Source organism: Aeromonas sp. 604282, assembly GCF_049170575.1.
GTDB lineage: Bacteria > Pseudomonadota > Gammaproteobacteria > Enterobacterales > Aeromonadaceae > Aeromonas > Aeromonas veronii_A.
On record NZ_JAAKMV010000001.1, the window covers coordinates 346029 to 576714 of the forward strand.

A 230686-nucleotide genomic window follows, 5' to 3' on the forward strand; every position below is an offset into this window, starting at 1 on the left:
CGAGACCCACTGGCAGGCCAATCAGGCCACTATCACGTTGGCACAGGTGGAGGGGTTTATTCGCCAGATCCTCGGCTGGCGCGAGTTTGTCCGCGCCCTCTATTGGGAGAAGATGCCTGACTACAAACAGACCAATTTTCTCGGGGCCGACCGGCCGCTGCCCGGCTTTTTCTGGAATGGAGAAACCAAGATGGCCTGCGTGCGCCACGCCATTGGCCAGTCCCTCGAGCACGGTTACGCCCACCATATCCAGCGGCTGATGGTGACCGGCAACTTTGCCCTGCTGGCGGGGCTCGATCCTGACGAGCTGGATCAGTGGTATCTCGGCATCTATGTGGATGCCATCGAGTGGGTCGAGCTGCCCAACACCCGCGGCATGAGCCAGTTTGCCGATGGCGGCCTGATGGGCAGCAAGCCCTACGCCAGCAGCGGCGCCTATCTCGAGCGGATGGGCCACTACTGCAAGGGGTGCCACTATCAGGTCAAAGCCCGTCACGGCGATGGGAGCTGCCCCTTCAACAGCCTCTACTGGCACTTTCTCTGGCGCAATCGGGACAAACTGGACGGCAATCCCCGCCTCGCCCTCCCCTATGCCAACTGGGATGGCCAAGCCGCAGCGCAGCAGCAGGCCATTCTGGCAACGGCGGAGCAGTACCTGATCAAGCTGGAGCAGTTGTAAGCGGACCGTGTTCCTTGACACATACCCTGACAAGAGCGCAGCGATTTACGCTGGCAATCAGGCTCACCATCGCACCAAACACCAGCCTGTGACCGGCAAGCAGACGGAGATCCCAATCCTGCGCAGAGCGGTTGAATATCCTGTGGCGGCTGATTATGGTGGTGGCCACATCAGGAGATCAGTCAAGGAAAGACGATATGGAGATAGTGGTTCTCGGTGGCGGCGTAATTGGGGTAACCAGCGCCTGGTATCTGGCCAAAGCGGGTCACAAGGTGACCCTGCTGGAGCGACAAGGGGGCGTCGCCCTTGAAACCAGCCATGCCAACGCCGGGCAGATATCCCCGGGTTATGCAGCCCCCTGGGCGGCCCCCGGCATTCCCCTCAAGGCCGCCAAGTGGATGCTGCAAAAGCATGCCCCCTTCACCGTGCGCCCCACTGCCGACCCCTTCCAGCTGCGCTGGATGCTCAGAATGCTCGCCAACTGCACCCCGACCGCCTATGCCACCAACAAGGGGCGCATGGTGCGTCTGGCCGAATACAGCCGCGACTGTATGAAGGCACTGCGTGACGAGCTCAACATCGATTACGAAGGGCGCCAGCTCGGCACCCTGCAGCTGTTTAGAAGCCAGTCCCAGCTCGATGCCAGTCAGCGCGATATCGAGGTGCTGGAGGAGTACGGCGTCCCCTACCAGTCGCTGGATGCCAGCGGCTGCGAAGCGGCAGAGCCTGCGCTGGCGCGGGTACGTGGCAAAATCGTCGGCGGCCTGCGCCTGCCCGGCGACGAGACCGGCGACTGCTTCCGCTTCACCAAGGCCCTTGCCCTTGAAGCCGAGAAGATCGGGGTCAGGTTCGTCTTCAACTGCGATATCGACGAGATTGAGCAAGCCCGCGGCCGCGCCGTGGCGGTGCGGGCGGGCGAGCAGCGCTATCGCGCCGATGCCATCGTCTGTGCGCTCGGCAGCTATGCCACCGGCTTTTTGCGGCCGTTGCTGCGCCCGCTCGGGCTGGAGCTGCCGGTCTATCCGGTCAAGGGCTACTCCCTCACCCTGCCGATGATCAACGCCGAGGCCGCCCCGCGCAGCACCGTGCTCGACGAGACCTACAAGGTGGCCATCACCCGTTTTGACGAGCGGATCCGGGTCGGCGGCATGGCGGAGCTGTCGGGCTACAATCTTGCCTTGAATCCGAGACGCCACGACACTCTGGCGATGGTGGTCGGCGATCTCTTCCCCGAGGGGGGTGATATCAGCCAAGCCGAGTTCTGGACCGGTCTGCGCCCCATGACGCCGGATGGCACCCCGCTGGTGGGGCCGAGCCCCATTCCCGGTCTCTGGCTCAATACCGGCCACGGCACCCTGGGCTGGACCATGGCGGCCGGTTCGGGTCAGCTTCTGTGCGATCTGATCAGCGGCAGCGAGCCCGCCATCAGCGATGAGGGGCTCACTCTGGCTCGTTACGGCTAAGCGCCTACGCTGTCGGGCTGTTTCACTCGCCAACTACGCCCAGCAGAGGACGTTCTCAACCGCTTTATTGACAGGCCACCGCCATAAACGGTGGCCTTTTCGTCTGATGTTGACCTTCTCCCTCCCCGTCTACCTGAGCGGTGCTCTGGCTGCCGGTTAATGCAGCAAACGGCACAGAATATTGCGCAATTCGACTTGCGCAAGCCGTCACAATCCGTAATGTGGATAGACGCATTTTTCGCAGCGCATATTTTTTAAATGGCCTGTAAACCGCTTGTAAACAGGCGTCGCCAGACAAGGGGTTACGGGTGTCACCACGAGTTTCTTTAGCAGCAATCCAGGGTAGGACAATATGAAAAAAGTAGGTTTGGTCGGTTGGCGTGGCATGGTGGGATCGGTTCTGATGAGCCGGATGCAGGAAGAGCAGGATTTCGCCCATATTCAACCCACATTCTTCACCACCTCCCAGGCCGGTGAGGCCGCACCCAACTTCGGCGTCGATGCCGGTACTCTGCAGGACGCCTTCGATATCGAGGCGCTGGCCAAGCAGGATATCATCATCACCGCGCAAGGCGGCGACTACACCAAGGATGTCTATCCGCGCCTGAAAGCCGCTGGCTGGCAGGGTTACTGGATTGACGCCGCCTCCTCCCTGCGGATGGAGAAAGATGCCGTCATCATTCTGGATCCGGTCAACGGCGACGTCATCGAGCAGGCCCTGAACAACGGCATCAAGACCTTCGTTGGCGGCAACTGCACCGTCAGCCTGATGCTGCTGGCCCTCGGTGGCCTGTTCAAGGCCAATCTGGTGGAGTGGGTGAGCGTGGCGACCTATCAGGCGGCCTCCGGTGGCGGTGCCCGCCATATGCGCGAGCTGGTTACCCAGATGGGGATGCTGCGTGACGAAGTGGCGGTCGAGCTGGCGGATCCCGCCTCCGCCATCCTCGACATCGAGCGCAAGATCACCGAGAAGACCCGCTCCGGCACCCTGCCGGTAGACAACTTCGGCGTACCGCTGGCCGGTGGCCTTATCCCCTGGATCGACACCAAGCTCGACAACGGCCAGAGCCGTGAAGAGTGGAAGGGTCAGGCCGAAACCAACAAGATTTTGGGTATCGAAAACGCCGTCATTCCGGTGGATGGTCTCTGCGTGCGGATCGGCGCCCTGCGCTGCCACAGCCAGGCGTTCACCATCAAGCTGAAAAAGGATGTGCCGCTGGCGGAGATCGAAGCCCTGCTGGCAGCCCACAACGACTGGGTGAAAGTGATCCCCAACGATCGCGACATCACCGCCCGCGAGCTGACTCCGGCGGCCGTCACCGGCACCCTCAGCATTCCGGTTGGCCGTCTGCGCAAGCTCAATATGGGCCCTGAGTATCTGGCCGCCTTTACCGTGGGTGACCAGCTGCTGTGGGGCGCCGCCGAGCCGCTGCGCCGCATGCTGCGTATCCTGCTGGCGCGCTAATCCGCCACAGCAGCAGATACAACAAGGGCGGGGAGTCACACTCCCCGCCCTTTTTTATTGCCAGTTTTTATAAGCCCTTTAGCAGGCTCTCACTCTTGCAGTCACTTAAAGCAGAATGCGCTGACAGCCGCTGTAGATCTCGGCCCGCCCGGGGCGGCAAAAACCCACCAGGGTGAGCCCGGTCTGCTCGGCCCGCTCGACCGCCAGTTCGGTGGCAGCGGAGATGGCGAGCAATATTTCCACTCCGGCGCTGGCGCACTTTTGCACCATCTCGAAGCTGGCGCGGCTGGTCACCAGAATGGCGCCGTCACGGCGACCCGTGCGGCACAGATGGCCCACCAGCTTGTCCAGCGCAATATGGCGTCCCACATCCTCGCGGATGGCGAGAATGTTGCCCTCACCATCCAGATGCACCGCCGCATGGGTGGCGCCGGTGCGCTGACCCAGCAACTGGAGCGGGCGCAGCGCGCTCAGCACCTTGTCGATATGCCCTACCGCCAGACGCTGACTATCGGGCAAGCTTGGCTGGGTGCGGATCACCTGATCCAGACTCTCGCTGCCACAGATGCCGCAACCGGTGCGCCCCGCCAGGGTGCGCCGCTTCTCTTTGAGGCGATGGACGCAGCGGTTGGCCAACGTGATATGCAGCTCAATCCCCTGACAGCCGTCAATCTGCTCAATGTCGTGGATATCGAGCAGGCTGTCGATGATCCCCTCGGATAGCGAGAAGCCGATGGCAAAATCCTCCAGATCGGAGGCCGAACACATCATCACGCTGTGGGCGATACCGTTGTAGACCAGCGCCACCGGCGTCTCGGAGGGGAGCGCCATCTCGCTGTCGCAGGTCAAGGTATCGGCGCGGTAGTGCACCACCTCGCGGTGGATGGCGCAGCGGGCCAGTTCGTTCTGTTCGCTCTGCTCGCTAAGCTCGCCCCGCGTCTCAAGCTCAAGTAGCTCTCTCATGGTGCGACCCCGTCAATGATCTCGGGATCTCTGGCCGAAATGCCGAGCCGCTTCATTTTCGAAAGCAAGGTGGTGCGCTTCATGCCGAGGCGGTTGGCTGCCCCCCGTTCGCCAGCGACTATGCCGTTGCAGTCGCGCAGGGCGGCGATGATCGCCTCGCGCTCATCAATCGGCCCCTCCTCGGCAAAGAGCGGCGTGGCGGGCTCGTCATAGACCAGGGTCTCAATCTTGTGGTAACCCTTGAGCGGCATCAGCTCATCGGGCGAGAGGTTGAGCACATGGCCGCGGGTCATCACCACGGCGCGCTCGATGACGTTCTCCAGCTCGCGAATATTGCCGTACCAGGGCAGCGACACCAGCATCTTCATGGCATCGGCGGGGATCGAGGTGATGGTGCGGCGCATCCGCTTGGCAATCTTCTTGATAAAGAAATTGACCAAGAGCGGAATGTCCTCGCGGCGCTCCCGCAGGGGGGGCAGCTCGATGGGAAAGACGTTGAGGCGGTAGTAGAGATCGCTTCTGAAACGCTTGTTCTTGACCATGGAGAGCAGATCGCAGTTGGTGGCGGCCACCAGCCGTACATCCACCGCGATGGGGTTGCTGTTACCCACCCGCTCCAGCTCGTGCTCCTGCAATACCCGCAAGAGTTTGGGCTGCAAGTCCAGCGGCATATCCCCCACTTCATCGAGGAACAGGGTCCCCTTGTGGGCGCGCTCGAAGCGGCCGATGCGCTGGGTCAGAGCGCCGGTAAAGGCCCCCTTCTCGTGGCCAAAGAGATCGCTCTCGATAAGGCCGGTGGGAATGGCGGCGCAGTTCACCTTCACCATCTCGTGATCGTGGCGGGCACTCAGGGCGTGAATGGCCTGGGCGATCAGCTCCTTGCCGGTGCCGGTCTCGCCAAGGATCAGCACGGTACTGTCGCTCTCGGCCACCAGCCGCACCTTCTCCAGCACGTTCGCCATCACCGCGCTCTGGTAGATGATGTGGGGGAACGCCCCCTGCATCTGCGGCTCGTTGATGCGAATGGTCTTCTCTTTGGCGCCGTTGGTGTTGGAGATCTCTTGCTGCGCCTGCACGTTGTTCATGGCAATGGCCGTGCGCGCCGCCACCTGCTCCAGCAAGGAGATATCGATATCGGCAAAAAAGTCGGCGTTGGGGTGCGAGAGGATCAACACCCCCAGCAGGTTGCCCCGATAGCGCAGCGGCAAAATGCAGGAGCTGTCGGCCTCGGGCGGCAGGATCTGGGAGGTAAAACGGCAGCGATTGCTGCAACCGTGACCGTGTTCGCGATAGACAAAAAACGGCTCGCTGTGGCCAAGGGCCCCCTGCAGGCACTTCTTTTCAAAACAGGAGTGATCGATGATGCCCGGCTGATCGCTCTGGTGCTGATTGACCAGATAGCTCTTGAAGCTGTCGGAGGTGGCGTTGTATTCGGCCAGACACAAGCTGCTGATGCCGAAGTGGTGGTGCAGGATGGCAAACAGGCTCTTGGGCAGTTCGGCGATGCGCACCAGTTTGATCACCGCGTTGGTCACATCCACCAGAATTTTGCAGCTGTCGCGCTCAAGGCGCAGGGAGTTGGCCTGCTCCAGAGTGCGCTCCTTGTCGAGCACGTTCTCCAGCGCAATGGCGATAATGGCCGCCAGCTGGGTCAGCTTGGCGAGGGTCTCCATGGTGAAGCTGTCGAGCTGGGTGTTGATAAACTCGACCCCGCCAAGGTGGCTGCGGGCGGTGGTGATGGGGAGCTGGCAGTAGGAGCGCAGCCCCCCGTAGACCCCTTCGCGATCCAGCGCCGGGCAGCGATTCTCAAAGCGGGCGGCAGCGAGAATGATGGCCTGTTCCGGGGTCTCTTTGGTAGGACGGGGGGAGAGGTGCAGCTCTGCCTTGGGGCAGACCAGATGCTTTGGGCCGGAATGTCCCATGAAGTAGAAGATGGCCTCCTCGTCTGCACCCATGTTGAGGATCAGATTGACCCGGGTCACGCCGCCGAAGCTGGCATCTATCTTGTTGAGTTTGTGGATAAAATCATCGAGCGTCACGGCCGACAGGAGGGATTTGGAGAGCAGGAGGAAACCGTCGTCCCAGATGGGAGAGATCTCGTCCAGGGGGATGGCACTCACATTTAGCATTGCGGCCTCACGTTATATCGATTTAGTCACCAGTCAGGCTGTCCATGCCATCGCATCACGACAAGCACCCGTCACCAAAATAAATAGCCGCAGCCCGTAAAAGCGGCTGCCAATAAGAAAAGCGGTGACGAAAATTGTCGCATGTTGCAATTCCAGAGTTGTTATTAACGAACGACAACAAAAAGTAACATCGTTATCGGGGGATATATTGGAATGGCGACTCATCATAGATGAGCTCAAATTTCATTACAATCCGATTTAATATATCTGATGGCCATATTTAACCGGTTATTTCATCAGTTCTTGATCTCAATTAAAGCGCCCGAAAAGTGGGCCGCCGTCAACTGTCAGATCTGCCTCTCCTCTTCGCTGGCTGCTTTACTGGCTGCGGGTTTCGAGATGGCGTTTGCAACCCATCCATCGGCAATTTATGAGGTGATGATCCGGCTGTGGCAGCACTTCAGGCCACCGAAGATAAAGAGGGCCGACAGGCTCTGGAAGGCCATCAGCAGCCAGCTGGCGTTGTCGGCAAGCTCGGCGGCGACGCTCTGGTGCGTGAGGTAGATCAGCAGGGTGATCACCCCCAGCAGCAGGCCGTTGATCAAGGTGGTGGAGATAAACCCGATCAGCCAGGCACTGGAAATACTCAAGGCGGAAAATACGCTGCTCATGGCAAGCCGTGCTGCCATAAAACAGCCGAAAAAACCGAAGCCCAGCAGAAATATCATCTCGTCGCGCCAAATATAGCAACCAATTCCCAGCAATATCGCCGCCAGATAGGTGCCAATATAGAAAAGTCCGAATAAGCGACCAATTTCATGTTGCATCATTTACTCCCCTTTCTTTGGGTAATAAAAGGGTGCCCGACTCGATAAATCCGAGTCGGGTTCCCTTATTTGTGCAGAACCTCTTTTTTAGGGCGATCAGCCCTTGGCTGCGCTGCGCAATTTCGCCTTGAGCGCGCTGTATTCAGTCTGGACGTACACTTCCGCCTCAGGCTGATTGTCGATGCGCTCGATCTTCACCGCGCAGTACTTGTACTCAGGCGTGTGGGAGACGGGATCGACGTGCTCGATGGTGAGCTCGTTGCAGGCCCCGATCCACCACTGGTAGGTCATGTAGACCACCCCGGCGTTAACCCGGTCGTTGTAGTTGGCCCGGGTGATCACCTTGCCACGGCGCGACGAGATCCAGACCAGCGCCTGATCCTTCACCCCAAGCTTTTTGGCATCGCTCGGGTGGATCTGCACATAGCCAGGCTCATCGGCCAGGGTCTGCAGCGCCGAGCAGTTGCCGGTCATGGAGCGGCAGGAGTAGTGTCCTACCTCGCGCACGGTGGAGAGCACCAGCGGGTACTCGGCACAGGGCTGCTCCAGCGGCGGCCGCCACTCGGAGGCAATCAGCTGACCCTTGCCGCTCGGGGTAGTGAACACGTTCCCCTCGAACAGAGTGCTGGTGCCCGGATGATCCTCGGTCGGACAGGGCCACTGCACGCTCTTGAGATCGGCCATCTTGTCGTAGCTGACCCCGGCGTAGAGCGGGCAGAGCGCACGCATCTCGTCCCAGATCTCTTCGGTGTTGTGGTACTCCATGGGATAACCCATGGCGGTCGCCATCAAGGAGAAGATGGCCCAGTCCGGCTTCACGTTCTCAGGAGGCGTCACCGCCTTGTAGAAGCGCTGGAAGCCGCGATCCGCCGAGCTGTAGACCCCTTCATGCTCGCCCCAGCTGGTGGCGGGCAGAATGACGTCGGCCATCTCGGCGGTCTGGGTCATGAAGATATCCTGCACGATCACCAGCTCCATCCCCGCCAGAGTGCGGCGGAACTGACCCAAATCAGCCTCGGTCTGGGCAGGATCTTCACCGAAGATGTAGAAGGCCTTGCACTTGCCCTCCTCCACCTTGTGGCCAAGCTCCGTCAGGCGATAGCCGGGTTTCTGGGAGAGTGACTCCACGCCCCACGCCTTGGCAAACTTGGCGCTGATCTCGGGATCGGCCACCGACTGATAGCCCGGGAACTGGTGCGGCAGCATCCCCATGTCACAGGTGCCCTGCACGTTGTTCTGACCGCGCACCGGCCCGCAACCGGTGCCGCGACGACCGAAATTGCCGGTCAGCAGCGCCAGACCCGCCAGCCCCTTGACCACGTCCACCGCCTGACCGTACTGGGTCACCCCCATGCCCCACAGGATCATGGACGCAGGCGACTCGGCATAGGTGCGAATGGCGGCGCGGATATCGGCAGCTTTCAGGCCGGTGATCCCCTCGACATATTCCGGGGTGTACTTGGCCACCGTCGCCTTGAAGGTCTCGAACCCTTCGGTGTAGTTGGCGACAAACGCCTTGTTGTAGAGCCCTTCATTAATCAACACGTTGGCGAAGGCGTTAACCAGCGCCATGTTGGAACCGTTTTTGAGCGGCAGCCACTGATCGGCGATGCGGGCGGTCTCCACCATACGGGGATCACACACAATCACCTTGGCCCCGTTTGCCTTCGCCTTGAGGATATGGCGAGCGACGATGGGGTGAGAGTCAGCAGCGTTGTAACCAAATACCAGCAGGCACTTGGTCTCTTGAATTTCGGGAATGGCGTTGCTCATGGCGCCGTTGCCTACAGTTGTCTCCAGACCGGAGACTGAGGGTGCGTGTCACACCCTCGCGCAGTGGTCGACGTTGTTCGTCCCAATCACCGCACGGGCAAATTTCTGCATCACATAGTTGGCTTCATTGCCGGGGCCACGGGCAGAGCCGGTGGTCATGATGGCGTCCGGGCCATATTTCGCCTTGATGGCAGAGAGACGGCTGCTGGCGAACTCGATCGCTTCATCCCAGGAGACTGCCTCGAACTTGCCACCGCGCTCGCGGCGGATCATCGGGCTCTTGAGACGGGGGGTCAGCAGGTTGGTGTCGTTCAGGAAATCCCAACCGTAATAGCCCTTGAGGCAGAGCTGCCCCTCGTTGGTCCGGCCGTTGGCGCCTTCGGCCCCCACCACCTTGTCGTTTTCAACCAGCAGGTTGATTTTGCAACCGGTGCCGCAATAGGGGCACACGGTAATGACTTTTTTCATGACTCACACTCTTGTTTGTTAACGAAAAACGGCTCGGCAAGCCCGCTCACACCCGCGCCGGCATCGCCAGCAGTGCCTCGGCACTGGCCAGCTGCTTCTGCCGGTTCAGGTTTTCAAGATGCTCCGGCGTGACCAGCCGCAGCGCCTGGGTCGGACACACCTCGACACAGGCCGGGCCCGCCTCACGGTGACGGCAGAGATCGCACTTGAGCGCCTGCGCCTTGGTCTGCGGACGCTTGAAGAGCGAATCGGCAGTCGGGGGCACCTCTTTGAGCACCACTGCCATGGCGCCGTAAGGACAGGCCACCACGCAGGACTTGCAGCCGATGCAGCGCTCCTGCAACACCTTGACGCAACCATCCTCGCTGACGATGGCATTGTTCGGGCAGGCCATGGCGCACGGCTTGTCTTCACACTGGCGGCAGAGCACCGGCGTGGTCACCTTGCTGCCCACGATCACCTTCAGGCGCGGCTGAAAGTAGCTGTCCTTGGAGACCAGATGTCCATCCTCGATGGCAAGATGCAGGCCGCCCTCCCGCTCAAGGGTCCCGCTGCAAGACCCTGACTGGTGTGAAACGGCGCAGGCCACCTCACAGGTACGACACCCAATACAGAGACTGGGATCTGCAATCACGAAGCTGTTCATAGAGAGGGATCCTAAATGGTTCGTTACACCGGGCCGCCCGCCGACAGGCAAAGAGGCGGCCAGCCCCCCACAAAGCATTTATCAGACCAAAACGGGCCAAAGGTGCGATAAAAATTCACAACAACCTGAAAATAAAGGAATAATCAGAAATAGGTGCGTGCTGGATGCCGCCTCTGACGAGGGTGACGACGGGCTGGGAAGTGTGATCGACACGACAAAAGTGACGAGCTCGACACCGGCTGACAAAGGCGTATCGCCCTGGCCTTTCAGCTCAATTGCTCAAGCAGCAACCAATCAATGACTAATTTATTGAACTCGGACAGATTATGCGCCGATTGCCCTTTTTACCCCCTACCCGATTGGATAGCATGCTTCAGTTGGCAACCAGCTCAATTGGGCACCTCATATGAGGGATTTTCATAGGAGAATTTAGTGAATGTAGATAAATCAATTGTTCCTATATATATAAGAACAGAAATACCTAAGCGTATAGTTCAAATTGGTACAGCTGTATTTATTGATTTTCAAAACATGCCTTTTCTTTTTACTGCGGCGCATGTTACTGATGATATGGAGAATGGAGCATTATTAGTACCTACTTCTGAAGGCCTCCTCGAAATAGATGGATATACAGCATTTATCGATCTTCCTCCAGAAATATCTAGAGCCGATGACACTGTAGATATGGCATACATCCGCTTATCATCTGAATTTGCATGTAAACTCTGCTATCATTTTTTCCCTTTGCCGCAAGAAATGTCACAAATACTGGCTTCATCTGAAGAGTTAAGTATTGTTTCTGTTGTAGGTTATCCAGCAAGCAAGTCCAAAAAGAAAGCAGATGGTTACAAATCTGAATTATATTGCTTTAGAGGTGTGGCTGCTCGCAAAGATATTTATGATTCACTAGACCTATGCCCAACTACAAGCACTGTCATTCATTTTAGCAGCAAAAGAACTGTTAATCCCAACACCACAGATCGTGTAACCCCTCCAAGTCCTAATGGTATGAGTGGTGGAGCAATCTTTGCGTGGCCAGCAGGCTATGAACTGTCAGATGATTGGACAAAGCCCAAGCTAGTCGGTATTTTTCACACCTACAAAAAAAATGATGGATTAATGATTGGAAGTAATCTCATTAACTTTGTCGGGGCCACAATATTAGGAAAAATGAAAAATTTTGACGGGGTTGTTTAAAAGACTTATTAAGCACAGCATTATATTTAAAAGAATAATTTACAGTTTTGGTTAACAGCCAAATTAATCATGTGTGAGGATATATGTGGAAAGATAGATTTGAAGCTGCAACAGCAAGTGGATTTAACCGCGATGAATTCAGTCGTGATCGTGCACGAATTATCCATTCTGCTTTTTTCAGGCGGCTACAAGGAAAAACTCAAGTTCTAGGATTGGGAGAAAGCGACTTTTATAGAACGAGATTGACTCACTCCTTTGAGGTTGCACAAATTGGTGGTGGTATTGCCGAATTTCTCAAAGGGAAATATTCTGATAATGAAGAAATACTAGGCCTGCTACCTGAACAGAATCTCATTGAGTCAATTGGTTTGGCTCATGATATTGGCCATCCACCTTTTGGTCATGGCGGGGAAGTAGCACTTAATTACTCGATGAGAAGTCATAATGGGTTTGAAGGTAATGCTCAAACATTGAGAATTTGTACAAAACTTGGTGAGTACTCAGATTGTGGTGGGTTAAATCTAACTAGAAGGACTCTTCTTGGTCTGATTAAATATCCTGCATACCATAGCTCCGTAGTTAACAATGGAAAATATAACAATGAAGATGGTATCAACTTAGATTCATACCATCCCCCAAAATGTATTTTTGATTGTGATAAAAGTCATGTTGATTGGATTTTACAACCATTCAATGCTGATCAAGATAAATTTCAGTCCTATAAGGTGGTATCTGGGGATCATAGCAAACCACTATATAAATCTTTAGATACCAGTATTATGGAAATGGCTGACGACATTGCCTACGGCGTTCATGACCTTGAAGACTCTATTGCTCTAAGACTGGTCAGTGAGCGAAGCTGGAAGAATGAGGTTGTTGACATCATAAAGGATCCATTAAGGATGCTCCCTTTATCTGGTCAAATTGACATTCTAACACAGCAACTTTTTGCAGGAGAAAATAAGACAAGGAAAAGAGCTATCAGCTATCTGGTTAATTATTTTATAATTAATTCAGAAATGATAAAGCAGAGTGTTTTCTCACACAATTTGCTTGACTACCAAGCAAAATTAAAAACATTGCCACATGAAGAACTTAAAATATTTAAAAAATTTGTGGTTAAAAATGTAATCAAAACACCAGAAGTACAAACTCTAGAGTACAAAGGGCAACAAATGATTGTAAAATTATTTGATGTCATTGCTAACAATCCTTCAAGGCTGCTCCCAACAAAATATTATGAAAGATATACAAATGAAGGTCAAAACATGAGAGTTATTTGTGATTATTTAGCAGGAACAACTGATGATTATGCAACTCGTCTATATCATAAGATATTCACTCCCTCATCTGGTTCAATATTTGACAGGTTATAATTTTTAGTACATAGATTATTTATGGCAAGGTGCAATAAGCGCAGCGCATTGCACCTCTTGCCTATTTTAATACTTGGTGCAATTCACTTCGTTCATTGCACCCTACATTTCCCCTCCCAAATAAAGACTCCATTGCTACCCAGCCCCCTCCCCTTTGCCATCCTGCCCGCAATAAATTAGTCACTATTTTATCGTCTGTTTTTCACTCACCTCGGTAAAAAATAGTGGCCAAAGCGCTTCCCCAGATAAAACAAACGGTTGCCCGCAGAGCGGGTGAATATTTCAATCAACGGCCAATTAATAACCTTACTCAAAAGGGCGTTTTGATTATTTATACCTGAGCATGAACCCGCAGAGTGTGTGTCATTATAAGCTTAACGACAGATGAACAGACTGTGTCCCATGAAACGCATCTTTATATCCGATTAGCTCCCTTCCCATCGCAATCCTTTGATTTCCCCCCGATGTTGTATCCACACATACCTGATGTGTTCGGGGCGATCTGCTGTGGCAAACGTGTAAACATCAAACTGACAAGATGAACTCATGAACTGTGATAAACAACAAGCCATGTCCGGCGTCATGCTGGCAGCGATTGGCGTAGTCTATGGCGATATCGGCACCAGCCCGCTCTATACCTTGCGCGAGTGCCTGTCAGGTCAATTCGGGTTCGGCGTCGAGCCGGCCTCCATTCTCGGCTTTCTCTCGCTGATCTTCTGGCTGCTGATCCTGGTGGTGTCGGTCAAGTACCTCTCCTTTGTGATGCGGGCCGATAACGCCGGCGAGGGTGGCATTCTCACCCTGATGTCACTGGCGACCCGCAACGCCTCCACCCGCTGGACGCCGCTGCTGATCATCCTCGGCCTGATTGGCGGCAGCTTCTTCTATGGCGAGGTGGTGATCACCCCGGCGATGTCGGTGATGTCGGCCATCGAGGGTCTGAGCATTCTCACCCCCGCCCTCGATCCCTATATCGTCACCCTCTCGGTGCTGGTGCTGACCCTGCTGTTTGCCATCCAGAAACATGGCACCGCCATGGTGGGCAAGCTGTTTGCCCCCATCATGCTGATCTGGTTTATGACGCTGGCGGTGCTGGGGCTGCGCGGCATCATCCACAACCCCGAGGTGCTGGGTGCGCTCAACCCCATCTGGGCGGTGCGCTTCTTTGTCCAGTACCAGACCACCTCCTTCTTTGCCCTCGGCGCCGTGGTGCTGGCCATCACCGGGGTGGAGGCGCTCTACGCGGATATGGGCCACTTTGGCAAGAATCCCATTCGCCTCGCCTGGTTTATCGTGGTGCTGCCTTCTCTGGTGCTCAACTACTTCGGTCAGGGTGCGCTGCTGCTGAGTAACCCCGCCGCCATTGCCAACCCCTTCTTCCTGCTCGCGCCGAAATGGGCGCTGGTGCCGCTGCTGCTGCTGGCAACCATGGCGACGGTGATCGCCTCCCAGGCGGTGATCTCCGGGGTCTTTTCGCTGACCCGGCAGGCGGTACGGCTCGGTTATCTCTCCCCCATTCGCATCGTTCACACCTCCGAGCAGGAGTCCGGCCAGATCTATATTCCGGTCATCAACTGGATGCTCTATATCTCGGTGGTGATCGTCATCATGAGCTTCGAGCACTCCAGCAATCTGGCGGCGGCCTACGGCATCGCGGTGACCGGCACCATGGTACTCACCTCCATCCTCTCCTGCTCGGTGGCCAAGAACAGCTGGCACTGGAACAAGTATCTGGTGGCCATCCTGTTTGCCGCGCTGCTCTGTATCGACGTGCCGCTGTTTGCCGCCAACCTCGCCAAGATCTTCTCCGGCGGCTGGCTGCCGCTCACTCTGGGCGCGGTGATGTTCACCGTGATGACCAGCTGGAAGAGCGAGCGTTTCCAGCTTATTCGCCGCCTGAACGAGCACGGCAACTCCCTTGAGCCGATGATCGCCTCGCTGGAAAAGTCCCCGCCGACCCGGGTGGCCGGCACTGCCGTCTATATGTCGCGGGTGGTCAATGTGATCCCCCATGCGCTGCTGCACAACCTCAAGCACAACAAGGTGCTGCACGAGCGGATCATCCTGCTCACCCTGCGGGTGGAGGATGTGCCCTACGTCCACAATGTGCGCCGGGTCTGCATCGAGCAGCTCTCCCCCACCTTCTGGCGGGTAGTAGCAAGCTACGGCTGGCGCGAGACTCCGAACGTGGAGGAGATCTTCCACCGCTGCAACGCCGAGGGGCTGAGCTGCCGGATGATGGAGACCTCGTTCTTTATGGCCCACGAGTCACTCATCATGAAAGACCGCCCCTGGTATCTCTATCTGCGCGGCAAACTCTTTATGCTGCTGCAGCGCAACGCCCTGCGCGCCCCGGATCAGTTCGAGATCCCGCCCAACCGGGTCATCGAACTTGGATCCCAGGTGGATATCTGATTGCGGGTTGATGGCCTCTTCATGGCATAGAAAAAATCAGCAAATAGAGAGGGAGGCATTGGCCTCCCTCTTCTTTTCCGTTAACCCCGATTACCGCCCCCTCATCCCCAGCCCTTCTCCCGCAAGGGGAGAAGGGAGCAAACCACGGCGCCCATATGCTGCAAACGGTGCAATTCACTTCGTTCTTTGCACCCTACTCATACTGCATTTTCCAAGGTGACGAACCCTCTTGGCTGCTTCGTCACAAGTGACGAACGTCACAGTTCGACAGCCACACTCGTCCTTTCACCCAACCACACCAATATTTTTATTCATTTAAAAACAGCCACTTAAAACCAATTCATCTGCAAAAACCAATCTGGCCCGTATCTTGCCAACCTGCCCCTACTTTCTCCGTTCGCGACACGACAAGGTAGGCTATGAACCGCTTCGTTATCGCTGACCCCAAGCTTTGTATCGGCTGTGGCACCTGTATGGCGGCCTGCAGCGAGGTACACAAGGCGCAAGGTTTGCAGCAAGCCCCCCGTTTAACTGTTATGCGACACGAGCAGGCGACCATGCCGGTTCAGTGCCGTCACTGTGACGATGCCCCCTGCATCAAGGTGTGCCCGGTCGAGGCAATTCGCCAGACCGGCGATTGCGTGCAACTCAACGAGTCGCTCTGCATTGGCTGCAATCTCTGCGCCGTTGCATGCCCCTTTGGCGCCATCCAGAGCGGCGGCAGCCGTCCGGTAGCCGTGGCCAACAGCTACGACACCTATATCCCCTGCTCCATCCGCTCCAGCAACCCCTCAACTTCCGCAGGCCTGCGCTGCTTTGGCGAGGATCTGCTGAGCTGGGAGCCGGGAGTGCGCAGCATCGCCGTCAAGTGCGACCTGTGCGAGTTTCACGCCGACGGCCCCGCCTGTGTCGGAGCCTGCCCCTCCCAGGCACTGAAGCTGGTCAATGACGGCGACACCGAACGCGCCGCCCGTATCCGTCGCCAGCAAGCGGCCGACACCAACCCGCAAGGGGCCTCTGCCTTCTCGGCGCCTGCCACGGCGCTCCCTGTATCCGATTTATCCACCACAGAGGGAGTTCGCTGATGTTGTCCCCCCTTGTTATGGCCACGCTCCTGCTCTTTTTGCTGGGCGCTGCCGCCGGTTTGCTGCTGCAAAAGCTGCCTGCACTGGCCAACCGCCTCAATAGCGGCCTTGCCCTGCTGGGCTCGCTCGCGGGTCTGGTTGCCGCCATCCAGATCTTTGCCCAAGGCACCCCCGTCGACGGCCAGCTCTGGCTGCTGGGCTCGGTTCACCTCGATATGCTGGCCGCGCTGATGCTGCTGGTGATTAGCACCGTCGGCGTTGCCGTCGCCCTCTACTCCTTTGCCTATATCCGCGAATATCAGGGCAAGGGGGATGTGGCCATCGGCGCACTGATGAACCTCTTCCTCTTTGCCATGGTGGGCATGGTGCTGGCCGACAACGCGCTCGGTTTCTTGCTCTGCTACGAGCTGGTGACCCTCACCACCTACTGGCTGGTCAAGACCAACCCGGATGCGGCCAAACAGAGCCGGCTTTACTTGGTGATGAACCATATCGGCATGGCACTGGTGCTGGTCGCCTTCTGGCTGCTCTGCCGCGAAAGCGGCTCGCTGGAGTTCGCTGCGCTGCGCGAGCACCATCTGGCGGGCGCATTGGCCTCCCTGGTGTTCCTGCTCAGCTTCTGCGGATTTGGTCTGCGCGCCGGTTTCGTGCCGCTGCACGGCTGGCTGCCGGTGGCCGAGCCCGTTGCGCCGTCCCATATCTCGGCGCTGATGTCCGGCGTCATGGTGAAGCTGGGTCTCTTTGGCATTTTGCGGGTCAGCATCGATTTTCTTGGCGCCAGCCAGCTCTGGTGGGGCTATGTGGTGCTGATCTTCGGTGCCTGCTCGGCAGTGCTCGGGGTGCTGTTTGCGCTGGCCGAGCATGACCTCAAGCGGCTGCTCGCCTACCACACGGTGGAGAACATCGGCATCATCCTGATGGGGATGGGCATCGGCATGATCGGCATCGCCAACCAGCAACCGGCACTGGTGGTGCTGGGGCTGCTCGGCGCGCTTTATCACCTGCTCAACCACGCCATCTTCAAGAGCCTGCTCTTTATGGGTACCGGCTCTGTGATGTTCCGCCTGCACACCCGTGATATGGACAAGATGGGGGGGCTGGCCAAGCTGATGCCCTGGACTGCGCTGGCGTTCCTCATCGGTGCCATGGCCATCTCGGCGCTGCCGCCGCTCAACGGCTTTGTCAGCGAGTGGTTTATCTACCAATCCCTGCTCTCCATGGCCAAACTCGGCACCTCCGTCGTCGCGCCGCTCGCGGTAGTGATGCTGGCGGTAACCGGCGCCATGGCGGTGATGTGTTTCGTCAAGGTGTATGGCATCTGCTTCTGCGGCGCCCCGCGCAGCGAACACGCGAGTCACGCCCGCGAAGTGCCGGGCGCCATGGTGGCAGGCACCCTGCTGCTTGCCGCGGTCTGTCTGGTGCTGGGTCTGGGTGCCCCCTGGATTGCCCCCCATATCGCCAGCTATGGCCAAGCCTTGGTAAGCGGCCAAATGAACGTGGCCACCGGCGCCACCCTGCTGCCACTCGACAGCTCACAAGCGATCCTCTCCCCGCCCGTTATCGCCATCACCCTGCTGGGTCTGTTCCTCATTCCGCTGCTGGTACTGGCCATCTTCAAGGGGCCCAAGCTGGGTCGTCGTCACGCCGGCACCCCGTGGGCTTGTGGTTACGCCTACGAGGAGCTCATGAGCCTCACCTCTGGCGGTGTCACCCACACCTTGCGCCAACTCTGCGCGCCACTCTATCGCAAGCAGCCGCAGCTGGATCTGGCCAGCGCCCTGCACGGGGTGAGCGATACCAGCGGAATGACCTGCTGGTTGCTGCATGGCGTTGTGCTGGCGCTCTTTATCCTGATGGCTGTAGGAGTCTGATATGCCTGTTCTTGAAATGCCGAGCTGGGGCATGGTTGCCCTCGCCCTGACCCAGGCCATCGCCATGCTGGCGCTGGCGCCGCTCGCCACCGGTTTCAACCGGGTGCTGCGGGCCAAGATGCACTCCCGTCAGGGGCCGGGCCTGCTGCAGGATTACCGGGATATCGCCAAGCTCCTGCGCCGTCAGGAGGTAACTCCCGAGCCTGCCGGCATCATCTTCAACCTGATGCCTGCGCTGCTGATCGCGGCCCTGTTGCTGGTCGCGATGGCGCTGCCGACCCTGACTCATGAGTCCCCCTTCCCCATCGCCGGGGATCTCATCACCGATATCTATCTGTTCGCCATCTTCCGCTTCTTCTTCTCCCTCTCCGGGCTCGACAGCGGCAGCATGTTTGCAGGGATCGGTGCCCGCCGCGAACTGACCCTCGGCATTCTGGTGGAGCCCATTCTGGTGCTCGCCTGCTTCATCATGGCGATGATGGTGGGCAGCTCGGATCTGGGCAATATCAGCAGCTATATGGCGACCCAGCCGCTGGCCGCGCCGGTTGCCACCCTCTTGGCTGGCGCCGCCTGCGCCTTCGCGGTGTTTGTCGAGATGGGCAAGCTGCCTTTTGACTGCGCCGAAGCCGAGCAGGAGCTGCAAGAGGGGCCGCTCACCGAGTATTCCGGTGCGGGCCTGGCCCTGCTCAAGCTCTCCATCGGCCTCAAGCAACTGGTGGTGGTGCAGCTCTTTCTGGTCATTTTCCTGCCCTTCGGCAAGGCGGCCAACTGGAGTCTGCCTGCGCTCATCGGCGCGGCGCTGATCCTCGCCTGCAAGCTGCTGGTGGCCTTTTTGCTGGCCGGCATCATCGAAAACGCCATGGCCCGCACCCAGTTCGTACGCACCCACAAGCTCACCCGCTACGGGTTGGGGCTGGCCCTGCTGGCGCTGCTCGCCTATCTGGTCGGGATCTGAATCATGCCCGCCAGCACAGCGACTTTTTCCGATTTCATCATTTGTGAATGCTCATTCCCGAACATTAAAGTGAGAACTGCATGACCATCGCCATTTCGGATCGCATCGGCTGCGACTACATCCAGCAGGTGCGAGCCCAACTGCCCCACGCCATCGTCGACGAGGAGTGGCAAACCGCCGATCAGGCCACCATTACCGTCAAGCCTACCAGGCTGGTCGAAACCGCCAGCCTGATCTTCCACCAGCTGGGGGGCTGGCTTCCTCTCTCCTTTGCCAATGACGAGCGCAGCCTCAACGGCCACTTCGCCGTCTACCACGTCTTCTCCATGGAGGGCGACACCAAGTGCTGGATCACCGTCAAGGTGCTGGTGGATGCCGATACCCAGGAGTACCCCTCCATCACCCCGACCATTCCGGCGGCGGTGTGGGGCGAGCGGGAGATCCGCGACATGTACGGCCTGCGCGCCATCGGCCTGCCGGATGAACGCCGTCTGGTGCTGCCGGACGACTGGCCGGAGGATATCCACCCGCTACGCAAGGACGCCATGGATTACCGCCAGCGCCCGATGCCCACCACCGACACCGAGACCTACCCCTTCGTCAACGAGCTCGGCAGTGATGCCAACCGCATCGTGCCGGTCGGCCCGCTGCACATCACCTCGGACGAACCAGGACACTTCCGTCTGTTCGTCGATGGGGAAGACATCATCGATGCCGACTACCGCCTCTTCTATGTCCATCGTGGCATGGAGAAGCTGGCGGAAACCCGCATGGGCTACAACGAAGTGGCGTTTCTGACCGACCGGGTCTGCGGCATCTGCGGCTTTACCCACAGCGTCGCCTATACCACCTCGGTGGAGAACGCCATGGGCATTCCGGTGCCGGAGCGGGCCAAGATGATCCGCGCCGTGCTACTGGAGGTGGAGCGCCTGCACAGCCATATCCTCAACATCGGTCTGTCGAGCCACTTCACCGGTTTCGACACCGGCTTCATGCAGTTCTTCCGGGTGCGGGAAAAATCCATGACCTTGGCCGAGCTGCTGACCGGCGCCCGCAAGACCTATGGCCTCAACCTGATTGGCGGGGTGCGCCGCGACATCTTCAAGGAAGATCGCATCAAGGGTGCCCAGCTGGTGCGCGAGCTCCGTGATGAGCTCAAACCCCTGGTCGCCATGCTGCTGGATACCGCCAACATCTCCTCCCGCCTTATCGGTATCGGCAAGCTCGAGCCGCAAATTGCCCGCGATTTCAGCTGCGTCGGCCCCATGGTGCGGGCGAGCGGCTTCAAGCGCGACGTGCGTCGGGTTCACGACTTTGCCGGCTACCGCGAGCTGCCGATGGAGATCCAGACCAAGGCGGGTTGCGATGTGCAATCCCGGGTGCTGGTGCGCATCCACGAGCTCTACGACTCCCTCGACATGATTGAGTTTGGTCTTGAGCACCTGCCGGAGGGGCCACTGCTCACCGAAGGCTTCACCTACCAGCCGGGCAAGTTTGCGCTGGGCTTTACCGAAGCGCCCCGCGGCGAAAACGTCCACTGGAGCATGACGGGAGATAACCAGAAGCTGTTCCGCTGGCGCTGCCGCGCCGCCACCTACGCCAACTGGCCTGCTCTGCGCTACATGCTGCGCGGCAATACCGTGGCGGATGCACCGCTGATTATCGGCAGTCTGGATCCCTGCTACTCCTGTACCGACCGGGTCACCCTGGTCGACCCCAAGAAGGGCAAATCCACCGTGGTCTCCTACAAGGAGATCGAGCGCTACGGCATCGATCGCAAAAACTCTCCGCTGAAATAAGGGGTCATCATGATCAAGCTGTTCAAGACCATCCTCAAGGCTGGCACCCCGACCGCCAAGTACCCCTTCGCCCCTATTGATGTGAACCGGGATTTTCGCGGCAAACCCAAATATCAGGCGGATCAGTGCATCGCCTGCGCCGCCTGCACCAAGGCCTGCCCGGCCAACGCGCTGGTGATGGAAGTGGACATGGAGACCGGCGAACGGCGCTGGGAGATCTCCATGGCGCGCTGCATCTTCTGCGGCCGCTGCGAGGAGGTCTGCCCGACCCGCGCCATCGCCCTCTCCCCCGAGTTCGAGCTGGCGGTGACCAACAAGGCGGATCTCTATGAGGAGGCGCGCTTCGCACTGGCCCCCTGCACCCTTTGCGGCACCTACTTTGCCCCGAGCAAGCTGGTGGCGCTGGTGGAGGACACCCTCAAGCAGGCGGGCACGCCGCTGGCTCGCGATGCCAAGCCGCTGGCGCCGCCAGAGCGACTGCACCACTGCCCCGACTGCAAACGAAAACAGAGCATGCTGAGCCAGCCTGACTCGGCCCTGATCACACCGATAGCCACACCGATGGCCGCACAAAAGGAGTGGATGTGATGAGCAAGATCAAAGGCATAGAACCGGTTGTCGGCCATGCCCATACCCGCGCCGTGCCGCTGGCACAGGATCCCGAGATCACCAAACTCAAGAAGACCCTGCTCAAGGACATTCGCCGCTCGGCCTATGTCTACCGGGTCGATTGCGGCGGCTGCAACGCCTGCGAGATCGAGATCTTCGCCACCATCACCCCGCTGTTCGATGCCGAGCGTTTCGGCATCAAGGTGGTCGCCTCCCCCCGCCACGCCGACATCCTGCTCTTTACCGGCGCGGTGACCCGGGCGATGCGGGTACCGGCACTGCGCGCCTACGAGGCGGCGCCCGATCCCAAGATCTGCATCGCCTACGGCGCCTGCGGCTGTGACGGCGGCATCTTCCACGACCTCTACTGCGTCTGGGGCGGCACCGACAAGATCGTACCGGTGGATGTCTATATCCCGGGCTGCCCCCCCACACCGGCGGCTACCATCTACGGCTTTGCGGTGGCGCTCGGTCTGCTTGAGCAGAAACTCAAAGCCACCAGCCACGAGGTACAACCAGGTGAGCGGGTCGAGCTGCGCCACACCGGCATCCCCAATGAAATCCGGGTGATGATCGAACGCGAGGCGCGCCGCATGGCCGGTTATCGGCAGGGGCGGATCATCGCCGACGAGTTTATGGCCCTGCTTGAAGGGGCGACCCAGCAGGATGTGGATCTGCGCATCCAGAGCTACCTCGATCAGCACGACGATCCGCGCCTCTCGGAGATCGTCAACAACCTCGCAAACGCCTGCCTCAACCGGGCGGCCGGCAAGGGAGAGGCGGTGCATGGCTGACGAGGTTTTTTTCTACCGCCTCTCGCGCAAGTTCGTCGACGAGCAGTTCGACGTGCCGGAAGAGGCCAAAGAGGTGATGTACTACAGCCTCGCCATCGGCCACCACCTTGGCATTGTCGATTGCCTGCGAGCAGACCTGGTCTGCTCGCTGACCGGTTATCGCGACTGGGTGGCCAAGCTGCCACAGGGGAGCGAAGCGCGCCGCAAGATGGAGGGGTTTCTCACCTTTGGCGAGATCACCATCTATCGCGAGCACTGCCATATGCTGGCCTGCGCCTTCGACCGGCTGCGCAAAGCCGACAATCTGCTGGATGAGCAGGAGCTGGGCTGGACCAATACCTTTATGGATCAGCTCACCGCCCTCTTTAACGACCCCCATATGTACCTGATGGTAAGGAGCCGCTGATGGGCTGCAATCTCGTGTTGACCGTGGGCAATGCCATGATGGGGGACGACGGTGCCGGCCCCTATCTCGCCGACAAACTGCAGGCCGCCCCCCTGCCCGGCTGGATCCATATCGACGGCGGCATCGCGCCGGAAAATGTGGTCTACAAGGTGCGGGAGCTGCAACCTGAGCGGGTGGTGCTGGTGGATGCCGCCGAGATCGGCGAGAAGGCGGGTACCCTGCAGGTGATCCCCCCCGAGACCATCGCCGAGATGTTTATCTTCTCGACCCACAATATGCCGCTCAATTTCCTGATCGACGAGCTCAAGACCTTTGTCCCCGAGGTGATCTTTGTCGGGGTACAACCGGCCATCGTGGCGTTCTCCTTCCCGATGACCGAGATGGTGAGCGAGGCGATGGATTATCTTTATCAGCATCTTGATGCCGCCAGGGATACCAGTCTGTTAATAGATAAACTGGATCAGTGGAATATTGCCAACGCCAGCCAGTGATTATTTATCGAGTTGTTAACGACTGTTATTGACCGACGGTTACGGCAATGTGATCGAGGCCCGATGTTAAATTAAAAACATCGGGCTAATTGTGCTGAACTTGATATAAAACAAGGTTCTTTGATTTTTTCAAAAAATCGCTAACTCTCGATTTTTTATGACAAAAAAAGCGTTGCCAGTCACAGAAATTTGCCACAAAATGGCGACCGTTACGGAAGTTGATGGGGTCTGGTGGCCTCCTCGGTCTTCAAAACCGATGTGAGCCGAGAAGGCTTTGGCAGGTTCGATTCCTGCCTCTTCCGCCAAATTCATCTATTGAACAAATACTCTCTCGCTGAATTCTTCGGCCTGGATGTTATTTCCATTGTTTGTTCAATATGTTTGAAGTAATACCTTAAAAAAGGTGCTTGCCGCTTGCCAATATAATCCGAACTCAGGTTATCTCGCTGGCCAAAAATTAATTTATCAGCATCGATGCAGCATTAATTTATACCCGCTCATTGATGCACCCAGTTTGCAGTCATCCGCAAATCGCCAGCAGTGCCATAACCCGTCAGCTCGGCCTCTCTATCGGCAAACCGGTGCGCCTCCCGAACCCACGCACTGCACTGGTAATCCCATGCCGAACTCGTCTCACGCGTCAGCCATCCCCCACCGCCAGCCCACATCAGGTACGGCTGCCGACGATTCACTGCCAGATTCTCAGCAACAGCCCAGCCAGCAACAAACGCGCCGTTTGCCGCAAGTGGAGCAGCTGCTGCAGCAACCCTTTCTCGCCGGTTTTATCGAAGCGCTGAGCCGCCCGCTGGTGACTCAGGCGGTGCGCGATACCCTGAGCGAGCTGCGCCAGAGCGATGATTTTCGCCAGCATGGCGTTGCCCCCGAGCAGATCGAGGCGCTGATTGCCAAGCGCTGCCGACAGCAGTTGCGCCAGCGTCAAACCCGGGTGATCAACGCCACCGGCACCCTGGTGCATACCAATCTGGGGCGCTCGCCATTAAGTCACGAGCTGTGGGACGAGGTGCGTGACCTCAACACCGGGTACAACAATCTGGAGCTGGATCTCGCCACCGGCAAGCGCGGCGGGCGCAAGGGGCTGATCGCCCCCCTGCTCCGTTGCCTCACCCAGGCCGAGGATTCGCTGGTGGTCAACAACAACGCCGCCTCGCTCTTTTTGCTGCTGCAGGAGGTGGCCAAGGGGCGCGAGGTGATCGTCTCGCGCGGCGAGCAGATCCAGATTGGCGGCGGCTTTCGCATTCCCGATATTCTGGCGCTCTCCGGGGCCAAACTGGTGGAGGTGGGCACCACCAATATCACTACCGCCAAAGATTACCTCGATGCCATCACCGATCAGACCGCGCTGGTGCTGATGGTGCACAGATCCAATTTCGCCATTCGCGGCTTTACCGAATCCCCCGATATCGGCGAGGTGGCCCGCGCCCTGCCCGAACATGTAGTGCTGGCGGTGGATCAGGGCTCCGGCTTGACCAGCGAAGAGTTTGCGCCGGATGAAACCTCGGTACGGCAGTACATCAAGGCGGGGGCGGATCTGGTCTGCTATTCCGGCGACAAGCTCTTGGGGGGCCCGCAATCGGGCATCATCAGCGGCCGCAGCGACCTTATCAAGCGGCTGGAAAAACACCCCATGATGCGCACCTTCCGCCCGAGCCGCATCGTCTACTCCCTGCTCGAACGCCTGCTCATCCACAAGCTCAACAAGTCCCCCGTCGGTGAGGGTATCGCCCAACGGACTTTGAGCAACCCTGCCGCCATGCAGACGAGAGCCTCCCAGCTGATGGCCGCCCTGCCCGGCTGCTTTGTGCCGGTCCCCGCCCAGCTGGTGGTGGGCGGTGGTACCCTGCCGGACGAGTTCTACCCGGCGCCAGCGCTGGAGTGCACCGACCCGCGCCCGGCCCAGCAGCTGCTCGATGCCCTGCGCGAACTGCCCGTCCCGGTCATCGCCACCGTGCGCCAGCAGAAGGTGCTGCTCAATATGGCCACCCTGCTGCCGACCGAGATGGAACTGCTGATCGCCCAACTCAGGGAGTTGCTGCTGCCCACCCCGTTCAATGCAACAAATGCGACCGAGGAGCCCTGATCCCATGACCCCCTATCGCGCCGTTATCGGTCTTGCCGGCCACGTGGATCACGGCAAGACCCTGCTGATCAAGGCCCTCACCGGCATCACCACCGCCCGCGCCCATGAGCAGGCCATCGGCATGACCCAGGATCTCGGCTTTGCCCACTTCGACGACGGTCAGGGCAACACCATAGGTGTCATCGATGTACCCGGTCACGAGCGCTATATCCGCAATATGGTGGCGGGGCTCTGGAGTCTGGATCTGGTGCTGCTGGTCATCGCCGCCGAGGAGGGGTGGATGCCGATGACCGGCGATCACCTGCGCCTGCTCAAGGCGATGGGGGTGCCGCGCCTCTTGGTCTGCATCAACAAGTGCGATCTGGTCTCCCCCGACGAGCTTTTGCTGTTGGAAGAGAGCCTGCTGGAGCGGGTGATGGACGAGAGCGGCATGGTGCCCGACATCGTCAGCGTCAGCGCCAAAACCGGCGCCAATATGGCCGCCCTGCACACCGCCATCGTGCGCCAGCTTGCCGAACTGCCAGCCTCACACGCTGCCCGCGAGCAGAGCGCCCCGCGACTGTATGTAGACAGAGTCTTTACCGCCAATGGTACCGGCACTGTGCTTACCGGCACCTTGCAACAGGGCAGCCTCAAGGTGGGGGACAAGCTGCGCCTCTACCCCGCCGATCGGGAGGTGCAGGTGCGCTCCCTGCAGGCCTATCACCAGAGCGTCGACGAGATTGGCGCCGTCTGCCGGGTAGCTGTGGGCCTGAAAAAAGTGCCCCACAAGGAGGTGGCCCGCGGTCACTGCCTTACCAGCGCAACGGGCCAGTGTGAGGCGGCGACTCATCTGATCGTGCGGCTAAATGAGGTTGGCGGCAGCATCCGGGAGCAGCGCAACCGCGAAGTAGAGGTGGCCCTTGGCAGCTGGCATGGCCGAGCCCGTTTCGTGCCCATCAAGGATACCCGGCTGGCGCGACTGATCTTTACCAGCCCCATCCCCTGCTTCTTTGGCCAGCCGCTCGCCATCATTCGCCACGGCAGCAGCGAACTGCTGCACGGCGCCCGCATCGTCTGGTGCGGCGACATCCATCCCGCCAGACGCAAGGCGCTGCACACCCTGCTGGGCGAGCTGCCTGATGACTTGGAGCACTACAACCCAGCCACCCTGCAACTGGGGCTCAATGGCTATGTGCTGGCCAGCCGCTTTGACCAGCAGCCAGAGCAGGTCACCCCCCTCGGTGAGTGGCTGCTGGACAACCACTGGCTGGCCCAAAGCCGCGACCAGCTGCTCGCTACCCTGGCCAGCGAACCGCTTAGCGCCGCCGAGCTGGCAACCCGCTTTGGCATCGCCCTGCCGGTCATTCAGGCCCTGCTCCAGCAGCTCAAAAGCGAGCAGCTTGTTCGCCTGCACCATGACAAGTGGCAGCAGGGCAGCGGCGAGTCGGAAGATGATTTGGGGGAAGAGGCGCAGCTGGTGCTCAAGGTGGTGCGAGATCAAGGCAAGGAGGGTTACGAGCCCGGTAAACTGGGCCCCGGCGGCGTGGAGCTGGATCCCTTTATCACCCGCAAGCTACCCGCGGCCCTGCAGCAGGGCTTGCTACAAAAAGGCGCGTTGCAAAAGCAGTTGCGCAATCTGGCGCGACTCAAGTATCTGGTGCAGCTCGATGGCCCCATCTACTACGACGCCGAGCTTTACAACCAGATGGTCGCCGCCGTGCTGGCGGGCCAGCAGGTGGGAGATCTGATTGACATGGCATCCCTCAAGGAGATCACCGGTTTGTCGCGCAAATACGCGATTCCGTTCTGCCTGCGCATGGAGATGGATGGCTGGGTGCGGCGCGAGGAGAACGAGCGCCGGGTGCTGCGTCTGCCAGCCACTCAAGATGAGATGGAGCCAGCATGAGCGCCACCATTGCCCCCTCTATCTCTCCGAGTCATGCGGCCAACCGGCTACGCCGCGAGTTTCATATCGACGGTATAGTGCAGGGGGTCGGCTTTCGCCCCTTCGTCTATGGACTGGCGCTGCGCCACAGCCTTGCCGGTTATGTCTTGAACGATGCCAACGGAGTCACCATAGGCGCTGAAGGATCGCCTGAGCAGCTGGCCGCTTTTACCCGCGAACTGCGGGAACTGGCGCCGCCGCTTAGCCGCATCGATCACTTCAGCGAGCGAGAACTGCCCCTCGCTCATGATCCCGACTTCGATGGCCAATTTCATAGCCAGTTTCGAATTAAAGCGAGCCAGCAGCAGAGCGCGGCCACGGTCGCCATCTCGCCGGATCAGGGGATGTGCGAGGCATGCGCCAACGATGTGGCCAATCCCAACGATCGCCACCACCACTACCCCTTTACCAACTGCACCCACTGCGGCCCGCGCTACACCATCATCCACCGCCTCCCCTACGACCGCCCCCACACCGCCATGGCAGGCTTTGCCATGTGCCGGCGCTGTGCGGCGGCCTATGAAAACCCGCTGGATAGACGCTACCACGCCCAGCCGGTGAGCTGCCCCGAGTGTGGGCCCCACCTCAGTTGGCGAAATGGCCGTGGCGATGCCTTGGCCGAGCGCGAGGATGCCCTGCAGGCCGCGGCAAGAGCCCTGCAAGCGGGGGCGCTGATTGCGGTCAAGGGGATGGGGGGTTATCACCTGATATGCGATGCCCACAATGAACAGAGTGTGGCTAGATTGCGAACACTAAAGCGGCGCGCGCGCAAGCCGCTGGCGGTGATGATGGGCTCCCTTGCCGAGGCCAAATTGCATGTCACCGGCTGCGAGGCAGAGTGGACGCTGCTCGCCTCTCAGGCCAGACCCATCACCTTGCTGCGCAAGCGAAAAAACGATGATCGACCGTCAGAATCCCAACTGACAATCGCGCCGCTGGCCGAGGGGATTGCCCCCGGCATCCCCTACCTTGGCGTCATGCTCCCCTATACCCCGCTCCATCAGCTGCTGTTGGATGCCTGCGCCATGCCGCTGGTGGCCACCAGTGCCAATGGTCGCGGCAGCCCAATCCTTATCGAGTGCGAGGCGGTGGTCAGGGAACTCGGCAGCGAGATTGACGGCATCCTGGATCACAACCGCCCAATCCTGCACCCCTGCGACGACAGTCTGGTGCAGTGGGCGGGTGGGCGACGCCAGACGTTGCGCCTCGCCCGAGGCTATGCCCCCTGCACCCCCAGCCTGAAAGAGGCGGTCAGGGTGCCGCTCTTGGCGGTCGGGGCGCAGCAGAAGAACCAGCTGGCGCTCGCTTTCGGCCGCCAGCGCATCTACAGCCCCTATATCGGCGATCTGCACAGCCTGCCGATGCAGGAGCACTTCGAGCAGACCCTGGCCACCTTTCGCGAACTCTACGACCTCAAGCCAGAACTGCTGGTCTCGGATCGCCACCCCGGCTACCTCAGCCATCAGTGGGCCAAGGGCTATTGCCAGGATCAGGGTGCCACCCACCTCGAGGTGCAGCACCATCACGCCCACCTGCTGGGGGTGATGGCCGAGCACGACATCACGGACCCAGTGCTGGGTGTTGCCTTCGATGGCACCGGCCTTGGCGATGACGGCACCCTCTGGGGCGGCGAGCTGCTGATCGCAGACGTTCAGGGCTTCGATCGTGTTGCCCACCTCGCGCCTTTCAAGCTGATCGGCGGCGAGGCGGCCATTCGCGAGCCGGTGCGTCAGCTGCTGGGGCTGCTGTTTGAATCGCACAGCCCTGAGGAGATCAGTGCCCTCGATATTCCGTTGATCAAGCAACTGCCCCTTAAGCGGATCAGCAACCTGCACCAGCTCTGGCATCTCGGTCGCAACGCCCCCTACACCAGTTCCATCGGTCGACTGTTCGATGCGGTGGCAGCGATCTTGGGAGTGATCGACACCCCCGATTACGAGGGCGAAGCGGGGCTATTGCTGGAGGCAGCCGCCTTGCAGCTGGCCCCTGATGAACAGCCCTTACCCCTTGCCTTTGATCTCAGCCAATCAGCGGAAGGGCCGCTGCAGATCGAGTGGGCCGAGCTCATCCATACCCTTGTCAGCGAGCGGCGCCAAGGCACCTCCACCGCCAGCCTGGCCGCCGGTTTTATCCGCGCCATCAGCAATCTGGTCATCGCCCTTGCCGAACGCTTCCCAGGCTATCCGGTGGCGCTGGGGGGCGGCGTCTTTCAAAACCGGGTGCTGATGGATCAGCTGGTTCCCGCGCTCGAAGCGGCCGGTCGGCAGGTATTGACCAGCGAAACCCTGCCGCTCAATGACGGTGGCATCGCCGCCGGTCAGCTCTGGTTTGCCATCCACTATCTTGCCACGCATCAGCCTGTCACAACCGGTTGTGCCACCTTGTCGGAGTCCTGAAATTCATGTGTCTATCCATCCCCTCTCAGGTGGTGCAACTGCACCCCGAAGATAACTGCGTCACCGTCGACACCCTGGGGGTGCAGCGGCGCGTCAGCTGCATGCTGCTCGAAGAGCCTCTCAACATTGGCGACTATGTGCTGCTCCATATCGGCTTTGTGATGAGCAAGATTGACGAAGAGGAGGCGCAGGCCAGCCTCGAGAGCTTCCGCCAGATGGTGGCCCTGATGCCAGAGCAGGATATTTTGCCATGCTGACCCTCAATGATCTCTTTCAGGGCTTTCGCCAGCCCGAGGTGATCCGCGCCCTCGCCGCCCAAATTACCGAGCTTGCCAAAGATCTGCCCGAGCCGCTGCGGGTGATGGAGGTGTGCGGCGGCCATACCCACACCATCATGAAGTACGGCCTGCACCAGCTGCTGCCGGCCAGCATCGAGTTCGTCCACGGCCCCGGCTGCCCGGTCTGCATCATGCCCAAAGAGCGCATCGATCAGGCCATCGAGCTGGCTTGCCAACCGAACGTCATTCTGGTCACCCTTGGGGACATGATCCGGGTGCCGGGCTCCAAAGGCACATTGGCCCAACAGCGGGCCAAGGGGAGCGATATCCGCCCGGTCTATGACCCCCTCGATGCCCTGCATATCGCCCGTGAGAACCCGGACAAAACCGTGGTCTTCTTCGCCATCGGTTTCGAGACCTCTACCCCCATGACCGCCGCCTTGCTGGCTGCGGCTGAAGCTGAGGGGATTGAGAACCTGCTGTTTCATATCAACCATGTGTTGGTGCCCCCCGCCATTCATGCGGTGATGGCCGACGGGGTTGCCAAGGTGAACGCCTTTATCGGCCCCTCCCACGTCAGCGTCATCACCGGCGCCGATATCTACCTGCCTATCGTCGATCGCTATCAGGTGCCGGTGGTGGTGAGTGGCTTCGAACCAGTGGATGTGATGGAGGCGCTCTTGATGATGGTGCGCCAGAAGGTGGAGGGTCGCTACGCGCTGGAGGTGCAATACAGCCGCGCCGTCACCGCCAGTGGCAATAAAGCCGCCCAGCGGCTGGTCGAGCGCTTTTTCGAGACCCGCGAGCACTTTCGCTGGCGAGGTCTGGGGGATATCAACGCCTCCGCCCTGCGCCTGCGCGATGCCTTTGCCAAGCGCGATGCGGAGCGTCACTTTGCGCTCAGTCAGACTCCCATCGATGACCACAAGGCGTGCCAGTGCGCCGATATCTTGCGCGGCCTGGCCAAGCCAAACCAGTGCAAAGTCTTTGGCCGGGGCTGCACCCCGACCCAGCCCATGGGCAGCTGCATGGTCAGCTCCGAAGGGGCCTGCAATGCCTACTACCGATATATGGGGATCCAATGAGAGAAATTCAGTTAAGCCACGGCGGCGGCGGTGTGGAGATGAACCAGCTGCTCAATCAGCTCTTCTTTCGCCACTTTGGCAACGAGATCCTGCTGCGCGGTGAAGATGCCGCCCTGCTGCCGGTAAACGGCCCCGTTGCCTTCACCACCGACAGCTTTACCGTCTCGCCACTGTTCTTCGAGGGGGGCGATATCGGCAAGCTGGCCATCGCTGGTACGGTCAACGATCTCGCCATGATGGGGGCCAAGCCCGAGTATCTGAGCTGCAGCTTTATCATCGAGGAGGGTTTCCCCTACGCCGATCTCGCCCGTATCGTCGAGTCTATGGCGGCTGAACTTGCCAAGAGCGGTGCCCGTATCGTCTGCGGCGACACCAAGGTGGTGCCCAAGGGGGCGGCCGACAAGATCTTTATCAACACCAGCGGGGTCGGCACCTTCCCGCTGCCCGAACAAAGCAGGGGCATCTCGGTACGCAACCTCAAGGCCGGTGACGCCATTCTGGTGTCGCGGGATATCGGCAGCCACGGCGCCTGCATTCTGATGGCCCGCGACGCCCTGCAACTGGGCTCTGATCTGAAAAGCGACTGCACCACCCTCTGGCCGCAGGTCGAAGCGCTGCTAAAAGCGGGGATTACCCCTCACGCCCTGCGCGACGCCACCCGCGGCGGCCTTGCCGCCGTGCTCAACGAGTGGAGCAGCGCCTCCCAAGTGGCCATCGAGCTGGAGGAGTCCGCCATTCCGGTCTGCGATCCGGTGCGTGGCCTGTGCGAGCTCTACGGCTTCGAGCCCCATGATCTCGCCAACGAGGGGACCATGGTGCTGGCCCTGCCAGCCGAACAGGCGCAGGACGCGCTGGGCATCTTGCGGCAATTCAACCCCGCAGCCAGTCAGATCGGCGTGGTGCAGGCAAGCGATCGCCACAAGGTGATCCTCAATAACCCCTGGGGCAGTCGCCGTTATCTGGAGCTGCCGCAAGGGGAGCTGCTGCCGCGGATCTGTTGATCGGCCATGCCGTTCCGTCAATTACAGGGAGGAGTCACTGCTCCTCCCCATATGGGTTAAGGAGCCACCATGCACGAAATGTCTCTGGCCATGGCCGCCATCGATCTGGCGGCCGAACAGGCCACCCAGCGGGGCTTTAACAAGGTGACCGCCCTCTGGCTCGAGGTCGGCAGCTTCTCCTGCGTCGACCCGGACACCATTGCCTTCTGTTTCGAGGCCGCCGCCAAGGGCACCGCTGTCGAAGGGGCCCAACTGCACTTTCAGCATCAGGCGGCAGAGGCCTGGTGTTACGACTGCAACCAGACGGTCACCCTCACCGAGCGCGGGCAGGCCTGCCCCGGGTGTGGCGGATACAAATTACGAGTCGCGCAGGGTGATAGCCTGCGCATCACCGACATCGAGGTAAGTTGATATGTGTAGCGTATGCGGATGCGGCCAGGCGCGGATCGCCGGCCATGAGCACGATCATAAGCATCATCACGAACATGAACATCACTATGAACATGGTCATGAGCACGACCACCATCATAGTCATGACGCCCACCACCATCATGACCACGAGCAGGGTGCGCCGCGCACCCTGATCATTCACCACCACTATCACCATCAGGGAGATGTCCATCACCACTACCACGGGGTGCGAGCTCCCGTGGGCCATGATGGGCATGATCACCCCCATGAGCACCACCATGATTACCCCCACGACCATCATCATGATCATGCCCACTCTCATGAGCACGGTCATTCCCACGCACATCCCCATGATCACAGCCATGACCGCGACCATGACCATGACCATGACCATGACCATGACCATGACCATGACCATGACCATGACCACCAGCAGGGTGATCTGCACTATGGCAAAGGGGAAGCGGGATTGTCGGTTCCGGGCATGGGGCAGCGTCAGCTGATCGCCATCGAGATGGATGTGCTGGCCAAGAACAATGCGCTAGCGGCCCACAACCGCGAACACTTCACTGCCGCAGACCAGCTGGTGCTCAATCTGGTCTCTAGCCCGGGTTCAGGCAAAACCACTTTGCTGTGCGAAACCCTGCGCCAGCTGGCCGAAAAACGCCCCTGCGCCGTGATCGAAGGGGATCAGCAGACCAGCGCCGATGCGGATCGCATCCGTGCCACCGGCGTCCCTGCTGTGCAGATCAACACCGGCAAGGGCTGCCATCTGGACGCCAAAATGGTCCACGACGCCTGCCACCAGCTGCCCGCCAATGAAGGGGGCATCCTCTTTATCGAGAACGTCGGCAATCTGGTCTGCCCCGCCAGCTTCGATCTCGGCGAGAAGTACAAGGTGGCGATCCTCTCCGTCACCGAGGGGGAAGAGAAGCCGCTGAAATACCCGGACATGTTCGCCGCCGCACAGCTGATGGTGATCAACAAGATCGATCTGCTGCCCTACGTCAGCTTTGACGTGGCCCGCTGCATCGAGAACGCCAAACGGGTCAACCCCTATATTCAGGTGATCCAGGTCAGCGCCACCACAGGCGAAGGGATGGATGCCTGGCTCAACTGGCTGGCCGCGGCCTGAACCAGAACCGGTTAAATGCCGTTACCAGTGGCGGATAACAAGAGAGGGAGGCTAATGCCTCCCTCTCTTTTACCTGCGCACTTTGCCAACGATTCTCTCTGTACAGAATGGTCAGCGTTTCATACTCGCGCGCCCTCACCCTGGCCCTCTCCCCAGGGAGAGGGAACCGGTTTGTGGATGCTGGCAATAAGTTCGAAGTACGCGCACTGCGAGCATAACAACCAGCTTGTGTCCCCAAGCTTGGGGAGAGTCACCGTCTGCTCCCTTCTCCCCTTGCGGGAGAAGGGCTGGGGATGAGGGGGAACCAACTCTCAAGCTGCGCTTTCGGTCAGCTCCCCAGATTCGGGCTGCACCTCACCAAAGCGCAGCACCCGATGGCAGATCTGGCGCAGCAGTGCCTGCTGGTGGCTGAATATAACCATGCCAAGCCCGCGCTGCTCGCACTCAACCATCAACTCCCGCCAGAGTTGGCGCTGGATTTGCGGATCCAGCTGGGCGGTCACCTCATCGGCAATCAGCAACCGGGTGCGGGGATCGAGGGCGCGCAGCAACGCGATGCGGGCCAGCTCACCGCCGGAGAGCTGGCCGGGTTTACGACTGAGCCATTCAGGCTTGACCATAAAGCGGGCAAGCATGGCGTCATCGGGGCGCCATACATCCCAGAGCGCCTGCCCGGTGGTGCGATAGGGATTGAAGGTGAGCTCCGGGTGCTGGGGCACCAGCTGGATGGGGTTATAGCCTTTTACCTGTTCAGGCACCGGCTGCCCATCCAGCAGGATCTGCCCGCCTGCCCGAACAGGCTGCCAACTCGCCAATACCCGCCCCAGCGTGGTCTTGCCATAACCGCTCGGGGCGGAGATGCCGAGCCGTTCGCCCGCTTTCACCGTCAGCGATAACCCCTGCCAGAGGGGTCGCTCCCCCTGGGCGATAGTGAGATTTCGTACTTCAAACATCAGGAAACCTCCGGCACAGAGAAGAGCGCATTGAACTCGGGCAGCGCCTGCCAGTGGGCGCGGAGCATCTCGCTCCCCTGCCCCTGGCGCAGATGATGGCAACTCAAGGTATCGCTCACCTGCCCCTGATGCAGCGCCACGATGCGATCGGCAAAGCGGGCCGCCAGCGCCAGATCGTGGGTCACCCAGAGGATACCGCTGCCCTGATTGGCCAATTCACGCAACTGGCCGAGCAGCAGACAGGCCAGCCCCTCGTCGAGCCAGGCGGAGATCTCGTCTGCCAGAATGTAGCGGGCGCCGCCGAGCGCCGCAGTGCATGCCAGAATGCGCTTGGCCATGCCACCGGAGAGCTGGCGCGGGAATCTGTCCAGGGTGGTCGCGGGCAGCTGGTAGCGCAGCAGTTGCTCGCCGAGCCGCTCGCGAGAACAGCTCTGGCCGCAGAGGCGTGCCGCACGCCCCAGCTGACGCTCCACCGTCAGCAGCGGATTGAGGGCGCTCACCCCCTGCGGCACATAGCAGAGGGTGTGGCCGCGCAAACGGGCCCGGCTGGCATCACACAGGGGCACGCCATCGAGGGAGATGCTGCCGCGCATCCGCAGATTGTCCGGCAGCAATGTCAGAGCGCTTTGCAACAGTAGGCTCTTGCCCTCGCCGCTCCCCCCCACCAGCGCCACTATCTCCCCCGGCGCCAGTTGCAGGCTGATATCGGTCAGCAATGGCTGCCAGCTGCGCCGCCCCAGCCAGGAGTAGTGGGCTGCCTCTATGGTCACCTGGTCAAAACTCAGCATGGTTCACTCCTGTGCCACAGCAACTGTTGCAAGGCGCGGGTAGCCTGATCAAACAGCAGAACCAGCAGCAGCAACATCAGCCCCGGGAAGAGGGCCAGCCACCAGCCGCCACCGGCAAGATAACGCAACGCATCGGCCAGCAGCAGACCAAGCGAGGCCTCGTGGGCCGCCAGTCCAAAACCGAGAAAGCTCAAGGCGGCGCTGTGCAACACCGCATGGGGAAACATCAGCAGGGTGCCGATAAACCACTGGGGCAGCAGCCCCGGCAGCAAGTGGGTGCGCCAGCGACGCAGCGCCCCCATCCCCTGACAGCGGGCCAGCACCACATAGTCGCTGCAAGCGATCCGCCGCGCCTCGGCGCAGAGAATGAGCGCCAGCTTGGGCCAGTGGGTGAGCGCCACCGCCAGGATCACCCCGCGCATGCCGCCACCCACGGTAAAGCAGATCAAAATCAGCAGCAGCATATGGGGCAGCGCCAGCATGGCGTCGATCACCATTCGCACCGCCGCATCACATCTGGGATGAACGAGCGACACGCTTGCCGCCACCATGGCCAGCAGGCCACTGCAGAGCGCCGTGCTGATGCCAAGCTCCAGACTGGTGAGGGTGCCCTGAAAGGCCCGCAACCAGAGATCCCGCCCCATCTGATCGGTGCCGAACCAGTGGGTCAGCGAGGGGGCTTGCTGGCGCGCCAGCAGATCCATCGGCACATCCTGATGAGAGAGGCTCCAGCCGTAAGTGGCCAGCAGCGCCAATCCGATCAGGGCAAAACCCAGCCGCAGTATCGAGGGAAACGGATTAAACAGCATGCTCGCCCTCCCAACCCCGATTGATGCGCGCCAGCAGCAAACTGGCCACCGTGTTGCCAATAAAGACCAGCAGGGTGCAAAAGAGCACGATTCCCATCAGCAGGGGAATATCGCCCCTGAGCCCCGCATCCACGGTGGCCTGGCCGAGCCCCGGGTAGGAGAAGACCTTCTCGGCCAAGAGCGATCCGCCAATCAGTTCGCCAAGGGAGGCAAACTGCAGGCAGAGCGCTGGGGTCAGGGCATGGCGCAGCACATGAAAACGCAGCATGGGCCAGCCGCCATCCCCCTGAGCGCGGGCGTAGCGGATAAAGTCGCTATCCAGCACCTCGGCCACCCGCGCCCGGGTATGCAGGGCAATGTTGCCCACCCCGAGCAGCGCCAGGGTCGTCACCGGCAGCAACAGATGGCGCGCTCGCATAGCCCAATCTGCCTCATCGGCGGAGAGACCCGGCGTCCAGGCGCAGCAGACCGGCAGTAGTGGCCAATGCACCGCAAACAGGGCGAGCAGCAACAGGCCGACCCAGAAGGTGGGCAGGGAGGCGAGCAGGTAGGCAAAACGGCAAATCAGTCGATCGGGCCAGCGATTGAGATAGCGACCGGCGCAGAGGCCCAGCACAATGCCGAAAAAACCGGAGAGCAGCCAGGCGCCCGCCAGCAGTAGGAAGGAGGCAGCAAAGCGCTGGCCAATGACCTCACCCACCGGTGCGTTGTAGAGCATGGAGTAGCCGAGATCCCCCCGCAGCACCTGGTTGAACCAGTGCCAGTAGCGCAGCCAGAGCGGCTGATCCAGCCCCCAACGGGCGGCGATGCGGGCGTACTGCTCCGGCGGCACATGGAGCAGGTCGTTGCCGATATAGGCCTTGATGGGGTCGATGGGGGAGTAACTCAGCAGCACAAAGGTGGCGACCGAGACCAGACATAACAGCCCTGCCAGACGCAGCAGGGCTTTTAGCAACAGATAACCTGAATGACTCAAGGGCGAACTTACCGGCACGTCCACCGCCAATCCTGCAGGTTGTTGAGGAGTGACCAGCTACCGTGGATTTCCGGCGCCCCCTTGCCAAGGTCGATGCAACGGTTGGCGAGATAGGTGTGCTGCACGTTGAGCAGCCAAGCCCAGGCAGCATCTCCCTGCACTCCGGCGCCCGTTTTGCCATCCCACTCCACCTGCTGCCAGAACGGCACGGCCGCCTGCCAGTTCGGGGCATCCAGCGCCTGCTTGAGGTGGCCATCCACCACAGGGTTGCTGTAGTAGCCCGGATTGTAGAACTCCACGCCACCGGAGCCGCTCTGGTAGTGGTGATAGAGCTCCATGGGATCCAGACTCCCCCACCCCATCAGCACCGGATTGGCGTGCATCTCCCGCTCCACCTGCTCCCAGCTGCCGGACTTGAGGCTCACCTCAAGGCCAATGGGTTTGAGCATGGCGCGCACCGCTTCCGCCAAATCCCGGCGGGTGCTGTCGCCACTGGTGTACCAGAGGGTAAAGGCGGCGCGCAGGTCGCCCTTGTGGCGAACGCCGTCACTGCCCATTTTCCAGCCCGCCTCGTCGAGCAGGGCGTTGGCGTGAGCCGCATCCCCATCCTTGAAGGCGGTGGCTTTGTTTAGCCAGGGCAGGCCTTCTACCGCGCTGTAGGCGGGGATGGCGTGCCCCTCCAGCAGCTGGTCGGCCAGCAACTTGCGGTCGATGGCGTAGTTGATGGCACGGCGCACCGCCACGTCCGAGGTCACGTCGTTGCCGATGGGATAACCCTTGGCATCTTTTTTACCAGCAGCAGGAATGGGGAAGACGATACCGCGGTTCTCCACGCTCGGCCGCACCCACAGCTTGAGGGTGTCGGGTACGGTGGGCGCCAGCGACGGGGCGATACGCACCACATCGAGCTGGCTGCTCTGGGCAGCGGCATAGGCGCTCTCTTCATCGATAAAGACAAACACCAGCCGTTTGAAGTCATTGTTGCCGCCGGCGTAATAGGGGTTCGCCTCCACCACCAGTTGCTGGCCGGGCAGGAAGCTTACCAGCCGGTAGGGGCCGGCGCCGACCGGCTTTTGGGCATATGCTTTTGCGTCGTAATCCTGCTTCGACACTATCCCCAAAGATCCCAGCACGTTGACAAAGGTGCTCTGGGGGGCACTCAGGGTGATGGCAACCTCGGTGGGTGAGAGCACCTTGGCCGAGACAAAGTTGCCCATGTCGATCTTGCCGCCGCCCTTGGCTGCGCTGTTGTAGGTAAAGGCCACATCTTCGGCGGTGAGCGGCGCACCGTTGGAGAATTTCAGGTCAGGCTTGAGGGTAATGAGCCACCCCTTGCCATCCTTGCTCGGGGTCACCGCTTGGGTGAGCACATTCTGCCAACTGAGATCTGCGTTCTGCTTGAGCAGCGGACTGTGCAGCAGCAGGTAGCTGCCGTGGCTCCAGCCGAGCAGAGGGTCAAACCCTTCGGTGGGTTCAGCTCCGATGGCGAGCTTGAGCTCGGCAGGCACAGGTTGGGCAGCGGCCAGCGCCGCGTGAGAGGCGGTGCCCAGCAGCAGAGTCAACAGGGCGGCAGCACTGGTGCCACAGTAATAGCGAAGAGAATTGCGTGGAACAGTCATGGGGATCCTTCTTGTTTTGTACCACTCACGGATCATCACTCAAAAAAGAGGTGGAATGCGTGTCTGAACATGGGAGTGAGGGGCCAAAATGGCCCCCTATTCTAAACTTGATTTCGCGTGAAACCTAGCGACTATGCCGGTTAACCGCGCCGGGCACCGAATAGCCGCCTGCGACCCAGATCCACGCCGCCAGCCCCTTGCTGCACCGGCAAGGAGAGCAGCATCTTGAGGGTGCTGCCCACCAGTGCTCGCCCCTCCCCGGCACCGAGATGGGGATCGAGCGGCGACATCAGGGAGCAGGACAGCAGCTGACCACTTTCGGGCAATTCACCCACCATAAAGGTCATGTTGCCGCAGGGGAGCTGCAGGGCGAGCCGATCGCTGTTGCTGCGTACCGGCCAGAGTTGATCCGGCCCCGGCAGCACCACCACGCTCAACATCCAGGGGGTGAGCACGCAGCCAAGCCACTGACCTTCAAACAGCACGCACTCCGCCACTATGGGCATGCTGGCGTGATAGAAGGGCAGCGCCTGCATCTCTTCGCGAGCGATCCGCTCGTACTGGGCTACCAGCAGAGGCGCGGGATTGCTGGCAAAACCGGCAAACTCCTGCACTGTCTCCGGTACTATCTCCAGCACTCTCTCAGCCTCGCTTAAATGGGACTGCGCCATAAACCCTCCCGCGCTTGTTCAGCTTTCTCCTGCTCAGAGAGTGCAATGGCGGGCGCGCCAACGGCGGCCAGCAGGGTCAAAATCCGATCCGTCGCCTCCCCCATGGCAGCCGCCACCACAGGGGTGAGGCCGATGCGGGGCTCGAGGGATTCGGGCTCGACCCCGATCAGGGTGAGCCGCTTGGGCGACTCCCCCGTCATGTGCAGCGCCGAGAGCACGTCCGCCAGCCCCAGTTGGTGCGGGGAGATCTTGCGGCCAAACAGGGTCGGGATCTCCTCATCCTTCAGAGTCACCACTGTGCCCGGCGGATTACCGCTGCGCACCGCATCAACCAGAATGATGTGATCGCGACTGGCCATCGCTTCGAGCAACTCCATGCCGGCGGTACCGCCGTCGAGCAGCTCGATGCCCGGGGCGAAACGGTATTCGCGCCCCAGCCCCTCAACGATGCGCACGCCGACGGCCTCGTCACTCAAGAGCAGGTTGCCCACGCCCAGGATCAGGGTGTTCATCACAACACCTTCACCTGAGTCGTTTCGCCATTTTGGGTATCCACCACATGCACCGCACAGGACATGCAGGGGTCGAACGAATGGACGGTGCGAACCACCTCCAGCGGTTTGGCCGGATCGGCCACCGGGGTGCCTACCAGCGATTGTTCGTAGGGGCCGGGTTCATCGTTGAAGTTGCGCGGACCCGAGTTCCAGGTGGAGGGCACCACCGCCTGATAGTTCTCGATCTTGCCGCCCTTGATGACGATCCAGTGGGAGAGCATGCCGCGCGGCGCCTCTTCAAAGCCCACTCCGCGAAACTCCTTGTCCGCCGGGATCTCCGCCTTGATATAGGCAGTGGTGTCCCCCTTGCCGATGTTGTCCACCAGCGCCTTCCACTGATGGGAAAGGGTGTCTTTGAGCACGCAGCAGCGCACCGCGCGGCCGATGATGCGGCCCATGGTGGAGTGCAGCTGCTCGGTCTTGATGGCCGAGCCGGTGAGCGCCTTGTAGATGCCGTTCAGCTGATCGAAGTGCGCCACCGTCTCCGGGTGTTTGGCGGCCAGTTTCACCAGCAAGTCTGCGAGAGGACCCACCTCCACCACCTTGCCGTAGAAGGTGGGGGACTTGACCCAGGAGTACTTGCCGTCATCCTGCCAGCCGGTGTAATCGGGCTCGGTCTTGCCATCCCAGGGTTTGAGGGGCTCGTCATCCTTGTACCAGGCGTGCTTGTTGCTCTCGGCGATGCCATCCATCAGCCAGCCATCCTGATGGCTCTCGATAGGGCGATAACCCGCCAGATTGCCATTCTCGATATAACCGCCCGGCATCAGGAAGCTGCCGCCGTTGGCGTCGGTGGGTAGCTCCGGCACGCTCAGGTAGTGCTTGGCCCCCTGCCCCAGCGTCAGCCACTCGGGATAGTGCGCGGCTATGATGGCGGCATCCACCTTGTAGACCTGCTCGATAAACTCGCCGAGCCGGTCGATAAAGCTCTTCACGTAGAGCAGTCGTTCCAGGTTGAGCACGCTCGGCGCATCCAGATTGATGGGGTTGGCCACGCCGCCCACCGCCAGATTCTGGATGTGGGGGGTCTTGCCGCCGAGAATGGCGACAATACGGTTGGCATCGCGCTGGCACTCCAGTGCCTGCAGATAGTGGGCCACGGCGATGAGGTTCACCTCCGGGCTCAGCTTCATCGCCTTGTGACCCCAGTAGCCGTTGGCGAAGATGCCGAGCTGGCCACTCGCCACCAGCGCGCGGATCTTGTCCTGCACCTTGGTCAGCTCGTCGGCACTGTTAAGGGACCAGGTTGATACCCCCTTGAGCATGTCCGCCGCTTTTTGCGGATTGGCCTCAAGGGCCGCGGTGATATCCACCCAGTCCAGCGCGGAGAGCTGGTAGAAGTGGACGATGTGATCGTGGATGTTGTGGGCCGCGATGATGAGGTTGCGGATGTACTGGGCGTTGACCGGTACCTTGGCGCCGATGGCGTTCTCCACCGCCCGCACCGAAGCGATGGCGTGAATAGAGGTACATACCCCGCAGATGCGCTGCACTATCATCCAGGCATCGCGCGGGTCGTTGCCCTTGACGATCTCCTCCATGCCGCGCCACATGGTGCCGGACGACCAGGCCTTGGTCACTTTGCCGCCTTCGATTTCGCAGTCGATACGCAGGTGCCCCTCAATGCGGGTGATGGGGTCTATGGTGATACGTTGGCTCATACGTTGGCTTTCCCTCGGGCCTGATAATCTTGGTGAACACGTTCAAGTGATGGCAGTACCGGCAGCAGCCGGATCAACAGCAAATAGGCACACACCTCGATGGCAACAAAGCCCAAGGAGATCAGCACCTCCTCCGCGGAGGGGAAGTAGTGGTAGCCATTGCCGGGGTTGAAGGCGAGCAGGGAGTAGTCCAGTCGCCAGAGGGCTGCGCCCAGCAGCATGCTGAGGGCCCCCAGGAACAACATGCGCGAATCCCGGCGGCTCTTGTCCCAGTGGAACACCAGCAGCGGGAAGATCATCAGCGCGATCTCGCTCCAGAACATGATGGAGTAACGATTGAGCTCGGAGAGGTATTCCGACTTGTCGTGGATGACGATCTCGGCAAAGCGCAGCGCCACAAACAGGATCAGGAAGATGTCGATCACCTGGGTCAGTTTGTAGAAGAGCGGCTTCTCGTTGGGGCCCCGCCCCGCCAATCCGGCCTGCACCAGGGATCCTTCAAACACCACGATGGAAAAACCCATGATGAATGCGGTCAGAAGCGAAAAGACCGGCAGCAGCTCGTAGCTTTGCCAGAGCGGATGGATCTTCTCCCCCGCCACTATCATCAACGAGCCCATGGAGGATTGGTGCATGGTGGGCAGCAGGGCCCCCAGCGCCAGGATGAAAAACATGATCTTGTTGAGTCGCACCATGGAGCTCTTCCAGCCGAACTTCTCCAGCAGCACGGGCGCAAACTCCAGCGCCATCACCCCGATATAGATGGTCATGCAGACCGCCGTCTCGAACAGCACCGATGAGGTGTTGAAGTGACCGGGCAGGTAGAAGTACGGCAGGTTCCAGTAACGCCCCACGTCGATGGTGATGGAGAGACCACCGAGCGAGTAGCCAAACAGGCTCGCCAACAGGGCCGGTCGCACCAGCGGGTGATACTCACCCCGGTTGAACACATAGACAGCCCAGGCCAGCGCCCAGCCACCGCAGGCGAAACCGGTACCGATCAAGAGATCGAACGAAATCCACAAACCCCAGGGATAACCGCCATTCAAGTCGGTGACCGAGCCCAATCCGAGGATGAGACGTTTGAGGATCAACATGCCGCACAGGATGACGAACGGCGCCAGCACCAGTACAGGCCAGCTGACCAGCTTGCCGCCGAGGGGATACGCCTTGTGATTACTCATGATCCTTGCCTCCCTTTGTGGAGCCCTGACCCTTGATCTGCGCACTCCCCTGATCATGGCCATCATCATGATGGTGATCGTGACCATTCTTGGTGTTGCGACGGATAAGCACCGAAAGGCCGGTCAGCACCACCATGGGCAGCACCATCCCCTTGTAGAGGGTGTGCTGGATATGCTCGGAGCGGGCACCGGAGGAGAGCTCCGGCAAGTCGGGCATGTCGAGCTTGGTATAGGGCACCCCGGCCAGCACCAGCACCTGGGTGCCGCCCCCCTCCTTCTCGCCATAGACGTAGGGCTGGTAATTGGGCACTTCGTGCAGGTAGGGGTCGTTGGCCTTGAGGGTCTGGCGCGGATAGGCATATTCACTGCCCGGAGTCGCCAGCAACCGGCGCTTGGCCTCGGCCATCAGCTCCTCGCGGGTGCCGAAGATGACGGCGCCGGTGGGGCACACCTCGACACAGCCGGGCAACTTGCCCTGATCAATTCGCTCAAGCCCCTTCTGGTTGCAGAGCTCGCACTTGTGGATCGCCCCCAGCGGATTGTCATAGTCATATTTGGGTACATCGAACGGGCAACCCACCATGCAGTAGCGGCAACCGGTGCAGACGCTCGGGTCGTAGTGAACGATGCCGGTCTTGGGATCTTTTTTAAGAGCCTGCACCGGACAGACAGAGACGCAGTTGGGATCGACGCAGTGCATGCACTGCTTCTTGATGTAGGCATAGCCATCCACCAGCTGATCCTTGTGCTCGCCAGTGCCGCTTTTCCACACCTGAATGATGTTGTTGGTGTAGGGGGTCAGCTTGTCGTTGTTGGACCAGGTCTGCGCCCCTGCCGGGTTGACAGGATTGCCATTGAGGCGCTGACACTCCGCCACACAGGCCTGACAGCCGACGCAGAGGGTAGAGTCGTAGAGCATGCCGAGCGCGCCGGGAATGGGCGGCTTGTTCTCGGCCGCCGCCAATGCGCTGCCGGAGACGGTGGTGCCCGCCGCCAGCGCGCCGACGGAGGCAAATTTGAGGAAGTTGCGTCTGTTCACGGTCACTCCTCCCGTGATGGGTGCTGCCCGGCTTCGTGGCGCTTCTGCTGGCGACCGAGTTCACGCACCGTCATCAGACTCACCCCGACCAGCACCCCGAGGGCGCCACCGATCAGGCCGGTCGCGGTGGGCGAGGTATAGCCCCCCTCCTGGATCTTCACATCTGGTTTATCCACCCTCGGAGTCGGGTTCTCGACCTTGGCGAGCTGGAAGATCCCCTTGCTAAAACCGACCCCCTGCTCGTTGCAGCCATAACAGGGGTGACCGATGCCGACCGGCCAGATGCCGCCGCCCACATCGCAGAACTCCAGGGTCGAGCAGTTGCCGTAGGTCTCCGGCCCCTTGCAGCCCAGATGGTAGAGACACCAGCCCTGACGGTGCCCCTCATCGCCAAACTCCTTGGCAAAACGCCCTGCGTCGAAGTGCGGACGACGCTCGCAGTTCTCGTGGATCAGTCGCTCATAGGCAAACAGCGGACGTTTCTTGCTATCCAGCGCTGGCAGCTTGCCGTAGGTGATGTAGTAGGCAACCGTGGTGAGGAAGTTGTGAGGATTGGGCGGGCAACCCGGGATATTGATGATGGGGGTGCCGATATTGCCGAGCGCCTCTTCAAGGCTGACAGCGCCGGTCGGGTTGCCACCACTGGCAGGGACGCCACCCCAGGCTGCACAGGAACCAATGGCAATGACGGCAGCCGCATCGGCAGCCGCACGGCGAATATGGTCGACGATGGGCTCACCGGCCACCATGCAGTAGACGCCACCATCCTTGAGCGGAATGGAGCCATCCACCACCAGCACATACTTGCCTTTATAGCGCTTGATGGCGTTGTGCTTGTTCTCTTCCGCCTGATGACCAAAGGCCGCCGAGAGCACCTCGTGGTACTCCAGCGAAATGGTATTGAGGATCAGGTTCTCGATGGTGGGGTGCGTGGCCCGCAGCAGCGACTCGGTACAGCCGGTGCACTCCTGCGCCCCTATCCAGATCACCGGCGGCCGCTCGGGGCTGGTGAGCGCAGTGGCCATCTTGGCGACGGCATTCTGACTTAATCCCAGGGTTGCGGCCATCCCGGCACACAATTTCATAAAATCACGGCGATTAATCCCATGAGCCGATAAAAAATTATCCTCGACCATTCTTCTTATTCCCGTAGTGAGCACTTGTTTGGTAAATGCTTAATAGGAGAAATGCTAAGGACTCACCCACATCACAGTATTGATCTCTATCAACTTCGACCGGCTTACCCCTATTTCCATAGCGAGCCACATCACAAACGAAATCAATTACCCCCAAAGAGATATTTGGCTGCTTAATAAATTTTATGCACTTAATTGGATATAAAATAATTAATCACCGCATCTCCCTCTCTTTCGCTGCGAGCCAAATTAACATGACTGAAATCTTGGCTGTACCGCTTATTTAACAATACTGATGCCCACCAATAAATAATCCATTGAATATATCTTTACTCATCTCATTGCATATTCCATACAGTCATCCATGGGACAACCTCCTGACTTGCCTCCCCATACCAGAACGGTCTCTCGGCCAGCTACCACCGGTAGCAAGCACGGCCTGCACGGCACGATTTACCTGAATGTCGCTTGGTTTCAGCTTGCATTTTTCCTGCACTGCAGGGCGATGATTCCTCCTGCTAGCCCACACAGCATAACCTCACCCAGCGTCCCTGACACTTAACACAGCTTAATGAAAAGATGCCGCCTAGCTATGCATATCAGTACGACTTCCCCCACTCTTTATTGTATTGGATGCTGGTGAGTAAAATATCGCGTTCACTGATATGTTTACGCATCATCGTGAATCTGCATTCAAATTAACAGTGAGAGAAATGGCAAGTTGGACGGCTGCGGCAACATAGTTATCATATTTAAATCGAGATATATTTGCTCATCCGGTTACAGATGTTACCGCCCACAGTCACACTATTTACCTTCACGTCACCCTGCGTAATTAACCAGAGCGTAAATATCCATATTCATCGATATGGATGATAATTATTCTTGTTCAATGGCAACGAAAAGAAATGGGTAGGGGTGACGATGATCATGACAAACGATCAATGTATTAATCATCAGCCGAGCAGTGGCTCCAGCAACTGCAACGCCTGATCGAACTCAAACTCGTTGACCACCCGACTCACCTCTTGAAACGCAGCCCGCAGCTGCAATTCACTGCCAGCCAGATCAGCCTCTATCTGCTGACAGAGCGCCAACGCCTGGGCATCGCTCTGTGCCAACAAGGCCTTCAACTGCCGCAGTTGCAACGCCAGCATCTCGGCATCGATACCCCGGGAAGTTACCACCGCCATGGGGGACGATGCCAGCACAGCTTCCAGCCCAGACAACAGCGGCATCAGCTCTGCCATCAGGGATGGCAAGCGGGTTGCAACCCCTGCGTAATCCGCCTCTTCACAGGCGCGCTCGAGCAGCGCAGCCTGTGCCGCCACACCGGTTGCGCCTATGGTGCTGGCACTGCCCTTGAGGGTGTGAGCCAGACGCCGGGCCGTCCCCTTGTCATCCGAGGCCCACGCTGAGTGGAAACTGGCTTCAAATCCCTGCTGTCCCTGGCAGAAACGCTGCAACATATTTCGGTAGAGCACACTGTCCCCCCCCATTACTGCCATGCCCCGTTGTACATCAAGACCGAGCACATCTTGCCAAGGGGTCACATCGTCTGACACCTGCGAGTTGCTAGCGGCTCCCAGCGGTCTGGCAGGTTTAATCCAGTGCGAAAGGGTCGCCAGCAACAGCGACATATTCAAAGGCTTGGCGATATGAGCATTCATGCCGGCCGCCAGCGCCTTCTCTTTATCTGTGGCCATGGTGCTGGCAGTCATGGCGATAATGGGGATCCCGGACAGCGCCGGATCGGCGCGGATCAACCGGGTCGCGGTATATCCGTCCATCACCGGCATCTGGCAATCCATCAGGATGCCGTCAAACCCGCGATCTTGCGCCAGCAGGGAGAGCGCTTGCGCCCCATCACAGGCACAGACCAGCGTGATCTGCTCCTTGCCCAACAGAGCCAATGCCACCTCCCGGTTCATGTCGTTATCATCTACCAGCAGCAGACGAGCCCCCGCCAGCCCATGACCGGGCAGCGCCACCGGATGATGAGGGCTTGTATCAGATAACGCCTCCCCCGCGACGGCGTTGCCACTCAGCGCCTGGCTCAATGCCTGCGGAGTAAACGGATGGGCAAGTACATCACCCGGCGACAGCCCCTGCACCGCGACATGACTGGCAACCAGTGCAGGATCGCCAGAGGTGATCAGCAAGATCGCGGGCGACACTGCCAGCATGGCAATCTCCTGCAACACCTCTGACAACCAGCTCTCCCCCTCCTGCCAGCCCAGCACCACTCGCTCACAGGGTTTACCCGCCGCGATACCTTGATGCAGCAGTGCCAGCACTGCTGCGGGAGCGTCCGCGTAGACAAGCTCAACCGGCTGCGCCGACAGCTGGTGAAGGATGGCTGCTCGCGAAGCAGGGTGCTGCTCCAGCAACATCACTCGCCGTGGCGCCAGCGGCATCTCAACACATTGCTCTTGCTGCTTATCCTGATCCGCCACGATCGCAAGCCGAATACGGAAGTGGAACCCGCTGCCCTGCCCAAGGGTACTCTCCACCCGGATCTCCCCATCCATCAGCTTCACCAGATTGTTTGTGATGGCCAAACCAAGGCCGGTGCCACCATATTTGCGGGTGGTCGAGCTGTCAGCCTGCTCAAAGGAGTGGAAGAGACGCTGACACTGCTCTGCCGTCATGCCGATACCGCTATCCTGGACACAGCCCTGCAGCCAGATCGCACCATCATTCTCGTCACTGCGTGCCAGCCGGACAATCACCTCTCCCTGCTCGGTAAACTTGATAGCATTGCTGGTCAGGTTGAGCAGGATCTGGCCAAGTCGCAGGGGATCACCGCGCAAACGCTCAGGCAGATCACCAGCCAAATCGAACAGCAGCGCCAGCCCCTTTTCCCGCGCCCGAAACGCCGTCAGATCAGCTAGCCACTCGAATACCTCGTTGAGCCGGAAATCCACCTGCTCCAGTTGCAACTTGCCCGCCTCCATCTTGGAAAAATCGAGGATGTCGTTGAGGATCCCCAGCAAGTTGTTCGCCGCACGGTCTATTTTGCTTACATAGTTATGCTGCTCGGGGGAGAGGCTGGTTTGTAGCGCCAGATGGACCATTCCGATGATGGCATTCATCGGCGTGCGGATCTCATGGCTCATGTTGGCCAAAAATTCGCTCTTGGTTCGGGTGGCGTCTTCGGCGATCCGCCGGGCTTCAAGCATGGCGTCCTCCGCCTGCTTGCGGTCGCTGAAATCGAAGATGATCCCGTCCAGATAGGCGGCCTTACCATTTGCGTCATAGGTAGCGAGCCCGATGGAGTAGACCCAACGGATCTGGCCCCAGCGATCGAAGATGCGATACTCGTTGATATATTGCCGATGTCCGGCAATCGCCTCGATGGTGTTGCGGTTGCTCAGCTCGAGATCATCGGGATGGATCAAGTCAACAAAATCGCGACTGTTACCATCACCGACAAAATCGCTGGCAGGATAGCCAGTCAATTTCTCCGCCTCGTCGCTGACGAACAACATGGTCCAGGGGGGATGAGGCAAACAGCGATAGACCATACCCGGCACGTTGCGCACCATGGAGTGGATCCGTTGTTCGCTCTCATGCAATCGCTGGCGATCCGCCGCTATCCGATCATGGGCCTCCCGCATGGCCTGCTCGGCAGCACGGATCGGGGTGATGTCGACCAGGCTGCCGACCGCACCGCTTCGCTCGCTCTCGGCAAGTTCAATTCCCGAAAGAAAATAGAGCATGTCCATAGGACGCCCATCCTGCGAGAACATACGCACTTCATGCTGTGTTCTGACCTGACTGCCAACCACCCTCTGTATGGTGCTGTCCTTATCTGCCTCATCCAGTACAGCCAGCTGGGGCAGCTCAGCCAGCCGCTTGCCCTCGACTGGCTGGACACTGCCAAATGCGCTGGTAAAAGCGCGATTTACGCCCAACAAACAACCCTGATTGTCGGTATAGAAGAGAGGATGTGGCAGGGTATCGATCAATGCCTGTTGAAAGGCAAACTGCTCGTTGCGCTCGCGAATGCTGCGGCGACGCAACATCCGGCCCTGCCAGAGCAGAGCAGATATCAGACAGATCAACAGAGCTGTGCCGAACAAGGCCACTCGCCGCCATCCTGATACGGCCTGCTCAGCATTACCCAGTAACAGCAGCGTCCATTGCCCTTTAGCATCGTGCCACTCGATGGGCAGGCGGCTTACCAGATAGCTTTCCTCCCCTATCCTCACCTCACTGCCATCAAGCACAGGCAGGATCACCGGCTGGCGATCCGCTGCAAAATAATGTCCGTACTGGCGAGATGCCAAGAGCTGCTGCTGCCTTGCGGCAGAGTTTGGCCCCACCACTGCCATTTGCCAGTCACTCTTGTTGCTGGCCATCACCACACCATCTGGCGAGACCAACAAGCCGATGGTATTACCCCACCCTGCCAGAAAGGTATCGAGCAGTGTCATCTCGTAACGAGCCACCACCACTCCGGAAATTTCGCTTCCTTGCGCCCGATCGTGAGAAACTGGCGCAGCAACATAGATCATCCGCTTGCCGGTATTGAGGCTCACCCCGGCATCCACCGTTTCCATCCCCCTGATCCCTTGCCTGAAGTAAGAGCGAAAAGATACATCCTGCCCAACAACATGTCGGCCGAGCGCATCCCAGTCACGGACGATCACCCCTGCCTTGTTGGTAACAAAGGCATGATTGGCTTTCACCCCTTGCGCCAGTACCTGCAGTGCCTCGCTGGGGCTCAGGTCCCCCCGCTCAAGCAGTGACGATTGCTGGATCTCGCGGTTGAGACGGCCAGCCAGTTGAACGGCCCCCATCCCCTTGCTTGAGAGGGTCAATTGCTGCAGATTCTCGCCCTCGCGCTGAATGCGGGTATCCAGCGACTGGCGATACTCCTGCCGCTCCAGTTCCAGATAGAAAGCATCGACCAGACTGGCCACCATCAAGGAAAGCAACAACACGGCGACCATATGCCAAAGACGGGATTTCATGGTGTATGGCATGCTCCGTCAGCCACTCCGCCAAGCGGCGGGAATGTCGGCGCCAGAGCGACAAAACAATCCAGCAGCAGAGGATCAAACTGGCTGCCTCTCCCAGCCATCATTAGTGCCAGTGCCTGCTCGCGGGAGAAAGGCGGACGATAGGGTCGTTCACTAAGCAGAGCACCATATACATCGACGATAGCCATCAGGCGCGCTACCAACGGGATCTTTTCTCCCGCCAGACCATCGGGATAGCCGTTGCCATCCCAGCGCTCATGATGATGACGAGCCAATATCCCGGCGAGGGCAAACCCGGTGAGTAGCCTATTAGTACTGTTATCAGCACAACACTCTTCCCCCAGGTTCTCAGAGGCGACAGACTCCTCAACCCACCCCGCCAACCGGGCGATCGCAACTTCTCCCCACTCAGGATGGCGGACGATCTGCTCACGCTCTGACAGAGTCAGTGGCGCAGAGTTACACTGGACGGTTTCCGGAACACTTAACATCCCCACATCCCTCAGCAAAGCGGCCTGATAAAGCAGCTCGAGATCGAGCCCAGCCAACGCATCCCGATAGTGCGACTGATTTACCAGCTGGCTAACCAGCGCTTTGAGGCAGGATTGGGTGTAAAAGACATGAGGTTGCACATCAAGGACACGCTGCGCGGCAAACGTAGCCAGCAACAAAGCGGCACCCTGTGCAAGGGCGTGATGAGGCGTTGCTTGCCCGGCATGCTGACACGCCAGCTGGTGACGAGATGCACGCAGTTGATCCGCCGCTCGCTTGAGCATCAGGTGAGTGTCGATGCGGGCCAACAGGATCGGCGGGCTGATGGGTTTGGTAATGTAGTCCGCGGCACCTAGTGCAAATCCCTGCCGCTCATCCTCGATCTGCGCCATGGCGGTCAGAAAAATCACCGGGATTTCGCTTGTCTTTGGATCGGCTTTCAGTTGACGGCACACCTCATGTCCATCCAGATCCGGCATCATGATATCGAGCAGCACAAGGTCGGGAGGCGTGTCGGCAAGGGCTATCTCCAGCGCCTTGCGACCCGTGGTTGCCAGCTTGATGATATAGCGAGCACTGAGCAGTGCATTCATCAAATTGAGGGTGCCGGTATCATCATCAACCACCAGCACCACAGGACGAATTGCGTCCAGGGCAAGATGTTCCATATCTTGTGATTCTCCCTGCCATGATGGAAGGCTGTGAACCTTTACAGCCCTTCTCACACCATAACGGATCCACCGGCTGGCAGCCATGGCAACCCGGTTGAAATATGCGGTCTAACCAATGGAGTCAACAGTTGGCCAAGAAGACAGCGGATATGTGATTGCGGCAGTTTTGTTGCGTCACAGGATGGCTTACGCCCACTGTCGCTGTGACATCAGATCAGATTGAGCCGTTAATCCAGTTGAAGATATGTGCCTCTGTATGGATTTAGATCTCCAGCACAAGATAACCGCAGTATCGGTTGACCAAGGTCATGCACTCTATATTATCATGCTCAAAATGAGCTGGCAGGATACAGCGACAGATGGGTACATCAGATAGCCATATGGACATAGCAAAAATCATTGCCGGGCCCACGCTGGTACTGGAAAAAGATAATGTGCATAGTGATGCGCTCTGCCAGCAGTTACGTGCCATTGGCATAAGCCAGATTACGGTGGTGGAGAGTGTAGAGGCGCTGGAACGTTGCATATCTGACGGGCCCGTTGCCATGATAATCTGCAATATCGATATCGACTCGGCGAATCTGCTCACACTGCTGAAAAATATCCGCAGCACAGCCCCTTATCACACACTGCCTTTTTTGACCCTGACCTCAGGGACCGATCGCTCACGGATCGAACAATTTGTTCAGGCGAAAGTCTCTGACATTATTTTGACCCCGCTCAAACCCGATATACTTAAAAACAGGATCGCTCGGCTGCTGTTGACAATTAGTCAATCGCAACTCCAGCTATCTCAATTCGATTTTGGTCGTTTGCACCGTTTTTCCAACAGCGATCTGATCGCCAGCAATCAGGACAGTCCCACTATTCTGGTGGTTGACGATGTTCCAGATAATTTGATGCTGATCACCTCGGTATTTCGCAAAGAGTTTCATCTCAAGCTAGTCAAGGATGGCGAAAAGGCGATCAATATCTGCCAGTCGGATAATCCACCCGACCTGGTGCTGCTGGATATCATGATGCCCAAGCTGAACGGATTCGATGTCGCCAGAATTTTGCGTGAACACCCCCATTCAGAACACATTCCCATCGTCTTTATGACGGCACTGGATGATATCTATTCCCGTAAACGGGCGATGAAACTGGGGGCAGTCGATTTTATCACCAAGCCGATCGACATCGAGATGCTGCGTTTCCGTATTGCCAATCTGATGCGGCTGGTGCATGCCAGAAAAGACCTGCAAAAAGAGTTCGATCAGATGCTGGAGCTCAACAGGCTCAAAGAGAGCCTCGAGTTCAATATCCGCTATGAAATCCGGGAGCCCCTGCTCAATGCGGTGCATCTGTTGGAAGAGCTGGCGGCCGATCCATCGCTCAACATGATCCAGAAGACACAGCTCTCCATTACCAGAAAATCAGTGGGCGATGCGCTGGAATTGACCCGTCTGGCCACCGAGATCTATCAGATTGAAACCGGTGCCTTTGTTTTGAAAGCGGGAAAAGTCCAGCTCTTTGAGATATTCAACCGGCTCTCGGTACAATTCAAAAATCTCTATGCCGAGAAAAAGCTCGATATCAAGCTGACCAAACCCAAAAATTATCTCTATGACGAGCTGTTCATCGCCGGTGACGAATTTCTCTGTTATTCCGCATTTCAAATATTGATACGGCTCGCTTGTGAACATGCAGTGCCCTCCTCCTGCGTGGAGATTGTCTGTCTGAAAAAACCAGACAGCATTATCTTGAATATTGATAGCTCTAGCATGCTGGATATCAGCTGTGTCTCATCTCTGTTCGATCAACTCTCCTCCTCAGATAATAAAGAAATGCACAGTCGCAATGGTTATCATGGAAAAATCATGCTGGAAGCTAATGGCGCTACCGTTACTGCATCGCTTGACGAAGAATCCCATCTGCTTAATATCTCAGCAATTTTCCCGCAAAAAGAGGATTTCAATCCATATCCAGAATGAACCGGATCAAGGTCCCCGTGTTCAGCCGTGACACCGCCGTAAATTATTTTCTGCTTATGTGATGGGTGAGTAACACACGATGGGTTTTCTCCGTCCTTTCCATTGATCTTCATCTTGTGGTGTAACACAACGGGGTAATCTTCATGTATGCAGCAGGCAGGATGAACACAATAATACTGTCCATGATCCCGTTGGGTTGTCTGTTCTATGGCTCATTTCATGACCCCATTTACCTGAGGAGATAACATGAATCTTTTTCGCCGTGTTATCCCCTTGTATGTCCATATTGCACATCTTTTCTTAGGTTTGTTGCTGGTGTTTGCCCTGATCACTCTCGGCCACCAATACCGACAGACAAAAATCATGCTGATGAAGGAAGCCGAAGATAGATTCAGCCTGATCGGCCAACTGACGATTCAAGAGCTGGAGGGGCTATTTCGACCTGCGGCACTGAGCACCAATATGCTCGCCCAGCAACGCTTGATCGAGGCAACAACATTAGCTGCTCGCATGGCTAACCTTCCTTACATGGCAACCTTGCTAAAAGGACAGCGCTCAGCCAATGGGGTTTATGCCGGGTACCACAACGGCGATATGTTCTGGCTTATGCGCTGGCCTGCCGATGCAGAGGTGCAACGCCTGACCCCTCCAGCCAATACCCACTGGATATTGAAAAGCGTTCGGCACCAAGAGACAGCGACCCTCACGGACATCTTCGCGCTGACCGACAATCTCACCATCATCGAACACAAACAGGTATCAGGGCAGCTCTTTGATGCCAGAACGCGCCCATGGTTTATTCAAGCCAAACAGGCTGGACGACTGGTGCAAACGCCACCTTATATCTCGATCGATACTCAGGAGATAAACCTGAGCTTTGCCAAACCGATGCAGAACGGGGCTGGCGTCGTCGGGGTAGACCTGAGTCTGAGATCCATCGAACGCTTGCTCAAATCTGCCATGATCACCCCAAATATGCGGCAGGCCATCGTCAATGAGATGGGGGAATTGGTTACCAGTCATAAAGGCGGCATGATCATTCACGGTGAGAACGGGGCATATCGGCTAGCTAAGGTCGCTGAGGCAGAGCTCCCCATGCTGCAACATCTGATAGATGCCAGCCAACACCAGAACATAGATAAACTGACGTTTCACTCGGAAGGGCACGATTGGCAAGGAATGCGCATTGATCTGCCGGATGCGGATGAATCACGGCTATCACTCTGGATTGCGGCACCTGTCGATGAATTACTGGCTACCGCCATCACCATTCGCAACCAGACCTTCCTATTGTCGGGGATATTTCTGATTCTTGCCCTTTTCGCAGCAATAATGCTTGCCAGAACCGCCGCCAAGCCTCTTGATGCCCTGACGCAAGAGGCAGGAAAAATTGCCAGCTTCGACTTCCATGACCCTGTCCGGGTCAACACATATATTGCCGAAATCATCGATCTATCCCAGGCCATGGGTAACATGAAATCGACGATCCAGCACTTTTTGCAGCTTTCCACGTCACTCTCAAGCGAGACCAGCTTCCCCCGCTTGCTTGTACGGCTACTCAGCGAAATGCAGCAACTCACCGGTGCAACAGGCTGCATGCTCTACCTCTCCGATAACGGCAACAAGACGCTGGATCTGGCTGGGTTGTGCTGGAATGGTGAGGTACAGGAGCAAAAGCCAACCCACAGTATCGGGTCCCTCAATCAACCCAAACATCCACTGTTCCAGAGCTTGCAAGGAGTTGAACTGGAACCCGTCGCGTTGGTCACCAGCGAATTGCAGATCCTTTTTCCATACATCGAGGAAAGTGACACACCATTGACTTTCTGGCCGATAGCCCTGAAAAACCGCGATGGCCAACTGCTCGGCACCCTGGTGTTTTTGATCGATGAACAGCAGAAATCCCTGACCCCGCAGCGGATGTCCTTTGTCAAAGCCCTCTCCTCCACCGCCGCCGTAGCGCTCACCACCCAGCGACTGCTAGAGGAGCAGCGCAATCTGCTGGAAGCCTTTATCCAGCTCATCGCAGGGGCCATCGATGCCAAGAGCCCCTATACCGGTGGCCACTGTCAGCGAGTCCCCGAACTGACCAAGATGCTGGCAGAAGCGGCATGTGAGGCCAAGGAGGGCCCCTTCCAACACTTTTCGCTCGATGAAAAACAGTGGGAAGCAATACATATCGCGGCTTGGCTGCACGATTGCGGCAAAGTCACCACTCCGGAGTTTGTGGTCGACAAGGCCACCAAGCTGGAAACCCTGTGCGATCGCATTCACGAGGTCAGGATGCGCTTTGAAGTGCTGAAACGGGATGCCGAGATTGCCTACTGGCAGGCACGTCTCCATGGGGGTGATGAGGCCACGTTACAGGCCACGCTGCAACAGCAGTGGCAACAGCTGGATGAGGAGTTTGCCTTTATCGCCCGTTGCAACGAAGGGGGCGAATTTATGGCCACAGAGGATATTGCAAGGCTGCAGCAGATCGCGGGCCGCACCTGGCAGCGCACGCTCTCCGATCGGATTGGGATCTCTCAGGATGAACTGGCGCGCAAACAGCGGGCCGCGGAGTCACCGCTGCCGGTCACCGAACCCTTGTTGGCCGATCGCCCGGATCACCTCTTCACCCGCAGCAACCGCGACCGCCTTGCCCCTGACAACCCTTGGGGATTTCAGGTCAACACCCCTGAATACCTCTATAACCGCGGCGAGCTCTACAACCTCGCCATCCGCCGGGGCACCCTCACAGATGAGGAGCGCTACAAGATCAACGAGCACATGATCCAGACCATCATCATGCTCGAAAAACTCCCCTTCCCCGCCAACCTGAAACAGGTGCCGGAAATCGCAGGGGGACACCATGAGAAGATGGATGGCACTGGTTATCCCAAGCGGCTGAAACGGGACGAGATGAGCATCCCTGCCCGGATGATGTCCATCGCCGATATCTTCGAGGCGCTGACCGCCGGCGATCGCCCCTACAAGAAAGCCAAATCTCTTTCGGAGGCCATCCGCATCATGGGATTCATGCAACAGGATCACCATATCGACCCCGAGCTGTTTGCGCTCTTTCTCCGCTCTGGCGTCTACCTGCGCTATGCCAAGCGTTACATGAGCCCGGAGCTCATTGACGAGGTGGATATCAGCCCCTATCTCGCCAGCCATTGATCGCCGCGAGGCACTCTGGGTTACCTGATGCCTGCAATCTGGGGATCTGCATGCAGACCCGCCGTCTTGTCACCGGTGGTCACCCCGATGCGCAATAGAGATGGGGAGGATATGCACCGGACAGCCATGCTAATCCTCTCCATGGCACCTTGTTCTGACTGACCTTACGGACACTTGCCAATAACGGTAATCGAACAAAAAAACGATAAAAATCAAGATAGATAGCCAATTAAAACGACATAATTGACTATAGTTCAATCGAACGTTTTAAAAACGTGACCACTTCACATGGGCCCAGCGCAATGACCACTGAACGGGAACCGTTGATCCGCTCACTGTTTGATGAGTACATCGAGCTGTATTCATCACGGGATGATCGGCTCACCACGCGGTTTAGCGACAATTTCAGCGGTTTTGCCGGCAGCAGTGATGTTCTGGTTACCGATAAAGATGAGTGGATCCGGATAACCCGCCGCGATTTTGCCCAGATCCCGGGCAGGATCCGCCTGGAAATACTCGATGTAACCCTGCAAGATCTGGCCGCTGATGTGGTGGCTGTCACCGCCTTCTTCCATATCCATCTACCGAAATCAGAACCTATCCTCTCCCGCAGAACCGCCAGGTTGGTGCTGATTTTTCGACACGAAGCCATGGCGTGGAAAATTGCTCACAGCAGTATCTCCCTCCCTTACAGTGCTGCTCGGGAAAGCGAAATTTACCCGATGACCAGTCTGGAGGAGCGCCAACATGAGCTGGAGCTCATTATCGAGCTCAGAACCAAGGAGCTGGCGGAAGCGAACCGGAAACTGGAAGCGCTCAGCAATACCGACGGGCTCACCAATATCGGCAACCGTCGTCTGTTCGACAACTCATTGAACCAGGCCTGGGAACACTGTATTCAGACAGAGATGCCGATTGCGCTCATCATACTCGACATCGATCATTTCAAGCAGTTCAACGATCTCTATGGCCACGTTGCCGGTGACGAGTGCCTTCGATTGCTGGCCCATACCCTGGCGCAATCCGGGCGCCGCTCGGGGGAGTTGGTGGCTCGCTACGGCGGAGAAGAATTTGTCATCCTGCTGCCACATGTCGAGCGTCAATCCGCCTATGAAATTGCCCAACATATCCAGCGACTGATTTTTGCACTGGCGCAGCCACACGCACAAAATGCCACCGGTCTGGTGACCGTTAGCATGGGTGTTGCCTGCCTCAGACCATCGAGTCACTGGCAGCCATCTGAACTGGTCAAACTGGCTGATTCTGCGCTCTACACCGCCAAATCATCCGGCCGTAACTGCATCAGAGTGGCGGAGTCACCCAGCCTCCCGCAACCAGTCTGCCCATAAGTCCCTCATACGCCCCCATCCTCCTCACGGGAAACCACTGCGCGCTAACCATGCACGGCAAGGCTCAACGCATCCCATCGCAACATACCTTCCCACTGATCCAGTGTGCTTTGATAGGTATCTGCCGCGTTGTAATGGACCATGGCATGCAGACGGGCATGATGGCCAAGTCGCTTGACCACGTCGGGCATCGCATTGAGGCTGGCCAGCACCCGCGCCAGATCGCCGGGATCGTTTGGCTGATATTTGCGGCAATTCACGTCATCGATGAGGTGTCGATCCCACCAGGCGCCATCGGCCGGGATCACTACGCATAATCCCGCCGCCATAGCCTCCAGAATGGAGAGGCCAAACGGTTCCTGATGACTGGTGGAGACAAAAATGCCGCATTGAGATCGGATCTCGTCAAGATTGGCGGGGTTGGCATACCAGTGCGTGTCTGGCAGCTGTGGCTGAGGCTGGCTGCAGGGCTGCAGCGTGCCCTTGGGTTGCAAATAGCACACCATCAGCTCGGGGCGAGCATCAGGGATCATCTGATGGGCGGCCAGCATGGTATCCAGCCCCTTCCAGCGCAGCAACGAGGCCGCCCACAAAATACGAGGCCCCCCCAGGGTCGCTTTGGGCCAATCAATCTCACTCAAACCGTTGGTAAATGGCTGCCAGTGTGACGGGAACTCGGTCTCGCCAAGCCGGGCCAGCAATGCCGCCAGGGAGCTGCGCGTTGATTCGAGATAAAACACAAAATTCGCCCGTTGCAAGGCCCTGGCAGAGAGCCCCGAGCACCCCACAGGGCCATGGATCAGCTGAACCACCCGGCACCGCAACCAGCGGGCCGCCCAGTAACAGCAGAGATCCACCCCCGGCCCTGACGCCGCCACCAGGCACTTCACCTCCCCCAAACGCAACACCAGCCAGAGGATGAGCAGGGTCTGCCACCCCTGTTTGAGCAGATAACCGATGCCGGACTCCCGCCCCTTCAATATGTGGGGCAGCCAAAGGGGATGATGCTGACAACGGGACCAGGAGTCGGGATCCTGGGTCAACACATGGCATGTGAGCCCGGGCATCCGTTTGGCCAACTCATCGAGCAGCACTTCGGTCGCAACCTTGGAGCCACCGCGAAACGGGATGGGATCCACAACGATGATCTTTCCAAACACCGGCTCAGTTTGCATGCTCATCTTGCTGCTCCCTTACTCTGGCACCTTGCGGCGGCCAAACCCCAGCTGCACTTTTTGCGCCACCTTGGCCATCCCACTTGCCAGCATATTGCGCCCTCTGGCAAGGAGTCGTTGCCCCGCCCAGTGAATGAGTGGTCGGAAGGGTGTGGGGGCCGTGGCGTGCCAACGACCAGCCAACGCGGCGTCCCACACCGCCGTGACCCCGTCGACATAGCGCGCCACCGTGAACAACTGTGCGGCACGCAGCTGAGCGGCCCGCCCCATTTCACATCGGCGCTGCGGATTGCTCAATTGCCGCCAGTGATCAGCCATCTCGGCCCAATCCCCCGGGGTTGCCAACAAGCCGGTCACCCCCTCCTTCACTACTTCGGGGATGCCGCCCACCCGATAAGCACTGACCGGGAGCCCCAACATGCCCGCCTCCGCCAACGTCAGACCAAACACCTCCTCACGGGCGCCGGAGACCAGCAGATCCACCCCGCCCCGCAAGATAGCCGCGCTGTCTGGTCGCTCGCCGAGAAAGTGGACACGCTCGGCCACCCCGAGCTCGACAGCCAACGCCATCAATGCTTCCCGCTCCGGGCCGCTGCCAATGATCAGCAACTGAGCCTCCTCCCCCGATGCCATCAGGGCAGCCAGCGAGCGGATCAGCAGATCAATCCCCTTGCGTTTGATCAGGGAGCCGACGGTGGTGATGATCATATCCCCCGGGGGCAAGCCCAGCATACCGACGACCGGCCAGTGAGCACCGCCATTCAGGCGAGCGGCATCCACCCCGTTAGATACCCGGATCAACCGATCGGCCGCGCAGCCATCCTGGCGCCAACCGGTCAACACCGGCTCGCTCACCCCGATCAGCACGCTTGCCTGATGGACCCGCAGGCTGAACCTGTCTCTTGGCTGGTAACGGGCATGGAGGTGGCACACCAGCGGTACCTGCAACGCCCGACAGACCCCCGCCAGCCACTGACAAGGGGCCGCGCTGTTGGCGTGCACCAGCCCGATCTGCCGTTCGGTGATGAGCTCTCTGGCTCGCCGGGAGAGGCGCCGATGGGCCGCAAGATCAAAACGGGGCGCCTGCCATCCCAGCAGCAGGCTGAACGGCTCGACCATGGTTTCTACCCCGAGGGTGGCCACCTCTGCCGCCAGCGTCGGGCTATTGCACCAGAGCAACGGCGTAAAGCGGCTGCGATCGAGGTGGGCCAGCAGATCCAGCAGGCAGCGTTCGCTGCCGCGGATCCAGTCCTCTCCGTAGTGAACCAGCAAAACAGGGGTTGCGTTCATCCTCTTGCTCCCTTGGGTGGCAATGCCGGCAACCGGGTTGCCTCCTGATGCTCCTCAGCAGTGGCCTTCACCTCTGTGGCCGCCTGTTGCACGTACTTGATGGCGGCGACGGCCAGCGCCAACTCCAGATAGATGGGCCAGGTAAACCCCTGGGTCAGGAAGGACCCCGAAATCACAAACCCCACCATGCTGGCCATCACCCCCTGCATCGCCGTGATCACTGCAGGAGGCATGCCAGCAAGCTGGCAACGCCAGCAACTGCGCAGGGTCACCGTCACCATGCCGATAAACAGCGCCAACCCGACAAAGCCGGTTTCAGCCAGTACCCCGAACCAGGTGGAGTGCACCGCATGATTCAGTCCATCCCAGTGGGGGCTGTAGAAGAAGTAGTTGTAATAGAAATTGGACAAGCCCACCCCCACCAGCGGATGGCCCAGCGCCATGCCCCAGGCCGCTTGCCAGGCGTAGATCCGCCCCATAGCCGAGGCATCGACCCCGCTCTCGGCGGCGCCGCCAGATGCCCGATCGCTGATCCCTGCGGCGGCAAACAGCACCACCAGCGCGACCATCCCCAGCGAGATCAACAGGGTTTTCGACTTCACCCGCTGCCAGGCAAACAGGCCACCAACGGCGCAGATACCCAGCAACCCCCCCCGGCTCTGGGTGGCGATAATGGCGGCGGCGGTCAGCGCAAAGCCGAGCCCCCCCAACAAACGCCCCCCCACCCCATTGCCCTGATTGAGCAGCAAGCTCAGCGAAAAGCCGGCAGGAAAGAGCAGCACCAGTGCCAGATCGTTGGGATCACCCAGCACAGAGCCCAGCTCGCGCCCTATGGTCACCCGGGTCCCCTCCACCAACCCAATTCCGCTCGCCTTGTTGTAGAGGGCCACCAGCGCCACCAGACAGCCCGCCACCACAAAGGTGCGCACCGCCAGCGCAAAATCCCCCGGGGTGCGCACCAGCCAGGCGGTGGCCAGGGTCATCAGATAGATCTTGCTGTAGCTGCCGGTCCAGGTGGCGATGGCCTCGCCCCGGTTACTGGCAAACAGCACACCGATGGAGACCATCACAAAGAAGGCCGTCAGCCAGCTCAGGGCAGGACTCCAGTAGGGCTTTATCCGGCCGGTCAGCAAAATGTGCCAGACCAGCGCGCCGATGGCGGCCAGCGAGAAGAGCAGCGGGATCTTGAGGGGATAGAGCTGGGGGAACACCTCATGCAGCCGAAAGAAGGAGAAGGTGACAAACCCCAGCACCATCAAGAAGGGCCAGCGCAGGGCAAACCAGATGGCGGGAATGGCAAGGCCGAGCACCGGCAACAGCAAGGGATGGGGCAGCCGCCACCAGAGCAGAGCCAGCACCAGACAGATGGTGCTTGCCCAGATGGCTGGCGTTAGACGAGCCATGATCCTGCCCACCATTGGCCGAGCCAGACCATCGCCAGCGCCCCGAGCGAACTGGCCCAGAGTGCCGAGAGGCGATACGGCAGCGGCAACAACCGCTGGCTCACCAGATAAAAGGCCAGCGCCCGTACCAGATAGACCAGCAGCAGAGTCCAGATCACCCCGGCAACCCCGAAGGGGGGGATGGCGAGCAGAAAGCCTGCGACCCCAAGAGCGCTGCAGCCCAGATTGATCACCATCTGGGCATTGCTCTTCTCGCCGCTAAAGCAGCCGACATTGAGCAAGTCCGAAACATTGCGCACCGCCATACCCAGCACCAGCAGCGGAATGTAGGCGATCGCCCCGTGATAGCTCTCCGGGGTCAGCCAGCGAATGAGCAAGGGGGCGGTGAGCCCGACAATCCCCGCGGTGACAAACCCCAACACCGACCCCATCACGCTGTAGTGGGCATTGAGCCGCAGTCCATCCGGCTCGCGCAACAGCATGAAACGGCGGGGATACCACCAGAGGGCAAAGGGTTGCAGCAACAACCCCACCGCCAGCGCCAGCTTGCCCGCCACCGCGTAGTAGGCAAGCAGCGCCTCCCCCACCACATCGGCCAGCAACCAGCGATCCAGTCCGCTCAGGGCAAAACCTGCCAGCCCGCTCACCACCAGGGGCAATCCATAGCGCAGCAGCGGCCGATAGTGCTGCCAGTCAAAGCGGATCCCGCTATCTCGCCACTGCCAGAGGCTCAGCAGCAGCGCCAGTGCAACGCAGGTCAGGGTGCCGGAGGCCAGCACCCCGCTCACGCCCCAACCGAGCCAGAGCCACCAGCCGGTCAGCACCGACTGGATCACCGCCTTGCCTGCGGTCGCCACGAAAAAGAGCTGCGCCTGATTGCGCATCCGCAGCCATGCCAGCGGCACGCCGATCACCCCTTCAAACGGCAGGGCGCAGAGCACCCAGCGCACATCCGCAAGACGGGTTTCCACCGGTAGCCAGGCTTGCACCACAGGCGCCAGCAGCCAGAGCAGCACCAGACTGGCCAAGGCGATCAGCCAGACCAGCCCAAACATGCGGGCCACCACCTGCTGGCGCTCCTGCTCATCTTTCGCCAGTCCGGCAAAGCGGTAGAGGGCATCCACCAGCCCGAAGCCAAGGATCAGGGAGCCCAGATTGATGAGGGTCAACAGCACCTCCAGCTGGCCGTATTCACGAGGCAGCAGCTGATGGGTCAGCACCGGCAGCATCAGCAGGGAGATCCCTTTCATCAGGAGCAAGCCACCGGCGTAATAGAGCATGGCAATCTGGTTCACACCAAGTTTCATAGGGCCTCCCAGCCACCCGAAGCATCTTGCTCCGGGTCAGCTACCGCTAATGCAAAGCCCACGCCACTCACTCCCGCCCAGATACGATAGCTTCTCTGCGCGGCTTAACCGGCCTGAACAAGCCCAGAATGAGACTGGCATTTGCGTTTTGCACAACGCTGGCTGCAAATTGCACCGACCAGCGCAATCTGCCCCTCCTCTTAGCCCCATTTGGCCCGTTCTAACAGGGGTCGTCCTGTTGGCCCGATCCCTGCTTTCTGCTTAGCGAGCAACGGACTGCACCAGAGGGAGAGGTCGCCATGAACACCATCAACCTGCACAGGATGAAAAGCTGGGCCAAACAGGGGGATACGCCACTGGCACGCCGGGTATGGCGACTGGCCAAAAGTGCCCGCCACTGGTCATGCCCAGTGATCCCTCCCCTGCATCGGCTGCTTTATCAGCTCTATTTGCTGATCAGCAACGCGCTGGCGACCCTGACCCGCACCCTCTGGTGGACCCCCTTGTTTCAATCTCGCCTCACGGCCCCCGCCCCACGCCTCTACCTCTATGGCGGCATCCCCTATATCAGCGGTCCGGTCACCATCGAGATCGGCGCCGACTGCCGCCTCAGCGCCGCCATGACCATCAGCGGCCGGGCATCGAGCCAGACGCCAAAGCTGGTGATTGGCCGCAATGTCGGCATTGGCTGGCAGACCACCCTGGCGGTGGGCAGCAAGATCGTGCTGGGGGATAACGTCAGAATTGCAGGGCGTGCCTTTCTGGCGGGCTACCCGGGGCACCCGGTCAACGCCCGCGATCGCGCCCTTGGCAAACCGGATCGCGATGAACAGGTGGGGGCCATTGTGCTGGAGCAGGATGTCTGGCTTGGCACAGGGGTGATGGTGATGGCTGGCGTCACCATAGGCGCCGGCACCATTGTCGCCGCAGGCAGCGTCGTCACCCGGGATCTGCCCGCAGGTGTGCTGGCAGCGGGTGTACCGGCCACAGTACTGCGCCCGTTGCTGCCACAGGATCACAGCGACCCCGCACACGCTTCGGAGACCTTTGCATGAAACCACACTCACTGCCGCAACTGGTGGTGCTGGGCGAGGATTGGGGCCAGCACCCCTCCAGCACCCAGCATCTGATCAAGCGTCTGTTGCCCGATTATCAGGTGCTCTGGGTCAACTCCATCGGCATGCGCTGCCCCCGCTTTACCCTTCATGATCTCACCCGCATCGTCCGCAAACTGGGGGCGGTGCTGCGCGGCGCGCGCCATGCTGGCGGCCAGTCGGTTGCGCCATCCGAAGCCAGCAGCCCCCGGGTTCTGCCGCCGCTCGCCTTGCCGCTGCCGGGCAGTCGGCTGGCGGGCAAGATCAATGGCCACTGGCTGGCGGCGCAGATCCGGCGTCAGCTGCCCGAGCTGGATCGCCCCTTGCTCTGGATCTCCCTGCCCAGCGCCGTCGATCTGATTGGCAAGCTCGAAGAGCGGGCGGTGATCTACTACTGCGGCGATGACTTCTCGGCGCTGGCAGGGGTGGATCATCAGGCCATTGCCCACTGCGAGGCCCGACTGGTGGAAAAAGCCGATCTCATTCTGGCCGCCAGCCCCGCGCTGGCCAGCCGGTTTCCGCCCCATAAAACCCGGCTCCTCAGCCACGGCGTGGATCTCGAGCTGTTTATGCCCCCCAGAGAGCGCCCGGCGGATCTCCCCTCCGGCCGTCCCATTGCCGGATTTTACGGCAGCCTGAGCGACTGGATTGATATCCCCCTGCTGGCAGAGACGGCTGCCGCCCTGCCCCACTGGGATCTGGTGCTGATTGGCCCGGTCCAGACCGATATCTCCCCCCTCAAGGGGCTCCCCAATATCCATCTGCTGGGGCCCCGTCCCCATCACTCGCTGGCGGCCTATGCCCAGCACTGGCAGGTGAGTCTGCTGCCCTTTGTCGACAACGCCCAGATCCGTGCCTGCAATCCGTTGAAATTGCGTGAATATCTGGCCGCAGGGCGACCCATCGTCAGCACCGATTTTCCGGCCCTCGATGGCTATCGGGATCAGATCCAGCTCCCCCACGATGGGGAGAGCCTGGCCCAGGCCATCAACCGGGCCGCCTTTGATCAATCCAATCCAGGATGGTTTCAGGAGAGTGGCTGGGAGGGGCTCACCCGCAGCGAAGGGCGCCACACTCGCCAACAACAGGTGGCCCTGCAAAGCTGGGATCACAAGGCTGCCGAGCTGAACAACTGGTTGAAGGGGCTAGCCGGATGAGCAAAAGGCTCTGGCTGGTTATCCTGCTCTGCGCCAATGCAGCGATGGGCGCTACCCGGCTGGAGGGGCAGACCCCGCTGCCCCTGACAGGTAACCAGACCCCCCAGCGGCTCGATCTGAGCACCCACAACTGGCCAATAGGCAGCGATGATGAACTGGTGATCGAGGGCCATAACCCCAGCGCCCGCCCGCAAACCCTGATCCTGCGTATCGACGATGAGGCCTCGGTCAACTACCGCAGCCGGGTCAATCTGGAGCGGATTGTCGCCCCCGGCCCCTTCACCCAGCGCTTTGCCTTGAGTGAGTGGCGCACCAGCCAGCCCAGAGCGCTGGCGCTGGACAAACTCACCAAGCTCTATCTCTTTATGGCCGATAACGCCCCCTCAATGACCATTCACCGCTGGTACTGGGAGCCCGGTCTGACTCTGCCTGCGGGCACCATTGCGCTGGATCTGGGGGCGGCGGCTGCGCCCCGCTTTACCGGCTTTGAGCCCCTGAGCCCGGGGGATCCCCGGCTGATTGGCCACCCCACCGCCATCTTGCGCCCCTCCGGCGATGCCCTGGTGCGCGATGGGCTGCGCAATCTGGATGGCGTACGGTTGGAGGTCGCCAAGGGGCGCTACCAGCTCACCCTCTGGCTCGATGACCCCGGCGAGTGGGAGTATCTGCCCCACCCCTTCGAGCGCAGCGTTCTGGTCAATGGCGAGCCCATCTGGGCCGAGCAGTGGCAACCGCAGGAGTGGCTAACGCAGCGCTATCTGGCGGGACAATCCCGCGAGGCACTGCCAAACCCGGATCCCTGGCAGCTGTTTGGGGCACGACAGGGCGGCCCGGTTCATGTCACCCTGAACCACCCAGGCGGCCCGCTCACTATCACACTGGTAGGTCACTCACCGGATGCCAAGTACCTGGCGGGACTGCTGCTTGCCCCCTATCCGGCCCCCACCAGCAAAGAGGCTCTCCCGAATAGTGGGAAAGATCACGCTGTATTGGCCGACGCTACCGCCATCGTGCTGACCAAGCAGCGCCAGCTGTTTTTGGAGAAGTGGACTCTGGCCCCCTATTCCCCAACCCCAGCCCCTGCTTCGCAGCAACTGAGCCTCACGCCGATTACAGATGCCGCCCCAACCCTGCAGATCGCCCCGCTATCTGCGGCCGATGCGTTGCAGCAGGCTTCACAACCGGTGCTGGCGGCCCGTGGCAGCCAGCTGTTGCTGGAGTTTGCCATACACGCCGCCACCGACGATCCGGCCCCCTTGCTGGTGATCCAGCCCCCCGAACAGGCAGGATCACCGCTGGCGCTGATCCCCTATTACGGCAAGTGGCATCTGGTTCGCCCGCAGGCGAGCGGCACCCTGTTGGCCCCCTCGGATCAGGAGCTGGTCGAGGGGATCGCCGGGCTCACCCTACTGGCAGGGGTGCCACGGCGTCTGGTGCTGCAGATCACCGTCCCTCGCGATGCGCCTGCCGGTCACTATCTCGGCAATATTCAGCTGCTCAGCCAACAGCAACTGGTGCAGCTGCCACTGACTATCGAGGTGCTGCCGTTGACCCTGCCCGCGGCCAGCAAGCCGGTCGGCATCTATGTCGAAGCGCCCCCCTATCTGAACTGGCTAAGCCCAAACCCCGAGGCGCTAAAAGAGCAGATCGCCACGGCCAGTCGCTGCGATCTGGAGCGGCTCGCCAAGCTGGGGATCAGCGGCCTCTCGCCCGCCCTGCCACAAGATGAAGCAGGGATGCGGGAGATCATGGGAGAAGCGGCCGGGCTCGGCTTTGTGCCCCCCCTGCTGGCCTATACCCCGCTCAAACGCTGGGGGGGCGACCCTGCCAGCCAGCTTGATCAGTGGCAAGCGCGGCAACAGGGGCTGACCGCCAGCGGCTTGCCCCCGCTGGCATGGAGCCTGTTTGATGAGCCGGATCTTGCCACTCTGCCCGCCATTACCAGCCTGGCGCGGGAGATGAAACGGCGGGATCCGGCGGTGCTCCGCGCAGGTCACTTCAATCATCCGGGTCAGGCTGGTCTGCTGGCAGAGGTGGAGATTGCCTTGATCAACGCAGGCTTTGGCGCCGACAAGGCCGATGTGGCGCGGGTACGCCAGCACAAGGTCACCCCCTGGTTTTACAATCTGGGCACCCCGAGAGCCGCCGGGTTCTATCTGTGGCAAAGCGGCGCCGAAGGCTATTTGCAGTGGCATGGCCGCATGCCCACCGCCCTGCCCTATGACCCCACCGACGGGCGGGAGAGCGACTTTATGCTGCTCGGCCCACAAGCCTGCGAGGCGCACCGCCTCTCTCACGATCTGCTGCTGTTGCAGCAAGCCATCGAAGATCTGCGCTGGCTCGCCTGGCTGGAGCAGGAGGCCCGCTATCAGGTGGAAGCCGCCCTGCTGCTGGAGCGTCTGCGCGATCAGCTGCCGACCCGCTGGCAGGTGGCAGAGCAACTGCCCTCTGCCGCCTGGATCCAGTGGCGCCGCGAGATTGAACAACTGGCCAAGGGATTGAAAACATTGCAAACTGGTGCCAACTCATCCTCCTGAAGTGACTGCGTATGGCCAACCAGACTCCCCGCTCCACAGCCAAAGACAGCGCCCTGCGCTGCCTGTTGCCCCTAATGCTGCCATTGCTGATCCTCACCGGTTGCGCCCGTCAGGAGCCGGTCAATGAGACCCTGCCGATCCTCAACCAGTTGCGGGAACAGCAACTGGCCGAACAGCCCCAGCTGCAACTGCAGTACCAGCAAGCGGAGACACAACTGCCAGCGGATCAGGAGCAGCTGCTGCATCAGTTTTTAGGACGCAAGGATCCGGCCCGGATTGCGCTGGTAAGCGGCCCCGGGCTGCAAACCGACATGCTGGAGAGTGCGCGAATGGCAAGCGTGCGACTTACTGCCCTCACCCGCTTGCTGGGAGCTCGCGCCATTGAGCTGGAGCCCCGCTATGACCCCATGTTAGCCCCCAATACCTTGCTGATCCGCATTCTGCCAAACGGAGAGTCGGGGGTGGTCACCCCAACGGCGGCGCAATAAGGCCGAGGCAGGTGGTTGGCAAAGCCACCCGATAGAGGGGATAAGGGGCCAGCCCCCACAACTTGCGCCAACCCTGGGTAAGACGGTACGAGAGCAGCGGCGGGCTCTGGTGCAACTCGCCTAAAAACATCACCCCCTGACTCATCCCTTCACCCGCCAGCGTCACTGACATCGCCTCCCGATCCGGCGCCACCAGCATGGCCTGCAGCAGGCCGTCACAGCGGGGATGGGCCAGCTGATAGCTGACATAGGTGCCACCCAATACCGGCGTGGCCACCCGCAAGCGCCAGCCCAACTGGACCAGCTCCATTAGCATGGGTTTGGCCCCCTCATTGATCGCCCGGTTCTGATAACGCCAGCCCATGGCGGCAGCACTGAGCAGCGCCACCAGCAACAGCAGCAGATACCCCCTAGATAGATGCATCACGGCGCCCCCGGATAAAGAGGATGGTCATCACCAGCAACATAATGGCCCACTGGTAGAGCTGGGCCAGCGAGCCGGTATGCAGCCAGCCATACCAGCGCAGATCCAGGCTCATCAGCACCAACCGCAGCTGATTGGCCCCGATATAGAGCAGGCAAACCAGCAGCAACATGGGCCACTGCCGGTAGAGGGGGCGCTCAGGCGCCAGCCAGCAGCAGGAGACCAGCCAGGAGAGCACCACCAGATAGAGTTGAGAAAACGAGGAGCACCCCTTGAGCACGATGAGGGCGTGGCCCCCCAGTCGTTCGATGCGATTACCATCCAGCCGAATGTCCCACCCCAGCAGTTGCAGCCACTGGCCCACCCCCCAGGCATCGAGCGCCAGCACAGGGCCGGAGAGCAGGGCAAACACCTGCTGCCCCCACAACACCGCCACGGTAAAGGCGAGCACAATCTGCAACACCGCCCGCTCATCGCCACTCTGATGACGGCGCCATAGCGAGGCCACCAACAGCAGACAGGCCAGCGCCTTGCAACTGGCGCTGGGGATCAGGATCAGCAGGATAAAGAGGGCGAGCGCCAGTGGATGCGGACGCCAGCTCGGTGCAACCCGCGATGCAATTTGCCACCAGATAGCAATCAGCAACACCACCAGCAGGTTGAAGTGACCCATATTGAGCCATACCATGCCCCACTGATTGGCCAAACCAAGTAGCAGCCAGTTGGGTGCCCACTGCCAGGGACGGATCTCCATCGCAACTCCTGCCGGTTATCAGCGCTTTTGACCGCTGACGCAAGTTCTCGCAAGTTCCATGCCTGCCCGCTCTCACCCGGACCAAGCCAAGTCAGAGGATGCAACAAAGCTGGCACGCTTTATTCATTCCCCCTTCTGGCACTAGCGCCAGGGAGAAGGAGTGAGCAATGAAACTCAAACCGTTGGCAGGGCTGCTGGGGATGTTGTTGGTAACCTCCCCCGCATACGCCTTGACCGAAGTCGATACCGAACTGCAACTGCTGATGGATGTGTCGGGCAGCGTCAGTTCATCGGAATTCAATTTGCAGTTACAGGGCTATGTGGACGCCTTTTACAGTCAGGAGGTACAAAGCGCCATCCTCGACACCAGCGGCGGTAAGCTGGGCTCCATCGCCGTGCAGATGATCATGTGGAGCGGCTCGACCCAGCAGAGCGTGATGACTGACTGGTTCCACCTCTACGACATGACCTCCATCAACAACTTCGCCGCCACCCTGGATGCCCTGGTACGCCCCTATGCGGGGATGACGGCCCCCGGTTCGGCCATGGCCTTTGGTGGCTTGCAATTTGATACCAACGACTTCACCGCCGCCCGCCAGGTGATGGATGTGTCGGGTGACGGGATCCAGAACGCAGGGCTGGATACCGCCACCGTGCGGGATCAACTGCTCGCCTCCGGCATCGATACCATCAACGGCATCACCATAGGTCAGGACTATGCCGATGGGGTACTGCAAGAGTGGTATGTGGAGAACGTGGCGGGCGGTCAGGATGCGTTTGTGATCAATGCCACCACCTTCGCCGACTTTGGCAATGCGCTGGAGCTCAAACTGGCGGCCGAAATTGAGGGGGGCATTATTCCGGAAGGTGCACTGGCCGCCCCCATCGAGGAGATCCCGCTGGCCGCCCAGCTGCTGCTCGGTATGCCGCTACTGCTGGCCTGGCGCTATCAGCGCCGATCTCAAGGCCGTCCGCAGCAAGCCAACTGGCAACAAACGCCAGCCATCGGCTGATTTATTACCCCGTGTGTCGCGATTAGGGAGCTATGGCTCCCTGATTTTTTGCCGTAAACATGGCTTTCGGCAGGGGCTGCACAACTTTTGGTTTGAATACCACCCGTATTCTGTCAGCTAACTCAGCACCGTAGGTTCGATTAGCGAAGCGTAATCGGACGTTCGCGGCCTTTCTTTTAACTCGCCAAAACGCTCATATGGCCACTTCTGCGCCCCGACATTCACTCTCTAGCTGACACAGGTCGGGACGTACTTGCCACATTGGCGGGGAGTGTCACCGCGATCGTCCGATTACGCCTACCGGCTAATCGAACCTACGAGCTATAGTATTTGCAGTTAAACGATCCTAAATATTAACAACTACTGGCAGGCCTACTACATTGCAAATAAGGACTCAAAAAATATTAAGCACCACACACCAAGAATCATTTTTAATATTTTCACACATTCTCCGAACCAACATATATGCCACTTGCATGGGATGCGCTCTCATACCTCTTAATATTTATGATTATATACTTAATACTTTCTACATCATCACCTAACCCTTTTGATATGCGCACCATAAAATAAATAATTCGAGACCATGCCTTGAAATGATCATCCGTTAACTCCGACGCAACCGGAAGCAAGTTTCCAAATGTATTTAAATCAATATCACATTGACCACGAATGGCATCAATTTCTTGTGTAGCCAATCCACCATCCTTAATAAAATCAAATAGACTATCTAGGTACTCAATGTTCTGTTCATGCTCTTCACCATAAAAATTACCAACACGGTACTTACGGGGCAATGTTTTAAACCCGTGCCGTAAGAAAAAATCAGATACTCTCTTAGGCGTTTCTCTTTGATGATTAAAAGTTGAACTCTGTTTTGCTCTTGCCAACGATCAACAATGAAAAGTATAATGCATAATTCAATTAGCATTCCGGTTAGTTCCGGCAAAAGATTAGTCGAAAAATACTCCGCGGGGTTATTTATATAAAATCCAACTCGGGCACATACTAATAACAGGATAGCAACCACAATGGTAAATGTACCCTGCTTAGTATTACCTGGCATCCAATTCATCTTTATTATGTCCTTCTGACAAAGGCCGAAGATTTGATTAGCGAAGCGTAATCGGACGTTCGCAGTCTTTCTCTAATATGTCTCTCTAACTCACCAAAACCCTCTCTGATTGCCACTTCGCACTTCCCCCAAAAAACTCACTCTCGAACTGGCATCGGTCGTGACGTTATTGCCGCATTGACATGGAATTTCACCACGAGCGTCCGATTATGCCCATCTGCTAATCGAACCTACGGTCTAGACAACTAACATACGCATATATTCATCATGTACCGACGCTCTCACTGCCAACATATACTCAGAAGTTCTATTTTCAGGGTGGTTAAATCTTCTCAACGGACTATCTATATTTTTTTGCCAGTAGAGAAATCTTTGAAATAGTTTACGCCCATGACCGAATTTCTTACCCCACATAGAAGAAAATGTGTTCTCAATCCTATCTAGGTAGTCATCTGAACTTTCTGTTGAACGAGTAAGCATAAGATTTGCAGTTTTAGCGATAGCTTTATCCATACTTGCCAACAACCAGATCTGCTCTCTATCATTATTAACCAATGATATCCAGTGCTGTAATAATGCTAAATCCCAAGCTGCATTTCTAACACTTTTCAAAGAATTAGACTTAATCATCTTTGGTATCCTATGACGACTAAAATATATCGCCATAAAATAAAATGCTGGTATGCAAAATACATATTCCTCAAACATCCACTCTAACAACAATATCATTGCCTCGTAATCACTTGTGCATTTTGAACGAATGCTTAAACCTTTTTTAATTACGACAATGTTAAACTCAAATTCTTTTACGCGGTACTCAGGATCAAAATTCAATAACTCTCCAGAATCAAATTTTGGGACTAGATCACTAGGAATTGAATGGATTTTTTCTAATGCGATATCAAGATAAATATTTGCATTCAAGTTATCCGCAGATCGAAAAAAACTCAACTCTTTATCCGCCTTCTCTATTGAGGCATTTTCAATATACTCATGATATGAAAGGCCCGGTTCAGATTTAATATCTGCAGCGTTAAAGAAAGCTTGTAATGCAGCGGCAAGTCTATGGCATTTATTGCGTTCAGAATCTGGTTGCAACTCGATACCTTTCACCAGATCAATGAGATATGAAACAATATTTCTATCAAGTAAGCAACTAAATCTCTGATCTCTATTTAATAGATAATTTTCAATCTTATACATATCATCAGAATCAATGTTATATGGATTAAGCAATATATTTGACTCAATTAATTGCTTTTCAATTATTTTAAAATCCCTTAGCCTTTCATGAAAAATCATACTTTCCATCATTATCCCAATCGCATTACAGTAACTAAATCAACAACCACCTACATACTAAAAGCATTCAATATAACCGTGCCGAATCACACATTACAAATAAAAAACCTAAACCATCGAATGGTCGATTAAATAACATTGAACACAAAAACGACCTTGGGTTCCGATTGTATCAGAATACATTGACGCAGCCAATAAACAAAAATAGAAAACATAGCCAACCTCACAGAGAGAAAAATTTAAGATGGTAAAATAACGAGTCACATCATATTTCACATCTGCGCTGGAAAAAATCGACGAGCTGTGGAGATCAAACCACAAGGGGTTTAGTCGCGGTTTATATCCCCCTAAAAAAGGCCTTATCACAAGGCCTGTTCAGAAATATCCAGATTCAGGCTGATAGCCAGCTTTTGTGGCAATCACCCCGGCTCTGGTGACATGGGCAACACCTGCCCATCGAGCGCCTGATCACTATGGGATGGATAGTCCGGCACCGGCTCGCAGTAGGGAATGCGGCTTAGCACCGGCGCCTTGACCAGTGCGGCCAGCTGATCGGAGCGGCGCAGGCTGGCATCCGCCAGTTCGGCCACCAGCGCCAGACCGCAGCCGAGCCCCAGCCCGCCAACAATGCCCGCCAGCAGAAACAGCCAGAGCGGGTAGTTGCTCGGCTTGCTGGGGGCAAAGGGCTTGTCGATCACCTTGATCCGCTCCCCCTGCTCGAAGTTGCCCAGATCGCCGGTCACCTTGGCCTTCTCATAGCGCAGCAGCAAATCCTGATAGAGGGTGCGTTTGACCGCAAGATCCCGCTCCAGCTCGGCGAGTTGGCGCTCGGTATCCCCCTGGGAGTCGACCACCTTGTCCAGCCCATCCAGCTGACTCTTCAAGCCAGCGGCGTTTTGCTCTGCCTCCGTCAGCTGCGTCTGGGCCAGCTGCCACTCGGGCCCGCGGGCCATATCCGGTTGGGATTTGAGCTGCTCAAACTCCTGCTGCAACTGGTCAATCTGATAGCGCAGACTCTGCACCTTGCTGTGCTCGTCGCTGTAGCGGGCCCGCAGCAACACCAGCTCGGTGCGCATCAGTTGCAGCTTCTCATCCAGTTGGCGGGCCAGCTGGCTCTCCTGCCCCAGCGAGAGCTGATCGATCCGGGCCTTGGCCTGCTGCAGGGTGATCAGGCTCTCGGCATAACGCTCCTGCAAACCATAGAGACGGGCGACGTTGGTACTCTGCTGCTGGGGCAAGGCGCTGGCATGCTCCCGTTTAAAATCGGCGAGCAACTGCTCAGCCGCTTGCAGTTCGCTGCGGCGGCTGTCGAGCTGGCTTTGCAGGAAACGTTCGGACGATTCCGCCGACTGGCGCCCCTTGCTGAGCAGGTTGAAGAAGAAGCGCCGCGAAATAGCTTCGAGCAAACCTGCGCTGTTGGCCGCCGAATCCGCCTTGACCTTTATCTCGATCACCTCATCGCCGATCAGCCGCAGCGAGACGGCACTCGAGAGCCAGTCCATGATGGCATCGCGCTGGGCTGGCGGGGTCTCGTCATTGACCAGACCGCGATCCCGCGCCACCCCGTCCAGCACATAACGGCTGCGCAGCAGGGCTTCGAGCACCGCAAAGCGATCTTTCAGGCTCTCCTGAGTGATCAGATCCTTGAGGGTCGGGGTCTGGTTGGCATCTTGCGGCACCATAAAGGTGGTGCGGCTCTCATACTCCTTGGGGGTGAGCAGACCCACCGTCACGCCCACCAGCGGCATCACCAGTACCGGGATCACCAGCAGATAGCGACGGCGCCAGGCGGCAAAGAGAATGATGTAGAGGTTGTAATAGAACTGAACAGGCATGGCATCACTCCCTGAGAAAAGCCCTCCCCCCGCACGATGCAAAGGCAGTGCCACTACAGGAGCTGATCGCCTCTGTGGGCAGATAGCAAGAGTGGTACAAGATTCGCATTCTCCCGCTATCCGGGGTGTCACCCCTTCCCTTGCCGGAGCGCGAACCATGTTGTCATCAATCCCGTCGCACAGACCCCATCCCCGCAGAAGCTCCATCGTTCAAATCGTGCAGCACCTGCAGCCCGGCGGGCTGGAGACCATGGTGCTCAACCTCACGCAGGCGAGCCCGGCCGAGCAACCGGTGCATATCATCTCTCTCGAAGGGTGCAAAGGGGATGTGCTAAGGGCATGGCCCGCTCTGCATCCCTTTGCTGGCAATATTCACTGTCTGGAAAAGCCCGCGGGCTGGTCGCTGGCGACCCTCTGGCGGCTCACCCGATTGCTGCGCCAACTCAAGCCAGCCGCGGTACATACCCACCATCTTGGGCCCATGCTCTATGGCGGGCTGGCCAGTCGGCTGGCCCGGGTGCCCACCCTGGTACACACAGAGCACGATGCCTGGTATCTCGATGATCCCCATCAGCGCACGCTGGCCCTGTGGGGACTGCGCGTCTTCAAACCCATTCTGGTGGCCGATGCCACGCCGGTAGCCAACCAGCTGCTGGCCAAGCTGGGCCAGTTGTCGCCAACCGTGATCCCCAACGGCATCGATGAGCTGCGCTTTGCCCCGGGCGCCGCCGCCCTCGCCCGTCAGGAGATGGGACTGCCGCAAGGGGTCAAGTTGATTGGCTGCGCCGCCCGCCTTGAGTCGGTCAAGGGTCACACCTTGCTGCTGGAGGCGATCCGCGCCCTGCCGGAGGAGGTGCATCTTGCGTTGGCAGGGGTCGGCAGTTTGCAAAATGCGTTGCAACAACAGTGTCAGCAGCTGGGGATCGCCCATCGGGTCCATTTTCTGGGGCTGGTCGAAAACATGCCGCGCTTCTATCAGGGGCTGGATCTCTTCTGCCTCCCCTCGCTGGCGGAGGGGATGCCGCTTTGCGTGCTGGAAGCACAGGCGTGCGGGGTGCCGGTGGTGATGAGCGATGTGGGGGCGGCCAGAGAGATCGTCTGTCAGGCCAGCGGCCATATCCTGTCGGAGCGGGATCCCGGCCGCCTTGCCCAGCTTCTGGCACAAGGGTTGCTGCAGTGCCATAGCCTGCGTGCCGTCACCCGAGAGTTTGTGTGCCAGCAAAGCAGCTTGAGCCGGATGGCTCAGGCCTATCAGCAGCTTTACAGCCGCTGACCAAGCGACCCGATGACCAGAGGAGCATCCCATGGAATGGATCATGATCGTGTTCTGGCTGTGCGCTGTACTGGTGGTCTACCACCATGTCGGCTATCCCCTGCTGCTCAAATTTGGTGGTCGGCAGGCGCGCAAGGTAGCCAATCCGCCCCGCCCTCTGGATCGAGGGTTCAAAACAGACGCCACCGATGAGGCGCTGCCGACCATCACCCTGCTGATGCCGGTCTACAACGAGGCGGCGACCATCGCGGCCAAGCTGCAAAACCTCGCCAGCCTCGATTACCCCGCCGACAAGCTGTGGGTGCATGTGCATTTCGACGGCTGCAGCGACAACAGTTACCCCATTGCGCTGAGCCAGCTCGGTGATCCCGCCCTGCAGCAGTTGCAGATCAGGCTGTTTGATCACCCCCGCAATCGCGGCAAGGTCGCCGTGCTCAACGAGGCCATGACCCGGGTGCACAGCGATCTGGTGGCCCTCACCGATGTCTCGGCCCTGCTGCCCATCGACAGCCTGCTGCTGGCGGTCGCCCATTTTGCCGATCCCAAGGTAGGGGTGGTCGGGGAAGCGTACCGCTTCTGGCAACCGGGCTCACAGGGCGAGGAGAGTTACTGGCACTATCAAAGCCAGATCAAGCTCTACGAGTCGGCCCTTGGCGGCATGCTGGGGGCCCATGGGGCCTTTTACATGATGCGCCGGGAGTGCCTCACCCCGCTGGCTGCCGATACCATCAACGACGATTTCATCTTGCCGATGCAAGCCATCGCCAAGGGGTATCGGGCGGTCTATGACAATCGCTGCGCCGCACTGGAGCTGGAAGTTTCCGATGCCGCGCTGGAGGCGACACGGCGCAAGCGGATCGGCGCTGGCAACACCCAGCAGTTGCTGCGGTTACTGCCCCTGCTGCACCCCAAATTCGGCTGGGTTGCCTTCAACTTTGCCAGTGGCAAGGGGCTGCGGGTGTTGATGCCGCTCTGCCTGACCCTGCTGTGGCTCTGCGCCATCCCGCTGGCCACCCAATCCCTGCTGTTTCAGTTGCTGCTGGGGCTGCAACTGCTGGGGTATCTGCTGGTCATCTTGATCCAGCTGACCCCTGTGCACCCCTGGCCCAATCTGTTTCGCAAGATCCACTATCTGGTACTCGGACACTGGTACAACGGCATGGGTACCCTGCGCTACTGCCTGCGCGCCCCCATACGTTTCATGTCACAGGAGAAAGCCGTATGACGCACCCCATTCCAAGATTGACCCTGGTGGTCAAACGCAGCATGGACCTGCTCGGTGCTACTCTTGGCCTGCTGCTGACGCTGCCGCTGTGGCCGCTGATCATGTTGGCCATCCGACTCGATAGCCCGGGTCCGGTGTTCTTTCGTCAGCTGCGGATCGGGCGCAGCCACGCCACCCATACCGAGCTCTTTTTCATGATCAAGTTTCGCACCATGCGCGCTGACGCCGAGGCGGCCACCGGGCCGGTCTGGTGTGGCAAGGGGGACAGCCGGATCACTCGAAGCGGCGACTTTCTGCGCAAAACCCGGCTCGATGAGCTGCCGCAGTTTATCAATGTGCTCAAGGGGGAGATGTCGCTGATCGGCCCCCGGCCGGAGCGACCCGGGATCGCCAACCGGCTGGAAGATGCGGTGCCGTACTTTATCGAACGCACCTATGAAGTGGCCCCCGGCATTACCGGTCTGGCACAGGTCAATCAGGGTTACGACGAGTCGCTCGATGATGTGCGCAGCAAGCTGGCTTTCGATCTGGCCTACTCGGTCGCCCTGCTCCACCCCTGGCGCTGGCTGGTGCAGGATGTACATATCATCGGCAAGACGATCGCCATCATGGTCGGCAAGAAGGGGCGCTAACCCCGCCAATCTCAGCCACACCTCGAGACCATCAGGCCATTGCCACTGCAATGGCCTTTTTTATGGCGCATCTTTGTGGCACGTCCGCGGTGATCACTGAGAAGTCAGCGACCTGATCGCCATCATCTGGCCCCATCCACAGGCCTGATGTCCGCTTGCCCCACCGCAGAAACCCAAGCGTTGCGTGATCACAGAAGCAATCCGCCCCCTGCTCCCGATAACACCGGCACATAAAAAAACGAGTAGCCTGCAGCCACTCGTTTTGACAGGTTTCTCCGTGATTCAGGCGCCGTAGACGGCCAGAATATCGGTCACCCTGTTGTTGACGCTGTACCCGCGGGCGATGGTGTTGCGGGCCGCCTGACTCATTTTGCTGCGCACCACCCCATCGCTGCGCAGCCAGTAGTTGACCAGCTCCGCCATATCCCGCACATGGCCGGGCTCCACCAGCCAGCCATTGGATTTATGGTCGATCAGATTGACCAGGCCCCCCACCGCAAAGGTACAAACCGGTATGCCGTGAGCCATCGCCTCCAGGGCCACCAGCGGCAACCCTTCAAAGCGGGAAGTGATGCAGAGCAGGTCGATGTTGTGCCACTCATTGGCCATGTTCTGGAAACCATGAAGCTGGACGCGATCACCATACTGCTGCAACAAGGCACTTTTCATGGGGCCATCCCCGTAGAGATGAAACGCCCCATCCGGGCAGAAGGCGGCCAGCTGGCAGAATCCCTCCGGCCCCTTTTCCGGCGAGAGGCGGCCGACAAAGGCAATCCGGTTGCCTGCCACTGATGCAGGCGTCGCAGGCATGGGTACAAAGTTGCTGATCACCGTGCTTGGCACAGGCAATTTGCGAGCGATGGGCTCGCTTACTGCAATACACTTCGCAAAACGCGCTGTGGTGCGATCCAGCCAGCTGTAAAACTTCAGCAACCCCTCCCCGTCATCCCCACTGTGAAAGGTCGAAACCACCGATTTACCGGTAAACCAGGCTGTCAGCCGCCCCAGCACCCCGGCCTTGTAACCGTGGGTATGGATCAGCACAGAAGCAGGCTGGCGGGCCAGACGTCGCATAAAGTCGCGGCTGTTTTGGCACACCTCGTAGGGCAAGCCCTGTTGTTTGAGCAAGGTCGTAAAAGGGGTCACACCGTGGTTGCTCACCAGCACTATGGTGGGGCGAAATCCCCTGGCCAGCAGATCGTTGGCCAAGTGGATAATGTGAACTTCTATTCCACCGACCTGACGCGCATCGATGGCCAGCCAGATCTGCTGCATGGGTAACATAAGGCCCTCCTCCCGTGGCTCCATGCCACCTGAAATAAGGCGCTGCATAGAGCGGGCCAGTCAGGCAAAGAGGGGCAGGATCAGGCGCCGGGACAGGCGACCAGCAAGAGGGTCATGTCATCGAGGGCGGCATCATTGATGCGTTCATCAAACCAGCGGGCGATGCGATGAGCCAGTTGCTCAAGACCGGGCCCCGAAGTCAGGCAGATCTCTTTTAGCTGCGACTCCCAGCGCTGGCGCTCTGCGGCATCACGGCTATCGAGCAGGCCGTCGGTCCAGAACAGCAGGATCTCGCCGGGCTTGAGCTGACGCTCATTGGTCACGAAGTGGGGATCCGGGCGCAAACCGGGCAAGGGGCCGGTCACGCCGACCTGACGGATAGTACCGGGCCCGACCAGCCAGGGCGCAGGGTGGCCCGCACTGGCCCACTGCACCCGCCCCTCGTTGCCGAGCTCAATACAGAGGGTGGTGAGCAGGGTAGCCCCGAGGAGCGGATCACTGTGAACCGCATTGGACAAGATGGTCAGCAAACGGGCGGGGGCGCGCTCCAGATCGTGGGCCGTCAGCAAGCCGCGCAGATAACCGGCATAGGCATGGGCAAAAAACTTGGCTTCTGCATCGTGGCCCATCACATCCCCGAGCCACAGCACCCGATCCTTGACCAGCAGAAAATCCCCGCCCCCCACGGTGGCCGCGCGGGTTTGCAGCGCCAGCTGGTATCCCCCTATGGAGGTGGCGGGCAATAACGGGCGCAGCGCCGAGGTCATGCGCTGATCCAGCTGCTCGCCCCATTGCGACTTGAGCTGCTCCGAGCGTTGCAACACCCGCGAAACAGCCAGCAACAGGTCCTGCTTGGTGATGGGTTTGACCAGAAAGTCATCGATCCCCAGCGCCCCCGCCCGACTCTGGGTCCACTGATCCTGATGACCGGTCAGGAAGATAAAGGGCACCCCCTTCATCTTGGGATCCTTCATCAACTGCTGGCGCAGCCCAAAGCCATCGATCCCCTCCATCTCGATATCGGAAAGCACCAGCGCGGGGGGCTGCTTTCCGAGCGCCAGCAGGGCGGCATGGGAGTCGGCATAACTTTCAACCCGGTAGTGCTCATGGAGATAGGCGGTGAGCAAGGCACGCATCACCTTGTCATCATCGATCACCGCGATCACCGGCAGTTGGTTGACCGGGCCCTGCTGGCGAAGGGTCACGCGATTGCGCTCACCGTCGCGAGAGAAGTGCACCTCGGCAAACAGCTGGTGCACCAGCGCCAGCCCGTATCCCCCCTCCTGCAGCTCATCGGGTAACGGCGCACTGGCAAGACCAGGTTGCGGACCGCCATCATCCTCCAGTATCAGACTCAAGCCCGTTTCATCCTCTTTCAGCGTGAGCCAGAGCCGGGTCGCGGGAGGAACGGTGTGCTTGACGCTATTGGTGGCCAGCTCACTGAAACAGAGCAGCCAGTTGGCTTGATCCTTTGGGGAGACCTGAAACAGGGCGAGTCCCTGCGCCAGCCGGTTGCGCAGTTCGCGCACCGACTGCAGGGTTGCCGGAGCAGATCGCAACCAGTCATCCATATCGGGCCTCCATCAGCGGGCGATCAGATCCGGAAATTGAGCAAGGCACTGCGCCGGCACCAGCGCTTGAGCCATTCGGTCACCCGGTTGCTGGGCAGCCGGTTGAGTTCGCGCAGGATCTCGCTGGCCAGCCCCGGGTTGAGTTTGTCGTTATAGACAGCGCCAATCAGATTGGCCTCGGCACGGGTCAGTTTATCCACCGCACTTTGTACCACGGTCGTCGGGGTCACCCCCGCCAGTACAACCAGCAGCGCCCCTTCACAGGCCCCACACACCTGATCGGCCGGAATATTGCCCCGATTGAGGGCGGTGAGCGGCGAGGTATCGAAGATCACCACATCGTAATGCTCCAGCCAGCGAACCAGCAGCTGGCGCAAGGTATCCTTGTTACGGAAAGCCATCAGATCCTTGCCCGGCGCCGGGAGCAGGGACAAGGAGCGGCCAGTGGCCACCGGCTCGGGCACATCATTGGGCCCCCAGGCAACCGCCGTGGCGCGGCCGGGGTGATAGAGGTTAAGATCCACCAGCAGGGTGCGCAACCCATCCGCCTCCGAGCGCCTTGCCAGCGCATCGCAGATGGAGCTCACCCCCTCTCCCCCTTCCGACGAGGTGACCGCCAGCGAGCGGATCCCCCGGGCGACCGTCGCCGCGTAGAGGGATTCGAGCTCCAGATATTGAATGGGGATGCTCATATCAAAGCGTCCCGACCAGGGCCACCACCGAGATCGTGGTCAGGATGTCGCGCATGCCATCCATGAAAATGGCCCAGTTGCTGCTCTTGCTGTCAGGGATAAATACGGTGTCCCCTGCGCGCAGCACCGGCAACTGGCTAAAGTCGGGCTCTTTGGCAAAGCCGTCGAGATCGAAGCTGCGGGCCTGATCCCCCTGACCACTGGTGGCCATGTTGATCACCACAATCTTCTTGATATAGGCGCTGCTGGTCGGGCCACCCGCCTCGGCCAGCAGATCCAGCAGGGTCATGGAGGAGTCAAAGCGGTAGCGACCCGGGCGGGCGATCGCTCCCAGCACCCGAATGGTGTTCTCCTTCGGCTCATCGAGCCAGGGGCGATTCTTCTCCGGCAGGTAGATGGAGTCACCGGGCAGCACCTTGGGCAGCAAGGTTTCATCGCCGGTTTCAAAGTAGAGGGCAAGATCGAGCTTGCTGACCCGCGCCGTGCTGCCACTGCGATGGGCGATGCGCACATTGCGCAGATCCGCCGCCGCAGTCGGACCATCGGCGGCCGACAGGATGTCGATAAAGCCCATCTGCTCATTGAAGGCATAGCGACCGGGGGCCCCGACCTGACCGAAGATATAGATGGAACTGTCCGGTGACTGGCGCACCCATTGGGACTTGTTGTCACTGGGATCGGTGGGCAGCTCGGGGATCATGATGGTGAATCCGGCCCGGATCTTCGGCAGGCTGGCGAGCGCCCCCCCCTGATGGAGAAACTTGTCCAGATCAAACAGGGTTGGCGTGGCCTGCCCCCCTTCGGCGGTCAGGATCTGCACCTTGGCGATATCGGCCCGCTCGTTGGGGCCACCAGCGTGGGCGATCAGATCCAGCAGCGACATCTCGTCAGACCATTCATAGCGGCCCGGGATCCGCACCGCCCCCATCACCATCACCGCCCGTCCGGGCGCCACTTTTAACCAGGATTTCTCGTTAATGTCGGTCTTCTCCGGCACAAAGATGGCATCACCGGGTTTGACTTGGGGCAGCGCCTTTTGCATCCCTTCGGTATAGGCCTGCAAGTCGATGGGTTCGATCGTGCCATCGGTGCGGAGCAAACGGATCTGGCGACTCTCGGCATAGCGGGTCGGGCCACCGGCATTGGCCAGAATATCGAGGAAGGAGTCCCCTTCCCGCCCCTCATAGGCGCCGGGTTTGAACACCTCGCCCATGATGTAGATGGTGCGTGCCCCCCGTTTTATCTGCTCTTCATCCTTGGGCACGAAGATGGTGGCGCCCGGCGCCAGATTGGGCAGCAACTTGTTGTTGCCGGAGTCGAGATAGGCTTTGAGATCGAACAGCTCGGGGGCATCACCATTGATCACCCGGATCCGCTCCACCCCGGCAAAGCGGGTCACACCACCTGCCCGCATCAGCAGATCCACGATGGAGTTGCCGCTCTTGAAACTGAAGGCGCCGGGGCTGTTGACCTCGCCAAATACCTTGATCGCCTTGCCAGTATCGCCATCCCCGCCTGCCGCCAGGGTTGCCGCATCAAAATCAATCTGCACGTTGCCGATCAGCGGAGAGGCGGGTACGAACACCACATCGAGGGATTGCAATGGCGGCAACACGCTGGCATCGCCGGTATCGAGATAACGCTTGTAGTCGAAGCTAGATACCGTGCTGCCGCGCCGCACCTGCATGTTGTTGAGCTGGGCACCGGGCACCAGACCGCCAGCGGCATCGAGGGCCATCTGCACGTTGCCATCGGGCGCCAGATCATAACTGCCGGGTTTTTTGACATAGCCCATCACGCTAATCAGCAGCCGCTTCTCCAGCAAGGTGACGGTCAATTGAGAGAGGTTGTTGTAAACAGGTTTGAGGGCGGTGCGGATCAGTTCATCCGCCTGTTGCAGGGTCTTTCCCCCCACCACGACGTTGCCAACTTCAGGCAGTGCAATCTCCCCCTGCTTGTTGACCTGGAAAGGCTGATCAAAAGCAGGCTCACCGGGTTGCACTATGGCCAACCGATCACCGGGAGCCAACAAGGTGGAGGCCAGTAACGGGCAGGTGAACAACAGCAAGAGAACACAGATCAATCCTTCGAGAGCGCCCCGTTTCATAGACATCCTTTTCGTCTGTTACGTCTGCCCCCATTGGCGTAAGGGGAGCCCTGACCAATCAGCACGACAGCCATCCGCTGTTGTCTGTTGCAGCCGCAAACGTACTTGTTGTAGTGATTGTGCCAGCACGGTCTGACGCCAGGCTACATCCGACCAGAGCCGTCCGTGCATATCCCGTTCGATATCAATACGTTGAGATTGTAGTCGTTTCAACTCGGCAGGCATACACCCCTGCAGACTCGCTTGCTTTAATTCCGTCAGCTGCAAGTCGAGTTCCTTCTGACGCTCATCATAACGAGACCAGACCCGCCGTTCATCCTCATTGACCGGAATACGGGTGGGTCTTGCCTCGGCCATGCCGCCATATCCCTCCGGCGGCCACTGCGCGCAACCCGACAGCAGAATGGACGATAGCAGGATACCAACCCGTTTCATGATGCAGCGGCCATCATGCCACGGGAACGCATATAGGCCTTGATGCTCTCATGGCAGGGGATCACCCGGTCGATATGCAGCATCTCCAGCAGGTCATGAGGTTGACCGGGTCCACAGACAAGGGCCATCTGATGCCCGTTCATAATCAATCTTTTATAGAGAAATACCAAGGCTCCGATCCCCGACGAGTCGATAAAATGAACATCGCTGATATCGGCCAGGATATCTCCCGGGTGGGTCGAGAGGGCTTCAAACAACGGGCGGAGCTCACTGACGGCCATCGCGTCAAACTCGTTTTCCAGTACCACTACCTGGATATCATTAAGGGTGTAAGTCATGCTTTCCATCGCTAGCTCCTTGTCGATTCTCAGACTATTTGCTGTCACGGCATTCAGCACGTTGCAAATGTTATGCCGGGCAGTGCCACGGCACTCGTTCTCCAAATGATACTCTTTGCGCCTTATTCTCCGACACCCACTCCTCGTTTTGATTGCCAAATTGCAATTGACCTCCCCCGCACGTTGCAAACTGCAATTCACCTTGGCCGAGATCGCCCGATAACAGGCTAAATGGCTGATAATTCAAGCCCATTAGACTGGGCCCGATTATTGCTTGCCTTTGGACACACTTCACAAGCCACCGTTGGCTCGGCCCCCATGCCGCCATTTTCCAGGAAGGAGAGATCATGAAAGCAGGCCTTTACATCGCACCACTGCTGGCAGCCCTTTGCGGCACCGCATACGCAGCCCCCTCCCCTGACAGCGCCGTGTTGAAGGTTGAAGGCGCCATCAGCAGCCCCACTCATCAGGCTCTGGCCCTGTGGGACAGCGCCATGCTGGATCAACTGCCGGTACACGAAATCAAAACCCATACCCCATGGTATGACGAAGCCAAGACCTTTCGCGGCCCGCTGCTGCAAGATGTATTGGCCAAGGTCGGGGCAACCGGCAAACAGCTCACCATTACCGCGCTCAATGACTACTCGGTACAGGTGCCGACAAGCGATGCCGAGCAGTATCGGGTCATCCTCGCCCGCACGATCAATGGCAAGCCACTGTCGGTGCGTGACAAAGGGCCGCTGTTCCTTGTCTATCCGTTCGATCAATATCCCGAACTGCAAAACAAGCTCTATTACGGTCGGGCTATCTGGCAGATCAGCGCGATAAAAGTGGAGTAGATCCCATCATGCGTTCCATGGCGGCCAGTCAACGTTTCTTGTTTGTGGTGCTTTGTGTGCTGCTCCTTGCCTTTGCCGGTATTGGTACCATCCAGTACCGGCAATTTCAGGATCTGCAGCGCAGTACCAGCCAGGGCGAAGACAACGTGATGTGGAACTATTTCCAGCTCTATAACGAAGCGCTGCGTTTTCAAAGCTCGCTGCTCCATGAGTCGCAACCGACCTTCCAGCTCAGATACGATATTCTGGTCAGCCGCATGGATCTGGTGTTGGAGAGCAAGGATCGCAGCCTGCTTCAGCAAACAGAGATCTACCAGCAGGCAAGCAAAGCCATTCGATCCTACATCTCTCTGGCGGATATCTGGCTCGGCCCGGAAGCCACCAAGCCGCTGGACAATCTTGCCCATCAGGAGCTGCGCCAACAGCTTGCCTCCCTGCTTCCCCTGCTCCATCAGCTGACCCTGGAGGTGAACCAGCAGGCGACCCTGTTTGATGTGGCGCGTCGCGACAGCGTGAGGGAGCAGATCATCACGACGACACTCATCGCGACCCTGCAATTTGCGCTGCTCTTTGTGCTCACCCTGCTGATCTGGCGGCAAATGAATATCTCGTTTCTGCAACACAAACTGATGCAGCAGCTCAATGACAAACTGCTGCGGGCAAATCAGGCGGCAGAGGCAGGCACAAGAGCCAAAAGCAGCTTTTTGGCCAACATGAGCCATGAAATTCGCACCCCCATGAATGGCATTCTCGGCATGCTCTCACTGCTGGCCGACCGGGATATGGATCCGAGGGAGCGAGACTATCTAGAGACGGCGCGCGAATCGGCAAACCATCTGCTCGGTCTGCTTAACGACATTCTGGATGTATCCAAGCTGGAAGAGGGCAAGATCGAGCTGCAACTGGCCCCCCATCACTTGCCCCAGCTGCTGGAGGATATCCGGGCCCTGATGCAGAGCAACTGCGATGCAAAAGGGATCAAACTGACCCTGACTGTTGCCCCCGATACGCCAGAGTGGTTGATGATCGACCCGCTGAGAGTGCGCCAGATCCTCTTCAATCTGGTGAGCAATGCCATCAAGTTCACCCATCAGGGGGAAGTAAAGATCCACGTTGATAGCACCCTGTTGGAGCAGGATCGCTACTCGATACGCATCTCGATCCAGGACACCGGGATCGGCATGAGCAAAAGTCAGCTAAAGAACCTGTTTCAACGTTTCGCCCAGGCGGATGTCTCGATCACCCGCCAATATGGCGGATCGGGCCTGGGACTTGAAATCTCCCGTAACCTCGCACGCCTGATGGGCGGCGATATCTCGGTAGAGAGCAGCGAGGGACATGGCAGTACTTTTACCTACATCTGGCCCGCCAGAACCACGATCCCCTCGATTGTTTGCCTGCCGTCCAAGCCGCTGGATCAGGAGAGCTATCGCATCTTGCTGGTTGATGACAATGCCACCAACCGCAAGGTGATCGGCGCCATGCTCGACTCCGTGGGCCATCAGGTCACATTGGCCGTTCAGGGAGAAGAGGCGCTGGAGAAACTGGGTCACACCGAATTTGATCTGGTGTTGATGGATGTCCAGATGCCAGTGATGGATGGCCTGGTGGCCACCACCCGGATCCGCACCTCCCAGATGCCTTGGGCAAATATCCCCATCATCGCCCTGACGGCTGATGCGATGCCGGAATCCAAGCAATACTATCTCTCCCATGGCATGAACGGGTATATCACCAAGCCCATCAATAAAGAGACGCTGCTAAGCGAGATAAACAGACATATTTCCCATGGTCGGCTCAAATACAACGCCACCCTGCGTGTCACCAAGCAATAACCCCCCCCCCTGATTCCGGGCTACTGATTGCTCATGTGGGGCAACATTGACCTCTGCAGGCAACTGAATGGGCTTGGGTCTGGAACGCACACAGGCAAGCCGCTTCGCAACAGCTGCACGGGCCGTCAGCTTGTCTCGGGGACGCAGGGATTTATTGATCTCTTTACGACGACCACAGGGGAGCGTGGTGACTTTCCGGTAATACCAGATGCCGTGGGGACTGAGCCAGAGATTCATCGATGAGCTCCTCGTCGTCCACACAAAGTGGATGACCAAGGGCTTTAGAAAGCTAACTTATTGAATGGCAGAAACAAGTGGTGGCCCTACCAGCCACATCCCGGCACTCGAGTCCCCCGCCTTGGCTGCTACCTTCCGGTCCTGACCAGGTCGACGGGTTATCAATGCGAGAGGACCAATAGGACCACCGGCGAGGAGAATAGGCAAACTGGGCGTTCAATGCAACGGCTTTCTACCCTCCAACAGATCGTTTGCCTTATTTTTCAACAATCTGCTGAATGAATCAGCTAAACAGCATAAATTTCGCCCCCACCAGCAGCATCAGCAGGGCAAAGGCCTGCTTGAGGCGTGTGGGTGACAGGCGGTGTGCCAGCTTGGCGCCAATGCGTGCGAACTGGGTACTGGTCAGCACAATGCCCAGCAGGGCGGGCAGATAGATGTAGCCCACACTCCACTCGGGCAGATCGGCATGATCCCAACCCGCATAGAGGTAGCTGAGGCTCCCCGCCAGCGCGATGGGTATGCTGCAGGCTGCAGAGGCCGCTACCGCATTGCGCATTGGCACCGAGTTCCAGCTCAGATAAGGGACAGTGAGCGAGCCACCGCCAATACCAAACAGGGCTGACATCCAGCCAATGATGGTACCGGCAATTCCTGTGCCGAGCGGCCCCGGCATATGGCGCTCCGCTTTGGGTTTAAGGTTGAGCCCCATCTGTAGCGCCATGCTCCAGGCGAAGCAGCCGATAATGATATTGAGGGTGCTGGTGCTGAGTAGATTGGCGGTCATGCCGCCGAGCCAACCCCCGATCAGCATGCCGGCGCCGAGTCGGCGGATCATCACCCAATCGACGGCGCCCGCCTCCCGGTGGGCCCGCAGCGAGCTGAATCCGGTAAAGATCATGGTGGGCAACGAGGTGCCAAGGGCCAGATGAGTAATGATTTCAGGGTCGATGCCCTGGGCGCGAAAGGTAATGACCAGCACGGGGACAATGATAAGACCGCCGCCGATCCCGAACAGTCCCGCCAGCATACCGGCAAAGGCGCCCAGCAGGAGGTAACCCATAAACAGCATAAAAATTCCTGTCTTGAACGATAAACAGCCAACTCAGCCGGACGACACTGGATATCAGCATGAAAAAAAAGAGATGGCGCGGGGGCCATCTCTCTATTGTGCCGCTCAGTTCAGCGGAATGGTACCATCCATCACCTTGTAGAAGGCCAGCACGGCGCAGCCGAGCAGAGCCGCCGTCATCCCCTGCTCCAGCCGGTTAAGGCCGCGCAGACCGTGATGCTGACGCGCCTTCCAGTAGATGAAGATGCCCGGACTATAGAGCAGCGCCACCAGCAACAGGTACTCCACACCAGCAGCGTAGACCAGCCAGCAGCCGTAAACGGTCGCCACCAGGGCCAGCAGCAGGTCACGCTTGCGCTGATGAGGTTGACCCTGATAGGTCTCCCCTTTCAATGCCAGTTTCAGACCATAAGCGCCAGAGAAGACATACGGCACCAGCGCCGCCGAGGTCGCGATGTTGACCAGCGCCAGATAGGTGCTGCTCTGGAAGTAGATGATGATCAGGAAGATCTGCACCAGACAGGTAGAGCACCAGAGGGACACCTGCGGCGAGCCGTTTTTGTTCTCCTTGGCAAACCAGCCCGGGAAGACGCCGGTCTTGCCTGCGATGTAGGGCACTTCAGCGGCCAGCACGGTCCAGCTGAGCAGAGCCCCCATCACCGACACCACCAGACCGATGTTGATAAGCCAGGCGCCCCAGGGGCCGACTACGGCTTCAAGGATCATGGCGGTAGAAGGGTTCTTGAGCGCCGCCAGTTGCGGCTGGCTCATGACACCCAGCGAGAACAGGGTCACCATCACATAGAGTGTCAGGGCGCCGAGCAGCGCCAGCACGGTGGCACGGCCCACATCCTTGCGATGACGGGCACGGGCAGAGACCACCACGGCCCCTTCAATCCCGATAAAGACCCAGAGGGTCACCTTCATGGTGGACTTGACCTGATCCATCACGGAGCCCAGCTCCATGTTGTTCTGGCCCCAGATATCCAGAGTGAAGGTATCCATGTTGAAGGCCAGCAGGATCGCGACACAGAAGACGATGAGCGGCACCATCTTGGCGATGGTGGTGACGATATTCACCAGCGCAGCGACCTGCACCCCGCGCAGCACCAGCGCATGCACCGACCAGATCAGGATGGAGGCCAGCGTGATGGCGACCGGCGTATTGCCGTCACCGAAGATGACGTTGTCCGGCGTATCGAAGAAGTAGCTCAGGGCGCTGAACACCACGATGGCGTAAGAGACGTTGGCCAGCAGTTGGCAGAGCCAGTAACCCCAGGCGGCGTTGAAACCGATGAAATCGCCGAAACCGGCCTTGGCATAGCTGAAGATACCGCCATCGAGATCGGGGCGGCGCATGGAGAGGTTCTGATAGACCAGCGCGAGACAGATCATGCCCAGACCGGTGATGGCCCAACCCAGGGCGACCGCCCCGGCACTGGCATGCGCAGCAATGTTTTGTGGCAGACTGAAGACCCCGGCGCCGACCATGGAGCCGATCACCAGCGAAATGAGGGCGCCCAGCCCTAGTTTCTTGTCCATTTCAATCCTGTTTATTTAGGCGGCGGCAGAGCGTCCGTATTCATACTGCGCGCAATATGGGAGGGGCTGGGAATCCTGGCCCCGTGAAAAAGGCGGCAACTATATTGCATGACTATTCCGACCGCAATCCCTCGTCCCGTCAATCATGCACCGCCTTGACCGCGCGCAATTTTACAGCACTGACCCATATGGCCTGTGAGCTGGCTCAAATTAACCAAGGCCCATTGATATTTCTCATTTTTCTGCCAACACAACCTGACTCGCATGGTTCCTATGCATCGCAATTCAGGCACTCTCTGTATAAATAATCTGCATAAAAAAGCCCCGGTGGAAACACCGGGGCCCATTATGTAAATCCCTATAAACGCAAACCGCCATCCAGTTCTATCATCCTTCCCGACAGATAGTCGTTGGCAAAAATAAAGCTCACCGTCTCGGCCAGCTGCTGCGCCTCGCCAAGGGTGCCGACCGGAATGGCCTGCTGCATCCGCGCCATCGCCTCCGGCTTCATCGCCGCCGTCATGTCGGTGGCAAACACCCCGGGGGCAATCCCCATCACCCGAATGCCATGGCGCGCCAGCTCCCGCGCCCAGGTCACCACCAGCGAAGCCACTCCTGCCTTGCTGGCGGCATAGTTGCTCTGGCCGATATTGCCGGCGCGAGCAATGGAGGAGATGTTGATGATAACGCCCCCCTGCCCCCCTTGCGCCATCAGCGCCGCCCCTTCGCGACCGCAGAGGAAGGTACCGGTGAGGTTGACATCAATCACGCTCTGCCACTGGGCCAGCGTCATCTTCTCCACCAGCGCACCCTCTTTCACCTTGATCAGCATGCCATCGCGCAAAATGCCGGCGCAGTTGATAAGACCGTGCAGCACGCCAAAACGCGCCTTGATAGCAGCAAAAACCGACTCAACCTCGGCTTCGCTCGCCACATTGCAGACAAACAGCTCACACTGGCTATCTTGATCGCACTGATCATTCTGACTGCGCACCAGGGCTGCGGTCGCCTCCAGATCGGCGCGATTGATGTCGAGCAGCGCCAGCGTCGCCCCCTGTGCGCCCAGGGCCAGTGCAATGGCCCGTCCCAAGCCACGTCCAGCGCCGGTAATAACGATGACCTTATCTTTGATATCCATCAATGCTCCTTGTAGCTGGTCGAAGAGAGATGCCTTGAAGAGAGGTGGCCCGTCAGGCGGGCTCCTGTTTATCCAGATAGAGTTCGACGATGCTCGAGAAATCGCGGCTCCCCTGCCCCTGAGCGGCATGCAGGTTGAACAGGTTGCGGGCCAGCGCCCCCATGGGCACAGCGCTGTGGCCATGCTCGGCCAGCGCCATGGCGAGCCCCAAATCTTTCACCATCAGCCGAGTCATAAAGCCCCCCTGATAGTTGCGGGCGGCAGGGACATTCTCCATCACCCCGGGCCAGGGGTTGTAGCGCTCCAGACTCCAGTTGTTGCCGGAGCTCTTGCCCATGATGGTGGAGAGCACGGCGGGATCCAGCCCCTCCTTCACCCCTAGGGCCAGCGCCTCGGCGGTACCCGCCATATGGATCGCAAGCAGCATGTTGTTGCACATCTTGGCGATCTGCCCGGCTCCCAGCGTCCCGGCGTGAAACAGGTTCTGCCCCATGCAGGCGAGCAAGGGTTTTGCCGCCTCGAAATCCGCCGCGTCACCACCAACGATAAAGGTGAGCGTCCCGGCGGCCGCACCGGCGACACCGCCCGATACGGGGGCATCGATAAAGCACAAACCGCGGGCGCGGGCCGCCTCCCCGACCTGACGGGCAGAGTCGACATCGATAGTGGAGCAGTCGATCACCAGTGCACCAACCGGCAGGGCTGCCAGCAGATCCTGCCCACCTCGCTCACCGGCGCTCTCGCCCAACCAAAGATCGCGTACATGCTCCCCCGCAGGTAGCATGCTGATCACCACCTCGCAGCCGGTCACCGCCTCTCGGGCATCCCCCGCGGCTATGCAGCCAGCGGCGATGGCGCGCTCAATGTTTTGAGCAACCAGATCAAACACCTGTACCCTGTGCCCGGCCCTGGCCAGATTGGCCGCCATGGGCCCCCCCATGTTGCCGAGCCCGATAAACCCTATCCTTGTCATCCCGCTTGCTCCTTGCGTTGCTGATGGCGGCGTCCGCCGGTTGCCAAGATGTTATTCCTGGCAGGCCAACGGATTACGCCCCTGCGGCCAGCGATAGAACTCATTCAGCCACTCCCCCTCCGGTGGCAACTGTTGCCAGCGGGGATCTTTATCCTTGTCGATCAGCAGTGCCCGTACCCCTTCCACAAAATCCCCCTTCAGCACACAGTTGACCGAGAGGGTCAGCTCTTCGGCAAATACCTCTGCCAGTGAGTTGCGGCGAGCCTGCCAATATTGGCGCCACAAAATGGCGCGGCTGATGGGGCTGCCGGTGCGGCAGAGCTGCTGCGCCTGCCGGAGTACCGTCTCCTGTTCATCGAACTGAGCCTCGAACAACCGCGCCAATACCCCTTGCAACGTGCGCCCCGCCAGCAGGGTATCGATCCTCTGTTGATGGGGTAGCAGCACAGGCGCAGGCAAGCGGGCTGCCACCTCACCATGTAACCCTCTGAACAGCAGATCGATCTGCTCACGGGGATCACCACTGCCAGCCCAGTCGAGCACGGCGAGTCGTGACAACAGCGCACTGCGCTCGCCACTGGCGATGGCGTGATCCGCCAGCCCAAGACCGATGGCATCACTCCCGTTGAAGCGGGCACCAGTCAGACCGAGCCAGAGCCCCTGCCGCCCCGGCATCCGGCTTAAAAACCAGCTCGCCCCCACGTCGGGGTAGAGGCCAATGGTCACCTCCGGCATGGCAAACAGGCTCTTTTCGGTCACCACCCGAAAATCGGCTCCGGCAAACAGGCCAATACCACCCCCCATGCAGATACCGTCCGCCACGCAGATCAGGGGCTTGCGGTAACCGTGGATATGGTGGTCGAGCCGGTACTCCTGCTCGAAAAAGTCGCGGGCATATTCGAACAGTTCCGCCTCGCTCGCCTCCTGCTTGCGGTAATAGAAGGAGCGGATATCGCCACCGGCACAAAATGCCTTCTCACCCGCCCCCTGCAGCAGCACACAGACGATGGCAGGATCCTGCTCCCAACGGGTCAGCGTCTGTTGCAGGATCTGGATCATCGGCAGGCTCAATGCGTTGAGAGACGCAGGGCTGTCGAGGGTCAACACCCCGATCTGATGGCCATCTTCGGTGGGATAACAGCTAACCTTGACCGGCTCACTCATAAACAGCTCCATATGGATTTATTCTGTTGGGCCATATTGCCAGCGCGGTAAGCGTTTCTCCAGGAAGGCGGCCACCCCTTCACGCTGGTTGGCATCGCTAAAGAGATCGAGAAACCGCGCTCGCTCAAGGGGCAAGGCGGCATCCCGCGGGCCACTGCGGCCCTGATTGATCAGGGTTTTGCAGGCGCGCAGGGCACTCGGGCTCTGGCGCTCCACCAGGTGGGCCATCTGGTGCGCGGCCTCCCACGCCTGACCGGTTTTCACCACCTCCTCCACCAGCCCCATCTCGTAGGCCAGCGAGGCACTCACCTTCTCGCCGCAGAGGATCATCCGCTTGGCCCAGCCCGGCCCCACCAGCTCGGTCAGGCGCTGGGTGCCACCGGCACAGGGAAGCAAGCCCACCGAGGCTTCCGGAAGTCCCAGCAACGCCTGCTGCTCGGCGATGCGGATATCGCAGGCCAGCGCCACTTCCAGCCCGCCTCCCATGGCATAACCATTGATGGCGGCGATACTGACGCCGTGAAAACGGGCCAGTGCCTCGAAGGCCTTGCCAAAGGCCTCGGCTACTTCGCGGGCCAGCTCGACATTCCCCTCGACAAACATATTGAGGTCGGCACCGGCGCAGAAAAATTTTTCGCCCGCACCCCGGATCACCAGCGCCACCACATCGGGACGACTGTCGAGCTCCACCATCATCTGCAAAAAGGCCTGCAGGCTGGCGAGGGTCCAGGTGTTGGCAGGGGGATGGTCGAGGGTGATATAAGCCACGTGGCCATGATATTCGAGTCTGATCCTTGTCATAACATTGTCCTTGTCGATAAAGCTGCCGCCATGATGACAGGCTTGAATGACACCAACCTGTGGCTGGCTCACAAAGCCGAAACCGGCATGGCACGGTGCAAATCGGGTGGCAGGCAACACACCCTTGATGCGACCACCGGTTAGCCCAGCGTCAAACCGGGATCGGTCAGCATGCGGCGCGCGATGATGAGTCGCATCACCTCGTTGGTGCCCTCCAGAATGCGGTGTACCCGGGTATCGCGCAGATAGCGCTCGAGCGGATACTCGCGGATATAACCATAGCCGCCAAAGAGTTGCAGAGCCTCATCGCAGACTCGATAACCCACATCGGTGGCAAACCTCTTGGCCATGGCGCACCAGGCACTCTTGTCCGGTGCCCCGCGATCCAGCTTGTCAGCGGCCTGACGCACCAGCAAACGGGCGGCAGCCAGCTCGGTCGCCATATCGGCCAGGCGAAACTGCACGCTCTGGAATTCGCTGATCGGGTGACCAAATTGCTGGCGCTGCTGCACATAGGTCAGCGCATCGTCCAGCGCCTGCTGGGCTGTGCCCACCGAACAGGTGGCAATATTGATGCGCCCCCCATCAAGGGCCTGCATGGCGAACTTGAACCCTTCCCCCTCCTCACCCAACCGATAGCAGGCAGGAATGCGAACCCCATTAAAGACAACCTCCCGGGTCGGCTGGCTGTTCCAGCCCATCTTCTCTTCTGCCTTGCCATAGCTCACACCGGGGGCATTAGCCGGTACCATAAAGGCAGAGATCCCCTTCGCACCTTCACCACCGGTGCGCGCCATCACCACCAGCACATCGCTGCTGCCCGCCCCCGAGATAAAGACCTTGGCCCCCTCGATGAGGTAGCTGTCACCCTCGCGCACCGCCCGGGTCTTGAGTGCCGCCGCATCGGAGCCTGCCCCCGGCTCGGTGAGGCAATAGGAGCCCAGCAGCTCGCCGCAGGCCAATTTGGGCACCCACTCCTTGGCAACCTCAGTGGGCAACCAGCTGCCCAGCATCCAGCTCACCATGTTGTGAATGGTCAGATAAGCCGTGGTCGAGGTACAGCCCATGGCGAGGCGTTCGAAGATGAGGCTCGCATCGAGGCGCGGCAGCCCCAATCCGCCAAACTGCTCCGGGGTATAGAGACCACAAAAACCTAGCCCGGCCGCCTGCTTGATGGTCGGGATCGGAAACTCATGCTCCTTGTCCCAGCGCGCGGCATGGGGTTTGAGCGCCTCATCGGCAAAGGCGGTAGCCGCCTCCACATACGCCTGTTGATCATCGGTCAGGGTAAAATCCATCTTGTCGTTCGCTCCCTTGTTGCCCCGCGCTTATTTTCCTGAGTTAGTGCTTTATGACGCGGCGCCCACACGCTGCGTCTGTCGGATCTGCCACTATGGCGCTGTTGTCGTGGCAGCTGATGACGCTCTCACTACCACCGCTTTATCAATACACAACAGATTAACAATTGATTTACGTTTACGCTAACGTAAACTTGTGGCAGAAGTGAAGTACAAAATGGACCGACCACTGCCAGCCGTAACGCCGAGTCAGCCGGTCGAACCAACCTTCCAAACCGACTGTCATATCCGCAAGGAGAGCATGGATGCAGATGGATGAGACCCTGAATGCCCTGACCGAACAGGTTGCGGCCTTCTGCCAGAAAGTGATCGCCCCGCGCGCCAGCGAGATCGATCAGAGCAACGCCTTTCCCCGTGATCTCTGGCCCCGGATGGGTGAACTGGGGCTGCACGGCATCACGGTGGCGGAGGAGTATGACGGGGTGAATCTCGGCTATCTGGCCCACGTGCTGGTGATGGAACAGGTAAGCCGCGCCAGCGCCTCGGTCGGCCTCTCCTACGGCGCCCACTCCAATCTCTGCATCAACCAGATCCACCGCCACGGCACGGCGGAACAGAAAGCGCGCTACCTGCCACCGCTGGTGAGTGGTGAGCATGTGGGGGCACTGGCCATGAGCGAGCCGGGCGCAGGCTCCGATGTGGTCAGCATGCGCCTCACCGCGGAGCGCGAGGGCGATCACTTCGTGCTGAATGGCAACAAGATGTGGATCACCAACGGTCCCGATGCCGACACCTTCGTCATCTATGCCAAGACGGATGCCAGTGCAGGCCCCAAAGGAATTTCTGCCTTTATCGTTGAAGCCGGCACTCCCGGTTTTTCTACCGCCCAGAAGCTCGACAAGCTGGGGATGCGCGGCTCCAGCACCTGCGAGCTGGTGTTCGACAACTGCCGGGTGCCGCAGGAAAACCTGCTGGGCCCCCTGCACGGCGGGGTCAAGGTGCTGATGAGCGGGCTCGATTACGAGCGGGTGGTGCTGGCTGCGGGCCCCCTTGGCATCATGCAGGCCTGCATGGATGTAGTGCTGCCCTATGTGCGTGAGCGCAAGCAGTTCGGTCAAGCCATCGGCGAGTTCCAGCTGGTGCAGGGCAAGCTGGCCGACATGTATACCCGCCTCGCCAGCAGCCGGGCGCTGGTCTACTCGGTGGCGAGCGCCTGCGATCAGGGTCGCACCAGCCGTAAAGATTGCGCCGCTGCCATCCTGTTTGCCGCCGAAAACGCCACCCAGATGGCCCTCGACGCCATCCAGCTGCTCGGCGGCAACGGCTACATCAACGAATACCCCACCGGCCGCCTGCTGCGGGACGCCAAGCTCTACGAGATCGGCGCCGGCACCTCGGAGATCCGCCGCTGGCTCATCGGCCGCGAGCTGATGGGAGAGCAGGCATGAGTCGTATCCACTCCCGCCTCGACACGGCGAGCCCGGAATATGCGGCCAATCGATCCGCCATGCAGGGGCTGGTCGACGATCTCCATGCTCGCATTGCCGAGATCGCCCAAGGAGGCGGCGCGGCCAACAACGCCCGCCATCAGGCCCGTGGCAAGCTGCTGCCCCGCGAGCGCATCAATCAGCTGCTGGACCCGGGCTCCCCCTTTCTCGAACTGTCGGCGCTGGCTGGCTGGCAGGTCTATGACGAGCCGGTGCCCGCCGCCGGCATCATCACCGGCATCGGCCGGGTCTCGGGCAGGCTCTGTATGCTGGTGGTGAACGACGCCACCGTGAAGGGCGGCACCTACTACCCGCTCACGGTGAAAAAGCACCTGCGCGCCCAGGCCATCGCCGAGCGGCTGCGCCTCCCCTGCCTCTATCTGGTGGATTCCGGCGGAGCCTTTCTGCCGATGCAGGATGAGGTGTTCCCCGACCGGGATCACTTTGGCCGCATCTTCTACAACCAGGCCCGCATGTCGGCCCAGAACATCCCCCAGTTGGCGGTGGTGATGGGGCTCTGCACCGCAGGCGGCGCCTACGTGCCCGCCATGGCTGATGAATCCATCATGGTCAGGGAGCAAGCCACCATCTTTCTGGCGGGTCCGCCGCTGGTCAAGGCCGCAACCGGTGAGGAGATCAGCGCCGAAGCCCTGGGTGGCGCCGAAGTACACTGCGCCCACTCCGGCGTTGCTGATCATATGGCCCGTGACGATGCTCATGCACTGGCCATCGCCCGCACGCTGGTGACTCATCTGGGTAACGAGCCGATAGAGAGCAGCCCCGGCTACGCGCCCCCCTGCTACCCCATAGAGGAGCTCTACGGTCTGGTGGGCACCAGTCTCAAACGCCCTTACGACGCCCGCGAACTGATTGCCCGATTGGTGGATGGCTCTGACTTTGACGAATTCAAGGCGCTGTTCGGCACTACACTGGTGACCGGCTTTGCCCGTATTTGCGGCATGGAAGTGGGGATCCTCGCCAACAACGGCGTGCTGCACAGCGACAGTGCCCAGAAGGGGGCCCACTTTATCCAGCTCTGTAACCGGCGTGTCATCCCGCTGCTCTTTTTGCAGAACATCACCGGCTTTATGGTGGGGAGTAGTGCAGAAAAGGAGGGGATCGCCAAGCACGGCGCCAAGCTGGTGACCGCGGTGGCCTGCAGCCGGGTGCCAAAGATCACCCTGATCGTCGGTGGCAGCTTTGGTGCCGGCAACTACGGCATGTGTGGCCGCGCCTATGAACCCGATTTTCTCTTTAGCTGGCCCAACAGCCGCATCTCTGTCATGGGTGGCGAACAAGCTGCCGGAGTGCTGGTGCAGGTGCGTCGGGACAAGCTGACTGCCGAGGGCAAAGATTTGAGCGAGCAGGAGGCGGCCGCCATCCGTGCCCCGGTGATCGAGCAGTATGAGCGCCAGGGTCACCCCTACTACGCCAGCGCCCGCCTCTGGGATGACGGCGTCATTGACCCGGCCCAGAGTCGCACCGTGCTGGCGCTGGCGCTCGCCGCCTGTCAGGGTGCCCGCATTGAACCCGATCAGTACGGCATCTTCCGGATGTAAGGAGCAAACCCATGTCAGATCCACTTACTTCCTCAGCACTTGGCTCTTCAACACAGGGCCCGTTTCGGCTGGAGCGGCACGGCCCGCTGGCCGAACTGGTGCTGTCGCGCCCGGCCCGCCACAACGCCTTTGATGCCGACCTGATGCTGGGGCTGCTCGACTGCCTCGATGATCTGGCCCATCTCCATGGTCATGATCTCGCCGAACGTCCCCATGCTTTGCTGCTGCGGGCTGAGGGAAAACACTTTTGCGCGGGTGCCGACCTCAACTGGATGCGCAATCTGGCCCACGCCGATTTTGAGCACAATCGCGAAGACGCCCGGGTACTGGCCCGGCTGATGCAGACCCTCGATGAGCTTCCCTTCCCTACGGTGGCGCTGGTGCAAGGGGCCGTCTATGGCGGGGCGCTGGGCCTCATCTGCGCCTGCGATCTGGTGCTGGCCAGCGACGATGCCCGCTTCTGTCTCTCCGAGGTGAGCCTGGGCCTGGTACCTGCGGTGATCAGTCCTTACGTGGTACGTGCCATGGGAATGCGTCAGGCGCGCCGCTACATGCTCAGTGCCGAGCCGTTCGATGCCATTACCGCCTGTCGGCTCAATGTGGCACATCAACTCTGCAAGCCGGATCAACTGCTGGCGGAGGGGCGGGCGCAGGCCCTTCGTCTGTGCCGCAACGGGCCGGAGGCGATGAAAGAGACCAAACGACTGCTGGCGGCGATAGAGGCCCATCCTTCCCGCCTGCACGAAGAGAGAACTGTCGAGACCATTGCCCGGGTTCGGGTGGGGCTCGAAGCACAGGAGGGAATGCAGGCCTTCTTTGACAAACGCCCTCCCGCCTGGCGTCCCCGTTTCAAGGATGAGACATGACCCATCACACTCAAATTAAGCGCCTGCTGATTGCCAATCGCGGCGAAATCGCCGTGCGCATCATCAAGACGGCGAAACGCCTCGGCATCCACACCATCGCCCTCTACTCCGATGCCGACGCCCATGCCATGCACACCCGTCTGGCCGATGAGGCATGGCATCTGGGGCCTGCACCGGCCAGAGAGAGTTATCTCGACACCGGCAAGGTGCTGAAGATTGCCAAAGAGGCGCACGCCGATGCCATCCATCCCGGTTACGGTTTTCTGTCGGAAAACAGCGATTTTGCCACCGCCTGCGAACAGCGCGGCCTGCGCTTTGTCGGCCCAAGCGGCGCCGCCATTCTCGCCATGGGCGACAAATCGGGCGCCAAGGCGCTGATGCAGGAGGCCGGTGTACCTGTACTGCCCGGCTATCACGGCACGGATCAGCGGCCGGACTTTTTGCGCGATCAGGCAAGCCTGGTGGGCTTCCCTCTGCTGATCAAGGCGGCCAGCGGCGGCGGTGGCAAGGGGATGCGCCGGGTCGATCAGCTGGCTGACTTTGACGAGTCGCTGGCGGCAGTCAAGCGGGAGGCCAAGGCTGCCTTTGGCGATGATCTGGTACTGCTCGAGCGCTATCTGCCCCAGGCTCGCCATGTGGAAGTACAGGTCTTTGCCGATAGCCTCGGCAACGCCATCTATCTGGGGGACAGGGACTGCTCGTTGCAGCGACGCCATCAGAAGGTGATCGAAGAGGCGCCCGCCCCCGACATCCCTCCGGCTCTGCGCCGCGCCATGGGGAAGGCAGCCGTGGCCGCAGCCAAGGCCATCCACTATCAGGGGGCGGGCACCATCGAGTTCCTGCTCTGCAAGGATGAGTTCTTCTTTATGGAGATGAACACCCGGCTGCAGGTGGAGCATCCGGTCACCGAAGCGGTGACCGGGCAGGATCTGGTGGCCTGGCAGCTGGCCGTAGCCGAAGGCAAGCCGCTACCACTCACCCAGGAGGAAGTGGTGCTGCGCGGCCATGCAGTGGAGGCGCGCCTCTACGCCGAAGATGTGGCGGCCGGTTTTCTGCCCGCCAGCGGGCCTATCCACTGGCTCCACTGGCCCGTTGGCGTGCGCATCGACACCGGCGTTACCGCTGGCGATGAGGTCAGCCCCTATTACGATCCCATGATCGCCAAGCTGATCGCCCACGGCCAAAGCCGCGCCGAGGCGTTCGCCCAACTGGCTGATGCACTGGCTGCGCTGGATCTCGGCCCGCTGGTGCACAACGGCCCGCTGCTGCTGCGCCTGTGTGAAGAGCCCGACGTCTTGGCCATGGGCCACCATACCCAGTGGCCCATCCCCACCACAGCGCAGCCCATCCCTGAACTCGCCTGGCCGCTGGCCACCCTCTGGCTGGCTAGCCGTCCTGCGGGCACCTCCCCTTGGCAGCAAACCTGCGGATTTCGGCTGGGACCGGTTCGCAGCTGGACAGCGGCGGTGCGCATCGGTGATGAGCTCCGGGTATTGACCCTTAACGATCATGGCGGCCAGTTTGAGTGGCAAGGGGAGACCCGTTGCTACCAAAGAGGCGACGACCATATCCGGCTACAACGAAGTGGCTGCTGGCAACAGATCCCCATTCAGACGGTCGCAGGCTCGGAGGCAGCCTTCATCATGACCATGGGGGGCCAGCGCATCCGTTTCACTGCTGATGATCAGCAGCACAGCCACCACCATGATCAGGCAAACGAGAAGGCACAAGGCGCCATCGCCCCGATGCACGGCATCGTGGTGGCCGTAATGGTCGAACCCGGCCAAACGGTCAGCAAGGGGCAACCCCTGCTGGTGCTGGAGGCGATGAAGATGGAACACCAACTGCGTGCAGAGAGGGACGGGGTAATTGAAGCCCTGCAGTGCCAACAGGGCGAGCAGGTTAGCCAGGGGGCCGTGCTGATGCGCTTTGCCGAAGAGACTGCTTCACAGGAGGAACACCCATGAACCGATCACAGGACGTCCGTGACGACAGGGTCAGTCTGGTGGAGATGGGGCCGCGAGATGGCCTGCAAAATGAAGCAGCGCCCCTCTCCCTGGTACAGCGGCTGGAGCTGATCCAGCGCCTTACCGACAGCGGCCTGCAACGCATCGAGGTGGGTGCCTTTGTCTCTGCCAAAAAAGTGCCGCAGATGGCGGACTCCGCAGCGCTGTTCGAGGTACTGCCGCGCAAGGGCTCAACCCGTTACGGCGCACTGGTGCCCAATCTGCAAGGCTTGCAGGCTGCCATTGCCGCCCGCGCCGACGAAATTGGCCTCTTCACCGCCTGCTCCGACGGTTTTACCCGCGCCAATATCGGTATCAGCGTGGAGGAGTCGCTGGTGCGCTTCGCCCCGCTGGTGCAGGAGGCGCGCCGCCTCGGCATCAAGGTGCGCGGCTACCTCTCCACCGTCATCGCCTGCCCGTTCGATGGCCCGACCCGCCCGAAACGGGTCGCTGCCATGGCCGAACAGTTACTGGATCTCGGCTGCCACGAAATTTCGCTGGGGGACACCATCGGCGTCGGCACCCCGGGCACGGTGGCGCCCATGCTGGATGCGGTACTGCACGAGATCCCGGCGGGTCGACTCGCGGTCCATTTTCACGACACCTACGGCCAGGGGTTGGCCAACCTGCTACCCGCGCTGGAGCGCGGCATTCGCACCATCGACTGCTCGGTGGCGGGGCTTGGCGGCTGCCCCTATGCCCCGGGCGCCTCCGGCAATGTGGCGTCAGAAGAGGTGGTCTACCTGCTACACGGCCTTGGCATGACGACGGGGGTGGATCTCGACAAACTGGCGGCCACCGGCCAGTGGGTGAGCGAGCAGCTCGCTCGCCCCAACGGCTCGCGGGTCGGTCAGGCCCTGCACGCCAATGCCGAGCGGCTGCGTGCCCGCCTCTGCCAGCCACACGCCCAGCAACAGGAGTCATGACCATGTCCCGTTCCCTGCCCGGCAAGGAGATCACCTACAGCATTTCGGAGCTGGCCCACGAATTCGATGTCACGCCGCGCACCATCCGCTACTACGAGGATGAGGGGCTGCTCACCCCGCTGCGGGAGGGGCAAACCCGTATCTACAGCCACCGGGACAAGATCCGGCTCAAATTGACCCTGCGCGGCAAACGGCTGGGGTTTAGCCTGGCCGAGATCCGCGAGCTGTTCGATATGTACGACACCGACAAATCGAGCAAAACCCAGCTCCACTCCATGATCCAGCTGATCGATGAAAAGCGCGACGCACTGCGCCAACAACTGGAGGATATCCAGATGGTGATGGCCGAGCTGGAAGCCGCCGAACAGCGCTGTGTTAATTCCCTTAACAGCTTGAAAACTGGCGCAGATTAACCGAATCTGGGAGCAAGCTATTGCCCTGGGGATCCCATGAGATATTGGTGCTGGTTTTTGCTCTTGTTCAGCCTCTCTGGCTGGAGCCATCCCCTCATCAAGGTTGGCGGATACCCCTATGCCCCCTTTGTGGTCAAACTCTCCGATTCCCGCTATGAAGGGCTGACGCTGGACCTCATCGCCAAGCTAAACGAGATCCAGCAAGAGGTAAGATTCGTGTTTGTTCCCACCTCGGCCGCCAACCGTTACAAGGCGCTCGATCTGGGCCGTTTCTCGCTGATGCTGTTTGAAGACACCAAGTGGGGCTGGGACACAGATAAATTCAAGATAACAGCCCCCTTTCTCGGTGGTGGTGAGGTCTATGTGGCCCTGAACAAAACGGGCCGGGATCAGCGCTTTTTCGATGACCCCTCTCGGCATCATCTTATCGGGGTGACCGGCTACCACTACGGCGTCGGCCAGTTCAATGCTGATCCCCTCTACCTGCAGCGCAAGCTCAATATCACCCTGGTCAAGGACAACATCAGCGCCCTGCAAGCCCTGCTCAAAGGGCGTGGCGAGGTAGCCATTCTCAACGTTTCCTACCTTAACCAGTATCTGCTGGCCCACCCCGACACCGCCGACCAGTTGCTGATCTCGCAGAAATGGGATCAACGATATCAACACCGCGCCATCCTTCACCCTGAGGCCCCCATTACCCCTGCCCAGCTGGAACAGTGGCTGGCAGCGCTGCAACAAAAGGGTGAACTGGATCGCCTTTGGACAAAGTACGGCGTACAACAGCACGCAACCCCATGATTACTATCCAGCTTTTCTGTACCATGGCGGGAACCAAATGGGAGTGCACCAAATGAATACCACCGAGCCCGAGTCCCCCAAGCTCCGCTTGCTGCGCTACCTTGCCTACGCTTTCCTGCTGTTTCTTATCCTGATCACTCTGCTGCTGTGGCAAACCCCCCGTCTGATCCAGCGCTATCTGCCCGGCTGGCTGGCCGAGCACTACGGCCTGCAGCTGACGCTGGGGGAAATTGACGTAGGTCTGCGCAACCCTTCTCTCACCCTCGGCGCGACAGCCCTGCTCGATGCCAAACAGCAGCCTATCATCCGTTTTGAGCAGCTCTTTATCACCCCAAACCTGCAAGCCAGCTGGCAGCAGAAAGGGGTCGTGCTTTCCGCCGTCACCCTGACTAACCCCGTGGTGCAGTTGCAACGGCTGGCAGACAAAAAGGGGGATGTTCGACTCAATCTGACCGATGCGCTGGCCACCCTGCTCGCCCCTGCGCCCTCCCCCGAGCCCGAGACAACCAGCGCCCCGCTACTGGTCGACATCGCCAGCATCGCGGTCACTGACGGCCATGTGCGCTATCAGGATCAACGCAAGGAGAGCGAACCCGGCTGGTTGCCGCCCCTCAATCTGGAAAAAGTGACCCTCAAGCTCGATAACCTGCGCACCGAGGCAAACCATCCGACCGCCTATCAGCTGAGCACCGCCATCAACGGCAAAAGCAGCCTCGCCGCTCACGGCAAGCTCGATGTGATGAGCGGCATGGGTCAGGGTAAGGTGAGCCTCAAGCAGGTCGACCTGAAACCCTTCGCCCCGCTCTGGGCACCCTATCTCAAGCTGGATCTGGCCAAGGGCCACGCCAATGCAGAGGTGGAGTACCAGCTTAAAGAGGGCAAGCAAGGGGTACTGTGGCAATTGTCCAAAGGCAAACTGACCCTGGACAACTGGCAGCTTAAAAAACACAAGGGCGACGAATTTGCCCGCTTCGGCCAGCTGGCCCTTAGCGATCTGGCTGTAGATGGCCAGAAACAGTCGCTCCAGATCGGCAAGGTCACTCTGCAACAACCCCTGCTCAAGGCCACCCTCAACCCACAGCAGGAGCTGGATCTGGCTGACTTGCTGATTGAACAGGCCCCCGCCAAACCCGCCAAAGGGGCCCACGCCGCAAACGAGGTGGCCAACAATGCGGCGCCCAAGTCGGCACAACAAGCAAAGACAGCCGGTAACGGCAAGAAACATACGCCAGACAAACCCTGGCAGTGGCAGATCAAGCAGATCCTTATCGACAAGGGCGATCTCACCCTCACCGAATCGAGCAGCGGCAAACCGCAGGCACGCCAGTTCTCCGGCCTCAAGCTGGCGCTGGGGCCACTGGGCAGCAAGGGGGAGCAACCGAGCAAACTGACTCTGGCCACCCAGTTCAACCAGAGCAGCCCCCTCGCCTTTGATGGCCAACTGACCCTGACTCCTTTCACCTTAAGCGGCGACATCAACCAGCAGGGGCTGCCCCTGACGCTGGCACAGCCCTATCTGGCCGATCTGGTACGCATCAAGGTGCAAAACGGGCTGCTGAGCAGCAAGACCCGCCTTGATCTCGCCACCACCGCCCAGGGAGATCTCAGCAAGCTGACCCTGCAAGGGGGGCTCGATATCAACGGACTCAAAGTAGTCGAACGGGCAGACAATCAGCGGCTGCTGGAGTTCAACACCCTGGCTCTCACCGGTCTGACGTACGACGGCATCAGCCAGCAGATGCGGATCAAGGACATTGCTCTGAACAAGCCCTTCGCTCGCATCGAGATCAACGAAGATGGCACCACCAACCTGCAACAGCTGCTGTTACCGCAGCCGGCGGCAACCAAAAGTACTCACGCGACGGCAGGCAACAAGGCTCCTGACTTTCGTTTCACCATCGATCAGCTGCGCACCGAGCAGGGCAACCTGCGCTTTGCCGACCGCAGCCTGAGTCAGGATTTTGTGGCCGATATCGCCTCGCTGGGCGGCCAAAGTCGCCATATCAGCAATATTCCGGGGCAACGCTCCGATCTCGCCTTCAACGGCAAGGTGGATCGCTATGCGCCAGTGACCATTCGCGGCGGCACCAACCTGCTGGTGGCCAACCCGATCCTCGACATCGCGGTCGCTTTCCACAATCTGGAGCTCACCACCTTCACCCCCTATTCGGGCACCTATGCCGGTTATGCCATCGACAAAGGGCAGCTCTCCATGAAGCTGCACTACAAGCTGGAGGGCAATCGGCTGGAGGGGGATAACGACATCACCATCAAGAAGCTGCAACTGGGCGAGAAGATCAAGAGCGATCAGGCCAAGGATCTGCCGCTGGGGCTAGCCATCGCCCTGCTAAGCGATGCCAACGGGGTGATACAGATGAACCTCAAGGTGAAGGGGGATCTCGATCAACCGGACTTCAGCATCGGCAATATTTTCTGGGATGTGCTGGGCAACACTCTGAGCAAGGCGATCACCTCCCCCTTCTCCCTGCTCGCCTCGCTGGCCGATGGTACCGAAGATCTCGACGAACTTCCCTTCCTGCCGGGGGATCCCGATCTCACCCCCACCCAGCAGGAGAAACTGGTCAAGCTGGCACAGGCCCTCAAGGAGAGACCCAAGCTCAGCATGAACATTCGCGGCAAGGTCAACTTCAACGAGGAGCGCCCCATCCTGCAACGGCAAAAGCTGGAGCGGGTACTGGCCAAGCTCACCGGCAATCAGGCGGATCTCGACCTGCTGGAACAGGATCCCGCACTGCAAGAGGCGCTGGCCCAAGCCTATGAAGAGCGCTTTGGCGAAGATCTAAATGATCTGGCGGACCGCCTCCATCTGGATGAAGAGAGCGCGGCACTGCGGGCACAAGCAGTGATCCTGCTGCGGGATCAACAGCTCATCACCGCCAAATCCCTGCGCAATCTTGCCATGCGCCGGGCGCAAAATACCAAAGAGTTTCTGGTCGACAACCAGGGGATCGCTCCGGAGCGGCTGTTCGTGCTCGACAGCCAGGTCAAGGAAGAGGACAAGGAAGCCAAAGTGATCCTGACACTGGATCAGTGACGCCGCCGCACTGCGCAAAAGCGTAATAAAAATACACCCCCTCAACTATTTTGACACCTTTTGCTCACCAAACAGCCTGCTTTGGTGAGCGTTTGGCCTCTGATGCAAATAATCACGTAGTTTTTTTACGATTTATCCCCCTTGCCCCCTTGCGGGCGCGCCGCAGCCTGCCTAAAATCGCGCGTCTTTTGTTAACCCCCACCTCTATTTTTGGAGAACGCCACGTGAGCGAAAAATTGGCCAACCCTGCCCCTCTGGGTCTGATGGGTTTCGGTATGACCACCATCCTGCTGAACATCCATAACGCAGGTTTCTTCCCCATCAGCGCCATGATCCTGGCCATGGGCCTGTGCTACGGTGGTCTGGCCCAGATCATCGCCGGCATCATGGAGTACAAGCGTGGCAACACCTTCGGTGTGACCGCCTTCATCTCCTACGGCACCTTCTGGTGGAGCCTGGTGTTCCTGCTGGTGATGCCGACCATGGGTCTGGCCGAAGCCACTCCGCACGCTTACATGGGTTGGTATCTGCTGATGTGGGGCATGTTCACCCTGTTCATGCTGGTTGGCACCGTCAACTACCCGCGCGTGAAGCAGTTCGTGTTCGCTTCCCTGACCGTGTTGTTCTTCCTGCTGGCCGCCCGTGACTTCACCGGCAGCACCCTGATCGGCACCATCGCCGGTTTCGAAGGGATCATCTGTGGTGCCAGCGCCATCTACCTGGCCATGGCCACCGTGATCAACGAGCAGTTCGGCCGCACCGTAATGCCGATCGGCGATCACAAGAAAGCCGCCGCCGTACAGCTGAAAGCCGCTGCCTGATAGGCAAGCCACTCAGATTGTGAAAAAGGCACCCTCGGGTGCCTTTTTGCTATTTCGCAAAGCTGATTGTCCCGCGCGCACTTTTTTCCTTTAGCGCCTCACAGTCAAATATCCCAAGCCTTGGATATTGCCGCATCCCCTCGTTATCCCTTCCCCCTTATTGACCTCTTTTAGCCGCTTCAGAACAGCTATATCAGCGCATTAACCGCAAGCGCAGGGAACAAATGCTCCAGCTTATCGGTATGGCCCTTACAAGATCATCAAGGCAGCGCCCCCTTGATGGATAGGTGGTGCGCCGCAAAATGGTAGAGGCACCCACTGCGGGCACGATAGAGGAATTGAGCGAGCGCAACGAGTTGCCCTCAAGCAGCGCCAGCTGCGCTCCTTGGATCTCCTGCAATAACTGTACGGCCAATGTTCAAACATAATGAAAATGCCACAACAATGGGATTTAGCGCACAACAGTGCATGATATTCAATTGACGCACGGCAGCTGTTATTGATATAACACATTCTTCGTGATTTTTTCGGGGGTAGGTATGGATACATTGATCGGGCTTATTCTTAAAGCTGGGGCAGGTTTAGCTGGTATATCAAGTGCTGTTTTCTTAATGATTTATCTTGAATGGTTAAAGTTACCTATATTTTCCAAGTTATCTCCAGACCAGACTTTTTACATTTTGATCCTGTCGGTGGTGCTGACCTTTATTTTTGCGCTAACACTGCTTACAGTTTATTTAAGAAAAAATAAGGCTACCAGTTCTGCGACTGCAAGTGGTGATGGCATTGCTGTTGTAAGTTCGGGCAGTGGAAATGTACACATCAATCGCACCATTAAATAGGTATGGGTATGTTTCCGACAAGCAATGCAAGAGCTGACGATGATGGCGTGGCTGTTGTTAATAGTGGCCCGGGCAGTGTAACTGTTAACAAAAACATCTTGAGTCAGACTCGCGCAGTAACCTCACTTCTAACTCCGATTATGGTGCGAATCATTGAGGTCTATAACCCCTCTTGTGATGTATCTGATTTAGATATAGGCATGCCAGGCGTAGAGGAAAAATTAAGTTTAATGCAGTTAAGGCATATGCATACAATCTGATAGAGTGTTGTAATTATATGTCTGTGATTGAAATGGTGATCGACACAATTGATAGTGAAGAACCGGGTTCAAAAGAGCGATTCTTATGGTCAATAAAGAAAAAGTATAGAGATGTCAAGCGACAACTAATGATGGATCATGGTTTTAATCCATTAGAAGATGATGTAATGGAATTGATTAACGCCAATGCAGATAAAATCATAAATCTAGTTTCAGAAAATATAATGTCAAGTGCGACTTCAACATTATCAGCGCCTATTGAGTTAATTGAAGCTGCACAGGAACTTATAGTTTGCTATGGATTTATAAACTGCCAAATCCTTGAGGCCCCGCAATGATTTTATCAAAAGCCTCTCCTCCTAAAAAATATCTTTATGTTATTGGAGCAAACATAATAGAGATTTTGTTAGATAATGACAGCGAGGCGTTGCCACCTATTTCCTTATATGAAAAATACAAAATAAAGCACAACTCAATATCTCTATCTTATATTATCTATGGGTTGGACTGGCTGTTTATAATTGATGCTATTTATCTTGATGAATCCGGTGATATAAAATTATGCAACTGATTGAATTAAATGTTTATGATAATGGTGAACTAATTAGAAACATTCCTTTCAGAGATGGAATAAATATAATAACTGATGACGGCGACAATGGTAACCAGATTGGGAAAAGTACGGCGCTAAGGGTAATAAACTTTTGCTTAGGATCCGATGGGAAATCCATCTGGAAAGACCCAGAAAATAACAAAGTTAATGTTGAGGTAGAGTCCTATATTACATCAGGAAGAATAACCTTCGAGTTAAAAATAAAGCTAGGCTCAATCCTTCACACAATAAGAAGAAAGTGCGCCCTTGTTAATAAAAGACTGAAATATATAAGTTCGATTGATGATGAGAGCATAAACTCTCAATCAGCATTTGTTTCTGCTATAAGCCAACTCTTTGGGCATAATGCAGAAAAGCCAACATTCAAAATGATAAAAAGTAAGTTTTTTAGAATATCCAAGAAAACTGTCAATAACGCATATAAATTTCTTGATATTTATAGTCGTGATGATGACTACATTCTAGTATATGCTTATCTATTCGATTTCTCTGAACTTGAAAAATTGAAGGATAGTTTTTTCTTAAAAAAAGACATTCAGATTTTAGAAAATAGAAAAAATGCGCTGCTTAATGGAAAAAACCTTCTTGATTTTAAAGAGCGACTAGCCGAAATAGACCTTGAGATAAAGGATCTTAGAGAGAAGGCAGAGAATTACAATATCGGATTTTTTCAAAACAAATCTATTGAAGCACTTCGCCAATCAAGAGAAATAGGTGCAGCACTAACAGAAGAAATAACTAGCATCGAAACAAAGTTACTTTATAGTAAAAAAACAATTGCTGTATATGAAAGCAATATAACAGATGTTGACTCATCAGCAATTGAATCAATATATAATGAAGCGAAAATATTTTTGCCTACAATATCAAAAAAATTATCTGAGGTTGTACAATTCCATAATTCGATATTTTTAAAAAAAGCTGACTATGTAAAAGAGCAGGTTTCAATATTAGAGCTTGAGTTGAAGCATAAAAAGCAAAAGCTAGATGAACATTTGGAAAAAGAAAAAGAAATAGTAAGCCTTTTGGCAAAAGATGGTCATTTAAGTGGGTTTATTCTTATAGATAAAGAAATAGAATCGCTTGCGGAAATTAGAGGAAACGTCTCATATGTCGTTCAAGAGGTTAGCAGCATTCTAGAGGATATATCAAACAAAGAAACAGGTCTAGCATTACTTAACAAAGAGATTAATATTGGGCTGAAAACATTAAATAGCAACATAAGTGCCTTTAATGTTTTTTATGAGCGAATTACGCACAAAACATTCAAGAAATACAAAAATACTTTTAAAGCTAATGCCAATGACCGTGGTGAAGTTACCTTTTCCATAATCAATGAGCATTTAAATACGGGTGATGGAGTTCCCCGAGCAGGGGCATTTGCCTTTGATGTCGCAATGGTCGAGTATATGAAGGAAAAAAGGACAAATAGCATTCAATTTACCATGCAAGATTATTTAGAGGCTATTGACGAATATTCTCTTAGTGCATTAATTGAATATGTGGAACAGAGAAAAACACAGACCATCATATCAATTCTTTCCGATAAGATATCGATATTGAAAAACCCAAACAAATTTATTGTTTTAAAACTGTCGAAACAAAATAAATTTTTCAAACTCATTTAGTTCTGAGCTAATGGATCAAGGTCAAAATTTAATGGTGCCACATATTTTGTCTAGAGAATATTTTAATCATGCTTGTAAATATTTAGATAGCTGTCAAACTAACTCAGATGAGTCACTAAATCCACGCTCATCTGCTCCCGCCTGCGGGCTTCGTGTAATAAATTATTTGCAAAAATAGAGTACCGCAAAACCATATACCCAGAGTCCAGCAACTCTGGGTATATGGCTAAAAACAAACCGATATTAATGGTGTTTTTTCACTGTTTTACAGTGGGTGATCTGTATTAATGGCACGGGCTCCTGCAACCCCCTCCCCCGCCAGCAAGCGGGTCGCGGGAAAACGCTGCGCGGGATCCTGGCTAAAGAACTGGCTCAGTTGTCGGTATACCGCCGGATAAACCTGCTGCAACCGCAGCGGGTCGGTAAAGAAGCACTCGCAGCTGACGGCAAAAAATTCGGCGGGATGTTCGGCCGCATAGGGATCGATGGCGGTTACCTCGTCCCGATCAAGCTGCTGGCACAGCGTATCGAAGGCGCTCTGAAAGGCCTGTTGCCACAGCTGGCTGCTCATCAGCCCCGGCAACGGCGGCGCACCGTCCGCCTCACCACCCAGCATGTCGAGTTTGTGGGCCAGCTCGTGGATCACCAGATTAAAGCCGTCCCAGTCGCCATCTTGCTGCAGTTCGCTCCAGGCCAGCACCAGCGGCCCTTGCGGCCAGGATTCGCCAGCATTCTCCTCTTCAAACTCACTCACCAGACCGAACTCATCCTGTACCTCCTGGCGCCGGGTCACGGGTTCGGGAATGATGATGATTTCGTGAAAGCCGCGATACCAGTCAAGGCCGAGGTGCAAGATGGGCAACGCCGCCTGCAGCGCCAGCACCGCCTGTTGACGGCGGCTGAGCTCTACCCCGATCAGGGTGAGGGTCTTGCGCTTGAGCAGCTGTTGCCCCAAGCCGATAAGCGTCGTCTGCTCGGTGTTGCTGAGCCCTTGCAAGATGGGCACAGCCGCCAGCGCCTGACGCCACAGTGCCAACTCATCCTCACTCATGGGCATTTTCGGGCGACCACCCAGCCATTTGAACCATCCCAGCACACCTACTCCTTCTTTTGATGTAAAAAAACAGGTTACAGCAGTTTGACGAACCGTTTCGGCCGCTCCTGATAATCCTGCGCCAGATAGAAACGGTGTGCCGCCTCGCGCTTGAGACTGCTGGAGAGCTCCAGCTGGGCGCAACCAGCGGCCCGCGCCATCGCTTCGGCGCCCTTGAGCAAGGCTGTGCCCACTCCCGCCCCTCTTGCCCCTTCATCGACAACCAGCGCCGAGATCAGGCCCCAAGCTGGTGCAACATGCAGTGGAGCCAGCTTGTGCCACACCAGCACGCCGACCACCTTGTCAGCCTGGGAGGCGAGCAGCACGGAGCTCGCGGGATCAGGCGCCAACAGGCGCGCCGTCACGTCAGCGCCTTCGGCAGGATACCCCAATTGGATGAACAGGTGGGCGATGGCGCTCCCGTCGTCGGCCTCAGGGGGACAGATCGTCAAGGTGTCAGGGTCATTGTTCATTGTTGGCCTCATGTTTGCTTTCCATTGTGTTACGCCCGTCACATTGTCCGGCGCAGATCAACAAGGAGGATTTCATCTTTACTCATAGAAAACGCTGCCTGCCATTATCCACCCACCCTTGTCAATTCACAAATTTGCAACAAAACAACATTTTTAGCTGGGAAGAATGGATTCAACTCGATATGTTACCTCCCATGCATGGCGCGGGTTTGCGCCCTGCCAAACCACTTGGAGCCACCCTCGTTTGCTTACCTCGGACTGTTAACAAATGAGCCCCAAACTGTGACAGAGAGCGAGGCCAAGATCTCGCCAAGACAGCGCCACAAACACAACAAAGGAGTTGTTGTACATGAATGAAATCGTCAATGCCATCAATGGTGTAATATGGAGCCCAGCGCTCATCTACCTGTGTCTGGGGGTCGGTCTTTACTTCTCCCTGCGCACCCGTTTTTTGCAACTGCGTCATATCAAAGAGATGGTGCGCCTGATGTTTGATGGCAAGAGCACCGATGCCGGTGTCTCCTCCTTCCAGGCGCTGGCCATGACCCTGGCCGGTCGCGTGGGGACCGGTAACATCGCCGGTGTGGCGACCGCCATCACCTTCGGTGGTCCGGGCGCCCTGTTCTGGATGTGGATGGTTGCCTTCCTTGGCGCCAGCTCCGCCTTCGTGGAGTCCACCTTGGGTCAGGTTTACAAGGAGAAGATCAACGGTGAATACCGCGGCGGCCCGGCCTTCTATATCGAGAAAGGGCTTGGCATGAAGTGGTACGCCTGGACCTTCGCCATCGCGACCGTCTTCGCCTGCGGCGTGCTGCTGCCTGGGGTGCAGGCCAACTCTATCGGCTCCAGCCTGCAGACCGCCTTTAATATCGATCCGAACGTCACCGCCGCCGGTCTGGCGCTGCTGCTCGGCTTTATTATCTTCGGTGGCGTCAAGCGTATCGCCAACTTCGCCAGTACCGTAGTGCCCTTCATGGCGCTGGGTTACATCATCGTGGCTTGCGTCATCATCGCCCTCAATATCGGCCAACTGCCGGGCGTGATCCTGCTGATCTGGAAGAGCGCCTTCGGTCTGGATGCCGGTTTCGGTGCCATTCTGGGTCTGGCCATCATGTGGGGGGTAAAACGCGGGGTCTACTCCAACGAAGCGGGTCAGGGTACCGGGCCGCACGCCTCCTCTGCTGCGGCAGTGAGTCACCCGGCGAAGCAGGGTCTGGTGCAGGCGTTCTCCGTCTATATCGACACCCTGTTCGTCTGCTCCGCCACCGGCTTTATGCTGCTGATCACCGGCCTCTATAACGTACAAGGGCCGGACGGCGCCGCCATCTACACGGGTATTGCCGGTATCGCAGCAGGCCCGGGCTATGTGCAGACCGCCATGGAGAGCATGATGCCGGGCTTTGGCAGCATTTTCGTGGCCATCGCGCTGTTCTTCTTCGCGTTCACCACCATCGTTGCCTACTACTACATCGCCGAAACCAACATCGCCTACATCAACCGCAAGATAAATCGCCCCTGGCTCACCTTCTTGCTGAAGATTGCGCTGATGGCTGCCACTGTCTACGGCACCGTCAAGACGGCAGATCTGGCGTGGGGCATGGGTGATATCGGGGTCGGCCTGATGGCATGGCTCAACATCATCGCCATCCTGCTGCTGCAAAAAACCGCCTTCACCTGTCTGAAGGATTATGAAGCGCAGCAGGCACAAGGGATTGACCCCGTATTCCACCCGGAGAAGCTCGGCATCAAGAACGCCGATTACTGGGTGGGCAAACGCTCCGAAGAGAACTTGGAGCGGGAGAAATCAGGCCATCAGTTCGAGCCGGATCAGGATCGCAAGACCTCCTGAATCAAAACGACATAAGAGATCAATAAAAATGGCAGCCTCGACTGCCATTTTTATTTCTTTAATTTCAGCAAGTTACACTTAAATCAAGGAGTTAAGTGCCACACAAGGGGACACTTTGGGACGTGAAAAGACACCAAAATTGGCAAAATGTGGACACTTTTTTCGGCCCATTCTAGGGGGAAATCAAGCTGGTTGAAGATGGTTTTCCAACGGGTTAAAGCGGACAGCGTCATTGAGATAATCCGGTGCAAAGTGGGCGTATGTCATCGTCTGATGAAATATCAAGTGGCCGCCCTCAAACGGAGGAACGCGCCCGTTTATGGATTTCGCGTTTGCGAGGCTCACCACGACGGCACCCCACTTTGACTGGAAAGAGATAGATCCGGCCAAGGGGGATGCCGCCGGCTATATCGCCAAATACATTGCCAAGAACATCGACGGCGCCTACCTGGACGATGACGAAGAGGCTGGCACCGCCGCCGATGAGGGTGCCCTGCATGCCGTGGCTTGGGCCAGTTGGTGGGGCATTCGCACCTTCCAGCAGATCGGCGGTGCCCCGGTCGGAGTATGGCGCGAGCTGCGCCGCATCAGCAACGCCAAGAAGCATGCCGAACTGGTTGGCCCGCCCAAGCCCGTGCTGCAAGACCCGCGCTTTGAGGCAGCCCGCTTTGCCGCAGATAACGGCATTTTCCGCTGCTACCTGCACGCCATGGGCGGCGCACTGGCAACCCGTGCCGAGCACCCCATCAAGCTGGCCCACCTTATTGAGGAGCAAGCCAACAGCTATGGCGAAGACATCAAGCGCCTGATGGGCATTACCTCCGCTCGCCTGGGCATCAAGACCCGCCTGCAAGGGTGGGAAATTGTGCCCGCCGGCACCCATGAAGCCAGGAAAGCCGCCGAGGCAGCAGCGAGGGGGGTTGGGGTTAAGACGGGCGACAGCCCGGCACCTTGGAGCTCTGACAATAACTGTACGCTACCGGATCCTGATGCCTTCGCAGACCAGATCATGAGGGAACAATGGGGATTATCGCCCTTTTCCATTGAGCGATTAAGGGCTGGTGCCAGCGTCAGCACGGACGGCTTCACCCTTTGGCTGGAGAACGGACAGGTGCAGTCGAGCCGCTTGACCCCATCGGACGATAACGACCCACTTATCGAGCTGGAATGGCTGCGCGCAATGGTCGGTGCACCAGAACCTGGCGAACAGCCCGACACCATTCCTCCCGATGATGAGCATTGGCCGACGCTGGTGATGGATTGCTACGATCTGTTCAACGCCTGCGGATTCGAGGCATGCCATCAGTGGATCGCTGCTTTGCCCAACCCATATCAATGTGAACTCTGGCGAGTACTTGATAAATTAGACTGGGCAGACCGACACGAAGTGGAAAGTCCACTGTTTGACGAACTGATGATCGAGGTAGCGTGTGACTGATCTTTTTTCCATGCTGGAAGCCCTGCAGGGCGAATTGCCTGATGCATCGCACACCTACAAACCGCTTACGGCGCCACAATATGATGCACTGGAAAACCAGATTTACCGGATGGGCCCCCAGATTGACGGCACACCAGCATGGCCACAGGAATTGATGCTTGAGTGGTTGCGAGAACAAACACCGCATATCAAAAGTGTGGCTATCGCCATGATGTGACGAATTTATCGACCGGAACGCACGGGCTACCCACCTCTTCACTAAGCAATTCACTGCAGTAAAACGTCACCTATCCCAACTGATGATGCCTTTAGTTCCCCCATATAGCTAGACTGTGGGAAAGTGATATGCGGTTGATCACTTGGTACTGGATACCAACATCACCGGTAGTAGCTTCATCGCGCTGGATAAGCTCATGAATCTCACTTACCTCTACAGTCAAACAGAACAGCTCAAGGTACCATCTGGAATTATCTCAATTCAATGAGGCAAGTGGCTGACCAACGTAAACATACATTCGCCGGCAAACAAATAATTCTTAGTACACTTCATCTACGCTCTGTTGTTATAAACACCACACGTAACCTCAGTCAAAACATGCTCCTCAGCATCATGACCATGCCATGTGATACGTTATCTCGTTTACTTCCCTAGTTTTTCAAAGACGAGGCTTGGTGGAACTCTTATGGCGGCTTACGCGCTGTATCTTTGCACAGCAGATGTAATCCTATAAAAGGGTGCCAATCAAATACACCTAGACACCAGATATTGACTGGTAATATCATAAGGCACAGCTATTCTTCAGTGTCAGTTATGATAGCTGTTCTAAAACATACGAATGGTTATTTCATTTGATTTCTTTTTTATCTAATTAAAGGTATTAGTTTGGGAGAATACATTGGAAATTATAACTGAATGGATTAGTAATAACTACACTTGGGTATTCAGTGGGGTAGGTATTTCTATAATAGGGGTAATACTTGCTTTTTTCAAAAAGCGCGGGAGGAGTGGCATTACTCAAAAACAATGTTCTGGGAATAATTCTACAAATATTCAGGCGGGTGGAAATGTTTTCTTTCATAAAAAGAGTGATGAGTAGTTTAAACCAAAATCAGCAGTCCGGTGATAACTCAACCAATTTACAAGCGAGAGAAATTACTTTACATCAAGGCATCTCGTATTCGGATGCTAAAGAAATTGCAAATGATGTGTTCAAAGCAAATTTTATTGTATTAAAGCAAGAAGCTGCCCTTATTGCTCAAAATAGAGCAGAGGAAGTAACAGAAAAAGTAATTTCTCAGCTAGAATCTCGCCACCCAGATTCTTTGAATCAGTTTCAAACACCCGCCCTTCAAAATGCATTATTTACTGTTCAAAAACAATATGCCATCAGTGGAGATCAAGATCTGGGAGACCTCCTAGTTGACATTTTAGTTGATAGGGCCGCCTCACCCAAAAGAGACATGGTCCAAATCGTGTTAGATGAATCCCTTGGGGTTGCACCTAAACTAACTCTAGAGCAGTTCGATACATTAACACTAAATTTTTTATTTACCAAACACAGAAGACTTGATGTAAAAAGCTATCAAGATTTGATAGCTCATTTTAAAAACCGAGTAATTCCATTTTCTGAGAAACTTTCTGACAAACACTCTGATTATTCTCATCTAGAATACTTGGGATGTGGTTATGTTCGAGCTGGTAACTATGGCCAGCTTGAAGCTATTATAAGAACTAATTATAAAGCATTTTTCTCCAAAGGATTTAGTGAAGCAGAGTTAGAAGAAGTCGTAGGTACAGGAGTCAATGTTAATGGATTGATAATGCGCTGTTTACACGACCCTAGAAAATTACAACTTACAGCTTTGGATGACGATATACTGGAGAACATTGCTGATAGAAATGGTCTTAGTAGTGAAGTCAAGCAGAACCTAAAGCAGCTTTTTGAATCATCGACTAAGACTGTAGATGAGATAAAAGAAATGTTGATAACAGCAATGCCGGAAATGGAAAGGGTTTTCGACGTGTGGGTAGACTCTCCCTTTGACCAATTTGAATTAACTAGTGTAGGGATTGCTATTGCTCATGCAAATTACCGCAGGAGGATTAAAGAAAGTATGGATTTATCTATATGGATAAAATAGTTTGCCCACTAAATGCGGTTCACCCCTGCAACTCAAGTTGTGCAAATCTGTATAGATTATGAAATAATAATAGGATCAAATAAACCGCTACGTTAATTTAGTTGATTAATCTAATTGGGCACTATTCGTGCCCTAAATTTTTTGCGCACCAGAAGCTCATTAAGCATAGTGGTAAAACGTGGACTTAGCTTTACCATCCGTTCTCAGGTACGGGGAATCAGCTCAGGAATCAGGGCCAGTAGAGTTCGAATTTCATGAGTGGGCAACGCAAACGCACAACTGGTTAAGATCTATATCCTGCGGCAGGCCACTGGGAAGAGAAAAAAAGGTAGACCCAGCAAGGGAGCATCGGGAGCTGGTTGAGAAAACATGCTAGCACCCTCTGTAAAACTGTATAAATAAACAGTGCAGAAAACCTCTCAAAATGGATCACCGTTCAGTGTTTGGTTCCGCATCCACAAATATCCGATGACCCTGACCACTGCCCAACGGGGTCCTACCTGCAAAACGCGCCAAGTTCAGCTCCCCACCCCTCCAATAATGCCAACTGCAGCAATGGCTAGTAATCTCACATATCTCTAATAACAAAGCGTGACGAGCATCTCTCAAACGAGTATCATTTTAAAATCACTGAATATTTAACATCGTAGAGAGACAATATGAATTAATCATCACGAAATTAACAAACAATCAAATAAAGTAAATCAAGATTTTGTCAAATGCATACGATTTTTTAAAATCATCAAAAAGATATAACAACGAACTGAGAATGACAATGGAACTCGGCATATGTAATTTAAGGTCTGCAATATCCTGGTATTTAGAATATACGTCTAACGGTGACTATTATATACCAGAAGATGATATTGATAGACACATAATAAACAAAACCTTCCCTCATATTGAATACTTCTATGATCAAAGAGATATAGATCTAGACAAAATCAACTCATCCCCAAAAATAATAAAATTGAAAGCTAATGGCGATGCAATTATCACGAGCATACCAAATAACATCTTGGTTCACACCAATATCACAAAGAAGAAAGCAGAACAATATAGCCATCTAGCAAATAAGCTAAGACAAAAAAACATAACTTTGGAAGAAGTGGTTGATATAGAGTTTTTCGAACTTTATGAAGCTCATGAGCTTTATAAACTTGAGCTAAATGGAGAAATCGATAATCTGTATAATGAATTCAGCAACGAAACTACTAGCTCGATTAATAAAAACAACTTTATTAAAAAAACCTCAATGAGAGATATCGCCAAACTCCTTTACAGGATGAAGCTGGAGGAATTTGAAAGTACCTTTATGGGTGAAGACCCCAGTCATCTATATGACATACTTGATAACACTGGAAAACAAGTTAATAAGGAGAAATTTACAGCATTCTTGGATACAGAGAAAATACATATACAGCTTGCAATATGTAGCCATGACAAGAGGAAAAAAATTCCCGTACTTGCATATTTTGGTTATGGAAATTACTATCCATTCGCACAAGGAATAAAAAATAAAGACCTCCGGTTTGGCCGTTTCTCACAAATAAACAGCAGTGATCAAATTGATCACAACTATTACATCAAAGAAATAAACAAATCAAAGGAAATAAAAGAGAGGGAGTTAAAAGAAAAGATAAATTTTTGTCAAAAAAAATACCATGCATTCTTCATGAAAAACTTTAGCCTTGAAATAATTAGAGAGAAATATCATAAAAGCAATGAGAGCGAGAATAAATACCCTCAATTCATCGACAAACTAATATCACTAGAGCCTATTATCAGGACTAAATCTGCAGCATTAATTGCATATAACTACAAATTCTATTCATAACTAACATCTATGAATACGTTGTTAAGAAACAGCTACATTATGAATATTTCTAACGGATGTTGTGGGCTCACAAGAAGGATCCAATATGCCTCTTGCGGCCAAAATATATTCTCATTGTCGTTCAATATATAAATAAGTCATAAGGCAAGACGGGGACGCTATTGCGCCCCCAGTCCTTTAAGTACCATCTGTTTCCCCTCTGGCGTCAGCGAGCTCACCAAGCTCAGCACCAGCTGGTTGGTGGTCTTGGCAGAGGGGCTTAGGGTGTGAGCGAACGACAAGGTGGCTACCCAGCTGTGGCCACACTCGGCATCGGTACACTGGCAGTAGAGATCCGAGACATCATCGCTCAGTCGGTTGGTCTTGGTAATGCGGCCCCGCTGGCCACACACTTTGCAATAAACCCGCATTACGCCCCCTTTACTATCCAAATCAACAGCCTATCTTGCCACAGCAAATACTGTTTGTTTATACAGTTGAACCGATATTCTCCCGAAAATCGGCCCGCAGGGAGACGGGAGTCCCGCGCTGTTGATGGCATCCTGGATAAGCTCGCACAGCGGTAGCACCTCGTTGCGGGCATAGGTGGCATCGTACTTCTCGGGATCCCCGAGCCCTCCCCCGCCATTGGTTGGAATGATACCGGCCAGCGCCGCCGGGAAGCGGTGGCTGGTCAATACATCCTGGGCGGTGATCCCCTTGATGGCGGCGAACTCGTCTTTGGTGGCGATATCCCCCACTGGGATCAACTTGATGCCATCGGGCTTGCCGTCCGGGATGTTGACGAACATGGAGCGGAAGTTCCCTACCCCCTTGCTGATCACAATCATCTCCTTCATCTCCTCCTCGGTGTCATCGTCCATGTTCGGGTCGGTGGCATAGGAGATGAAGCCCATGTGGGCGCCGTTGAGGAAGTACTTGCGCCGAAACAGGGTGGCATCCTGGTTGAGCAGCGCCGACTGCAGGCCACCCAGGTAGTCAGGCATGTCGTAGATCGCTCGTGCAGCTCGCAGTCAGAGCGCATTGCGGCGCGGCCCGAAGGGCAGACGCCAGCGAAACAGGCTGTTAAGGGTGGCTCGCCACTGATTGGGACGTCCCAGGATCTGCTTCTGCAGCCGGGTCTCCTCTTTGAGCATCGCCTCGTCACTGCGGGCCCAGGCCTGGCTGTAGAGCTGCTTGATCCCCGCCAGTGCATCCGGCGACTTGGTGATCAGGGTGCGGGCAAACTCCCGCGCCTCCACCAGCGGATCCGCGCAGACCCGGCTCACCATCCCGAGGGATTTGGCTTCGACGGCATCCAGCTCGCGCCCGCTCATCGCCAGCTCCATGGCGGTATCCTGCCCCATCAGGTTGCGCATGGTGACGCTGCCACTCATGTCGGGAATGATCCCCCACTTGATCTCCATCACCGAGAAGCGGCAATCGGGGGTACTGAAGCGAAAATCGGCGCCGAGCGCAATCTGCAAGCCACCGCCAAAACAGACTCCCTGGGTCACCGCAATCACCGGCACAGGCAACTGATGCCAGCCATAGGCGACCCGCTGGGCCAGATTGGTCGCCTCGTCCGCTTCACGCTTGAGGATATCGAGCGCCGCCACCGGCTGTCTCAGCATGGACTTCACATCCAGCCCGGCGCAGAAGGCCCGCCCCTCGCCATGCAGGATCACCGCCCGCAGCCCCTTGTGCCGGGCGAGCTGCGTCAATGTCTCATCGATGGCACTGAACATGGCGCGGTCCAGCGCATTGAGTTTGTCCCCCCGCGTCAGCATCACTTCGGCAATCCCGTCGTGGATCTCGCACTTGACCCTTGGTTTTTCCATCTCCCTTGTCCTCTCCTTGATCCCTGAAACTGACTCACTGGTCATACCACCACGTTATCAGAGTGTGAACAGGTGGTACAGCTGAGACTAAAGTCGGCTGGTCGCCTCCCCCTCCCTTTGTCACACTGGGAGCTGCATGAGTGCCGCAAGCCAGCAGAGGACGCTGTCATGTCAACCCTGTTCAATTTTGCCAGACCACCGTTCGACCGACTGGGCGAGGAGGCGCGCGAGCGGCTCTCCCGTCACCTCTCGCTCTGCTATTTTCGGGCCGGGGATCTGCTGCTCAAGGAGGGGGACGAGCCTCCCGGCCTCTATCTCATCATCAAGGGGGCGGTGGAAGAGTCGGCCCCTCACCACCAGTTTGGTGATTACGGGGTCGATGATCTGTTCGATGTGCGCGCCCAGTTTGATGGTCGCTGCCGCCACCGCTTCACCGCACTGGAAGATAGCCTCTGCCAGCTCATTCCTCGCCACACCTTTCTGGCGCTCTGTGAGAAGGATCCGCAGTTTGCCAGCTACTTCACCGCCAATCTGGCCGAGCGCCAGCGCCAGCAGGAGCAACGCGAACAACTGGGTCAGAAGAATCTGGCGGAATTTATCCTGACTCGCATCGAACCGGGCCACCTGCAAGCACCGCTTATCGTCGACAGCAAGCTGTCACTGCTGGCGGCGACCGAAGCCATGGTGAGCAAGGGAACCGATTGCCTGCTCTACCCGGCCCACGACGGCTCTCTCACGCTGGCAACCCGCAAGACCTTGCTCCACGCCCTGACCCTCAAGGGATTGCCGCTGACGGCCCCCCTCTCGGTGCTGACCCCCACGCCCCTGATTGGTCTGCCGCTGGAGAGCTATCTGTTTGATGCCCTGCTGCTGATGACCCGCCATCGCATCAAGCGACTGGTGGTGTGGCGTGGCAACGAAGTGGCGGGTATCTTGCAACTGACTCAGGTGCTGGGGCTCTTCTCGACCCACTCCCACGTGCTGACCCTGCGCATTGCCCGAGCCGACAGCCTGCCGGCACTGGAGGCGGTGGCCCGCGAACAGCAACAATTGACCCGCTCCCTGTTTGCCCAGGGGATCCACACCGCCTTTTTGATGAAGCTCATCGCCACCATCAACGAGCAGCTGATCGCCAAAGCCTTTGCGCTGGTGATCCCCCCCGAGGTGCAGGATAAGGTTTGCCTGCTGATGCTGGGCTCGGAGGGGCGTGGCGAGCAGATCCTCAAAACCGATCAGGACAACGCCCTGATCCTGCCAGAGGGGCTGGCATGGCCCACCCAGGCAGCCGATCTGGCCGAATTCAGCGCCCTGCTGGAGCGCCTCGGCTACCCGCTGTGCCCCGGGCAGGTGATGGTGAACAATCCGGCCTGGGTAAAAACAGGCATCGAGTGGCAAAGCGCCATTGCCTGCGCCTGCACCACGGCAAAAGAGGATGAGCTGCTCTGGCTCGCCACCCTGGCCGATGCTCACCCCATCGCGGGGGATCGACAGCTCCATCTGCCGGTTGCCAGAGCACTGCGCGAGAAGTTGGCGGACAGACGGGATCTGCTGGCGGAGATGGTGCGACCGGCCGTGGCCTTTCATGCCCCCCTCACCCTGTTTGGCAGGCTGGAGCAGCCACCGGAAGGGCTGGACCTGAAGCGAGGCGGCCTGTTCCCGCTGGTGCACGGCATCCGCATGCTGGCCCTTGAGGCAGGCATTCTGGAGACTTCAACCTTGGGGCGTATCGATGCACTGGTGGCCGCCGAGCGGCTCAGTGCCGACTATGGCAGCAATCTGGCGGAGGCCTTCCGGCTCTTTATCCGACTGAGGCTGCGCAGCCAGCTAAAGGGAGGCAATAGTCGGGTGCAGACAAACGAGCTTAGCCACAGCGAGCGGGATCTGCTGCGCCAGGCGCTGCATCAGGTGAAGAAGTTCCAGCAGTGGCTCACCTTGCACTTTCGTCTGAGACAATAGCCATGTTGAGCCGCGCTCGACGCTACTGGTATGGCCGTGCGTTCCGAACTGGCGAGTTCACGCCTCTCTTTGCCACCCCACCGAAAGATGAACGGATCGCCCTCGATTTCGAGACCACCAGTCTCGATCCCGAGCAGGCCGAGATCGTCTCCATCGGAGCGGTGCGCATTCAGGGTAACCGGCTGCTAACCGGCGAGGCCCTCGCCATCAAGGTGCAGCCACCGGCCAGCCTGACCAGTCAATCTGTGGTGATCCACGGTCTGCGCCATCAGGATCTGCAACAGGGAATGGAGCTGGAAGCCGCGCTGCGCCTGCTACTCGACTATATCGGCCCGCGCGAACTGGTGGGCTATCACATCGCCTACGACCTGCGCATTCTCAATCTTGCCTGCCAGAAATTGTGGGGATTGACCCTGCCCCAGCGAGGGATCGAGGTGAGCCAGCTCTATCACGACCACCTCTATCGCCGCTATCCCGATGCGGCCATTGACCTCCACTTAAGTGCCATCTGCAGCCACCTTGAACTCCCATCCCTGCCCGCCCACGACGCCCTTGCCGATGCCACCACGGCCGCGCTCATCTACCTGCGCCTGACCTGCGGCTCGCCGCTCACTTATCCCAAAGTCTAATTGTCGAGAAATAACATTTAATTCACATTTTGCTTACATGAGCAGATTGCCTGCTCGTCGGGGTTACCCCATCCACCGCTGACACTCATGTCATGGAGAACTGCAATGGAACAGCAAAGCTATCTGAGGATCCAGCAAGATCCCAACTTCCAGGAGCTGGTCGCCAAACGCCAGCGTTTTGCCTGGGCCCTCTCGGCTCTGATGCTGGGACTCTACCTGGCGTTTATTCTGCTCATCGCCTTTGCCCCCGGTTGGCTCGGCACCCCGCTCAGCGACAGCACCACCGTCACCCGTGGCATTCCGGTCGGGGTGGGACTGATCCTCTCCTCCTTCGTGTTGACCGGCATCTATGTGTTTCGGGCCAACGGCGAGTTTGACGAGCTGAATCAGAAGATCCTCAAGGGAGTGCAGTCATGAGCGCAAAAAGCATGAAAGGCAAGTGGCTGCTGTTGGCCTCACTGGCCTCCTCCCCCCTGCTGGCAGCGGATGCGCTGACCGGCGAGGTACAACGCCAACCCCTCAATGTATCGGCCATCGTGATGTTCGTGGTCTTTGTGGCCGCCACCCTGTTCATCACCTATTGGGCCTCCAAGCGCAACCGCTCGGCTTCCGACTACTATGCGGCCGGTGGCCGTATCACCGGCTTCCAGAACGGTCTGGCCATCGCCGGTGACTATATGTCCGCCGCCTCCTTCCTCGGGATCTCCGCGCTGGTCTACACCTCCGGCTACGATGGCCTGATTTACTCCATCGGTTTTCTGGTGGGCTGGCCCATCATTCTGTTCCTGATCGCCGAGCGGCTGCGCAACCTCGGCAAATATACCTTTGCCGATGTCGCCTCCTATCGTCTCAAGCAGACTGAAGTGCGTACCCTCTCCGCCTGTGGTTCGCTGGTGGTGGTCGCCCTCTACCTGATCGCCCAGATGGTCGGTGCCGGCAAACTGATCGAGCTGCTGTTTGGCCTGCAATACCATGTGGCCGTGGTGCTGGTCGGTATCCTGATGGTGCTCTACGTGCTGTTTGGCGGCATGCTGGCCACTACCTGGGTGCAGATCATTAAGGCAGTGATGCTGCTCTCCGGTGCCAGCTTCATGGCCATCATGGTCATGAAATCGGTCAACTTCGATATCGGTGCCCTGTTTAGCGAAGCGGTCAAGGTGCACGAGAAAGGGATCGCCATCATGAGCCCAGGTGGCCTGGTTGCTGACCCCATCTCCGCCATCTCGCTCGGTCTGGCATTGATGTTCGGTACCGCCGGTCTGCCCCATATCCTGATGCGTTTCTTCACCGTGAGCGATGCCAAAGAGGCGCGTAAATCGGTGTTCTACGCCACCGGCTTTATCGGCTACTTCTACATCCTCACCTTCATCATCGGCTTTGGCGCCATCTTGCTGGTGAGCACCAACCCGGCCTTCAAGGACGCCACCGGCGCCCTGCTGGGCGGCACCAACATGGCGGCAGTCCATCTGGCCAATGCGGTCGGTGGCAGCCTGTTCCTCGGCTTCATCTCCGCCGTGGCATTTGCCACCATTCTGGCGGTAGTTGCCGGATTGACCCTGGCGGGAGCCTCTGCGGTCTCCCATGACCTCTATGCCAGTGTGCTGAAGAAGGGCAAGGCCAACGAGACGGATGAACTGCGCGTCTCCAAAATGACGACTCTGGTGCTGGGTGTGGTTGCCATTGGTCTGGGGATCCTGTTCGAGAAGCAGAACATCGCCTTCATGGTGGGTCTGGCCTTCTCCATCGCCGCCAGCTGCAACTTCCCGGTACTGTTCCTCTCCATGTTCTGGTCACGCCTGACCACCCGTGGCGCAGTCTACGGTGGCTGGCTGGGGCTGGTGAGCGCAGTGACCCTGATGATCCTGGGCCCGACTGTGTGGGTGAAAGTGTTGGGCCATGCCCAGGCCATCTTCCCCTACGAATACCCTGCCCTCTTCTCCATGGGGTTGGCCTTCGTCGGGATCTGGTTCTTCTCCATCACCGACAGCTCCCAGAACGCCGCCGACGAACACGCCAAGTTCCTGCCGCAGTTCGTTCGCTCCCAAACCGGGCTGGGGGCCTCTGGCGCTACCTCCCACTAACAGATCAAGTTCATCCTTCCAAGCCGGCCTCGCGCCGGCTTTTTTTATTGCCCATCAATCGGCTGCACGCCCCGCTTGCCCCGATCAAGATCACACTTCTCGCTAAAACTTTCGGGGGATCTGTGCCATAATGCGCGCCATTTGACAGACCAATCGGGACACATACCTTGTTAAGTAGCAACAACATCACCATGCAGTTCGGCGCCAAGCCGCTGTTTGAGAACATCAACGTCAAGTTTGGCGGCGGCAACCGCTATGGCCTTATCGGCGCCAACGGCTGTGGCAAGTCCACCTTTATGAAGATCCTCGGTGGTGATCTGGAGCCCACTGGCGGTAATGTGAGCCTGGACGTCAACGAGCGCATCGGTAAGCTGCGTCAGGATCAGTTCGCCTACGAAGATATGCGCGTACTGGACGTGGTCATGATGGGTCACACCGAGCTGTGGGCAGCCATCGCCGAGCGCGATGCCATCTACGCCAACCTCGAAGCCACCGACGAAGACTATATGAAGGCCGCTGAGCTGGAAGGTCTGGTCGCCGAATATGACGGCTACACCGCCGAAGCGCGCGCAGGCGAGCTGCTGCTGGGTGTCGGCATTCCCCTTGAGCAGCACAACGGCCCGATGAGCGAAGTGGCGCCGGGCTGGAAACTGCGGGTGCTGCTGGCACAGGCGCTCTTCTCCAACCCCGATATCCTGTTGCTGGACGAACCGACCAACAACCTGGACATCAACACCATTCGCTGGCTGGAGCAGGTGCTCAACGATCGTGAAAGCACCATGATCATCATTTCTCACGACCGTCACTTCCTGAACTCCGTCTGTACCCACATGGCGGATCTGGACTACGGAGAACTGCGCGTTTACCCGGGCAACTACGACGACTACATGCTGGCCGCCACCCAGGCGCGCGAGCGTCTGCTGGCCGACAACGCCAAAAAGAAGGCCCAGATCGCCGATCTGCAATCCTTCGTCTCCCGTTTCAGCGCCAACGCCTCCAAGTCCCGTCAGGCGACCTCCCGTCTCAAGCAGATCGACAAGATCAAGATTGAGGACGTCAAGGTCTCCAGCCGCCAGAACCCCTTCATCCGCTTCGAGCAGGACAAAAAGCTCTATCGCAACATCCTGGAAGTGGAAGGTGTATCCAAGGGTTATGGCGACGGTCCCCTGTTCAAGGGCCTCAACATGATGATGGAAGTGGGCGAGAAGGTCGCCATTCTGGGTACCAACGGTATCGGTAAATCGACTCTGATCAAGACCTTGGTGGGCGCACTGGCTCCGGATACCGGCACCATCAAGTGGTCCGAGAACGCCCAGATCGGTTACTACGCTCAGGATCACGCCGAAGACTTCGACACTGATCTCAACGTGTTCGACTGGATGGCCCAGTGGAAACAGGAGAACGAAGACGAGCAGGCTGTACGCTCCATACTGGGCCGTCTGCTGTTCTCTCAGGACGACATCAAGAAACCGGTCAAGGTGCTCTCCGGTGGTGAACAGGGTCGCATGCTGTTCGGCAAGCTGATGATGCAGCGCCCCAATATCCTGATCATGGATGAGCCGACCAACCACCTGGACATGGAATCCATCGAATCCTTGAACATGGCGCTGGAGCTCTACCAGGGGACCCTGATCTTCGTCTCTCACGACCGCGAATTCGTCTCCTCCCTGGCGACCCGCATCCTGGAGCTGACCGAAGATGGCATCCGCGACTTCGGCGGCACCTACGAGGATTACCTGCGCACCCAGGGCGTGGTATAACCCCGCTCTGCGCAATGCAAAACCGGCACTCAGGTGCCGGTTTTTTTATATCCCGTTTTTAGACGACTGAGATGGCGTATAACCGCGGTGTGACTACACGCCACAGAGCAGAGAGCAGAGAGCAGAGAGCAGAGAGCAGAGAGCAGAGAGCAGAGAGCAGAGCTTGAATATCTCCCCTCTTGCTCACAGATAAAAAAACGGCTCCATCAAGGAGCCGTTTTCAATGGATTGCGCAGTGCCGATTACTCGACGGTCGCTTCCACACTGGTGAAGTACTCGATCTTGGCTGCTTTGCGCAACTCGTCGATCAGAGACTTGTAATCCACCTGGGCTTTGCCCTGACCCAGCTGAGCTTGCAGCATGGCGGCCATACCGGACGCAGCGGCAGGGACGTTGACCTTGTCCAGCGCAACTACCACGCGATCACCATTGTTCTCTGCAACCAACCCGACACTGGGCTTGCCATCTTTGGGATGGGGCAACATAAAGGCTTCTGTGACCAGATTCTCATCCATCGCCCGTTCGAAGCGGGAAACCCCTTTGTGGGTTTCTACTTTCAGCCCCAAAGCAGCCAGGTCCCCATCTATGCTCTCACCGACCTTCAGCTTGTCCAGCAAACCCTGAGCCTTGCCACGGGCCACTTCGCTAGCCTTGTCATGCTTGATGGCGGCAATCACCTGCTCTTTCACCTCGGCCAACGGCTTGACCGCTTTGGGCTTGTGACCGGTGATGTGCAGTACCAGCGCCTTGCCATCGCTGAGTTCGATCACGTCGGAGTTGGTGTTGTCCTCGCGCAACTGCTCGGAAAACGCCACAGAAAGCACCTTGGGATCGTTCAGCGGTGCTGGGGCATTTGTTTGAGTGAAGTAATCGGTAGAATCGACCTTCATCCCCATTGCCTCGGCAGTCAGATCCAGCGAGTCCGGGTTCTCGAAGCTATGGTCAGCCATCTTCTGCTGCTCAGCAAAGAATTTCTCCTTGGCCTTGTCAGCTTGCAGACGAGTGATGGTCTCTTCCTTCACATCGGCAAACGGCTTGGTCTGGGCAGCTTGAACCCCCAGCAGCTTGATGATGTGGAAACCGAACGGGCTCTTCACTACGGTGGAGAGATCACCAGCCTTGTTCAGGGCAAAGGCCGCCTTCTCGAAAGCCGGATCCATCACCCCTTTCTCGAACCAGTCCAGCTCGCCGCCTTTTTTGGCAGAGAAGGTATCGGAGGAGTCAGCCTTGGCCAATGCAGCAAAATCATCTCCAGCTTTGGCTTTGGCCAATACGGCCTCGGCCTTCTGCTCAGCCGCTTTCTCATCCTTGCCAAACGGGATCAGAATATGAGCCACGTGGCGACGCTCGGCACGCTGGAACAGATCCTGGTGCTGATCGTAGTAATCCTGGGCATCCTGCTCGGTGACCTTGATATCTTTGGCGAGGTTGGCGGCGTCCAGCAGCAGATAGTCGACCTTGACCTGCTCGTCGTTCATGAAACGGGCACCATTGGTCTTGTAGTACTGCTCCAGCTCGTTGTCGGAGACCTGAACGTCAGCCATGTAGTTGGCGGCAGCCAGACGAACCAGGCGCAGATCGCGAGTCTGGTTGTAGAGCTTGTCGAGCTGCTCCGCTTCACCCTTGAGAGAGAATTCGGTGCCCAGCAGGGCGCTCATCAGCTGTTGACGCACCATATCCTGACGCAGGGAGTCACGGAACATTTCGGGAGTCATACCAGCACGACGGATCAACTGAAGATAGCGGTCATTGTTGAACTTGCCGTTCTCGGCAAACTCCGGCATCGCTACGATGGCCTGCTTGATCTGTTCATCGCTGATGCGCAGACCCAGTTCACGGGCCTTGCTGTCCAGCAGCGCCTGATCGATCAGCCGATCCAGCACGCCACGGCGGAACTGTTTCATGTAATCGGGGTTCGCGGCCAGCTGGCTGAATGCCTCTCCCATCTGGGATTCCATGCGGGCGCGCTCGTTACGGTAGGCATTTTCCAGTGCCGCAGCACTGATCTCGGTGCCATTGACGGTGGCGGGGGCGGTACGGGCCGGGCCGTTCAGGTAACTACCTACACCAGCCAAGGCAAAGGAGAGGATGATCAGGCCCAAGATAACCTTGGCTACCTTGCCCTGCGCCCCTTCGCGTAGTTTATCCAACATCATGTTTGTACTTATGCTCCCGAACTCGATGGGCGTAAACAATAAAAAGGCGCACCGATTGCGATGCGCCTTGGTCAATCAGTATGAGAGAAGACTCTCTAACTTGTCTGGTCTGCGACCAAGGACGGTAGCCGACGGATATCAGCGACCGACTTAGTTAACAGCGTCTTTCAGGGCCTTACCAGCTTTGAAGGCAGGAACTTTACCAGCAGCGATTTCGATGGTCGCGCCAGTCTGCGGGTTACGGCCTGAACGGGCAGCACGCTCGCGTACAGCGAAAGTACCAAAACCGACCAGAGCAACCTGGTCACCCTCTTTCAGCGCTTCACCAACAGCATCAATGAAGGCATCCAATGCACGGCCAGCGGCAGCTTTGGAGATATCGGCACCGTCTGCAATCTTGTCAATCAGTTGAGATTTATTCACTCTTATATTCCCCTTTTATCGAACACCGCTGCGGCGCTGATTTCCCTGGCCACAACAAGTGGAGGTTTTATAGCAAGCCTCCTGATCAGTTGCAAGTGACAATCTGGCGCAAACCCGCGCCACACAACGCATTGCGACTCATCACGAGTACCCGATCGGTGGTCAAGGCTACTTCCGTTATCGGGCGCATGCAAGCCTTAACCACCCGCCGAATGCGCCAAATTTGCGGCGCATCAACATTTACACGACAGAAACGCGCTCAAACCCCTGCGGATTGTCCTGCAACGCCAATTCCAGCACCTCGTCAATCCAGCGAACAGGATAAATTTCAAGGTCTTGTTTGACGTTTGCCGGGATCTCCTCAAGGTCACGCTCGTTCTCTTTCGGAATAAGCACTCGCTTGATGCCGCCACGGTGGGCTGCCAGCAACTTCTCCTTCAGACCACCAATGGGTAGTACTTCGCCGCGCAAGGTGATCTCTCCTGTCATCGCCACATCAGCACGAACCGGATTACCGGTCAAGCTGGAGACCAGTGCGGTACACATGGCGATACCGGCGCTCGGACCATCTTTCGGGGTGGCCCCTTCCGGCACGTGCACGTGGATATCACGCTTCTCGTAGAAGTCGGCGTTGATGCGCAGCTTCTCGGCACGGGTGCGCACCACCGTCATCGCCGCTTGAATGGACTCCTGCATCACTTCACCGAGGGAACCGGTATAAGTGAGCTTGCCCTTGCCCGGCATGTTGGTGGTCTCGATGGTGAGCAGATCGCCCCCCACTTCGGTCCACGCCAGACCACACACCTGACCCACCTGATTCTGGTCGGTGGCCTTGCCGTAATCGAAACGCTGCACCCCGAGGAACTCCTTGAGGTTCTCCTGATTGACCTGAACATGCTTGATGCTCTTGTCCAGCAGGATGCGTTTGACCGCCTTGCGACAAATCTTGGAGATCTCGCGCTCCAGACTCCGCACCCCCGCCTCGCGGGTGTAGTAGCGGATCACCCCGACCAGGGCAGAATCTTCGATGGTGATCTCGGACTCTTTCAGGCCGTTGCGCTGGATCTGCTTGGCAACCAGATGCTGCTTGGCAATGTTGAGCTTCTCATCTTCGGTGTAACCGGAGAGACGGATCACTTCCATCCGGTCCAGCAACGGGCCCGGGATGTTCATGGAGTTGGAGGTGGCCACGAACATCACGTCCGACAGGTCATAATCCACTTCCAGGTAGTGATCGTTGAAGCTGTTGTTCTGTTCCGGATCCAGCACTTCCAGCAAGGCGGATGCGGGATCGCCGCGCATGTCCGAGCTCATCTTGTCGATCTCGTCGAGCAGGAACAGCGGGTTCTTCACACCGACTTTCGCCATCTTCTGGATGAGTTTGCCAGGCATGGAACCGATATAGGTACGGCGGTGACCGCGGATCTCCGCTTCGTCACGCACCCCACCGAGGGCCATCCGCACATATTTACGGCCCGTCGCCTTGGCGATAGATTGGCCAAGGGAGGTCTTGCCCACACCGGGAGGCCCAACCAGACAGAGGATGGGGCCCTTGAGCTTGTTCACCCGTGCCTGTACCGCCAGATATTCAAGGATGCGATCCTTGACCTTCTCCAGGCCATAGTGATCGGCATCCAGCACCTCTTGCGCCTTGCCAAGGTCTTTCTTGACCTTGGAGCGCGCTTTCCACGGCACCTGAACCATCCAGTCCACATAGCTGCGCACCACGGTAGCCTCGGCAGACATGGGCGACATCATTTTCAACTTGGCAAGCTCGGCCTGCGCCTTTTCACGGGCATCTTCCGGCATGCCAGCCTCTTCAATCTTGCGATTGAGGGCTTCAAACTCATCCGGGCTATCTTCCAGCTCACCCAGCTCTTTCTGGATGGCCTTCATCTGCTCGTTTAGGTAATACTCGCGCTGGCTCTTTTCCATCTGCTTCTTGACGCGAGTACGGATGCGCTTCTCGACCTGCAGCAGGTCAATTTCCGACTCCATCATCGCCATCAGGAATTCGATGCGCTCGGAGACAGAGACAATCTCCAGCACCTTCTGCTTGTCTTCCAGCTTGAGCGGCATGTGGGCCGCCATGGTGTCAGCCAGACGCGCAGCATCGTCGATCGCCGAGATCGAGGTCAGTACCTCGGGCGGGATCTTCTTGTTGAGCTTGATATAGCCTTCAAACTGGCCGATGGCGGAGCGAACCAGCACTTCCTGATCCTTCTCCTCAATGGCTTGGGAGGGGATGTACTGGGCCTCGCAGACAAAGAAATCCTTGTCGTCGATCATCCGCTCCAGGCGGGCACGCTGTCCCCCCTCTACCAGCACCTTGACGGTGCCGTCCGGCAGCTTGAGCATCTGCAGAATATTGGCCACTGTCCCGACGGAGAAGATCTCCTCCACCGTCGGCTCGTCGGTTGACGCATCCTTCTGGGCCACCAGCAGAACTTTCTTGTCCTGCTCCATGGCCGCTTCCAGACAGCGAATGGATTTTTCCCGCCCCACAAAGAGTGGAATGACCATGTGGGGGTAAACCACCACGTCACGAAGAGGCAGGACGGGAATCTCGATGCGTTCTGAACGCTCTAGGTTCATATATGTCCTCTCGGCTTGTTATACCGTTGGCAAAGCGCTTGGCTGAGTATATGGGGGCGCAGAGATGAGATTCAATCGCCGAAACCGCAAAAAGCATGAAAGGGGCAAAAAGCCCCTTCCATTTGATTAAAAATCAGACATTTACTCTGATGCAGCAGCCTGGGTCTCGGGATTTTCGTAGATCATCAAGGGCGCAGAGTCCCCTTTGATCACGGTCTCGTCGATCACCACCTTGCTGACCCCTTCCAGAGAAGGCAGGTCATACATGGTATCCAGCAGTACGGCTTCCACGATGGAACGCAGACCACGAGCACCGGTTTTACGCTCCATCGCCTTGCGGGCTATGGCGTTGAGTGCGTCGTCACGGAACTCGAGCTCAACCCCTTCCAGATCGAACAACGCAGCGTACTGTTTGGTCAGTGCGTTTTTCGGCTCTTTCAGGATCTGGATAAGGGCAGCCTCGTCCAGTTCGGTCAGGGTCGCGACCACCGGCAGACGGCCGATAAACTCGGGGATCAGACCATACTTGATCAGATCTTCCGGCTCTACCTTGGCGAAGGTCTCGCTCAGGGTGGCCTTGGCATCCTTGGATTTTACCTCGGCGCCAAAACCGATACCGGTCCCCTTCACGGAACGCTGCTCGATCACCTTGTCCAGACCGGCAAAGGCACCACCACAGATGAAGAGGATCTTGGAGGTATCAACCTGCAAAAACTCCTGCTGCGGGTGCTTGCGACCACCTTGCGGTGGCACGGAAGCGATGGTTCCTTCGATCAGCTTGAGCAGTGCCTGCTGTACCCCTTCCCCGGAGACATCGCGGGTGATGGAGGGATTGTCCGACTTGCGGGAGATCTTGTCGATCTCGTCGATGTAGACGATGCCACGCTGAGCCTTTTCTACGTCGTAGTCGCACTTTTGCAGCAGCTTCTGGATGATGTTCTCCACGTCCTCGCCCACGTAACCTGCTTCGGTCAGGGTGGTCGCATCGGCCATGGTGAACGGCACATCCAGCAGGCGAGCCAGAGTCTCGGCAAGCAGGGTCTTGCCGCTGCCGGTCGGGCCAATCAGCAGGATGTTGGATTTGCCAAGCTCCACACCACTGTTTTCGCCGCTGTTGCGCAGACGCTTGTAGTGGTTGTAGACGGCAACGGCCAACACCTTCTTGGCATACTCCTGCCCGATCACATAGTCATCGAGATGAGCGCGGATCTGATGAGGGGTCGGCAGCTCGTTACCATCGCGCTTGGGCGAGATCTCGCGGATCTCTTCGCGGATGATGTCGTTGCACAGCTCGACACACTCATCGCATATGTAGACGGAAGGGCCAGCGATCAGCTTGCGCACTTCATGCTGGCTTTTGCCGCAAAAAGAGCAGTAGAGCAGCTTATCACCCTCACCCTTGCGTTTTTCTGTCATTCAGCAACCTCGTTTTATCAATAGAGGATGGATCGGCCTGTTGAGTTTACAACAGACCGGGACACCCTGCTCAGCTACGCTGGCTCAGGACACCGTCTACCAAGCCATAGGCCACAGCCTGCTCGGCGGACATGAAGTTGTCACGATCGGTGTCACGCTCGATAGTAGCCATGTCCTGACCGGTGTGGAACGCCAGGCGCTCGTTCAGGGTATTTTTAATCTTCAGGATCTCCTGGGCGTGGATCTGGATATCAGATGCCTGCCCCTGGAAGCCACCCAGCGGCTGGTGGATCATCACACGGGCGTTAGGCAGGCAGAAACGCTTGCCCTTGGCGCCACCAGCCAGCAGGAAGGCACCCATGGAACAGGCCTGCCCCATGCAGACGGTGCTGACATCCGGCTTGATGAACTGCATGGTGTCGTAGATGGACATGCCCGCAGTCACCGAACCACCCGGCGAGTTGATGTAGATATAGATGTCCTTGTCCGGATTCTCGGACTCGAGGAACAGCAGTTGGGCAACCACCAGATTGGCCATGTGATCTTCAACCTGACCGGTCAGGAAGATCACCCGCTCTTTCAGCAGACGGGAGTAAATATCGTAGGAACGTTCACCCTTGGCAGTCTGTTCGACCACGATGGGGACCAGCGCATTGCTGGGAGAATCGGTCATATCGTTATAGTTCTTGTACATAAGGCATTGTCCCTAAAATAAAATGGCCCGAGTGGAGATCACACGAGCCATTATACTTAACAGTCTTGACCTTAAGTCAAATGTTCTTAGGCAGCGGCGCCAGACTTGTTGATCACTTCGTCAAAGGCAACTTCTTTTTCGGTCACTTGCGCTTTGGACAGGATCAGGTCGATGGCTTGATCTTCTACTGCCAGGTTACGAACGCCGTTCAGCATCTGTTCGTTCTTCTGGTAGTACTCGATCACTTCCTTCGGATCTTCGTAGGCAGTCGCCATGGACTCGATGATGCTGTTTACACGGGCATCGTCAGCCTTGATCTCGTTGGTGCGGATCACGTCCCCCAGCAGCAGGCCTACACGTACACGACGCTCGGCTTGAGCCTGGAACAGTTCAGCCGGCAGCTCGGGAGCGTTGCCGCCCTGGAAACCACCGAAGCGCTGCAGAGCCTGCTGACGCAGTGCGTCGATCTCTTGAGCAACAGCTGCTTTCGGCAGGTCGATTTGGTTGGCTTCAACCAGACCGTTCAGAACCTGCTCTTTCACGCTGTTTTTCAGGGCTTGAGCCAGTTCGCGTTCCATGTTCTTGCGCACTTCGGCTTTCAGCTCTTCAACAGAACCGCTTTCGATACCGAAACGCTTCACGAACTCTTCGGTCAGCTCAGGCAGGATCTGCTCTTCAACCTTGATCAGCTTGGAAGCGAACTTGGCTTCTTTGCCTTTCAGGTTTTCAGCGTGGTAGTCAGCCGGGAAGGTCACTTCGATGGTGAACTCGTCGCCCGCTTTCTTGCCCAGGATGGCGTCTTCGAAGCCCGGGATCATACGGCCAGCGCCCAGGACCAGGTTGAAGCCTTCAGCTTTGCCGCCGTCGAACTCTTCACCGTCGATGGAACCGACGAAGTCCATGGTCACACGCATGCCATTGGCAGCAGCAACATCGGCATCAGCCCAAGTAGCGTGCTGCTTGCGCAGGGTGTCGATCATGTTGGCCAGATCTTCATCCTTCACGGTCGCAACCGGCTTCTCGACCTTGATGGTCTCAAGACCTGCAACTTCGAACTCCGGATACACTTCAAAAGTGGCGGTGAATTCGAAATCCTGACCCTCTTTGATCTCTTTCGGATCCATGGTCGGGGCACCGGCCGGGCTCAGTTTGTTTTCGATGATGGCTTTGATGAAGTTGCTCTGCATCATTTCATCAGCAACGCGGGCGTGAGCCATGGCGCCGAACATCTTCTTGATGATGGCAACCGGAGCCTTGCCAGGACGGAAACCGTCGATGCGACGAGTTTTGGCCAGGCCATTCAATTCTTTACGCACAGCGGCGTCTACGGTAGCAGCCGGTACAGTGATGGTAAGACGGCGTTCCAGACCCTGGGTTGTCTCTACAGAAACTTGCATTCTTCTACCTCGTTCAACTCAGCACTGTGTGCTGACCCTTTATTGCCCCTGGGCAAAGCCCGGAGTCTTCCTGTTTATAAAGACAACGATATGTCTTTGTGATGAGAAAATATGACGCGGCATTATAGCGGCGCACTTTGGTCGAGTCGAGCCACACATCCCCCACATTGAGCGGCGTGCAAGCACAATTCGTGCAAAACTGCCCTTTATATGGGGAGAGAGGACCTCTAGTTCAACCATCCAGTGAGGATAATTTTGCGTTTGCTCACCTTTTTTCATCCGAACGCCGCTTTATTACCCATCTTTCGCCGAAAAACAGCCCACCGTTGCGGGCGGCGACTCAATTTGACCAGCCAAATGGCGATTGGACCAATCAACCATTGCGTCCCTACCCCTCCCTCGTTATGGTGGCAACCAAATTGATGATCTGGAGTCACTCACATGGCCTTTTTCCGCTTCTTGTTCAATCTGCTCTGGTTTGTACTGGGAGGTGTCTTTATGGGCCTGGCCTGGTGGCTGGCCGGTCTTATCTGCTTTATCTCGCTGGTCGGCATCCCCTGGGGACGTGCCTGCTTCGTGATCGGCACCTTTACCTTCTTCCCGTTTGGCAAGCAGGCCGTCAATCGCAAGACCATGACCGGCCAGAGCGATATCGGCACCGGCACGCTGGGACTGATTGGCAATATCCTCTGGTTCGTGCTGATCGGTGTCTGGCTGGCCATCGGCCACATCGCTTCCGCGCTGGCCTGCTTCGTGACCATTATCGGTATCCCGTTTGGTATTCAGCACCTCAAGCTGGCGCTGATCAGCCTGGCGCCCATTGGCCAGATGATTGTGACCAATCAGGAGGCGGAATCCGGCCGCTATATCCGCTAACAGTGGGAAATGCGCGGGCAGACGCTGCCCTGCAACGAAAAAAAGGGCAGACTAGGGTCTGCCCTTTTCTATTCTCTTTTGTTGAGGCCATCATGTTACCCAGCCATTTTTTCGCCAATCTCGCCCGCATGAAACTCATCTACCGCTGGCCCCTGATGCGCAACATCCAGCCGGAAAACATTGCCGAGCACAGCCTGCAGGTGGCCATGGTGGCCCATGCCCTCGGCATCATCAAAAATCGACTGTTTGGCGGCAGCGTGAATGCCGATCGCGCCGCCGTGATGGCCCTCTACCACGACAGCAGTGAAGTGCTGACCGGCGATCTGCCTACCCCGGTCAAATACTTCAACCCCGAAATTGCCCGCGAGTACAAGAAGATAGAACTGGCCGCCGAGCAGCGTCTACTTGGCATGCTGCCGCCGGAACTGGTGGAGGACTTTCGCCCCCTGCTCGATTCGGCAGCCCAGGATGACGAGCTGGCCAGGCTGGTCAAGGATGCCGACACCCTCTGCGCCTATACCAAGTGTCTGGAGGAGATCAACGCGGGCAACCGGGAGTTCGAACCGGCTCGCAAGCGCCTTGAAGCCATGCTGGCAGCGCGGATGAGCGATGAGATGCGCTACTTTATCGATATCTTTGTGGCCAGCTTCTCCCTGCCACTCGATGAGCTTAACGCTCACTAAGCCAGTCTACATGACCTGAAAACAGAAGGGCCCGCCGGTTTGCACCAGCGGGCCCTTCGTTCTTTATTGCGCATTAGATGCAACGCATCAGTGACCCAGCTCGCGAGATGGCACCAGACCGCTCGCCCGCCAGGCGGGATAGAGGGTCGCCACCAGGCTCATCAGGATGGCAGCGCCCGTCACGATAAGCAGATCCTGCATATGCAACTCGGTCGGCAAGAAGTCGATGAAGTAGATATCCGGATTGAGGAAGCGGTGGCCAATAAGCTTCTCGATGACACCCAGGATCTGGGTCAGCTTGCTCGAAAGCAGCCCGCCCAGCAGGGCGCCGAGCAGGGCGCCGGCCACGCCGTTGACCATCCCCTGAATGACGAAGGTGAGCCGGATCTGGCCGGGGCTCGCCCCCATGGTTTTCAGGATGGCGATCTCGCTGCGCTTCTCGTTCACCGCCATCACCAGGGTGGAGACGATATTGAAGCAGGCGACGGCCACCACCATCAGCATCACCACATACATGACGGTACGCACCATCTGGATGTCCTGATAGAGGTAGCCCTGGCTGTTCATCCAGCTACGGATGTAAACATGATGGGGGAACTGCTGTGCGGCGGCTACCGTGATGGATTGCGCCTTGAGCACATCGCTCACCCGCAGGCTAAAGCCCTCCACATCGCTGCCCATACCGGTGATCGCTTGCGCATCAGCCAGATGCATAAAGCCGAGCAGACCGTCTAGCTGACCGCCGATCTCCAGCAGCCCCACCACGGTCAGGGCTTCGCGCCGGGGATTCTTGATCCCGGTCTGATCACCCCCTTGTGGCAACAACAAGCCAAGAGTGTCCCCGACCTTGACTCCCAGTTTGTCGGCAATGGTCTTGCCAAGGATCACCCCACGCTCACCCGGTTGCAGCTCACGCAGGCCGCGGCCCGTCATGTATTTGCCCGCATCCGACAAATTGGCTTCCAGCTCCGGCAATACAGCGCGCAGTTGCACCCCCTTGAGGGCGGAGCCGTGCTCCAGCAGGCCATTGAGGCGAATGACCGGCGCAGCGGCCTCGACGCCCGGCTGGGCCAGCAGGTAGTCACGCAGACGAGGCCAATCCGGCAGCGGCCGCTCGACGGCGTCCAGCTCACCTTGCGGCACCACTGAAAGCACCCTGTCTTTGAGCTCCCGCTCGAAACCGTTCATGGCGGAGAGGCCCAAAATCAACGCCATCACCCCGAGGGCGATACCGATCAGGGAAGAGGCTGAGATAAAGGCGATAAACCCGTTGCGACGGCGGGAGCGGCTGTAACGCAGGCCCAGAAAGAGGGGCAGCGGTTTGAACATCAGGCAACCTCCGCCATCACGCCGCTCACCAAGGTCACCCGGCGATGGAGCTTGGCCGCCAGGCTCAAGTCGTGAGTCACCACCACAAACGCAGTGCCCAGTTCACGATTCAGTTCACACAGCAGTTCATACACCGCGGTGGCACTGGCGTGATCCAGATTGCCGGTGGGTTCGTCCGCCAATACCAGACTAGGTTCGTTGACCAGCGCCCGGGCGATCGCCACCCGCTGACGTTCACCGCCGGAGAGCTCGGACGGTCTGTGGTTGAGACGATGGGAGAGCCCTACCCGTCCCAGCATCCGGGTCGCCTTCTCGGTGGCAACCGCCACCGACTCACCGGCGATCAGCAGCGGCATGGCGGCATTTTCCAGCGCACTGAACTCGGAGAGCAGGTGGTGGAACTGGTAGACAAAGCCCAGCTCGCGGTTGCGAAAACGGGCCTGGGTGCGGCTGTCCCAATGGTGGATATCCTCCCCCTTGAACAGCACGGCGCCGCTGGAGGGGTTGTCCAGCGCCCCCATCAGATGCAGCAGAGTGGTCTTGCCGGAGCCGGAGCTCCCCACTACCGCCAGCATTTCACCGGGCGCAACGCAGAGATCGATCCCCTTGAGCACCTGAGTCTCCAGCTCCCCCTCTTTATAGACATGATTGAGCGCCTGGCAGCGCAGCAGAGGTTCACGGGATACGGCTTCATTCATAACAGGGGCTCCACTTACGCCAGTGACCACAGAGGCACCAGTAACAACGCCGGTACTCGCACCGGAGGTAACAACAGAAGATGTATTATTCACGGCATTACTCATAACGCAGCGCCTCGGCCGGTTTCACCCGTGCGGCGCGTGCCGCCGGGTAAAGGGTGGCACTGAAGCTCAGCAGCACAGCGCCCAGCAAGATGGTGATGACCTGAGCCGGCTCGACAATCACCGGCAGGCCACTGCCGCCAGCCGCCATATAGAGGTTGAGCCCCACTGCATTGAGCAGAGGGTTGAGACCCAGGGAGAGAGCAAGGCCCGCCAGTCCGCCAAACAGAGCGCCAATCACCCCGCTGGAGGCGCCAAGTACCATGAAGATTTTGACGATCCCCGATTCACTCATGCCCATGGTGCGCAGGATGGCCACTTCGCCCTCCTTGTCCGTCACCACCATCACCAGCGCGGAGAGGATGTTGAAGGTAGCGACAGCGATGATCAGCACCAGCATCAGCCCCATCATCCGTTTTTCCATGGCGACCGCCTGGAACAGCTCGCCCCGCTCGCGGCGCCAATCCTGCCACAGCAGCCCATCCGGCAACGGCGTCTTGATCACCTCGTCAGCGGCAAAGGGATCATCGAGCCAGAGGCGAATGCCACCGACGGTTTCTGGCGGCAGGCGCAGCAGCCGCTGGGCATCCCCTAGGGCGATCAGCGCAATCTGGTTATCCACATCGGCGCCGACCCCGAAGATGCCGGAGACGGTAAAGAGGCGCTGGGCCGGTACCCGGCCAAACGGGGTGAAGCGGGTCCCTTCGGTCAGGATCAGTCGAACCTGGTCGCCAATGGAGACATTGAGGCGACGTGCCACCCCCTGCCCCAGCACGATGCGGTAGTGGCCGGCCAGCAGGGTATCGAGGCGTCCCCCCAGCATCTGGCTATGGAGGATGTCATCCTTGGGCCACTTTGCAGGGTCGATGCCCTGCACACTCACCCCGGTCAGCTGGCCGGGGCTTTGCAGCATCCCTTCGCTGTCGAGCATGGGGGCCGAGGCGACCACATGGGGTAATTTGGCCAGATCCGGCAAGCCTTGCGGGTCGGCATCAATGCGGCCAGCCTGATTGGTCACCACCACATGGGGGATCACCCCGAGGATGCGCCCTTTGAGCTGCCCTTCGAAACCGTTCATCACCGAAATGACCACCATCAGGGCGGCAACCCCGATGGCGATGCCAAAGGTAGAGAACAGGGAGATAAATGAGACGAAGCGATTGCTGCGCTTCGAGCCTGCATAACGCAGGCCGATGGCCAGCGAAAGGGGCTGAAAAAGTCCGGTCTTCAAGGATATGTACGTTGCCAACAAAATAAGATACCGGATAATAAAGGGAAACCGTCCATGACAACAAGGGATAGCCTCCATGCAGGAACAGTTCTTCAGCGTCACTCATGCCACGCCGGTCAATGTGATCCCCATGCCGGCCGACTTCCACCTCCCCTCGCTGGAGGAGCTGGACGCTGAGCTGCCGGAGCCCTTTCGGATCTCTTCGGCCATTACCTCCATCGATCTGGTGACCACCCGCCTGCTGCGCAACCAGAACGAGTCGATGCACGACCTGATCGAGATCGTCAATCAGCAGTCCCGCAAGATCGACATGATCATGGGCTATGTGCTCTCCCTGCAGGACCATCCGGAGCAGCGCTTCCACACCCTGCGCTTCGGGGCTGGCCAGCTCACCTACCTGCACCCCTATCATGATCACGGGGATGCACCGCACCTGCACCAGATAGTGCGCCTCAAGATCTTCCTGCGGGAAGAGGCGGCCGCCATCTACTGCTATGGCCAGGTCAAACAGCTCGACGGCGGTGAACATGGCACCCATGTGCAGCTCGACTATGTACGGATCCGCGAAGATGACCGTGAACTGTTGGTTCGTGCCAGCCTCCACGTGCAATCGAAGCAGCTCAAGCTGCGCGCCCAAGAGCGTCAGCGCTAACCATAGCGAACGTCAGCGATAGATAACGTCAACGTTAAAAGAATCGAACCATGCCAATGACACTCCCCGCCTTGCCCGCCAAAGCGGGCCAAAAGATCACGCTCGGCCAGCTGGTCGGCAGCAGCCTCTCGCTGATTGCAGCCCGTCTCACCAGTGAAGCCAAGGGGCCGGTACTGCTTATTACCGCCGATACCCCGAGCGCCCTGCGCCTGGAGCAGGAGCTTCAGTATTTGCTGGCAGGCAAGCAGCCAGCCGATCAGTCCGTCCCCGTATTGCTGTTCCCCGATTGGGAGACCCTGCCCTACGACACCTTCTCTCCCCATCAGGACATCATCTCCCAACGGCTCGAGACTCTCTACAAGCTGCCGCAGATGAGCAAGGGGGTGCTGATTGTCCCCATCTCCACCCTGATGCTGCGCTGTGCCCCCCGGGTCTATCTCGACAAATACAGCCTGATGGTGAAGGCCGGTCAGCGCCTCAATCTGCAACAGCTGCGCGGGCGCCTGGCCGAAGCGGGTTACGTGGCGGTGGATCAGGTGCTGGAACATGGCGAATTTGCCGCCCGCGGCTCCCTGCTCGATCTCTTCCCCATGGGCAGTAGCAGCCCCTATCGCATCGACTTCTTCGACGATGAAGTGGACTCCATCCGCCCGTTCGATCCCGAGACCCAGCGCTCCAGCGAACCGGTCAAGACAGTCAGCCTGCTGCCCGCCCGGGAATACCCCACCGACGAGGCGGCCATCGAACTGTTTCGCGGCCAGTTCCGCGAGCAGTTCGAGCTGTCGCGGGCCGAGGGTTCCGTCTATCAGGAGGTGAGCAAGGGACGCTGGCCCGCCGGCATCGAGTACTATCTGCCGCTCTTCTTCAACCAGACCGCCAGCCTGTTTGACTACCTGCCGGAAGAGACCCTGCTGCTCACCGTGGGGGATATCTACCCCGCTGCCCAGCGCTTCTGGAACGATATCGGCCAGCGCTATGAAGACAGACGCTGGGACAACACTCGCCCACTGCTACCCCCGGCCCAGCTCTATCTGCCGGTGGAGCAGCTCTTTGCCGCCCTCGGCCAATATGGCGCGGTGCGGCTGCAAGAGGCCGCCACCGCGGGCGATGCCGGTCAGCACGATCTGCCCATCGAGGCGCTGCCCGACCTGCAACTCGATCACAGCAAGGAACAACCCCTGCTGGCGCTCAACCAGTTCCTGCAAGGTTTTGCCGGGCGCACCCTGTTTGCGGTGGAATCCGAGGGGCGGCGGGAGGTGCTCGGCGATCTGCTGGCGCGTATCTCGCTGCAACCCAAAGAGTTCCCCTCCCTCGACGCCTTTATGGCGAGCCCGGATCGACACGGCCTGCTGGTGGCACCGCTTGAGCGTGGCTTCCTTTGGCAGGAGGCTGGTCAGGATCCAATGGCGCTGATCACCGAGACCGAGCTGCTGGGCGGCAAAGTGCGCAGCAAGCGAGCACGGGAGAAGAGCAAAAATTTAAGCTCCGATGCGGTGATCAGAAACCTGGGCGAGCTGACCCAGGGTCAGCCGGTGGTCCATCTCGATCACGGGGTCGGCCGCTATCTGGGGCTGGAAACCATCGACGCCGGTGGCCTGCCCACCGAGTTTTTGACCCTCGAATATGCCGGCGGCGACAAGCTGTTCGTGCCGGTTACCAGTTTGCACCTTATCAGCCGCTATACCGGTTCTGATAACCCGCCCAGCCACAAGCTCGGCGGTGAAGCCTGGAGCAAGGCGCGGCGCAAGGCGGCGGAGAAGGTGCGCGACGTGGCAGCCGAGTTGCTGGATGTCTACGCTCATCGCGCCGCTCGCGCCGGTTTTGCCTTCAAGCACGACAAAGAGGCCTATCGCCAATTTGCCGCCAGCTTCCCGTTCGAGGAGACCGACGATCAGCTCAACGCCATCAATGCAGTGCTGGGGGACATGTGTCAGGCCAAGAGCATGGATAGACTGGTGTGCGGCGACGTCGGTTTCGGCAAGACCGAAGTGGCGATGCGGGCAGCGTTTGTGGCTGTACACGGCGGCAAGCAGGTTGCCGTGCTGGTGCCCACCACCCTGCTGGCGCAACAGCACTACGACAACTTCCGCGACCGCTTCGCCAACTGGCCGGTGCGGGTCGAGGTACTGAGCCGCTTCCGCTCCGCTAAAGAGCAGAGCGCAGTGATGAAGGAATTGGCCGAAGGCAAGGTGGACATCATCATCGGCACCCACAAGCTGCTCGGCTCCGAACTCACCTTCAAGGATCTGGGGCTGCTCATCGTCGATGAGGAGCACAGATTCGGGGTACGCCAGAAGGAGAAGATCAAGGCGCTGCGGGCCGATGTGGATATCCTCACCCTCACCGCCACTCCTATTCCACGCACCCTCAATATGGCAATGTCCGGCATGCGGGATCTCTCCATCATCGCCACGCCGCCCGCCAAGCGACTCGCCATCAAGACCTTCGTGCGCCAGCACGAACCGGCGGTGGTGCGCGAGGCTGTGCTGCGGGAACTCAAGCGCGGCGGTCAGGTTTACTACCTGCACAATGACGTGGAGAGCATCGAGAAGTGCGCCGCCGATCTTGCCGAATTAGTGCCCGAGGCCCGCATCGGCATCGCCCACGGCCAGATGCGCGAGCGCGACCTTGAGCGGATCATGTCCGACTTCTACCACCAGCGCTTTAACCTGCTGGTCTGCACCACCATTATCGAAACCGGCATCGACGTGCCGAGCGCCAACACCATCATCATGGATCGGGCGGATCATCTCGGACTGGCCCAACTGCACCAGCTACGGGGCCGGGTTGGCCGCTCCCACCATCAGGCCTACGCCTATCTGCTCACCCCCCATCCCAAGCTGATGACCAAGGATGCGGCCAAGCGGCTTGAGGCGATCGCCTCGCTTGAAGATCTCGGCGCCGGTTTTGCGCTGGCGACCCACGATCTGGAGATCCGTGGTGCAGGCGAACTACTCGGCGACGATCAGAGCGGCCAGATTGAATCAGTCGGCTTCACCCTCTACATGGAGATGCTGGAGCAGGCGGTCGAGGCGCTGAAAAATGGCAAAGAGCCGTCGCTCGAGCAGCTGATGAGCCAGCACACCGAGGTGGAGCTGCGCCTGCCTGCGCTGCTGCCGGATGACTATATTCCGGACGTCAACATGCGCCTCTCCATGTACAAGCGGATCGCCAGTGCGGCGGACGAGCAGGAGCTGCGCGAGCTGAAAGTGGAGCTGATCGACCGTTTCGGCCTCTTGCCGGAGGCGACCAAAACCCTGCTGGAGCTGGCTGCCTTCCGCCAGCGGGCCACCGCCCTTGGCATTCGCCGGGTGGAGATGAGCGAGCGCGGCGGCTATCTCGACTTCACCCAGGAGACCAAGGTTAATCCGGCCTATCTGGTCAAGCTGCTCTCCAGCCAGCCCCGGGTCTACAAGATGGACGGGCCGACCCGGCTGCGTTTCCAGGTGCCGACTCAGGACAGGGCCATGCGCCTGAAGTTGGTGGATGGCTTGCTGGCGGATCTGGCCAACAACAGCCTGTGAGTCTCTGCAACGCTGGCGTCGAGCCAGAGAGAGAATGCCAACTAAAACGGGAGCCAAATCGGCTCCCGTTTTTGATTTGCTATCTGACTACTGCGTACGTTCAGTTCTGATTGGCCGGATCCTCATGGGCAGAGAACTCGCGCATAAAGGCCTCGGCGCGCTCCACCATTTTGGTCGAGCCAACGAAGTAAGGGGTACGCTGGTGCAGCGCGGTGGGCTGGATATCCATGATCCGGCCAAAGCCATCGGAGGCCTTGCCACCGGCCTGTTCCACCAGAAACGCCATCGGGTTGCACTCATAGAGCAAGCGCAGCTTGCCATTCGGCGAGTTGGTGCCGGACGGATAGATGTAGATGCCGCCCTTGAGCAGGTTGCGATGGAAATCGGAAACCAGGGATCCGATATAGCGGGAGGTGTAGGGTCTGTGGGTCGCCTCATCGCGCTCCTGACAATATTTCAGGTACTTCTTCACCCCGTCCGGGAACTTGATGTAGTTGCCCTCATTGATGGAGTAGATCTTGCCCTCTTCCGGGATGCGGATGTTCTCGTGGGAGAGGCAGAAGCAACCGATGGAAGGATCGTAGGTAAAGCCGTTGACGCCAAAGCCGGTGGTGTAGACCAGCATGGTGGAGGATCCGTAAACCACATAACCGGCGGCGACCTGACGGTTGCCCGGTTGGAGGAAGTCCTCCAGCGTCACCGGCGATCCCTGCGGGCTCAATCGGCGGTAGATGGAGAAGATGGTCCCGACCGAGACGTTGACGTCGATATTGGAAGATCCATCGAGGGGGTCGATCAGCACCACATACTTGGAGTTTTTGGAGAGTGGTGAGTCAAAGGCCACGAAGTCCTCTTCCTCTTCCGAAGCCATACCACACACTTCGCCACGAGCTTCCAGTGCTGCCTTGAAACGTTCATTGGCGTAGACATCCAGCTTCTGCTGCACCTCACCCTGTACGTTTTCAGCGCCCATGGAGCCGATGATGTCAGCCAGCCCCGCCTTGTTTATCTCCCTGTTCACCACCTTGGCAGCGAGACGAATCGAGCTGAGCAACGAGGTCAACTCGCCGGTCGCAGTAGGATAATCTGCCTGCTTTTTGACGATGAACTCGCCCATGGTGATCATGTTTCGCATTTTTGGTCCTTTAAGATCATTTCCGTTGGCATTGAAAACGTTTGCAAGCATCGACAAAAAAAAGCCGATCCTCGGCCGCTTTGTTTTGTAACCTAATGTAACGTCTGTTTTTTATTTTTGCAGCGAATTAAGCAGCCTGATAAATAGCCAATTTCCCCTTGCCCGATGATCATTCATGCTTTTTGCACGGTGTCATTCGATTACTTGCCCCCCCTTAATTCGTGGTAATAACCTGCAGCAAGCCATAAGCTGACTGACCTTGAACCATTAAAAATGGAGTCTGATGGGCCTGTGCAGGCCTCAGCCATTGCCTCTTGAGATCCAATCGCCAATCCAGCACACTGATTTCGCTTTGGAAGCAAATAAAACTCAAGGATTATCAATGAACAAGACTCTCATTGCCGGCATGGTAGCCGGACTGTTTGCCCTTCCCGCCTGGGCTGCCCAAGTGCCTGCCGGTACCAAGCTGCTGCCAGATGCCCAACAAATCTATGTGACCAATATCGGCACCGAGCCCACTACCATCGACCCCCAGCTGGTGGAAGAGAGTGCCGGTAGCGAGATCGTCAACGATCTGTTTGAAGGGCTCTATGTACTGGATGGCAAGGGTAAACCCCAACCCGCAGGCGCTCTAAGCTACGACATCGACAACACCGGTACTGTATACACCTTCAAGCTGAGGCCGGAGGCCAAATGGTCAAACGGAGAGCCGGTCACTGCCGCAGATTATGTCTATGGCTGGCAACGGGCGGCCGACCCCAAGACCGCCTCCAACTACGCCTGGTTTATCGAATTGATGGGTATCACCAATGCCGGTGAGGTGATCCAGGGCAAGAAGAGCCCGGATACGCTGGGTGTCAAGGCACTGGATGACCATACTCTGCAGGTCACCCTTAACACTCCGGTCCCCTTCTTCCTGAAGATGCTGGCTCACTACACCACCTTCCCGGCCCCCAGAGCCACCATCGAAAAATTCGGCAAGGAGTGGGTCAAACCGGGCAACATCGTCTCCAACGGCGCCTTTGTGCTCAAGGAGTGGACCCCCAACGAGCGGCTGAGTGCCGAGCGCAATACCCACTACTGGGACAACCAGCACACCGTCCTGAACAAGGTGGTCTATCTGGAGATCGTCTCCGAAACCGCCGCTTACAACCGCTACCGCACCGGCGAGCTGCACTACACCACCTACCCACTGGAGCAGTACAAGCACATCAAGAGCCAGAGCCCTCAAGATCTGGTCAGCGCTCCCATGCTCGCCACCTATTACTATGTGTTCAATGTGAACCGTAAACCGTTCGATGATCCCAAGGTTCGCAAGGCGCTCTCGCTGGCCATCGATCGGGAAACCATTACCGACAAGATCCTGGGACAGGGACAGCTACCCGCCTTCAGCCTGACCCCACCGAGTGTCGATGGCTTCGATTTGAAAAAACCGGCCAGCCAGCAGCAGAGCAAAGAGGAGCGGATCAAGCAGGCCAACGCCCTGTTGGTCGAAGCGGGTTATGGCCCGGACAAACCGCTCAGCGTGGATATCCTCTACAACACCAACGAGAGCCATAAAAAGATCGCGCTGGCTGTCTCCTCCATGTGGAAACACAACCTGGGGGTCACCGCCACCCTCAACAACATGGAGTGGAAAACCATGGTCTCGGCACTGAACGAGGGGGATTTCGGGGTGAGTCGCTACTCCTGGAACGGGGACTATAACGATGCCTCCACCTTCCTCGATATCCTGACCTCCAGCAGCAGTGCCAACAGCGGCAAGTGGTTCAACAAGGAGTACGATGCCCTGCTGGCCAAGGCCCACGACTCGCAGGATGCAGCCGAGCGCAATCAGCTCTACCAGCAGGCAGAAGCACTGATCGAGGCTGACGCCCCTATCGCGCCGCTCTACTTCTACGTCAAATCGCGACTGCTCAAGCCGTTCGTCAAGGGTTATCCCTATGAGAGCCCGCAAGACATCGTCTATAGCCGGGACCTCTATCTGGTCGCCCAGTAACCGGTCTGGCACTACCTGATCATAAAAAAAGCGCCTGCATTGCTGCAGGCGCTTTTTCATTGGCGGCCAGCGGGCCATTGGGCCCACTTACGCGTTCGCGCAAGCTTACTCTTCGGGACAGGGCGCCAACGCCCCCCGGCGACTCCCCGCCACCACCGGACGCACCAGCAGCTGTGCCAGCAAAACACCCAGCAGAGTCAGACCGCCCCCGATCAGGTGATAGCTGGTCAGCCGCTCGCCCAGCAGGGTGATGGCAAGGCCAGCCGTCATCACCGGCAGCAGGTTCATAAAGATGGCGGTACGGTTGGCACCGAGCAGAGCGATACCCTGCATCCAGAGCCACGGCGAGAGCGCCGAAGTGGGAATACCGGCATAGAGGATCAACCACAGGGCCCGACCATCCGGCCACTGGCCATCCACCAGCAAAAAGAAGGGTGTCAGGATCACCACACTGCAGATCACCTGACCGTAGAGCAGCGACCAGTTGTCGAGCCCCAGATCCCACTTCTTGAGCAGCACGCTGTAAAGGGCATAAGTACCGGCCGAGATCAGCATATAGACAGAGCCGATATGAATGCCTTGGGTAAACAGCCGGGTCGGATCCCCCTGCCCCAGCAAGATAGACAAACCAAGGATGGAGAGCAGCGCCCCCAGCACGGCGCCCCAGGTGGGCCGCTCACGCAACAGCCAGATGCTGAACAACACGGTCAGCAGCGGCGTCAGTCCCATCATCAACCCCATCTCGGTGGCTCCCAGGGTTTGCGCCGCGTAGTAACCAAAAGTCTGGTTGAGCACCATGCCCAGCGAGGCCAGCATGGCGATCTGCCAAAGGCCAGCGCGCAGACGGGCACGCGCACGCCATACCCGACGGGCAAGAAACGGGCTTAATACCAGCGCAGCCACCACCCAGCGCGACCAGGCCAAGGCTGCAGGGGACAACACACCAACCGCCAGTTTACTGACGATGCCATTGCCAGCCCAGATGGCAATGCAGGAGAAGGGAAACAGAAAGGCAAGGGGCATGAGAAGATCCAGACCGAAGAGACAACAGCGGGCCAGTATAGGGGGCGATGGGAGATAAACAAAGGTGTGGGCCTGAACAGCCACATGATGAACGCCAGTCGCCAGAAACAAATATGCCCGCAAAAGTGCGGGCATATCAGTGCAGAAACAGGTTCAGAAGCGCATCACGCGGCATCCATGTGCAGTCTGGAGATCAGCTCGTTGACCTCGGTGACTGTCTGGCGATGGGGAATATCCGCCGGATTCGGCATCAGCAACAAACCGGATTGGAAATCAAACCGCCCCCGACCATGGATGTAAATCCGACCTTTAAAGAAGGTTTTGACATGCTTTGCCACCATCAGTGGCAGGTACTTCTTGAACACTCTCATCGTTTGCAACCTCTTGCAGTTGTATCCGTATGACAGCAGCTTCTGCGAATTAATTCCGTAAAATATTTATAAAAATCCGGAAAACTCGCCCATCTCTTCCCAAAAAATTCAATCTATAACTTTTTATTAACTTTTAGCCTATTGTATGCGGCCCTTCGAGCCAGAGCAAGGCTCCTTTGCCATCGTGCCACTCGATACAGGCGATCCCTGAGGTGGCGAACATGGGTGCTCCTGCGGCCGGGCAGAGGCTTTGCACCAGATAACCCACCAGCGGCAGATGGCTGACCATCAGGATCTGGTCATGTTGCTGCGCCAGGGTGGTGAGGTAGCTGGCCACGAAAGCGGGATCACCGTAAGGGGTAATGTCGCCACTCTCTTCAACGGCTGCTGCGTCAGGTAATTCACTGCATATGGCTTGCCAGGTCTGGCGTGCCCGCAGATAGTTGCTGTGGATCACCCGATCCAGCGGGCCAATCAGCTGAGGCGCCAGCCAGCGGGCCATCTGGATAGACTCTTCAATACCCTGCTCGGTCAATGGACGCTGTTCATCTGTTTTCGCATTCATGCCAGCCTGGCCATGACGCATGATATAGATCTTCATTACAACCTCGCCCAACGGGCCTGTTTTGATAGCCGGGGGATCTTACCCCGCCACGGGTGTGGAAACAATTGCGCTACCTCTCAGAAAAGGGTTTGCCTGACGGGATAGCGGGGTCGATAATCATGTTTAAATTCAAATAAATCCAACGTGAGTCACACGCCAATGAGCCCATATGCCAGTCCCAATGACCATCGGCAATACCATTTTCTGGAGCTGGCCAACCGGCTCAGGGTCTTGTTGATTTGTGATCCCGACACCGACAAATCCGCCGCCTCGCTAGCGGTCAATACCGGCCATTTTGACGATCCCGCCGACCGGCAGGGAATGGCCCATTTTCTGGAGCACATGCTGTTTCTCGGCACCTGCACCTACCCCAAGCCTGGTGAGTACCAGCAATTTATGAGCCGTCATGGCGGCAGCAACAACGCCTGGACCGGCACCGAGTTCACCAACTTCTTCTTCGAGATCGACAACGGCTTCTTCGAAGCGGGGCTGGATCGCTTCTCCCAGTTTTTTATCTGCCCCACCTTTGATCCGGAGTGGGTGGACAAGGAGCGCAACGCGGTCGACTCCGAGTATCGCCTCAAGCTGCAGGACGACATGCGCCGCAGCTATCAGGTGCATAAAGAGACAGTCAACCCGGCGCACCCCTTCTCCAAGTTCTCGGTGGGCAACCTCGATACCCTGGCCGATCTGCCGGGACGGGATCTGCGCTCCGACCTTATCCGTTTTTACGAAAGCCACTACAGCGCGGATCGCATGGCACTGGTGATGATCTCGCCGGAATCCATCGATACCCAGTTGCAGTGGTGCTGTCGCTACTTTGCTCCCATTTTGAATCGCAATTTGGGAACCCCGACCCTCACCATGCCGCTCTACCGGCTCGACGATCTCGGCGTGCGCATCCACATCAATCCGGTCAAGGAGACCCGCAAGCTGTCGCTCAGCTTCCCCTTGCCCAATGTGGACGAGTTTTACGACAAAAAGCCCCTCACCTTCCTGAGCCATCTGATTGGCTACGAGGGGGATGGCAGCCTGCTCTCCCTGCTCAAGGCGAAAGGCTGGGTCAACCAGCTCTCGGCGGGCGGTGGCATCAGTGGCGCCAACTTCAAGGATTTTGGCGTCAACTTCGGCCTCACCCCTCTGGGCCTTGAGCATGTGGACGACATCCTCGCCGCCCTGTTTGGCTATCTGAAACTGATCGGCCGCGAAGGGCTGCAGAGCTGGCGCTATGACGAAAAACGGACCGTGCTCGAATCGGCGTTCCGCTTTCAGGAGCGCGGCCGCCCCCTCGATACAGTGTCGGGGCTGGTGCTCAACCTCTTTAGCTACAAACCTGAGGATCTGCTCTACGGCGACTACATGATGCGCGAATATGACGAGGGGCTGATCCGCCGCTTCCTCGCCAAGCTCACCCCGCACAACCTGCGTATCACCATCACTGCGCCGGAAGTGGCAACCGATCGGCTGGCCCGCTGGTATCAGACCCCCTACAGCGTGGAAACCATTACCGAGGCCGAGAAAATTCGCTGGCAGCAGAGCGAGCCGGCTCCGGCGCTGGCGCTGCCCAAACCCAACCCCTTTATCAGCAGCCGACTCGATCCGCGTACGCCAGAGCTTACGGCCGACATGCCCGCCTGCCTTATCGATCGCCCCGGTTTTCGCCTCTGGTACCTCCATGAGCACCTGTTCAGCGTGCCCAAGGGCAATCTCTACATCTCCATCGACAGCGAACATGCGGTCAAAAATCCGCGCAATATCGCCATGGCGCGCCTTGCCGTGGAGCTGTTGGCCGACCACCTCAACGCCCTCACCTATCCGGCGGAGCTGGCGGGGCTGGGTTACCAGATCTATGCCCATCAGGGGGGCTTTACCATCAACCTGAGCGGTTTTGCCGACAAGCAGCCGCTGTTGCTCGACATGATCCTCGGCAACCGCACGCTGGGGTATCCGGATCCGGGCCGCTTCGCCGAGATCAAAGAGCAGCTCATCCGCAACTGGGACAACCAGTCCAAGGCGCGCCCCATCTCCCAGCTCTTTAACCAGCTCACCAGTTTGCTGCAACCGAACAACCCGCCGTTCGAGCAGTTGCTGCGCCACCTGCGCACCGTCGAGCTGGAGGAGATGCCCGGCTTCGTGGCCCAGCTGTTTGGCGAGGTGCATGTCGAGGCGCTGGTACACGGCGACTGGACTGCCGCCGAAGCGCTGGAGCTGGCCGCCCTGATGGAGCGCCACCTGAGCGATATCAATGGCACCAGCAGCAAGCCGAGCGGCGAGACCCGTCGTCCGCTCATCTCCATTCAGGACAGGGGCACCCTTATTCGCGAGCAGGGTTGCGATCACGAAGACTCGGCACTGCTGGTCTACTACCAGTCCCGTACCACCCGGGCGCGGGATCTCGCCTGCTTTACCCTGGCGAACCACATCATGTCCTCTACTTTCTTCCACGAGCTGCGCACCCGCCAGCAACTGGGGTATGTGGTGGGTGCCGGCAACCTGCCCCTCAATCGCCATCCGGGGCTGATCTTCTATATCCAGTCGCCGGTGGCGGGGCCGCAGATCCTGCTCGATGCGGTGGAGGAGTTTATCGACCTCTTCCCGCTGGCCATGCTCGAATTTACCGAGCAGCAGTGGCAAGAGAGCAAGGCGGGGCTGCAAGCCCAGCTGAGCGAGCGGGATGCCAACCTGCGCAGTCGCGGCCAGCGGTTGTGGGTCAGTATTGGCAACAAGGACCTGGGGTTCGATCAGCGGGAACGGGTCTGCGATGAGGTGGGCAAGTTGAGCCGCGCCGATCTGGTGCGCTTTATCACCCAGCTGCGCTCGCGCACCTCCGATCGGCTGATCCTCTGCAGCTATGGTCAGGGGCACGAACATGACGAGCGGATCACCGGCCAGTTTATCGATGATCCACGGGCATTTCGGCTCAATGCCGCCACCTTCGAGGCCTGATCAGGCCTCGACATCCTCCATTTTCCTGCCCGCGGCAAATCACAGACAATAAAAAGCCGACCCATCAGGGTCGGCTGGAAAAACCATAACAATTGCGACCAAAGCCGCCAAAAGTGAACATGAGCGTGAAAATCAGACACTGAGTTGCTGATCAGCAAGCGGGAAAGACCCGATACTCGCTTTGCAATGCCAACAGTGATTGAGAAACAGCCTCATATTAGGCACTCCCCCCGCCAATCACGTTGATCTACGTCAAAGGAGGTAGCGAAGAGCGCATAGCCCGATGATTTGTCGGCGCAGATCACCCTTTGCTCGCCCGTTAGCTGCCCGTTAACCCCGGCGAACCAGCCGGTAGGCTACCTCATCGAAGTAGGAGAGCTGGCCCGACAACACCCGCGGGTGATCCACCTCGGCGGCGCGCCCCAGCACCTCGATACGAAAATCGCGCTCAAACAGGGCTCGCACCTCCATCTCACCCACCGAGAAGGGGGGCTGACTCTGCTGCTCCGGCTGATATTCAAGGGTCACCAGCAGGATCTGGCCGCCGGTCTCGACCAGCGAACTGATCAGGGCTGCATACTGGCGGCGCATCGCGGTCGGCAGGGCGATCAGCGCCGCGCGATCATAGACCAGCCGGTAACAGCGACCCAGACTGGAGGCGGCGAAAAAATCCCCCTGAAAAATGCGCAGGCTGTCCACCTGATGACACTGATAAGGGCCTACTTCGCTCACGGTCGCGGCGAGCTGGTTTTCACTGAAGAACTGGCTGACGGCAAGGCTCGATAGCTCGAAACCGTCGACCGGATGGCCCTGAGCGCTCAGCCAGAGCATGTCACGGGACTTGCCGCACAGGGGAACCAGCACCGGCTCGTCCGCTTGCTGGGCTGACCACCAGGATTGCAGCCAGTGGTTGAAGTCCGCCTGATGAAAGCCAATCCGGTTCTCTTCCCAACGCTGATGCCAAAACGCAGCTTCCATCGTTATTACCCTTCTGTACTAAAGATGCCTCAATATCACAACTTAACCGGCACCGCGCAACCCTCTGCCCTCCCCTTTTTGCCGCGCAGCCTCGGCGTGTTATCGGGAGAATGGCGGGACGTCACCTTGCCGTGCGCCTCGCTGTCGCAATGAGCGCTATTGGCTGCGTTTATAACGTGCCTGCCAACGTCAATTAGATCACGACAGCGTGGCGCGAGCGGCCGCCAGCTGACGCTCGATATAAGCAAAATCGGGGCGTTTGGCGGGGAGTTCCGAGAGGCAGGCCGCTTTGAGCTGATGCAACCCATCAAGCAGTGAGTCTTGCGTATCGCAATGGGCCAGCAGCTCCTCCAGCAGGCAACCAAAGGCGCGCACTTCCAGTCGCTCAAGGCACATGGCCCGCTCGCGGTCGCAGCGGTCATATAAGGAAGCGGCGCCAAAATCCCCCAGCAGGGCGCGAGCCGGCGCGTCAGAACCGCGGGCAAACAGAATATTGTGGCCGTAGAGATCCCCGTGCATGATGCCCGCGCGATGCAGATGGCCCTCCACCGAGGCGATGCCGTGGGCCATCGCCAGCGCATCCGGCACACTCAGATGCAGCCCCTCTGGATAGACATCCCGGGTGCAGGAGTCCAGGCTCGGCGGCCCGGCCAGATTGACAAAGGCCGGGTCGATCAGCTCCATCACCAGCGCCGGAATACCGGAGGGGTGATCAGCCACCTTGCCTATCACCTTGATAAGGTTGGGATGAGTGCCCGCCGCCAGCGATGCCGCCATCTCGCAGCGGGGCAACCCGTCGCTGGTCACCGCCCCCTTGAACAGCTTGACCGCCACCTGACTGGCATCGGCTCCGCCGCTGGCCTGAGTCACTTCATCAGCAGGATTACCCACAAGGGTGGCGCGATGGATAACGCCGGATGCTCCCTGCCCCAGCAGCTCGCCCAGCGCCAGCGTATCCCAGGCAAGGGGAGCGACATGGGCATCATCGATGGCCCGCGCCTCCGCCCCTTCGCTAAAGGGGTTGCCGGAGTAGGCGAGCCATGCAAGGCGCGGCAGCGAGAGCAGCCACTCGGGGAAGCGTTCGATGCGGTTGGCGGCGATGCGCAGCAGCTCCAGATTGCGGCAGTTGGCAAGACTTGCCGGCAACTCGCGCAGGCGGTTGCCCGCCAGCATCAGCTTTTGCAGGGCGTCGCACTGGCCCAACTCATCGGGCAACTGTTCAATTGCGTTATCGGTCAGGATCAGCCAGCGCAAACCGGCGGGCAGCGCCTTGGCCGACACGGTGGCAATCTGGTTATCCTTAAAGCCCACCATGGTCAGCGCCGGGCAGCGTCCCAGCACCTCGGGCAGCTCGGTAAAGCGGTTCTCGGAGCAGAAGATAATGCGCAGTTTGCCAAACCCGGCCAGCTCGTCGGGGAGCGCGCTTAGCTGGTTGCCGGTGAGATCCAGCACCTCCAGCGTCTCTTTCAGGCTCAAAATCTCGGAGGGGAAAACCGCAAGGTTTTCAGAGAGCTTCAAATGGCGGGCACCGCACAATTCACCCGCGCGCAGCTGTTCCAGAGTATGCATAACCGTTTCTCAATCCTGATGATCTGCCTGATGACGTAGCCAGCCATCAGCGCGCGCCGAACCCGGGTCCGGCGATTTTAAAGGGGGGCATTATAAAGAATCAGAGGGGCAGATCACCCCTTGTAGCTTGAAAGTATGCGGCTTATACGATCGCCAAGACAGCGACATCTATTGCACGTTGGCAGCGCTTTGCTCACGGCCTGCTTGCAATGCCGCTGTAGCATGACCTGAATGCACAGCGTAACGAATCCTTATTTCCGTCCGCACCCCAGCGATTGAATAAATGCCAGCGTACGACGATTAAACTGTTCCGGCTGCTCCACATTGCAGACATGGCCGCACCGCTGGATCACCGCCAACGAGGAGCTGGCATCGATGGCCACCTGTTCGCGCACCGGTGCCAGAAACATATGATCCTCCTCCCCCATCACATAGAGGGTGGGAATGGGCAGGGAGCGTTCGCGAAAATAGCGCATCAGCGGGTTGACCTCGGTGGCGAGGCGGAACCAGCGCTTGAACTCTTTCTGGCAGAGCTTGCGGGCCTCGCGCACAAAGAGGTTGCGCGACTCCTGATGGTGCTGGCGCGGCATGATGATGAAGGCAAACAGCCGGTAGAGCCACATATAGGGCAGGAAGTGCTGGCCGAGTCGGCCCAGCTGCACCAGCACCCGCGATCGGATATCGAGCCGCAGGATGGCGCCCCCCAGTACCATGCTCTTGACCCGCTCCGGGCAGAGCTCGGCCAGATGGCGAATCAGGATGGTACCAAGGGAGATGCCGACAAAGTGGGCGCGGCGGATATCGAGATGATCGAGCAGCCGAACGATATCTTCGGTCACTTCCCGAAAGCTGTAGTGGCCCTTGACCACCTGTTGCAGCTGGTGGGACTGGCCGTGGCCGCGCAAGTCCAGCAGCAGCACATTGAAGTGCTCGCGATAGGCGCGCAGCTGCTTGAACCAGATGGAGGAGCTGCCACCGGCGCCGTGGACAAACACCACCCAATCCCGCTCGGGACCCAGTTCGAAAGTCTTGTGATACAACATCCAATAGGCTCCCTTGGTGATGGGGGGTATACTCGGCTGGCGCATATTAACAGAACAGGCCCGCCGATAGATATGCGCCTGACATGACCCGGATCACCCCTTGCGCGAGAACCCACCATGGATTTGACCCGTTTGCGCCACTTTCTGCTCTCCCTGCCGGGCACCACCGAAGATACACCGTTTGGCCCGGAGATCCTGGTCTACCGCATCGCGGGCAAGATGTTCGCGCTGGTGGATTGGCAGGCCGAGCCGCTTACCATCAACCTCAAGTGCGAGCCCGAGCTAGCGTTGCTGCTGCGCGAGATCCACCCCGAGGTCAAACCGGGCTGGCATATGAACAAACAACACTGGAACACAGTGACCCTGAACAGCACCTTGCCGGATGATCTCTGGCAAGGCTGGGTGCTCCACTCCTATGAGCGGGTTGTCGCGGGTTTGCCCAAAGCCAAACGGCCACAGGCGCCGCGCCCCCTCTCCCCCACTGACGACCCAACCTTATGACGCCAGCACTGCGTATTATCCCCCTTGACGAGACACATATCCCCGCCCTCGTGACCCTGTTTGAGCAGGCGGTGCGACGCAGCGGCCCCGAGCACTACAGCGCAGAACAGGTGGAGCAGTGGGCCCTCGGTTCACAGCATCCGGGCTTTGTCGGCCAGCTGCGTGAACACCACGGCTGGGTGGCAGAGCAGGCAAATGTGCCCCTCGGTTTTGTCACTCTGAGCTCCGATGGCCACCTCAGTCTGCTCTATGTGAGCGCCGACCATCAGCGCCAGGGACTGGGCAATCTGTTACTCACCACGGCGCTCGCGGGAGCCAGAGGGCTCGGTCTGACGCTCATCACCACCGAGGCCAGCGCCTTCAGTTATGAGCTATTTTTACGACATGGCTTTACGTTGACCGGGCTGGAGTGCGTGGAGCGGGGCGGAGTCAGTTTTACTCGCCATCGCCTGCACTGCAGCTTGCCAAGCTAGAGCAAGCCACTAAAATACGCTCAATTTTCGTATTGTTACTGTATTGAGGCAGCAACCATGGTGGTAGAAAGTGAAGGCTATATCTCGCTGATCGAGTATCTGGTGGAGAGTTTGGGATTGTTTGAATCCCAACAGCAGAGCGATGGTGAAGAGACCATCGAAGACCTGGTCAGTGGCCGTGTTGCCAGCAACCTGATGGCCATTTGCGAACAAAACCCCCAGCTCGATCCCAAGGTGCGTTTCGCCATCATGCAGGAGGCCGACGCCGTGGTCGCCGATCTGGAAGAGGTGCTCTCTGCTGTCTGGCTGCGCGCCCCGACCCCGGAACAAAAAACCTTCCTCATCGAATTTATCGATCTCATCAAGAACCTGTTCGACAGCGCGATCGCCTGACCGATCGCCCCTCCCGAGCGAAAACAAGCAGATATGAAAAGGGCCGCCTTGGTGGGCAGCCCTGCTTGCTATCATTTTCAACCCGCCAGTGCGTTCATTCATCAGGCGGTTATCAAGGCAAGAAATGTGTCTGGACTTTGCATCCGATCCCTGGACGCTACCTAGTTAGTCCCGCCTGGTCGCAATAAGTTCCCTCCTCCGACCATTTATTTTCACTTTTATTAAGAAATCGACTACAAACCTGTTCAGCGGTTCAGGCTGGGCGGCAAACAGACTCCAATGCCACCCAATCCGCAGTAACCATCCGGGTTTTTCTCCAGATATTGCTGATGGTAATCCTCGGCGTAGTAGAAGGGCGCCAGCGGCAAAATGCGGGTGGTGATGGCACGGCTGTCGCCGCTTGCCGCCATCGCCTGCTGGTAGGCCGCCATGCTCTGCTGGGCAATGATCTGCTGGCTCTCGTCGCCATAGAAGATCACCGAGCGATACTGGGTGCCAATGTCCCCGCCCTGACGCATCCCCTGCGCCGGATCGTGCTGCTCCCAGAACAGTCTGAGCAGATCGCCATAGCTGATCACCGCCGGATCAAACACCACCTGCACCGTCTCGGCATGGCCGGTCAGGCCGCTGCACACCTCTTTGTAGGTGGGATTCTGGGTCACGCCGCCCTGATAACCGGCCGCGGTGGAATAGACGCCCGGCTGCTGCCAGAACAGGCGCTCCACGCCCCAGAAACAGCCCATGCCAAACCAGGCGATCGCCATGTTCTCGGGCCAGGGCCCCTGGGTCGGGTTGCCATTCACCGCATGCTGCTGACCAATCACCATCGCTTCGCGTCGTCCCGGCAGGGCATCTGCCGGTGAAATAATCTGTTCCATGAATTCTGTCCTTGTATAAAACCCTGTGAAATCACACAGCTGACGAAAAGGAGCATCGAAGATAGCAGTTTATCGCGCCGGATCAACCAGCGGGCCCCTCCCCGCTCGCTCCGACGGCCATCTGCGCTTCCTGCCACACGTTCACAATCCGCACGGCCAAGCCACCCCTCGTAGACCAGAAACGGCCAAAATAAATATTTAGTCTTGATTTGTGAATTAATTTTCATATATTGAGCCAATCGCTGTTTTTTTATGGAAGAAATATCAAGTGCGTGAACGCGAACCCAGTCTGGTCAATGCCTTCCGGCAATCCACCCCCTATGTCAATGTGCATCGGGGGGCCACCTTTGTGCTGATGATGGGGGGAGAAGCCATCTGCCACCCAAACTTCGCCAATATCGTCAGCGATATCGCCCTGCTGCAGACACTGGGCATACGCCTGGTGCTGGTGTTTGGTTCACGTCCGCAAAACGATGAAGCGCTGGCCCGCGCCGGTATCGAGGCCCAGTATCACAAGCGGATCCGGGTCACCGATGACGAGAGTTTTACCATCATCAAACAGGTGTGTGGCGGCCTGCAATATGACATCACAGCCCAGCTTTCCATGGGGCTCGCCAACACCCCCATGCAGGGGGCGCGGATCAGCGTAGTGAGCGGCAACTTCGTCACCGCCCAGCCGCTGGGGGTAGATGATGGCATCGACTTTTGCCACAGCGGCCGGGTGCGCCGCATCGACGTGGAGGGGATCACCCGCCAGCTTGACCAGAAGAGTCTGGTGCTGATCTCTCCCATCGGCTGCTCGGTCACCGGCGAGAGCTTTAACCTGAGCTCGGAAGAGGTGGCCCGCCGGGTGGCGGTCGATCTCAAGGCGGACAAGCTTATCTGTTTCAGCAGCACCCAGGGGGTAATGGACAGGCGCGGCGAAGCCATCTCCGAGCTCTTCCCCGAGCAGGCCGAAGAGCTGCTGGTGGAGCTGGAGCAGGCTGGCGAAGAGATGTCCGGCACCGCCCGTTACCTGCGTGCGGCCATTGCCTCCTGCCGTGGCGGCGTGCCCCGCTCCCATCTGGTGAGCTATCAGGATGATGGCGCCATGTTGCAGGAGCTGTTCAGCCGCGACGGCCTCGGCACCCAGATAGTGCGGGAAAGTGCCGAGCAGGCCCGCGCCGCCACCATCGAGGATATCGGTGGCATTCTGGATCTCATTCGCCCGCTGGAGGAGGAAGGGATTCTGGTACGTCGCTCCCGCGAACAACTGGAGATGGAGATCGACAAGTTCACCATCATCGAGCGCGATGGCCTCATCATCGGCTGCGCGGCCCTCTACTGCTTTATGGAAGAGGCGATGGCGGAGATGGCCTGCGTCGCCATTCACCCCGACTATCGCAACTCCAACCGGGGGGATCAGCTGGTGGCAAAGGTGGCCGAGCGGGCCAAGCGGCTTGGCATTCGCCGTCTGTTCGTGCTCACCACCCGCTCCATCCACTGGTTCCGGGAGCGGGGCTTCGATCCGCTGGAAGTGGAAGATCTGCCGGTGGCGCGCCAGCGTCTCTACAACTGGCAGCGCCGTTCCAAGGTTTTGTCAAAGACCATTGCCTAAGTCATTGATCCTGCGTTGAGTTAGCTGACAATTTGAACTTTTTCACAAACTCGATTGACAGTGCAATCCAACGCAGGGTATTTCTAAATGCACTCCACCCCCCTGGTGGAGCCAGAAGAGGAGCGCTGCCCAGGCAGCCCAAGGGAGGACGCCAGCGTCCGGTGAACTTGGGTCAGGGGGAGCAGCGCCGAGACGAGTGAGGAGACTGGTAACCTCAACGTCGGCTGCGGGGGCTGAATCCCCCGGGTTGTCATCGGTAGTGATCATCCCCCACCGCGCCCTGTCAGGGGCGGTACGGGATGGGCTCTGCAGGTGGAGTGCTTCTGGCCGGGATAGCTTCGTTCATTCCTGCCATTTTCAGCCTCCTCCTCTCTTTTTTGCCCGATGGAACCGGAATCTTAAAATAAGACAGGAGTAAGCAATGAGCCCGATCAATGTCGCCAAGTTTGGCGGAACCAGTGTCGCCAACTTCCCGGCCATGAATCACTGCGCCGATATCGTGCTGGCCAATCCCGCCACGCGGGTGGTGGTACTGAGCGCCAGCGCCGGTGTCACCAACCTGCTGGTCGCTCTGGCACAAGGTGAGCTGGACGAAGCGGGCCGCGACGAGCAGCTGGCCAAGCTGTCCGACATTCAACAGGCAATTCTGGCCGACCTTGGCCACCCCGCCGAAGTGACGGCGCTGATCCACGATCAACTCGGCGAGATCCGCACCATGTCGCAGCAGGCCAGCCAGCAGACCGATGCCGAACTGGCTGATCGCCTCATCGCCTGTGGCGAGCTGATGTCTACCCGTCTCTTTACCGAACTGCTGCGCCAGCGCGGCGTCAAGGCCCACTGGCAGGATGTGCGCCAGCTGATGCGCACCGACAGCCGCTTTGGCAAGGCCACCGTCGATCTGGCCACCACCCGAACCCTCTGCCAGCAGACGCTGGGCCCGCAGCTTGGCGACAGCCTAATCATCACCCAGGGCTTTATCGGTGCCGATGGCGATGGCCGCACCACCACGCTGGGGCGCGGCGGCTCTGACTACAGCGCAGCCCTCTTGGCCGAAGCGCTCGATGCCGCCAGTATCGAGATCTGGACCGATGTGCCCGGCATCTACACCACGGATCCGCGCCTTGTCACCCGCGCCCGCCCCATTCCCGAAATCAGCTTTGTCGAGGCGGCCGAGATGGCCACCTTCGGCGCCAAGGTGCTACACCCGGCCACCTTGCAACCGGCGGTACGCCAGAATATTCCGGTGTTTGTCGGCTCCGCCAAGGACCCCGCCGCCGGTGGTACCTGGATCCGCGCCAGCACAGATTCAAGCCCGCTGTTTCGCGCCGTCGCCCTGCGCCGCCAGCAGGTGCTGGTGACCCTGCACAGCCTCAACATGTTCCACGCCTACGGCTTTTTGGCGGAAGTGTTCGGCATTCTGGCCCGTCACCGCATCTCGGTGGATCTCATCACCACGTCGGAGGTGAGCGTGTCACTGACCCTGGATCACACCGGCAGCCAGAGCAACGGCGAGCCGATCCTGAACGACAAGGTACTGGCCGAGCTGGGGCGACTCTGCAAGGTGGAGGTGGAAACCGGTCTGGCACTGGTGGCGCTCATCGGCAACCGGATGAGCGAAGTGAACGGGGTGGGCAGTCAGGTCTTCGACGCCCTGCGCGAGCACAACATCCGGATGATCTGCTACGGCGCCAGCGCCCACAACCTCTGCTTCCTGGTCAAGGAGAGCGAGGCGGGCAATATCGTCAACCGCCTCCATCAGGAGCTGCTGGACTGATCTTCACCCGAGGCAATTTCGAACACGCAACAGGGCGCCCGCAAGGCGCCCTGTTCATTTGCATTCCGCAAAGGTATCGGCTCAGGCAAGGCTGGTGGCAGGCAACTGACAGGCCACGGCTTCGCGGCGCAGCTGCTGCAAGCGGGCCAGCAGCCCTGTCTGCCCCAGCTCCGTCTCCTGAGGCGAGAGATTGTCCACCAGCAGCGGATAGTGATCCGTCACCGCCTGCATCAACCAGTCGAGACGGCGCAGGGTGAGCGGGCCACAGCTCTGGCCGCTCAGATCATCGGCCACATCGAGCCGGTGGCTGCGATACATGTCCCGCCACCAGTTGGCGACCAGCGCCTCGTCGCTCGCCAGCGCGGCGCTCCACTCCCCCTGCAGGGCGTGCAGGCGGGCCAGCACGGGCGCGCTGGCCCCTTCGCGGATCAGGTGGTGGAGCTCCCGTTTCACCCATTTCAGACAAAGCTCGCGCCAGTAGCGAAATTGCGGCAGAGGATCGGCCTCATCGAGCCAGAGTCCGGAGAGGGTGCGGGTCTCCAACCGCTCCGGTACATGGAACTGCGGGTCGACCAGACCGTTGGAGTTGTATTCAAAGCGGGGATCGAAGGTCCACATATAGCCAAAGTCGAACACGCAGATCTGCTCGCCGTCATCGAGCAGGTTGCCCGGGCTCGGGTCCCAGTCAAACCAGCCCCAGCGGGCCAGCTCCCCCTGCACCTCCAGCATCTGGGCCAGATTGCGCTCGTTGAGCTGATGGACCGGCACACCCCGCAACCAGGGGGAGACCAGTACCCCGGCCCGCGCCGAGCCGAAGCTGGTGCAGACCACGTGGGAGAGGACAGTAGGATGCAGCTCGCGCAGCGCCTCGATTTCGCGCCGCCGTTCCAGCTCGGTGAGGAAAGCGGTCTTGCCATCGAGGTTGGCTACCAGCGAATCCTGACGCCGCCGCTTGAGGCACCAGTGATGCCCCTCTACCTTGAGGTGAAACACCTCGGCGGTAAGACCGTGGCGATAGACCTTGACCACCGCGGGATGAGTATCCTTTAGTTTGGTCAGCTGGGCCAGTGGCAGCGGACAGTCGCGCTCGCGTCCGATCCGGATCTCTTCCTTGCTCTCCAGCATGCGCAGTAATCTGGCCTGACGCGCCATCACCTTAGGATTCATACATGTACCTCCTGTCGTTATTGAGAGCCTAAACAGCACACCCCTCCCAAGCCAGTGGCAAAACCCCATGATGACGCTTTCATCACATATTCCGAACAACCCCTCGATCGGGATCACAATTTGCAAGGTTGAGCTGTAACCAAATATTCATTAAGTGGTCATTAAATTGACAAGCTGGAACAAGGCCCGCACCATCGGGTCAAACTCTATACGGATGAACGATCTCTCCCTTACTCGCTCAAAGGATGAGCTTATATGAATCGCCCCTCCTCAGGCCGCCCCCGTGCCCTGAGTCTGTCCTCCGGGCTACTGGCCCTGCTGGGCGGATTGCTGCTGCTGACGCTGTTATTACCGCTGATCAATCCCGGCAGCTGGCTGGGCCGTGCCCAACCGCTGGTGCTGGGCCCCGCCGACAATCCGCTGGCCACCCTCACCCGCCACGCCCTGCTCTATAAAAGCGACAGCCGCGGCCTCTATCTGGTGGTGCGCAGCCAGTGGCTGTTGCGGGGGCCGCTGCAAGCGGGGGACAAGGTGCGAGTGGAGCTGCTCAACGACAAGGGGGAGCGGATCGACCAGCTCAGTCAGGCGGTGGATAAGCGTCAGGTGTGCCGCAATAACCGCTGCTCGCTGGATCTCAACAGCACCCTGCGCGCCCCGGACGATGCACTGGCCAGCCGCTATCAGCTGCGCATCGGTCTGCTGCTCAAAGATCGCCCCGAGAGCGGCGATTTCAGCCAGATCCTGCAAACCCTGCCGGAGCAGGGCTTCAACCTCACCTATCTGATGGTGAGCCTTACTCTGGTACTGGCTCTGAGCGCCGCCGTGCTCAAAACGGTGCTGCCAACGCTGCGCCGCAGCCTGCGCTGGCGGATCATCGGCAGCCTGCTGCTCGGCAACCTCACCTTCGTGCTGCTGCACGGCTTCGTGGTGTTCAAGCTGGGGGAGTTTCTGCTCTGGTCAGGCTTTCGGCCGGAACACTACTATCTGGCCTGGGGCAGCATGGTGCTGGGCTGGAGTCTCTGCGCGCTCGCGGGCTTCAACCTCTATATGGGGCTGGTCTTTACCGCACTTTCGGGAATAGGCCTGCTGGCCAACTTTATGAAGATCGCCATCTACGGGGTGCCACTCGGGGGTGATGATTTTGGCAACCTGCTGGCGCTGCTGCGGATCCTCCTCGATCAGCACCCCATCCTACCCATCTTCACCCTTTTGCTGGCACTGTTTCTCTGCTGGCGCTTTGCCCTGTCACGCTGGGTGCTGCGCACCGCAGCCGCCACCGTCGCCTTCTTTGCCCTCTGTGTCTTTGCCACCCAGACCGGCAACAAGTTGCTGGGGGCCAACATTCGTTACGTGGATCGCGCAGTCAACTACCACAGGGACATCATCCGCTCCGGCCCCGGCCTCTATCTGTTCAATCTGGTGGACGAGATGCTGCAAAGCGGCAGCGTGTTTCGCTACCCCTTGCAGATCAACGAGCTGACCCCGCAGTTGAGCCATCCGCCCCAAGGCATTGCGCCGCGCTGGGATCTGGTGATCGTGCTGCAATATGAGTCGCTCTGGCTCGACTGGAAGGGGCGTATCTGCGCCCCGGCCCCCACCCTATCCCTGCCCGCCAGCGTGCAGCAGTGGCAAAAGACCATCCACTCCCCCACCACTGGCGGCATGACGGTGCTGGCGGAGTTCGAGATGAATACCGGCCTGCCGGTGGGCTTGCTCAAGCAGGGGGTGGTGCCCTACTACTACCTCTCGGAGCAGGTGCCGGGGCTGGCCCAGAGCGCCAGACAGAGCGGCTATAAGACGCTGTTCGCCCACCCCTACGTAGAAAAATTCTGGGGCCGCGCCAAGGCAATCCCGGCGCTCGGCTATGAGGAGCGCTGGTTCAACACCCGCTTCACCACCCTTGAGCACAAGGGACTCTATATCTCCGATGATGCGCTCATCGACCACCTGCTCAAGCGCAGCGAACAGGATGATAAGCCGCTGTTTGCCTATGCGGTCACCATGCAGGGGCACGGCCCCTTCGATGGCCCCCGCTATCAGGGGCAGGAGCGCAGCGGCGCCTGCCCGAACCAGAGCGAGAGCGACACCCAGTTGCTCAACACCTACTACACCGGGGTGGTGGATGCCATGGCCTCGCTTGAGCGTCTGCTCAAGACCCTCGACCAGTCGGGCAAGCGCTATCTGGTGGTGGCCTTTGGCGATCACCAGCCGTTTTTGATGTCCGCCGGCAAGGGTATTCACGGCGACAAACCGGCGCGCGATGCCACCTACCAGATCCCCATGATGGCCTTTGCCCGCAGCGATGATCCTCTTATCCTCGGGGAACAATTTGCTCCGGTGCGCCAGCTCTACCAGATGGGTCAGGCCACCCGCCAGCTGCTGGCGGGGGATATCACCCCCATCGAGGACAAGCCTCTGCTCCATCCGGTGCTGGGAGAAGAGAAGGGGTTCGACCCCTCGAGCCTGGTTCCGCAGATCCGCGCCAGCTTCCGGCCCGATGCCCTGCCCTGAGCCTTAACCCTGCAACACGAATAGATGAGGCCGCAATAGCGGCCTCTGGTTATTACTTTCTCTTTGTCACTGCGACTGCAAAATCCCGTCTTTAGCGGGCGTTGCGGGTTGCAACGGCATCCGCCAGATTGCGCAGCAGCACTTCTGTATCGGCCCAACCGATGCAGGCATCGGTGATGCTCTGACCGACGGTGAGTTCACACCCTTCCACCAGATCCTGACGGCCTTCTACCAGATGGCTCTCCACCATCACACCAAACACCGCCTTGCTGCCGGCACGCAGCTGACCGGCCACATCCTCGGCCACCACCATCTGGTTCTTGAACTGTTTGCTGCTGTTGGCGTGACTAAAGTCGATCATCACCTTCTGTGGCAGACCAGCCTTCTCCAGCCCCTTCACAACTTCGCTGACATGTGCGGCGCTGTAGTTCGGCTCACGACCACCACGCAGAATGATGTGACAATCCGGGTTGCCACGGGTCGCCACGATGGCGGAGTGACCGTATTTGGTAACCGACAGGAAGTGGTGCGGCGCACTGGCAGCGCCAATGGCATCGATGGCCACCTTGATGGTGCCATCAGTGCCGTTCTTGAAGCCCACCGGGCAGGAGAGACCGGAGGCCAGCTCGCGGTGTACCTGGGATTCGGTAGTACGGGCACCGATCGCGCCCCAGCTCATCAGATCCGCCACATATTGCGGGGTGATCATGTCGAGGAACTCGGAGGCAGTTGGCAGCCCCATGTCGTTGAGATCCAGCAACAGCTTGCGACCAATGCGCAGACCGTCGTTGATCTTGCAGCTATTGTCGAGGTACGGATCGTTGATCAGCCCCTTCCAGCCCACTGTGGTGCGCGGTTTTTCGAAGTAGACCCGCATCACGATCTCCAGCTGACCTTTCAGCTCGTCGCGCAGCGCCTTGAGGCGCTTGCCGTACTCCAGCGCGGCAACCGGATCATGGATGGAGCATGGGCCAATCACCACCAGCAGACGATCATCTTCGCCAGCCAGGATATTGTGAATGGCCTGACGGGATTCAAAAACGGTGGACGAGGCCACCTCGGTAGCCGGAAACTTCTCAAGCACCGCAACCGGGGGTAATAACTCTTTGATTTCACTGATACGAACGTCGTCGGTTTGATGCTGCATGACAAGGCTTCCTGCTAGATGACTGCGATTAGGAAATCTCAACATAGCCCGCGACAGGGCATGTGTAAATAGGAAATTACAGCAATCACAAAACTATTTTATATATCAAACTTGCAAGTTATTGAAATGATGCTAGGCGAAATGGAAGTGCGGATGAGGAAGGCAAAAAGGCCCGCTCAGCGCGGGCCCGAAGCGTCGGTGATGACGGGTTTGTCAGTGATCAGCCACGCTGGCTGATACTGGCCAGCTTGTCGAAGTAATCAGGGAAGGTCTTCGAGGTGCACTTGGGATCATTGATGGTGACCGGGGTATCCGACAGCGCCACCAGCGAGAAGCACATGGCGATACGGTGATCGTTGTAGGTATCGATCTCGGCATGTTTGAGCTGGGTCGGCGGGGTCACGGTGATGAAGTCATGCCCCTCCTCCACTTCAACGCCCAGCTTGCGCAGCTCGGTCGCCATGGCGTGCAGACGATCGGTCTCTTTCACCCGCCAGTTGTAGATATTGCGAATGGAGGTCGGCCCCTCGGCAAACAGTGCGGCAACGGCGATGGTCATGGCCGCATCGGGAATATGGTTCATGTCCATATCCACTCCGTGCAGCGGTGCCTGCTCCGCCTCGATAAAATCATCGCCCCAGGTGATGCGCGCGCCCATCTTCTCCAGCACGTCGGCGAAGTGGATATCACCCTGAATGCTGTGCTTGCCGATACCGGTGACCCGCACCTTGCCCTTGATGGCGCCCGCTGCGAGGAAGTAAGAAGCGCTGGAGGCATCTCCTTCCACCAGAAAGTCACCCGGACTGATGTAGGTCTGGTTGCCCTTGATGTAGAACAACTTGTAGTTGTCGTGCTCGATGACCACCCCGAACTGCTTCATGATGTGCAGGGTGATGTCGATGTAGGGCTTGGAAACCAGCTCTCCCTTGATGTGGATCCGGGTATCACCCGCCGCCATCGGCGCCGCCATCAAAAACGCGGTCAGAAACTGGCTGGAGACGGAGCCATCGACGTGCACATCGCCGCCCCACAGCCCCTTGGCGTCCACCACCAGCGGCGGATAACCATCGTGTTTCAGGTACTGGATATGGGCACCCGCTTCACGCAGGGCATCCACCAGATGGCCGATGGGACGCTCTTCCATACGCGGCTCGCCGCCCAGGGTATATTCACCTGAGCCGAGGCATAGCGAGGCGCACAGCGGTCGCATGGCAGTACCGGCGTTGCCGAGGAACAGATTGACCGGCTCTTTTACCGCAAAGCTGCGGCCCAGACCCTGCACGGTACACTCGGTCTTGTCTGCGGAGAGCTTGTACTTGACCCCGAGCTGGGTCAGCGCAGCCAGCATGTGACGAATGTCATCGCTGTCGAGCAGGTTGGTCAAACGGGTGGTGCCACGAGCCAGCGCCGCCAGCAGCAGCGCTCGGTTAGAGACACTCTTGGAGCCGGGCAAATTGACCTCACCGGCCACACGTGAAATGGGTTCCAAACGCAACGAATTCATAGACTTCCTGTGCTATCTCAAAAATAAACGCCTGTCCGGACGTTAACAGCCTGCGTCCCGCTCGGCAAGGGCACTTTCAGCGGAAATCGCACGGCAAACGCCAGCGCGCTGGTTCTGTTGAAAAAAACGCCGGGGTATACCCGGCGTCTTGAATCACTGCAATAGCTGTAAGCGGCTCACGGGTTGTCACGAGAGGCCGCCAGCAAACAGGTGGAGCTCTCTTATCAGCCGTGGCGCTTGGCAAAGCCATCCATAAAGCTGACCAGGGCCTTCACCCCCTCCAGCGGCATGGCATTGTAGATACTGGCGCGCATGCCGCCGACAATGCGGTGCCCTTTGAGCGCCAGCAGACCAGCCGCTTCCGATTCGGCCAGGAACTGCTTGTCCAGCTCGGCATTTTTCAGCTGGAACGGGATGTTCATCCGCGAACGGCAGCTGACATCCACCTGATTGCCGTAGAAGCTCGACTGATCGAGATAGTCATAGAGGAAGTCGGCCTTCTCCTTGTTGCGCGCTTCCATCGCCTCGAGGCCACCCTGTTCCTTGAGCCACTCGAACACCAAACCGGCCAGATACCAGGCGTAGGTGGGCGGCGTGTTGAACATGGAGTCGTTCTTGGCGGTGAGCTTGTAGTCGAAAATCGAGGGCACATCAGCTCTGGCCTGATCCAGCAGATCATCGCGCACGATGGCGATGGCGAGCCCGGACGGCCCGATATTCTTCTGGGCACCGGCATAGATGATGCCAAAGCGGCTCACGTCGAGAGGACGGGAGAGGATGGTGGAGGAGAGATCTGCTACCAGCGGCACCTCGCCGGTGGCCGGGATGTCGAACATCTCGATGCCGTCGATGGTTTCGTTCGGGCAGTAGTGAACATAGGCCGCATCGGCGCGAAACGCCGGCGTCGGCAGCAGGTGGGAGATCCCCTGCTCGTTCTTGGCAACACCCTGGAAGGTCTGGATATCGCCATACTTTTTGGCTTCATCCACCGCGCTCTGGGACCAGACACCGGTCAGCAGAAAGTCCGCTTTCTTGTTGGCCCCGCCCAGCAGGTTCATGGGCACGGCGGAGAACTGACCGCGGCCGCCACCGTGCATGAAGAGCACCTTGTAGTTGTCCGGCACCGCCAGCAGCTCGCGCAGATCCGCTTCGGCCTTCTCGGCAACCGCCATGTAGGGCTTGCCGCGATGGGAAAGCTCCATGACCGAGGCTCCCAGCCCCTGAAAATTACAAAATTCGCGCTGGGCGCGCTCCATGACTTCAACCGGCAGCATGGCGGGGCCGGCGCAGAAGTTGTAAATCTGTTTGCTCATGACGCTTTCCGTGAGTGGATGAGAGTAATCGATGACTTGTCAGGTTTTACACAAGAGCCGCCACAGGATCAAAGGCTTTTTGGGAGCTGGCTCAACCTTTTACCATCACTCTGCATCCCCCTTGCAGTAGAAAAAGCCCTGAACGGGTCAGGGCTTGCAGGGAACATGCACAGAAATGGCGGGCAGAGCGCATAAACGACCACAGCTCAGCCATTTCTGACAAATTTACAGTTTGGCGGTGAGCTCAGGCAGCAGGGTGAAGAGATCCCCCACCAGCCCGTAGTCCGCCACCTGAAAGATGGGGGCGTCGCTGTCCTTGTTGATGGCCACGATCACTTTCGACTCCTTCATCCCCGCCAGATGCTGGATGGCCCCCGAAATACCGACCGCGATATAGAGCTCGGGCGCCACCACCTTGCCGGTCTGCCCCACCTGCAGATCGTTGGCGACATATCCCGCATCAACGGCGGCCCGCGATGCCCCCACCGCGCCGCCCAGCTTGTCGGCCAGCGCCTCAATCAGAGCAAATTGCGCCTTGGAGCCCAGCGCCCGACCACCGGAGACCACCACCCGAGCGGCTGTCAATTCGGGCCTGCTGGAGCGCACCGCGCGGCGCTCGACCAGCCGGGTACGGCCAGCGAATTCGGGCACGGCCAAGTGCTCGATAAGAGCCTGTCCGCCCGTCGCCGCCTTGGCAAACGCGGTGGCCCGCACTGTCATCACCTTGACGGGTGCCGAGCTTGCCACTCTGGCAATGGCATTGCCCGCATAGATGGGGCGCAGGAAGATGTCGCTGCTCTCGATAGCCGTCACCTCGGAGAGCATCTCCACCCCGAGCCGAGCCGCGACCTGTGGCAGCAACGCCTTGCCCATGGTACTCGCCGCCATCAGACAGTGGCTGTAACCTTTGCACCAGCTGGCCAGCAGCTTGTCCACCCCATCCAGCAGCCCGTCGGCCAGCAGGGGATGTTCGGCAAGCAACACCTTGTCGACGCCGCTGAGGGCTGCCGCCTGTTCACCCGCCTCGGTCAGCCCCTGCCCGAGCAACAGCAGGTCGACCTGACCGCCGATGGCTCCGGCGGCGGTGACCAGTTGTGCCACGTTGTCGGCCAGATGCCCCTGATGATGTTCGGCAATGATCAGCACGCTCATGGCAGCACCTTCGCTTCGTGTTTGAGTTTGTCCACCAGCTCGTCCACCGAGCCCACCTTGACCCCGGCGCTGCGGGCTGGCGGTGCCATCACCCCGAGCAAACGGGTCTGATTGGCCACCTCAACGGCGAGTGTCGAGAACGGAGCGCTATCCAGCGGCTTGCGCTTGGCCTTCATGATGTTGGGCAGCGAGGCAAAACGCGGTTCATTCAAACGCAGATCGGCGCTCACTACCGCAGGCAAAGGCATGCCCAGGGTCTCGAGGCCACCGTCGATTTCGCGAGTCACCAGCAGCTCTCCCGCTTCCACCTTAAGGGCGGACGCGCAGGTCGCCAGCGGCCAATCATTGAGAGCAGCCAGCATCTGGGCCACCTGATTGTTGTCTGAATCGATGGACTGCTTGCCGAGCAGCACCAGATCTGGCTGCTCCTGCTCACACACCTTGTGCAAGGCACGGGCGACAGTCAGCGGTGTGAGCGTCTCATCGGTGACATAATGCAGCGCCCGATCCGCCCCCAGCGCCAGCCCATGGCGCAGTTGCTCGGCGGCAGCGTCTGGGCCGAAGGTCACCACCACCAGCTCGCTGACAACCCCGGCTTCCCGCAGCCTGACCCCCTCCTCCACCGCAATTTCACAAAAGGGGTTGATCCCCATCTTCACATTGGCGAGCTCCACGTCGGAGCCGTCTCCCTTCACCCGGATCTTGACGTTGTAGTCGACTACCCGTTTGATTGCGACCAGCAGCTTCATGGGGTCATGCCTCGTCTCTTTGGATTGAATTCATTAGTGTGCCTCTGCGTTTGTTGCAGTACGCTTTTCCCTGATTTTTTGCTTTTTCTTGCCCAGTTTTGCTTACAACTGCTTTACGTTTACGTAAACTACCAGCATTACCCTAGGCCAACCAGAGCGCAGAGGCAAGATGGAACGGGAAGCAATGGAATTTGATGTCGTCATCGTCGGCGGCGGTCCGGCGGGGCTCAGTGCAGCCATCGCCCTGAAACAGCAGGATGCCACTCTCTCGGTCTGTCTTCTGGAGAAAGGGGCGGAAATTGGCGCCCATCTGCTCTCCGGCGCCCTGTTTGATCCCGTCGCCTTGCAAGAACTGCTGCCGGATGGCTGGCAGCAAGCACCGCTCGGCGTACCGGTCAGCGACGATCAGGTGCATCTGCTGCAAAGCGAGCAACGCTCCCTGCAACTACCCGCCTGGGCCGTGCCACCCCGGATGCACAATCAGGGTTGCCATGTGGTCAGTCTTGGCAATCTCTGCCGCTGGCTTGGCCAACAGGCGGAGCAGCTGGGAGTCGAAATATACCCGGGGTTTACCGCCAGCGAACTTATCATGGAAGCAGGCCGGGTCAAGGGGGTCATCACCGGCGATCTGGGGCTGGATCGGGCTGGGAACCCAAAAGCTGATCATGTGCCCGGCATGGCGCTGCTCGGTCGCTACACCCTCTTTGCCGAAGGGGCCCGCGGCCATCTCGGCAAGCAGCTGATCGCCGAGTTCAATCTGGAAAACCCAGCCCAACCCCAACACTACGCCATCGGCTTCAAGGAGCTGTGGCAACTGCCTGCAGGTCGGGGCAGAGCAGGACGGGTGCTGCACGGTAGTGGCTGGCCCCTTGGCAAGCAGAGGGGTGGCAATAGCCACGGTGGCTTCTATCTCTATCACATGGAGGGGGATCAGGTCGCGGTCGGGCTGATTGTCGATCTTAACTACCAGAACCCCTGGCTCAGCCCGTTCGACGAATTCCAGCGCCTCAAGCATCACCCGCTTATCGCCGGCGTGTTGCAAGGGGGGGAGCGCATCAGTTACGGCGCCCGCGCCATCACCAAGGGGGGTTGGCACGCCCTGCCCCGCATGCATTTTCCCGGCGGCCTGCTGATCGGTTGTGATGCGGGCACCCTCGACTTTTCCCGCATCAAGGGGATCCACACCGCCATGAAATCGGGGATGCTGGCGGCAAAAACCGTCGCAATGGCACTGCGGGGAGGCGATGAGGGGGGCCGAGATCTGGCACAGTATGGCGACGAACTGCACCAGAGCTGGCTGGCCTGCGAACTCAAGGCGGCGCGTAACTTCGGCGCGGCGCTTCACCGCTATGGTCCCTGGTTAGGCGGTGCCTTCAACTGGCTGGAGCAACGGCTGTTTGGCGCAAACTCGCCCTTCAAGCTGCTCGATAAGGCGCACGATTATCGTCAGCTGCGCGTGGCCAGTCGCTGCGAGCCTATCCATTATCCCAAACCCGATGGCAAGCTGAGCTTTGACAAGCTCTCGTCTGTGTATCTGGCCAACACCAGTCACGACGAGGATCAGCCTTGTCACCTCAAGCTGCAGGACGAGCGCATTCCGGTCGAGGTCAATCTGCCCACTTGGGCCGAACCCGCCCAACGCTACTGCCCGGCAGGGGTGTTTGAAGTACTGGAAACGGAAGGTGCGGCCAAGCTGCAGATCAACGCTGCCAACTGTATTCACTGCAAGACCTGTGACATTAAAGATCCCAGTCAAAATATCATCTGGACTCCACCACAGGGGGGCTCCGGGCCCAATTATCCGAATATGTGATGAAGCGGGGCAGCGGCAACAAGCAGCCCCAGCTAGCCCTCCCCCAGCCAAAGGCGGGTTCTACCCCGCATAGCCGCTCAGGTGATCCGACCTCGCTGGTTTTTTGAACAAACAAGCTGAATCCCTGATGAATAGCCCCTGACAAGCGCGGCCCGCCCCTGTATAGTTCGCCGCATTCAGGTTTTCCATCGGCCCGATCTGCTTATCCACGGGATCGCCTTCTGCTGCGATCTAAGGCCGCATGACCTGTGCAACCATCCCTGATTACCCATGACATTTTAAGGGGGGACAGATGATCACCGCCTACATTCTCAACAACAAGGTGCTGGACATAGTCACGCTCGGGCCTGACGACATAGTACCTGACAACACGGTCTGGCTGGATGCCTACAAGCCGGACACGGCAGAGCGAGAATGGTTGACGGGCCTGTTCCTGGAAGAGGTCCCCGACAAAGAAGAGCTCGACGACATCGAAGCATCCGCCCGTTTCTACTGGGATACCGATGGTCTGCACATTCACTCCCTGTTTCCCCAGCGGATCGGTCGTGACACCAAGGGTGTCCACGTCTCCTTTACCCTGCGCAACAACCTGCTGATCAGCATTCGTGAAGATGACATCGGGCTGGTACGCCTGCTGCGCCACTACATGCGCCAGGATCGGCTTGAAGTGGAGGATGCCCTCGACATCCTGCTGGAGGTGCAAAACCTCAAGGTAGAGTACCTTTCCGACCTTATCGAAGATGGTTACAAAACGTTGGAAAACACCGCAGATCAGATCTTCGAGCCGGATCAGATCAACCCCATGCTCAAGGAGCTGTTGGCACAGGAAGAGGCCAACGGTCAGATCCGTCTCTCCCTGCACGATACCCGCCGCGCCCTGCGTTTCCTCAAACGCAGCCTGCGCCAACGCATGAGCCTGGAGCAGAACAAGTGGATCGACGAGATGCTGCACGACGTGGAGTCTCTCTTGCCCCACACCCAGTTCCTGTTTGACAAGATCAACTTCCAGCTGGAAGCCTCCATGGGGGTAACCAATCTGGAGCAAAACAAGGTGATCAAGATCTTCTCGGTAGCCGCCGTAATCTTCCTGCCGCCGACCCTGATCGCCAGTATCTACGGCATGAACTTCGGCCGCATGCCGGAGCTCGCCTGGGAGTATGGTTATCCCATGTCACTGGTGCTGATGGTGATGTCATCGCTCGGCACCGGGCTCTTCTTCAAACGCAAAGGCTGGCTGTAACGCCAGCTGCCCGGCACAAAAAGATTCTCGCGGATTGGGGGGCATGGCCCCCCGATTAATTCCCCCCCTCTCCCTCGCCTTGCAAAGGGTTCGCCTTCGCCCCATATCCTCTGCATCACCTGCACTCTATGAATGGATATCGGGCAACCATGACCCTCTACCCCGAACACCGCTATGACGATCACGGCCAGTTGCGCCCGCCCCTCTGGTTCTGGCCCATCGCCCTGTTGCTGACCCGCTCGGTCTGGCTATTTCTGATGGCCGGCGTCACCCGCGAGAGCGGCAGCGAGATCCTGACCCTCTTCTATCCCGACAGGATAAGTCTCTACATCAGCCTGCTGACCGACGTACCCGCCATGCTGGCGTTGCTCGCCTGCGGGGGCACCTATCAGCAGACCCAGAGCATTCGCGCCAGACTCCGGCGCCACAGCCCGTTGCTGCTGCTCTGCTCTGCCATCAGCGGCCTGTTGATGCAACTGCACAGCCTCAATCTGCAGAAGTGGTCATTCAGCTGGCCCACCGCACTGGTGCTGGTCGCCAGCCTCTGGTCACTATGGTATCTGCTGCGCAGCCGCCAGCTACGGGAATATGCTGCTGATGATCCTCATCAGGAACCCTCCATCTAGCCAGACACGTGGTCATAGCATCGGACCGTAAACATGAGGAGGCCGCTGCCCCGCTGTCGAGGGGCGGCAACGCCCGCACTCTAGCCCCATTGGTGACACCCAATCGGATAAGGGATCATCAATATAGGTGTTCGGTCACTGCATTCAGCTTTGATTCATCAGCAATACAATTGATAACACTTTTCATTACTCTTACAGCGTTATAAACTTGCTTCCCCCGGGCGGCCCCGCCCGGGTGCTGGAGCCTTTATGACAAGCCTTTCTCTCTCACCCCGACAATTCTGGCAGTGGCTGGCCTACCACCATCAGGCCGCCGAGGGCACCCTCTACCTGATGTTCTTCTCCGGCCTGCTGTTGTGGGAGCCGCTGACCCCGCTCTGGTCGCTGGCGCGCTGGAATCTGTTCTTGCATGTGATGCTCTCGCTCACCCTGTTCCCGCTGCTGTTTGGCGCCTTCTGGCTCTCCCATCGCAGCTTGTTGAACCGCAGCAACAAACCTTTTTTGCGCACCACGGGGCGGATTATCGAAGCCCTGCTGCTGGTCTGTCTGGCCAGCGGCCTGCTGCTGGTGCTGCACGGCACTCCGGGCGATGCCATGGGCAACCTCGCCAGCTGGGCCCACTGGATGAGCGCGTTGGCGTTAACTCCTCTGGTGCTGCGCCACGCCTGGCGCTGGACCCTCTTGAAATGGCGCTCCTGATCCCATGTTGAAATCCTCTCTCTGTGCATGTTTGTCACCCCTGCTGGCCCTCGTCCTGCTGCTGGTCAGCCCCTTCGCGTTTGCCCAACAGATGGGCGCAGGGATGCTCGCTTATGAAGCGGGGAACGCCCCGCGCCTCGTCACCGCCAACCTGAGCGCAGGCTCGGTCACCCTGCTTGAGCGCGATAGCGGAAAGCGCCTGAAAGAGGTGCAGTTGGGGGGGGAGCTGCGCCAGCTTGCCCGCGCCGATGACGGCACCCTGCTGGTCACCGACTACAGCGGCGATCGCCTGCTGCTGCTGGATGATGCTCTCGATCTGGAAAAGACGCTCCCCAGCGGCCACCGCCCCTATGGGGTCATCTTCGATGCCAAGCGGCAGTGGTTCTGGGTCACGCTGTTCGAATCCGCTCGCCTGCAGGCTTTCGACACCGCGGGCAACCTCCAGCTGGATGCAGAAACCGCCGAGACTCCCCGCGGGCTGGCCCTGACCGACGACGATCGCCTGCTGCTGACCCACGCCATGACCGGCCAGCTCGCCATCTATGATCTCGCCAAGCTTGAGAAGAACGCTAAGGGGGCTACCCTGCCCAAGCCCAAACTCATCACCCTGGCCGAGACCCACAGCGACACCCCAAGCGACTCGCAGGGCTTGCCGCGCCTGCTCGACGGCATCGCCCTCTCCCCCGATGGCAGCGAGGCCTGGCTGCCTCATGTACTGTGGAGCTTCAGCCACCCCTTCCAGTTTCAAAGCACCGTCTTTCCGGCGGTCTCCATCATCGATCTCGATGAGGAGAAAGAGCGGGTCGATGAAAGAAAACAGCTCTTTTTGCAAATCAACCTGCCAAGCGTCGGCAACCGCAGCCAGATCGTCTCCAACCCTTTCGCGGCGCGCTTCGCCGCCGATGGCAAGCGGGTCTACCTGACCCTGGCGGGCTCGGAGGATCTGCTGGTGTTTGACCTGTCACGCAGCGGCAAGTCCAACAACAACCGCCACCGCCGCAAGAAGTTTCAGGGGGGCGCCAAAGCGACCCAGCTCTTGCGTCACCTGCCGGGCCAGAATCCGCGAGATCTGCTGATCGATGGCGACCATATTTTGGTGCACAACGCCATGGGGCAGGATCTCACCCGCCTCAATAGCGGCGGCAGCGGCCCGTTTGCCCGGGTCACCGTCGATGTGCCCCACTTCGCCAAGCTGGTAGAGACGGATCCGCGCCCCGAGCCGCTTCAGCGCGGCGAGCGGCTGTTCAACCTTGGTAACACAGCGTCCAACTCACGCTTCCCCATGGCGGGGGACAACTGGATGAGCTGCAACTCCTGCCATCTGGATGGGTTCAATTTCACCAACCGCTATCTGATGGCGGCCCATCGCCAGAAGAGCGGTGACAACGCCATCAACGGCCACGCCAACCTCACCAACATGGTGGCAGGGGATTTTGTCGGCGAATATCTGCGCATGACCCAGCAGACCCAGGGCGGCATGGGCCATGACACCCGCGATGGGGCCGAGACAGTTGACCCCGCGAGGCCCCAACCGGAAGTGAAAGCGATGATGGAAGATCTGCACGCCTTCGTCACCGCTGATGGCAACCTCCCTTATCTTGCCAACTGGCTGCGGCTCGATGCCCCGCGCACGGATCCCGCCAAGGCGCCGACCACCCATCCGAAGGAGTGGCTCAACTCCGCCTCCTGCCAGAACTGCCACCAACAGGCGTTCAAGGACTGGAGCGAGAGCAACCACAGGCTGATGGGCAACTCCCACCCCTACTACAAGGTGGTGCAGGCGCTGGCCCGCCAAACCGAAGGGGAAGCGTTTGGTCAGTGGTGTCAGGGCTGCCACATGCCCCAGCAGGTGATGACAGGCCTGCTGGATCTGCCCAATGGCTCCCACATGTTCGAGCAGGGTGGCTCCTCGCTGATTGCCGCCCACAAGGCGGGCGAACCTGTGGTTGAGGAAGGGACCGGTTGCGTGCTCTGCCATCGCATCACCAAGGTAGAAGACGCGGGCGGCAACAGCGCATTTACCGTGAATTTGAAAGACCGCGAGAGCTATGTGTTCGAGGATGCCCCGGGCGGCAGCCTTAAGCACTGGCTGGCCGAGCGGCAGATCAACGCCCGTCCGGCGGCCCACAAAGCCTCCTATCAGAAGGATTTCTACCGCGACGCGGCACTGTGCAAGTCGTGCCACAACGAGTTTGCCCCGGGCACCGGCGCCAATATCGTCAACACCTGGGACGAGTGGGAAAAATCCAGCTTTGCGAACGCGGAGGATCCCGCCAAACGGCGCACCTGCATCGACTGCCATATGAACCCGGAGCCGGGTAACGGCGGTGCGCCGGTCGCGGGTCAATCCACTGAAAACGGCACCATGAAAGCGCGGCTCTATCGCCACAACTTTACCGGCGCCCAGCACCAGCTGGTGGGGCTGCGTAATCCTGCACTTGAACAGGAGAGCCTGGCGCTCTTGCGCTCCAGCGCGACCCTCTCCGCCCGTATCGAACAGGCTGCCGATAGTCAGCAGCTGGTGGTGCGGGTCGCCAATACCGGCGCGGGCCATGCCCTGCCCACTGGCGTAGCTGATTTCCGTGAACTCTGGCTGGAGCTGACCGTCACAGACGCCAGCGGCAAGATGGTGCTTGCCAGCGGCCAGCCGGTGGATGGCGCCGTCCCTGAGGATGCGCGACTGTTCAGAAAAGTGTTCGGTGATGCCGAGGGCAAGCCGGTGGGGCTCAAGTTCTGGCGCTACGCCAAGCTCTTGGAAGATACCCGCATTCCGGCCGATGGCTGGCGCGATGAAGCCTGGCCGCTGCCCGCAGATGCCCAAGGGCCCTTCAAGGCCGATATCAAACTCAATTTCCGCACCTACCCCAAGTGGGTCAATGATGCGGTGCGCGCCGCCGAGCCCAGCTTGCCGGAGCCCCCTATAGTGCTGCTCGCTCGTCTTCAACTCAACCGGCTGCAACTTACCTTGCAGCCTCTCCCCGTCACGCCCGCTACGGAGCCTCAATCCTGATGTTTGCAAGTTTTCTGATTACCCTGCGCGAGGGGCTGGAAGCCTTCCTGCTGGTCGGCATCTGCCTCTCCTACCTCGCCAAGCTGGGGGCGAGCCGCTACAACAAATTCATCTATCTGGGGGTGGGGCTCGGCCTTGTCGCCTCCCTGATCGTCGCCTTCCTGTTCCAGGTGGTGGTGAGCCAGTTCGAGAGCGAGCGCTACAACCACCTGTTGATGGCGGGGATCCTCATCTTCGCCACTCTGGTGCTCACCTATATGGCGATCTGGATGCAAAAACAGGCCAAATCCCAGGTGGGAGCCATGACGGCGCGCATCGATGCGGCCATCGATGGCGGCAACCTGTTTGGTCTGGTGCTGCTTGCCTTCCTCGCCGTGATGCGCGAAGGGTTTGAAACCGTGCTCTTCTTCTCCGCCCTGCTCTACTCCGGGCAAGGGGTAGATCTGCAATCCGGCCTGATGGGCGCGCTGGCGGGGCTGCTGGTCTCCATTGCGCTGGTGTGGGGGCTGCTGCGCTCCACCCGCAAGGTAGCGCTGGCTCCTTTCTTCCGCTGGACCGGCCTGCTTATCATCATCATCGCCGCAGGCTTGCTCTCGTCCGCCGTCAACATGTTGCAGGCGGCAGACATCATCACCTTCTGGACCACGCCGGTGTTCGACATCAGCCACATTCTCGACGATCAGGGGGTATTTGGTACCTTCCTGCGCGCTCTGTTTGGCTACAATGCCTCACCCGCTGGCTTGCAGCTGCTGACCTGGGCCCTCTATCTGGCGATCTTCGTTACCCTCTGGCAGCGCAGCTATCGCCCGCAGGTGAGCGCCGCATCCAGCAAGAGCTGAACCCGCACGCCCTGTGGCAACAAGGCCACAGGGTAACAACACTATTCGGGAGCCGCGCCTTGGCGCGGTTCCCTTATCTATCAAGCAGTTTCGGAATAGGTCATGAGCGATAACAACAAGAAAAGCATTGCAGTGCTGGGCGCTGGCCCCGCCGGTTTGATGGCGGCCTGGCGCCTGCGCCGCGCCGGTTTTGCCGTCACCCTGTTCGAGCAGGAGCCGGTGGTCGGTGGCATGTGCGCCACCCAGACCTTCAAGGGGCGCGATGGGGAGTATCGCTTTGACTACGGCGGCCACCGCTTTATCACCAAGAACCCCGAATTGCTCGCCTTTATCGACGAGCTGATGGGGGACGATCTGCTCCATGCCGAGCGCAAGAGCGTGATCCGCTTTGGCGGACGCACCTATGACTACCCCCTGAACCTGCCCAACCTGCTCAAGACGGCACCGCTCGCCCTGATGGCCGGTGCGGTGAAAGACTTGCTGCTGTTGCCCTTTGCCAAGAAGCCGGATGATTTTGCCAAGGCGAGCTTTGCCGAGTGGATCCAGAGCCACTTTGGTCGCACCCTCTACCGCCAGTTTTTCGAGGGCTACACCGGCAAGCTGTGGGGCATCAACCCGGACAAGCTCTCCGCCGACTGGGCCGGTCAGCGCATCAGCCTCATCGATCTCAAAGACGTGGCGCGCCGCCTGCTGCCAAGACGCAACGGCAGTATCTCGGTGCGCACCTATGCCCGCAAATATCGCTACCCCAAGTATGGCTTCGGCCAGATCTTCACCACCCTAGGGGAGCGGCTGGTGGCAGAGGGCGTTGAGCTGAAAACCGGCGCCACCATCACCCGCCTTGAGCAGGCTGATGGCCGCATCGAACGGGTTTATTGGAAACAAGATGACGTTGAGCAGAGCGAGCAATTTGATCAGGTGATCTCCACCCTGCCGCTGCCACTCACCTGCCAGCATCTGGGCTTGCCGTGCGATCTGCACTACCGGTCGCTTCGCTTCGTCAATATGCCGCTTAAAACAGAGAACCTGTCGGACAACACCTGGCAGTACCTCTCCGACCCCCATATTCTGGCGACCCGCTTGCAGGAGCCGCGCCGCCGCAGCCCCTTTATGGCGCCCCAAGGCCAGACCTCGGTAATGCTGGAGATCCCCTGCAATCCGGGGGATGCCACCTGGCAGGCTCCGCTTTCTGATCTGCGCGGTCGGGTTACAGCTGATCTGGCGAGCCTCGGCGTCGATACCCAGAAGCTTGGCGATGAGACCTTCGAAGCCCGCAGCGAGTACGCCTATCCGCTGATGGATTTGGGCTATCAGGCACGCCGTAACGAAGCCATCAAGGCGCTGATGCCGATCAGTAACCTCATCATGACCGGCCGTCAGGGGACATTTCGCTACATCTTCACCGACACCGCCATGGAGATGGGGATGATGGCGGCCGACATGGTGATCGACGGGGTGGACAGACGTCATGCCATCTTTAACCATCGCAACGAAAATACCGTAATCGAAACCCAGAGCGTGGCCTGAGTGCCGCGCCATTGGCATAAGTAAGGAGAACAGGATGACCATCCGCCCGGGTTTACTCGCCCTCACCCTGCTGCTGACCCTGAGCGGGCAGGCGCAGGCATACTCCTACGCCGCCGCCGGCAAGGAGCCACTGATCGACGCCCGCGAGGCGCTGCTGGGCGCCGCCACTGACGGCAAGGATGCCAGCGCCACCTTGAGCGAGATTGCCGACGAGCTGACCTATCTGGAACAGCACCACAAGGTGGAGCTGCAAGGGCCGCTGGCCGCCGCCATCAAGGGGAAAGACGCCGCAGCAACCGCCGCCCTGCTCAACCGGGCCTACAAGGCGGAGATCGAGCGCCGCCTCGAAGGGGCCAGCCAGAATCTTGGCGACTACCAGACCGCCAAGGTGCTGGTGGTCAAGAGCAAGCGCTTCCTCGATCTGATCCTCCCCTCCCTTAGCGAGGGGGATCGCAAGGCGGCCGAACAGGCGTTGGCCAAGGTGCTGGATGCCATCGGCAACCCGGGGGTATTCGGGGTGGGCGCCAAGCCCGCCGACGCCGCCGCCTTTGCCGCAGCGGAAAAAGCGCTGATGGCCGTGCTGGCGCCGCTTTGATGGCCTCTCATCGATGACGACGGCCCCCCTCATCCCCAACCCTTCTCCCGCAAGGGGAGAAGGGGGGCGTCACCACGGCCGATTACGCTTCGCTAATCGACCCTACTTGCTGATCCTGCTGCAACTGGCCTGGCTTTGCTGGCTGCTGGCCTTCCCGGTAGCCCTCGATTCCGACGATGCCCTCAATTTCGCCCACGGGGTGACGCGCTTTAGCGTGCTGGAATTCTCCCCCCACTTTCCGGGCTACCCCGCCTTTATCTGGCTGGCACGGCTGATCAATCTGGCGGTGGACGAACCGGCCCGCGCGGTGCAGTGGGCAAGTCTGCTCGGTAGCAGTTTGCTGGCGCCGCTCGCCGCCTTGCTGGCGGTAAAACTGTGGCAACGGCCCAGCCTGCTCGCCCCAGTCTGGCTGCTGGTATTGGCCCTGCCGCTCACCCCGACGCTCGCCCTCTCCGGCCTTTCGGATGGGCCGGCGCTCGCCGCCTGGCTCGGGACGCTGCTGGCCTTGCAGCAGCGCAGAATTGCACTGGCGGGTCTGTTACTGGGCCTTATGCTGGCGCTGCGCCCCTCCTATTTTGTGCTGGCGCTGCTGCCCCTGTGGCTCGGGCTGGCGCAGAAGGAAACGCGCATCAGATTTGTGCTCCCCATCGCACAGGTTGGACTTATCAGCCTGCTCTTTGTCTGGCAGGCCGATGGCTGGGCCTATTTCAGCGAAGGGCGGCGCTTTACCGACGGCCACTTTACCCTGTGGGGCAACACGGCAGCGGCCCACGGCGATCGGCTGCTGAGCTGGGCGAGCACCTTCAACGATCAGCTCACCCCGCTTTGGCCCTTGGCTGTTGGGGCGCTGCTGGTACTGCCGCTTTGGCAAAGATCAAAAAACCGCCCTGCTGCCCTCCCCCCGCTCTGGACGCTCTACGGGCTCGCCCTGCTGCTCTGGACCCTGTTTGGCCAGAATCCCGACAATCCCCGCCATCTGGCCCCCATCACCCTGCTCGGTATCGTGCTACTGGCAGGCTGGCTGCCACGCCGTGGCGAGGGGGTGGTCGCGGTGGCCGGATTGCTGCTGATCGGCGTGACCTTCACCCTGCCCCGTCCGCCCGCCATGGTGCAGGCAACAAGGCTCGCAGAAAAAGCATGTCCGGCATTGGTGACCCAGTGGGGCGTGCGGCTGCTGCGGGATACCACAGCCTTGGCCGTCACCGATGGCTGGTACAAGGGGGATGCAGCGCTGGCGCTCTCTCAGGGAGCCTGCCGCCTAAGTCGCCGCCCCATCGCCGCGAGCGAAATGCCCACTGCGGTGCACCAGCACTGGTTTGCCCCACGCTTTGCCGCCGAGCCCGGACTCTGGCTCGCCATTCCCTCGCGGCAGACAACCCATGGAAAAAGTGACAAGAAACATAGAAAGAGCACAAAAATCCGCCAAGACAACAAAAATGAGGGGAACAACTCGGTTACACTCACTGCGCATCCATAACAGACGAGTCTCCTTATGCGTGTAACCAGAGAGTGGCTGTGGGTTTTGTCGGTGCTGACCGGGGCCTGTGCCCTCCTGTTGCTGCCATTCTGGCTGCGTGGCGGTAGCCAAGGCCATGATCTGTTTCACCACCTGCTCTCCGGTCACTTCTTTGCCGTGCAACTGTGGCAAGGTGAGCTCTATCCGCGCTGGTTGATGGAGATGAACGGCGCCTTTGGCAGCCCGGTCTTTTTCTTCTATCCCCCCCTGCCCTACTATGTGAGCGCCCTGTTCGCCGGCCCTACCCCACTGGCCCACGAGGCGATGACGCCGCTGCTCTGGAGCAGCAGCGTGGCACTCTGGCTCTCCGGCCTGTTTGCCTATCTCTGGTTGCGCCCCTTTGCCGGCCACGGACGGGCGCTGGCGGCCAGTCTGCTCTATATGGCGCTGCCCTATCATCTGGCCATCGATATCTACGCCCGCTTTGCCCTGGCGGAGAGCTGGGCCTTCGTCTGGGCACCGCTGGCACTGCTGGCGCAGGATCGCCTCTGCCGCGGCGCCCCCTTTGCGCTACTGCTGCTCGCACTGGCCATTTCCATGCTGACGCTTTCCCATCTACCAAGCACCCTGCTTATTCTGGGCTTGCTCACCCTGCGCAGCCTGCTACTGGTCTGGCGCTACAAGGGGAGCACAGCGCTTGTCAGTGTCCCTGTCACCGCCTCCCCGCTCATTGGCACCCTGCTGGGCCAGCTCTGGGGGTTGGCGATGGCAAGCCTGTTGCTGCTGCCCGCTCTGCTGGATCAGGGGGGGATCTCCATGGAGCAGATGCGCACCGGCATGTTCGAATTTCAGCGCAACTTTCTCGATCGTTTGCCCCAAAGCCGTGATGACTGGCGCTTTCGCGGCCATCTCGCCTGGCTGACGCTGCTCACCCTGGCTCTGCTGCTGGTAGCTTGGGCGGCTGCCCGCGAGCCACGCCATCCCGAGTTGCTGCTCTGGGGGGTCATTGGCACCCTGAGCTTTCTGATGATGCTGCCTCCAAGCGAGCCCCTGTGGCGCCTGCTCACTCCGTTGCAACTGGTGCAATTTCCCTGGCGCCTCAATCTGCTGCTGGTCATCGCTACCGTTGCCGTGGTGGCGCTGGGTACCCCCACCTATCGCCCGTGGCAGTGGGTCTGGTGGTTACTGCTTGCCCTCACCCTGCTCTCGCAGGGACTCTATGTACGCGAGGCGCCGCTCACCCAGGCTCCCGTAAAGAGTCAGCTCGACGGGGAGTTCGACAGCAAGCGCAGCGCCCGCGAATACCGACCAAAGCAGGTGCCACGCGGCATGTTTGCCCCCACCCTGCTGGCCTGGAAAGAGGAATTCCAGCCCGCCATCACCAGCGACCATCAGGGGGTGAACTGGCAGATCCAGCGCTGGCAGCCTCGTCATATTGAATTGACGGTGGATGCCCCGGCGCCCGCCAAACTGATCCTGCACCAGTTTGATTACCCGGGCTGGCAGGCAAGGCTCGACCAGCGCCTGCCGCTTAGCGTCAGCAGCACCCGTAACGGGCTGGTACAGGTCTGGGTGCCTGCTGGACAACACAGCCTCACCTTTACCCTCACCGCCCGCTGGCCGGAGCGGCTCGGGTACGCCATCTCGTCGCTGGCCTGGCTGCTCTGGCTGGGGGGAGTGATCCGCGCAGTGCGCCCACATGACCGCAAGCGAGCTCCCCAAGGTGGCTGAGCCGCCGGGCACCTCCCCCTTTTGAGGGGGCAGGAACGTCATGCCGAGCGGGGGCAAACCTGATAGACTCGCCCTTCTCCCTTTTTCAACCAAGGTTCACCAGCGGATACCCTATGCCCCAATCGCCAACAGCTCAGGCTGCCGCCCTCTCCCCCCGTTTCCTGTTTATCCTGCTGGGTGCCCTGGCGGGTCTGACCCCGCTGGCGGTGGATATGTATCTGCCCGCCATTCCGGCCATCGCCCGGGATCTGGCCACCAGCATCGACGGCGCCCAGCTCACCATCAGCGCCTTTCTGGGCGGCTTTGCCATCGGTCAGCTCTTCTACGGCCCGCTGGCCGACAGCTATGGCCGCAAGCCGGTGATCCTGGCGGGGCTCATCATGTTTGCCATCGCCTCGGTGGGCTGTGCCATGGCGGACTCTCTGCCTGAATTGCTGGCCTATCGGATGCTACAGGCAGCGGGCGGCGCCGCGGGGTCGGTAGTGGTCAATGCCCTGCTGCGCGATCTGTTCGAGAAGGATGCGTTTTCTCGCGCCATGTCGTTCGTCATTCTGGTGATGACCCTGGCGCCGCTGGTGGCCCCTGTGGTGGGCGGCTATATCAGCGCCCACGCCGACTGGCGGGTGATCTTCTGGCTGCTGGTGGGGATCAGTCTGCTGATCTGTCTGGTGATGCAGTGGAAAATTCAGGAGACCCTGAAACCGGAACACCGCCAACCCCTTAATCTGGGCCAGATCCTCAAGAACTACTGGGGGGTGCTCTCCCATCGCGGCGCCATGGGTTATGTGCTGTGCGGCTCCCTCTCCAGCTCCGGCATGTTCGCCTTCTTAAGCGGCTCCCCTTACGTCTATATCGAGTACTTCAAGGTGCCGACCGAGCACTACGGCTGGCTGTTTGGCCTCAATATCCTGCTGATGATGGTGGTCACCTTCATCAACAGCCGACTGGTGAAAGGGGTGGGCGCCGAGCGGATGCTGCAATACGGTCTGCTGGTGCTGCCCTGCGCGGGCGCCCTGCTGGTCTACAACGCCTGGAGCCAGACCGGCGGTCTGTGGGGCATCGTCATTCCGGTGGTACTGTTTGTCGGCCATATCAGTCTGGTGGGCGCCAACGCCATGACCGGCCTGATGGGCCACTTCCCCCAATCTGCGGGTACCGCCTCGGCACTGGCGGGCACCCTGCGCTTTGGCATCGGCGCCCTGGTCGGCATTCTGGTCAACCTCAATCCGCCCCACTCGCCGCTGCCCATGGCCATCGCCATCGCCTGCTGCGGGGTGGGTTCGACTCTGAGTTACTGGCTGCTGACCGGCAAGCGAGGCGATTGATCCCCCTCCCCCTGTCAGGAAAACGAAAGAGGCTTCCATCAACGGAAGCCTCTTTTCATATTGGCGCCCAGACGTTCAGAACTGGGCACTGTTGAGCCAGAGGTGCGCCCCTATGCTCACCAGATAACCGAGCAAGATGGCAGGCAGCCACTTCAGGTGGCCAAAAAAGGTATACATGCCGTGGGCCTGTCCCATCAGGGCCACCCCGGCCACAGAGCCGATGGAGAGCAGGCTGCCGCCCACTCCGGCAGTCAGGGTCACCAGCAGCCACTGCCCCAGCGCCATATCCGGGTTCATCGACAGCACGGCAAACATCACGGGAATGTTGTCGATGACGGAGGACAAGACCCCGATAAAGACGTTGGCCATGGTGGGATCCCCAGCGTCATACAACCAGTGTGATACCAGCTCCAGATACCCCATAAAGCCCAGCCCACCGACACACATCACCACCCCGTAGAAGAAGAGCAGGGTGTCCCACTCCGCCTTGGCCACCTTGTTGAACACGTCAAATGGCACCACAGAACCCAGACTGCGCAACCGCACCTCATCACCATTGCGTTCATAGAGCGCACGCTTGCGGGCAAGGGATCGCGGCAGCGACTTGCGCAAATAGAAGCCGAAAAACTGCAGATAACCGAGCCCCAGCATCATGCCCAGCACGGGTGGCAGGTGGAGGAAACTGTGGCATAGCACCGCCGTGATGATGGTCAGCAAGAACAGTGCGACGATGCGGCGGGCTCCCCGCTTGAGATCGACCACCTCGTTATCAGCCTCCGGCACATGACGCGGCACCATCAGGCTCATCAGGATGGCCGGGACCAGAAAATTGAGCAGAGAGGGAATAAGCAGGGTGAAGAAGTGGCCAAATTGCACCTTGCCCGCCTGCCACACCATCAGGGTGGTGATATCCCCAAAAGGACTGAAAGCACCACCGGCATTGGCTGCCACCACGATATTGATACAGGCCAGGTTCACAAAACGCCGATCACCATTGGCCACCTTCAACACGACGGCACACATCAAGAGCGCAGTGGTCAGGTTGTCTGCCACCGGCGAGATGCAAAATGCCAACCCGCCAGTCAACCAGAACAGGGTGCGCAGGTGAAAACCGGATCGCACCAGCCAGGCGCGCAGGGCATCGAACAGCCTGCGATCCTCCATGGCATTGATGTAGGTCATCGCCACCAGCAGGAACAGCATCAGCTCGGCATATTCCAGCAAGGTATGGCGAAATGCCTGCTCGGCGACAGGGCTCATCCCTTGTTGCTGGTAGGCGATACCGATCAGGATCCAGATCACCCCGGCGGCCACCAGCACGGGTTTGGACTTGCGCAGTTGCAGATACTCTTCAGCCATCACCAGGGCGTAGGCCAACACAAACAATCCGACACAAAAAAGTCCGATTGAGGAGGATGTCAACAGAACTGGGCCACTACTGGCATGGGCGGGAGGGATAAACAGGGACAGCAGCAAAATAACAGGGGTGAGCGCAGACATGGTCTCTTCCTTTTAGAACCATCTGGCAATGATGCTAGCACCTGGATGAAAAGAAAAATTCATCCAGGTCAATTAACGCTTAATTGGTTTGCTGTCGAAACGCGGGATTATTTCTTGCCGAAACCCGACTGCTTGAGGGTATAGCCTGCGCTGTTTTGCCAGGCATCCAGACCGCTGCGGTTATTGCCCGCCACCAGACTGGCGGCCAGACTCGGACTGTTGAAAAGCTGATCGGCGGTAAAGACAAAGCCGCCCTGACTGCGGGGCACTATGACCCCCTTCTCCAGCAGTTCGTGACGCAGCTCGATCACCGCTTCACGCAAAGAGGCGGCATCCTCGCCATTGGCGGTGGAACCGGCCAGCACCATAAAGCCCGGATTTTGCCGCTTGCCCACCGGATAACCGTGGGCCTCGGCCCCCTTGCCGTTGAAGTGGTAGAGCTCGCGCTCCCCCGGCCGATTGTCGGAGAGTGCCTTTTGCAGGGTCATCAGCTCGTTGTAGATCTCGATGGGGACGACGGCAGCCTGCTTGTTGCCCTTGCTATCGATGATAAAACTGACTTGCTTGTGTAACATCCTTGCTCATCCTGTGACCCATGGAAGCCCCTATTCTAACCACCTCGGGCAAGCGGGATCCAGCGAGGATCCACTGCTCTTTTGCCGCCTTGATCACTAACTGGCACTCTTGATCAACCGTAAGGGGTGTTGATCATTGCTGGCCGTGCTAGCGTACCAAGCATGATGAAAGCCATTGACCATCAAACGGTTATCCCATGCTGACCCTGCGCAACCTCTGCAAGAGCTTCGATAACGGCAGTGAACGACTGCCGCTGTTCCACCATCTCGATCTCGCCCTCCCCGCTGGCGAGATCACCCTGCTGCTGGGCCAAAGCGGCTGCGGCAAGTCCACCCTGCTGAATCTCATCGCCGGGCTGATTGCACCGGACGAGGGGGAGATCTGGCTGGGGGAGACCCGGATCGACACCCGATCTCCCGACGAGCGGGCGCGCCTGCGGGGCCGCCATTTCGGTATCGTCTATCAGGATTTCAACCTGCTGCCGACCCTCAACGTGGCCGAGAATCTGGCCCTGCCGCTGGCCATCAACGGGCTGCCACCGGATGAGACAAGGATTGACCAGTTGTTGCACCGGCTCGATATGAACCACAAGCGCCATGCCTGGCCGGAGCAGCTCTCCGGCGGTCAGCGACAGCGGGTGGCGCTGGCCCGCGCCCTTATCCATCAGCCCAGTTGGCTGCTCGCCGACGAGCCCACCGGCAGCCTCGATGAGCACAATGCCGAACAGGTGATGGCGTTGATGGTGGCGGCGGTACGGGGCACAGGCGCAGGCTTGCTGCTGGTGAGCCACAACCCGGCCTATGCTGCGCTGGCCGACAGGGTGCTGCGCCTCGAAGGGGGGCAACTTATCGAACTCAAGGGGCCCCGTCATGACTAAACGGCGATTGCGCCTGCCGGGAGCACGCTGATGCTGCCACTCAAAGCGCTACTGCGCCTCTATCGCAGCCACCCCTGGTTGCTGCTGATGAGTCTGGCCGGGCTGGTATTGGGGGTGTCACTGGTGGTGGCCATCGAGCTGCTCAATCACAGTGCCCGCACCAATTTTGTCGCCGCCCGCAGCCAGCTGGCGGGGGAAGCCAACTACCGGCTGGCCCCCGCTGGCGGGCTGGATGAGCAGCTTTACGTGCAGCTGGTGACCAGCCAGCCCGCCCTCGATGCCATGCCCCAGCTCCATGGCTGGCTCAAGGATGAAGAGGGGCGCAGTTTTCAGCTGCTGGGAATGGATCTCTTCAACCCCGGCCCCCTGCGCCAGCTGTTTGGCGCCCAACCCGCGAGCGAGTCCGCCTTCTCCTTAAACCGGGCCGACAACATCTGGCTGGCGGGCCCCGAAGCGGAGCGCCTTGGCTGGCAAGCGGGCCAGAGCCGCCGCTTTGTATTGGGCGGCAGCGATGGCGCCAGCGCCCGCCCCCTGACCCTGACACTGGCGGGCACCTTTGAACCGGGCGCCGTGCCCATGGAGCGGCTGCTGATAACCGACATCGGCCTCGCCCAGCCGTTGCTGGATAAAGCGGGTCGGCTCGATCGCATCGTCTTCAAGCTAAGCGAATCAGAGGCTCGCACTCTGCAGGCCACCCTGAAAACCGATTACCCGAACCCGCCCTTGTGGCTTGAGCCCATCAGCCCGGCGCTCGATGCCAGCCAGCTTGGTGATGCGCTGGCCCTTAACCTGACGGCGCTGTCATTGCTCGCCATGGCGGTGGGATTGTTTCTGGTGTTCAACGCCCAGCGATTTGTGCAGAGCGTGCGCCGCCCCCAGCTGGCCCAGTTGATCATTCTGGGGATGGGGCCGAGTCGGGTGCTGCGCTGGCTCATTCTGGAGCTCGTTATTCTCGCCACCATCGGCACCCTGCTCGGGGTGCTGCTCGGCAGCCTGTTGGCGCTGGCACTGATGGGACAGCTCACCCAGGCGCTGGCCGATCTCTATGGGCCCAACCCCATCGACCTGTTGCGCCTCTCCCCCGTGAACCTGCTCAAGGCACTGTTGATCGGGCTGCTCGGCACGCTGGCCGCCAACCTGCCCAGCTGGTGGCAACTGCTGCGCCAATCCCCCCTCGAACTGCGAGCGGGAAGCAGCCGTCCCCCCGCTCACCCGTGGCGACGGCGCGTGCTGGCCATCGCCATCTTGCTGCTGTGCGCTCTGTGCCTGTGGTTGCCGCAAACCGGTTTGACCGGCGCCCTCTTTATCGCCGGCGGCTGGCTGCTGGCCATGGCGCTCTGGCTGCCCGATGCCCTGCGCGCCCTGCTTGGCTGGCTGCGACGGCGCGCGGGCGGCCCCCTCACCGCCCGGCTCGGGGTGGCCGAGACCCTCTATCATCTCGATCGCACCGCCATCGCGGTGATGGCGTTGCAGCTCGCCATCGCGGCGGCCATCGGCATCGGGGTCATGGTGTCGAGCTTTCGCTCCAGCGTGGAGATCTGGCTCGGCCAGCGTCTGGCCGCCGATCTCTATGTCACCGCCCCCAAGGGGGTGGCGGGCAACAAGGGTACCTTGAACGAAGCCACCCTCGAGACCCTGCTCGCCAACCCGCTGGTGAGCGCCGCCTCGCGCCGCTCGGTGCACCCCGCCCGCTGGCGGGGGCAGCCCATCGAGTGGGCGCAGATGGATTTTATCCCCCAGCTTAAAGCGGCCTATCCACTGCTGGCCGGACGCTGGCCGACCCGTCCCGACGAAGTGCTGGCGAGCGAACCGCTGACGGTGCGCCTCGGGGTCAAGGTGGGCCAGACGTTGGCGATCAGCGGCGAGCAGGGGCCAAGGCAGTTCACCGTCACCGGTGTCTATCAGGACTACGGCAGCGACAAGGGGCAGATCCTGCACGCCTTTGAGGCCGGGGCGGTGCAATCCCTCGCCCTCTTTAGCGACGACCCCGAGCAGCTGGCCGATCGCCTGCGCGAGCGCTTTGGCGAGCAGCTCAATCTGCTCTCCGCCCCCGCCATTCACAGCGCTGCGCTCAAGGTGTTTGACCAGACCTTTGTGGTGACCGAGCTATTGAAACTGCTGATCCTCGGCATCGCCTTTGTCGGGATTGGCTCGGCCTTTATGGTGCTGGGTCTGGCGCGCCGTGGCGAGCTGCAGACCTTGCAGAGTCTGGGCTTGAGCCCCCGCCACTGCCGCCAGCTGCTGGTGTGGCAAGGGGCGGGATTGGGGCTGCTCACCGCCCTGCTGGCCCTGCCGGTGGGATATGGCCTCGCCTGGGTGCTGATCGAGGTGGTCAATCCCCGCGCCTTTGGCTGGCGCCTCGCCTTCGAGGCCGCCCCCCTTCATGCGGTCACCGCCCTGTTGCTGGCGCCGGTGTGCGGGGCACTGGCCTCCTGGTATGCGGCAAGGAGAGTGGTATGACATATCGGTTAGCGCACTGGCTCAGCCATAGCTTGAAGCTCCCATTAACCACGTCCCTCTCTCCGCCATTTTTTCAGCGCAGAGAAGATCACAGTGCGGCATTGAACCATCCCCTCTCCCTTTGGGAGAGGGCCAGGGTGAGGGGGATCTTGTCCTCCTTACGGCCCCTGTGGCTCGCCACCCTCTTGCTCCCGCTGATTGCCATGATTGGCAGCGCGCAGGCCAGCGATCTGGGCGCCCTGCTCGGCGGCGGCAACGACAGCTTTAAAAAGGTGCAGCCGGGGCAAACCATCCAATTGCCGGAGGATCACGCCGCCCACCCCGATTACCGCTCCGAGTGGTGGTATCTCACCGGCAACCTCAAGGATGAGCAGGGGCGCGAATATGGCATGCAGTGGACCCTGTTTCGCCAGGGTATCGAGCAAGAACTCCGCACCAGCAACCCCTGGCTCACTCCCCAGCTCTGGTTGGCCCAGTTTGCCATCACGGATCTCGACCGTGGCAGCCACCAGCAAGATGAACGGGCCAGTCGGCAGGGGCCGGGACTGGCGGGGGCCAGCGGCGGCCAATATTGGCTCAGAGAGTGGCGGCTTGCCTCGCAAGGGGCTGCGCTCTTCCCTGCCACCCTCAAGGTGCAGAGCAAGATTGGCGACCTGAACCTCACCGTCACTGCCGCCAAACCGCTGGTGCTGCAAGGCAAGGCCGGTTACAGCGAGAAGAGCCCGGGCAATGCCTCCTTTTACTACTCCTATCCACGCCTGCATTTGAGCGGCACCATGACTCGCGATGGCGAGACCCGCACCGTCACCGGACAAGGCTGGTTTGATCACGAGTGGAGCAGCTCGGTATTGGCCGAGTGGCAATCGGGCTGGGACTGGTTTTCGCTGCAACTGGCCGATGGCCGCGAACTGATGCTGTTTCGCCTGCGCACCAAATCGGGACGCACTGAGCCTGAGAACCGCTACGGCATCTTGATTGAGCGGGACGGCAGCAGCCGGGTGCTCGCCCCCGACGCGATTCGCCTTACGCCGGGCAACACCTGGCGCGGCCCCAAGGGGCAGGATTACCCCGTCGAGTGGCAATTAAGCGCCGCCGGAATGAGCCTCACCATCAAAGCCCGTCAGCCCAATCAGGCCATGACAGGTCGCTTTGACTACTGGGAGGGCGCGGTCTCTGTCTCGGGGGATGCCAAGGGGGTCGGCTATCTGGAGATGACGGGCTATTGATCCAGGAGCGTGTCTGTTGATTGCAATCGCCGTCAATGCCCTGCCAGGCAGGCTTGATGATGCACGCAGCCACCATGGCGCCGGGGCTCTCGCCCCTCACTGCAGCACACAGGGCGCGCCGCACCTGGATCCGGCGATTTTAAAGGGGGCATGATAAAGAATTCGGGGCGCAGAACGCCCCTTTTTGTTGCCGCGAAGGACTGTATCGACATGTCGCAAAACGACTTGGGGACAAAGAGAGCAAGATTCGGGTCGTTCCAGCGAGGAGTGGTTGCCATAGTGGGGGCCAAACCCAAGTCGGTTGGAACCTACTGGGGTTCCAACCCACAGCCAACCCTGTGCCCCACTGATTTGGCGCACAACACACCTGCGAGGGAACTGTCATGTCATCACTGTCCAACAAGGTCGCCATCATCACCGGCGCCAGCTCCGGTATCGGCCGCGCCAGCGCCATCCTGTTTGCCCGGGAAGGAGCCAGCGTCGTCGTCGGCGCCCGCCGCCAGCCCGAACTGGATCTGCTGGTGGAGGAGATCCGCCACGAGGGGGGCCAGGCGGTGAGTCTGGCGGGAGATGTGAAAAGCGAGACTTACGCCCGCGATCTTGTTGATCTCGCGCTAACCCGTTTCGGCGGGCTCGATATCGCCTTCAACAACGCAGGTACCACAGGCACGCCGGGCAGCATAGAGGAGCTTGAGCTGACGCAGTGGCAGGAGATTCTGGATACCAACCTCACCAGCGCCTTTGTGGGAGCCAAGTACCAGATCCCCGCCATGCTGGCGCGTGGCGGCGGCTCGCTTATTTTTACCTCTACCTTCGTCGGCAACACCCTGGGGCTGCCCGGCATGGCGGCCTATGCGGCGAGCAAGGCGGGCCTCATCGGTCTGACCCGGGTGCTGGCTGCCGAGTATGGGGCACAAGGGGTGCGGGTCAACGCCCTGCTGCCGGGGGGCACCGATACCCCCATGGGGCGGGCTTTTGCCAATACGCCAGAGAGCCTCGCCTTTGTGCAGAATATGCATGCGCTCAAACGGCTAGCCCAACCGGAGGAGATCGCCCGCTCGGCCCTTTATCTCGCGTCCGATGCATCCAGCTTTACCACCGGCATTGCCCTGCTGGCCGATGGTGGGGTATCAATTTGTCGCACATGACTTGTCGTCCCTAAGATCCTGCGACCGCAAACTTATCGTGAGAGCGCCTTATGTCTGATTACGCCCGCATCGCCGATGCCATCCGTTTTATCGCAAGTCAGGTGGAGCGTCAGCCCACTCTGGACGAGATAGCGGCGCACGTTCACTTAAGTCCCTTTCACTTCCAGCGGCTGTTCAGCCGCTGGGCCGGGGTGACGCCCAAACGCTATCTGCAGGTGCTGACCCTGGAGCGGGCCAAGGCACTGCTGCAGGAGTCGCGCCCGCTGCTGGAGGTGGCCGATACCCTGGGCCTTAGCAGCGGCTCGCGGCTCTACGATCACTTCGTGCAACTCGAAGCGGTGACGCCGGGCGAGTACAAGCAGCGCGGGGCCGGGCTGGTTATCGATCACGGGGTGCACGACACCCCCTTTGGTCAGGCATTCGTCGCCCTGACCCCGCGGGGGGTGTGCAACTTCTCGTTTCTCGATGACAAGGCCCCAGAGGCGCCGCTGGCCACCCTCGCCCGCAGCTGGCCTGAGGCAAGGCTGCAAGAAGCCCCATCACGCACCCAAGGGGTCATCAACACCATGTTCGATGGCAGCAAGGCACCGGATCGCCCCATATCCTTGTACGTGAGCGGCACCAACTTTCAGATCAGCGTCTGGCGGGCGCTGCTGCATATCCCGCCCGCCAAGGTGGTGAGCTACGCCCAGGTGGCGAGCGCCATCGGCAATCCCAAGGCCGCCCGCGCCGTGGGTCTGGCGGTGGGCGCCAACCCCGTCGCCTTGATGATCCCCTGCCACAGAGTCATCCAGCAAAACGGCAGACTCGGCGGCTATCACTGGGGCGAGACCCGCAAACAGGCGATACACGCCTGGGAAGCGGCGAGGTATGAGTGAAGGTGGCCTTTTTCTGTCCGGCCTAATGAGGAAAACAGGCATCTTGGTAGTGAGTCAGCAGACAATCAGGCCGCGCCGAACGAGCATTCACGGTCTAAAGCGAGGGCATTAGCAGAGTAGGGGCGCAGATCGCCCCTTTTGTTGCTTTGGCGAGGCTCAGCACTCAGCCGCCCCACCTCAGCGAATTGACGAAACAGGTAGGGTGCAATAAGCGCAGCGCATTGCACCGCTTGCCGAGCGGCTTTTGTGCAAAACAGCAGAAACCAAATTAGCGGTGCAATTTCATTGCACCCTACGGCACTTGTCTTCAAAGTCGTAAATATAACTCCCGATACAAATAAAACTATCTTTATAATCAGTTAAATATGCTATTTGGTCTTCGATATACTCTTTTGTTAAATACAGGCAAGATAGTATTTCTTCATAGGCAAGACGCTTAGTATCCCAAACGTGCTGCTTTACCCAGTATTTTTCATCAAACTGCCTTTTTATGCTTTCCACCGCTTCCATATTCTTTTTTAGCTGTTCAATAGCTTTCAAAAAGTCATTGCTATGCGCAAGATTTTTTAACCGTGTTTGTAGATAAATACCGATAGGAACAACAATTAACGTTGTAATCAAAGTCGGCAAATATGGCAAAAATGGCAAAAATTCTTTCGAATTTACTCCTAGATTTAACTTATTCGCAAAAGCACGTAACTCCAAGCTTCTGACGACCGTAGGAAGTGAATTTAATGGCATTGTTACATGAACAATGACAGCCATTCCAAAATCTTACCTAGATCAATCCACACCGGTGACTTAATTAAGCCAGACTGAAAGGCAGCAAAAAATGCTAATATAGCCGTAAGTCTAAGCATCCAAGAGTTTGCGGACTTGGCAGATTTCGCCCTTGCAGTCTCAATTTGATATTGCTCTAAAGTGGCTATAGCTTTACCTGTGATTATAAACTCGAAACTACTACCATTATTTTTCAACTCTCCTGATGCTACGAATGATGATAAATACAGATCCATTTTTTTACGCAATTCTGTTTTCTGTGGATGCAAATACCACCTAATTGAATATATGTAACTCATTAGGTCAAGCGACGAAAATGATTTGTGAGGCTCTTCTGATTGCCTGGAAACTATACTTTCTAGAATCTTCATTCTCTTTGGTAGTTGTAAGTTTCTCTTGTTGAAAAAATATTGTGGGACAGAATGTTTTGCTAAAATATATATTGACTGTAGCTTATATAACCCAGTCCATTCATGAAGGATATAATCTAGCACGCCGTTATATGTATGTGTCACCAGCCCATGATAATGATCAACTCGTAAACTCAAGCCAGAATAAAGCGAAAAAGGAATTACAGCCTCTGTACAGAATCCCCCACCTTCAAAATGATTGCCATTTAACCCATTTTCTTCAATAGAGTTAACGAGCATGATTGGGACATCGCCATTATAAATACTTATGGAATAGCAGTTAACCTGCTTTCCTAACTCTCCACTTCGAGGAATTTGAATAGGGCATGGCTGATTTAACAACTTGCTCAAAATATATTTAGTGATTTTATTCATGCCACCTCAAAAAAATAATTTTAAATCATTGCATTACTATTACTGGGATCTGAAAGTGTTTGCTTGATTTCTCCCCTACGCAATATATCTGTTCTGATTCATTGGTAACTCCAAAGAGGTCATATCCAGACGGATATCCTAGCGAGCAAGACAGATAAGCAAAAGCAGATGATGATAGTTTCCTGAGCAAGATCAACAAATTAATCAATAAGTACAAATACTGTACCATGCATCAGAGATAACTGGTGGTGGAAATAAGAAAGACGCCCTAAGGCGTCTTTCTTATTTTAAGGACTTTGAGCAAAAAGGTTGGAGGTTATTCCCCCTCCCCACCTTGCCCCACCACCCAATCAAATCGGGGTAATGGAAGTGATATGGGCATCCCCGTCCAGTGATTTGAAGATCTGTACCACGGCTTCGCCATGGATCGGTTTGGCAAGCGGCACTGTGCTCTTGCACTTGAAGCGGTAGTTGGTGCCAGCCACCACCTGGGTGGAGACTTCAAAGGGTACGTACTGCACCCCGGCAAATCCTTTCAGCGCCTGATCAAATACCGCCTGATCCTCGGCGGTCAGCTTGTGATATGCGGTCCATCCACCCACCAACACTGCTTGTTCTGACATATCAAACTCTCCGTGCTCTATGATCCCGACTCGTTTGGCCGTTCGGGCTGCGCCCCGTTGATTCAAGTGGTTTCCGGTCTCCACCGGGGTGTCATCACTGCCGGTTGGCGCGATGACGATGGGCCCGTTTGCGCAGCTATCTACAACTCGATCAGCCCTCCCCCTTGCCACAAGCCGCTGTTGACAGCTGGCTCAATTGGCATGAGAGAGCCTAGTGCGGGATGGCAAAAATGCCCCTGTCACATATGACAGGGGCAAGGTGGCGAAAAAGCTGCTCGAAAAAAGAAGATATGAGGCGCAAACGATTGAGAAAAGAAAAGACGCCTCAAGGGCGTCTTTTTGCATTTTTATGCTCGAAGGGTAGAACGGCGCGAGCCGCTTATTCCCATTCGATAGTTGCGGGCGGCTTGCCGGAGACGTCGTACACCACGCGGGAGATACCGTTGATCTCGTTGATGATGCGGTTCGATACGTGACCGAGGAAGTCGTACGGCAGGTGAGCCCAGTGGGCGGTCATAAAGTCGATGGTTTCGACGGCACGCAGGGCAATGACCCAGTCATATTTACGACCATCGCCCATCACGCCAACGGAGCGCACCGGCAGGAACACGGCGAACGCCTGGCTGACCTGGTTGTAGAGGTCGGCTTTGCGCAGCTCTTCGATAAAGACCGCATCGGCGCGGCGCAGAATATCGCAGTACTCTTTCTTCACTTCGCCAAGGACGCGCACGCCCAGACCCGGGCCCGGGAACGGGTGACGGTAGAGCATGTCGTAGGGCAGACCCAGCTCGAGGCCAACGCGGCGCACTTCGTCTTTGAACAGTTCGCGCAGCGGCTCGACCAGACCCATCTTCATCTCTTCCGGCAGGCCGCCGACGTTGTGGTGAGACTTGATGACGTGGGCCTTGCCGGTCTTGCTGGCAGCGGATTCGATAACGTCCGGATAGATGGTGCCTTGTGCCAGCCACTTGGCGTTTTTCAGCTTTTTCGCTTCATCATCAAACACTTCGACGAAGACGCGGCCGATGATCTTGCGCTTGGCTTCCGGCTCGTCAACACCGGCCAGGGCAGAGAGGAAGCGCTCTTCGGCATCGACCTTGACGATGTTGAGACCAAAGTGATCACCAAACATCTCCATCACCTGGGTGCCTTCGTTCAGGCGCAGCAGGCCGTTGTCCACGAATACGCAGGTGAGGCGATCGCCGATGGCGCGGTGCACCAGCATAGCAACCACGGAGGAGTCGACACCGCCGGAGAGGCCGAGGATCACTTCATCGTCACCCACCTGCTCGCGGATGCGGGCAACGGCGTCATCGATGATGGTGGCCGGGGTCCAGAGGCATTCGCAACCGCAGATGTCTTTGACGAAGTGTTCCAGCATGCGGGCACCCTGACGGGTGTGGGTCACTTCCGGGTGGAACTGCACGCCGTAGAAGCGCTTGGCTTCGTTGGCCATGGCCGCGTGGGGGCAGGTCGGAGTCTGGGCGATGGTGGTGAAGTCGGCCGGAATGGTGGTGACCTTGTCACCGTGGCTCATCCAGACATCCAGCAGGGCATTGCCGTTGTCGGCGATGGCATCTTCGATATTGCGCAAGAGGGCGCTGCTCTTGCCAGCTTCGCCCAGCACTTCCACCTTGGCGTAACCGAATTCACGCTCGGTGGAGGATTGCACCTTGCCACCCAGCTGCTCGGCCATGGTCTGCATGCCGTAGCAGATACCGAACACAGGGACACCGGCGTTGAACACATACTCGGGGGCGCGCGGGCTGCCCGCTTCGGTGACGGACTCGGGGCCGCCGGAGAGGATGATGCCGCTCGGATTGAATTCGCGGATCTGCTCTTCGGTTACGTCCCAGGCCCACAGTTCGCAGTAAACACCGATTTCGCGCACGCGGCGGGCGATCAGCTGGGTGTACTGGGAACCGAAGTCGAGGATAAGGATACGGTGCTGGTGAATGTCTTTAGTCATTTTATTCCTGCATCAGGCTGATGTTGTCACAAAGGGCACGGGATAAAAAAAGGGTGGAAAAACGGGGCGCAGGGCCCCGTTTTATCAGCCCATCCGATAGTTGGGGGCTTCTTTGGTAATGGTCACATCGTGGACGTGGGACTCTTTCATCCCGGCGCCGGAGATGCGCACAAATTCAGCTTTAGTGCGCATGTCGTCGATGGTGGCGCTGCCGGTCAGGCCCATGGAGGAGCGCAGGCCGCCCATCTGCTGGTGGATGATCTCTTTGAGGCGACCCTTGTACGGCACACGACCTTCGATGCCTTCCGGCACCAGCTTGTCGGCGGCGTTGTCGGTCTGGAAGTAGCGGTCGCTGGAGCCTTTGGACATGGCGCCCAGGGAACCCATACCACGGTAGGATTTGAAGGAGCGACCCTGATAGAGCTCGATCTCGCCCGGCGCTTCTTCAGTACCGGCGAACATGGAACCGACCATAACGCAGCTGGCGCCCGCGGCAATGGCCTTGGCGATGTCGCCGGAGAAGCGGATACCGCCATCGGCAATCACCGGAATACCGGTGCCTTCCAGCGCGTCAACGGCGTCGGAGATGGCAGTGATCTGGGGCACACCCACGCCGGTCACGATACGGGTAGTACAGATGGAGCCCGGGCCGATACCGACCTTGACCGCATTGACACCTGCAGCAGCCAGCGCCTTGGCGCCCGCGGCGGTCGCCACGTTGCCACCGATGATCTGCAGATCCGGATAGGCGTCGCGAGTGGCCTTGATGCGATCCAGCACGCCCTGGGAGTGGCCGTGGGAGGAGTCGATCAGCAGCACGTCAACACCGGCTTCCACCAGCGCAGCGACGCGCTCTTCGTTGCCGGCACCGGCGCCAACGGCAGCACCGACTCGCAGACGACCCTTGTCATCTTTACAGGCGTGGGGCTTGCGCTCGGCTTTCTGGAAATCTTTAACGGTGATCATGCCCTTGAGTTTGAAGTCGCCGTTAACCACCAGCACTTTTTCGATACGGTGCTTTTGCATCAGGGCAACCACCTCTTCGCGAGGGGCCCCTTCACGTACGGTGACCAGACGATCTTTCTGGGTCATGATCTGTTCAACGGTCTGGGAGAGGTCAATCACGAAGCGCACGTCACGGCCGGTGATGATACCGACCAGCTGATTACCGTCAGTCACCACGGGGTAACCGGCGAAGCCATTCTTGTGGCTCAGCTCCTTGATTTGGGCGATGGTCATGTCAGGGCGCACGGTGACGGGGTCAGTGACCACGCCGCTCTCGTACTTCTTGACCTTGCGCACTTCGGCAGCCTGCTGCTCGATGGACATGTTCTTGTGGATAAAGCCGATACCGCCTTCCTGGGCCAGTGCGATAGCCAGACGGGCTTCGGTCACTGTGTCCATGGCAGCGGAGATCATGGGGATGTTCAGGCTGATGGCAGAGGTCAGCTTGGTACGCAGATCGGCAGTATTGGGAAGAACTTCGGAGTGGGCGGGAACCAACAGTACATCGTCGAAGGTTAACGCTTCTTTGGCAATCCTGAGCATGGCAATATCTCACCGTTGAGGAAGTGGGGGTGTAAAATATTGCCGACGAAGTTTACTCACGCATTGGTCACTGGTAAAGAAGTTTTTTGAATTTTTTATGGCATAGCCCTCTTTTAGGCGGCTAACGGCGCAAAAAACTAATAAATTCAGCTGTAATCATGCCTTTTTTCACGACAAAATGATCTTTTTTGTCGTTGAGCCCCTTTCTCCCTCCAACCTCCCGGAACAGCATTTTCAATGATCCAATTATGTGCAGCCGGGTGTTTAGTTTCCCTGATAGCGACCTGGCTTGTGCCAATTCATCAGCATGGCGTTCATCGCCAGCGCACTCAGGGTGGACCAGAGCAGCAAGGGCAGTGGCAAGGTGAGCAGGGAGAGTGCAAACACCAGCACATCAAGCACCATCTGGCTCTTTCCCGCGTTGATGCCAACGCGCCGTTGCAGCCAGAGCGTCACCACCCCGGTGCCACCCACGGAGGCATTGTGGCGCGCCAGAGACAACACCCCCATGCCGAGAAAGGTCCCCCCTACCAAGGCGGCAAACAGTGGGTGGACATAGCTCACCGTCAGCAGCAGCGGTACCGCCTGGGTGGCCGCCGAGAGGGTAACGTTGACGATCAGCGTCTTGATGGTGAAGGCGCGCCCCATGGTGAAGTAACAAAACACCATGAAGGGCATGTTGACCATGAAGAACAGAACCCCGATGGGCAAACTGCTGACATGGACGAGCAGAAGGGCGATGCCCGCGATGCCACCGGTGATCATGCCGGAACACTTGAGCAGGTTGAGACCGACCGCGATAAACATGACCCCGAGCACCATGCCGTAAACATCGTCCTTGAGGGTGTGGGCCAGGGCTTTGGTCGCCGGCACGGGCGACATGGTCATTTCACTTTCCATATGACTCCTTTCCATGTTTGCTGTGACATCAGGGCACCAGTCACTGGGCCGAAGGGGTCGGCATACTCGGGCGCCCTGGCCATTTCCCCTGCCGGTCCCCCTGCCGACATCACAAGACTCAGCAAAAAAAGCGCCAATCAACACAAGCATCCAGGATAAGCTGAAAAATCAAATTTAAATTCCGACATTCTGCCTATGACAGGAGCAACACACCCATTCATGGGACAAACATCAGGCTGCATCAGCATGTTTGGCCAGCCACACTGAAGGCAGCTCACCATCTCCCCTTTTAAAGCCCGTTATTAAGTGGATCATGTTGATATGCTGCCACATGGCAGCATGAATCATGCTCGTCACAGGAGGGGCATAGGGTGGATACGGCATATTTCTCCAAGGTGGGTTCCTGCTGCCAATGTCGATGATGCGCACCACTTTGGGGCGAAAGCACCATAACAGAGCAAGCCACCCTCGGATGCCGCTTGCTCCCAAGCGATGTCGACGCTACTGCTTATTGCCTTCCCCGTCTGGTCCATCTCCCTCGATCCCTTGATATGCGGCATAAAAAAGTCGGCCCCAAGGCCGACTCGCTGCACACTGTGACAGACTTTCCTTATTTGAGATATTTACCGTCAACGCCCACCTTGCCCGGGCCGTTCAGTACCCAGACCCGTGCCGAATAGGCGGGCACCGCAAAGCTCAGACTGCCGTTGCTGACGTTCTGACTCGCGCCGGTCACCGCATCCGTATAGGTGCCGTTCTTCAGGCCACTCAGGTTTATTTGCTGGGCCGAACTGGCCGCGAGGCCCACGGCAGCGTAGCTGCCTTGAGCGCTCAGGTCACGCACGAAGCTGATGCCGCTGCTCCACTCGTTCACCTGGCTCATGGGCGCCTTCTGCAGGGCGGGCACCGCCTTGCGGATCTGGTTCAGGCGCTTGATGTGCTGGTAGAGCGGGTGGCTCGGAGTGGCCGGGTTGTCCAGCACCTCCCCGTAGTAGGCACGACCAGTCTGATCCACCGTCATGGTGGCCCCGTCGATATCCTGAGGCTTGCCCGCCTGGAACATCACCTCCTCCCCGTAGTAGAGGGTCGGGATGCCCCGCGCCGTCCAGAGCAGGTTGTAGGTCATAGCCGCATTGCCCTCTTCCCCGCCGTAGCGGTACTTGAAGTCGTTGTCCGGCCCCACGTCATGGTTCTGGAAGAAGGTGATGAGCTTGGTGGCATCCCCATAGACCCAGTCCATGGCAAAGATCCCGCCCACCCCGCCAAAGCTCCCCCGGGTGACGTTGTCACGGAAGGTGGAGAAGAGGGAGAAGTCCAGCACAGAGAGGCCGGAATCGCCCCCTGCCCGGGGATCCGCCGGGTTCGGCGTGGTGCGGGTATACCACCAGGGACGGATCACCGCCGAGGCATTGTCGTTGGCCAGCTCAGAGCCCCAGCCGGTGCCCTTGACCAGGTTCTCGCCAAAGACGAACAACCCCGGCTTGTGGGCCTGCCAGTCGTGGACATAGGTCAGCAGCTCGTCCCGCTCGATGTGCTTCAAGGTATCGATGCGAATGGCGTCAACCCCCATGTCGAGGTACTGGCGGATGGCGCCGTTGAGGTAGTCCTTGACGTTCTGGTTGCCGGTGGCGAGATCGATGCAATCCCCCGCCATGTGTTTGCGCTGCAGGGCGAGCGGGCTCTCCCAGTCACCGCCTGACATGAAACCGTCCAGGTGATACCAGGCGGGATCCAGGGTCTGGGCGTCGATGCCGAAGAAGCGGTTGGGGTTGTAGCCAGCACTCGGCACGGTGGCGCCTGTCTTGGGGTCCACCAGAGGCTGGGTGCCCGCCGGATCGGACTGGCAGCGGGCCTTGTACCAGTCGGGAGCCACCGGGTTGTCGTCGTCACAGCGGTTGGCGCTGGCGTAGTCCCCGAGGTTGCCCTGATAGGGGCCGTTGTTGATGAGCCCCTGGCTCGACCCCGCCGGTACGTAGTATTTGACGGGCAGGCGATCGATCCAGGTCTTGCCGCGCAGGCCGTACTGGCTCGAGTGGTTGAGCACCACATCCTGGATCACCTTGAGCCCCTTGGCGTGGGCCGCCTGGATGAACTCCCGGTAACCCGCCCCCGGCGACTCCAGACGGGGATCGACCCGGTAGAAGTCGTAGGCGTGGTAGCCGTGGTAGTCGAGGCCGGAGCGGTTCTCCACCGGTGGCGTCACCCAGATGGCGGTGAAGCCGAGATCCTTGATGTAGTCGATCTTGGCGATCAAGCCCTTGAAGTCGCCGCGCCAATGGGGATCCCCCGCCTTGTAGCGATCCCGGTTATGGTAGTTGTTGCTGGGATCGCCATCATAGAAGCGGGCGGTCAGCAGGAAGTAGATGCTCTCGGCACGAAAATCGCCGCTCGCCACACCCTGCTCGCCGATACGGTACTCGAAGCGCTGCTCGCGCTGATTGCCGCTGGCGTCAATGGCAAGGGTGCGGATCACCAGATCGGTGCCGCTCCCCTTGTCGCTCGCCACCAAGGGCTGGCCTGCATAGCGGGCCGACGCAGTGGTGGGCTGGCTGCCGTCCGTGGTGAAATGCACGGCGGGGGCGCTGTCCTGATCGTCGCTCACCCCCAGGGTGATGGACTGGCTGTCCAGATAACTCCCCGGGGCCGGGGTGGCCGTCACCGTGGGGGCCTGCAGATCGGCCCCGGCCAGCGTCTCCACCTCGATGGCCTTGCGCAGGCTGTCAAAGCAGATGCGATAGCGGGTGTTGGCGCTAACCAGGTAATCCTGGACCGGATACGCCTCGGTCCAGTCCCCCTTGTGGTCAATCTTGAAGCGGGGGTTGTTACTGCCAAAGGCCTGCTCGGTGCAGAAGGTGGTGCCATCCTCACTGGTCATGGGGGTGAGTCCCCAGTTGTTGGTCGTGCCCCGGAAGTACCAGCTGTCGCTGCTCTGTCCTGCCCCAACCACCACGCTCACGCTGCTGCTGCCCTTGGCGCCCTGATCGTCGGTGACCGTGAGGCCATAGGTGAAGGTGCCGGTTTGGGTGGTGCTGACGACGATGCTCTCCGTGGTCTCGCCGCTGCTCCACAGATAGCTCGTGATCTGGCCGTCGGGATCCGTAGAGTCGCTGCCGCTCAAGGTCAGTGACGCCCCCTGGGTCACATTCACCGTGCTCCCCGGGGTGATGACCGCGAGCGGCGGCTGGTTGTCATCCCCAAGGGGGGTGATGCTGTAGACCAGGGTCTGGTCGTTGACCTGGATGCGCACCGTACCCACGGCGTTCCAGAAGATGTCGCCGCCACTTTTCTCCAGCACGCCGTCGCCGTTGCTGTCGCCAAAGTTGACGGCCCAGTCGCCAGCCTGATCAAACTTGAGGCGCTGGCTCGCCTTGCCATCCATGTAGGCTTCCACCTGCCACAGGTGATCCCCTACCAGAGTCATGGGGAGGCTTGCCCAGCCGTTGAAGGTGCCGCGTACGTTGAGTTGCGGCAAGGTGCTGGCAAACCCCGAGGCCTCGCAACTGGCCACCTCCGTCGCGCTCACCGCCTGAGTGCTGGCGTTGATGCGGATCTGGTACGCCGTGTTGGCATTGACCCCGTAGTCGGCCGCCGGGTAGCTCTGCTGCCAGTTGCCGTACCTGTCTATCTTGAAGCGCGGTCCGCCGCTGGCATCCCCGCTCACGAAGCGCTGGCAGGTATCAAAATTGACGCCGTCCGTCGACATCATGGCGGTCGCCGCCCATCCATTCGCGGTGCCCCGGAAGAACCACTCCGCCGCCGACGTCGGCGCCGTGATCAGGGTTCCCAACAATCCGGCCGCGAGTATCCATCTAGCCATTGATAGTCCTTTATTTTCATTGTTTTGTGTGTGATGCCGGTGTGCCCCGGCATTCCCCCATCCGCTACAGTCCCGCCTTCGGATGAGCCCGATCAGTCTAGAGTTCCCCATAACCAATTCATGGCGAATACGCGCAAAATGTGACCACCATCGACTTCGCTATTGGCTGTATGTGATTGATAGCGCTTTCATTTCCATGCAACACCGATTTGCAGGGAGGAGTGACCAACCTGATCCATTGACTCGGCGGACGAGGTGAAGTGGGGTAAGATGGCGACATTGTTTCTCTCCTCCGCCTTCGCTGGCGAGGAACCGTGCGCAGGAACCGCCTTGAACTATCGCAACGAATCCGGCCAAAACAGGCAACAGCAGGTCTTTACTGTCACCCGCCTCAACAGCGCCGTGCGCATGATCCTGGAGCAGGATTTGGGGCTGGTGTGGCTGACCGGCGAGCTCTCCAATCTGGCGATGCCAAGCTCCGGCCACTGGTACTTCTCCCTCAAGGACATATCGGCGCAGGTGCGCTGCGCCATGTTCAAGGGCAACAACCGGCGGGTGGCCTTTCGCCCGCAGGATGGCATGCAGGTGCTGGTGCAGGCGCGAGTTTCCCTCTATGAGCCGCGCGGCGACTACCAGCTGATCATCGAGTCGATGCAACCTGCAGGCGATGGCGTGCTGGCGCTGCGTTTTGAAGAGCTCAAGCGCCGCCTCGGCGCCGAGGGGCTGTTTGACGAGAGCCGCAAGCGGCCGCTGCCCCGCGAACCGCGCGCGGTAGGCCTCATTACCTCCGCCACCGGTGCGGCTTTGCACGATATGCTGACGGTGCTTAAACGGCGTGCGCCAGATCTGCCGGTCTTTATCTACCCGACTCAGGTACAGGGGAGCGCCGCCATCAGCCAGATCGTCGCGGCGATCGCCAAAGCGAACCAGCGCGCCGAGGTGGATGTGCTGATCGTCGGGCGCGGCGGCGGGTCGCTCGAAGATCTCTGGTGCTTTAACGAAGAGGCGGTGGCGCGTGCCATTGCCCACTCCGCCATACCAGTGGTGAGCGCGGTGGGCCACGAGGTGGATGTCACCATCAGCGACTTTGCCGCCGACTTGCGCGCCCCTACCCCATCGGCCGCCGCCGAGCTGGTGGCGCCGGATCAGAGCGCCCGAGCCCAGCGTCTCGTTCACCTCAAGCAGCGACTGCTGCAGGCGATGAGCCGCCAGCAGACCGCCGCCCGCCACGATTTCATCCTGCTGCAAAAGCGGCTCGACCATCAGGATCCGAAGCGGCGGCTGGAGCAACAATCCCAGCGACTCGACGAGCTCTCCACCCGTTTGCAGCAACTGCTGCGCCAGCGGCTGCATCAGGGTGAGCGGCGCCTCACCAACCTTGAACTGCGCCTGCAGGGCAAGAGTCCGGAGCGCCTCTTGGCAGCTGGCAAACGCCGCCATCAGCTGGCCGAGGAGCGGCTTCATGCCCTGATTGCAAAACGGCAAGACCTTGCTAGTCACCGCCTCGCCATGCTCAGCGCCCGCCTCGACGGGGTGAGCCCGCTCGCCACCCTGGGGCGCGGCTACTCCATCACCCGCACCGCGCGTGGTGAGGTCATTAGCCGCGCCGATCAGGTCAACAATGGCGATCAGCTCATCACCACTCTGGCGCAAGGGAGCCTGCAGGTACGGGTCGAGAAAGTTATCAACGACTCAGCGCAGTAGAACGGCTGCATCAAACCACCAGCCAATCTGCCATTCAGCCCGGCAATCAGCCAAAAACAAAGGCCACCACCGCAAACACAGTGGTGGCCTTTTTCATCTCGGGTGCTGGCGCCCGCTCAGCCCTTGGCGCGGCGGGCGACCAGCGTGAACTTGTAATCATCGCTCTTGAAGAAGTTGCGACTGAACTCGAACACTGTGCCATCTTGCAGGAAGCCGCGGGAGACCTTCTCGATAATGGGCTTGGCGGGATCGATACCGAGCGCCTCCACCACCTGCGCCGAGGGGAGCACCGGAATGATCTCCTGCTCGCTGCGGTCAATCACCAGCTGCTTCACCTCTTCGATGTAGTGGTACTTGGAGCCCTGCATCACCGCATAGCTGAGGTCGGGGAAGAGGGCGAGCGGCATCCAGGTCTCCTCCAGCGTTACCGCGATCTGACGAATAAAGCGCACCCGCTTGACGTAGTAGACAAGCGCCCCCTCCAGCAGATTGAGCCGCTCGGCCAGCTCGCTGCTCGCCTTGATCACCTCGAAGGCGAGAATGTCGCTGTGGGTCTCGGCCGCCGGATCGGTCACCTTCTCATAGAGGCTGGTGAGCTGATAGATGTCGTAGTTCACCTTCTCCTGCCGCACATAGCTGCCGCTGCCCTGAATGCTCTCGATGACGTTGAGTTCGGTCAGCTGCTTGAGGGCCTGGCGCACCGTCACCCGGCTCACACCGAACTGCTCGCGCAACTCGGCTTCCGTGGGCAGGGCATCGCCGGGGGCCAGCTCCCCTTGCGCAATCCACTGCTGGATGGTGTCGGCTATCTGGCGATACATAGGTTTTTTCGACACGAAAGGCCACCTCGTCGGCTCTGCGCCATGATAAATGGAAGAGGCGCCATTCTACCCCAGTTGCCCGGCAGACAAAACGGCTCGGCCTCATTTGACCTAACAAATCACCTCGAACAAACAATACAAAAACAATACAAATAACGAATTGTATGATACCACTCACAAAAATCAGTCGACCGGTTTGTTAGCATCGCTGTCACTTTCACCATGACGGCTTGCTGGCAAGCCAACCTGACAGAGGATCATCATGAATCTGACCAGTCTTACCGGCCCCCATCTCATCACGTTGCAAACCCGGTTTGCCGATCGGGATGCGGCCATTCATGCCCTGGCTGATCGGCTCGATCAGGCCGGCAAGCTGCACGACAAGGCCGCCTTTCTGGCGGCGGTCATGGCCCGCGAGGCGCAGGGCCCCACCGCCCTTGGCGAAGGGCTGGCGGTGCCACACGGCAAGTGTGATGCGGTGCGTGAAGCAGCCTTTGCCGTCGCTACCCTGAGCGAGGAGCTGGGCTGGGAGGGGATCGACGGCCCCGAGCCGGTCAACCTGATCTTCATGCTGGCGATCCCGACCGATCAGGCGGGCTCCACCCATATGCAGCTGCTCACCACCCTCACCACTGCCCTGGTGGATGACGATACCCGCGAGGCAGTGCTGGCGGCCCAGAGTGCCGAGCAGCTGATGGCGCTGCTCGATGGTGAAGGGGATGGCGGCAAGCAACCAGCAAAAGAAGACAACTTAGATACAAATAAACCCACTGTGGTCTGTGTCACCGCCTGTCCGGCGGGGATCGCCCACACCTATATGGCCGCCGAGTATCTGGAAAAAGCGGGGCGCAAGCTGGGCATTCGGGTACTGGTCGAAAAGCAGGGTGCCAACGGCATTGAGGATCGCCTGCCGCAAGAGGCGCTCGATGCTGCGGTGGCCTGCATCTTCGCCGCCGAGGTGGCCATCAAGGAGCAGGAGCGTTTCGCCGGTATCCCCCGGATCGAGACGCCGGTGGCCGAGCCCATCCGCCATGCCGAGCGGATCCTGAATGACGCGCTGGAAGCGGCCAAGGCCGGTCGCACCGCCCCGACGCCCAACACCAGCCAGAGCGACGCGCAGACCGGCAAGAAGGTGAGCCTCAAGACCGAGCTCAAGCAGGCGCTGCTGAGCGGCATCTCCTTTGCCGTGCCGCTCATCGTGGCAGGCGGTACCGTGCTCGCCGTCTCTGTGCTGCTGGCCCAGATCTTCGGCCTGCAGCATCTGTTTGATACCGAGAACTCCTGGCTCTGGATGTACCGCAAGCTGGGCGGTGGCATGCTGGGCACTCTGATGGTGCCGGTGCTGGCGGCCTATACCGCCTATTCGCTGGCGGACAAACCGGCGCTGGGCCCGGGCTTTGCAGCGGGACTGGCCGCCAACATGATTAGCTCCGGTTTTCTCGGCGGCGTGGTCGGTGGCCTTATCGCCGGTTACCTGATGCGCTGGGTCAAGCAGCATGTGCGCCTTAGCCCCAACTTCAACGGCTTTCTCACCTTTTACCTCTATCCGGTGATCGGCACCCTGGTGGCGGGCAGCCTGATGCTGTTTGTCATCGGTCAGCCGGTGGCCTGGCTCAACAACAGCCTCACCGAGTGGCTCAACGGCCTCTCCGGCACCAATGCGCTGGTGCTGGGCGCCCTGCTCGGCTTTATGTGCTCGTTTGACCTAGGTGGCCCGGTCAACAAGGCGGCCTACGCCTTCTGCCTCGGCGCCATGGCCAACGGGGTCTACGGCCCTTACGCCATCTTCGGCGCGGTCAAGATGGTCTCGGCCTTTACCGTCACCTTCTCCACCCTGCTGGCACCGCGCCTGTTCCAGACCTTCGAGATCGAGACCGGCAAATCCACCTGGCTGCTGGGGCTGGCTGGGATCACCGAGGGCGCCATTCCGATGGCCATCGAAGATCCGATCCGGGTGATCGGCTCCTTCCTCGCAGGCTCGGTGGTCACCGGCGCCATGGTGGGTGCCATGGGGATTGGTCTCTCCACCCCGGGGGCTGGCATCTTCTCCCTCTTCCTGCTCCACGATGGCGGCCACGGCGCCCTGATGGCTGCCGCCGTCTGGCTCGGAGCGGCGCTGGTGGGCACCCTTATCTCCACTGTGGTGCTGATCGGCTGGCGCCGTCACGCCATGCAGCGCGGCACCTATCAGGTGGTCGCTGCAGAGTAAGGCGCATCTTCACCACCGCTTTTTCAACAGACTATTTTTCCGCACGGCAGGCAAGGGCCGCCGTGCGTCAGCAAAGGATCATTGTCATGACAGTTTCACGAGTTCACATCACGCCACACATGCACTGGGATCGGGAGTGGTACTTCACCACCGAGGAGTCCCGCATCCTGCTGGTCAACAACATGGCGGAGATCCTGGCGCGGCTTGAGTCCGACCCCGACTACAAGTTCTATGTGCTGGACGGCCAGACCGCGGTGCTGGAGGATTACTTCGCCATCCAGCCCGAGAACAAGGCCCGGGTGAAGGCGCTGGTGGAAGCGGGCAAACTCATTATTGGCCCCTGGTACACCCAGACCGACACCATGCAGGTGAGCGGCGAGTCCATCCTGCGCAACCTGCTCTACGGGATGCGCGACTGCCTTAGCCTTGGCGAGCCGATGAAGATCGGTTACCTGCCCGACTCGTTCGGTATGTCCTCCCAGCTACCCCACATCTTCAACGGCTTCGGGATTGACCGGGCCATGTTCTGGCGCGGCTGCTCCGAGCGTCACGGCACCGACAAGACCGAGTTCCTCTGGCAGAGCAACGATGGCAGCGAGGTGACCGCCCAGGTCCTGCCGCTCGGCTACGCCATCGGCAAGTACCTGCCGGAAGATGAAGCGGGCCTGCGCAAGCGGCTCGAATCCTACTTCGAGGTGCTGGAGAAGGCCTCGGTGACCAAGGATATCCTGCTGCCCAACGGCCACGACCAGATGCCACTGCAACAGAACATCTTCGCCATCATCGACAAGCTGCGGGAGATCTACCCCCAGCGTGAATTCCACATGAGCCGCTTCGAGCAGGTCTTCGAGCGTATCGAGGCATGCCGCGACCAGCTGGCCACCCTCAAGGGGGAGTTCAACGACGGCAAATACATGCGGGTACACCGCACCATCTCCTCCACCCGGATGGATATCAAGCTGGCTCACGCCGCCATCGAGAACAAGATCGTCAACATCCTCGAGCCGCTGGCGAGCATCGCCTGGGCGCTCGGCTTCGAGTACCACCACGGGCTTTTGGAGAAGATGTGGAAGGAGATCATGAAGAACCACGCCCATGACAGCATCGGCTGCTGCTGCAGCGACAAGGTGCATCAGGAGGTGATGACCCGCTTCATTCTGGCCGACGACATGGCCGAGAACCTGATCCGCTTCTACATGCGCAAGATTGTCGACAATATGCCGGTGGCGCTCTGCGAAGACGGCGTGCAGGTGGCCGACAAACTCTGCCTGTTCAACCTGATGCCCTTCCCCCGTCAGGAGGTGAGCAACACCAGCATCCGCATTCGCGCCCAATCCTTTGCCCTGCGCGATGAAGCGGGCCAGCCGGTCCCCTACTTCATCCGCGCCAAGCGCGAGATTGACCCGGGACTGGTGGACCGACAGATCGTGCACTACGGCAACTACGACCCCTTTATGGAGTACGACATCCAGCTCTGTCATCCCCTGCCCGCCATGGGCTACTGCACTCTGCATATCGAGGGCAACCAGCCGGGACTGGAGCAACCGGTGACGGCCAGCGGCGAGCTGCTGGAGAACGATTTTTATCGCATAGCCCTCAATGACAACGGCACCCTGCAGATCCTGGATAAACTGCGCGGCACCACCTTTGATCAGGTGCTCACTCTCGAAGAGGGCTCCGATGATGGCGACGAGTATGACTACTCGCCATCGCGGGACGAGTGGCTGCGCTACTCCACCGAGTTTGCGGTGACCCGCGAGGTCACCCATCAGGCGTGGCAGAGCATCGCCACTCTCAAACTGCGTATGGCCTTGCCGGCCAACCTCGCCGAGCGGGCCAGCCGCCAGTGCAACGGTCACCTCGATGTCACCTGCCGTATCACGCTGGCGCACCAGAGCCCGCGTATCGATATCGAGCTGGAGCTCGACAATCAGGCCGATGATCATCGGGTGCGAGTGCTGATCCCCACCCCCTTCCCGAGCGACACCGTGGTCTCCGACAACCAGTTTGGCTGCATCACCCGCCCCACCCGCGACAGCGCCATGGCGAACTGGGAAGCGGAGGGGTGGAAAGAGGCCCCCATTCCGGTCTGGCAGCTGATGAACTTCGTCGCCCTGCAAGATGGCAAGCAGGGGCTGGCGGTGCTGAGTGACGGTCTGCGCGAGTTTGAAGTGATCGGTGAGCAGTGCGACACCCTGGCACTCACCCTGCTGCGCGGGGTCGGCGTACTCGGTAAAGAGGAGCTGCTGCTGCGCCCGGGTCGCCCCTCCGGCATCAAGCTGCCCACCCCGGACTCCCAGGTGCGTGGCAAGCTCAGCTGCCGTTTCAGCCTGCTGGCGTTTGCCGGTGATCACATCAGCGCCAACGTGATGCAGGCGGCGCGCAGCTACCTCACCCCGGTGCGCTGCTACAACAAGATCCCGTTCGATGCCATGAAGCTCAACAAAGCGAGCTTCACCACCCCGCTCCACTTCAGTCTGCTCGCCATGGATCCCTCCGGTCCGGTGCTGAGTGCCCTGAAAAAAGCCGAGGATGAAGAGGCGCTGGTGATCCGGGTCTACAACCCGAGCGAGCAGGCTGTGCTGAAGGGTGGCAAAGTGAGCTGCGAACACGCCCTGAGCGACTGGCAAGCGGTGCGGATGGACGAACAGCCCCAGCCCCTTGAACTGGCCGCTGGCGAGTTTGGTGAGCTGGCACCGTGCCACTCCCGCAGCGTGCGCTTTCGGGTGGCTCACGGCTAACCGCCGGTAACACCCACAGGTAGCAACAGGCGGGGAAGAGTCATCCCCTCCCCGCCTGTTTATCCCTTCAGCTGGCCTGCCCCGCTTGATAAAGGCATAAAAAATCCCCGCCGATTGGCGGGGATTTTTTATTGGGTTCTTCTTCATCCCGCGAGCGGGAGATCGCGCTTAGCTGGCCTTGCGCAGGATCTGCTCAAGGTAGTCGGCGAAGCGGTGACCGTGATGCTCCAGCAGTTTCGGGAACATGGAGATGGAGGTCATGCCCGGGAAAGTGTTGATTTCATTCAGCAAGATCTCCCCCTCCTCGGTCAGGAAGAAGTCGATGCGCGAGAGGTGAGTCAGTTTCAGCTGACGGAACGCCTTGAGGGCGTACTCGTGGATCGCATCGGCCTGCGCCTCGGTCAACCCCTCGGCACGCAGTGCCGTCTCGGTATGGCTGGCGCTGCTGTACTTCTCTTCATAGGTGTAGAACTTGTCCTGCGGCACGCAGATCTCGCCCGGATAAGTCGCCACCAGCTCGTCACCGTACTGGTAAACCGCTACTTCCAGCTCGCGCGGCTTGACCGCTTTCTCGATCAGTACCTGTTCGGAGTAACCGAAGGCATCGGCAATACCTTTTACCAGATCCGCTTCGTTGCTGGCGGAGTAGCAGCCAACGGAAGAGCCCTGGGAAGCGGCCTTGATAAAGACCTTGCCCCACTTGGCCAGCGCGGCTTTGGCCTCGGCGAGCGCCGCCTCATTTTGCTCGGTCAGGAACAGGTACGGGGTGTTGGGAATACCGATAGCGGAGAGCCACAGCTTGGTGCTGATCTTGTTGAAGCAGATCTTGCTCGCCTCGGCATCACAACCGAGATAAGGCAATCCGGCCAGCTCGAGGAAAGATTGCAGATCGCCGGTCTCACCCGGGTAGCCGTGGATGCAGGGCACCACGTAATCCACCGGACGGGCCACGCTGTCAAACGAAAGCAGCTTGTCGAGCCCCAGCTTGCACTCGCGGCCATCGGCACTGAGCCAGCGATCGGCGAACATCTCGACGCGGGTCACTTCGACACCGGGCAGAAGGCCCAGTTGTTGCTCGAGGAAATTGGCGCTGCGCAGAGAAACCTCGTGCTCGGAGCCACCGCCGCCGCACAGCAGCAAGACATGCATGTTCTTCATTAGATGTGATCCCTTGGGAAAAGCGGCCTCGTCATGACCATTTGATAAGCCAACCACCATAAAAACCGGACGAAGCCAGATACGAACATAAGTGCGCGCCAGTGTAGCAAGGGAGATCAACCCTTGTCAGCTGATGGGAGACCCATGACCCCACTTCTTGCAGTGAAAAGTCTCCCCTGTGTCAAAATCGGGACACATTGCCCCTCAGCGCGGGGGATCGACCCTTCCCATGCCGTTGCCATTGACCCGAAACCAGCCGGCAATGCTGTAGCGCTCGCGGTTGGCAGGCAGCACCTCGTGGGGAAACTCCTCGGAGAGAAACATGACCAGCCGCCCCCCCTTGGGGCTGACATCCATCAGAAACTGCTCCTTGTCGTCATACATGCGCAGCACTCCACCCGCTTCGGGCAGCCAGTCGTTGTTGAGGTAAAACACGGTGGTAAGACGGCGGTTGGAGCGACCGGCAAAGGCATCCCGATGGGTGGCGTAAAAATCCCCGCTGCGATAGCGGGCGAAGTGGGCCTCGTAGTCGAACAATCCCAGCATCAGCATCCGGTTGGCGGCAAGACGCAGGGACTCCATCCGGGCGAGGTAGTCGGCCACCGGCGCACCGAGAGAGGGCTCCAGCCAGTGGATCTGGTCACGGCGAATATCGGGATTGCCCTGGTGCAGGGCGTCACGGCCGATCCCGGCCGGTTGCCATTCGCTTGGCAAACAGGTTTTGAGGGCATCCACCTCGGCGGCGGTCAAAAAATCATCCACTATCACCCATCCCCGGGTGTAAATGGCATCCATGGCAGCTTGATAGTCCAAGATTGGCTCACAATGAGTGGAAAGAGGGCGCTTTGTAGCGACTTACCGGCAAAGTCACAAACCGGTTTGCTTCTCTTGAGAAGTCCCACCATCAATACGCGAGTTGCTGCCCGCCTCCCCGCATTTTTGTCGCCAGTTGTGATCCCGCCCTGCCAAAGAGCGTATTGGCTGTCGAAACTGTGATGGCCCTTGCAATCAAGGGGACGGATCCTTGCTCTCACCTTGCCGTTAAAAGAGCCAACCGATACCGTAGCCACATCACCATCATGTCGTTAGGCCGGCGCTCATCGCCACAACCGACCTGACACCCCACGGATAACCACGAGAAGGATCTGCTTATGCCTCTGCCCGATCTCACTTTGCAACGACTGGATGGTACCCCCTACCCGCTGACTCAACTGGCGGGCAAGGTAGTGCTGGTGGTCAATGTGGCCAGTCGCTGCGGCTTTACTCCCCAATATGAAGGGCTGGAAACGCTCTATCGGGAGCTCGGCCCCAAGGGGCTGGTGATTTTGGGCTTCCCCTGCAACCAGTTCGGTCAGCAGGAGCCGGGGGATGCGGACGAGATCGCCCGCTTCTGCTCCCTCGACTATCCGGTCACCTTCCCCATCATGGCCAAGTGCGATGTCAACGGTGAGCATGCCCACCCCTTCTACCAGTGGCTCAAGCAACAGAAACCGGGATTTCTTGGGCTGGAAAACGTCAAATGGAACTTCACCAAGTTCCTGATCGACCGTGATGGCAATGTGGTAGAGCGTTTCGCCCCCCAGGCCAAACCGGAGAGTCTGGCCGAGCAGATCCGCGAGATACTCTGACTCTCCTGAGCCGTTTTACGCCACTGCGTTGAACGATTGTGTGGCGGCCGGTGCGACAGCTACTGCGCAGCGGCCGCTCTTTTGCTATATTACGGCCCCACTATCTTTTCCATATCGTGGCTGGCCCCAACATGCTGGCTGCCCGTTGAGCCAAAGGCTCATCTCAGGAGTTTCTCTCGAACATGTCATTCAACGAACTGGGTCTGTCTCCGCATATTCTGCGGGCCGTCAAGGAGCTGGGTTACGAACAGCCAACCCCCATCCAGCAGCAAGCGATTCCGGCCATTCTGGCCGGTCAGGATGTGCTCGGCGGAGCTCAGACAGGCACAGGCAAAACGGCCGGTTTCACCCTGCCGATGTTGCAGCGTCTGCTGGCCAACCACGGTCGTGGCCGTCGTCAGGTGCGCGCACTGGTACTGACCCCGACCCGCGAACTGGCGGCCCAGGTTGGCGAGAGCATCATCAAGTATGCCCACCACCTGCCGTTCAAGACTCTGATCGCCTATGGCGGTGTCAGCATCAAGCCCAATCTGGACGCCATCAAGCTGGGTGTGGACATTCTGGTCGCCACCCCGGGCCGTCTGCTGGATCTGCTGACCCAGGGCGCCCTGACCCTGAGCCAGCTGGAAGTGCTGGTGCTGGATGAAGCGGATCGCATGCTCGACATGGGTTTTATCGTCGACATCCGCCGCATCATGAAGGCGCTGCCTGCAGAGCGGCAAACCCTGCTCTTCTCTGCCACCTTCTCAAACGACATCAAGGCGCTGGCGGATGATCTGCTGAACGACCCCACCCTGATCGAGGTGGACCCCAGCAATACTGCCGCCGAGCAGGTGACCCAGCGCATCATTCAGGTAGATCGGGAACGCCGCCGCGAGCTGCTCTCCCACATGATTGGCCGTGGCAACTGGCAGCGGGTGCTGGTGTTTGTTCGCACCAAGCAGATCGCCGACCGCCTCGCCCAGCAGATGCAAAAAGATGGCCTCAATACCGTGGCAATCCACGGTGACAAGAGCCAGGGTGCCCGCAACCGGGCGCTGGCCGATTTTCGCAGTGGCGAGGTGCGGGTGCTGGTGGCGACCGATATCGCCGCCCGCGGTCTCGATATCGATCAACTGCCCTACGTGATCAACTTTGAACTGCCCCAGATGGCGGAGGATTACATCCACCGTATCGGCCGTACCGGCCGCGCCGGTCGTGGCGGCGAGGCCATCTCGCTGGTCAGTCAGGACGAGCTGGGTCAGCTCAAGGCGATCGAAGCCCTGATCGGCCAATCCTTGTCCGTGGAGATCCTGGAAGGGTATGAGCCAAGCGGCAAGCCGAGTCGCCAGACTCTGCCGGGCAGCAAGCCGGTGCAGAACCCGCCTCGGTCTCGCGGTCATGCCAACGCCAAGAGCAGCAATGCCAAGGGCAAGCCAGCCGCGGGCAAGGGCAAAGCCAAGGGTGACGCCAGCAAAAAACCTGCACCGGCCCGCAAGCGGGAAGTAGTGGGCGAGGATATCGGCTTTGCGCCAATGCGCCGCTTGCCCAAAGCAATGCGCGACAGCTATCAGGAGAGCAGCGACGAGTAAGCTCGCGCGACGCTAACTGCCAAGCCAAAAGAGGGGGCCTGCAAGGCTCCCTCTTTCGTTATGGATCGCTCGGAGCCATGCAAGTGCTCCGTGCAAATGCTCCGCTCGGGCTCAAACCAGCGAATGGCGTACCGCGGCAGTACCATGGCTGGGCGGCGCAGAACCATCGAGCGGATTGAGCTGCAAGAACTCGAACAAGCCAGCCTGCATATTGACGTTCCAGAAGCGTCCGGCGAGGGTAAGTTGCAAGCGTGCGCTCCCGATCTCGGCCAGCCCGTGCTGCTGCCAGGCGGAAAAAAGCGGCATCAGATGGGTCAGCAAAGGCGCTGGCAGACGATCCAGCGCCAGCACACCGCTGTCGAGGGCGCCACGGAGCAGACCGTCCATCCTTGCATTGGGATTGCGTCCCATCACCATCCCGGGCGCCCGCTTGCCACTGGCCAGCGCGTCATGCCAGGGGGCCAGATCCCGACCATACATCAAGCCGTGGCCAAGAATGCTGCCCCCCGCACCGGCGCCAAAGGGGAGGATCTCCGCACCGCGCTTGGCCATCTGGTTATAACGGCTCTGCTCGGCCGGGCTGCGCCGCCAGTGACTGCAAGAGAGACGCTCCCAGCCGTGGGCTTCCAGTTGCGCCCCGCCATAGGCATACATGGCCGCCCGCTGCTGGCCATCGGCGAGCCAATCCAGGGTGCCCTTCTCCTGCGCTCGCTCCAGATTGGTGCCCTGCATGGCGATGAGCTGGTAGAGATCGACCCCGTGTACCCCGCTCGCCATCACATCGCGGATATCCTGCTGCCACACGGCATCATCCTGACCGGGCAGACCAAAGATGAGATCCGCCACGATCACAGCCGCATCATCCCGGGTCAGCTCACCCAGACGGGTCAGCAAGGTCTCCCTGTCATCGAAACGGGCCGCCTGCTGACGCACCCGGGTATCAAAGCTCTGCACCCCGAAGGAAAAGCGGTTGAAGCCCCCCGCCAGCGCAACCTGCCATTTCTCATCATCAAAGCCGTTGAGACGCCCCTCCAGCGTCACCTCGGCATCGGCCGCCAATGGGAAACGGCGGATCACGGCGGCCAGCATGGCCAGCTCGTCGGCGCTCATGTCGGTCGGCGTACCGCCCCCCACATAGACGGCTGAAAACGGCATGCTCTGCGCCAGCGGGGTGTCAGCCGCCTGCGCAAGGGAGGCGCAGAGGGCGTTGACATAGCGGTTGATCCGCGCCGGATTGGCGCCATTTTCAAAGAAATTGCAGAAGCTGCAGCGCTTTCGGCAAAACGGAATGTGGATGTAGAGGGCGCGCTCCTCAGCTTCACTCTCTCGCTGCCACCAGCTCTGCCAGCCAGCCTCATCCAGCGGGAAAGGGCGCATCCCTCCCCGACTGGCGTGAGCCGAGGTCTTGGCGCTAAAAGCAAACTTGAGGGGATCCGGCGTGGCAATACCGGTCATGGAAGGGGTCAGATTCATGATGGTCACTATTATCAGCAAATAATAACAATGATAACGATTATCGTTACTGGCGATTTGTTCTGGATCAACCCGAGGAGCAGCCCCCTCTCGAAAGGCATTTTGGCAACCTGCATTACCGATCTGCTTAACAGATTATTTACTCAAGAGTGGTTATCGTGTGCCGATAGAGAACCATCTCCCGCCGTTTCTTCGTCTACGATCAAGATGATACGGGATCACATAACAACACCAAGCGCATGGAACTTGCCCAAAATGCATAACCTCTCCTTGAACTGGAAAATATTCCTCCCTCTTGCGCTGGTCATCAGCACCACCTTTGGCCTCTGCTTCGAACTCTCCGCATGGCTGCAACGGGATCTCGCTATCCGGCTGGCGGGCGAAAAAGTGGAAAGCGCCGCCAACACCTACATGGACCAGCTCAACGTCCTGATGATGACCGGTGGCATGGCCAACCGACAAATCGTGCAGACCAAGCTCAAGAGTGAAGCGGGCATCGTCGAGGCTCGCCTGATCCGCGCCCCTGCCGTCAGCAACCTGTTTGGCCCGGGTCACCCAGACCAGAAAGCGCAGGATCCCCTCGATGAGCGCGCTATCAATCAAGGCGAAGCCATCCTGGAGCAGCAGGGCAACCGGCTCACCCTGATCAAACCGTTCAAAGCCTACAAGGAGTATCGCGGCACCCAGTGCCTCACCTGTCACCAGGTCAATGAAGGAACAGTGATGGGGGCAGTGCGGATCAGTTATGACCTCAGCCACACCTTCGGCGAGATCCGCCACAACAACCTGATCCTGAGCGGCAGCCTGGCCGCCGTCTTCAGCATTGGCTTCGGCTTGCTCTGGTGGGTATTGCAACGCTACGTGAAACACCCACTGCGCCAGCTGCAGCTCACCATGATCCGGATGGCCAAAGAGCGCGACCTCGCCCTCCCCTTGGTCAATCACAGCCGGGATGAACTGGGCCAGATGACCCGCGCCGTCAATGACATGGTGCAGGGATTCCGCCACAGCCTGCAGGAGGTGGAAGGGGCGACCCACCAGCTCTATCAGGAGTCAAACCAGATCCGTCAGGTGGCGACCCAGACCGAAAACTCGGCCCGCCAGCAAGAGGGGATGACCACCCAGGTTGCCGCCGCCGTCAGCGAGCTGGCCGCCAGCTCTCATGAAGTGCGCGAACATGCCCGCCACAGCGCCGAGCTCTCCGCCCTCACCAATCAGGATGCCGCCGACACCAGCCGCCTCGCCCAGCACTCCATCACTGACATGGGCGAGATGTCGGCAGAGATCGATCGGGTGGATCAGGTGATCCAGCAACTCGACAGCCGCTGCCTGGCTGTTGATGGTGTGCTCGAGGTGATCAAGGGGATTGCCGATCAGACCAACCTGCTGGCCCTCAACGCTGCGATTGAAGCGGCGCGGGCAGGTGAGCAAGGCCGTGGCTTTGCGGTGGTGGCCGATGAAGTGCGGGCCCTCTCCAATCGCAGCCGCGCCGCTAGCGAAGAGATCTCCCAGATGATCGCGGCCCTGCAAAATGAGGCCCAGAGCGCAGTTACGGTGATCGGGGATGCAAAAAGCAAAGCCGATGAGAGCATCAGCAAAACCGAGGCGACCCTGGCCGCCATGCAGAACATCATCGAGCGCATCGCCCGCATCAACGACCTCAACGCCCAGATGGCGCAGTCGGCCGAAGAACAGGACAGGGTATGCCATGAGGTAGACAGCTCGGTGAGCGATATTCGCAACACCTCCAACGACACCCTGGGTCAAGCTCACGCCGCCAACCTCGCCAGCATCCAGTTGGTGGAGCAGTGTCAGAAACTGGAAGCACTACTGAAAACCTACCGCTGGTAATACCGCCAACTGCAACAAGCGCGACTCTCAGTCGCGCTTGTTATTGCACATGGTTTTTGATGAGCAGTATCAATCACTTCTCAATCCTCTGAGCACATAGCCTCAACAACCATCCCACCAGGGCTCCAGCAAGGTGAGCTGCTGGCGGTCAAGATCGAGTGCCACCTCAATGCCAAGCGGCAATGTCAGCATGGGATGGGTATGGGCGCAGTCAAACTCCGCTAGAATAGGGAAGCTTGGCTCCCCCACCACCTCCAGCAGGATATCGAGGGGGCGCTTGCCGCTACCCTGATCGTTGAAGAGCTCGTGCTTGCCGAGGATAAGCGCACCGATCCGATCAAACACCCCGCACAGCTTGAGATGGGCGAAGGAACGCTCCACCGTCTCGGCGGATTTGAGGCTGTCTTCCAGTAGCAGAATGTCCCCTTGCAGGATGGCCGACATATAGGGGGAACCCCAAATCCCCGCCATGGTGTTGAGGTTGCCGCCCATCAGCCGTCCCTGCACCCGGCCTGAGCCCACCGAGATCAGCCGGTTGGGCTGGCAGCGCTTGGCCCGGGTCTGATTTTCCCAGTCCAGCCGCTCATCTGTCCACTGCGTCGGGGTGGGCAAAGTGCAAGGGACGCCAGCTTCGTCGGCCAGCACAATCTGTAAAAAGCTGGCCAGCGTCTCGTCCACCAGCGGTGGCAACTCGCCAAAGGAGGCCACCAGTGCCGGGCCATAAAAGGTAACCAGGCCAGTTTGGGCATGGATGCCGAGCAGCAGCGCCGTCACATCGGAGTAGCCAACGATGATCTTGGGATCGCGCCTCAGCGCCTCGTAATCGATATAGGGCAGCAGGGAGTTGGAGTTGTTGCCGCCAATCACCGACATGATGCAGCGCACTTCGGGGTCGCGAATAAGGGCGTTGAGCTCTTCGGCCCGTGCGGCGATGGAGCCGGAGCGCCAGTGATCCTGCAGGCCGGTGAGGCTGCCCGCCTTGAGTTTGAAACCCTGCCCCTCAAGAAACCCCCTGGCACGGGCAAAACGCTGCGGAGCCCAGGCGGTCGCCGTACTGGAGGGGGAGAAAAAAGCGATGGTATCGCCACGTTTAAGCAGCGGGGAAACCAGTAACGTCATAAATTGCTCATCATTGCCAATATCCAGCCATCACAGAGTCGTTGAGACTCCTACAAAACCCCTGTTATTACAATGAGTTTCATGCCTATTGTTTAGAAATTCAAAACACTTGATTCATTATTAACAGATATTCTAAACACCATCCCCTTCCTAGAATGACCTCATTGCGATGGCCAACCCCGGTTGGTTGTCAGAATGGTCGGCCTGACAGCCCGAACATTCTCTTTCCCACTTTTTTCTCTCTCACTTATCAATGAGGTGCCTGTCATGAACAAAACCGCATCCCCCAGCGCATTGGTTGTAGAAGGCGGCGCCATGCGCGGCATATTTGCCAGCGGCGTGCTGGATGCGTTTATCGAGCATGACTATCGCCCCTTTGACTTCGCCATCGGTGTCTCGGCGGGGGCCACCAACTTGCTGGCTTATCTCGCCAGCCAGCATGGCCGCAGCCACGAGATCCTGACCAAACTGGCGTGCAGCCAGCAGTTTATGGATCCCCTGCGCTTTGCCAAGGGGGGCAATCTGGTGGATATCCACTGGCTGTGGAACACCAGCTGCCGCAAGTATCCCCTCGACATTCACGCCTACCGGGAGACCGGTATCCCCTTCTATGCGGTGGTGACCAATACCCTGACCGGCAAGGCGGAGTACATCCGGGTCAAACCGGAGAACATGAACGAGGTGCTGCCCGCCAGCTGCGCCATTCCCCTCGCCTCCCACGAATACCCGGAAGTGCACGGGGTACCGATGACAGATGGCGGGGTAGCCGACTCCATCCCGGTGATCGAGGCCTACCGCCGCGGTGCCCGTCACCTGACGGTGATCCTCTCCGAGCCCCTTGGCTATCGGCTAAAGCCGATGCCCTTCCCCTGGATGATCCGCACCCTGCTCAAGACCCGTCCCGCGCTGGCACAGGCGCTGGAGCAGCGGGATCGCAGCTACAACGAGGCGCTCGATTTTATCGCCAATCCGCCGGAGGACTGCCAGATCGAGGTGATCGCTCCGGCCGACTACTTCCCCGTTTCCCGTTTTACCCGCGATATCAACAAGCTGGAGATGGGATACGTGATGGGCAAGTGCGCAGGCTATCAGGCCGCCCTGCTCAATTGATAAGGGTTTTACAGGCATGACCCGACCTGCCGCGACGCACGCGCCGCCAACACAATAACAATCGGGTCAGTTGAGCAACATGAGTCATAAAAACAGACCGTGGCGAGGCAAGCGCGGCCAAAACCGGTGTCAGACACTCTTAGCGGCCCGCTCCTCATCCCTATGCCAGGGCATCTCACCCTCATACAAGGTGTTTATTTATGTCGTTTCTTCTCACCCAGCCCGCGCTGGCGCAGCTGTTCGAGCGGCTGCAGCCCGATTACCGGATCATGGCGCCCGCGGCCGAATATCGGGGCGGCCGCTTCTCCGACACCGACAACGTCACCTACCACAGCATCCGCTATCCGGCCGATCTGGTGTGGCAGGAGAAGTCCCACTTCTCTCCGAAAGAGGTGGTGCTCCCCATCACCCAGACCCTGTTCCACTTCGACAATCTGGGGCTGCGCGAATCAAAGGTGGAGGCCAAGCCCACCCTGCTGTTCTTGCGCAGCTGTGATATCCACGCCCTGCGCAGACTGGATCAGGTCTACCTGAAAAATGGCCAGAACAGTGACGTCTACTACGCCAGACTGCGCAGCAAGCTCAAGCTGGTACTGCTGGAGTGCCGCGAGAGCTTCGAGAACTGCTTCTGCGTCTCCATGGGCAGCAACGAGACCCAAGACTACGCCGCCGCCATTCGTCTGAGCAATGAGGGTGCCCGCATCGAGGTCAAGGATCCCGAGCTGCTCGGCTACTTTGCCGAGCTGGGTGAATCCGATGACTTCACCCCGGAATTTGTCCAGAGCAACCCGGTCAAGGTACGCACCCCGGACAGCGTCTGTGACGACCCCCAGCGCATTCGCCAGATCCTCACCGCCCATCCGGTCTGGGCCGAGTACGACAGCCGCTGCATCGGTTGCGGCCGCTGTACCACCTCCTGCCCGACCTGCAGCTGCTACAGCGTGCATGACCTCACCTATGCGGAGAACCCCAAGCAGGGCGAGCGCCGTCGCCAGTGGGCCAGCTGCATGGTGGATGGCTTCAGCGACATGGCCGGTGGCCACGGCTTTCGCACCAAGCATGGCGAGCGCCTGCGTTATCGCGCCCTGCACAAGGTCAACGACTACAAGGCCCGTCAGGGGGAGGAGCACATGTGCGTCGGCTGCGGCCGCTGCGACGATCGCTGCCCTCACTACATCTCCTTTAACAACATCATCAACAAGATGACCGATGTGGTCGAACAGACCATCGCAGCCGACAACGCGCAGGGGGCGAACTGATATGTGCCAGTGCCAGCAAACCGCAACAGCAGAACCGCAGCAGGTAGCAGTCGAAAACCGCCTGCTGCCCAAGGCCTACACCATTCTGGCCATCGAGCGCCACACCGAGCTGGAGTGGAACTTTCGGGTCTCCCGCGACTTTGATGTCCACTACGGCCAGTTTGTCGAAATCTCCCTGCCCACCGTGGGCGAAGCGCCCATCTCGGTCTCCGACTATGGCGATGGCTACGTGGATCTGCTGATCCGCAAAGTCGGCAAGGTCACCGATGCGCTGTTTGCCCTCGATGTGGGCGACAAGGTGTGGATGCGCGGCGTCCATGGCAACGGCTACCCGCTGGAGGCCTATCGCAACCAGCACCTCATCGTGGTGGCGGGCGGCACCGGCGTCGCCCCGGTCAAGGGGCTGCTGCGTCGCTTCAGCAAACACCCGGAACAGGTGAAGTCCCTCGACATGATCCTCGGCTTCAAGAACGAGCAGGCGGTGCTCTATCGCCACGAGATGCCGCTCTGGGCCGAGCGCCAGAATCTCATCGTCACCCTGGATGAGGGTGAGGAGAGCGAGCAGTTTCGCATCGGCCGGGTCACCGACTACATCGACCAGCTGGATCTCTCGGATAGCGAGGATATCCAGGCCATTGTGGTCGGCCCCCCCGTCATGATCCGCTTCGTGGTACTCGCCCTGCTTGAGCGCGGCATCCCCAAGGATCGCGTCTGGGTCGACTACGAACGCCGCATGGCCTGCGCCGTGGGCAAGTGTGGCCACTGCCGGATGGGCGACACCTATATCTGCGTGGATGGACCGGTCTTTCGTTTTGACCAGGCCCAGCATCTGATCGACTGAGGGAGAACATCATGAGTCTCGATATCGACATCATCAAGGCCCGCGCCAAGAACGAATACCGCCTCTCCAAGGTGCGCGGCGAAGCGATGATCAGCGTGCGCATTCCCGGCGGGATCATGCCCGCCCACCTGCTGGCAGTGGCCCAGCAGATCGCCGAACAGTACGGCAACGGCCTGATCCACCTCACCACCCGCCAGAAGCTGGCGATGCCTGGCATCAAGTATCAGGACATGGACAAGGTCAACGCCGCCCTCGAGCCCTTTATCAAGGAGATCGAGGTGGAGACCTGCGGCATCGAGGTGGATGACACCCACGCAGGTTACCAGAGCATCGGTGGACGCAACATCGTCGCCTGTCAGGGCAACACCATCTGCCAGAAGGGCAATATCGACTGCACCGGGCTGGCCCAGCGGATGGAGAAGCATCTCTACCCCAACCCCTATCACCTCAAGATGGTGATCGCCGGCTGTCCCAACGACTGCGCCAAGGCCAACATGGCCGACTTCGGCATCCTCGGCATCGCCAAAATCCACTTCAATGCCGAGCGCTGCATCGGCTGCGGCGCCTGCGTCAAGGCATGCAGCCACCACGCGGTGGATTGCCTCGCCATCAAGCATGGCAAGGCGGTCAAGGAGGAGAGCAAGTGCATCGGCTGTGGCGAGTGCGTACTGGCCTGCCCGACCCTGGCCTGGCAGCGGGATCCCAAGCAGCTCTACATGGTCAAGCTGGGGGGACGCACCAGCAAGAAGACCCCTCGTACCGGCAAGCTGTTCCTCAACTGGGTGACCGAAGAGGTGCTGCACGCGGTGATCAAGAACCTGTTCGAGTTCGAGGCCGAGATGCTGGATGGCAAGCCCATCTATCTGCACATGGGTCACCTTATCGACCGGGCCGGTTATCACAAGTTCAAGGAGCGGGTGCTGCGCGGCGTCACCCTCAACCCGGAAGCCATGGTCGCTGACCGCATCTTCTGGGCCGAAGATCAGTACGTCGCCAACATGCACGTCAAAGCGGTGCAATAGGAAAAACCTCGTTTGGGGAAGCGTGATCAAGTGGCCGACACCGGTGGGGATCTGTCGTTGGCCCGGGCGTAGATCACCCTTCCCCTTTTTTATTCCCGTTGGGGGGGCCTTTCCCCCAACCATCCCGGGCGCGTCACGACGCGCCCTGCTATCTAGCCCGACGCGGCATTGCGAACGGGCCAACATCCGGAGCCTGTTATGGACTTTCTCCCTCTCTTTTGTCAGCTGCAAAACAAGCCTGTGCTTATCGTTGGCGGCGGTGAGGTGGCGGTGCGCAAAGCGCGCCTGCTGCTCGATGCCAAGGCGAAGATCACCATCAATGCCCCGCACCTGGAACCCCAACTGATGAGCTGGGCCGAGCAGGGTCGCCTGACCGTCTGCGCCGCCGACTTTCACCCCGAACTGCTCGATGGCAAGTGGCTGGTGATCGCCGCCACCAACCAACAAGAGGTCAACCTGCAGGTCTTTCATGAGGCGAACCTGCGCCAAATCTTCTGCAACGTGGTGGACTCTCCGGCCTACTGCAGCGCCATCATGCCCGCCATCATCGACCGCTCGCCGCTGATGGTGGCCATCTCCAGCGCAGGCGCGGCGCCGGTACTGAGCCGCCAGCTGCGGGAAAAACTCGAAGCCATGCTGCCGCAACACCTCGGCCAACTCGCTACCCTGGCGGGCAAGCTGCGTGAGCGGGTCAAGGCCATTCCTGACAAACTGGCCCGCCGCCGTTTCTGGGAGCGGCTCTTTAGCCATGAGCGACTGGCATGCCAACTGGCCCGCGGCCAGCAGCAGGCCGCCGAGCAGAGCGTCGCCGAGCTACTCGATGAGCAACCGCAGAGCAAGGGAAGCGTAACCCTGGTGGGCGCAGGCCCCGGCGATGCGGGGCTGCTCACCCTGAGCGGTCTGCAGCAGTTGCAGCTGGCGGATGTGGTGGTCTATGACCGGCTGGTCTCGCAGGAGGTGTTGGCGCTTGTTCGCCGGGATGCCGAGCGGATCTTTGTTGGCAAGGAGGCGGGCCGCCACTGTGTGCCCCAGCAGGCGATCAACCAGTTGTTGCTGGATCAGGCCCGACGGGGCAAGCAGGTGGTGCGGCTCAAGGGAGGCGATCCCTTTATATTTGGCCGGGGCGGCGAGGAGCTGGAGACCCTGGCCGAGGCGGGCATCCCCTTCTCGGTGGTGCCTGGCATCACGGCCGCATCGGGCTGCGCTGCCTACAGCGGCATTCCCCTCACCCACCGCGACCATGCCCAACGGGTGCAGTTCATCACCGGCCATGACAAAGAGGGCAATATCGCCCAGGAGTGGTCGGCACTGGCCGCCCCTCATCAGACCCTGGTCTTCTACATGGGGCTGGCCCATGCCGGCCGCATTCAGGATGAGCTGCAGACCCATGGCATGCCCGATCACACCCCGGTGGCGCTGGTGGAACAGGGAACCCAGCTCAGTCAGCAAGTGGTGCGCGGCGAGCTGCAGCAGTTGGCCGAACTGGCCCGTCAGGTGAAGAGCCCGAGTCTCATCATCATCGGCTCGGTGGTCACTCTGGCCGACCAGCTCGACTGGTATGGCAACGGCAGAAATTGATCAATAAACGAGAAGGGCAGACAACCGGGTTGTCGGCCCTTGGGCAGCCGGCACTTTATCCGTGACCCTGCCTGCGACGGCAGTTGTCGGCAACCCTTGCTTGGCGCATCACACCAGCACGGCGGTGCCACTGATGCTGACCATCAGCATGCTGCCATTTTGCCCCACCACCTCGTAGTCGATATCGATACCGACCACCGCATTGGCACCAAGGGCGGCGGCACGCTCTTTCAGCTCATCGAAGGCGATGTCGCGGGCGCGAGCCAGCTCTTTTTCATAGGCGCCGGAGCGGCCGCCGATGATGTCGCGGATCCCGGCAAAGAGATCCTTGAAAATGTTGGCGCCGAGAATGGCTTCGCCAACCACGATACCGCGGTATTCACGAATGGTTTTGCCTTCCAGCGTGGGGGTTGTCGAGAGGATCATCTTGAACTCCTGTGAGTAGCAGAAGGCCCCAGACTACCCCAACTGCCAGCAAATCCCAACCGGGTGGTGTCCTGTACGACGCCGACCTTAAAAATCACGACAGCCAGATAAAAAAAACACCGCGCACGGGGCGCGGTGTTGATAGCAGAGGGTCTAGCCCGCGGCAACGCCGTTACGGGTTGTAGGAGACCACCGAGCCACTGAGGCCGGTCATCTGAGAGATCCGTCCCTGCATCCCCTGCAGTTTGGCCTTGGAGACATCCGGCCCGATAAAGACCCGGTTGAGCTGCCCCTGCACCGGTGTGCGCGGCGAGGTGTGGGCAGAGTAGCCCGCTGCACGCAGCTTGCTCACCAGCGCATTGACGCTGTCGACGTTCTTGAAGGCGCCAAGCTGGAGGATCCAGCTACCCTGCGCTGGCGCGGCAGCGGGTGCAGGTGTGGTCGGCTGATTCATCTTGCTTTCAATCAGATCGTCGAGGGACTTGATCTGACCAGCCTGCGGTTTGGCTGGCGTAGGAGCCTTGGCCACTTCAACCGGTTTGGCTGGTGTCGGCTTGGGTGCTGGCTTGGGCGGTTCGACCGGTTTTTTGGCCACCACTTCCGGCTTGGGCTGTGGCTTGGGTTGGGCATTCGGTTGCGACTGTACCGGTGCCGCAGGGGTTGTAGCCGGCTGTGCGCCGCTGCCCTGACCGGCGAGGGTCATGGGGTCCGCCACCTCTTCCACTTGCCACTGCTGGGCCGCAGAGGCCTGTTGCTGGCTGGCCAGATGATCGGCCGGCAAGGTGCTGGCTGCCGAGACCTGCAGCGCAGGCTTGGCAGGCTCCAGCTCGGGGCGCAGCGGGATCTTGGCAAAAGCCTCCTCCTTTTGCGCCAGCTTATGACCATCCAGCAAGTCCGGCAGGAAAATAACAACCAGGGCCACCAGGATGACGGTGCCCACCAGACGGTTTTGAAACTTCGAGGCCAAGTTGAATCCTACCTTTACGTAACTCAATATGCGATTTGGCTCCCCGCCCGAGGGCTGGGGAGCCGGGGTGTGGCCTAGACGGCGACACCCGCCAGAATGTCGGCGACAGTGTAAAACGAACCAAACACAATGACCATATCGTCCGGACTCGATGCGGCCAACGCTGCCTGATAAGCGGCGCTGACATCATCAAACTCCCTGGCAGGCCCCTTCCCCCCCCCCAGCGCGGCAGCCAGCTGCGTTGCGGTGGCGGCGCGCGGGCCGGTGAGACTGGCTAGATACCACTCGCCAATCAGGCCATCGAGTTCGGCAAGGGATCCCGCCATGTCCTTGTCTTTGAGCATGCCGACCACGGCGCGGCGCACACCCGAGCAGGGCATTTTGCGCAATTGCGCTGCCAGATAAGCTGCCGAATGGGGATTGTGGGCCACATCGACGATCACCAGCGGCGCGCTTTGCAGCTGCTGCATCCGGCCAGCCAGCCGGGCATTGGCCAGCCCGTCACGAATGGCAGACTCCGGCAGCGGCAAGCCGAGCGATTCCAGCGCCGCCAGCACAGTCACTGCATTCATCAGCGGCAGCGCCGGTTTGGGCAGATCCCGCCACTGGTTGAGGCCCAGATAATCCCAACCGCTCTCGCGCTCATCGCCACGAAAATCGATACCGACCTGACGCAGGTTGGCACCAAGACGCTGTGCTTCGCTCGCGATAGTCGCAGGTGGATTGGGCTCACCGCTGATGGCGGGTTTGCCGGCGCGATAGACCCCAGCCTTCTCCACCGCCACGGCTTCACGGGTATCACCCAGCCAGTCGCAGTGATCGAGGGCAATGGAGGTGATCATCGCCACATCGGACTCCACCACATTGGTGGCATCGAGCCGGCCACCCAACCCCACCTCCAGCAGCAGCACATCGGGCGCGGCGCGGCGGAACAGCCACAGCCCAGCCAGCGTCGCGAACTCGAAGAAGGTAAGGGCAATTTCGCCGCGAGCCGCTTCCACCTCGGCAAAGGCGGCGCAGTGGTCGCTGTCGGGCAGCTCCTGCCCGTTCACCCGCACTCGCTCGGTAAAGTGCAGCAGATGGGGCGAGGAGTAAACGCCGACCTTATAGCCTGCGGCCATCAGAATGCTGGCCGCCATGGCACAGCTGGAGCCCTTGCCGTTGGTGCCCGCCACCGTGACCACCTTGAACGGCAGTTGGGTAAGCTCCATGCGGCGGGCAACGGCAC

General features: G+C 59.0%; 181 protein-coding genes, 1 tRNA gene, 1 other RNA gene, 2 pseudogenes and 1 riboswitch (2 of these 186 only partly in view). Of the genes and pseudogenes, 98 read left to right on the forward strand and 87 right to left on the reverse strand.

Annotation, left to right across the window (positions count from 1 at the left end):
- The 3 genes from G5367_RS01505 to asd form a co-directional block, all read left to right on the forward strand.
- Window positions 1–679: the 3' end of a cryptochrome/photolyase family protein gene (locus G5367_RS01505; protein ID WP_421293789.1), read on the forward strand. The gene continues 842 nt to the left of window position 1, outside the view; only the last 679 of its 1521 coding nucleotides appear in the window; its start codon lies beyond the left edge, outside the window; its stop codon occupies window positions 677–679.
- Between the two features lie 155 nt (window positions 680–834).
- Window positions 835–2142 carry a D-amino acid dehydrogenase gene (locus G5367_RS01510; protein WP_421243787.1) on the forward strand — a complete coding sequence of 436 codons (1308 nt, stop codon included), beginning with the start codon at window positions 835–837 and terminating at the stop codon, window positions 2140–2142.
- Between the two features lie 352 nt (window positions 2143–2494).
- Window positions 2495–3607, forward strand: coding sequence for an aspartate-semialdehyde dehydrogenase (asd, locus tag G5367_RS01515; protein ID WP_376896633.1), 1113 nt, complete (start codon window positions 2495–2497; stop codon window positions 3605–3607).
- A gap of 105 nt (window positions 3608–3712) precedes the next feature.
- Here asd and fdhD read toward each other — a convergent pair whose 3' ends face one another.
- From fdhD to G5367_RS01540, 5 genes are all read right to left on the reverse strand, one after another.
- Window positions 3713–4570, reverse strand: coding sequence for a formate dehydrogenase accessory sulfurtransferase FdhD (gene fdhD, locus G5367_RS01520; RefSeq protein WP_421243633.1), 858 nt, complete (start codon window positions 4568–4570; stop codon window positions 3713–3715).
- Window positions 4567–6699: a sigma 54-interacting transcriptional regulator gene (locus G5367_RS01525; protein ID WP_421243634.1), complete on the reverse strand. Its 2133-nt coding sequence runs from the start codon at window positions 6697–6699 to the stop codon at window positions 4567–4569. The genes fdhD and G5367_RS01525 overlap by 4 nt, the downstream gene beginning before the upstream one ends.
- A gap of 428 nt (window positions 6700–7127) precedes the next feature.
- On the reverse strand, window positions 7128–7526 hold the full coding sequence (locus tag G5367_RS01530; RefSeq protein ID WP_005360244.1) for a hypothetical protein: 399 nt from the start codon (window positions 7524–7526) through the stop codon (window positions 7128–7130).
- A 96-nt stretch (window positions 7527–7622) separates the two neighbouring features.
- A complete protein-coding gene (fdhF, locus tag G5367_RS01535; RefSeq protein WP_167565718.1) occupies window positions 7623–9767 on the reverse strand; it encodes a formate dehydrogenase subunit alpha in 2145 nt (714 codons plus the stop codon).
- 46 nt (window positions 9768–9813) lie between these two features.
- Window positions 9814–10413 carry a 4Fe-4S dicluster domain-containing protein gene (locus G5367_RS01540; RefSeq protein WP_043850912.1) on the reverse strand — a complete coding sequence of 200 codons (600 nt, stop codon included), beginning with the start codon at window positions 10411–10413 and terminating at the stop codon, window positions 9814–9816.
- A gap of 432 nt (window positions 10414–10845) precedes the next feature.
- On the opposite strand from G5367_RS01540, the gene G5367_RS01545 reads away from it, so the two are divergent.
- The 19 genes from G5367_RS01545 (at window position 10846) to hypA (ending at window position 32607) form a co-directional block, all read left to right on the forward strand.
- Window positions 10846–11610, forward strand: a complete 765-nt coding sequence (locus G5367_RS01545) for a trypsin-like peptidase domain-containing protein (RefSeq protein WP_139443838.1) — start codon at window positions 10846–10848, stop codon at window positions 11608–11610.
- 83 nt (window positions 11611–11693) lie between these two features.
- The gene (locus G5367_RS01550) at window positions 11694–12986 is read left to right on the forward strand and encodes an anti-phage deoxyguanosine triphosphatase (protein WP_421293790.1); all 1293 of its coding nucleotides are present in this window, start codon (window positions 11694–11696) and stop codon (window positions 12984–12986) included.
- Window positions 12987–13532: 546 nt separating this feature from the next.
- Complete coding sequence (gene kup, locus G5367_RS01555) at window positions 13533–15401, forward strand: low affinity potassium transporter Kup (protein ID WP_104014706.1); 1869 nt, start codon at window positions 13533–13535, stop codon at window positions 15399–15401.
- A gap of 419 nt (window positions 15402–15820) precedes the next feature.
- The gene (locus G5367_RS01560; RefSeq protein ID WP_421243639.1) at window positions 15821–16486 is read left to right on the forward strand and encodes a 4Fe-4S dicluster domain-containing protein; all 666 of its coding nucleotides are present in this window, start codon (window positions 15821–15823) and stop codon (window positions 16484–16486) included.
- The gene (hyfB, locus tag G5367_RS01565) at window positions 16486–18357 is read left to right on the forward strand and encodes a hydrogenase 4 subunit B (RefSeq protein WP_421243640.1); all 1872 of its coding nucleotides are present in this window, start codon (window positions 16486–16488) and stop codon (window positions 18355–18357) included. Before G5367_RS01560 ends, hyfB begins: the two co-directional genes overlap by 1 nt.
- Window position 18358: 1 nt before the next feature.
- On the forward strand, window positions 18359–19312 hold the full coding sequence (locus G5367_RS01570; protein WP_421293791.1) for a respiratory chain complex I subunit 1 family protein: 954 nt from the start codon (window positions 18359–18361) through the stop codon (window positions 19310–19312).
- A gap of 80 nt (window positions 19313–19392) precedes the next feature.
- Entirely contained in the window at window positions 19393–21111 is a 1719-nt protein-coding gene (locus tag G5367_RS01575; protein WP_421243642.1) for an NADH-quinone oxidoreductase subunit C, read from the forward strand.
- Window positions 21112–21120: 9 nt separating this feature from the next.
- The gene (locus tag G5367_RS01580; RefSeq protein WP_017778903.1) at window positions 21121–21699 is read left to right on the forward strand and encodes a formate hydrogenlyase complex iron-sulfur subunit; all 579 of its coding nucleotides are present in this window, start codon (window positions 21121–21123) and stop codon (window positions 21697–21699) included.
- Entirely contained in the window at window positions 21699–22514 is an 816-nt protein-coding gene (locus G5367_RS01585; RefSeq protein ID WP_005333324.1) for an NADH-quinone oxidoreductase subunit B family protein, read from the forward strand. The genes G5367_RS01580 and G5367_RS01585 overlap by 1 nt, the downstream gene beginning before the upstream one ends.
- Window positions 22507–22920: a formate hydrogenlyase maturation HycH family protein gene (locus G5367_RS01590; RefSeq protein ID WP_088869068.1), complete on the forward strand. Its 414-nt coding sequence runs from the start codon at window positions 22507–22509 to the stop codon at window positions 22918–22920. The genes G5367_RS01585 and G5367_RS01590 overlap by 8 nt, the downstream gene beginning before the upstream one ends.
- Complete coding sequence (hycI, locus tag G5367_RS01595; RefSeq protein ID WP_421243643.1) at window positions 22920–23411, forward strand: hydrogenase maturation peptidase HycI; 492 nt, start codon at window positions 22920–22922, stop codon at window positions 23409–23411. The genes G5367_RS01590 and hycI overlap by 1 nt, the downstream gene beginning before the upstream one ends.
- 213 nt (window positions 23412–23624) lie before the next feature.
- Window positions 23625–23716: transfer RNA gene (locus tag G5367_RS01600), tRNA-Sec, on the forward strand.
- A 314-nt stretch (window positions 23717–24030) separates the two neighbouring features.
- A complete protein-coding gene (selA, locus tag G5367_RS01605; protein WP_421243644.1) occupies window positions 24031–25509 on the forward strand; it encodes an L-seryl-tRNA(Sec) selenium transferase in 1479 nt (492 codons plus the stop codon).
- A gap of 4 nt (window positions 25510–25513) precedes the next feature.
- Window positions 25514–27397 carry a selenocysteine-specific translation elongation factor gene (gene selB / locus G5367_RS01610; protein WP_421243645.1) on the forward strand — a complete coding sequence of 628 codons (1884 nt, stop codon included), beginning with the start codon at window positions 25514–25516 and terminating at the stop codon, window positions 27395–27397.
- Window positions 27394–29832, forward strand: coding sequence for a carbamoyltransferase HypF (gene hypF, locus G5367_RS01615; RefSeq protein ID WP_421243646.1), 2439 nt, complete (start codon window positions 27394–27396; stop codon window positions 29830–29832). Before selB ends, hypF begins: the two co-directional genes overlap by 4 nt.
- Window positions 29833–29837: 5 nt before the next feature.
- A complete protein-coding gene (locus tag G5367_RS01620; protein WP_021230224.1) occupies window positions 29838–30089 on the forward strand; it encodes a HypC/HybG/HupF family hydrogenase formation chaperone in 252 nt (83 codons plus the stop codon).
- Window positions 30083–31195: a hydrogenase formation protein HypD gene (hypD, locus tag G5367_RS01625; protein WP_421293792.1), complete on the forward strand. Its 1113-nt coding sequence runs from the start codon at window positions 30083–30085 to the stop codon at window positions 31193–31195. The genes G5367_RS01620 and hypD overlap by 7 nt, the downstream gene beginning before the upstream one ends.
- On the forward strand, window positions 31192–32196 hold the full coding sequence (gene hypE / locus G5367_RS01630; protein ID WP_421293793.1) for a hydrogenase expression/formation protein HypE: 1005 nt from the start codon (window positions 31192–31194) through the stop codon (window positions 32194–32196). Before hypD ends, hypE begins: the two co-directional genes overlap by 4 nt.
- Before the next feature lie 69 nt (window positions 32197–32265).
- Complete coding sequence (hypA, locus tag G5367_RS01635) at window positions 32266–32607, forward strand: hydrogenase maturation nickel metallochaperone HypA (RefSeq protein ID WP_042658210.1); 342 nt, start codon at window positions 32266–32268, stop codon at window positions 32605–32607.
- Here the strand turns inward: hypA and G5367_RS01640 are convergent.
- Entirely contained in the window at window positions 32585–32959 is a 375-nt protein-coding gene (locus G5367_RS01640; RefSeq protein ID WP_421293815.1) for a hypothetical protein, read from the reverse strand. The genes hypA and G5367_RS01640 overlap by 23 nt on opposite strands.
- Between G5367_RS01640 and hypB the strand changes: the two genes are divergently transcribed.
- Complete coding sequence (gene hypB / locus G5367_RS01645; RefSeq protein ID WP_421293794.1) at window positions 32846–33742, forward strand: hydrogenase nickel incorporation protein HypB; 897 nt, start codon at window positions 32846–32848, stop codon at window positions 33740–33742. The genes G5367_RS01640 and hypB overlap by 114 nt on opposite strands.
- Before the next feature lie 311 nt (window positions 33743–34053).
- Here the strand turns inward: hypB and G5367_RS01650 are convergent, their stop codons facing one another.
- The 13 genes from G5367_RS01650 to G5367_RS01710 form a co-directional block, all read right to left on the reverse strand.
- Complete coding sequence (locus G5367_RS01650) at window positions 34054–34695, reverse strand: ATP-binding cassette domain-containing protein (RefSeq protein ID WP_421293795.1); 642 nt, start codon at window positions 34693–34695, stop codon at window positions 34054–34056.
- Window positions 34695–35483 carry an ATP-binding cassette domain-containing protein gene (locus tag G5367_RS01655; protein WP_421293796.1) on the reverse strand — a complete coding sequence of 263 codons (789 nt, stop codon included), beginning with the start codon at window positions 35481–35483 and terminating at the stop codon, window positions 34695–34697. The genes G5367_RS01650 and G5367_RS01655 overlap by 1 nt, the downstream gene beginning before the upstream one ends.
- Window positions 35477–36292, reverse strand: coding sequence for an ABC transporter permease (locus tag G5367_RS01660; RefSeq protein WP_198506205.1), 816 nt, complete (start codon window positions 36290–36292; stop codon window positions 35477–35479). The genes G5367_RS01655 and G5367_RS01660 overlap by 7 nt, the downstream gene beginning before the upstream one ends.
- Window positions 36282–37292 (reverse strand): ABC transporter permease, encoded by a 1011-nt coding sequence (locus G5367_RS01665; RefSeq protein WP_421243654.1) that lies wholly within the window; start codon window positions 37290–37292, stop codon window positions 36282–36284. The genes G5367_RS01660 and G5367_RS01665 overlap by 11 nt, the downstream gene beginning before the upstream one ends.
- Window positions 37277–38887: an ABC transporter substrate-binding protein gene (locus G5367_RS01670; RefSeq protein WP_421293797.1), complete on the reverse strand. Its 1611-nt coding sequence runs from the start codon at window positions 38885–38887 to the stop codon at window positions 37277–37279. The genes G5367_RS01665 and G5367_RS01670 overlap by 16 nt, the downstream gene beginning before the upstream one ends.
- Window positions 38888–39027: 140 nt before the next feature.
- Window positions 39028–39558: a hydrogenase-2 assembly chaperone gene (hybE, locus tag G5367_RS01675; RefSeq protein ID WP_058059089.1), complete on the reverse strand. Its 531-nt coding sequence runs from the start codon at window positions 39556–39558 to the stop codon at window positions 39028–39030.
- Window positions 39540–40070, reverse strand: a complete 531-nt coding sequence (locus G5367_RS01680; RefSeq protein WP_041207560.1) for a HyaD/HybD family hydrogenase maturation endopeptidase — start codon at window positions 40068–40070, stop codon at window positions 39540–39542. The genes hybE and G5367_RS01680 overlap by 19 nt, the downstream gene beginning before the upstream one ends.
- Window positions 40070–41773 (reverse strand): hydrogenase 2 large subunit, encoded by a 1704-nt coding sequence (gene hybC, locus G5367_RS01685; protein WP_058059088.1) that lies wholly within the window; start codon window positions 41771–41773, stop codon window positions 40070–40072. The genes G5367_RS01680 and hybC overlap by 1 nt, the downstream gene beginning before the upstream one ends.
- On the reverse strand, window positions 41770–42957 hold the full coding sequence (gene hybB / locus G5367_RS01690) for a Ni/Fe-hydrogenase cytochrome b subunit (RefSeq protein WP_421243656.1): 1188 nt from the start codon (window positions 42955–42957) through the stop codon (window positions 41770–41772). Before hybB ends, hybC begins: the two co-directional genes overlap by 4 nt.
- The gene (hybA, locus tag G5367_RS01695) at window positions 42950–43996 is read right to left on the reverse strand and encodes a hydrogenase 2 operon protein HybA (RefSeq protein ID WP_216978672.1); all 1047 of its coding nucleotides are present in this window, start codon (window positions 43994–43996) and stop codon (window positions 42950–42952) included. The genes hybB and hybA overlap by 8 nt, the downstream gene beginning before the upstream one ends.
- Before the next feature lie 2 nt (window positions 43997–43998).
- A complete protein-coding gene (gene hybO, locus G5367_RS01700) occupies window positions 43999–45132 on the reverse strand; it encodes a hydrogenase 2 small subunit (RefSeq protein WP_216978671.1) in 1134 nt (377 codons plus the stop codon).
- A 956-nt stretch (window positions 45133–46088) separates the two neighbouring features.
- Window positions 46089–50111, reverse strand: a complete 4023-nt coding sequence (locus G5367_RS01705; protein ID WP_421243657.1) for an ATP-binding protein — start codon at window positions 50109–50111, stop codon at window positions 46089–46091.
- Complete coding sequence (locus G5367_RS01710; protein ID WP_216978669.1) at window positions 50108–51280, reverse strand: HD domain-containing phosphohydrolase; 1173 nt, start codon at window positions 51278–51280, stop codon at window positions 50108–50110. The genes G5367_RS01705 and G5367_RS01710 overlap by 4 nt, the downstream gene beginning before the upstream one ends.
- 362 nt (window positions 51281–51642) lie before the next feature.
- Here G5367_RS01710 and G5367_RS01715 point away from each other — a divergent pair, with 362 nt between their 5' ends.
- From G5367_RS01715 to G5367_RS01725, 3 genes are all read left to right on the forward strand, one after another.
- Window positions 51643–53256, forward strand: a complete 1614-nt coding sequence (locus G5367_RS01715; protein WP_421243658.1) for a response regulator — start codon at window positions 51643–51645, stop codon at window positions 53254–53256.
- Between the two features lie 363 nt (window positions 53257–53619).
- Window positions 53620–56418 (forward strand): HD domain-containing phosphohydrolase, encoded by a 2799-nt coding sequence (locus tag G5367_RS01720; protein ID WP_421243659.1) that lies wholly within the window; start codon window positions 53620–53622, stop codon window positions 56416–56418.
- Between the two features lie 302 nt (window positions 56419–56720).
- Complete coding sequence (locus tag G5367_RS01725; RefSeq protein ID WP_421293798.1) at window positions 56721–57767, forward strand: diguanylate cyclase domain-containing protein; 1047 nt, start codon at window positions 56721–56723, stop codon at window positions 57765–57767.
- 44 nt (window positions 57768–57811) lie between these two features.
- Here the strand turns inward: G5367_RS01725 and G5367_RS01730 are convergent, their stop codons facing one another.
- Genes G5367_RS01730 through G5367_RS01745 form a run of 4 tightly spaced genes read right to left on the reverse strand, consistent with a single transcriptional unit; the run spans window position 57812 to window position 62942 of the window.
- Window positions 57812–58948: a glycosyltransferase family 4 protein gene (locus G5367_RS01730; RefSeq protein WP_421243661.1), complete on the reverse strand. Its 1137-nt coding sequence runs from the start codon at window positions 58946–58948 to the stop codon at window positions 57812–57814.
- Between the two features lie 12 nt (window positions 58949–58960).
- Window positions 58961–60232: a glycosyltransferase family 4 protein gene (locus tag G5367_RS01735; RefSeq protein ID WP_421243662.1), complete on the reverse strand. Its 1272-nt coding sequence runs from the start codon at window positions 60230–60232 to the stop codon at window positions 58961–58963.
- Window positions 60229–61635 carry an O-antigen ligase family protein gene (locus G5367_RS01740; RefSeq protein ID WP_421243663.1) on the reverse strand — a complete coding sequence of 469 codons (1407 nt, stop codon included), beginning with the start codon at window positions 61633–61635 and terminating at the stop codon, window positions 60229–60231. Before G5367_RS01740 ends, G5367_RS01735 begins: the two co-directional genes overlap by 4 nt.
- Window positions 61623–62942 (reverse strand): lipopolysaccharide biosynthesis protein, encoded by a 1320-nt coding sequence (locus G5367_RS01745; protein WP_421243664.1) that lies wholly within the window; start codon window positions 62940–62942, stop codon window positions 61623–61625. Before G5367_RS01745 ends, G5367_RS01740 begins: the two co-directional genes overlap by 13 nt.
- 299 nt (window positions 62943–63241) lie before the next feature.
- Between G5367_RS01745 and G5367_RS01750 the strand changes: the two genes are divergently transcribed.
- The 4 genes from G5367_RS01750 to G5367_RS01765 are packed head-to-tail and all read left to right on the forward strand — an operon-like array spanning window position 63242 to window position 68218.
- On the forward strand, window positions 63242–63997 hold the full coding sequence (locus G5367_RS01750) for an acyltransferase (protein WP_421243665.1): 756 nt from the start codon (window positions 63242–63244) through the stop codon (window positions 63995–63997).
- Window positions 63994–65193 (forward strand): glycosyltransferase, encoded by a 1200-nt coding sequence (locus tag G5367_RS01755; RefSeq protein WP_159166230.1) that lies wholly within the window; start codon window positions 63994–63996, stop codon window positions 65191–65193. Before G5367_RS01750 ends, G5367_RS01755 begins: the two co-directional genes overlap by 4 nt.
- A complete protein-coding gene (locus G5367_RS01760) occupies window positions 65190–67730 on the forward strand; it encodes a hypothetical protein (protein ID WP_421293799.1) in 2541 nt (846 codons plus the stop codon). The genes G5367_RS01755 and G5367_RS01760 overlap by 4 nt, the downstream gene beginning before the upstream one ends.
- Before the next feature lie 11 nt (window positions 67731–67741).
- A complete protein-coding gene (locus G5367_RS01765; protein ID WP_421293800.1) occupies window positions 67742–68218 on the forward strand; it encodes a hypothetical protein in 477 nt (158 codons plus the stop codon).
- Here the strand turns inward: G5367_RS01765 and G5367_RS01770 are convergent.
- Together G5367_RS01770 and G5367_RS01775 are read right to left on the reverse strand one after the other, a co-directional pair.
- A complete protein-coding gene (locus tag G5367_RS01770; protein WP_421293801.1) occupies window positions 68196–68642 on the reverse strand; it encodes a hypothetical protein in 447 nt (148 codons plus the stop codon). The two genes, G5367_RS01765 and G5367_RS01770, sit on opposite strands and share 23 nt — an antisense overlap.
- Window positions 68629–69396: a hypothetical protein gene (locus G5367_RS01775; RefSeq protein WP_421293802.1), complete on the reverse strand. Its 768-nt coding sequence runs from the start codon at window positions 69394–69396 to the stop codon at window positions 68629–68631. Before G5367_RS01775 ends, G5367_RS01770 begins: the two co-directional genes overlap by 14 nt.
- Window positions 69397–69563: 167 nt before the next feature.
- On the opposite strand from G5367_RS01775, the gene G5367_RS01780 reads away from it, so the two are divergent.
- The gene (locus G5367_RS01780; protein ID WP_159167611.1) at window positions 69564–70409 is read left to right on the forward strand and encodes a DUF1194 domain-containing protein; all 846 of its coding nucleotides are present in this window, start codon (window positions 69564–69566) and stop codon (window positions 70407–70409) included.
- 440 nt (window positions 70410–70849) lie between these two features.
- Here the strand turns inward: G5367_RS01780 and G5367_RS01785 are convergent, their stop codons facing one another.
- The 3 genes from G5367_RS01785 to G5367_RS01795 all read right to left on the reverse strand — a co-directional run bounded on the left by G5367_RS01785 (window position 70850) and on the right by G5367_RS01795 (window position 74621).
- Complete coding sequence (locus G5367_RS01785) at window positions 70850–71299, reverse strand: hypothetical protein (protein ID WP_421243668.1); 450 nt, start codon at window positions 71297–71299, stop codon at window positions 70850–70852.
- Window positions 71300–71721: 422 nt separating this feature from the next.
- Window positions 71722–72798: a hypothetical protein gene (locus G5367_RS01790; protein WP_245094231.1), complete on the reverse strand. Its 1077-nt coding sequence runs from the start codon at window positions 72796–72798 to the stop codon at window positions 71722–71724.
- A 407-nt stretch (window positions 72799–73205) separates the two neighbouring features.
- Window positions 73206–74621, reverse strand: a complete 1416-nt coding sequence (locus G5367_RS01795; protein WP_421243669.1) for a GumC family protein — start codon at window positions 74619–74621, stop codon at window positions 73206–73208.
- A 157-nt stretch (window positions 74622–74778) separates the two neighbouring features.
- Here G5367_RS01795 and G5367_RS01800 point away from each other — a divergent pair, with 157 nt between their 5' ends.
- From G5367_RS01800 to G5367_RS01810, 3 genes are read left to right on the forward strand one after another with little or no spacing between them, the layout of a single operon-like run.
- Window positions 74779–75894 carry a glycosyltransferase gene (locus G5367_RS01800; RefSeq protein ID WP_144712878.1) on the forward strand — a complete coding sequence of 372 codons (1116 nt, stop codon included), beginning with the start codon at window positions 74779–74781 and terminating at the stop codon, window positions 75892–75894.
- Between the two features lie 31 nt (window positions 75895–75925).
- Entirely contained in the window at window positions 75926–77119 is a 1194-nt protein-coding gene (locus tag G5367_RS01805; protein WP_421243670.1) for a glycosyltransferase family 2 protein, read from the forward strand.
- Window positions 77116–77751 carry a sugar transferase gene (locus G5367_RS01810; protein WP_005333398.1) on the forward strand — a complete coding sequence of 212 codons (636 nt, stop codon included), beginning with the start codon at window positions 77116–77118 and terminating at the stop codon, window positions 77749–77751. The genes G5367_RS01805 and G5367_RS01810 overlap by 4 nt, the downstream gene beginning before the upstream one ends.
- Before the next feature lie 282 nt (window positions 77752–78033).
- Here G5367_RS01810 and G5367_RS01815 read toward each other — a convergent pair whose 3' ends face one another.
- From G5367_RS01815 to G5367_RS01840, 6 genes are all read right to left on the reverse strand, one after another.
- A complete protein-coding gene (locus G5367_RS01815) occupies window positions 78034–79035 on the reverse strand; it encodes a glycosyltransferase family 4 protein (protein WP_421243671.1) in 1002 nt (333 codons plus the stop codon).
- An 80-nt stretch (window positions 79036–79115) separates the two neighbouring features.
- Window positions 79116–80606, reverse strand: coding sequence for a SpoIIE family protein phosphatase (locus G5367_RS01820; protein WP_421243672.1), 1491 nt, complete (start codon window positions 80604–80606; stop codon window positions 79116–79118).
- 23 nt (window positions 80607–80629) lie between these two features.
- Window positions 80630–81298 carry a tyrosine-protein kinase family protein gene (locus G5367_RS01825; RefSeq protein WP_005360129.1) on the reverse strand — a complete coding sequence of 223 codons (669 nt, stop codon included), beginning with the start codon at window positions 81296–81298 and terminating at the stop codon, window positions 80630–80632.
- Window position 81299: 1 nt separating this feature from the next.
- Window positions 81300–83405 (reverse strand): SLBB domain-containing protein, encoded by a 2106-nt coding sequence (locus G5367_RS01830; protein WP_167572627.1) that lies wholly within the window; start codon window positions 83403–83405, stop codon window positions 81300–81302.
- 18 nt (window positions 83406–83423) lie between these two features.
- Complete coding sequence (locus tag G5367_RS01835) at window positions 83424–83840, reverse strand: hypothetical protein (RefSeq protein WP_139442702.1); 417 nt, start codon at window positions 83838–83840, stop codon at window positions 83424–83426.
- Window positions 83837–84187 carry an STAS domain-containing protein gene (locus G5367_RS01840; RefSeq protein ID WP_236357273.1) on the reverse strand — a complete coding sequence of 117 codons (351 nt, stop codon included), beginning with the start codon at window positions 84185–84187 and terminating at the stop codon, window positions 83837–83839. The genes G5367_RS01835 and G5367_RS01840 overlap by 4 nt, the downstream gene beginning before the upstream one ends.
- Before the next feature lie 338 nt (window positions 84188–84525).
- Between G5367_RS01840 and G5367_RS01845 the strand changes: the two genes are divergently transcribed.
- Both G5367_RS01845 and G5367_RS01850 read left to right on the forward strand, forming a co-directional pair.
- Entirely contained in the window at window positions 84526–85017 is a 492-nt protein-coding gene (locus tag G5367_RS01845; protein WP_005351410.1) for a molybdopterin-dependent oxidoreductase, read from the forward strand.
- Window positions 85018–85025: 8 nt separating this feature from the next.
- Window positions 85026–86852 (forward strand): ATP-binding protein, encoded by a 1827-nt coding sequence (locus G5367_RS01850; protein WP_421243675.1) that lies wholly within the window; start codon window positions 85026–85028, stop codon window positions 86850–86852.
- A 321-nt stretch (window positions 86853–87173) separates the two neighbouring features.
- Here the strand turns inward: G5367_RS01850 and ffs are convergent.
- The 8 genes from ffs to G5367_RS01890 form a co-directional block, all read right to left on the reverse strand.
- Window positions 87174–87270: signal recognition particle sRNA small type (gene ffs / locus G5367_RS01855), an RNA gene on the reverse strand.
- 102 nt (window positions 87271–87372) lie between these two features.
- Entirely contained in the window at window positions 87373–88161 is a 789-nt protein-coding gene (locus tag G5367_RS01860) for a sulfite exporter TauE/SafE family protein (protein ID WP_042052835.1), read from the reverse strand.
- Between the two features lie 105 nt (window positions 88162–88266).
- Window positions 88267–89703: an arginine-ornithine antiporter gene (gene arcD, locus G5367_RS01865; protein WP_058057349.1), complete on the reverse strand. Its 1437-nt coding sequence runs from the start codon at window positions 89701–89703 to the stop codon at window positions 88267–88269.
- A gap of 358 nt (window positions 89704–90061) precedes the next feature.
- Window positions 90062–90841, reverse strand: coding sequence for an SDR family oxidoreductase (locus tag G5367_RS01870; protein ID WP_421243676.1), 780 nt, complete (start codon window positions 90839–90841; stop codon window positions 90062–90064).
- Between the two features lie 52 nt (window positions 90842–90893).
- Complete coding sequence (gene mmsB / locus G5367_RS01875; RefSeq protein WP_421293803.1) at window positions 90894–91814, reverse strand: 3-hydroxyisobutyrate dehydrogenase; 921 nt, start codon at window positions 91812–91814, stop codon at window positions 90894–90896.
- Between the two features lie 51 nt (window positions 91815–91865).
- Complete coding sequence (locus G5367_RS01880) at window positions 91866–92978, reverse strand: enoyl-CoA hydratase/isomerase family protein (RefSeq protein WP_421243678.1); 1113 nt, start codon at window positions 92976–92978, stop codon at window positions 91866–91868.
- Window positions 92979–92996: 18 nt separating this feature from the next.
- On the reverse strand, window positions 92997–93779 hold the full coding sequence (locus G5367_RS01885) for an enoyl-CoA hydratase (protein WP_421243679.1): 783 nt from the start codon (window positions 93777–93779) through the stop codon (window positions 92997–92999).
- Between the two features lie 140 nt (window positions 93780–93919).
- Window positions 93920–95077, reverse strand: a complete 1158-nt coding sequence (locus tag G5367_RS01890; RefSeq protein WP_421243680.1) for an acyl-CoA dehydrogenase family protein — start codon at window positions 95075–95077, stop codon at window positions 93920–93922.
- Between the two features lie 305 nt (window positions 95078–95382).
- Between G5367_RS01890 and G5367_RS01895 the strand changes: the two genes are divergently transcribed.
- The 13 genes from G5367_RS01895 to G5367_RS01955 all read left to right on the forward strand — a co-directional run bounded on the left by G5367_RS01895 (window position 95383) and on the right by G5367_RS01955 (window position 110351).
- The gene (locus G5367_RS01895; RefSeq protein WP_421243681.1) at window positions 95383–96525 is read left to right on the forward strand and encodes an isovaleryl-CoA dehydrogenase; all 1143 of its coding nucleotides are present in this window, start codon (window positions 95383–95385) and stop codon (window positions 96523–96525) included.
- Window positions 96522–98123 (forward strand): carboxyl transferase domain-containing protein, encoded by a 1602-nt coding sequence (locus G5367_RS01900; RefSeq protein ID WP_421293804.1) that lies wholly within the window; start codon window positions 96522–96524, stop codon window positions 98121–98123. Before G5367_RS01895 ends, G5367_RS01900 begins: the two co-directional genes overlap by 4 nt.
- Before the next feature lie 11 nt (window positions 98124–98134).
- Window positions 98135–98989, forward strand: coding sequence for an enoyl-CoA hydratase-related protein (locus G5367_RS01905; protein WP_421243683.1), 855 nt, complete (start codon window positions 98135–98137; stop codon window positions 98987–98989).
- Window positions 98986–100956: a biotin carboxylase N-terminal domain-containing protein gene (locus G5367_RS01910; RefSeq protein WP_421243684.1), complete on the forward strand. Its 1971-nt coding sequence runs from the start codon at window positions 98986–98988 to the stop codon at window positions 100954–100956. The genes G5367_RS01905 and G5367_RS01910 overlap by 4 nt, the downstream gene beginning before the upstream one ends.
- On the forward strand, window positions 100953–101921 hold the full coding sequence (locus tag G5367_RS01915; RefSeq protein ID WP_421243685.1) for a hydroxymethylglutaryl-CoA lyase: 969 nt from the start codon (window positions 100953–100955) through the stop codon (window positions 101919–101921). Before G5367_RS01910 ends, G5367_RS01915 begins: the two co-directional genes overlap by 4 nt.
- A 2-nt stretch (window positions 101922–101923) precedes the next feature.
- Complete coding sequence (locus G5367_RS01920) at window positions 101924–102334, forward strand: MerR family transcriptional regulator (RefSeq protein WP_047436889.1); 411 nt, start codon at window positions 101924–101926, stop codon at window positions 102332–102334.
- 36 nt (window positions 102335–102370) lie between these two features.
- The gene (locus tag G5367_RS01925; protein WP_421243686.1) at window positions 102371–103132 is read left to right on the forward strand and encodes a substrate-binding periplasmic protein; all 762 of its coding nucleotides are present in this window, start codon (window positions 102371–102373) and stop codon (window positions 103130–103132) included.
- A 52-nt stretch (window positions 103133–103184) separates the two neighbouring features.
- Window positions 103185–106187, forward strand: a complete 3003-nt coding sequence (locus G5367_RS01930; RefSeq protein WP_421243687.1) for a DUF748 domain-containing protein — start codon at window positions 103185–103187, stop codon at window positions 106185–106187.
- A 224-nt stretch (window positions 106188–106411) separates the two neighbouring features.
- Window positions 106412–107008, forward strand: coding sequence for an acetate uptake transporter (locus G5367_RS01935; RefSeq protein WP_005345103.1), 597 nt, complete (start codon window positions 106412–106414; stop codon window positions 107006–107008).
- Between the two features lie 539 nt (window positions 107009–107547).
- Window positions 107548–107850 carry a hypothetical protein gene (locus G5367_RS01940; protein ID WP_139748170.1) on the forward strand — a complete coding sequence of 101 codons (303 nt, stop codon included), beginning with the start codon at window positions 107548–107550 and terminating at the stop codon, window positions 107848–107850.
- A gap of 277 nt (window positions 107851–108127) precedes the next feature.
- The gene (locus G5367_RS01945) at window positions 108128–108448 is read left to right on the forward strand and encodes a hypothetical protein (protein WP_421293805.1); all 321 of its coding nucleotides are present in this window, start codon (window positions 108128–108130) and stop codon (window positions 108446–108448) included.
- Window positions 108445–108681, forward strand: a complete 237-nt coding sequence (locus G5367_RS01950) for an ABC-three component system middle component 6 (RefSeq protein WP_019445258.1) — start codon at window positions 108445–108447, stop codon at window positions 108679–108681. Before G5367_RS01945 ends, G5367_RS01950 begins: the two co-directional genes overlap by 4 nt.
- The gene (locus G5367_RS01955; RefSeq protein WP_421243688.1) at window positions 108672–110351 is read left to right on the forward strand and encodes a DUF2326 domain-containing protein; all 1680 of its coding nucleotides are present in this window, start codon (window positions 108672–108674) and stop codon (window positions 110349–110351) included. Before G5367_RS01950 ends, G5367_RS01955 begins: the two co-directional genes overlap by 10 nt.
- A gap of 265 nt (window positions 110352–110616) precedes the next feature.
- Here G5367_RS01955 and G5367_RS01960 read toward each other — a convergent pair whose 3' ends face one another.
- Both G5367_RS01960 and G5367_RS01965 read right to left on the reverse strand, forming a co-directional pair.
- Window positions 110617–111408: a zinc-dependent peptidase gene (locus tag G5367_RS01960; RefSeq protein ID WP_421243788.1), complete on the reverse strand. Its 792-nt coding sequence runs from the start codon at window positions 111406–111408 to the stop codon at window positions 110617–110619.
- Window positions 111409–111479: 71 nt separating this feature from the next.
- Window positions 111480–111917: a GNAT family N-acetyltransferase gene (locus tag G5367_RS01965; RefSeq protein WP_216978638.1), complete on the reverse strand. Its 438-nt coding sequence runs from the start codon at window positions 111915–111917 to the stop codon at window positions 111480–111482.
- A 349-nt stretch (window positions 111918–112266) separates the two neighbouring features.
- On the opposite strand from G5367_RS01965, the gene G5367_RS01970 reads away from it, so the two are divergent.
- From G5367_RS01970 to G5367_RS01990, 5 genes and pseudogenes are all read left to right on the forward strand, one after another.
- Window positions 112267–113766, forward strand: a complete 1500-nt coding sequence (locus G5367_RS01970) for an alanine/glycine:cation symporter family protein (protein ID WP_139476900.1) — start codon at window positions 112267–112269, stop codon at window positions 113764–113766.
- A 288-nt stretch (window positions 113767–114054) separates the two neighbouring features.
- Window positions 114055–115204: pseudogene (locus G5367_RS01975) on the forward strand (replication endonuclease); the annotation flags it as partial.
- Window positions 115205–115214: 10 nt separating this feature from the next.
- Window positions 115215–115421 (forward strand): hypothetical protein, encoded by a 207-nt coding sequence (locus G5367_RS01980; protein ID WP_421243689.1) that lies wholly within the window; start codon window positions 115215–115217, stop codon window positions 115419–115421.
- Between the two features lie 788 nt (window positions 115422–116209).
- Window positions 116210–117346, forward strand: a complete 1137-nt coding sequence (locus tag G5367_RS01985) for an LPO_1073/Vpar_1526 family protein (protein ID WP_421243690.1) — start codon at window positions 116210–116212, stop codon at window positions 117344–117346.
- 769 nt (window positions 117347–118115) lie between these two features.
- Window positions 118116–119183 (forward strand): hypothetical protein, encoded by a 1068-nt coding sequence (locus G5367_RS01990; protein WP_421243691.1) that lies wholly within the window; start codon window positions 118116–118118, stop codon window positions 119181–119183.
- 158 nt (window positions 119184–119341) lie between these two features.
- Here the strand turns inward: G5367_RS01990 and G5367_RS01995 are convergent, their stop codons facing one another.
- The 3 genes and pseudogenes from G5367_RS01995 to G5367_RS02005 form a co-directional block, all read right to left on the reverse strand.
- On the reverse strand, window positions 119342–119593 hold the full coding sequence (locus G5367_RS01995) for an ogr/Delta-like zinc finger family protein (RefSeq protein ID WP_421243692.1): 252 nt from the start codon (window positions 119591–119593) through the stop codon (window positions 119342–119344).
- A gap of 58 nt (window positions 119594–119651) precedes the next feature.
- Window positions 119652–120178, reverse strand: a pseudogene (locus G5367_RS02000) (phage portal protein); the annotation flags it as partial.
- Window positions 120179–120196: 18 nt separating this feature from the next.
- Complete coding sequence (locus tag G5367_RS02005; protein WP_421243693.1) at window positions 120197–121003, reverse strand: crotonase/enoyl-CoA hydratase family protein; 807 nt, start codon at window positions 121001–121003, stop codon at window positions 120197–120199.
- Window positions 121004–121171: 168 nt separating this feature from the next.
- Here G5367_RS02005 and G5367_RS02010 point away from each other — a divergent pair, with 168 nt between their 5' ends.
- The 5 genes from G5367_RS02010 (at window position 121172) to G5367_RS02030 (ending at window position 127429) form a co-directional block, all read left to right on the forward strand.
- Window positions 121172–122959, forward strand: a complete 1788-nt coding sequence (locus G5367_RS02010; protein WP_421243694.1) for a putative nucleotidyltransferase substrate binding domain-containing protein — start codon at window positions 121172–121174, stop codon at window positions 122957–122959.
- 2 nt (window positions 122960–122961) lie between these two features.
- A complete protein-coding gene (locus tag G5367_RS02015) occupies window positions 122962–123588 on the forward strand; it encodes a 3'-5' exonuclease (RefSeq protein WP_421243695.1) in 627 nt (208 codons plus the stop codon).
- Between the two features lie 105 nt (window positions 123589–123693).
- Window positions 123694–124005, forward strand: coding sequence for a DUF485 domain-containing protein (locus G5367_RS02020; RefSeq protein WP_005336970.1), 312 nt, complete (start codon window positions 123694–123696; stop codon window positions 124003–124005).
- An 11-nt stretch (window positions 124006–124016) separates the two neighbouring features.
- A complete protein-coding gene (locus G5367_RS02025) occupies window positions 124017–125669 on the forward strand; it encodes a cation acetate symporter (protein WP_026035062.1) in 1653 nt (550 codons plus the stop codon).
- 167 nt (window positions 125670–125836) lie between these two features.
- Window positions 125837–127429, forward strand: a complete 1593-nt coding sequence (locus tag G5367_RS02030; RefSeq protein ID WP_058057478.1) for an ABC-F family ATPase — start codon at window positions 125837–125839, stop codon at window positions 127427–127429.
- A 242-nt stretch (window positions 127430–127671) separates the two neighbouring features.
- Here G5367_RS02030 and ppiD read toward each other — a convergent pair whose 3' ends face one another.
- The 6 genes from ppiD to tig all read right to left on the reverse strand — a co-directional run bounded on the left by ppiD (window position 127672) and on the right by tig (window position 136110).
- Window positions 127672–129585 (reverse strand): peptidylprolyl isomerase, encoded by a 1914-nt coding sequence (gene ppiD / locus G5367_RS02035; protein ID WP_421243696.1) that lies wholly within the window; start codon window positions 129583–129585, stop codon window positions 127672–127674.
- A gap of 150 nt (window positions 129586–129735) precedes the next feature.
- Window positions 129736–130008: a nucleoid-associated protein HU-beta gene (gene hupB, locus G5367_RS02040; RefSeq protein ID WP_005315375.1), complete on the reverse strand. Its 273-nt coding sequence runs from the start codon at window positions 130006–130008 to the stop codon at window positions 129736–129738.
- Window positions 130009–130248: 240 nt separating this feature from the next.
- Complete coding sequence (gene lon / locus G5367_RS02045) at window positions 130249–132603, reverse strand: endopeptidase La (RefSeq protein WP_216978631.1); 2355 nt, start codon at window positions 132601–132603, stop codon at window positions 130249–130251.
- A 141-nt stretch (window positions 132604–132744) separates the two neighbouring features.
- On the reverse strand, window positions 132745–134019 hold the full coding sequence (gene clpX, locus G5367_RS02050) for an ATP-dependent protease ATP-binding subunit ClpX (RefSeq protein ID WP_201938413.1): 1275 nt from the start codon (window positions 134017–134019) through the stop codon (window positions 132745–132747).
- 70 nt (window positions 134020–134089) lie between these two features.
- Window positions 134090–134713, reverse strand: a complete 624-nt coding sequence (gene clpP, locus G5367_RS02055; protein ID WP_005336979.1) for an ATP-dependent Clp endopeptidase proteolytic subunit ClpP — start codon at window positions 134711–134713, stop codon at window positions 134090–134092.
- Between the two features lie 86 nt (window positions 134714–134799).
- Window positions 134800–136110: a trigger factor gene (tig, locus tag G5367_RS02060; protein WP_005345092.1), complete on the reverse strand. Its 1311-nt coding sequence runs from the start codon at window positions 136108–136110 to the stop codon at window positions 134800–134802.
- Between the two features lie 441 nt (window positions 136111–136551).
- Here tig and G5367_RS02065 point away from each other — a divergent pair, with 441 nt between their 5' ends.
- Together G5367_RS02065 and yfbR are read left to right on the forward strand one after the other, a co-directional pair.
- Window positions 136552–136986: a YccF domain-containing protein gene (locus tag G5367_RS02065; protein ID WP_076495751.1), complete on the forward strand. Its 435-nt coding sequence runs from the start codon at window positions 136552–136554 to the stop codon at window positions 136984–136986.
- A gap of 92 nt (window positions 136987–137078) precedes the next feature.
- Window positions 137079–137669: a 5'-deoxynucleotidase gene (gene yfbR, locus G5367_RS02070; protein ID WP_265776256.1), complete on the forward strand. Its 591-nt coding sequence runs from the start codon at window positions 137079–137081 to the stop codon at window positions 137667–137669.
- Between the two features lie 87 nt (window positions 137670–137756).
- Here the strand turns inward: yfbR and lolE are convergent, their stop codons facing one another.
- The 3 genes from lolE to G5367_RS02085 form a co-directional block, all read right to left on the reverse strand.
- Window positions 137757–138998, reverse strand: coding sequence for a lipoprotein-releasing ABC transporter permease subunit LolE (gene lolE / locus G5367_RS02075; protein ID WP_123173204.1), 1242 nt, complete (start codon window positions 138996–138998; stop codon window positions 137757–137759).
- Window positions 138998–139696, reverse strand: a complete 699-nt coding sequence (gene lolD, locus G5367_RS02080) for a lipoprotein-releasing ABC transporter ATP-binding protein LolD (RefSeq protein ID WP_005360062.1) — start codon at window positions 139694–139696, stop codon at window positions 138998–139000. The genes lolE and lolD overlap by 1 nt, the downstream gene beginning before the upstream one ends.
- Window positions 139697–139793: 97 nt before the next feature.
- Window positions 139794–141029: a lipoprotein-releasing ABC transporter permease subunit gene (locus G5367_RS02085; RefSeq protein ID WP_323928153.1), complete on the reverse strand. Its 1236-nt coding sequence runs from the start codon at window positions 141027–141029 to the stop codon at window positions 139794–139796.
- Between the two features lie 76 nt (window positions 141030–141105).
- Here G5367_RS02085 and G5367_RS02090 point away from each other — a divergent pair, with 76 nt between their 5' ends.
- A complete protein-coding gene (locus G5367_RS02090; RefSeq protein WP_005351323.1) occupies window positions 141106–141681 on the forward strand; it encodes a hypothetical protein in 576 nt (191 codons plus the stop codon).
- A gap of 56 nt (window positions 141682–141737) precedes the next feature.
- Window positions 141738–145205, forward strand: coding sequence for a transcription-repair coupling factor (gene mfd / locus G5367_RS02095; RefSeq protein ID WP_421243789.1), 3468 nt, complete (start codon window positions 141738–141740; stop codon window positions 145203–145205).
- A 100-nt stretch (window positions 145206–145305) separates the two neighbouring features.
- On the opposite strand, the gene fbp is transcribed toward mfd, so the two are convergent.
- Complete coding sequence (gene fbp, locus G5367_RS02100) at window positions 145306–146340, reverse strand: class 1 fructose-bisphosphatase (protein WP_216963118.1); 1035 nt, start codon at window positions 146338–146340, stop codon at window positions 145306–145308.
- 382 nt (window positions 146341–146722) lie between these two features.
- On the opposite strand from fbp, the gene G5367_RS02105 reads away from it, so the two are divergent.
- Complete coding sequence (locus G5367_RS02105; protein ID WP_421211287.1) at window positions 146723–148339, forward strand: peptide ABC transporter substrate-binding protein; 1617 nt, start codon at window positions 146723–146725, stop codon at window positions 148337–148339.
- A gap of 105 nt (window positions 148340–148444) precedes the next feature.
- On the opposite strand, the gene G5367_RS02110 is transcribed toward G5367_RS02105, so the two are convergent.
- The 3 genes from G5367_RS02110 to sixA all read right to left on the reverse strand — a co-directional run bounded on the left by G5367_RS02110 (window position 148445) and on the right by sixA (window position 150334).
- A complete protein-coding gene (locus tag G5367_RS02110; RefSeq protein ID WP_421243697.1) occupies window positions 148445–149362 on the reverse strand; it encodes a DMT family transporter in 918 nt (305 codons plus the stop codon).
- Between the two features lie 164 nt (window positions 149363–149526).
- Window positions 149527–149733: a DUF1107 domain-containing protein gene (locus G5367_RS02115; protein ID WP_005336998.1), complete on the reverse strand. Its 207-nt coding sequence runs from the start codon at window positions 149731–149733 to the stop codon at window positions 149527–149529.
- A gap of 133 nt (window positions 149734–149866) precedes the next feature.
- Window positions 149867–150334 carry a phosphohistidine phosphatase SixA gene (sixA, locus tag G5367_RS02120; protein ID WP_005351311.1) on the reverse strand — a complete coding sequence of 156 codons (468 nt, stop codon included), beginning with the start codon at window positions 150332–150334 and terminating at the stop codon, window positions 149867–149869.
- 162 nt (window positions 150335–150496) lie between these two features.
- Between sixA and G5367_RS02125 the strand changes: the two genes are divergently transcribed.
- Window positions 150497–153283 carry an insulinase family protein gene (locus tag G5367_RS02125; RefSeq protein WP_421243698.1) on the forward strand — a complete coding sequence of 929 codons (2787 nt, stop codon included), beginning with the start codon at window positions 150497–150499 and terminating at the stop codon, window positions 153281–153283.
- A 330-nt stretch (window positions 153284–153613) separates the two neighbouring features.
- On the opposite strand, the gene G5367_RS02130 is transcribed toward G5367_RS02125, so the two are convergent.
- The 3 genes from G5367_RS02130 to G5367_RS02140 form a co-directional block, all read right to left on the reverse strand.
- Window positions 153614–154261 (reverse strand): thiopurine S-methyltransferase, encoded by a 648-nt coding sequence (locus G5367_RS02130; RefSeq protein WP_421211293.1) that lies wholly within the window; start codon window positions 154259–154261, stop codon window positions 153614–153616.
- Window positions 154262–154459: 198 nt separating this feature from the next.
- A complete protein-coding gene (locus G5367_RS02135; RefSeq protein WP_421243699.1) occupies window positions 154460–155830 on the reverse strand; it encodes a leucine-rich repeat-containing protein kinase family protein in 1371 nt (456 codons plus the stop codon).
- Window positions 155831–156081: 251 nt separating this feature from the next.
- The gene (locus G5367_RS02140) at window positions 156082–156873 is read right to left on the reverse strand and encodes an alpha/beta fold hydrolase (protein WP_216978623.1); all 792 of its coding nucleotides are present in this window, start codon (window positions 156871–156873) and stop codon (window positions 156082–156084) included.
- A gap of 117 nt (window positions 156874–156990) precedes the next feature.
- Here G5367_RS02140 and G5367_RS02145 point away from each other — a divergent pair, with 117 nt between their 5' ends.
- From G5367_RS02145 to G5367_RS02155, 3 genes are read left to right on the forward strand one after another with little or no spacing between them, the layout of a single operon-like run.
- Entirely contained in the window at window positions 156991–157374 is a 384-nt protein-coding gene (locus G5367_RS02145) for an MmcQ/YjbR family DNA-binding protein (RefSeq protein WP_421243700.1), read from the forward strand.
- Window positions 157371–157847 carry a GNAT family N-acetyltransferase gene (locus tag G5367_RS02150; protein WP_337072121.1) on the forward strand — a complete coding sequence of 159 codons (477 nt, stop codon included), beginning with the start codon at window positions 157371–157373 and terminating at the stop codon, window positions 157845–157847. The genes G5367_RS02145 and G5367_RS02150 overlap by 4 nt, the downstream gene beginning before the upstream one ends.
- A gap of 57 nt (window positions 157848–157904) precedes the next feature.
- Window positions 157905–158240, forward strand: a complete 336-nt coding sequence (locus G5367_RS02155; RefSeq protein ID WP_216978620.1) for a DUF3802 family protein — start codon at window positions 157905–157907, stop codon at window positions 158238–158240.
- A 245-nt stretch (window positions 158241–158485) separates the two neighbouring features.
- Here the strand turns inward: G5367_RS02155 and msrA are convergent, their stop codons facing one another.
- Entirely contained in the window at window positions 158486–159118 is a 633-nt protein-coding gene (gene msrA, locus G5367_RS02160) for a peptide-methionine (S)-S-oxide reductase MsrA (RefSeq protein ID WP_005333739.1), read from the reverse strand.
- 268 nt (window positions 159119–159386) lie between these two features.
- Here msrA and argA point away from each other — a divergent pair, with 268 nt between their 5' ends.
- The gene (argA, locus tag G5367_RS02165; RefSeq protein WP_005345063.1) at window positions 159387–160715 is read left to right on the forward strand and encodes an amino-acid N-acetyltransferase; all 1329 of its coding nucleotides are present in this window, start codon (window positions 159387–159389) and stop codon (window positions 160713–160715) included.
- Between the two features lie 107 nt (window positions 160716–160822).
- Window positions 160823–161046, forward strand: a riboswitch (Lysine riboswitch).
- A gap of 90 nt (window positions 161047–161136) precedes the next feature.
- Window positions 161137–162489: a lysine-sensitive aspartokinase 3 gene (gene lysC, locus G5367_RS02170; RefSeq protein WP_421243701.1), complete on the forward strand. Its 1353-nt coding sequence runs from the start codon at window positions 161137–161139 to the stop codon at window positions 162487–162489.
- An 81-nt stretch (window positions 162490–162570) separates the two neighbouring features.
- On the opposite strand, the gene G5367_RS02175 is transcribed toward lysC, so the two are convergent.
- On the reverse strand, window positions 162571–163656 hold the full coding sequence (locus tag G5367_RS02175; RefSeq protein WP_421243702.1) for a hypothetical protein: 1086 nt from the start codon (window positions 163654–163656) through the stop codon (window positions 162571–162573).
- A gap of 255 nt (window positions 163657–163911) precedes the next feature.
- Between G5367_RS02175 and G5367_RS02180 the strand changes: the two genes are divergently transcribed.
- Window positions 163912–166167: an LTA synthase family protein gene (locus G5367_RS02180; protein ID WP_421243703.1), complete on the forward strand. Its 2256-nt coding sequence runs from the start codon at window positions 163912–163914 to the stop codon at window positions 166165–166167.
- 91 nt (window positions 166168–166258) lie between these two features.
- On the opposite strand, the gene aroG is transcribed toward G5367_RS02180, so the two are convergent.
- The 5 genes from aroG to G5367_RS02205 all read right to left on the reverse strand — a co-directional run bounded on the left by aroG (window position 166259) and on the right by G5367_RS02205 (window position 172032).
- On the reverse strand, window positions 166259–167314 hold the full coding sequence (aroG, locus tag G5367_RS02185; protein WP_005351268.1) for a 3-deoxy-7-phosphoheptulonate synthase AroG: 1056 nt from the start codon (window positions 167312–167314) through the stop codon (window positions 166259–166261).
- A 220-nt stretch (window positions 167315–167534) separates the two neighbouring features.
- A complete protein-coding gene (gene aroA, locus G5367_RS02190) occupies window positions 167535–168818 on the reverse strand; it encodes a 3-phosphoshikimate 1-carboxyvinyltransferase (RefSeq protein ID WP_421243704.1) in 1284 nt (427 codons plus the stop codon).
- A gap of 224 nt (window positions 168819–169042) precedes the next feature.
- The gene (gene serC / locus G5367_RS02195; protein WP_005345045.1) at window positions 169043–170131 is read right to left on the reverse strand and encodes a 3-phosphoserine/phosphohydroxythreonine transaminase; all 1089 of its coding nucleotides are present in this window, start codon (window positions 170129–170131) and stop codon (window positions 169043–169045) included.
- A 225-nt stretch (window positions 170132–170356) separates the two neighbouring features.
- Complete coding sequence (locus tag G5367_RS02200; protein WP_268011779.1) at window positions 170357–171283, reverse strand: electron transfer flavoprotein subunit alpha/FixB family protein; 927 nt, start codon at window positions 171281–171283, stop codon at window positions 170357–170359.
- Complete coding sequence (locus tag G5367_RS02205) at window positions 171280–172032, reverse strand: electron transfer flavoprotein subunit beta/FixA family protein (protein WP_421243705.1); 753 nt, start codon at window positions 172030–172032, stop codon at window positions 171280–171282. The genes G5367_RS02200 and G5367_RS02205 overlap by 4 nt, the downstream gene beginning before the upstream one ends.
- A 169-nt stretch (window positions 172033–172201) precedes the next feature.
- Here G5367_RS02205 and G5367_RS02210 point away from each other — a divergent pair, with 169 nt between their 5' ends.
- The 11 genes from G5367_RS02210 to G5367_RS02260 all read left to right on the forward strand — a co-directional run bounded on the left by G5367_RS02210 (window position 172202) and on the right by G5367_RS02260 (window position 186893).
- Entirely contained in the window at window positions 172202–173845 is a 1644-nt protein-coding gene (locus tag G5367_RS02210; RefSeq protein ID WP_421211304.1) for an electron transfer flavoprotein-ubiquinone oxidoreductase, read from the forward strand.
- A 292-nt stretch (window positions 173846–174137) separates the two neighbouring features.
- On the forward strand, window positions 174138–175085 hold the full coding sequence (gene corA, locus G5367_RS02215; protein ID WP_005345036.1) for a magnesium/cobalt transporter CorA: 948 nt from the start codon (window positions 174138–174140) through the stop codon (window positions 175083–175085).
- Window positions 175086–175234: 149 nt separating this feature from the next.
- Entirely contained in the window at window positions 175235–175711 is a 477-nt protein-coding gene (locus G5367_RS02220; protein WP_421243706.1) for a DUF2919 domain-containing protein, read from the forward strand.
- A 249-nt stretch (window positions 175712–175960) separates the two neighbouring features.
- Window positions 175961–176410 (forward strand): hypothetical protein, encoded by a 450-nt coding sequence (locus G5367_RS02225; protein ID WP_421243707.1) that lies wholly within the window; start codon window positions 175961–175963, stop codon window positions 176408–176410.
- 4 nt (window positions 176411–176414) lie between these two features.
- The gene (locus tag G5367_RS02230) at window positions 176415–179420 is read left to right on the forward strand and encodes a YncE family protein (RefSeq protein WP_421243708.1); all 3006 of its coding nucleotides are present in this window, start codon (window positions 176415–176417) and stop codon (window positions 179418–179420) included.
- Window positions 179420–180259 carry an FTR1 family iron permease gene (locus tag G5367_RS02235; protein WP_421243709.1) on the forward strand — a complete coding sequence of 280 codons (840 nt, stop codon included), beginning with the start codon at window positions 179420–179422 and terminating at the stop codon, window positions 180257–180259. The genes G5367_RS02230 and G5367_RS02235 overlap by 1 nt, the downstream gene beginning before the upstream one ends.
- 102 nt (window positions 180260–180361) lie before the next feature.
- Window positions 180362–181786: an NAD(P)/FAD-dependent oxidoreductase gene (locus G5367_RS02240; protein WP_421243710.1), complete on the forward strand. Its 1425-nt coding sequence runs from the start codon at window positions 180362–180364 to the stop codon at window positions 181784–181786.
- A gap of 34 nt (window positions 181787–181820) precedes the next feature.
- Complete coding sequence (locus G5367_RS02245) at window positions 181821–182381, forward strand: hypothetical protein (protein ID WP_337072111.1); 561 nt, start codon at window positions 181821–181823, stop codon at window positions 182379–182381.
- Window positions 182382–182487: 106 nt separating this feature from the next.
- On the forward strand, window positions 182488–183858 hold the full coding sequence (locus G5367_RS02250; protein ID WP_421243790.1) for a hypothetical protein: 1371 nt from the start codon (window positions 182488–182490) through the stop codon (window positions 183856–183858).
- A 15-nt stretch (window positions 183859–183873) separates the two neighbouring features.
- Window positions 183874–185568, forward strand: a complete 1695-nt coding sequence (locus tag G5367_RS02255) for a hypothetical protein (protein WP_421293806.1) — start codon at window positions 183874–183876, stop codon at window positions 185566–185568.
- Between the two features lie 113 nt (window positions 185569–185681).
- On the forward strand, window positions 185682–186893 hold the full coding sequence (locus G5367_RS02260) for a Bcr/CflA family multidrug efflux MFS transporter (protein WP_421293807.1): 1212 nt from the start codon (window positions 185682–185684) through the stop codon (window positions 186891–186893).
- Between the two features lie 75 nt (window positions 186894–186968).
- On the opposite strand, the gene nhaD is transcribed toward G5367_RS02260, so the two are convergent.
- Window positions 186969–188393 (reverse strand): sodium:proton antiporter NhaD, encoded by a 1425-nt coding sequence (gene nhaD / locus G5367_RS02265; protein ID WP_421293808.1) that lies wholly within the window; start codon window positions 188391–188393, stop codon window positions 186969–186971.
- A 107-nt stretch (window positions 188394–188500) separates the two neighbouring features.
- Window positions 188501–188968 carry a DUF4357 domain-containing protein gene (locus tag G5367_RS02270; RefSeq protein ID WP_005333716.1) on the reverse strand — a complete coding sequence of 156 codons (468 nt, stop codon included), beginning with the start codon at window positions 188966–188968 and terminating at the stop codon, window positions 188501–188503.
- Window positions 188969–189165: 197 nt separating this feature from the next.
- Here G5367_RS02270 and G5367_RS02275 point away from each other — a divergent pair, with 197 nt between their 5' ends.
- The 5 genes from G5367_RS02275 (at window position 189166) to G5367_RS02295 (ending at window position 195558) form a co-directional block, all read left to right on the forward strand.
- Window positions 189166–189846 (forward strand): ABC transporter ATP-binding protein, encoded by a 681-nt coding sequence (locus tag G5367_RS02275; RefSeq protein ID WP_236324815.1) that lies wholly within the window; start codon window positions 189166–189168, stop codon window positions 189844–189846.
- Window positions 189847–189876: 30 nt separating this feature from the next.
- Window positions 189877–192306, forward strand: coding sequence for an FtsX-like permease family protein (locus G5367_RS02280; protein ID WP_421293809.1), 2430 nt, complete (start codon window positions 189877–189879; stop codon window positions 192304–192306).
- 185 nt (window positions 192307–192491) lie between these two features.
- On the forward strand, window positions 192492–193532 hold the full coding sequence (locus G5367_RS02285) for a lipocalin-like domain-containing protein (RefSeq protein WP_421293816.1): 1041 nt from the start codon (window positions 192492–192494) through the stop codon (window positions 193530–193532).
- A gap of 383 nt (window positions 193533–193915) precedes the next feature.
- The gene (locus tag G5367_RS02290; RefSeq protein WP_337072106.1) at window positions 193916–194680 is read left to right on the forward strand and encodes an SDR family oxidoreductase; all 765 of its coding nucleotides are present in this window, start codon (window positions 193916–193918) and stop codon (window positions 194678–194680) included.
- A 50-nt stretch (window positions 194681–194730) separates the two neighbouring features.
- Complete coding sequence (locus tag G5367_RS02295) at window positions 194731–195558, forward strand: bifunctional transcriptional activator/DNA repair enzyme AdaA (protein WP_216978599.1); 828 nt, start codon at window positions 194731–194733, stop codon at window positions 195556–195558.
- Window positions 195559–195840: 282 nt separating this feature from the next.
- Here G5367_RS02295 and G5367_RS02300 read toward each other — a convergent pair whose 3' ends face one another.
- From G5367_RS02300 to G5367_RS02330, 7 genes are all read right to left on the reverse strand, one after another.
- Window positions 195841–196323, reverse strand: coding sequence for a hypothetical protein (locus G5367_RS02300; protein WP_421293810.1), 483 nt, complete (start codon window positions 196321–196323; stop codon window positions 195841–195843).
- On the reverse strand, window positions 196302–197123 hold the full coding sequence (locus G5367_RS02305; RefSeq protein WP_216978597.1) for a hypothetical protein: 822 nt from the start codon (window positions 197121–197123) through the stop codon (window positions 196302–196304). Before G5367_RS02305 ends, G5367_RS02300 begins: the two co-directional genes overlap by 22 nt.
- 350 nt (window positions 197124–197473) lie before the next feature.
- A complete protein-coding gene (locus tag G5367_RS02310) occupies window positions 197474–197746 on the reverse strand; it encodes a hypothetical protein (RefSeq protein ID WP_421243718.1) in 273 nt (90 codons plus the stop codon).
- A gap of 379 nt (window positions 197747–198125) precedes the next feature.
- Window positions 198126–199715, reverse strand: a complete 1590-nt coding sequence (guaA, locus tag G5367_RS02315; protein ID WP_076495702.1) for a glutamine-hydrolyzing GMP synthase — start codon at window positions 199713–199715, stop codon at window positions 198126–198128.
- 84 nt (window positions 199716–199799) lie between these two features.
- Window positions 199800–201263 (reverse strand): IMP dehydrogenase, encoded by a 1464-nt coding sequence (gene guaB / locus G5367_RS02320; RefSeq protein ID WP_005345006.1) that lies wholly within the window; start codon window positions 201261–201263, stop codon window positions 199800–199802.
- Window positions 201264–201527: 264 nt separating this feature from the next.
- Window positions 201528–202163 (reverse strand): YitT family protein, encoded by a 636-nt coding sequence (locus tag G5367_RS02325; RefSeq protein ID WP_421243719.1) that lies wholly within the window; start codon window positions 202161–202163, stop codon window positions 201528–201530.
- A 610-nt stretch (window positions 202164–202773) separates the two neighbouring features.
- Window positions 202774–205980: an alpha-amylase family glycosyl hydrolase gene (locus tag G5367_RS02330; RefSeq protein WP_421243720.1), complete on the reverse strand. Its 3207-nt coding sequence runs from the start codon at window positions 205978–205980 to the stop codon at window positions 202774–202776.
- 330 nt (window positions 205981–206310) lie between these two features.
- Here G5367_RS02330 and xseA point away from each other — a divergent pair, with 330 nt between their 5' ends.
- Window positions 206311–207684 carry an exodeoxyribonuclease VII large subunit gene (xseA, locus tag G5367_RS02335; protein WP_421208516.1) on the forward strand — a complete coding sequence of 458 codons (1374 nt, stop codon included), beginning with the start codon at window positions 206311–206313 and terminating at the stop codon, window positions 207682–207684.
- A gap of 116 nt (window positions 207685–207800) precedes the next feature.
- On the opposite strand, the gene G5367_RS02340 is transcribed toward xseA, so the two are convergent.
- A complete protein-coding gene (locus tag G5367_RS02340; RefSeq protein ID WP_005337027.1) occupies window positions 207801–208520 on the reverse strand; it encodes a GntR family transcriptional regulator in 720 nt (239 codons plus the stop codon).
- Window positions 208521–208767: 247 nt separating this feature from the next.
- On the opposite strand from G5367_RS02340, the gene mngA reads away from it, so the two are divergent.
- Window positions 208768–210714: a PTS 2-O-a-mannosyl-D-glycerate transporter subunit IIABC gene (mngA, locus tag G5367_RS02345; protein WP_421243721.1), complete on the forward strand. Its 1947-nt coding sequence runs from the start codon at window positions 208768–208770 to the stop codon at window positions 210712–210714.
- 86 nt (window positions 210715–210800) lie between these two features.
- The gene (gene mngB / locus G5367_RS02350) at window positions 210801–213455 is read left to right on the forward strand and encodes a mannosylglycerate hydrolase (protein ID WP_421243722.1); all 2655 of its coding nucleotides are present in this window, start codon (window positions 210801–210803) and stop codon (window positions 213453–213455) included.
- A 168-nt stretch (window positions 213456–213623) separates the two neighbouring features.
- On the opposite strand, the gene G5367_RS02355 is transcribed toward mngB, so the two are convergent.
- Window positions 213624–214613, reverse strand: coding sequence for a D-alanine--D-alanine ligase (locus G5367_RS02355; protein WP_040066371.1), 990 nt, complete (start codon window positions 214611–214613; stop codon window positions 213624–213626).
- 204 nt (window positions 214614–214817) lie between these two features.
- The gene (locus G5367_RS02360) at window positions 214818–215426 is read right to left on the reverse strand and encodes a 2OG-Fe(II) oxygenase (protein ID WP_236295488.1); all 609 of its coding nucleotides are present in this window, start codon (window positions 215424–215426) and stop codon (window positions 214818–214820) included.
- A 338-nt stretch (window positions 215427–215764) separates the two neighbouring features.
- Between G5367_RS02360 and G5367_RS02365 the strand changes: the two genes are divergently transcribed.
- Together G5367_RS02365 and G5367_RS02370 are read left to right on the forward strand one after the other, a co-directional pair.
- Window positions 215765–216241, forward strand: a complete 477-nt coding sequence (locus tag G5367_RS02365; protein ID WP_100653573.1) for a glutathione peroxidase — start codon at window positions 215765–215767, stop codon at window positions 216239–216241.
- A gap of 182 nt (window positions 216242–216423) precedes the next feature.
- Window positions 216424–217812 carry a DEAD/DEAH box helicase gene (locus tag G5367_RS02370; RefSeq protein ID WP_100653572.1) on the forward strand — a complete coding sequence of 463 codons (1389 nt, stop codon included), beginning with the start codon at window positions 216424–216426 and terminating at the stop codon, window positions 217810–217812.
- A gap of 111 nt (window positions 217813–217923) precedes the next feature.
- Here G5367_RS02370 and hutW read toward each other — a convergent pair whose 3' ends face one another.
- Entirely contained in the window at window positions 217924–219285 is a 1362-nt protein-coding gene (gene hutW, locus G5367_RS02375) for a heme anaerobic degradation radical SAM methyltransferase ChuW/HutW (protein ID WP_421243723.1), read from the reverse strand.
- 255 nt (window positions 219286–219540) lie between these two features.
- Here hutW and G5367_RS02380 point away from each other — a divergent pair, with 255 nt between their 5' ends.
- Window positions 219541–221136 carry a methyl-accepting chemotaxis protein gene (locus tag G5367_RS02380; protein WP_421243724.1) on the forward strand — a complete coding sequence of 532 codons (1596 nt, stop codon included), beginning with the start codon at window positions 219541–219543 and terminating at the stop codon, window positions 221134–221136.
- Window positions 221137–221238: 102 nt separating this feature from the next.
- Here the strand turns inward: G5367_RS02380 and G5367_RS02385 are convergent, their stop codons facing one another.
- A complete protein-coding gene (locus G5367_RS02385) occupies window positions 221239–222255 on the reverse strand; it encodes a S66 family peptidase (RefSeq protein WP_421243725.1) in 1017 nt (338 codons plus the stop codon).
- Window positions 222256–222522: 267 nt separating this feature from the next.
- On the opposite strand from G5367_RS02385, the gene G5367_RS02390 reads away from it, so the two are divergent.
- The 5 genes from G5367_RS02390 (at window position 222523) to cysG (ending at window position 228065) form a co-directional block, all read left to right on the forward strand.
- On the forward strand, window positions 222523–223365 hold the full coding sequence (locus G5367_RS02390; protein WP_236345661.1) for a patatin-like phospholipase family protein: 843 nt from the start codon (window positions 222523–222525) through the stop codon (window positions 223363–223365).
- A 200-nt stretch (window positions 223366–223565) separates the two neighbouring features.
- A complete protein-coding gene (gene asrA, locus G5367_RS02395) occupies window positions 223566–224624 on the forward strand; it encodes an anaerobic sulfite reductase subunit AsrA (RefSeq protein WP_421243726.1) in 1059 nt (352 codons plus the stop codon).
- Window position 224625: 1 nt separating this feature from the next.
- A complete protein-coding gene (gene asrB, locus G5367_RS02400; protein WP_421243727.1) occupies window positions 224626–225465 on the forward strand; it encodes an anaerobic sulfite reductase subunit AsrB in 840 nt (279 codons plus the stop codon).
- Between the two features lie 11 nt (window positions 225466–225476).
- On the forward strand, window positions 225477–226487 hold the full coding sequence (gene asrC / locus G5367_RS02405) for a sulfite reductase subunit C (protein ID WP_421243728.1): 1011 nt from the start codon (window positions 225477–225479) through the stop codon (window positions 226485–226487).
- A 198-nt stretch (window positions 226488–226685) separates the two neighbouring features.
- The gene (gene cysG / locus G5367_RS02410; RefSeq protein ID WP_421243729.1) at window positions 226686–228065 is read left to right on the forward strand and encodes a siroheme synthase CysG; all 1380 of its coding nucleotides are present in this window, start codon (window positions 226686–226688) and stop codon (window positions 228063–228065) included.
- Window positions 228066–228173: 108 nt separating this feature from the next.
- On the opposite strand, the gene G5367_RS02415 is transcribed toward cysG, so the two are convergent.
- From G5367_RS02415 to folC, 3 genes are all read right to left on the reverse strand, one after another.
- Window positions 228174–228491, reverse strand: a complete 318-nt coding sequence (locus G5367_RS02415; protein WP_216953896.1) for a heavy metal-binding domain-containing protein — start codon at window positions 228489–228491, stop codon at window positions 228174–228176.
- A gap of 172 nt (window positions 228492–228663) precedes the next feature.
- The gene (gene dedD, locus G5367_RS02420; protein ID WP_337072093.1) at window positions 228664–229458 is read right to left on the reverse strand and encodes a cell division protein DedD; all 795 of its coding nucleotides are present in this window, start codon (window positions 229456–229458) and stop codon (window positions 228664–228666) included.
- A 74-nt stretch (window positions 229459–229532) separates the two neighbouring features.
- Window positions 229533–230686, reverse strand: the 3' portion of a protein-coding gene (gene folC / locus G5367_RS02425) for a bifunctional tetrahydrofolate synthase/dihydrofolate synthase (protein ID WP_337072092.1). Its footprint extends 106 nt past the window's final position; the window shows 1154 of its 1260 coding nt (coding positions 107–1260); its start codon lies off the right edge, out of view; it ends in the stop codon at window positions 229533–229535.

Bases quoted from the DNA above. Each gene is read 5' to 3' on its own strand.
- G5367_RS01880 (WP_421243678.1), bottom strand. From the start codon at position 92,978: ATGAGTGAGCCGGTCAAGGTTAGCTGTTATCCCACCGAAGATGGCCAT.
- G5367_RS01720 (WP_421243659.1), top strand. From the start codon at position 53,620: ATGCTGATGAAGGAAGCCGAAGATAGATTCAGCCTGATCGGCCAACTG.
- hyfB (WP_421243640.1), top strand. From the start codon at position 16,486: ATGTTGTCCCCCCTTGTTATGGCCACGCTCCTGCTCTTTTTGCTGGGC.
- sixA (WP_005351311.1), bottom strand. From the start codon at position 150,334: ATGAAGATCTATATCATGCGTCATGGCCAGGCTGGCATGAATGCGAAA.
- aroA (WP_421243704.1), bottom strand. From the start codon at position 168,818: ATGAATTCGTTGCGTTTGGAACCCATTTCACGTGTGGCCGGTGAGGTC.
- selB (WP_421243645.1), top strand. From the start codon at position 25,514: ATGACCCCCTATCGCGCCGTTATCGGTCTTGCCGGCCACGTGGATCAC.
- G5367_RS01840 (WP_236357273.1), bottom strand. From the start codon at position 84,187: ATGGAAAGCATGACTTACACCCTTAATGATATCCAGGTAGTGGTACTG.
- aroG (WP_005351268.1), bottom strand. From the start codon at position 167,314: ATGCAGCATCAAACCGACGACGTTCGTATCAGTGAAATCAAAGAGTTA.
- G5367_RS01710 (WP_216978669.1), bottom strand. From the start codon at position 51,280: ATGGAACATCTTGCCCTGGACGCAATTCGTCCTGTGGTGCTGGTGGTT.
- G5367_RS01955 (WP_421243688.1), top strand. From the start codon at position 108,672: ATGCAACTGATTGAATTAAATGTTTATGATAATGGTGAACTAATTAGA.
- yfbR (WP_265776256.1), top strand. From the start codon at position 137,079: ATGTTACCCAGCCATTTTTTCGCCAATCTCGCCCGCATGAAACTCATC.
- guaA (WP_076495702.1), bottom strand. From the start codon at position 199,715: ATGACTAAAGACATTCACCAGCACCGTATCCTTATCCTCGACTTCGGT.
- G5367_RS02235 (WP_421243709.1), top strand. From the start codon at position 179,420: ATGTTTGCAAGTTTTCTGATTACCCTGCGCGAGGGGCTGGAAGCCTTC.
- hybB (WP_421243656.1), bottom strand. From the start codon at position 42,957: ATGAGTAATCACAAGGCGTATCCCCTCGGCGGCAAGCTGGTCAGCTGG.
- G5367_RS01640 (WP_421293815.1), bottom strand. From the start codon at position 32,959: ATGGGGATGTGCGTGGGAATGACCGTGCTCATGAGAGTGGGCATGATC.
- G5367_RS02125 (WP_421243698.1), top strand. From the start codon at position 150,497: ATGAGCCCATATGCCAGTCCCAATGACCATCGGCAATACCATTTTCTG.
- hypD (WP_421293792.1), top strand. From the start codon at position 30,083: ATGCTGACCCTCAATGATCTCTTTCAGGGCTTTCGCCAGCCCGAGGTG.
- G5367_RS01800 (WP_144712878.1), top strand. From the start codon at position 74,779: ATGTTGTCATCAATCCCGTCGCACAGACCCCATCCCCGCAGAAGCTCC.
- selA (WP_421243644.1), top strand. From the start codon at position 24,031: ATGCCGAACTCGTCTCACGCGTCAGCCATCCCCCACCGCCAGCCCACA.
- G5367_RS01810 (WP_005333398.1), top strand. From the start codon at position 77,116: ATGACGCACCCCATTCCAAGATTGACCCTGGTGGTCAAACGCAGCATG.
- G5367_RS01990 (WP_421243691.1), top strand. From the start codon at position 118,116: ATGACAATGGAACTCGGCATATGTAATTTAAGGTCTGCAATATCCTGG.
- G5367_RS01860 (WP_042052835.1), bottom strand. From the start codon at position 88,161: ATGCTGTTTATGGGTTACCTCCTGCTGGGCGCCTTTGCCGGTATGCTG.
- G5367_RS01970 (WP_139476900.1), top strand. From the start codon at position 112,267: ATGAATGAAATCGTCAATGCCATCAATGGTGTAATATGGAGCCCAGCG.
- G5367_RS02105 (WP_421211287.1), top strand. From the start codon at position 146,723: ATGAACAAGACTCTCATTGCCGGCATGGTAGCCGGACTGTTTGCCCTT.
- G5367_RS02065 (WP_076495751.1), top strand. From the start codon at position 136,552: ATGGCCTTTTTCCGCTTCTTGTTCAATCTGCTCTGGTTTGTACTGGGA.
- hypF (WP_421243646.1), top strand. From the start codon at position 27,394: ATGAGCGCCACCATTGCCCCCTCTATCTCTCCGAGTCATGCGGCCAAC.
- G5367_RS02255 (WP_421293806.1), top strand. From the start codon at position 183,874: ATGCGTGTAACCAGAGAGTGGCTGTGGGTTTTGTCGGTGCTGACCGGG.
- G5367_RS01960 (WP_421243788.1), bottom strand. From the start codon at position 111,408: ATGCCCATGAGTGAGGATGAGTTGGCACTGTGGCGTCAGGCGCTGGCG.
- fbp (WP_216963118.1), bottom strand. From the start codon at position 146,340: ATGCGAAACATGATCACCATGGGCGAGTTCATCGTCAAAAAGCAGGCA.
- serC (WP_005345045.1), bottom strand. From the start codon at position 170,131: ATGAGCAAACAGATTTACAACTTCTGCGCCGGCCCCGCCATGCTGCCG.
- hypE (WP_421293793.1), top strand. From the start codon at position 31,192: ATGAGAGAAATTCAGTTAAGCCACGGCGGCGGCGGTGTGGAGATGAAC.
- G5367_RS01845 (WP_005351410.1), top strand. From the start codon at position 84,526: ATGAAAGCAGGCCTTTACATCGCACCACTGCTGGCAGCCCTTTGCGGC.
- G5367_RS01895 (WP_421243681.1), top strand. From the start codon at position 95,383: ATGCAGATGGATGAGACCCTGAATGCCCTGACCGAACAGGTTGCGGCC.
- G5367_RS02230 (WP_421243708.1), top strand. From the start codon at position 176,415: ATGTTGAAATCCTCTCTCTGTGCATGTTTGTCACCCCTGCTGGCCCTC.
- G5367_RS01805 (WP_421243670.1), top strand. From the start codon at position 75,926: ATGGAATGGATCATGATCGTGTTCTGGCTGTGCGCTGTACTGGTGGTC.
- G5367_RS01900 (WP_421293804.1), top strand. From the start codon at position 96,522: ATGAGTCGTATCCACTCCCGCCTCGACACGGCGAGCCCGGAATATGCG.
- G5367_RS02175 (WP_421243702.1), bottom strand. From the start codon at position 163,656: ATGAATCCTAAGGTGATGGCGCGTCAGGCCAGATTACTGCGCATGCTG.
- tig (WP_005345092.1), bottom strand. From the start codon at position 136,110: ATGCAAGTTTCTGTAGAGACAACCCAGGGTCTGGAACGCCGTCTTACC.
- G5367_RS01850 (WP_421243675.1), top strand. From the start codon at position 85,026: ATGCGTTCCATGGCGGCCAGTCAACGTTTCTTGTTTGTGGTGCTTTGT.
- G5367_RS02290 (WP_337072106.1), top strand. From the start codon at position 193,916: ATGTCATCACTGTCCAACAAGGTCGCCATCATCACCGGCGCCAGCTCC.
- hybO (WP_216978671.1), bottom strand. From the start codon at position 45,132: ATGGTCGAGGATAATTTTTTATCGGCTCATGGGATTAATCGCCGTGAT.
- G5367_RS01755 (WP_159166230.1), top strand. From the start codon at position 63,994: ATGAAACCACACTCACTGCCGCAACTGGTGGTGCTGGGCGAGGATTGG.
- G5367_RS01870 (WP_421243676.1), bottom strand. From the start codon at position 90,841: ATGGATATCAAAGATAAGGTCATCGTTATTACCGGCGCTGGACGTGGC.
- kup (WP_104014706.1), top strand. From the start codon at position 13,533: ATGAACTGTGATAAACAACAAGCCATGTCCGGCGTCATGCTGGCAGCG.
- G5367_RS02380 (WP_421243724.1), top strand. From the start codon at position 219,541: ATGCATAACCTCTCCTTGAACTGGAAAATATTCCTCCCTCTTGCGCTG.
- G5367_RS01790 (WP_245094231.1), bottom strand. From the start codon at position 72,798: ATGATGGAAAGTATGATTTTTCATGAAAGGCTAAGGGATTTTAAAATA.
- G5367_RS02330 (WP_421243720.1), bottom strand. From the start codon at position 205,980: ATGGCTAGATGGATACTCGCGGCCGGATTGTTGGGAACCCTGATCACG.
- lysC (WP_421243701.1), top strand. From the start codon at position 161,137: ATGAGCCCGATCAATGTCGCCAAGTTTGGCGGAACCAGTGTCGCCAAC.
- G5367_RS01735 (WP_421243662.1), bottom strand. From the start codon at position 60,232: ATGAACGCAACCCCTGTTTTGCTGGTTCACTACGGAGAGGACTGGATC.
- corA (WP_005345036.1), top strand. From the start codon at position 174,138: ATGATCACCGCCTACATTCTCAACAACAAGGTGCTGGACATAGTCACG.
- G5367_RS01750 (WP_421243665.1), top strand. From the start codon at position 63,242: ATGAACACCATCAACCTGCACAGGATGAAAAGCTGGGCCAAACAGGGG.
- G5367_RS02280 (WP_421293809.1), top strand. From the start codon at position 189,877: ATGCTGCCACTCAAAGCGCTACTGCGCCTCTATCGCAGCCACCCCTGG.
- asrC (WP_421243728.1), top strand. From the start codon at position 225,477: ATGAGTCTCGATATCGACATCATCAAGGCCCGCGCCAAGAACGAATAC.
- G5367_RS01560 (WP_421243639.1), top strand. From the start codon at position 15,821: ATGAACCGCTTCGTTATCGCTGACCCCAAGCTTTGTATCGGCTGTGGC.
- G5367_RS02300 (WP_421293810.1), bottom strand. From the start codon at position 196,323: ATGGCTGTCATTGTTCATGTAACAATGCCATTAAATTCACTTCCTACG.
- clpX (WP_201938413.1), bottom strand. From the start codon at position 134,019: ATGACAGAAAAACGCAAGGGTGAGGGTGATAAGCTGCTCTACTGCTCT.
- G5367_RS02010 (WP_421243694.1), top strand. From the start codon at position 121,172: ATGTCAACCCTGTTCAATTTTGCCAGACCACCGTTCGACCGACTGGGC.
- hypA (WP_042658210.1), top strand. From the start codon at position 32,266: ATGCACGAAATGTCTCTGGCCATGGCCGCCATCGATCTGGCGGCCGAA.
- nhaD (WP_421293808.1), bottom strand. From the start codon at position 188,393: ATGTCTGCGCTCACCCCTGTTATTTTGCTGCTGTCCCTGTTTATCCCT.
- G5367_RS02110 (WP_421243697.1), bottom strand. From the start codon at position 149,362: ATGCCCCTTGCCTTTCTGTTTCCCTTCTCCTGCATTGCCATCTGGGCT.
- G5367_RS02025 (WP_026035062.1), top strand. From the start codon at position 124,017: ATGAAAGGCAAGTGGCTGCTGTTGGCCTCACTGGCCTCCTCCCCCCTG.
- hybE (WP_058059089.1), bottom strand. From the start codon at position 39,558: ATGGCGCAGTCCCATTTAAGCGAGGCTGAGAGAGTGCTGGAGATAGTA.
- G5367_RS01780 (WP_159167611.1), top strand. From the start codon at position 69,564: ATGAAACTCAAACCGTTGGCAGGGCTGCTGGGGATGTTGTTGGTAACC.
- G5367_RS01885 (WP_421243679.1), bottom strand. From the start codon at position 93,779: ATGACAAGGATCAGACTCGAATATCATGGCCACGTGGCTTATATCACC.
- G5367_RS01830 (WP_167572627.1), bottom strand. From the start codon at position 83,405: ATGAAACGGGGCGCTCTCGAAGGATTGATCTGTGTTCTCTTGCTGTTG.
- G5367_RS01590 (WP_088869068.1), top strand. From the start codon at position 22,507: ATGGCTGACGAGGTTTTTTTCTACCGCCTCTCGCGCAAGTTCGTCGAC.
- mngB (WP_421243722.1), top strand. From the start codon at position 210,801: ATGACAGTTTCACGAGTTCACATCACGCCACACATGCACTGGGATCGG.
- G5367_RS02245 (WP_337072111.1), top strand. From the start codon at position 181,821: ATGACCATCCGCCCGGGTTTACTCGCCCTCACCCTGCTGCTGACCCTG.
- G5367_RS01905 (WP_421243683.1), top strand. From the start codon at position 98,135: ATGTCAGATCCACTTACTTCCTCAGCACTTGGCTCTTCAACACAGGGC.
- lolE (WP_123173204.1), bottom strand. From the start codon at position 138,998: ATGTTCAAACCGCTGCCCCTCTTTCTGGGCCTGCGTTACAGCCGCTCC.
- G5367_RS01740 (WP_421243663.1), bottom strand. From the start codon at position 61,635: ATGGCTCGTCTAACGCCAGCCATCTGGGCAAGCACCATCTGTCTGGTG.
- G5367_RS01995 (WP_421243692.1), bottom strand. From the start codon at position 119,593: ATGCGGGTTTATTGCAAAGTGTGTGGCCAGCGGGGCCGCATTACCAAG.
- G5367_RS02295 (WP_216978599.1), top strand. From the start codon at position 194,731: ATGTCTGATTACGCCCGCATCGCCGATGCCATCCGTTTTATCGCAAGT.
- G5367_RS02140 (WP_216978623.1), bottom strand. From the start codon at position 156,873: ATGTTGTATCACAAGACTTTCGAACTGGGTCCCGAGCGGGATTGGGTG.
- G5367_RS01825 (WP_005360129.1), bottom strand. From the start codon at position 81,298: ATGAGCATCCCCATTCAATATCTGGAGCTCGAATCCCTCTACGCGGCG.
- G5367_RS02115 (WP_005336998.1), bottom strand. From the start codon at position 149,733: ATGAGAGTGTTCAAGAAGTACCTGCCACTGATGGTGGCAAAGCATGTC.
- guaB (WP_005345006.1), bottom strand. From the start codon at position 201,263: ATGCTCAGGATTGCCAAAGAAGCGTTAACCTTCGACGATGTACTGTTG.
- G5367_RS01650 (WP_421293795.1), bottom strand. From the start codon at position 34,695: ATGTTTGAAGTACGAAATCTCACTATCGCCCAGGGGGAGCGACCCCTC.
- G5367_RS02275 (WP_236324815.1), top strand. From the start codon at position 189,166: ATGCTGACCCTGCGCAACCTCTGCAAGAGCTTCGATAACGGCAGTGAA.
- G5367_RS02260 (WP_421293807.1), top strand. From the start codon at position 185,682: ATGCCCCAATCGCCAACAGCTCAGGCTGCCGCCCTCTCCCCCCGTTTC.
- G5367_RS01910 (WP_421243684.1), top strand. From the start codon at position 98,986: ATGACCCATCACACTCAAATTAAGCGCCTGCTGATTGCCAATCGCGGC.
- G5367_RS02355 (WP_040066371.1), bottom strand. From the start codon at position 214,613: ATGAAGAACATGCATGTCTTGCTGCTGTGCGGCGGCGGTGGCTCCGAG.
- G5367_RS01815 (WP_421243671.1), bottom strand. From the start codon at position 79,035: ATGTTACCCATGCAGCAGATCTGGCTGGCCATCGATGCGCGTCAGGTC.
- G5367_RS02130 (WP_421211293.1), bottom strand. From the start codon at position 154,261: ATGGAAGCTGCGTTTTGGCATCAGCGTTGGGAAGAGAACCGGATTGGC.
- G5367_RS02210 (WP_421211304.1), top strand. From the start codon at position 172,202: ATGGAACGGGAAGCAATGGAATTTGATGTCGTCATCGTCGGCGGCGGT.
- asrB (WP_421243727.1), top strand. From the start codon at position 224,626: ATGTGCCAGTGCCAGCAAACCGCAACAGCAGAACCGCAGCAGGTAGCA.
- G5367_RS02225 (WP_421243707.1), top strand. From the start codon at position 175,961: ATGACAAGCCTTTCTCTCTCACCCCGACAATTCTGGCAGTGGCTGGCC.
- G5367_RS01620 (WP_021230224.1), top strand. From the start codon at position 29,838: ATGTGTCTATCCATCCCCTCTCAGGTGGTGCAACTGCACCCCGAAGAT.
- G5367_RS01550 (WP_421293790.1), top strand. From the start codon at position 11,694: ATGTGGAAAGATAGATTTGAAGCTGCAACAGCAAGTGGATTTAACCGC.
- G5367_RS01575 (WP_421243642.1), top strand. From the start codon at position 19,393: ATGACCATCGCCATTTCGGATCGCATCGGCTGCGACTACATCCAGCAG.
- G5367_RS01680 (WP_041207560.1), bottom strand. From the start codon at position 40,070: ATGAACACCCTGATCCTGGGCGTGGGCAACCTGCTCTTGAGTGACGAG.
- G5367_RS02205 (WP_421243705.1), bottom strand. From the start codon at position 172,032: ATGAAGCTGCTGGTCGCAATCAAACGGGTAGTCGACTACAACGTCAAG.
- asd (WP_376896633.1), top strand. From the start codon at position 2,495: ATGAAAAAAGTAGGTTTGGTCGGTTGGCGTGGCATGGTGGGATCGGTT.
- G5367_RS01670 (WP_421293797.1), bottom strand. From the start codon at position 38,887: ATGACTGTTCCACGCAATTCTCTTCGCTATTACTGTGGCACCAGTGCT.
- G5367_RS01965 (WP_216978638.1), bottom strand. From the start codon at position 111,917: ATGAACAATGACCCTGACACCTTGACGATCTGTCCCCCTGAGGCCGAC.
- ppiD (WP_421243696.1), bottom strand. From the start codon at position 129,585: ATGATGTTGGATAAACTACGCGAAGGGGCGCAGGGCAAGGTAGCCAAG.
- G5367_RS02305 (WP_216978597.1), bottom strand. From the start codon at position 197,123: ATGAATAAAATCACTAAATATATTTTGAGCAAGTTGTTAAATCAGCCA.
- G5367_RS02270 (WP_005333716.1), bottom strand. From the start codon at position 188,968: ATGTTACACAAGCAAGTCAGTTTTATCATCGATAGCAAGGGCAACAAG.
- G5367_RS02145 (WP_421243700.1), top strand. From the start codon at position 156,991: ATGGATTTGACCCGTTTGCGCCACTTTCTGCTCTCCCTGCCGGGCACC.
- G5367_RS01915 (WP_421243685.1), top strand. From the start codon at position 100,953: ATGAACCGATCACAGGACGTCCGTGACGACAGGGTCAGTCTGGTGGAG.
- mfd (WP_421243789.1), top strand. From the start codon at position 141,738: ATGACACTCCCCGCCTTGCCCGCCAAAGCGGGCCAAAAGATCACGCTC.
- clpP (WP_005336979.1), bottom strand. From the start codon at position 134,713: ATGTACAAGAACTATAACGATATGACCGATTCTCCCAGCAATGCGCTG.
- G5367_RS01580 (WP_017778903.1), top strand. From the start codon at position 21,121: ATGATCAAGCTGTTCAAGACCATCCTCAAGGCTGGCACCCCGACCGCC.
- G5367_RS01570 (WP_421293791.1), top strand. From the start codon at position 18,359: ATGCCTGTTCTTGAAATGCCGAGCTGGGGCATGGTTGCCCTCGCCCTG.
- G5367_RS01760 (WP_421293799.1), top strand. From the start codon at position 65,190: ATGAGCAAAAGGCTCTGGCTGGTTATCCTGCTCTGCGCCAATGCAGCG.
- G5367_RS02015 (WP_421243695.1), top strand. From the start codon at position 122,962: ATGTTGAGCCGCGCTCGACGCTACTGGTATGGCCGTGCGTTCCGAACT.
- G5367_RS01660 (WP_198506205.1), bottom strand. From the start codon at position 36,292: ATGCTGTTTAATCCGTTTCCCTCGATACTGCGGCTGGGTTTTGCCCTG.
- G5367_RS02390 (WP_236345661.1), top strand. From the start codon at position 222,523: ATGAACAAAACCGCATCCCCCAGCGCATTGGTTGTAGAAGGCGGCGCC.
- arcD (WP_058057349.1), bottom strand. From the start codon at position 89,703: ATGGACAAGAAACTAGGGCTGGGCGCCCTCATTTCGCTGGTGATCGGC.
- G5367_RS01510 (WP_421243787.1), top strand. From the start codon at position 835: ATGGTGGTGGCCACATCAGGAGATCAGTCAAGGAAAGACGATATGGAG.
- cysG (WP_421243729.1), top strand. From the start codon at position 226,686: ATGGACTTTCTCCCTCTCTTTTGTCAGCTGCAAAACAAGCCTGTGCTT.
- G5367_RS01655 (WP_421293796.1), bottom strand. From the start codon at position 35,483: ATGCTGAGTTTTGACCAGGTGACCATAGAGGCAGCCCACTACTCCTGG.
- hybC (WP_058059088.1), bottom strand. From the start codon at position 41,773: ATGAGCCAACGTATCACCATAGACCCCATCACCCGCATTGAGGGGCAC.
- G5367_RS01950 (WP_019445258.1), top strand. From the start codon at position 108,445: ATGATTTTATCAAAAGCCTCTCCTCCTAAAAAATATCTTTATGTTATT.
- G5367_RS01705 (WP_421243657.1), bottom strand. From the start codon at position 50,111: ATGAAATCCCGTCTTTGGCATATGGTCGCCGTGTTGTTGCTTTCCTTG.
- G5367_RS01770 (WP_421293801.1), bottom strand. From the start codon at position 68,642: ATGCATCTATCTAGGGGGTATCTGCTGCTGTTGCTGGTGGCGCTGCTC.
- G5367_RS02385 (WP_421243725.1), bottom strand. From the start codon at position 222,255: ATGACGTTACTGGTTTCCCCGCTGCTTAAACGTGGCGATACCATCGCT.
- mmsB (WP_421293803.1), bottom strand. From the start codon at position 91,814: ATGACAAGGATAGGGTTTATCGGGCTCGGCAACATGGGGGGGCCCATG.
- fdhD (WP_421243633.1), bottom strand. From the start codon at position 4,570: ATGAGAGAGCTACTTGAGCTTGAGACGCGGGGCGAGCTTAGCGAGCAG.
- G5367_RS02005 (WP_421243693.1), bottom strand. From the start codon at position 121,003: ATGGAAAAACCAAGGGTCAAGTGCGAGATCCACGACGGGATTGCCGAA.
- mngA (WP_421243721.1), top strand. From the start codon at position 208,768: ATGAATCTGACCAGTCTTACCGGCCCCCATCTCATCACGTTGCAAACC.
- asrA (WP_421243726.1), top strand. From the start codon at position 223,566: ATGTCGTTTCTTCTCACCCAGCCCGCGCTGGCGCAGCTGTTCGAGCGG.
- lolD (WP_005360062.1), bottom strand. From the start codon at position 139,696: ATGAATGAAGCCGTATCCCGTGAACCTCTGCTGCGCTGCCAGGCGCTC.
- G5367_RS02365 (WP_100653573.1), top strand. From the start codon at position 215,765: ATGCCTCTGCCCGATCTCACTTTGCAACGACTGGATGGTACCCCCTAC.
- G5367_RS01925 (WP_421243686.1), top strand. From the start codon at position 102,371: ATGAGATATTGGTGCTGGTTTTTGCTCTTGTTCAGCCTCTCTGGCTGG.
- G5367_RS01890 (WP_421243680.1), bottom strand. From the start codon at position 95,077: ATGGATTTTACCCTGACCGATGATCAACAGGCGTATGTGGAGGCGGCT.
- G5367_RS02200 (WP_268011779.1), bottom strand. From the start codon at position 171,283: ATGAGCGTGCTGATCATTGCCGAACATCATCAGGGGCATCTGGCCGAC.
- G5367_RS01765 (WP_421293800.1), top strand. From the start codon at position 67,742: ATGGCCAACCAGACTCCCCGCTCCACAGCCAAAGACAGCGCCCTGCGC.
- G5367_RS01730 (WP_421243661.1), bottom strand. From the start codon at position 58,948: ATGAGCATGCAAACTGAGCCGGTGTTTGGAAAGATCATCGTTGTGGAT.
- G5367_RS01715 (WP_421243658.1), top strand. From the start codon at position 51,643: ATGGGTACATCAGATAGCCATATGGACATAGCAAAAATCATTGCCGGG.
- G5367_RS01920 (WP_047436889.1), top strand. From the start codon at position 101,924: ATGTCCCGTTCCCTGCCCGGCAAGGAGATCACCTACAGCATTTCGGAG.
- G5367_RS01945 (WP_421293805.1), top strand. From the start codon at position 108,128: ATGTCTGTGATTGAAATGGTGATCGACACAATTGATAGTGAAGAACCG.
- hycI (WP_421243643.1), top strand. From the start codon at position 22,920: ATGGGCTGCAATCTCGTGTTGACCGTGGGCAATGCCATGATGGGGGAC.
- G5367_RS02090 (WP_005351323.1), top strand. From the start codon at position 141,106: ATGCAGGAACAGTTCTTCAGCGTCACTCATGCCACGCCGGTCAATGTG.
- G5367_RS01530 (WP_005360244.1), bottom strand. From the start codon at position 7,526: ATGCAACATGAAATTGGTCGCTTATTCGGACTTTTCTATATTGGCACC.
- G5367_RS02155 (WP_216978620.1), top strand. From the start codon at position 157,905: ATGGTGGTAGAAAGTGAAGGCTATATCTCGCTGATCGAGTATCTGGTG.
- G5367_RS01775 (WP_421293802.1), bottom strand. From the start codon at position 69,396: ATGGAGATCCGTCCCTGGCAGTGGGCACCCAACTGGCTGCTACTTGGT.
- G5367_RS01820 (WP_421243672.1), bottom strand. From the start codon at position 80,606: ATGGATGACTGGTTGCGATCTGCTCCGGCAACCCTGCAGTCGGTGCGC.
- hutW (WP_421243723.1), bottom strand. From the start codon at position 219,285: ATGAATCTGACCCCTTCCATGACCGGTATTGCCACGCCGGATCCCCTC.
- G5367_RS01940 (WP_139748170.1), top strand. From the start codon at position 107,548: ATGGATACATTGATCGGGCTTATTCTTAAAGCTGGGGCAGGTTTAGCT.
- G5367_RS02415 (WP_216953896.1), bottom strand. From the start codon at position 228,491: ATGATCCTCTCGACAACCCCCACGCTGGAAGGCAAAACCATTCGTGAA.
- lon (WP_216978631.1), bottom strand. From the start codon at position 132,603: ATGAACCTAGAGCGTTCAGAACGCATCGAGATTCCCGTCCTGCCTCTT.
- G5367_RS01745 (WP_421243664.1), bottom strand. From the start codon at position 62,942: ATGAAACTTGGTGTGAACCAGATTGCCATGCTCTATTACGCCGGTGGC.
- G5367_RS02180 (WP_421243703.1), top strand. From the start codon at position 163,912: ATGAATCGCCCCTCCTCAGGCCGCCCCCGTGCCCTGAGTCTGTCCTCC.
- G5367_RS02150 (WP_337072121.1), top strand. From the start codon at position 157,371: ATGACGCCAGCACTGCGTATTATCCCCCTTGACGAGACACATATCCCC.
- G5367_RS02135 (WP_421243699.1), bottom strand. From the start codon at position 155,830: ATGCATACTCTGGAACAGCTGCGCGCGGGTGAATTGTGCGGTGCCCGC.
- G5367_RS02240 (WP_421243710.1), top strand. From the start codon at position 180,362: ATGAGCGATAACAACAAGAAAAGCATTGCAGTGCTGGGCGCTGGCCCC.
- G5367_RS02220 (WP_421243706.1), top strand. From the start codon at position 175,235: ATGACCCTCTACCCCGAACACCGCTATGACGATCACGGCCAGTTGCGC.
- G5367_RS01585 (WP_005333324.1), top strand. From the start codon at position 21,699: ATGAGCAAGATCAAAGGCATAGAACCGGTTGTCGGCCATGCCCATACC.
- G5367_RS01930 (WP_421243687.1), top strand. From the start codon at position 103,185: ATGAATACCACCGAGCCCGAGTCCCCCAAGCTCCGCTTGCTGCGCTAC.
- G5367_RS02370 (WP_100653572.1), top strand. From the start codon at position 216,424: ATGTCATTCAACGAACTGGGTCTGTCTCCGCATATTCTGCGGGCCGTC.
- G5367_RS02325 (WP_421243719.1), bottom strand. From the start codon at position 202,163: ATGGAAAGTGAAATGACCATGTCGCCCGTGCCGGCGACCAAAGCCCTG.
- G5367_RS01540 (WP_043850912.1), bottom strand. From the start codon at position 10,413: ATGAACAGCTTCGTGATTGCAGATCCCAGTCTCTGTATTGGGTGTCGT.
- G5367_RS01980 (WP_421243689.1), top strand. From the start codon at position 115,215: ATGCTGGAAGCCCTGCAGGGCGAATTGCCTGATGCATCGCACACCTAC.
- G5367_RS01835 (WP_139442702.1), bottom strand. From the start codon at position 83,840: ATGAAACGGGTTGGTATCCTGCTATCGTCCATTCTGCTGTCGGGTTGC.
- G5367_RS01725 (WP_421293798.1), top strand. From the start codon at position 56,721: ATGACCACTGAACGGGAACCGTTGATCCGCTCACTGTTTGATGAGTAC.
- msrA (WP_005333739.1), bottom strand. From the start codon at position 159,118: ATGGAACAGATTATTTCACCGGCAGATGCCCTGCCGGGACGACGCGAA.
- G5367_RS01525 (WP_421243634.1), bottom strand. From the start codon at position 6,699: ATGCTAAATGTGAGTGCCATCCCCCTGGACGAGATCTCTCCCATCTGG.
- G5367_RS02020 (WP_005336970.1), top strand. From the start codon at position 123,694: ATGGAACAGCAAAGCTATCTGAGGATCCAGCAAGATCCCAACTTCCAG.
- G5367_RS01795 (WP_421243669.1), bottom strand. From the start codon at position 74,621: ATGCCTGTTCAGTTCTATTACAACCTCTACATCATTCTCTTTGCCGCC.
- G5367_RS02310 (WP_421243718.1), bottom strand. From the start codon at position 197,746: ATGTCAGAACAAGCAGTGTTGGTGGGTGGATGGACCGCATATCACAAG.